Annotated in this window: 223 protein-coding genes and 1 other annotated feature (2 of these 224 only partly in view); of the genes, 45 read left to right on the top strand and 178 right to left on the bottom strand. The window is 37.1% G+C overall.

Annotation, left to right across the window (positions count from 1 at the left end; translation table 11 throughout):
- The 7 genes from BCR25_RS11990 to BCR25_RS11960 all read right to left on the bottom strand — a co-directional run.
- A protein-coding gene (locus BCR25_RS11990) for a SpaA isopeptide-forming pilin-related protein (protein WP_069663837.1) crosses the window boundary here: on the bottom strand, positions 1-1,754 show its 5' portion. The gene continues 862 nt to the left of window position 1, outside the view; the window shows 1,754 of its 2,616 coding nt (coding positions 1-1,754); its start codon is at positions 1,752-1,754; its stop codon lies beyond the left edge, outside the window.
- A 493-nt stretch (positions 1,755-2,247) separates the two neighbouring features.
- Positions 2,248-3,321, bottom strand: a complete 1,074-nt coding sequence (locus tag BCR25_RS11985; protein WP_069663836.1) for an ABC transporter substrate-binding protein — start codon at positions 3,319-3,321, stop codon at positions 2,248-2,250.
- Positions 3,318-4,154, bottom strand: a complete 837-nt coding sequence (locus tag BCR25_RS11980) for an ABC transporter permease (RefSeq protein WP_069663835.1) — start codon at positions 4,152-4,154, stop codon at positions 3,318-3,320. The genes BCR25_RS11985 and BCR25_RS11980 overlap by 4 nt, the downstream gene beginning before the upstream one ends.
- Positions 4,151-4,960, bottom strand: a complete 810-nt coding sequence (locus BCR25_RS11975) for an ABC transporter permease (RefSeq protein ID WP_069663834.1) — start codon at positions 4,958-4,960, stop codon at positions 4,151-4,153. Before BCR25_RS11975 ends, BCR25_RS11980 begins: the two co-directional genes overlap by 4 nt.
- Positions 4,961-4,971: 11 nt before the next feature.
- Positions 4,972-6,057 carry an ABC transporter ATP-binding protein gene (locus BCR25_RS11970; protein ID WP_069663833.1) on the bottom strand — a complete coding sequence of 362 codons (1,086 nt, stop codon included), beginning with the start codon at positions 6,055-6,057 and terminating at the stop codon, positions 4,972-4,974.
- Between the two features lie 18 nt (positions 6,058-6,075).
- Entirely contained in the window at positions 6,076-6,618 is a 543-nt protein-coding gene (locus BCR25_RS11965) for a helix-turn-helix domain-containing protein (protein ID WP_069663832.1), read from the bottom strand.
- 169 nt (positions 6,619-6,787) lie between these two features.
- Positions 6,788-7,300, bottom strand: coding sequence for an FUSC family protein (locus tag BCR25_RS11960; protein WP_083242668.1), 513 nt, complete (start codon positions 7,298-7,300; stop codon positions 6,788-6,790).
- A 201-nt stretch (positions 7,301-7,501) separates the two neighbouring features.
- On the opposite strand from BCR25_RS11960, the gene BCR25_RS11955 reads away from it, so the two are divergent.
- The 4 genes from BCR25_RS11955 to BCR25_RS11940 are packed head-to-tail and all read left to right on the top strand — an operon-like array spanning position 7,502 to position 10,483.
- On the top strand, positions 7,502-8,494 hold the full coding sequence (locus BCR25_RS11955; RefSeq protein ID WP_069663831.1) for an oxidoreductase: 993 nt from the start codon (positions 7,502-7,504) through the stop codon (positions 8,492-8,494).
- A 15-nt stretch (positions 8,495-8,509) separates the two neighbouring features.
- Positions 8,510-9,280 carry a phosphopantothenate--cysteine ligase gene (coaB, locus tag BCR25_RS11950; protein ID WP_069663830.1) on the top strand — a complete coding sequence of 257 codons (771 nt, stop codon included), beginning with the start codon at positions 8,510-8,512 and terminating at the stop codon, positions 9,278-9,280.
- The gene (coaC, locus tag BCR25_RS11945) at positions 9,280-9,822 is read left to right on the top strand and encodes a phosphopantothenoylcysteine decarboxylase (RefSeq protein WP_069663829.1); all 543 of its coding nucleotides are present in this window, start codon (positions 9,280-9,282) and stop codon (positions 9,820-9,822) included. The genes coaB and coaC overlap by 1 nt, the downstream gene beginning before the upstream one ends.
- A 16-nt stretch (positions 9,823-9,838) precedes the next feature.
- Positions 9,839-10,483: an ECF transporter S component gene (locus tag BCR25_RS11940; RefSeq protein WP_069663828.1), complete on the top strand. Its 645-nt coding sequence runs from the start codon at positions 9,839-9,841 to the stop codon at positions 10,481-10,483.
- A gap of 81 nt (positions 10,484-10,564) precedes the next feature.
- Here the strand turns inward: BCR25_RS11940 and proC are convergent, their stop codons facing one another.
- Entirely contained in the window at positions 10,565-11,374 is an 810-nt protein-coding gene (proC, locus tag BCR25_RS11935; protein ID WP_069663827.1) for a pyrroline-5-carboxylate reductase, read from the bottom strand.
- Between the two features lie 25 nt (positions 11,375-11,399).
- A complete protein-coding gene (locus BCR25_RS19915; protein WP_071879528.1) occupies positions 11,400-12,401 on the bottom strand; it encodes a DMT family transporter in 1,002 nt (333 codons plus the stop codon).
- 203 nt (positions 12,402-12,604) lie between these two features.
- Here BCR25_RS19915 and BCR25_RS11925 point away from each other — a divergent pair, with 203 nt between their 5' ends.
- Entirely contained in the window at positions 12,605-13,561 is a 957-nt protein-coding gene (locus BCR25_RS11925) for a helix-turn-helix domain-containing protein (protein WP_069663826.1), read from the top strand.
- 119 nt (positions 13,562-13,680) lie between these two features.
- Here the strand turns inward: BCR25_RS11925 and BCR25_RS11920 are convergent, their stop codons facing one another.
- The 4 genes from BCR25_RS11920 to BCR25_RS11905 form a co-directional block, all read right to left on the bottom strand.
- Positions 13,681-14,469, bottom strand: a complete 789-nt coding sequence (locus BCR25_RS11920) for a T7SS effector LXG polymorphic toxin (protein ID WP_083242664.1) — start codon at positions 14,467-14,469, stop codon at positions 13,681-13,683.
- Complete coding sequence (locus BCR25_RS11915; protein ID WP_069663825.1) at positions 14,469-14,837, bottom strand: DUF3958 family protein; 369 nt, start codon at positions 14,835-14,837, stop codon at positions 14,469-14,471. Before BCR25_RS11915 ends, BCR25_RS11920 begins: the two co-directional genes overlap by 1 nt.
- Positions 14,834-15,148, bottom strand: a complete 315-nt coding sequence (locus tag BCR25_RS11910; RefSeq protein WP_069663824.1) for a TIGR04197 family type VII secretion effector — start codon at positions 15,146-15,148, stop codon at positions 14,834-14,836. The genes BCR25_RS11915 and BCR25_RS11910 overlap by 4 nt, the downstream gene beginning before the upstream one ends.
- 167 nt (positions 15,149-15,315) lie before the next feature.
- A complete protein-coding gene (locus BCR25_RS11905) occupies positions 15,316-15,768 on the bottom strand; it encodes a hypothetical protein (RefSeq protein ID WP_069663823.1) in 453 nt (150 codons plus the stop codon).
- A gap of 1,034 nt (positions 15,769-16,802) precedes the next feature.
- On the opposite strand from BCR25_RS11905, the gene BCR25_RS11900 reads away from it, so the two are divergent.
- Complete coding sequence (locus BCR25_RS11900; RefSeq protein WP_069663822.1) at positions 16,803-17,084, top strand: hypothetical protein; 282 nt, start codon at positions 16,803-16,805, stop codon at positions 17,082-17,084.
- A gap of 149 nt (positions 17,085-17,233) precedes the next feature.
- Here the strand turns inward: BCR25_RS11900 and BCR25_RS11895 are convergent, their stop codons facing one another.
- The 11 genes from BCR25_RS11895 to BCR25_RS11850 all read right to left on the bottom strand — a co-directional run bounded on the left by BCR25_RS11895 (position 17,234) and on the right by BCR25_RS11850 (position 27,858).
- Positions 17,234-17,656 carry a cupin domain-containing protein gene (locus tag BCR25_RS11895; protein WP_069663821.1) on the bottom strand — a complete coding sequence of 141 codons (423 nt, stop codon included), beginning with the start codon at positions 17,654-17,656 and terminating at the stop codon, positions 17,234-17,236.
- Positions 17,657-17,814: 158 nt separating this feature from the next.
- Complete coding sequence (locus BCR25_RS11890; protein WP_069663820.1) at positions 17,815-19,095, bottom strand: hypothetical protein; 1,281 nt, start codon at positions 19,093-19,095, stop codon at positions 17,815-17,817.
- Between the two features lie 204 nt (positions 19,096-19,299).
- Positions 19,300-20,046 carry a methyltransferase domain-containing protein gene (locus BCR25_RS11885; protein WP_069663819.1) on the bottom strand — a complete coding sequence of 249 codons (747 nt, stop codon included), beginning with the start codon at positions 20,044-20,046 and terminating at the stop codon, positions 19,300-19,302.
- Between the two features lie 28 nt (positions 20,047-20,074).
- Positions 20,075-20,662, bottom strand: coding sequence for a 3-isopropylmalate dehydratase small subunit (gene leuD, locus BCR25_RS11880; RefSeq protein WP_069663818.1), 588 nt, complete (start codon positions 20,660-20,662; stop codon positions 20,075-20,077).
- Complete coding sequence (gene leuC, locus BCR25_RS11875) at positions 20,662-22,038, bottom strand: 3-isopropylmalate dehydratase large subunit (protein ID WP_069663817.1); 1,377 nt, start codon at positions 22,036-22,038, stop codon at positions 20,662-20,664. Before leuC ends, leuD begins: the two co-directional genes overlap by 1 nt.
- Before the next feature lie 36 nt (positions 22,039-22,074).
- Positions 22,075-22,761, bottom strand: coding sequence for a class I SAM-dependent methyltransferase (locus BCR25_RS11870; RefSeq protein ID WP_069663816.1), 687 nt, complete (start codon positions 22,759-22,761; stop codon positions 22,075-22,077).
- 36 nt (positions 22,762-22,797) lie between these two features.
- On the bottom strand, positions 22,798-23,838 hold the full coding sequence (gene leuB, locus BCR25_RS11865) for a 3-isopropylmalate dehydrogenase (RefSeq protein WP_069663815.1): 1,041 nt from the start codon (positions 23,836-23,838) through the stop codon (positions 22,798-22,800).
- Positions 23,838-25,358, bottom strand: coding sequence for a 2-isopropylmalate synthase (locus BCR25_RS11860; protein ID WP_069663814.1), 1,521 nt, complete (start codon positions 25,356-25,358; stop codon positions 23,838-23,840). Before BCR25_RS11860 ends, leuB begins: the two co-directional genes overlap by 1 nt.
- A gap of 105 nt (positions 25,359-25,463) precedes the next feature.
- Positions 25,464-25,655: a hypothetical protein gene (locus BCR25_RS20170; protein ID WP_139124572.1), complete on the bottom strand. Its 192-nt coding sequence runs from the start codon at positions 25,653-25,655 to the stop codon at positions 25,464-25,466.
- A 316-nt stretch (positions 25,656-25,971) separates the two neighbouring features.
- Entirely contained in the window at positions 25,972-27,252 is a 1,281-nt protein-coding gene (locus BCR25_RS11855; protein WP_069663813.1) for an O-acetylhomoserine aminocarboxypropyltransferase/cysteine synthase family protein, read from the bottom strand.
- Positions 27,253-27,597: 345 nt separating this feature from the next.
- On the bottom strand, positions 27,598-27,858 hold the full coding sequence (locus tag BCR25_RS11850; RefSeq protein WP_069663812.1) for a hypothetical protein: 261 nt from the start codon (positions 27,856-27,858) through the stop codon (positions 27,598-27,600).
- 75 nt (positions 27,859-27,933) lie between these two features.
- Positions 27,934-28,182, bottom strand: a binding site (T-box leader).
- A gap of 150 nt (positions 28,183-28,332) precedes the next feature.
- Here BCR25_RS11850 and BCR25_RS11845 point away from each other — a divergent pair.
- Positions 28,333-28,689: a hypothetical protein gene (locus BCR25_RS11845; RefSeq protein WP_069663811.1), complete on the top strand. Its 357-nt coding sequence runs from the start codon at positions 28,333-28,335 to the stop codon at positions 28,687-28,689.
- Positions 28,690-28,721: 32 nt separating this feature from the next.
- Positions 28,722-28,883 carry a hypothetical protein gene (locus BCR25_RS20405; protein WP_169819016.1) on the top strand — a complete coding sequence of 54 codons (162 nt, stop codon included), beginning with the start codon at positions 28,722-28,724 and terminating at the stop codon, positions 28,881-28,883.
- A gap of 376 nt (positions 28,884-29,259) precedes the next feature.
- Here BCR25_RS20405 and BCR25_RS11840 read toward each other — a convergent pair whose 3' ends face one another.
- Both BCR25_RS11840 and BCR25_RS11835 read right to left on the bottom strand, forming a co-directional pair.
- Positions 29,260-29,694, bottom strand: coding sequence for a hypothetical protein (locus BCR25_RS11840; RefSeq protein ID WP_069663810.1), 435 nt, complete (start codon positions 29,692-29,694; stop codon positions 29,260-29,262).
- Positions 29,695-29,856: 162 nt separating this feature from the next.
- The gene (locus tag BCR25_RS11835) at positions 29,857-30,447 is read right to left on the bottom strand and encodes an ATP-dependent Clp protease proteolytic subunit (RefSeq protein ID WP_069663809.1); all 591 of its coding nucleotides are present in this window, start codon (positions 30,445-30,447) and stop codon (positions 29,857-29,859) included.
- Positions 30,448-30,814: 367 nt separating this feature from the next.
- Between BCR25_RS11835 and BCR25_RS11830 the strand changes: the two genes are divergently transcribed.
- Complete coding sequence (locus BCR25_RS11830; RefSeq protein WP_069663808.1) at positions 30,815-31,327, top strand: type 1 glutamine amidotransferase domain-containing protein; 513 nt, start codon at positions 30,815-30,817, stop codon at positions 31,325-31,327.
- Positions 31,328-31,414: 87 nt separating this feature from the next.
- Here BCR25_RS11830 and BCR25_RS11825 read toward each other — a convergent pair whose 3' ends face one another.
- Entirely contained in the window at positions 31,415-34,126 is a 2,712-nt protein-coding gene (locus BCR25_RS11825) for a cation-translocating P-type ATPase (protein ID WP_069663807.1), read from the bottom strand.
- A 386-nt stretch (positions 34,127-34,512) separates the two neighbouring features.
- Positions 34,513-35,709, bottom strand: coding sequence for a helix-turn-helix transcriptional regulator (locus tag BCR25_RS11820; protein ID WP_083242663.1), 1,197 nt, complete (start codon positions 35,707-35,709; stop codon positions 34,513-34,515).
- 127 nt (positions 35,710-35,836) lie between these two features.
- Here BCR25_RS11820 and BCR25_RS11815 point away from each other — a divergent pair, with 127 nt between their 5' ends.
- The gene (locus tag BCR25_RS11815) at positions 35,837-36,808 is read left to right on the top strand and encodes an NAD-dependent epimerase/dehydratase family protein (protein ID WP_069663806.1); all 972 of its coding nucleotides are present in this window, start codon (positions 35,837-35,839) and stop codon (positions 36,806-36,808) included.
- Between the two features lie 88 nt (positions 36,809-36,896).
- On the opposite strand, the gene BCR25_RS11810 is transcribed toward BCR25_RS11815, so the two are convergent.
- The 16 genes from BCR25_RS11810 to BCR25_RS11735 form a co-directional block, all read right to left on the bottom strand.
- A complete protein-coding gene (locus BCR25_RS11810; protein WP_069663805.1) occupies positions 36,897-37,661 on the bottom strand; it encodes a tRNA 2-thiocytidine biosynthesis TtcA family protein in 765 nt (254 codons plus the stop codon).
- Positions 37,662-37,680: 19 nt separating this feature from the next.
- Positions 37,681-39,525, bottom strand: coding sequence for an LTA synthase family protein (locus BCR25_RS11805; RefSeq protein ID WP_069663804.1), 1,845 nt, complete (start codon positions 39,523-39,525; stop codon positions 37,681-37,683).
- A gap of 108 nt (positions 39,526-39,633) precedes the next feature.
- Positions 39,634-40,668, bottom strand: coding sequence for a Gfo/Idh/MocA family protein (locus tag BCR25_RS11800; protein ID WP_069663803.1), 1,035 nt, complete (start codon positions 40,666-40,668; stop codon positions 39,634-39,636).
- 169 nt (positions 40,669-40,837) lie between these two features.
- Entirely contained in the window at positions 40,838-41,806 is a 969-nt protein-coding gene (locus BCR25_RS11795) for a sugar phosphate isomerase/epimerase family protein (RefSeq protein ID WP_069663802.1), read from the bottom strand.
- Positions 41,803-42,537, bottom strand: a complete 735-nt coding sequence (locus tag BCR25_RS11790; RefSeq protein WP_069663801.1) for a ThuA domain-containing protein — start codon at positions 42,535-42,537, stop codon at positions 41,803-41,805. The genes BCR25_RS11795 and BCR25_RS11790 overlap by 4 nt, the downstream gene beginning before the upstream one ends.
- 320 nt (positions 42,538-42,857) lie before the next feature.
- Positions 42,858-43,934: a Gfo/Idh/MocA family protein gene (locus tag BCR25_RS11785; RefSeq protein ID WP_069663800.1), complete on the bottom strand. Its 1,077-nt coding sequence runs from the start codon at positions 43,932-43,934 to the stop codon at positions 42,858-42,860.
- Positions 43,935-44,610: 676 nt separating this feature from the next.
- Positions 44,611-44,751 (bottom strand): putative metal homeostasis protein, encoded by a 141-nt coding sequence (locus tag BCR25_RS20400; protein WP_169819015.1) that lies wholly within the window; start codon positions 44,749-44,751, stop codon positions 44,611-44,613.
- A gap of 42 nt (positions 44,752-44,793) precedes the next feature.
- On the bottom strand, positions 44,794-45,063 hold the full coding sequence (gene rpsN / locus BCR25_RS11780) for a 30S ribosomal protein S14 (protein WP_069663799.1): 270 nt from the start codon (positions 45,061-45,063) through the stop codon (positions 44,794-44,796).
- 196 nt (positions 45,064-45,259) lie between these two features.
- Positions 45,260-45,955 (bottom strand): DNA-binding response regulator, encoded by a 696-nt coding sequence (locus tag BCR25_RS11775; RefSeq protein WP_069663798.1) that lies wholly within the window; start codon positions 45,953-45,955, stop codon positions 45,260-45,262.
- Positions 45,956-46,352: 397 nt separating this feature from the next.
- Positions 46,353-49,256 (bottom strand): hypothetical protein, encoded by a 2,904-nt coding sequence (locus tag BCR25_RS11770; RefSeq protein WP_069663797.1) that lies wholly within the window; start codon positions 49,254-49,256, stop codon positions 46,353-46,355.
- A gap of 15 nt (positions 49,257-49,271) precedes the next feature.
- Positions 49,272-50,300 (bottom strand): WxLIP family cell surface protein, encoded by a 1,029-nt coding sequence (locus tag BCR25_RS11765; protein ID WP_069663796.1) that lies wholly within the window; start codon positions 50,298-50,300, stop codon positions 49,272-49,274.
- A gap of 24 nt (positions 50,301-50,324) precedes the next feature.
- Positions 50,325-51,020, bottom strand: coding sequence for a WxL domain-containing protein (locus tag BCR25_RS11760; protein WP_069663795.1), 696 nt, complete (start codon positions 51,018-51,020; stop codon positions 50,325-50,327).
- A gap of 34 nt (positions 51,021-51,054) precedes the next feature.
- Positions 51,055-51,717 (bottom strand): WxL domain-containing protein, encoded by a 663-nt coding sequence (locus BCR25_RS11755; RefSeq protein ID WP_069663794.1) that lies wholly within the window; start codon positions 51,715-51,717, stop codon positions 51,055-51,057.
- Between the two features lie 102 nt (positions 51,718-51,819).
- Positions 51,820-52,530, bottom strand: a complete 711-nt coding sequence (locus BCR25_RS11750) for a WxL domain-containing protein (protein ID WP_069663793.1) — start codon at positions 52,528-52,530, stop codon at positions 51,820-51,822.
- Positions 52,531-52,896: 366 nt separating this feature from the next.
- A complete protein-coding gene (locus BCR25_RS11740; RefSeq protein WP_069663792.1) occupies positions 52,897-53,247 on the bottom strand; it encodes an EF2685/EF0750 family sortase-dependent surface protein in 351 nt (116 codons plus the stop codon).
- Positions 53,244-54,386, bottom strand: a complete 1,143-nt coding sequence (locus BCR25_RS11735) for a WxLIP family cell surface protein (RefSeq protein ID WP_069663791.1) — start codon at positions 54,384-54,386, stop codon at positions 53,244-53,246. Before BCR25_RS11735 ends, BCR25_RS11740 begins: the two co-directional genes overlap by 4 nt.
- Positions 54,387-54,717: 331 nt before the next feature.
- Here BCR25_RS11735 and BCR25_RS11730 point away from each other — a divergent pair, with 331 nt between their 5' ends.
- From BCR25_RS11730 to BCR25_RS11720, 3 genes are all read left to right on the top strand, one after another.
- On the top strand, positions 54,718-55,491 hold the full coding sequence (locus tag BCR25_RS11730; protein WP_069663790.1) for a LytR/AlgR family response regulator transcription factor: 774 nt from the start codon (positions 54,718-54,720) through the stop codon (positions 55,489-55,491).
- A 94-nt stretch (positions 55,492-55,585) separates the two neighbouring features.
- The gene (locus BCR25_RS11725; protein ID WP_245792132.1) at positions 55,586-56,785 is read left to right on the top strand and encodes a sensor histidine kinase; all 1,200 of its coding nucleotides are present in this window, start codon (positions 55,586-55,588) and stop codon (positions 56,783-56,785) included.
- 138 nt (positions 56,786-56,923) lie between these two features.
- On the top strand, positions 56,924-58,213 hold the full coding sequence (locus BCR25_RS11720; RefSeq protein ID WP_069663788.1) for an ATP-binding protein: 1,290 nt from the start codon (positions 56,924-56,926) through the stop codon (positions 58,211-58,213).
- Positions 58,214-58,262: 49 nt separating this feature from the next.
- On the opposite strand, the gene BCR25_RS11715 is transcribed toward BCR25_RS11720, so the two are convergent.
- From BCR25_RS11715 to BCR25_RS11625, 19 genes are all read right to left on the bottom strand, one after another.
- Positions 58,263-59,138, bottom strand: coding sequence for an AraC family transcriptional regulator (locus BCR25_RS11715; protein WP_069663787.1), 876 nt, complete (start codon positions 59,136-59,138; stop codon positions 58,263-58,265).
- A gap of 235 nt (positions 59,139-59,373) precedes the next feature.
- Positions 59,374-60,375 carry a sulfate/molybdate ABC transporter ATP-binding protein gene (locus tag BCR25_RS11710; protein ID WP_069663786.1) on the bottom strand — a complete coding sequence of 334 codons (1,002 nt, stop codon included), beginning with the start codon at positions 60,373-60,375 and terminating at the stop codon, positions 59,374-59,376.
- Complete coding sequence (gene modB / locus BCR25_RS11705; protein WP_069663785.1) at positions 60,372-61,043, bottom strand: molybdate ABC transporter permease subunit; 672 nt, start codon at positions 61,041-61,043, stop codon at positions 60,372-60,374. Before modB ends, BCR25_RS11710 begins: the two co-directional genes overlap by 4 nt.
- Positions 61,044-61,052: 9 nt before the next feature.
- Entirely contained in the window at positions 61,053-61,871 is an 819-nt protein-coding gene (gene modA / locus BCR25_RS11700) for a molybdate ABC transporter substrate-binding protein (protein ID WP_069663784.1), read from the bottom strand.
- Between the two features lie 21 nt (positions 61,872-61,892).
- Positions 61,893-62,867: a molybdopterin-binding protein gene (locus BCR25_RS11695; protein ID WP_069663783.1), complete on the bottom strand. Its 975-nt coding sequence runs from the start codon at positions 62,865-62,867 to the stop codon at positions 61,893-61,895.
- Between the two features lie 15 nt (positions 62,868-62,882).
- A complete protein-coding gene (locus tag BCR25_RS11690; RefSeq protein ID WP_069663782.1) occupies positions 62,883-63,356 on the bottom strand; it encodes a MogA/MoaB family molybdenum cofactor biosynthesis protein in 474 nt (157 codons plus the stop codon).
- Positions 63,349-63,783: an MOSC domain-containing protein gene (locus BCR25_RS11685; RefSeq protein WP_069663781.1), complete on the bottom strand. Its 435-nt coding sequence runs from the start codon at positions 63,781-63,783 to the stop codon at positions 63,349-63,351. Before BCR25_RS11685 ends, BCR25_RS11690 begins: the two co-directional genes overlap by 8 nt.
- 7 nt (positions 63,784-63,790) lie before the next feature.
- Positions 63,791-64,756, bottom strand: coding sequence for a GTP 3',8-cyclase MoaA (gene moaA, locus BCR25_RS11680; RefSeq protein ID WP_069663780.1), 966 nt, complete (start codon positions 64,754-64,756; stop codon positions 63,791-63,793).
- 21 nt (positions 64,757-64,777) lie between these two features.
- Complete coding sequence (gene moaC / locus BCR25_RS11675; RefSeq protein ID WP_069663779.1) at positions 64,778-65,278, bottom strand: cyclic pyranopterin monophosphate synthase MoaC; 501 nt, start codon at positions 65,276-65,278, stop codon at positions 64,778-64,780.
- Positions 65,279-65,484: 206 nt separating this feature from the next.
- Positions 65,485-66,687 carry a molybdopterin molybdotransferase MoeA gene (locus BCR25_RS11670; protein WP_069663778.1) on the bottom strand — a complete coding sequence of 401 codons (1,203 nt, stop codon included), beginning with the start codon at positions 66,685-66,687 and terminating at the stop codon, positions 65,485-65,487.
- A gap of 15 nt (positions 66,688-66,702) precedes the next feature.
- On the bottom strand, positions 66,703-69,423 hold the full coding sequence (gene fdhF, locus BCR25_RS11665) for a formate dehydrogenase subunit alpha (RefSeq protein ID WP_069663777.1): 2,721 nt from the start codon (positions 69,421-69,423) through the stop codon (positions 66,703-66,705).
- A 1-nt stretch (position 69,424) separates the two neighbouring features.
- Positions 69,425-70,723 (bottom strand): complex I 51 kDa subunit family protein, encoded by a 1,299-nt coding sequence (locus BCR25_RS11660; protein WP_069663776.1) that lies wholly within the window; start codon positions 70,721-70,723, stop codon positions 69,425-69,427.
- Positions 70,724-70,734: 11 nt separating this feature from the next.
- Positions 70,735-71,220 carry an NADH-quinone oxidoreductase subunit NuoE family protein gene (locus tag BCR25_RS11655; protein WP_069663775.1) on the bottom strand — a complete coding sequence of 162 codons (486 nt, stop codon included), beginning with the start codon at positions 71,218-71,220 and terminating at the stop codon, positions 70,735-70,737.
- The gene (locus tag BCR25_RS11650; RefSeq protein WP_069663774.1) at positions 71,211-71,798 is read right to left on the bottom strand and encodes a hypothetical protein; all 588 of its coding nucleotides are present in this window, start codon (positions 71,796-71,798) and stop codon (positions 71,211-71,213) included. The genes BCR25_RS11655 and BCR25_RS11650 overlap by 10 nt, the downstream gene beginning before the upstream one ends.
- On the bottom strand, positions 71,785-72,594 hold the full coding sequence (locus tag BCR25_RS11645; protein WP_069663773.1) for a formate/nitrite transporter family protein: 810 nt from the start codon (positions 72,592-72,594) through the stop codon (positions 71,785-71,787). Before BCR25_RS11645 ends, BCR25_RS11650 begins: the two co-directional genes overlap by 14 nt.
- 26 nt (positions 72,595-72,620) lie before the next feature.
- Positions 72,621-73,190, bottom strand: coding sequence for a molybdenum cofactor guanylyltransferase (gene mobA, locus BCR25_RS11640; RefSeq protein WP_069663772.1), 570 nt, complete (start codon positions 73,188-73,190; stop codon positions 72,621-72,623).
- A 672-nt stretch (positions 73,191-73,862) separates the two neighbouring features.
- A complete protein-coding gene (locus BCR25_RS11635; protein ID WP_071879530.1) occupies positions 73,863-75,128 on the bottom strand; it encodes a zinc ribbon domain-containing protein in 1,266 nt (421 codons plus the stop codon).
- Between the two features lie 129 nt (positions 75,129-75,257).
- Positions 75,258-76,463 carry an aminoacyltransferase gene (locus BCR25_RS11630; RefSeq protein ID WP_069663770.1) on the bottom strand — a complete coding sequence of 402 codons (1,206 nt, stop codon included), beginning with the start codon at positions 76,461-76,463 and terminating at the stop codon, positions 75,258-75,260.
- A 175-nt stretch (positions 76,464-76,638) separates the two neighbouring features.
- On the bottom strand, positions 76,639-77,145 hold the full coding sequence (locus tag BCR25_RS11625) for a QueT transporter family protein (protein ID WP_069663769.1): 507 nt from the start codon (positions 77,143-77,145) through the stop codon (positions 76,639-76,641).
- A gap of 222 nt (positions 77,146-77,367) precedes the next feature.
- On the opposite strand from BCR25_RS11625, the gene BCR25_RS11620 reads away from it, so the two are divergent.
- On the top strand, positions 77,368-78,327 hold the full coding sequence (locus tag BCR25_RS11620; RefSeq protein ID WP_069663768.1) for a diacylglycerol/lipid kinase family protein: 960 nt from the start codon (positions 77,368-77,370) through the stop codon (positions 78,325-78,327).
- A 63-nt stretch (positions 78,328-78,390) separates the two neighbouring features.
- On the opposite strand, the gene BCR25_RS11615 is transcribed toward BCR25_RS11620, so the two are convergent.
- The 3 genes from BCR25_RS11615 to BCR25_RS11605 form a co-directional block, all read right to left on the bottom strand.
- Positions 78,391-79,506, bottom strand: a complete 1,116-nt coding sequence (locus BCR25_RS11615) for a PLP-dependent transferase (protein ID WP_069663767.1) — start codon at positions 79,504-79,506, stop codon at positions 78,391-78,393.
- Positions 79,507-79,769: 263 nt separating this feature from the next.
- The gene (recD2, locus tag BCR25_RS11610) at positions 79,770-82,352 is read right to left on the bottom strand and encodes an SF1B family DNA helicase RecD2 (protein ID WP_069663766.1); all 2,583 of its coding nucleotides are present in this window, start codon (positions 82,350-82,352) and stop codon (positions 79,770-79,772) included.
- A gap of 32 nt (positions 82,353-82,384) precedes the next feature.
- Positions 82,385-83,014: a histidine phosphatase family protein gene (locus tag BCR25_RS11605; protein ID WP_069663765.1), complete on the bottom strand. Its 630-nt coding sequence runs from the start codon at positions 83,012-83,014 to the stop codon at positions 82,385-82,387.
- Positions 83,015-83,166: 152 nt separating this feature from the next.
- Here BCR25_RS11605 and gloA2 point away from each other — a divergent pair, with 152 nt between their 5' ends.
- On the top strand, positions 83,167-83,547 hold the full coding sequence (gene gloA2 / locus BCR25_RS11600) for an SMU1112c/YaeR family gloxylase I-like metalloprotein (RefSeq protein WP_069663764.1): 381 nt from the start codon (positions 83,167-83,169) through the stop codon (positions 83,545-83,547).
- A gap of 98 nt (positions 83,548-83,645) precedes the next feature.
- On the opposite strand, the gene trmL is transcribed toward gloA2, so the two are convergent.
- Both trmL and BCR25_RS11590 read right to left on the bottom strand, forming a co-directional pair.
- Positions 83,646-84,152: a tRNA (uridine(34)/cytosine(34)/5-carboxymethylaminomethyluridine(34)-2'-O)-methyltransferase TrmL gene (trmL, locus tag BCR25_RS11595; protein ID WP_069663763.1), complete on the bottom strand. Its 507-nt coding sequence runs from the start codon at positions 84,150-84,152 to the stop codon at positions 83,646-83,648.
- A gap of 241 nt (positions 84,153-84,393) precedes the next feature.
- On the bottom strand, positions 84,394-85,239 hold the full coding sequence (locus BCR25_RS11590; protein WP_069663762.1) for a methyltransferase domain-containing protein: 846 nt from the start codon (positions 85,237-85,239) through the stop codon (positions 84,394-84,396).
- Between the two features lie 137 nt (positions 85,240-85,376).
- Between BCR25_RS11590 and BCR25_RS11585 the strand changes: the two genes are divergently transcribed.
- The gene (locus BCR25_RS11585) at positions 85,377-86,009 is read left to right on the top strand and encodes a copper homeostasis protein CutC (protein WP_069663761.1); all 633 of its coding nucleotides are present in this window, start codon (positions 85,377-85,379) and stop codon (positions 86,007-86,009) included.
- 53 nt (positions 86,010-86,062) lie between these two features.
- Here the strand turns inward: BCR25_RS11585 and BCR25_RS11580 are convergent, their stop codons facing one another.
- The 6 genes from BCR25_RS11580 to yjbM all read right to left on the bottom strand — a co-directional run bounded on the left by BCR25_RS11580 (position 86,063) and on the right by yjbM (position 90,933).
- On the bottom strand, positions 86,063-86,302 hold the full coding sequence (locus BCR25_RS11580; protein WP_069663760.1) for a hypothetical protein: 240 nt from the start codon (positions 86,300-86,302) through the stop codon (positions 86,063-86,065).
- A gap of 103 nt (positions 86,303-86,405) precedes the next feature.
- A complete protein-coding gene (locus tag BCR25_RS11575) occupies positions 86,406-87,044 on the bottom strand; it encodes a TetR/AcrR family transcriptional regulator (RefSeq protein ID WP_069663759.1) in 639 nt (212 codons plus the stop codon).
- Between the two features lie 124 nt (positions 87,045-87,168).
- A complete protein-coding gene (gene mgtE / locus BCR25_RS11570) occupies positions 87,169-88,530 on the bottom strand; it encodes a magnesium transporter (protein WP_069663758.1) in 1,362 nt (453 codons plus the stop codon).
- 17 nt (positions 88,531-88,547) lie between these two features.
- Entirely contained in the window at positions 88,548-89,441 is an 894-nt protein-coding gene (locus BCR25_RS11565; protein WP_069663757.1) for an RluA family pseudouridine synthase, read from the bottom strand.
- A gap of 6 nt (positions 89,442-89,447) precedes the next feature.
- The gene (locus tag BCR25_RS11560) at positions 89,448-90,245 is read right to left on the bottom strand and encodes an NAD kinase (protein WP_069663756.1); all 798 of its coding nucleotides are present in this window, start codon (positions 90,243-90,245) and stop codon (positions 89,448-89,450) included.
- Positions 90,246-90,258: 13 nt separating this feature from the next.
- A complete protein-coding gene (yjbM, locus tag BCR25_RS11555; protein WP_069663755.1) occupies positions 90,259-90,933 on the bottom strand; it encodes a GTP diphosphokinase in 675 nt (224 codons plus the stop codon).
- 195 nt (positions 90,934-91,128) lie between these two features.
- On the opposite strand from yjbM, the gene BCR25_RS11550 reads away from it, so the two are divergent.
- Positions 91,129-91,713 carry a CYTH domain-containing protein gene (locus BCR25_RS11550; RefSeq protein ID WP_069663754.1) on the top strand — a complete coding sequence of 195 codons (585 nt, stop codon included), beginning with the start codon at positions 91,129-91,131 and terminating at the stop codon, positions 91,711-91,713.
- A 117-nt stretch (positions 91,714-91,830) separates the two neighbouring features.
- The gene (locus BCR25_RS11545) at positions 91,831-92,481 is read left to right on the top strand and encodes a ClpXP adapter SpxH family protein (RefSeq protein WP_069663753.1); all 651 of its coding nucleotides are present in this window, start codon (positions 91,831-91,833) and stop codon (positions 92,479-92,481) included.
- 44 nt (positions 92,482-92,525) lie between these two features.
- On the opposite strand, the gene pepF is transcribed toward BCR25_RS11545, so the two are convergent.
- From pepF to spxA, 4 genes are all read right to left on the bottom strand, one after another.
- Entirely contained in the window at positions 92,526-94,343 is a 1,818-nt protein-coding gene (gene pepF / locus BCR25_RS11540) for an oligoendopeptidase F (RefSeq protein ID WP_069663752.1), read from the bottom strand.
- Positions 94,344-94,376: 33 nt separating this feature from the next.
- The gene (locus BCR25_RS11535; protein WP_069663751.1) at positions 94,377-95,567 is read right to left on the bottom strand and encodes a competence protein CoiA; all 1,191 of its coding nucleotides are present in this window, start codon (positions 95,565-95,567) and stop codon (positions 94,377-94,379) included.
- Between the two features lie 97 nt (positions 95,568-95,664).
- A complete protein-coding gene (locus BCR25_RS11530; RefSeq protein WP_069663750.1) occupies positions 95,665-96,315 on the bottom strand; it encodes an adaptor protein MecA in 651 nt (216 codons plus the stop codon).
- 231 nt (positions 96,316-96,546) lie between these two features.
- Positions 96,547-96,945, bottom strand: coding sequence for a transcriptional regulator SpxA (gene spxA / locus BCR25_RS11525; protein ID WP_010760718.1), 399 nt, complete (start codon positions 96,943-96,945; stop codon positions 96,547-96,549).
- 363 nt (positions 96,946-97,308) lie between these two features.
- Here spxA and trpS point away from each other — a divergent pair, with 363 nt between their 5' ends.
- On the top strand, positions 97,309-98,319 hold the full coding sequence (gene trpS / locus BCR25_RS11520; RefSeq protein WP_069663749.1) for a tryptophan--tRNA ligase: 1,011 nt from the start codon (positions 97,309-97,311) through the stop codon (positions 98,317-98,319).
- Between the two features lie 91 nt (positions 98,320-98,410).
- Here trpS and BCR25_RS11515 read toward each other — a convergent pair whose 3' ends face one another.
- On the bottom strand, positions 98,411-100,126 hold the full coding sequence (locus BCR25_RS11515; RefSeq protein WP_069663748.1) for an ABC transporter ATP-binding protein: 1,716 nt from the start codon (positions 100,124-100,126) through the stop codon (positions 98,411-98,413).
- Between the two features lie 750 nt (positions 100,127-100,876).
- Between BCR25_RS11515 and BCR25_RS11510 the strand changes: the two genes are divergently transcribed.
- A complete protein-coding gene (locus BCR25_RS11510) occupies positions 100,877-101,587 on the top strand; it encodes an HAD family hydrolase (RefSeq protein ID WP_069663747.1) in 711 nt (236 codons plus the stop codon).
- Between the two features lie 290 nt (positions 101,588-101,877).
- Here the strand turns inward: BCR25_RS11510 and BCR25_RS11505 are convergent, their stop codons facing one another.
- The 4 genes from BCR25_RS11505 to BCR25_RS11490 form a co-directional block, all read right to left on the bottom strand.
- Positions 101,878-105,075 (bottom strand): DEAD/DEAH box helicase, encoded by a 3,198-nt coding sequence (locus BCR25_RS11505; protein ID WP_069663746.1) that lies wholly within the window; start codon positions 105,073-105,075, stop codon positions 101,878-101,880.
- Positions 105,076-105,095: 20 nt separating this feature from the next.
- Complete coding sequence (locus BCR25_RS11500; RefSeq protein WP_069663745.1) at positions 105,096-108,236, bottom strand: AAA family ATPase; 3,141 nt, start codon at positions 108,234-108,236, stop codon at positions 105,096-105,098.
- A 1-nt stretch (position 108,237) separates the two neighbouring features.
- Positions 108,238-109,377 (bottom strand): exonuclease SbcCD subunit D, encoded by a 1,140-nt coding sequence (locus BCR25_RS11495; protein ID WP_069663744.1) that lies wholly within the window; start codon positions 109,375-109,377, stop codon positions 108,238-108,240.
- A gap of 259 nt (positions 109,378-109,636) precedes the next feature.
- Positions 109,637-110,011, bottom strand: a complete 375-nt coding sequence (locus tag BCR25_RS11490) for a winged helix-turn-helix transcriptional regulator (RefSeq protein WP_069663743.1) — start codon at positions 110,009-110,011, stop codon at positions 109,637-109,639.
- 161 nt (positions 110,012-110,172) lie between these two features.
- Here BCR25_RS11490 and BCR25_RS11485 point away from each other — a divergent pair, with 161 nt between their 5' ends.
- Complete coding sequence (locus BCR25_RS11485; protein ID WP_069663742.1) at positions 110,173-111,357, top strand: NADH-dependent flavin oxidoreductase; 1,185 nt, start codon at positions 110,173-110,175, stop codon at positions 111,355-111,357.
- Between the two features lie 57 nt (positions 111,358-111,414).
- Here BCR25_RS11485 and BCR25_RS11480 read toward each other — a convergent pair whose 3' ends face one another.
- A complete protein-coding gene (locus BCR25_RS11480) occupies positions 111,415-112,035 on the bottom strand; it encodes a lysophospholipid acyltransferase family protein (protein WP_069663741.1) in 621 nt (206 codons plus the stop codon).
- A gap of 212 nt (positions 112,036-112,247) precedes the next feature.
- Here BCR25_RS11480 and BCR25_RS11475 point away from each other — a divergent pair, with 212 nt between their 5' ends.
- From BCR25_RS11475 to BCR25_RS11465, 3 genes are read left to right on the top strand one after another with little or no spacing between them, the layout of a single operon-like run.
- Positions 112,248-112,664 carry a GNAT family N-acetyltransferase gene (locus BCR25_RS11475; protein ID WP_069663740.1) on the top strand — a complete coding sequence of 139 codons (417 nt, stop codon included), beginning with the start codon at positions 112,248-112,250 and terminating at the stop codon, positions 112,662-112,664.
- 30 nt (positions 112,665-112,694) lie between these two features.
- Positions 112,695-113,429 carry a tRNA1(Val) (adenine(37)-N6)-methyltransferase gene (locus BCR25_RS11470; protein WP_069663739.1) on the top strand — a complete coding sequence of 245 codons (735 nt, stop codon included), beginning with the start codon at positions 112,695-112,697 and terminating at the stop codon, positions 113,427-113,429.
- Complete coding sequence (locus BCR25_RS11465; protein WP_069663738.1) at positions 113,419-113,682, top strand: GIY-YIG nuclease family protein; 264 nt, start codon at positions 113,419-113,421, stop codon at positions 113,680-113,682. The genes BCR25_RS11470 and BCR25_RS11465 overlap by 11 nt, the downstream gene beginning before the upstream one ends.
- 25 nt (positions 113,683-113,707) lie before the next feature.
- Here the strand turns inward: BCR25_RS11465 and BCR25_RS20835 are convergent, their stop codons facing one another.
- The 7 genes from BCR25_RS20835 to BCR25_RS11435 all read right to left on the bottom strand — a co-directional run bounded on the left by BCR25_RS20835 (position 113,708) and on the right by BCR25_RS11435 (position 118,105).
- Complete coding sequence (locus BCR25_RS20835; protein ID WP_282956786.1) at positions 113,708-114,247, bottom strand: low temperature requirement protein A; 540 nt, start codon at positions 114,245-114,247, stop codon at positions 113,708-113,710.
- Between the two features lie 37 nt (positions 114,248-114,284).
- Positions 114,285-114,824 carry a low temperature requirement protein A gene (locus BCR25_RS20830; protein ID WP_245792138.1) on the bottom strand — a complete coding sequence of 180 codons (540 nt, stop codon included), beginning with the start codon at positions 114,822-114,824 and terminating at the stop codon, positions 114,285-114,287.
- Positions 114,825-114,973: 149 nt separating this feature from the next.
- Positions 114,974-115,522, bottom strand: a complete 549-nt coding sequence (locus BCR25_RS11455) for a cysteine hydrolase family protein (RefSeq protein ID WP_069663737.1) — start codon at positions 115,520-115,522, stop codon at positions 114,974-114,976.
- Positions 115,523-115,537: 15 nt separating this feature from the next.
- The gene (locus BCR25_RS11450; protein WP_069663736.1) at positions 115,538-116,230 is read right to left on the bottom strand and encodes a 5'-methylthioadenosine/adenosylhomocysteine nucleosidase; all 693 of its coding nucleotides are present in this window, start codon (positions 116,228-116,230) and stop codon (positions 115,538-115,540) included.
- A gap of 15 nt (positions 116,231-116,245) precedes the next feature.
- Entirely contained in the window at positions 116,246-116,542 is a 297-nt protein-coding gene (macP, locus tag BCR25_RS11445) for a cell wall synthase accessory phosphoprotein MacP (RefSeq protein WP_069663735.1), read from the bottom strand.
- Complete coding sequence (locus BCR25_RS11440) at positions 116,539-117,111, bottom strand: NUDIX domain-containing protein (RefSeq protein ID WP_069663734.1); 573 nt, start codon at positions 117,109-117,111, stop codon at positions 116,539-116,541. Before BCR25_RS11440 ends, macP begins: the two co-directional genes overlap by 4 nt.
- A 313-nt stretch (positions 117,112-117,424) precedes the next feature.
- Positions 117,425-118,105: a hypothetical protein gene (locus BCR25_RS11435; RefSeq protein ID WP_245792148.1), complete on the bottom strand. Its 681-nt coding sequence runs from the start codon at positions 118,103-118,105 to the stop codon at positions 117,425-117,427.
- Between the two features lie 283 nt (positions 118,106-118,388).
- Here BCR25_RS11435 and BCR25_RS11430 point away from each other — a divergent pair, with 283 nt between their 5' ends.
- Together BCR25_RS11430 and BCR25_RS11425 are read left to right on the top strand one after the other, a co-directional pair.
- Complete coding sequence (locus BCR25_RS11430; RefSeq protein WP_069663732.1) at positions 118,389-119,054, top strand: 5-bromo-4-chloroindolyl phosphate hydrolysis family protein; 666 nt, start codon at positions 118,389-118,391, stop codon at positions 119,052-119,054.
- Between the two features lie 52 nt (positions 119,055-119,106).
- Complete coding sequence (locus BCR25_RS11425; RefSeq protein WP_069663731.1) at positions 119,107-120,294, top strand: toxic anion resistance protein; 1,188 nt, start codon at positions 119,107-119,109, stop codon at positions 120,292-120,294.
- Positions 120,295-120,727: 433 nt separating this feature from the next.
- Here the strand turns inward: BCR25_RS11425 and BCR25_RS11420 are convergent, their stop codons facing one another.
- The 3 genes from BCR25_RS11420 to BCR25_RS11410 all read right to left on the bottom strand — a co-directional run bounded on the left by BCR25_RS11420 (position 120,728) and on the right by BCR25_RS11410 (position 122,580).
- Positions 120,728-121,045, bottom strand: coding sequence for a CHY zinc finger protein (locus tag BCR25_RS11420; protein ID WP_069663730.1), 318 nt, complete (start codon positions 121,043-121,045; stop codon positions 120,728-120,730).
- On the bottom strand, positions 121,042-121,593 hold the full coding sequence (locus tag BCR25_RS11415) for a biotin transporter BioY (protein WP_069663729.1): 552 nt from the start codon (positions 121,591-121,593) through the stop codon (positions 121,042-121,044). The genes BCR25_RS11420 and BCR25_RS11415 overlap by 4 nt, the downstream gene beginning before the upstream one ends.
- A 111-nt stretch (positions 121,594-121,704) precedes the next feature.
- Positions 121,705-122,580, bottom strand: a complete 876-nt coding sequence (locus BCR25_RS11410) for a helix-turn-helix domain-containing protein (protein WP_069663728.1) — start codon at positions 122,578-122,580, stop codon at positions 121,705-121,707.
- Positions 122,581-122,778: 198 nt separating this feature from the next.
- Between BCR25_RS11410 and BCR25_RS11405 the strand changes: the two genes are divergently transcribed.
- Positions 122,779-123,597, top strand: a complete 819-nt coding sequence (locus BCR25_RS11405; RefSeq protein ID WP_069663727.1) for an NUDIX domain-containing protein — start codon at positions 122,779-122,781, stop codon at positions 123,595-123,597.
- Between the two features lie 49 nt (positions 123,598-123,646).
- Positions 123,647-124,168, top strand: coding sequence for a GNAT family N-acetyltransferase (locus BCR25_RS11400; RefSeq protein WP_069663726.1), 522 nt, complete (start codon positions 123,647-123,649; stop codon positions 124,166-124,168).
- A 175-nt stretch (positions 124,169-124,343) separates the two neighbouring features.
- On the opposite strand, the gene BCR25_RS11395 is transcribed toward BCR25_RS11400, so the two are convergent.
- The 8 genes from BCR25_RS11395 to BCR25_RS11360 all read right to left on the bottom strand — a co-directional run bounded on the left by BCR25_RS11395 (position 124,344) and on the right by BCR25_RS11360 (position 136,945).
- Positions 124,344-126,212 (bottom strand): acyltransferase family protein, encoded by a 1,869-nt coding sequence (locus tag BCR25_RS11395; protein ID WP_069663725.1) that lies wholly within the window; start codon positions 126,210-126,212, stop codon positions 124,344-124,346.
- Positions 126,213-127,049: 837 nt separating this feature from the next.
- On the bottom strand, positions 127,050-129,392 hold the full coding sequence (locus BCR25_RS11390; protein WP_069663724.1) for an Ig-like domain-containing protein: 2,343 nt from the start codon (positions 129,390-129,392) through the stop codon (positions 127,050-127,052).
- A gap of 287 nt (positions 129,393-129,679) precedes the next feature.
- Positions 129,680-130,936, bottom strand: a complete 1,257-nt coding sequence (gene ilvA / locus BCR25_RS11385) for a threonine ammonia-lyase IlvA (RefSeq protein ID WP_069663723.1) — start codon at positions 130,934-130,936, stop codon at positions 129,680-129,682.
- Positions 130,937-131,021: 85 nt separating this feature from the next.
- Complete coding sequence (ilvC, locus tag BCR25_RS11380; protein ID WP_069663722.1) at positions 131,022-132,017, bottom strand: ketol-acid reductoisomerase; 996 nt, start codon at positions 132,015-132,017, stop codon at positions 131,022-131,024.
- Between the two features lie 53 nt (positions 132,018-132,070).
- On the bottom strand, positions 132,071-132,553 hold the full coding sequence (gene ilvN / locus BCR25_RS11375; protein WP_069663721.1) for an acetolactate synthase small subunit: 483 nt from the start codon (positions 132,551-132,553) through the stop codon (positions 132,071-132,073).
- A gap of 1 nt (position 132,554) precedes the next feature.
- Complete coding sequence (gene ilvB, locus BCR25_RS11370) at positions 132,555-134,249, bottom strand: biosynthetic-type acetolactate synthase large subunit (protein ID WP_069663720.1); 1,695 nt, start codon at positions 134,247-134,249, stop codon at positions 132,555-132,557.
- A 13-nt stretch (positions 134,250-134,262) separates the two neighbouring features.
- Complete coding sequence (gene ilvD / locus BCR25_RS11365) at positions 134,263-135,954, bottom strand: dihydroxy-acid dehydratase (protein WP_069663719.1); 1,692 nt, start codon at positions 135,952-135,954, stop codon at positions 134,263-134,265.
- 475 nt (positions 135,955-136,429) lie between these two features.
- A complete protein-coding gene (locus BCR25_RS11360) occupies positions 136,430-136,945 on the bottom strand; it encodes a hypothetical protein (protein WP_069663718.1) in 516 nt (171 codons plus the stop codon).
- A gap of 322 nt (positions 136,946-137,267) precedes the next feature.
- On the opposite strand from BCR25_RS11360, the gene clpP reads away from it, so the two are divergent.
- A complete protein-coding gene (gene clpP, locus BCR25_RS11355) occupies positions 137,268-137,861 on the top strand; it encodes an ATP-dependent Clp endopeptidase proteolytic subunit ClpP (protein WP_069663717.1) in 594 nt (197 codons plus the stop codon).
- A gap of 121 nt (positions 137,862-137,982) precedes the next feature.
- Positions 137,983-138,504, top strand: a complete 522-nt coding sequence (locus BCR25_RS11350; protein ID WP_069663716.1) for a DsbA family protein — start codon at positions 137,983-137,985, stop codon at positions 138,502-138,504.
- 166 nt (positions 138,505-138,670) lie between these two features.
- Here the strand turns inward: BCR25_RS11350 and BCR25_RS20395 are convergent, their stop codons facing one another.
- The 7 genes from BCR25_RS20395 to uvrB all read right to left on the bottom strand — a co-directional run bounded on the left by BCR25_RS20395 (position 138,671) and on the right by uvrB (position 147,478).
- Entirely contained in the window at positions 138,671-138,835 is a 165-nt protein-coding gene (locus BCR25_RS20395) for a hypothetical protein (protein WP_169819013.1), read from the bottom strand.
- A gap of 37 nt (positions 138,836-138,872) precedes the next feature.
- Positions 138,873-139,808 (bottom strand): DNA-binding protein WhiA, encoded by a 936-nt coding sequence (whiA, locus tag BCR25_RS11345; RefSeq protein ID WP_069663715.1) that lies wholly within the window; start codon positions 139,806-139,808, stop codon positions 138,873-138,875.
- Positions 139,809-139,840: 32 nt separating this feature from the next.
- Positions 139,841-140,839, bottom strand: coding sequence for a gluconeogenesis factor YvcK family protein (locus BCR25_RS11340; protein WP_069663714.1), 999 nt, complete (start codon positions 140,837-140,839; stop codon positions 139,841-139,843).
- Positions 140,836-141,720 (bottom strand): RNase adapter RapZ, encoded by an 885-nt coding sequence (rapZ, locus tag BCR25_RS11335; protein WP_069663713.1) that lies wholly within the window; start codon positions 141,718-141,720, stop codon positions 140,836-140,838. Before rapZ ends, BCR25_RS11340 begins: the two co-directional genes overlap by 4 nt.
- A 264-nt stretch (positions 141,721-141,984) precedes the next feature.
- The gene (locus BCR25_RS11330; RefSeq protein WP_069663712.1) at positions 141,985-142,191 is read right to left on the bottom strand and encodes a hypothetical protein; all 207 of its coding nucleotides are present in this window, start codon (positions 142,189-142,191) and stop codon (positions 141,985-141,987) included.
- Positions 142,192-142,626: 435 nt separating this feature from the next.
- Positions 142,627-145,443 carry an excinuclease ABC subunit UvrA gene (uvrA, locus tag BCR25_RS11325; RefSeq protein WP_069663711.1) on the bottom strand — a complete coding sequence of 939 codons (2,817 nt, stop codon included), beginning with the start codon at positions 145,441-145,443 and terminating at the stop codon, positions 142,627-142,629.
- Between the two features lie 37 nt (positions 145,444-145,480).
- On the bottom strand, positions 145,481-147,478 hold the full coding sequence (gene uvrB, locus BCR25_RS11320; protein ID WP_069663710.1) for an excinuclease ABC subunit UvrB: 1,998 nt from the start codon (positions 147,476-147,478) through the stop codon (positions 145,481-145,483).
- 375 nt (positions 147,479-147,853) lie between these two features.
- Between uvrB and BCR25_RS11315 the strand changes: the two genes are divergently transcribed.
- The 3 genes from BCR25_RS11315 (at position 147,854) to BCR25_RS11305 (ending at position 152,006) form a co-directional block, all read left to right on the top strand.
- Positions 147,854-150,013, top strand: coding sequence for an amino acid ABC transporter substrate-binding protein/permease (locus BCR25_RS11315; RefSeq protein WP_069663709.1), 2,160 nt, complete (start codon positions 147,854-147,856; stop codon positions 150,011-150,013).
- A gap of 1 nt (position 150,014) precedes the next feature.
- Entirely contained in the window at positions 150,015-150,752 is a 738-nt protein-coding gene (locus tag BCR25_RS11310; protein ID WP_069663708.1) for an amino acid ABC transporter ATP-binding protein, read from the top strand.
- Between the two features lie 150 nt (positions 150,753-150,902).
- Positions 150,903-152,006 (top strand): SLC13 family permease, encoded by a 1,104-nt coding sequence (locus BCR25_RS11305; RefSeq protein ID WP_069663707.1) that lies wholly within the window; start codon positions 150,903-150,905, stop codon positions 152,004-152,006.
- A 50-nt stretch (positions 152,007-152,056) separates the two neighbouring features.
- Here the strand turns inward: BCR25_RS11305 and trhO are convergent, their stop codons facing one another.
- The 13 genes from trhO to BCR25_RS11240 form a co-directional block, all read right to left on the bottom strand.
- Entirely contained in the window at positions 152,057-152,998 is a 942-nt protein-coding gene (gene trhO / locus BCR25_RS11300; protein ID WP_069663706.1) for an oxygen-dependent tRNA uridine(34) hydroxylase TrhO, read from the bottom strand.
- A gap of 171 nt (positions 152,999-153,169) precedes the next feature.
- A complete protein-coding gene (locus tag BCR25_RS11295) occupies positions 153,170-153,541 on the bottom strand; it encodes a VOC family protein (protein WP_069663705.1) in 372 nt (123 codons plus the stop codon).
- 170 nt (positions 153,542-153,711) lie between these two features.
- Positions 153,712-155,103 carry an L-cystine transporter gene (locus tag BCR25_RS11290; protein ID WP_069663704.1) on the bottom strand — a complete coding sequence of 464 codons (1,392 nt, stop codon included), beginning with the start codon at positions 155,101-155,103 and terminating at the stop codon, positions 153,712-153,714.
- A gap of 396 nt (positions 155,104-155,499) precedes the next feature.
- Positions 155,500-155,892 carry a DUF1149 family protein gene (locus BCR25_RS11285; protein ID WP_069663703.1) on the bottom strand — a complete coding sequence of 131 codons (393 nt, stop codon included), beginning with the start codon at positions 155,890-155,892 and terminating at the stop codon, positions 155,500-155,502.
- A 124-nt stretch (positions 155,893-156,016) separates the two neighbouring features.
- Positions 156,017-157,360 (bottom strand): PFL family protein, encoded by a 1,344-nt coding sequence (locus BCR25_RS11280; RefSeq protein ID WP_069663702.1) that lies wholly within the window; start codon positions 157,358-157,360, stop codon positions 156,017-156,019.
- Between the two features lie 182 nt (positions 157,361-157,542).
- Positions 157,543-157,812, bottom strand: a complete 270-nt coding sequence (locus BCR25_RS11275; RefSeq protein WP_069663701.1) for an ACT domain-containing protein — start codon at positions 157,810-157,812, stop codon at positions 157,543-157,545.
- A 179-nt stretch (positions 157,813-157,991) separates the two neighbouring features.
- The gene (locus BCR25_RS11270; protein ID WP_069663700.1) at positions 157,992-158,423 is read right to left on the bottom strand and encodes a hypothetical protein; all 432 of its coding nucleotides are present in this window, start codon (positions 158,421-158,423) and stop codon (positions 157,992-157,994) included.
- A 63-nt stretch (positions 158,424-158,486) separates the two neighbouring features.
- On the bottom strand, positions 158,487-159,374 hold the full coding sequence (locus BCR25_RS11265) for a helix-turn-helix transcriptional regulator (RefSeq protein ID WP_069663699.1): 888 nt from the start codon (positions 159,372-159,374) through the stop codon (positions 158,487-158,489).
- The gene (locus BCR25_RS11260) at positions 159,367-159,768 is read right to left on the bottom strand and encodes a DUF3224 domain-containing protein (protein ID WP_069663698.1); all 402 of its coding nucleotides are present in this window, start codon (positions 159,766-159,768) and stop codon (positions 159,367-159,369) included. Before BCR25_RS11260 ends, BCR25_RS11265 begins: the two co-directional genes overlap by 8 nt.
- 100 nt (positions 159,769-159,868) lie before the next feature.
- Complete coding sequence (locus BCR25_RS11255) at positions 159,869-160,399, bottom strand: hypothetical protein (RefSeq protein WP_083242660.1); 531 nt, start codon at positions 160,397-160,399, stop codon at positions 159,869-159,871.
- A gap of 162 nt (positions 160,400-160,561) precedes the next feature.
- The gene (locus BCR25_RS11250) at positions 160,562-161,224 is read right to left on the bottom strand and encodes a hypothetical protein (protein ID WP_069663697.1); all 663 of its coding nucleotides are present in this window, start codon (positions 161,222-161,224) and stop codon (positions 160,562-160,564) included.
- Positions 161,208-161,912 carry an ATP-binding cassette domain-containing protein gene (locus tag BCR25_RS11245; protein ID WP_069663696.1) on the bottom strand — a complete coding sequence of 235 codons (705 nt, stop codon included), beginning with the start codon at positions 161,910-161,912 and terminating at the stop codon, positions 161,208-161,210. Before BCR25_RS11245 ends, BCR25_RS11250 begins: the two co-directional genes overlap by 17 nt.
- Positions 161,905-162,276 carry a GntR family transcriptional regulator gene (locus BCR25_RS11240; protein WP_083242659.1) on the bottom strand — a complete coding sequence of 124 codons (372 nt, stop codon included), beginning with the start codon at positions 162,274-162,276 and terminating at the stop codon, positions 161,905-161,907. The genes BCR25_RS11245 and BCR25_RS11240 overlap by 8 nt, the downstream gene beginning before the upstream one ends.
- 185 nt (positions 162,277-162,461) lie before the next feature.
- On the opposite strand from BCR25_RS11240, the gene BCR25_RS11235 reads away from it, so the two are divergent.
- Positions 162,462-163,124: a Crp/Fnr family transcriptional regulator gene (locus BCR25_RS11235; protein WP_245792142.1), complete on the top strand. Its 663-nt coding sequence runs from the start codon at positions 162,462-162,464 to the stop codon at positions 163,122-163,124.
- Positions 163,125-163,166: 42 nt separating this feature from the next.
- Here the strand turns inward: BCR25_RS11235 and BCR25_RS11230 are convergent, their stop codons facing one another.
- Genes BCR25_RS11230 through BCR25_RS11215 form a run of 4 tightly spaced genes read right to left on the bottom strand, consistent with a single transcriptional unit; the run spans position 163,167 to position 165,682 of the window.
- A complete protein-coding gene (locus BCR25_RS11230; protein WP_069663694.1) occupies positions 163,167-163,421 on the bottom strand; it encodes a metal-sensitive transcriptional regulator in 255 nt (84 codons plus the stop codon).
- A complete protein-coding gene (locus tag BCR25_RS11225) occupies positions 163,411-163,716 on the bottom strand; it encodes a rhodanese-like domain-containing protein (protein ID WP_069663693.1) in 306 nt (101 codons plus the stop codon). The genes BCR25_RS11230 and BCR25_RS11225 overlap by 11 nt, the downstream gene beginning before the upstream one ends.
- Positions 163,716-165,368, bottom strand: a complete 1,653-nt coding sequence (locus tag BCR25_RS11220; protein ID WP_069663692.1) for an FAD-dependent oxidoreductase — start codon at positions 165,366-165,368, stop codon at positions 163,716-163,718. The genes BCR25_RS11225 and BCR25_RS11220 overlap by 1 nt, the downstream gene beginning before the upstream one ends.
- Positions 165,368-165,682, bottom strand: a complete 315-nt coding sequence (locus tag BCR25_RS11215; protein WP_069663691.1) for a rhodanese-like domain-containing protein — start codon at positions 165,680-165,682, stop codon at positions 165,368-165,370. Before BCR25_RS11215 ends, BCR25_RS11220 begins: the two co-directional genes overlap by 1 nt.
- 269 nt (positions 165,683-165,951) lie before the next feature.
- Between BCR25_RS11215 and BCR25_RS11210 the strand changes: the two genes are divergently transcribed.
- The gene (locus tag BCR25_RS11210) at positions 165,952-166,521 is read left to right on the top strand and encodes a glycoside hydrolase family 73 protein (protein WP_069663690.1); all 570 of its coding nucleotides are present in this window, start codon (positions 165,952-165,954) and stop codon (positions 166,519-166,521) included.
- A gap of 195 nt (positions 166,522-166,716) precedes the next feature.
- On the opposite strand, the gene BCR25_RS11205 is transcribed toward BCR25_RS11210, so the two are convergent.
- The 4 genes from BCR25_RS11205 to BCR25_RS11190 all read right to left on the bottom strand — a co-directional run bounded on the left by BCR25_RS11205 (position 166,717) and on the right by BCR25_RS11190 (position 169,771).
- Entirely contained in the window at positions 166,717-167,790 is a 1,074-nt protein-coding gene (locus tag BCR25_RS11205; RefSeq protein ID WP_069663689.1) for an endonuclease/exonuclease/phosphatase family protein, read from the bottom strand.
- Between the two features lie 93 nt (positions 167,791-167,883).
- Entirely contained in the window at positions 167,884-168,285 is a 402-nt protein-coding gene (locus BCR25_RS11200; RefSeq protein WP_069663688.1) for a MerR family transcriptional regulator, read from the bottom strand.
- Position 168,286: 1 nt separating this feature from the next.
- Positions 168,287-169,135, bottom strand: coding sequence for an SDR family oxidoreductase (locus BCR25_RS11195; protein WP_069663687.1), 849 nt, complete (start codon positions 169,133-169,135; stop codon positions 168,287-168,289).
- 87 nt (positions 169,136-169,222) lie between these two features.
- On the bottom strand, positions 169,223-169,771 hold the full coding sequence (locus tag BCR25_RS11190) for a DUF1697 domain-containing protein (protein WP_069663686.1): 549 nt from the start codon (positions 169,769-169,771) through the stop codon (positions 169,223-169,225).
- A 106-nt stretch (positions 169,772-169,877) separates the two neighbouring features.
- Between BCR25_RS11190 and BCR25_RS11185 the strand changes: the two genes are divergently transcribed.
- Positions 169,878-170,249, top strand: a complete 372-nt coding sequence (locus BCR25_RS11185; protein ID WP_069663685.1) for an iron chaperone — start codon at positions 169,878-169,880, stop codon at positions 170,247-170,249.
- A 373-nt stretch (positions 170,250-170,622) separates the two neighbouring features.
- Here the strand turns inward: BCR25_RS11185 and BCR25_RS11180 are convergent, their stop codons facing one another.
- Positions 170,623-171,336: a hypothetical protein gene (locus BCR25_RS11180; RefSeq protein ID WP_071879531.1), complete on the bottom strand. Its 714-nt coding sequence runs from the start codon at positions 171,334-171,336 to the stop codon at positions 170,623-170,625.
- A 151-nt stretch (positions 171,337-171,487) separates the two neighbouring features.
- Here BCR25_RS11180 and BCR25_RS11175 point away from each other — a divergent pair, with 151 nt between their 5' ends.
- A complete protein-coding gene (locus BCR25_RS11175) occupies positions 171,488-172,363 on the top strand; it encodes a helix-turn-helix domain-containing protein (RefSeq protein WP_069663683.1) in 876 nt (291 codons plus the stop codon).
- Positions 172,364-173,429: 1,066 nt separating this feature from the next.
- On the opposite strand, the gene BCR25_RS11170 is transcribed toward BCR25_RS11175, so the two are convergent.
- The 8 genes from BCR25_RS11170 to BCR25_RS11140 form a co-directional block, all read right to left on the bottom strand.
- Positions 173,430-173,774, bottom strand: a complete 345-nt coding sequence (locus BCR25_RS11170) for a potassium channel family protein (protein ID WP_069663682.1) — start codon at positions 173,772-173,774, stop codon at positions 173,430-173,432.
- A gap of 246 nt (positions 173,775-174,020) precedes the next feature.
- Positions 174,021-174,176 (bottom strand): glycine zipper domain-containing protein, encoded by a 156-nt coding sequence (locus BCR25_RS20390; protein ID WP_169819012.1) that lies wholly within the window; start codon positions 174,174-174,176, stop codon positions 174,021-174,023.
- Positions 174,169-174,426 (bottom strand): hypothetical protein, encoded by a 258-nt coding sequence (locus BCR25_RS11165; protein WP_069663681.1) that lies wholly within the window; start codon positions 174,424-174,426, stop codon positions 174,169-174,171. The genes BCR25_RS20390 and BCR25_RS11165 overlap by 8 nt, the downstream gene beginning before the upstream one ends.
- Positions 174,427-174,509: 83 nt before the next feature.
- Entirely contained in the window at positions 174,510-174,953 is a 444-nt protein-coding gene (locus tag BCR25_RS11160; protein ID WP_069663680.1) for a hypothetical protein, read from the bottom strand.
- A gap of 95 nt (positions 174,954-175,048) precedes the next feature.
- Positions 175,049-175,888, bottom strand: coding sequence for a prenyltransferase (locus BCR25_RS11155; RefSeq protein WP_069663679.1), 840 nt, complete (start codon positions 175,886-175,888; stop codon positions 175,049-175,051).
- 81 nt (positions 175,889-175,969) lie between these two features.
- Entirely contained in the window at positions 175,970-176,386 is a 417-nt protein-coding gene (locus BCR25_RS11150; protein WP_083242658.1) for a GNAT family N-acetyltransferase, read from the bottom strand.
- Between the two features lie 309 nt (positions 176,387-176,695).
- Positions 176,696-177,280: a bis(5'-nucleosyl)-tetraphosphatase (symmetrical) YqeK gene (gene yqeK / locus BCR25_RS11145; protein ID WP_083242657.1), complete on the bottom strand. Its 585-nt coding sequence runs from the start codon at positions 177,278-177,280 to the stop codon at positions 176,696-176,698.
- 210 nt (positions 177,281-177,490) lie between these two features.
- A complete protein-coding gene (locus BCR25_RS11140) occupies positions 177,491-178,714 on the bottom strand; it encodes an MFS transporter (protein ID WP_069663677.1) in 1,224 nt (407 codons plus the stop codon).
- A 152-nt stretch (positions 178,715-178,866) separates the two neighbouring features.
- Between BCR25_RS11140 and BCR25_RS11135 the strand changes: the two genes are divergently transcribed.
- Both BCR25_RS11135 and BCR25_RS11130 read left to right on the top strand, forming a co-directional pair.
- A complete protein-coding gene (locus BCR25_RS11135) occupies positions 178,867-179,238 on the top strand; it encodes a MerR family transcriptional regulator (protein WP_069663676.1) in 372 nt (123 codons plus the stop codon).
- 92 nt (positions 179,239-179,330) lie between these two features.
- Positions 179,331-179,990, top strand: coding sequence for an alpha/beta fold hydrolase (locus BCR25_RS11130; protein ID WP_069663675.1), 660 nt, complete (start codon positions 179,331-179,333; stop codon positions 179,988-179,990).
- 123 nt (positions 179,991-180,113) lie between these two features.
- On the opposite strand, the gene BCR25_RS20825 is transcribed toward BCR25_RS11130, so the two are convergent.
- The 22 genes from BCR25_RS20825 to BCR25_RS11010 all read right to left on the bottom strand — a co-directional run bounded on the left by BCR25_RS20825 (position 180,114) and on the right by BCR25_RS11010 (position 206,173).
- Positions 180,114-180,242, bottom strand: coding sequence for a hypothetical protein (locus BCR25_RS20825; protein WP_069663674.1), 129 nt, complete (start codon positions 180,240-180,242; stop codon positions 180,114-180,116).
- A 3-nt stretch (positions 180,243-180,245) separates the two neighbouring features.
- Positions 180,246-181,616, bottom strand: a complete 1,371-nt coding sequence (rlmD, locus tag BCR25_RS11120; RefSeq protein WP_069663673.1) for a 23S rRNA (uracil(1939)-C(5))-methyltransferase RlmD — start codon at positions 181,614-181,616, stop codon at positions 180,246-180,248.
- A gap of 150 nt (positions 181,617-181,766) precedes the next feature.
- Positions 181,767-182,411, bottom strand: a complete 645-nt coding sequence (locus BCR25_RS11115) for a deoxynucleoside kinase (protein WP_069663672.1) — start codon at positions 182,409-182,411, stop codon at positions 181,767-181,769.
- Positions 182,412-183,039: 628 nt separating this feature from the next.
- On the bottom strand, positions 183,040-184,101 hold the full coding sequence (locus BCR25_RS11110; protein WP_069663671.1) for a diacylglycerol kinase: 1,062 nt from the start codon (positions 184,099-184,101) through the stop codon (positions 183,040-183,042).
- A gap of 17 nt (positions 184,102-184,118) precedes the next feature.
- Positions 184,119-185,549, bottom strand: a complete 1,431-nt coding sequence (gene gatB, locus BCR25_RS11105; protein WP_069663670.1) for an Asp-tRNA(Asn)/Glu-tRNA(Gln) amidotransferase subunit GatB — start codon at positions 185,547-185,549, stop codon at positions 184,119-184,121.
- The gene (gatA, locus tag BCR25_RS11100; RefSeq protein ID WP_069663669.1) at positions 185,549-187,018 is read right to left on the bottom strand and encodes an Asp-tRNA(Asn)/Glu-tRNA(Gln) amidotransferase subunit GatA; all 1,470 of its coding nucleotides are present in this window, start codon (positions 187,016-187,018) and stop codon (positions 185,549-185,551) included. Before gatA ends, gatB begins: the two co-directional genes overlap by 1 nt.
- Positions 187,018-187,323 carry an Asp-tRNA(Asn)/Glu-tRNA(Gln) amidotransferase subunit GatC gene (gatC, locus tag BCR25_RS11095; RefSeq protein WP_069663668.1) on the bottom strand — a complete coding sequence of 102 codons (306 nt, stop codon included), beginning with the start codon at positions 187,321-187,323 and terminating at the stop codon, positions 187,018-187,020. Before gatC ends, gatA begins: the two co-directional genes overlap by 1 nt.
- Before the next feature lie 237 nt (positions 187,324-187,560).
- Positions 187,561-189,606: an NAD-dependent DNA ligase LigA gene (gene ligA, locus BCR25_RS11090; RefSeq protein WP_069663667.1), complete on the bottom strand. Its 2,046-nt coding sequence runs from the start codon at positions 189,604-189,606 to the stop codon at positions 187,561-187,563.
- 569 nt (positions 189,607-190,175) lie between these two features.
- The gene (gene pcrA / locus BCR25_RS11085; RefSeq protein WP_069663864.1) at positions 190,176-192,419 is read right to left on the bottom strand and encodes a DNA helicase PcrA; all 2,244 of its coding nucleotides are present in this window, start codon (positions 192,417-192,419) and stop codon (positions 190,176-190,178) included.
- 337 nt (positions 192,420-192,756) lie between these two features.
- Complete coding sequence (locus tag BCR25_RS11080; RefSeq protein ID WP_069663666.1) at positions 192,757-193,296, bottom strand: hypothetical protein; 540 nt, start codon at positions 193,294-193,296, stop codon at positions 192,757-192,759.
- 140 nt (positions 193,297-193,436) lie between these two features.
- Entirely contained in the window at positions 193,437-194,921 is a 1,485-nt protein-coding gene (locus tag BCR25_RS11075; protein ID WP_069663665.1) for an alpha-amylase, read from the bottom strand.
- 374 nt (positions 194,922-195,295) lie between these two features.
- Entirely contained in the window at positions 195,296-196,231 is a 936-nt protein-coding gene (locus tag BCR25_RS11070; protein ID WP_069663664.1) for an IS30 family transposase, read from the bottom strand.
- A gap of 79 nt (positions 196,232-196,310) precedes the next feature.
- The gene (locus tag BCR25_RS11065) at positions 196,311-196,739 is read right to left on the bottom strand and encodes a hypothetical protein (protein ID WP_069663663.1); all 429 of its coding nucleotides are present in this window, start codon (positions 196,737-196,739) and stop codon (positions 196,311-196,313) included.
- A gap of 86 nt (positions 196,740-196,825) precedes the next feature.
- Complete coding sequence (locus tag BCR25_RS11060) at positions 196,826-197,395, bottom strand: hypothetical protein (protein ID WP_069663662.1); 570 nt, start codon at positions 197,393-197,395, stop codon at positions 196,826-196,828.
- On the bottom strand, positions 197,395-198,291 hold the full coding sequence (locus BCR25_RS11055) for a conjugal transfer protein (RefSeq protein ID WP_069663661.1): 897 nt from the start codon (positions 198,289-198,291) through the stop codon (positions 197,395-197,397). Before BCR25_RS11055 ends, BCR25_RS11060 begins: the two co-directional genes overlap by 1 nt.
- A 55-nt stretch (positions 198,292-198,346) precedes the next feature.
- Positions 198,347-199,417, bottom strand: coding sequence for a lysozyme family protein (locus BCR25_RS11050; RefSeq protein WP_069663660.1), 1,071 nt, complete (start codon positions 199,415-199,417; stop codon positions 198,347-198,349).
- Positions 199,417-201,579 (bottom strand): CD3337/EF1877 family mobilome membrane protein, encoded by a 2,163-nt coding sequence (locus BCR25_RS11045; protein ID WP_069663659.1) that lies wholly within the window; start codon positions 201,577-201,579, stop codon positions 199,417-199,419. Before BCR25_RS11045 ends, BCR25_RS11050 begins: the two co-directional genes overlap by 1 nt.
- Before the next feature lie 2 nt (positions 201,580-201,581).
- A complete protein-coding gene (locus BCR25_RS11040; protein WP_069663658.1) occupies positions 201,582-204,059 on the bottom strand; it encodes an ATP-binding protein in 2,478 nt (825 codons plus the stop codon).
- On the bottom strand, positions 204,046-204,444 hold the full coding sequence (locus tag BCR25_RS11035) for a conjugal transfer protein (RefSeq protein WP_069663657.1): 399 nt from the start codon (positions 204,442-204,444) through the stop codon (positions 204,046-204,048). Before BCR25_RS11035 ends, BCR25_RS11040 begins: the two co-directional genes overlap by 14 nt.
- A gap of 2 nt (positions 204,445-204,446) precedes the next feature.
- Positions 204,447-204,665, bottom strand: a complete 219-nt coding sequence (locus BCR25_RS11030; RefSeq protein WP_069663656.1) for a hypothetical protein — start codon at positions 204,663-204,665, stop codon at positions 204,447-204,449.
- A 23-nt stretch (positions 204,666-204,688) separates the two neighbouring features.
- The gene (locus BCR25_RS11025; protein ID WP_245792144.1) at positions 204,689-205,057 is read right to left on the bottom strand and encodes a hypothetical protein; all 369 of its coding nucleotides are present in this window, start codon (positions 205,055-205,057) and stop codon (positions 204,689-204,691) included.
- Positions 205,058-205,477: 420 nt separating this feature from the next.
- Complete coding sequence (locus BCR25_RS11010; protein WP_069663653.1) at positions 205,478-206,173, bottom strand: hypothetical protein; 696 nt, start codon at positions 206,171-206,173, stop codon at positions 205,478-205,480.
- 413 nt (positions 206,174-206,586) lie between these two features.
- Between BCR25_RS11010 and BCR25_RS20715 the strand changes: the two genes are divergently transcribed.
- Complete coding sequence (locus BCR25_RS20715) at positions 206,587-206,985, top strand: hypothetical protein (RefSeq protein ID WP_245792146.1); 399 nt, start codon at positions 206,587-206,589, stop codon at positions 206,983-206,985.
- A 93-nt stretch (positions 206,986-207,078) separates the two neighbouring features.
- Here BCR25_RS20715 and BCR25_RS11000 read toward each other — a convergent pair whose 3' ends face one another.
- Together BCR25_RS11000 and BCR25_RS10995 are read right to left on the bottom strand one after the other, a co-directional pair.
- A complete protein-coding gene (locus tag BCR25_RS11000; protein WP_069663651.1) occupies positions 207,079-208,185 on the bottom strand; it encodes a replication initiation factor domain-containing protein in 1,107 nt (368 codons plus the stop codon).
- Positions 208,169-209,632 (bottom strand): FtsK/SpoIIIE domain-containing protein, encoded by a 1,464-nt coding sequence (locus tag BCR25_RS10995; protein WP_069663650.1) that lies wholly within the window; start codon positions 209,630-209,632, stop codon positions 208,169-208,171. The genes BCR25_RS11000 and BCR25_RS10995 overlap by 17 nt, the downstream gene beginning before the upstream one ends.
- A 115-nt stretch (positions 209,633-209,747) precedes the next feature.
- Here BCR25_RS10995 and BCR25_RS10990 point away from each other — a divergent pair, with 115 nt between their 5' ends.
- Complete coding sequence (locus BCR25_RS10990; protein WP_069663649.1) at positions 209,748-210,848, top strand: hypothetical protein; 1,101 nt, start codon at positions 209,748-209,750, stop codon at positions 210,846-210,848.
- Here BCR25_RS10990 and BCR25_RS10985 read toward each other — a convergent pair.
- The 9 genes from BCR25_RS10985 to BCR25_RS10950 all read right to left on the bottom strand — a co-directional run bounded on the left by BCR25_RS10985 (position 210,830) and on the right by BCR25_RS10950 (position 217,696).
- Positions 210,830-211,189, bottom strand: a complete 360-nt coding sequence (locus BCR25_RS10985) for a hypothetical protein (RefSeq protein ID WP_069663648.1) — start codon at positions 211,187-211,189, stop codon at positions 210,830-210,832. The two genes, BCR25_RS10990 and BCR25_RS10985, sit on opposite strands and share 19 nt — an antisense overlap.
- A 35-nt stretch (positions 211,190-211,224) precedes the next feature.
- On the bottom strand, positions 211,225-211,392 hold the full coding sequence (locus BCR25_RS20385; RefSeq protein WP_169819010.1) for a hypothetical protein: 168 nt from the start codon (positions 211,390-211,392) through the stop codon (positions 211,225-211,227).
- Between the two features lie 131 nt (positions 211,393-211,523).
- The gene (locus BCR25_RS10980; protein ID WP_069663647.1) at positions 211,524-211,964 is read right to left on the bottom strand and encodes a hypothetical protein; all 441 of its coding nucleotides are present in this window, start codon (positions 211,962-211,964) and stop codon (positions 211,524-211,526) included.
- A gap of 72 nt (positions 211,965-212,036) precedes the next feature.
- Complete coding sequence (locus BCR25_RS10975) at positions 212,037-214,535, bottom strand: LPXTG cell wall anchor domain-containing protein (RefSeq protein ID WP_083242653.1); 2,499 nt, start codon at positions 214,533-214,535, stop codon at positions 212,037-212,039.
- A 141-nt stretch (positions 214,536-214,676) separates the two neighbouring features.
- A complete protein-coding gene (locus tag BCR25_RS10970) occupies positions 214,677-215,921 on the bottom strand; it encodes a coiled-coil domain-containing protein (RefSeq protein WP_069663646.1) in 1,245 nt (414 codons plus the stop codon).
- Between the two features lie 61 nt (positions 215,922-215,982).
- Positions 215,983-216,249 carry a hypothetical protein gene (locus BCR25_RS10965; RefSeq protein ID WP_069663645.1) on the bottom strand — a complete coding sequence of 89 codons (267 nt, stop codon included), beginning with the start codon at positions 216,247-216,249 and terminating at the stop codon, positions 215,983-215,985.
- Between the two features lie 19 nt (positions 216,250-216,268).
- On the bottom strand, positions 216,269-216,517 hold the full coding sequence (locus BCR25_RS10960) for a hypothetical protein (RefSeq protein WP_069663644.1): 249 nt from the start codon (positions 216,515-216,517) through the stop codon (positions 216,269-216,271).
- 126 nt (positions 216,518-216,643) lie between these two features.
- On the bottom strand, positions 216,644-216,952 hold the full coding sequence (locus BCR25_RS10955; protein WP_069663643.1) for a hypothetical protein: 309 nt from the start codon (positions 216,950-216,952) through the stop codon (positions 216,644-216,646).
- Between the two features lie 270 nt (positions 216,953-217,222).
- A complete protein-coding gene (locus tag BCR25_RS10950; RefSeq protein WP_069663642.1) occupies positions 217,223-217,696 on the bottom strand; it encodes a hypothetical protein in 474 nt (157 codons plus the stop codon).
- Positions 217,697-217,770: 74 nt separating this feature from the next.
- Here BCR25_RS10950 and BCR25_RS10945 point away from each other — a divergent pair, with 74 nt between their 5' ends.
- The 4 genes from BCR25_RS10945 (at position 217,771) to BCR25_RS10930 (ending at position 222,649) form a co-directional block, all read left to right on the top strand.
- Positions 217,771-218,496, top strand: a complete 726-nt coding sequence (locus BCR25_RS10945) for a DeoR/GlpR family DNA-binding transcription regulator (RefSeq protein ID WP_069663641.1) — start codon at positions 217,771-217,773, stop codon at positions 218,494-218,496.
- Positions 218,493-219,407 carry a 1-phosphofructokinase gene (gene pfkB / locus BCR25_RS10940; RefSeq protein ID WP_069663640.1) on the top strand — a complete coding sequence of 305 codons (915 nt, stop codon included), beginning with the start codon at positions 218,493-218,495 and terminating at the stop codon, positions 219,405-219,407. Before BCR25_RS10945 ends, pfkB begins: the two co-directional genes overlap by 4 nt.
- Positions 219,408-219,762: 355 nt before the next feature.
- The gene (locus BCR25_RS10935) at positions 219,763-221,685 is read left to right on the top strand and encodes a PTS fructose transporter subunit IIABC (protein ID WP_069663639.1); all 1,923 of its coding nucleotides are present in this window, start codon (positions 219,763-219,765) and stop codon (positions 221,683-221,685) included.
- A gap of 217 nt (positions 221,686-221,902) precedes the next feature.
- Positions 221,903-222,649 (top strand): SDR family NAD(P)-dependent oxidoreductase, encoded by a 747-nt coding sequence (locus tag BCR25_RS10930; RefSeq protein WP_069663638.1) that lies wholly within the window; start codon positions 221,903-221,905, stop codon positions 222,647-222,649.
- A gap of 179 nt (positions 222,650-222,828) precedes the next feature.
- Here the strand turns inward: BCR25_RS10930 and BCR25_RS10925 are convergent, their stop codons facing one another.
- The 6 genes from BCR25_RS10925 to BCR25_RS10900 form a co-directional block, all read right to left on the bottom strand.
- On the bottom strand, positions 222,829-224,160 hold the full coding sequence (locus BCR25_RS10925) for a hypothetical protein (RefSeq protein ID WP_069663637.1): 1,332 nt from the start codon (positions 224,158-224,160) through the stop codon (positions 222,829-222,831).
- A 105-nt stretch (positions 224,161-224,265) separates the two neighbouring features.
- Entirely contained in the window at positions 224,266-225,501 is a 1,236-nt protein-coding gene (locus BCR25_RS10920; RefSeq protein WP_069663636.1) for an MFS transporter, read from the bottom strand.
- A gap of 151 nt (positions 225,502-225,652) precedes the next feature.
- Positions 225,653-227,020, bottom strand: coding sequence for an allantoinase AllB (gene allB / locus BCR25_RS10915; protein ID WP_069663635.1), 1,368 nt, complete (start codon positions 227,018-227,020; stop codon positions 225,653-225,655).
- Between the two features lie 84 nt (positions 227,021-227,104).
- Positions 227,105-228,586: an allantoin permease gene (gene allW / locus BCR25_RS10910; RefSeq protein ID WP_069663634.1), complete on the bottom strand. Its 1,482-nt coding sequence runs from the start codon at positions 228,584-228,586 to the stop codon at positions 227,105-227,107.
- Between the two features lie 161 nt (positions 228,587-228,747).
- Positions 228,748-230,013, bottom strand: a complete 1,266-nt coding sequence (locus tag BCR25_RS10905) for an MFS transporter (RefSeq protein WP_069663633.1) — start codon at positions 230,011-230,013, stop codon at positions 228,748-228,750.
- Between the two features lie 212 nt (positions 230,014-230,225).
- A protein-coding gene (locus BCR25_RS10900; RefSeq protein ID WP_069663632.1) for a pyridoxal-phosphate-dependent aminotransferase family protein crosses the window boundary here: on the bottom strand, positions 230,226-230,686 show its end. 748 nt of this gene lie beyond the right edge of the window; 461 of the gene's 1,209 nt are visible here — the last part of the coding sequence; its start codon lies beyond the right edge, outside the window; its stop codon occupies positions 230,226-230,228.

The following is a 230,686-nucleotide window of genomic DNA, read 5'->3' as shown; positions in this document are numbered from 1 at the left end:
GTTTTTTCTGCTTCATGATCAGTAGCTAAGAACTCAAACTCATATTTCTTTTCATCTAAGATATGATGTTCCCCCGAAACAAGTTCTTGAATATAATACTGCCCTTCTGGTAAATGCATATCGCTAAATTGTTGTTTCCCTTCAAAAACTGAATCGAATGATAATAATGCATCAGTGGGAATAATCGTCTCATCTTCTAATAGAAACTCTTGATTGGTAAATAGTCCAAAAGTTTTCTCTTCACCAGGTATTTCTTCAATGACTGGTTGATTTCCTTCCCAATCAGAAATGGCCTCCTCATTTTTATGAATAATCAAATTTAACCGTTGAAACTCATTTTTTGCCTCAATTGATTCTGATACCAATTCAATTTCTTGTCCACCATAGGAAAATTCAAATGGGATTGGTGTATCATCGAAAAGAAATCCATCTGGTGCTTCTTTTTCAATTGCCTCATATTTTCCTAAATATAATTTTGGCATATCAACGAATGCTCCTTGAGCATCTGTTCTTACGGTTGCGACCACTTCTCCTTTTTCCGCATGAATATGATTTCCAACCTTGATATCCTCCACTGCTTGAATATCAAAAACTACATCAGCAAGAGGAATATAGTCAAAATGAATCTGAAGCAACTCACCAAATTCAGACTCTTCAACAGTCACAAAACTCGCTTTTTGTCCTGTTTTTTTCATTTTGACTATCCCTTGTTGGGCTTTATTATTAAACACCACTTCAATTGTTTTATTTGGCTCAACGATAATTTCTTTACTTTCACCTTTATTTACAAAACCATCGCTTGCGGTAACTTCAGTGATTTTCACTTTTGTTCCAGCAGAAACATCTTGTAAAAGAGCTTGACCATTTTTATCTGTTACTACCTCTTTTTCTAACCCATTGTATTCCAATTTCATTTTAGTATTAGGAATTGGTAAGCCTGTATCTTCATCAGTTTTTTGAATTTTTACATGTCCATTTAAATGAACTTTAATGTTCAAATTCATTTCACCTGCATTCGCTAATTTAAATGTAGCAACCGTTTGTTCACCAGGTTTCTTATACACGAAACTCTGACCAACTTGATCTTTTGGTACAATGCCATATTGGAGTGTTCCTGATTCCTTAGAATCCTTGGTGGCAGTTAACTTCAGAGTGTTTCCATTTTTTTCAACTTTAATGTTTGCCGTATTAGATAATAAATGACTGTAATTGGGCAGTACATTCTGAGAATCAGTTAAGGTAATGGATTCTCCAACCTTTAGCTCAATCGTTTGATTATGAAAGCTCGGCTTCGTATGATGTCTACTTACCTGGGCGAGTATCTCCTTTTTGCGGTTCGCATAGTTTGGTAGTTGAGTAGATAGAAGTTCATCCCCATATTCTTCCCAAATAATACTTTGAGTAATTCCATAATTTTCAACGGTTGGATTGACTTGATAGCCGTAATAGGCAATCAAAGATAATTTCTCTCTTTCTGCTGACGTCATCTCAGACGGTGTAAAATCAGAACCTCCATTTAGCATCACACCATGTTCGATACAAAAGGCTGGTTCGTTATTTGCCTTGATCATATAAACACCATCATCTGTCCAATGAAGCCCACCAAGAGATTTGATATGCCAAGTAGAGACATAGTTAGCAACTTTTGTGTAATTGACTGTAGCAGCCAAAGCCATAATTGGGGCAATAAAAAAAGCAATCATCACTGTTAATACACTCAACAGCGTGATTGCTTGATGTTTCTTCTTATTCATTTGTTTTCCTCCTATTTCTTTTTAACTAATTCTATTCAATTACTGTACTGTCTATCAAAAAACTTTCGAACAAAAAAAGTGATCAAAATAGATTTCATCACTCCAAAAATTAGATAATTTTAAACGTAAAAACATTATTTATCGTTTTTTTTTTTAAAGTGAACAATAATACTTAGCCCTAAAAGTTCCTAAACAATTTGTCACCTTTTATTTTCTAAAATCAAACCTTTTTTGTTTTTGATCTACAAATTTCAGTTATTATCAAAATGATTTTCAAAACTCATATTTCCGCTGCAAATTCTTAACAGCCATGTAACGCAGTAGTATCAATGATTACAGCCGTTTTTTCTCTGGTAGAAAACTGTGGTAGAAAACGCAAAAAAAGCGACAAAATCGTCGCTTTTGGTAGAAAATTGGAAAACTGACAGCTAAAATGGTGGCTCATTTCTCTATTTTCTTGTTGATTTAACGCCATTTTAGCTGAGTTTTCACGTTATTTCCGATACATCTTAAACTCCAAAAACAAATCATTATAAATACCTAAATATTTTGCGCCTAAATCTTCATAGACTTCCAAATGTTGGATCACTTCATCACTAGGATAAAATTGTTCATCACTTGAAATCTCTTTAGGCAACAGCTTTTCAGCTTCTTTATTTGGTGTGGAGTAACCGATATATTCTGCATTTTGCGCTGCATTTTCTGGTCGCAGCATAAAATTGATAAACTCGTAGGAGCCTTTGATATTTTTAGCTGTTTTAGGAATGACGATATTGTCAAACCAAAGATTGGAGCCTTCCGATGGAATCACATAATGAAGGTGTTCGTTACCAGCTAACATTTCAGCGGCTTCTCCCGAAAACGTTACGGCTACTGCGCTTTCTTCATTGATCATGTACATTTTGATTTCATCAGCAACGATTGCTTTGACATTTGTTGTTAGTTTGTTTAATTTATCCGTTGCTTCACGTAATTCCTGATTGTTCTTACTATTTAAAGAATAACCTAAACTATTCAAAGACAAGCCTAATACTTCCCGCGCACCATCGATCAGCATAACATTATCCTTCAAATCTGAACGCCACAGATCATCCCAATGCTTGATTTTATCCGCACTGATAAATTTGTCATTGTAAATGATCCCCAAAGTTCCCCAAAAATAAGGAATCGAATACTTATTTTGCGGATCAAACTCTTGATCTAAAAAGCGTGGGTCGATATTGTCAAGTCCTGTGAGTTTTGAATGATCGATTGGCAGCAGCATTTTTTCTTTCATCATTTTTTGAATCATATATTCAGAGGGAATCGTAATATCATAGGCTGTTCCGCCTTGCTGGATTTTCGTAAACATGGCTTCATTTGAGTCAAAGGTCTCATAGTTGACCTTGTAGCCTGACTCTTTTTCGAATTTTCTTAATAGCTCTGGATCGATATAATCGCCCCAATTATAAATGGTCAGCGTATCTGCTCCAGCCATGCCACTGGATTTTTCTAATTGCCGTGCTCCGAAAAATAAAACCAAGATAATCACTAAGATCCCAATCAACAAAGATTGAAGTTTTCTCATTTGAGTTTCGCCACCTCACTTTGTTCCTGACGCATTTTCCGTACACGTTTCGGTATGTTATCCTGACTGATAAAGTAATACCCAATCACTAAAATCATTGAAAAAATAAAGACTAAGGCACTTAATGCATTGATTTCTAAACTGATTCCCTGTCTAGCCCGAGAGTATATCTCAACTGACAATGTAGAGAAGCCATTTCCAGTCACGAAAAAGGTCACAGCAAAATCGTCTAAAGAATATGTGAAGGCCATAAAATACCCTGCAATGATCCCTGGTGCCAAAAATGGTAAAATAATATTTTTGATTACCTGAAGATTATTGGCACCCAAATCTCTCGCTGCATCCACCATCGAATCATTCATTTCCTGCAGCTTCGGTAAAACCATCAACACAACGATCGGAATACTAAAGGCAACGTGAGACAATAAAACGCTGGTGAAGCCTAAGCTGATAAAGCCGACCGCTGTAAAGAAAATCAAAAAGCTAGCACCAATAATAACATCTGGAGACACTAATAAAATGTTATTAAAACTCATCAATGTCGTTCTCGTTTTTCTTCGTCTCGTGTAATAAATGCCCATCGCGCCAAACGTACCGATGATCGTTGCTAATAACGCAGATAAAAACGCCAGTAAAAATGTATTCAAAACAATAATCAGCAACCGTGTATCCTCAAATACAGCGGCATAATTATCTAAGGTAAAGCCAGTAAATTGATTCATCGTATCTGTGTCGTTGAACGAGTAGAAAACCAAATAAAAAATCGGTGCATACAATAGTACAAAGACAACGATCAAATACAGATAAGACCATTTGAATTTTTTTCTTGTCATTTCACCCGCCCCTTTTTCTTCTTCTCACCCGTCAGTAGCATGACGATAAACATCGCTACGATCAAAATCACACCGATCGTTGAACCCATGCCCCAGTTTTGCGTCACCATAAAATGCTCTTCGATCGCTGTTCCTAGCGTAATCACCCGATTTCCGCCAATCAAACGAGTCAACATGAATAATGAAAGTGAAGGAATAAATACAGCCTGAACGCCACTTTTCACCCCATTCAAGGATAACGGAAAAATAACTCGTTGAAAGGTTTGGACACTATTTGCCCCTAAATCACGGCTTGCACTGATCAAGGAAGGATTCATTTCTTCAAGCGCATTAAAAATTGGCAAAATCATAAATGGAATTTCAATATAGGTCGCTACAAATAGGAAACTAAAATCTGTAAATAGGATCTGCTTAGAACCAATACCTAAAAAACCTAAAAATTGATTGACGTTGCCGTGAATACTGAAAATCCCAATAAATGCATACGCCTTAAGCAATAAATTGACCCATGTCGGCAAAATCACCAACATCAACCATAATTGTTTATGCTTTAATTTCGTTAAGAAATACGCAGTTGGGTAGCTGATCAACAATGTAAATAACGTAATCAAAAACGCATACCAAACAGAATTCAACGTCATACTTAAATACGTTCCTGAAGTAAAATACGTTTGATAATTCGCCAAAGTAAATTGCCCATTCATATCAAAAAATGACTGATAAATAATCATTAATACAGGAGTAATAACAAATAAAAGCAGCCACATTGCATACGGAATCGAATAAATCCGACGCATAGTTTTCATTTATTTTCCCCCTATTCTTCGTAACTTTCCAAACGAGCATCAAAATCTTCTTCAGATTCATTGAAGCGCATGACATGAATGTCTTCTGGTTCAAAAAACAAGCCGACCTTAGCGCCCTCAGTTGCTTTTCTAGTTGAGTGAACCATCCATTCATTGTGATCGTCATCGTGGCAAATGATTTCATAATGAACACCACGGAACAGTTGTGTATCCACAGTTACAACAAGCTTGCCTTTATCTGCACTTGTGATCGTCAAATCTTCAGGTCTTAATACGATTTCAACAGATTCATTTTTACGCATACCGCCATCGACACATTCAAAACGCTTGCCGACAAATTCAACAAGATTATCTTCGATCATTGTTCCGTTGACGATATTGCTTTCACCTACGAAATCCGCCACAAAATGATTGATCGGCTCATCGTAAATATCAACAGGCGTGCCGCTTTGAACGATATGCCCTTTGTTCATGACAAAAATCACATCACTCATCGCTAACGCTTCTTCTTGATCATGTGTCACAAAAATAAACGTAATCCCTAAACGCTGCTGTAGTTCACGTAATTCATACTGCATATCTGTCCGCAGTTTCAAATCCAATGCCGATAAAGGTTCATCTAGCAATAACACTTTTGGTTCGTTAACAATCGCTCTAGCAATCGCAACACGTTGCCGCTGCCCACCAGACATTTCACTGATTTCTCGTGTTTCATAGCCGGGTAATTGAACCATCCGCAATGCATCTTTGACCTTTTTTTCAATCTCTGATTTCGGTAGTTTCTTGATTTTCAAACCGAAAGCTACATTATCAAAAACATTCATATGAGGAAACAAGGCATAATCCTGAAACACCGTATTGACTTGTCGTTTATTTGCTGGAATATCGTTGATTCTCTGACCGTCGAAATAAATATCACCCTCAGTCGCATCTGCAAAACCAGCCAAGATACGTAATATAGTTGTTTTCCCACAACCAGAAGGTCCTAAGAGCGTATAAAATTTTCCTTGTTCAATGTCAAAGCTAACTTCTTTCAATACTTTTTCATCGTCATATTCTTTTACTACATTTTCAAATGAAATGATATTTTTTTTCACGCGCTGCTGCCTCCTTATTTATAAGTAAGATTCTGTTGCTACGATCAGAACACGGCTTTTGCCTTTAGCATGATTGATCAGCTGATGCGGTTCTGTTGCTTGATAGTACATCGCTTCACCTTTTTTCGCAGAATAGGCAGTCTCTCCTAAAATCAACGAAACAGAACCGTCAATAACATAAATAAACGTTTCAGATAACGATGGTTCAAATGTTTTGTACTCACCATTTTTATCGAAAGTCAGCACAACTGGTTCCATTTCCTTTTCATTCGATTCAGGGATCAGCCATTTTAGCTCATAGCCGTTTTCTTCATCATAATAAAGCGTACTATCCTCGTCTGTATAAACGATTTTTTGCTCTAATGTACGTTCACTAAAAAATTGTTCTGGAGTAATACCCAGTACTTCTAAAATATTGAAAAAGGTTTCCATCGAAGGCGAGCTTAAATCTCGTTCCAACTGTGAAATATAGCCCTTTGTCAAGTCTGTTCGCTCACCAAGTTCTTCTTGGGTCAAATTTTTTTGTACGCGTAAATTGCGCAGCTTCTCACCGATTTCCATCTGCTCACCTCACGTTGAATTTTATCAAAAGTTTTCTAATACTAAACTAGGAGTTTAATTTTACCTTCTTTAGTATACGAACTTTTCAAAAAATAGCAACTAATTTTATTAAAAAAAATAGATTTTTTATTCCACACTCATTCTCTGCACAAAACAAAAAAAGCGTCTGTTATTCAGACACTTCTTCTTTTGCTACCTGCATTTGCTTTTTCGTCAATTTTAAGGGAATCGTGTAATTCACGAGCAATGCAATCCCCATGCCGATGAAACTATCCACTACACGTGCAAACGCATAGCCATAAGATTGATCCGACGGAATCATAAAAACGATCGTCAACAGTGTGGCGCAAGCGCCAACGGTTCCCTCATGGTACCCAAAACAAGCTAACAACGCGATCATCAACGTAATGATCGTAGGAATAAAAATCAGCTGGACAATCTCTGTTCGTCCTAACAGATTAAAAACAGCAATCACTGCAACTGACATGATCGCCCCCAGCACATTCCCAATAATCCGATGCTTTCCATATTTAATGGTATTTTCCATATCCTCTCTCAAGGTAAACACCGTCGTGATCGCCGCGACAACGTAGGTCTCACGTTTCAATAAAATACTCACAAGAATACATAAAAAGACACTGATCCCTGTTTTAAAAGTGCGCATACCAATTTTAAACTTCACTAACACCGTTCCCTTTCATCTTCTTTTTTAGAAATAGATGGCATTATTTTTACTTTCCAAGTCAATAAAACGATCACTTCTTATTCTATCCTATTTTTCTTGTATTATGAAGGGCGTTTTAAGAAGAATTCGCTAAAGAAAAAAAGAGAATATGTTATGATAGTAACATCAAAACAAATGAACGTTAAAAGGAGGATTTCCATGAAACAATTTTCTGGATTTATCGTAAATGAACAAGATGAACGGTTCCAAGCAGACATAAAAGAAACAACACTTGATGAACTGTCGACAGGTGATGTAACGATTCGTGTTGCTTATTCTTCTGTGAACTACAAAGACTCATTAGCAGCGAAACAAAACGGTGGTGTGATTCGACAGTATCCGATGATTCCCGGCATCGATTTAAGTGGAACAGTTTTGACTTCAACTGATGCTCGTTTTAAAGAAGGACAAGATGTGTTGGTCACAGGTTACGGACTAGGCGTAACACATACTGGCGGCTTTGCTCAACTTGCACGCGTTCCCGGTGACTGGGTCGTTCCTTTGCCTAACGGTTTGAGTCTAAAAGATGCAATGATTTTCGGCACAGCTGGTTTTACTGCGGCTTTGTCTGTTCAAGCATTAGAAGAACATGGACTTAGTCAAAATAAAGACGCAACTATTTTAGTTACTGGTGCCACAGGTGGCGTAGGTAGCCTTGCGATTGCTATGTTGAAACAACTAGGCTATCAAAACATCCTTGCTTTAAGTCGTAAAAAAGAATCAGAACAAGCGTTGAAAAAAATCGGTGCTTCACAGGTTTTACTTGTTGATGACTTTTTACCAGAAAAAATCAAGCCGCTAGCAAAACAAACGGTAGATTTTGTAGTCGACACAGTGGGCGGAGATATCACTGCAGCACTTTTAGCTCAACTACGTTATGGTGGCAGTCTTGCGATTTGCGGAAATGCAGCTGGAATCAAGTTGAATACAACCGTATTACCTTTTATTTTACGAGGCATCAATATACTAGGTATCGATTCTGTTAATGTACCAATGGACCCGCGCTTAGCCATGTGGAAACGTCTAGCAACAGATTTAAACGTCAGTCACCATGAACTAGTCAATGAAATTTCCTTGGCACAATTACCAGATACTTTAGCCCAATTACAGGCAGGCACCCATATCGGCCGCACTATCATAAAAATGAATTAAAGGGGCATCACATCTATGAATATTTTAATTACAGCAGGCGGTACTTCAGAAAAAATTGACAATGTCCGCTCAATCACCAATCACTCAACAGGACGTTTAGGTAAAACGATCGCCGAGACATTTTTAGCACAAGGTCATTTGGTGACCTATGTGACCACACCTCAAGCGGTTCGACCTGCCAAACAACCCGAACTGAATATCTTGGAAATCGAAACAACGAAAGAATTAGAAACCACGTTACTTGAACAATTCGCACAGACTGCTTTTGATAGTATCATTCACAGTATGGCTGTTAGTGATTTTACCACCGAGACAACCTTATCGGAAGAAACATTTATCGATCAGCTTTCAGAAAAAATAGGTACTCTTGGAGACCTGAACGATACAAGACAATTAAAAGAGCATATACAGATCAGTTTAGACGAGATGGGCGAAACGGTACAAGATCAGAAAAAAATCCCTTCTAAAACAGATCGTCTCTTGCTTTTTTTAAAGAAAAACCCTAAAATAATTGCAATGCTTCGAGAAAAGCAACCTCAGGCGATTTTAGTTGGATTCAAGCTGCTTGTTGGTGTTTCAGAAGCTGAATTGATCCAAGTTGGTCGATCGATCCTTGCAAAAAATCAGTGTGATTTCATCTTAGCCAATGATTTAGAAACCATTCAAGGTGAGCAGCACAAAGGAATCCTGATCAATGCTTTAGGTCAAACACAGACCGCACAAACCAAAGCTGAAATTGCTCAATTGATCGTCAACAAGGTCGAAGAAAAATGGAGGAATCAATGATGAAAACTATTTTATTAGGTGTTTCAGGTAGCATCTCTGCCTATAAATCAGCTGATATAACCAGTCAATTAACTAAATTGGGCTACAATGTTGAAGTGATTATGACAACAAATAGCACACAGTTTATCACGCCGTTAACTTTACAGTCACTTTCTAAAAACCCAGTCCATTCAAATGTCATGGAAGAAATTACACCTGATAAAATCAATCACATCGAGTTAGCGAAAAAGGCGGATCTATTTATCGTCGCACCAGCTTCTGCTAATATTTTAGCGAAGCTTGCCAATGGGATCGCTGATGATATGCTCTCAACGGTTGCTTTAGCGTTAAAAGAAGAAGTGCCAAAGGTCATTGCCCCAGCGATGAATACTTATATGTATCAAAATCCAATCACCCAAAGAAATCTAGCTACTTTAAAAAAAGTCGGCTATCATGAGATTGAACCTCGTGAAGCACTACTGGCGTGTGGTGATTTCGGTCGTGGTGCCTTGGCTACAGTTGAAGAAATCGTGGCGAAAGTCAGTGAAATTTTAGCGAAATAATCTTGAGGAGTCATTTATGAAAAATACAAAAACATTCACACTAACTGCTATGTTTTTAGCAATCTTGATCTTATTATCAGCCGTTCCCTTTCTAGGATTTATTCCGATCGGTCCGATCAATGCAACAACGATGCATATCCCTGTGATCATTGCATCGATCATCTTAGGTCCTAGAATCGGCGCTTTTTTAGGCGGTGTTTTCGGCGTAATCAGTATGATCCGCAGTACAGTGGTCTTGTCTCCTCTGTCCTTTGTCTTTTCTCCATTTATTCCAGTCATTGGCACAAATCAAGGCAGCTGGAAAGCGATCGTGATTGCGTTGGTGCCGAGAATTTTGATCGGTGTCGTGCCTTACTTCGTTTATATTGGCTTAAGAAAAATAACAAGAAATAGACCCACATCACAAACTGTCAGTTTGTTTATTGCAGGTTTTTTGGGTTCAGCGACAAACACGATTCTCGTGATGAACTTGATTTATTTTCTATTTAAAGATGCCTATGCACAAACGATCGGAGCAAGTGGAGCTGCGATCTACACAGCGATTTTAACCGTTATTTTCACTAGCGGGATCGTCGAAGCCATTGTTGCGGCCATTGCCACAGCAGCAGTCGCTTCTGTATTATTACGATTAGTCAAAACAAATGCCACGCAGAAACTATAGCGTTAAATCGAGCTAAAAAAACAGATGAAACTCCGTTGTAATCACGATGTTTCGTCTGTTTTTTTCTCGTTATCTTTTATATTATAATTGTTTCATTTCCTCATCACGTGCGACTGTTGCATCGATCCCTTTTACGATCGTAGCAATAAAGGCTTCTTCTTCCAAAGCCAATAAGCCAGCCACTGTCGTTCCACCAGGAGAACAGACACGGTCGATCAATGTCCACGGGTTTTCCTCTGATTCCATGATCATTTTAGCACTACCTAAAACAGCCTGTGCAGCATATTCCAGCGCCTTATCTTTCGTCAAACCATGCTTTACACCAGCACGAGCTAGACTATCAATAAACAAATACGCATAAGCGGGTGAGCTTCCTGCTAAAGCGGTATAGGCTGAAAAATCTTTTTCGTCCACTTGCCACGCTTTTCCTACAGCATTGAATAAATCAATCACGTATTGCACTTGTTCTTTCGAAGCATTCTGATTTCCGGCTACAGCAGCAGCGCCTAAACCGATCATAGCATTTACATTAGGCATTACTCGAATGATTGGCAATGTACTTGTACCGACTAAACCTTCCAGTTTTTCTAACGTTGTTCCAGCAGCAATCGAAATCAACAAAGGCTTTTTCTCTAAAACGACTGTTTTGGTTTCTTCCACAACTTTTTGGATGATATTTGGTTTGACAGAAAGAACGATCGCATCTGCTTGTTCGATCACTTCTCCTGCAGAGGAGCATACATTTCCGTCAACTTGAGCCGCTAGCTCTTTGACTTTATCTGTTAAGACATCAAATAAATAAACATCTTTTCCTTTAACAAAGTTCTTCGCAACGATCCCTTGAACGATCGCTCCTGCCATATTTCCTGTTCCAATAAATCCGATTTTCATAAAAGTGACTTCCTTTCAAAAATAACTATGCTGATTCTTTTTCCTGTTTACGAGATTTTGCCAATGCCTGAAACGATTTTGGCGGCCGGTTGATCAAGATGATTGATAGGCAAACTAAAACCAGTCCGCATGCCAATGGCCACGTGAATCGTTCACCTAAAATAACAGCCAACAAACTACCTGAAATCGGCATGATAAATTTGTAAACAGTGATCTCTCCTAGATTAGCATACTGCGCACACCAGTACCATAGGCTAAATGGAATTGCTGAAGCTGCTGCTAAAATAACCAACAGAATCACACCCAGCGGCGTCCAGTTGATATAGCTTAACGTGCCGCCCATAAATAGACCAATGATAAATAAGAAAACTGAGCCAATAATCAAATTCCAGCCGGTCATAACAAATGAATTCAGCGTAGATCCGATTTTTTTCGCCAGCATCGTTGCCAATGCTGCAATCAATCCATAAATCAACATAAAGCCTTCACCCGTCAAAGCAAATTCAAACATGTCATTGATTGTTGTTCCACCTGTTAATTGTGAAATAATCAATCCAGCAAAACCAATCACTAGCGCAAGCACTTTAGGCATAGTCAACTTATCGTTTTTATACGCAAAATGAGCTAAAATCGCCGCAAAAAAGATGGTAGACTGCGCCAGAATCGTTGAGTTAATGGTCGAAGAAATATTGACATTCCCAATATTGAAAAAGAAGTAAGCAGCTGTTGTTGACAACAGTCCCATGATAATAACTTCTTTCCATTGCGTTTTAGTTACTTTAAAAATATTTTGTTTAATAAACATAGCGAAAATCAATGTCATAATACCTGCAATAAAAAAGCGAATACTGATTGTTGCTAAAACCTGTCCAATATAATTATCTCCCAAAGCATCTCTGGAAATACCCATCTCATCATTCATGATTTTGATTAATTTAAACGGTGTTCCCCAAATGACATTGGTTACAATAGCTGCAATGGCGATCATCGTTTTTGTTGGCGCTTTTTTCTGGTTCGTTGTGGTCATTTTTTGTTTCCCCTCTCACACAAAGTGTCTTATTCCATTTTGTCATATACATCAAACAATTGAATTGCTCGATTTTTCACAATATAGAAAGTTGTTAAATAGCTATTTACATCTGAATTCCAATTCATTATACTGTCATTTGAGAATAATTGAATTAGTCTGTTCAAACATATTAAGTAGGCTATTTTAAGATGGAGGAAATCATGTATACTTTTTCTAAAGAACAATTCGATAGTTTTTTCGAATTTTTAAAAACGTTGGATTGTTATAATAAAACGCAAGCGGGAATGATCGAGGAGCTTGAAAATTTTGAGACCAATCCTAAACGGCAAATCGCCTCTTTTGTCTGTCAAAACACCAGTGAACGGTTAACTTATCGTGCTCCTTATATTCGGATTTTATATGTTCTTAGCGGATCAGTAAAAATTTTGATCGATGATAAGGAATTGTTATATAAAGCGGGATGTTTAGTGCTGGCAAATGAGTGGACCGTCGTTGAGTATGAGGAAATGGAAGCAGAGACCACAATGCTGAGCTTTTATTTTAAAAAAGAGTATTTCAATGATTCATTATTGGCTCAATTTGCGGAGGAACCTATTATTTATCGCTTTTTTGTTGAAAGTATCAAAGAGACGGAAGAAAATAGCCATTACTTTATTTATCAGTTTTCCCCTAATGAGGATATTCACGTCTATGCACTTTTACTGCTAAAGCAGATCGTAAAAATGCGCTATTTTAATAATAAAGTGACCAAATCTGCATTCGTTTTATTTGTGGTAGAAATCAGTCAGCTCTCTGATAAAGGCTTGTGTGTCAAAGATTCAAATCTATCTTCCGGCGTTTTAGTCGAAGAAATTCTGGCTCATATCGAAACACATCTAACAACAGTCACGTTATCAGAAACAGCAGAAAAATTCCATTTCCATCCCAATTACCTGTCTTCATTCATCAAAAAACAGACAGATAAAAACTTTTCTGACTGGGTGATTCATTACCGCTTACGTTACGCCGAAACCTATTTACGCCAAACCGATTTGCCTATTCAAACGATTATTGAAGAGATTGGTTACCAGGATAAAGCGTTCTTTTTTAAATTATTTAAAGAGCATTATCAAACCACTCCAGGGAAATATCGGAAGTTGGTTAAGAGTGAAGAATAGAACTATTTTAAAAAGGTTTATCCTTGACTCATTAGGATAAACCTTTTTAAAACTAAACATCTATAGTTGCTTTTAAATAGACCTATTGAATCGAATATCTTAAATATTTATTCGAATAGCTAACTAAAATACGTCACCTGATCAACTTCGTAATCATCAAGATGCACATTTTTTAAAGGTATTCTCAGTTCATTAGAATTGACAAGCATGAGATTTTCTTCGGTGACACTGCCAAATTTATTCTTGTTCTTTGGTATTGCTAAGTTGTTTCCTTTGGACTTTTCTCGATCTTTCCATTGATTCATGATCGGTTTCGTCCAAGCCATATTCATCCGACCTAAATCAAACGTTCCCGAACCTGAATTCCATGCCGCACCTTTTTCAACTTCTGCTAATCCTGCATCCAAGTTTGCTAATTGGGCTTCAAAATCCGCAAACAGTCCTGGCGAACTGGCATTGAATTCGTACAGCCGCTGTAGTTTTTCTTCGTTCTTTTGAATCGAGCTTTGAACGCTCATATAGCGTTGTTCTAAGCGTTGGTTGGGTTCTTTTTCTTTGTCCATCGTTCGTGCCATGTTTTGGAGTAAGGCTTGGCCTTGGGCGATTTCTGCTTTTAGTTGGTCTTCGATCACATCGCAGGTGTCGACTTGTGATTGAAATTCTTCTGGGAACTTGCTGTGGGCTTCGATCAGTGCTTCACATACTAGTATAAACCCACTAGCTAAAGTTGGGTAGACTGTAGAGAAATAAAGTTTCGCTGAGTCGTAGGTTTTTCCCGATAATGGTGCATTCATGAAGGCATTGACGCTGTCTTTTAAGGTACCGCAAAATTGCATATACTCATTCGCCATTTGTTTGGCTGCGGCGCTTTGGGCGGTGACTTCTCCTACATAAAAATTAAGCGGCATCAGTAGTTCACCTCGCCGTCACCCTCAGAAGAGAATAATTTTTGGCGCTCGTAGTAGAGATCTTCCTCTAATCGATGCAACTGTACTTCCTCATTGACTAAACGCTCTGCAATATCTTCCAAGCGCTGTCGTTCGTATTGATGAAGGCGATTAGCTTCTTCGTCCAGCTCCATAAAATGTCCTGTGTAACGAGAGCCTTGATTGTTGCCGATCAACTCTTGAAAATAGCGCTGTTCTTGATAGTGGATCGAAAAATAATCCGCTTCAAGATCTTCCAACTCTCTAATTTCTTGACGTTTTTCTTCTTGTTCTATGCTAACTTGTTGTAATTGCTGATTGATTTTTAGTTCTTTCTCTTCAAAACTCATCGTTTACCGCCACCTCCTACTGTTGGTGAGAAAAATGGTATGTCAAAGCTTTGCTTTATTTTTTGATCGATGCTACTAAATTCTTTCGCGACTGAGTGAATATTATTTCCGTCTCTAGCGATCGCGTTTGATAGTCGCTGACCTCTGCTGTGAATACTTGCTAAGCTGTTTTTTGCATTTGTATTTCCACTAACGGTTGTACGCTCTGCCTTACTCACGGCTTGATTGACAGAAGAAAAACCACTAGCTGTTTGACTTAGTTGTGCCGAAACCCCACCGGCAACGGTTAAGCTACTATTGATTCCGCTCATTAGATTAACCCCTTTTATATCATTTTTTTACGTCTACAATTTCACGCTTCCTTACTATCCATTTTGACATATTTTTACTTCTAATAGTTATCAACTATTTCTAAAAAACACAAAAAAATTGCAAATCTCTTGATTCACAATTCAAATATTCTATTTTCTTATCAAAACTAGTAAGATTTTACATAAGTCAATCGAGCTCCCAACTCATTCGCTGCATGCTGATTGGCTTCAAAAAATAAGCGGATCATCCTTTCATCCATCATACGAATCCCGATATGAGGCGATTTACGAAAGGAAATGAAAAATGAACTAGCCCCAGCTAATGTCCAATTGCTCGTAATCGTAAAATAGCGGATATCTTTGTAAAGGATCGTTTTCTTCCGTTTAAAATGAACGATTTCCAACCCATGTTCATATAAATAGAGGCCGTCCTCTTTAAAAATAAATTGAAAAGCCGCTAGTAAGGCAAAAAAAGTTCCTCCAACAAGACTCATCTGTACGCCAAGCTGATCGATCTCAGCAAAGAGCATCACTCCGTATAAAATCACGGCAGGTATTGCAAAAAACACTCCTAAAAATATTCCTCGGCGATACGCCTCAGATGTAAAAGCACCCAACATCCTTTTTCCTCCATCTTCCTTTTTGTTTCTTCTTTATCGTATCATTAGTAGGTGAGTAAAAAAAGACCATTTTTAACTTTTTTGTTATTTATTCGCTTTTTAGGGGTCATTTTTCAATCATTATCTAATTATGACAAGTCGTTATTCTCATTGCAGTGGCTTGATTCTTTCTGTATAATGGAGAGCATAGGATAGAATTTTATGTGCTGTAATGATCAGATGTGGTGTTACGGTAAATAGACAGATAAATAAAAAATTGGCACTTCAATCGTTTGGCGGCAACCGTACGATCGAAGTCTTGTTAAGACACCGAAAGCTGTCCAAACAAGTTGCCAATAGCGCTAGCATATGCCAGCTTTCTTTATTGTACCCAATTTATGAGTAAATTGCTGTATCACTCTTTTCTTTGCGTATGATTTAGTTTGCTAGTCGATATGTCTAGTCTATTGTCGACGGTATTGGGCATTTGCTCAATGCCGTTTTTTCTATCCTTGGACTCTTTTGGAAAGGAGGATTCAATCACTTTGTGTCAAAACAATTGAATAAAACAAAAAAGGCACTTCATTATTTGGCGGCAACCAAACAATGAAGCCTTGTATAAACATCCGAAGCACATTTATACAAGTTGCCAATTTTCTAACGCCAAGGCGCTAGTTTCTTCATTGTACCTAATTTTTCTTTTGATTTCTACATGTTTATGAAATTTTCTGATAGTTTGGTCATTTTTGGAAGAATCTGTGGGATTGGTTTAGTTTATTGATGATGGTATTGGGTTTTGACTGCGAGAACGTTGTTCGGGTGTATGCGATAGGAAGTTGCTGAACATTGACGTTTGCACGAAGAACTGCACTACCTTTTTTTGTTTTATTTTTGATCCGAGACGGTAGAAATACAGCGAGGCTGAAAAGTCATTTGTACTGTCGTTTTAAGGGTTTTGCCCTGGTCAATGCATATGTTGTACGAAGAATAGAAACGCTGGCAGGAACGAGCTTTTAGGGCTTTTCCTGCTTACTAAAAAAAGGGAGATGAGCGAAATGGAAAAGCACGCGCTTTGTGTCAAAACGATTTCTTATCAGGAAATCGTTGAATTAAAAGAATTGATGGAAAAGTTGGCATCTTGGGAGGAGCCGTTAGTGATATTGGAACAGTTTTTTGCGTTTCGGACGGGACCGATCAATAAGAAAAGAGTGATTAAGGAATATTATGCGCGCGGACAGATGTTTCATGCGTTTTATGAGGATTATCGGCGGTTGATGGAGGTTGGAGATGAGCTGGTGCAGGAGATGGTGAAAGCTGGGAAGGTTGAAAAATTTTAAGAAATAAAAAATAAAGCGAGATAGATTGCGTATGTTATAAAAGAGGATGGTAAAAAGCTTTCGGCTTCTTATTTCCGAAGGAGTCGTTTTTTACCACCATCTATTCGGATTTGATATGTTAGATTTGTGATTATCAATAAGAGTTTTCGCTATTTTTTATTCAGAATAGCTTCAATTTCGCTATCACTATACGGTCGTTTATCATTTTTTATTTTCTCACTGTTATCAATTCCTTGCGGCACAAATCTAAATACAGCAAAAGCAGCTTCATTACTTTGGAGATTCAAAATTCTATGTAAACTGTTGTTCATACGGATTAAGTCCCCTTTTTGGCAGTCCTTATACGATTTTTTACTATCAACAACTGTTTCAACTCTGATTTCTCCATCAGTAACGACCAATATTTCTTCAATGTCTGTATGCGTATGCCAGCCTTGAATTGTTTCTCCTGGAATACGATTTAAATGAATTTCAAATTCTGGAAAAAGATAGTAATTGACCGTTGTTCCATCTTCCTTTTGAGTGAAAATGGAGTCTTTCTTACTCATTACTTCAATAATATTAGTTAACATGTTTACTTCATTCCTTTCATCTAGGAATCTAAATACAGCTTGATTTCCTTTATTATTAAAGAGGATGGAAAATTCCATCCCCTTAAAGTTATTTTTGTTTGATAAAATCGTATGTTTCTAATGGAACAGTATTTTCCAATGTCATTTCCATAACTATTCTATTTTTGCACCCTTATCAAATCTAACACATCTCGCGGATTTCCTACATCCACACTCACCACTCGTGCTTGATCCAAAATCCCTTGAGTCAGTGCTCTGATTTTTTCTGGATCATTTGCGTTTTCTGCTGACATTTGCCAATGACTGGGTACAGGATAAACAGTGATCGTTCCATTATGATTACTGCTATAAATCACAGAACCATCTGCCATGGCTGCACCTGAAAGTGAAATCACATCTGTTGGGTAGCCGACACTTCCTGCATCATACATGTCGATTGGTGAACCTGCTGGAATTTTATTAATATGCAGTTCCGATGGTTTCACGCCAATCATCGTCAACCACACACGCGCATATTCAATCTGATCATCTGAATAGCCCAGCAGCATTTTATCGTCTCCTGTCGCTTGTTCGACAGCTTTATCTGCTTCTGCTTTGGCTTTTTCCAGTGCTTTATTCACTTCTTGTTCAGCGGCTTGTTGCTGTTGTGTTAAGGCATTGATTTGTCCTTGGGTATCGATCATAGCTTTCATTAGAATCAATTTTGCAGTAAAGCCCGCTTTTAGTTCTTGGTTTTTGACCTTTTCGATTTCTTGATTCAAGGTATCATACTCACTTTGCTGGACGGTGGTTTTTGGTACATTTCCATCAAAGGATTCGTTAAGTAATTTATTGATTTTTTCGACTTGCTCTACCTGTTCAGTCGCATTTTTAAGGAGCGAATCGATGGCTTCTTTCCATTTACCTTTAAGGTCTTTGTTTTCTTTGATCGTATTAGTAACTTTTGTGATTTTTTCTTTTGTCAAATCAATGGTGATCGGCAGCTCTTTTTTGGCATTATCGCCTTTGATCGCTGCTTCTTTTGAGCTGAATAGCTCATTTGTATTCGTTTGTATTTCTAATTTCTCATTTGCTAAGGTTACCTTTTTTTGTAAAGCCTGAATCGCCGCTTCTGCTTTTTCAGTCTTTACTTTATTCCCGTTTTCGCTCTTTACCTTTTCGATTTCTGTTTGTTTTTTTAATAGCTTTTCCTTCGTTTCTTTAATGGTTGCTGGTTTGATTTCCTTGCTTAAAAAGTCTTCGTTTTCATCAAAAAATACAGCAACTTCCTTATATAGATCGCCATCTTTCGTTGCGGCTTTTTCAATTGTACTTACCTCATTTTGTGCGGCGGTGATTTTTTTCTTTTCGCTTGCTTGTTTTTGGAGCAGTATTGCACCAATTACTGCAAGTATTAACACCACTACCCCAATAGAGATCACTAACGTTTTCTTTTTCATTCCCCAAACACTCCTGACTTTCCAACTTTTTCTATTTTTACTGCCTATAGATAGTTTAGCACATTTATTTTTTCTGTCATTCTAAAAATGGATCGAAATGAGGGTAAGCCAAAAGCCGATTAGGTTCGAGCAATACAAAGAGAGCGAAACAAAACTGATTTTTTCGTTTTGTCCCGCACTCTTCTTCCAATCATTTATTTTCATTCATCGTTTCACCGCGTGAATCCTCAATCTGCGGTAGTCAGCTTCCCAATGATCTTCGTTCCATAATAGAGGTTTTAGTTTATTATCTAAATTGTTAAGCACATTTTCTTTTTGCTCTTTTGTCAGTTGTCCAAGTTCGCTCGGATAGAATTGTTCCATCCATTGACGTAACCCTGCAGTTCCCTCTTTTAATGGTGTCGGCCGCTCATATTCTAGAATTTCCACAATCTTAAACTTATTTTTTTCTAGTAATGATCGATAGTCTTCCGCAGATGTAAAACAAAACGGCTCTTCTAAAACAATATCATAGCTTGCTAATTCTTCACGAAAGGCTTCTCTAATTTTCTGAACATTTCCAACCGCGCCAAACTCACAAATCAATTCACCACCGGCAATTAACAACTGATGAATATGTTGGAGTAGTCGATCTTGGTCCGAAATCCAGTGAAAAACCGCATTTGAGAAAACTACTTCATACGTCCCTTTTTCTTTGACAGGAGCTAAAATATCCCCTTGTATAAAGGTCAGTTCAGGAAAACTCTGTTTCGCCTGTTCGATCATTGTTCTTGATTGATCGATACCAGTCACATTGTGTCCTAATTGAGCGATTTGCTTCGTCAATTCGCCTGTACCACTGCCGATATCTAGTACTTTTTTCGGTGCTTTAGGTAATAATTGTAATAGCCCTTCCCCATATTTAAAAATGAAATCATGGGTTGTATTGTACGTTTGAGCATCCCATTCCACTCACTTCACTCCTTCGTCTTACTGATGATCACTGCCAGTATGCAGGGATTTTTTCCTCATAGGCAGTAATTTCTGCTTCATGAGTTAAGCTGATGGCAATATCATCGAGTCCATTGACAAGCTTATGTTTCAATGTACTATCAATTTCAAAGCTATAGGTTGCTTTTGGTGTGATCACTTGTTGGTTAGGCAGGTCGATCGTCATTGTTTCGTCTGCTTTTAGCTGTGAAAGAGCGATTAGTTCGTCACGCTTTAAAACAATTGGCAATAAGCCATTTTTTGTTGCATTCATATAAAAAATGTCACTAAAGCTACCAGCAATGATTGCTCTAAAACCGTAATCAGCCAATGCCCACGCCGCATGTTCCCTCGAGGAACCTGATCCAAAATTATCGCCAGAAATCAAAAAGGCCGCATCTTTGTATTGAGGTTCATTTAAAGTAAACTCTGGATTCGGTGTACGGTCCGGCAAATAGCGCCACTCGTCAAATAAGAATTCACCAAAACCTGTTTTTTCGATTCGTTTCAAGAAAGATTTTGGAATGATTTGATCGGTATCGATATTATCGTTCATTAGTGGAACCGTTGTTCCTGTGTGTTGAGTAAATGCCTCCATTATGCACCAAGCTCCTTTCGAATATCTACAAATGTTCCTTCAAGCGCTGCTGTTGCAGCCATCGCTGGGCTGCAAAGATGGGTTCTTGCACCTTTTCCTTGGCGTCCTTCAAAGTTTCGGTTGGAAGTTGATGCACAATGTACTCCAGCAGGAACTTGGTCAGGATTCATTCCTAAACACATTGAGCAGCCTGGCTCACGCCATTCAAAGCCTGCTTCGGTAAAAATTTTATCCAATCCGATTTTTTCAGCTGCTTTTCGTACAGGTCTTGAACCAGGAACAACGATTGCTGTGATGCCTTCTTTGACCCTTTTTCCTTTGACGATTCGAGCGGCTTCTTCTAGATCTGATAGTCGTCCATTCGTGCATGAACCGATAAAGACATAGCCAATTTCAATATCAGATGGTCGTTGTCCCGGCTGTAGATCCATATAGTGATAGGCACGTTCATCATTCATATCTTTGATTTCAGGGAATGTACCAGTCACCGGAATTCCCATTTCTGGATTTGTCCCCCATGTAATGTATGGAACCAATTCATCAGCATTCAATTCCAAATTGATATCATAGGTTGCATCAGGATCGCTTGGCAGTTTTTTCCATTCTGCGATCGCCGCATCCATATCTTTTGGTGCGTATTCTCTACCGCGAACATACTCAAAGGTTTTCTCATCTGGCGCCATCATTCCCATTTTAGCCCCACCTTCGATCGCCATATTACAGATAGTCATTCGTTCTTCCATCGTTAGGTTTTCAATCGTTTCGCCGTAAAATTCAACCGCATGACCCACACCAAAATCAACACCGTATTTTGCGATCAAAGCTAAAATAATGTCTTTGGCATATACGCCTTTTGCCAATTTCCCAGTGATTTTCACACCCATTGATTTAGGTTTATTCTGCCAAATACATTGTGTCGCAAACACATGCTCCACTTCACTAGTTCCGATCCCAAACGCCAACGCACCAAAGGCACCATGTGTGGCTGTATGAGAATCTCCGCAAACGATTGTTTTTCCTGGCTGAGTCAGACCAGTTTCTGGTCCTACCATATGAACGATTCCTTGACGATCGCTGCCATTATCACACAAGGTGATACCAAACTCATCACAATTTTTCTGCAGTGCTTCGATCTGTTTTTTGGCTACTAAATCTGTGATATTAAAGATATCTTTCGTCGGTACATTATGATCCATCGTAGCGAATGTTCGATCTGGCCGGCGGACTTTTCGTCCTGCTTCTCTTAAGCCTTCAAAAGCTTGGGGTGAAGTCACTTCATGAATCAAATGCAGATTGATATAAAGCAGCTGCGGTTCGCCTTCTTTCCCGCTGACCACATGTTGTTCCCAAAGTTTATCAAATAGTGTTTTTCCCATATTTAGTCACATCCATTTTTTATTTTGATTTCTCTTTCAAGATTTTTTTCCTAGATACACTGCATAGTTATAATATTTATACACGATATCTACAGCTTTAAATCCCACGGTTTCTAATGTTTTTAATTCTGCCATCAGCGGTTGAGGGCGATCTTCTTCAAAATGACTTTTCAACCATCGTTCTTGAATTTCTTTTAATGTAATTTTTCGATTCATAAACGAAATCCATTTTTGCATAAATGCGTCTTGAAGTTCAGCACTTGACGCCTGAATCACATCTGCGTTGATAAAGAGTCCCTTCAGATTTAAAGCATCATAGATTTGGTGATAAAATTGTTGATGCGCCATTTGATCTTCTAAATGATGAAGAGCAAGTGAAGAAACAACTACGTCATAATGTTTCTCAAATGTTAGATGTTCAAATGAGCTGGCAATGTAGATTGCTTGGTTGTTTAATTTTTGTTTGGCAATTGTCAGCATTTCTTCACTCATATCCACACATGTGATTGTCGCATTTGGGTATACTTCTTGAATAGCATGTGCTACAGTACCTGTGCCGCAGCCTAAATCGATGACTGAAATCGATTGGTCTGTTTCAAAAGGAATACTTGCGACTATCGCTTCGATCATTTGATCATAATAAGGAATAATTGTTTGAATAATTTCATCAAATTCTTGGGCTTCCTGATCAAAGTGAGTTTGAATCTGTTTATTGCGTTCCATTGTTTCTTCACCTACTCTTTCTTTTATTCTTTTTGTTTAATGTAGCTCTTTTATTACAGCTTCTGTAAATTCCGTTGTTGTGGCTTTCCCACCAAGATCTGTGGTTAGTATCCCTTGATTCATCACACAATCACAGGCAGCTTCGATTTTTTTCGCTGACTCCTCTAACCCAAAAGATTGGCGCAGCATCATTGCCACAGATAAAATCATCGACATTGGATTGGCAATGTTTTGATTAGCAATATCTGGTGCTGATCCATGGATCGGTTCATATAATGATGGTCCTGTTTCACTATGACTGGCGCTTGGCATCATACCTAAAGATCCTGGAATAACAGAGGCTTCATCACTTAAAATGTCCCCAAAAAGATTTTCTGTAACAATCACATCAAATTGCTTGGGCTTTTGGATCATGACCATTGCTGCTGAATCGACTAATTGATTTTCTAAAGTACAGTCTGGAAACTCTTTAGCAACTTCTTCTGCAGTTTGACGCCATAATTTACTGGTTGCTAGTACATTGGCTTTATCTACAGAGGTCACCTTTTTATTTCTAGTTTGTGCGATTTCGAATGCTTTTCGAATAATACGCTGAATCTCTGCTTTTGAATACGTACAAAGATCAGAGGCTTGTGTTTCACCTAATTGCTTTTCACCGAAATAGATTCCGCCAGTCAATTCACGAACTACCACAAAGTCAACACCACGCACATTTTCTTCTTTTAGCGGAGACAAATGAACGACTGCATCCGGCACTGAAATGGGACGAATATTGGCAAAAAGTCCTAATGCTTTTCTTAAACCTAATAATCCTTGCTCCGGACGTTTAGGCGCGTTATCCCATTTTGGACCACCGATCGCACCGAGTAAAATCGCATCTGCTTGTTCGCATGCCTCCAAAGTTTCTTGCGGCAACGGATCTCCCTTTTCATCGATCCCAGCTCCGCCAAAGGCAAAACGTTCGATATCAAAATCTAAATTATCCTGTACCATGATTTCAGCTAAAATATTTAATGCACTATCCATAATTTCTGTTCCGATGCCATCTCCTGGCAATGCTACGATTCGTCTGCTCATTAGGCTTTCCCCACTTCTTTTTGAAATTGTTCACTGGCTTTAACATAGGCTTTTGCTGAAGCTTGTAAGACATCAAAATCAATGCCGATGCCGTTGAATTGTCTATTGTTTTCAGTATCTGCTAACGTTACATGCACTTCTGCCTGAGCATCTTCTCCGCCTGTAACAGCCTTGATATAGTATTCTTTAAGCTCTGGTTTTTGCCCTAAAATTTTGTCGATAGAATTATAAATTGCCTGAATACTGCCGGAACCGATTGCTGATTCTGTCTTTGTTTCTTCTCCAGTATCGATAGAAACGATCGCCCCTTGACTACCATCAGAAACATATTGCAGCTGCACACATCCTAAACGATAGGTCTCATTACACTCTTGTGATTGACCGACCATCAAAGCAATTAGATCATCTTCTGTCACTTGTTTCTTTTTGTCCGCTAAAGATTTGAACCGTTTGAAGGCATCTTTTAATTCTTCATCGTTTAGCTGATAGCCTAAGGTTTCCATTTTCGCCGCAAATGCATGGCGTCCAGATAGTTTTCCTAAAGGCAGTGAATTTTCGTTGACACCAACTAATGAAGGTGTGATGATTTCGTAAGTATCAGGGTTTTTGAGTACACCATCTTGGTGGATCCCCGATTCATGTGCATAGGCATTCGCACCAATGATCGCTTTATTTCTAGGAACCGCAACACCCGATAATCGACTGACAAGATCGCTAGTTCGTTTTGTTTCATTCAAGGTGATACTGCTTTCTGACTGGTAAAAATCTTTTCTAATATACAAAGCAAGGGCGACCTCTTCAAGAGCTGTATTACCTGCACGTTCTCCGATACCGTTGACCGTTCCTTCTACACGACGAGCACCATTTTCGATAGCTGCCAATGCGTTGGCTGTCGCCATGCCAAGATCGTCATGACAATGTGAAGAAAAAATGATTTCCTGTTCACTTTGAATATTATCGATCAAAAATTTGAATAACGCGCCGTATTCCGTTGGATTTGAATAACCAACTGTATCTGGCACATTGATGATTGTTGCTCCTGCATCGATCGCTGTTTGAACAGCTTTCAATAGAAAGTTTTTTTCTGTTCGAGTGGCATCTTCTGGTGAAAATTGAACTTTTTCAAATTTTGTTTTTGCGTAGCTGACATGCTCTTTGATCGAAGCAATCACTTCCTCTGGTGTCATCTTCAGCTTGTATTCCATATGAACGGGACTGGTTGCCAGAAATACATGGATTTGTGGATGCTTCGCATGCTGAAGTGCTTCATAGGCGCGATCGATATCTGCTTTTTGACAACGGGCTAAACCTGCAACTGTCATTGTTTCGACATTTTCTGCAATGGCTTTGACTGCTTCAAAATCACCAACTGAAGCGATCGGAAATCCCGCCTCGATCGTATCAATCCCCCATTTTTCCAATTGTTTAGCGATTTGGACTTTCTCTTTTGTGTTAAAGTTTACTCCCGGTGTCTGTTCACCATCCCTTAGTGTGGTATCAAAGAATTGGATTTTTTTCATTTTTTCATACATCCTTTCTAGGTAAGTTGATTCTTCATTTTTTATTTTTTCATTTTGTATGTTGGATATTTGGCGATGTCTGCTTGGTAAACAATCGCTGTTTCTTTAAACGAATGAAACTTCGCTCTCTTCGTTCGCCAAGTATTGCGCGACATCAGCTCTGCAAGCAGTCGCTGTGTCTTTAAACGAATGAAACTTCGCTCGATTCTCTCGCCAAGTATTGCGCATCATCAGCTCTGCAAGCAGTCGCTGTGATTTGCAATAAAAAAGCATCCCACGATATGGGATGCTTGTCATCCCGTTCATGCAATGCGAAAACAGGACTCTCAACTTCTGATAGGAAAAAGCTAACGGCTAGCTGGTTTCTACGATCAGTGTGATGAGTCCTTCACTAATAATAAGAATGTAATAGTTGTGATTTGTTTGTTCATGATTTTCAACATCCTTTATTGTCAGAATTTTTGAATAATTCAAACTATAGTGATAAAGATACAGAACTTTTTATTGAAAGTCAATAGTTTTATGAGAATTTTTTTAAGAATTCTATTTTGACTGATAGAAAACCAAAAGAACTTGATGCACCATTTAAAGGATTAGCATCAAGTTCTTTCGGTTAAATAGCGGCTAATGCTTGTTCTAAGTCTGCTAAGATATCGTCGATATGTTCAATACCGATCGATAAACGAATCAATTCTGGTGAGGTGCCGGATACTTGCAGCTCTTCTTCACTTAATTGTGAGTGTGTGGTTGAGGCTGGGTGAATGATCAGTGATTTTGCATCGCCGACATTTGCCAATAGAGAAAATAATTGAACCTGGTTGATCAAGTTTTTCCCTGCTTCTGCTCCTCCTTTTACACCAAATGTAAAAATCGATCCCGCTCCTTTAGGTAAATATTTTTCTGCCAGCTCATGGTATTGATTTTCCGCTAAACCAGGGTAATTGACCCAGGCGACTTTTGGATGATTTTTCAGAAATTCAGCTACTTTTTGTGCATTTGCTACATGACGTTCTAATCTCAATGACAACGTTTCTAGACCCAAGATTAATAAAAAGCTGTTAAAGGGAGAAATCGCTGCACCTGTATCTCTTAAAAGGGAGACCCGTAATCGAGTAATGTACGCTGCCGCGCCTACATCTTTTGTATAAGAAAGTCCATGATAGCTTGGATCTGGCTCAACTAGTTTAGGGAATTTTCCATTCGTCCAGTCAAATTTGCCAGCATCGATCACTACCCCGCCTAGTGCAACACCGTGTCCGCCAATAAATTTTGTGGCAGAGTAAACGACAATATCTGCGCCAAAATCAATGGGACGAGTAAGATAGGCTGTTGCAAAGGTATTGTCCACAATCAGCGGTAGTTGATGCTTATGGGCAAGTTCTGCGATTGCTTCTATGTCCGCGATGTTAGTGCTAGGATTGCCAATTGTTTCAACAAAGAGTGCTTTAGTATTTTCTTTAATTGCTTCTTCAAAATTGGCTAACCTATCCGGATCAACGAACGTTGTCGTAATGCCAAATTCAGGTAGCGTATGAGCGAATAAATTAAAGGTACCGCCATACAGTGTTGAAGCGGAAACGATATGATCCCCACTACTAGCAAGGTTTTGAATAGCATACGTGATTGCTGCTGTTCCTGAAGCAACAGCAACTGCACCAACTCCGCCTTCCAATTCATTTAATCGATCCTCTAAAACTGCAGTCGTGGGATTAGTGATTCGTGTATAAATATTCCCAGCCTTAGATAAGGCAAATTTTTCAGCTGCATCTTGTGTATCATCAAACGTATATGAGGTTGTTTGATAAATCGGTACCGCTCTGGAATTTGTCTCTTTATCTGGTGTATGCCCGCCATGGATTTGGATCGTTTCAAAGTGATGGTTAGATGTTGTCATTATGCTTCATTCCTTTTCTTTTTAATTTGATGGATTCTTTTTGTTTGCTGTACATGTCATCTTCTTGCATAATGACCCCCTCTTTCGTTTGAATTTCTCATTGGAAAAGCTGTTTGATTTTTGGTAGCTATTTTTTTTTTAGGAATTGGCAGAGCTTGTTGGGACAATGATGAACGAAGTGTTTCCTTGTTTGGGTACTTCACTCTTTTTGCTCACCAAGTACTGTTCAGCATCTGCTCTGGCATTTTGCCAGTCGCTGTGATTCCTAGTGAGGTTACTTCGCTCTCTCCGCTCGCCTAGTACTGTTCAGCATCTGCTCTGGCTTTTAGGCAATTGCTGTGATTCCTAGTGAGGATACTTCACTCTCTCCGCTCGCCAAGTACTGTTCAGCATCTGCTCTGACTTTTTGGTAGTCGCTGTGATTCCTGGTAAGGATACTTCGCTCTCTTCGCTCGCCAAGTACTGTTCAGCATCTGCTCTGGCAAAGCCAATCGCTGTGATTCCTAGTAAGGTTACTTCGCTCGCCAAGTACTGTTCATCATCTACTCTGGCAAAGCCAGTCGCAGTGATTCCTAGTAAGGTCACTTCGCTCTCTTCGCTCGCCAAGTACTGTTCATCATCTGCTCTGGCAAAGCCAGTCGCAGTGATTCACAGCAAATAGCCCTTCACCAGCTTTTGCTAGTAAAGGGCGATGATCGCGGTACCACCTTTATTGGAAATAATTCCATCTCGATCCAAACAACACATTTTTTATGGTTTGGTGCCTTTTTAACGGTAGCTGCCGTAAAAATCAACTTGATTTTTCCTCTCCAAGACCATCTTCAACAAATAACCATTGCTTTCTTTCACCAAATGAAAGCTCTCTAGTCTTAACAAGAATGTTGTTAAGGGAATTGTTTATTTGCTTACTCTTCTTTTCAATGAGTTTTGATATTGAACTAATATTAGAACACACTCATCGTTTTGTCAACATATTTTCATATATATTCATTTTTTCTAAAAATTTTCCATATATTAAGGGATTCTGTTTCTCTTTCTAGGCGTTTTTTATTATACTAAAAGAAATTGGAGGATGATTGAATGTCAGAGCATAATGAAAAAGTGGAATTACTTTTGTCTTATTTGTCCGAGATCCATACGAAAAGTCTATCTTTATATGATTTAGTCACTAGCCGCCCACGTCCAGAGGAATCTCGTATTCTTTTGAACATCAATGAGGTATTTACCTACTATCATAGTGTGCGCGTTTTTTATTTTAGTAATAGTGAGCTTTCTAAAGCTGCAGTTCAGCCATTTTTTACTGCTTTTGATGATTTTTATTTTGAGTTGAAACAAGTTTTCTTTCTTGAAGATGACAACAGCGCACTTCTTTATAATAAATTGTCTGCTATGAAAGATGCTTTTGAGCAGTTGACGAATGATTTTAATGTTTTATAATAGAGTAGACAACAAATAAAGAAGGTGCCGAAATGGATCAAAGCGAAGTATTAGATCGCTTGCGCGAAGAGTTGGAGATTCCATTTTTTAATGGAACGATTGAAGAACGTGAGTACACAGAAGCTGAATATCAAAAGATCAAAGCGGATCTTGTTCAGTATTTTGATGACTATGTTCGAAATGTAGAAAATTAATAGTAGTATTTAGATACGTACTTAAAAGCAGAAACAAATCGCCCATGGCTTTGTTTCTGCTTTTTATTTCAAAAAAGATATATTAAAGAAAATAATCCGATATCAAATGATAAAATAACTATCCTTTCAAAAAATCAATTCATTTATAAATATTAATCAAATAATATACGATAGAATAATTTAATTAAAACAAAAAAACCACCGGCCTAATTGACCGATGGAAAAGGAGTATTACTCAATAAGAGTAAAATGAAAAATAAAAAGGTTGTTGTTGGTATGCATTTATAATACAACATATTCTTTTTATTGTCTACTAAAAATAACATTAAAAAGAAATAAACGAAATTTCTTTTTTGTCATTCCTATAAACTTTTTTTTATTTTTTTAATAAAAGATTGCTCATTCGGGTAATCGCAAATGAAATATCATCCGTTGCTTTGTCTTGCTTTTCTTCAGATGCATTGAATAAATCAACATCAATCCCTTTTTCAGGGTCTAAAGATAAAATCATTTCATTACAGCCAGCTAGATATTCGATATATGAGCGTTCAAATTTTTTATGGATACCCATAACGCGTGCTGGTGGACGTAATTGAGATACTTTTTCCAGCATTGCTGTATATTCTTTGGTTCCATCTTGGAAAATTCGTTGAATTTCAACGATCCGTTCTGGTGCTAGTTCGGTCACTTTTCCAGCATCGATCGCTTTACGTACCTCTTCGTAATAGTCGTTCATTTTTTCGCCGACTTCTTCAGTTTCTTTTACAATATCATTGATGTTTTGCACATAATAACCTAAATTTGGTTTCACAATTTTTTCCTACTTTCTTTTGGTAATCACTTAATTTTACACTTATTCATAGGGTGCTGACAAGAAGAAACTTTAAAATGTTCGTTTTCTACTGATCACAACAAAAAAGATGAAACATTACTAAACAGTATTGTCTCATCTTTTACAATCAATCGTTTCTTATCACAAGTTGATTTCATCACTTGTATTAATGATTTTTGAAACCATTCCATAGTCTTTTGCTTCGTCAGCTGACATCCAGAAATTACGATCTGTGTCTTTAGCAATTTTTTCGTATGTTTGTCCTGTTGCAGCAGCAATCAAGCGATTGACACGTTCACGCATACGAATAATTTCTTTTGCTTCGATTTGGATTTCTGTACTTTGCCCTTGAACTCCGCCTGCTGGTTGATGGATCATATAGCGAGTATTTGGTAAGCTGTATCTATTTTTCGCTTCAGCAGCTAAATAGATCGTAATACCTGCACTGGCTACCCAGCCTGTTCCAACGACGATTACTTCAGGTTTTACAAATTTGATCATGTCATGGATCGTATCTCCTGCTTCAACATGACCGCCTTGACTATTGATAAAAATCTTGATCGGGTCATCGCCCATAGCTGCTAGTAAAAGTAATTGAGAAGTAACTTCTCTAGCTAAATCTTGATTGATTTCGCCATAAATCAAAATTGTTCGTTCTTCAAAAAGTTTTTTCATAAACGCATTTGGTTGTTGTTTTTCTTCAGTCTCTTCGTTTTCATCTAAATAGTTCATGTGTCAGATGACCTCCTTATTTTTAAAGCTTTATAGACTAGCCTTTAAAGCTAAACATCTATATTAATAATACCGTAATCTGAAAATTTGTCCACTTTTTTGACTTATTTTGACCTTATAAAACAGGCAAACCTTTTGCATCTTGCGAAAATTCCCTTTACCATTAAATTAAGAGAGCGGGACAAAACTGAAACTCCGTTTTGTTTCGCTCTCTAAACCCGAATAAACAGCGAGAAAAAAGCAGCTCCTTCGGAAATAAACCGAAATTCACAAAAATTTGAAGAGCAATTTTCGTGAATTCCTTCTTATTTCTTGGAGCTAAACGCTTTTGTCTCAGCCTCCATACAATGATGAAAGAGGAGATTCGATGACAGAAAAAGTAGCAGTATTAGTAACTGATATGGTGGAAGACGTGGAATTAACCTCTCCAAAAGAAACCTTAGAAAAAGCTGGCTATGAGGTTGTCCTTATCGAAAAAGAAGCAGATAAAAAAATTACTGGTAAAAAAGGAACATCCTTTACGATCGATGCCAGTATTGACGACGTACAGCCAAATGATTTTGTCGCTTTATTAATCCCTGGTGGCTTTTCACCCGATCAACTTCGTGCAGATCAGCGATTCGTTGATTTCACGAAATACTTTTTAGAAAATGATTTACCGCTTTTTGCGATTTGTCATGGGCCACAGCTTTTCATTCAGACTGGCTTAACCAACGGTCGGAGCATGACTTCTTATCTTACTGTCCAAGCTGATTTAGCTTATGCTGGTGCGGATGTAAAAGATGAAGCAGTTGTGATCGATCACAACCTTGTGACAAGCCGTACTCCTGATGATTTACCTGAATTTAATCAAGCGATCCTTTCACTTTTAACCGATTGATCATTTGTTTATATTCTTAAGAAAAAGCACAAGCGAGCCTCTATGAAAGAAGCTTACTTGTGCTTTTTTATTGATCAAAAAGAATAGTTAGCTTTTACCCATTCTACGTTGAACGAACTTCACGATTTCAACAATTGGAATGATCGCAAAGGATGTTCCAGCAACGATTCCCCATTGGTAGCCATCTAGAGACGTTACACTAAACAAGTCATTGAAGCCGGGAATCAAGATCGTAGCCGCCAATAATAAGAATGACACTAAAATCGCCCAGTTGAATGATTTGTTTCTGAACAAGCCTACTTTAAAGACAGACTGGTAAATTGATTTCACGTTAAATGCGTGGAACAGTTGAATCAGTCCTAGTGTCGCAAACGCCATCGTCAACGCATCACCATGTTGTAAATCATACAAGGCAGATGCAGATAAGTTCGGCATATTTGCTGCTGTATGAGCTGGGAATTCAATCGCCATTTTGTACACGATCAATGTCAAGGCACCTTGTGTGATTCCTTGATAGATCACACTGCTCAAGACACCACCAGAGAAGAAGTTCGATTTCTTTCCACGAGGCGCATGGCTCATTACATCACGTTCAGCAGGTTCTACCCCTAAAGCAATCGCAGGGAATGTATCAGTTACTAAGTTGATCCACAATAAGTGAACAGGTAGTAAGGTATCCCAAGCTAGCATTGTTGCGATAAATAGTGTTAATACTTCCCCAAGGTTGGCAGAAAGTAGATATTGAATCGTTTTTTGAATATTTGAGAAGACTTTACGTCCTTCTTCAACCGCTACGATGATTGTTGAGAAGTTATCATCTGCTAAAACCATATCAGAAGCGCCTTTTGATACTTCTGTACCAGTGATCCCCATTCCAATACCGATATCGGCGGCTTTCAGAGCTGGTGCATCATTGACACCGTCACCTGTCATGGCTACGACTTTACCTTCTTGTTGCCAAGCTTTAACGATACGGACTTTATGTTCAGGTGATACACGAGCATACACAGAATAATGTTCAACGACTTTTGCAAATGCTTCATCTGTCAATTCATTTAGCTCTGCACCAGTGATTACTGCATCGTCGTCGCCTTCTTTAATGATACCAAGACGAGCGGCAATTGCTTCTGCTGTGTCTCTATGATCCCCTGTGATCATGATTGGACGAATACCCGCTTCTTTAGCCACTTTCACGGCTTCTGCGGCTTCCTTACGTTCTGGATCGATCATACCCACAAGCCCTGCAAATACTAAGTCTTTTTCAACGACATCAGAATCCATTTCAGCAGGAACTGCATCAACGATTTTGTATGCCATTCCTAAAACACGTAGAGCTTGTTTGGCTAATTTAGTATTAGTCGTTAAAATTTCTTGACGTTGTGTGTCATCCATTGCTGGTGTTTGACCGTTTAATAAAACTTGTTTACAACGTTTTAATAATTCATCTGGTGCACCTTTGACAGCAACTAGGAATTTACCGTCTGCTAATCGGTGAACAGTTGTCATTAATTTACGGTCTGAATCAAACGGAATTTCAGCAACACGGGGTTCAGCTGCGACTTTTTCAGTTACATTGAAGTCATGATCTAAACCATATTGGACAAGCGCTGTTTCGGTTGGATCACCGATCAACGAACCGTCTTGCGCGATTTTTGTATCATTTGTATAGTTCATGATTTTTAATGCCATATTGTCCATTGCAACGGCATCTGTTGCAGGTTTAACTTCGTTATCTGTATAAAGTGCTTCAACAGTCATTTGGTTTAAAGTTAAAGTACCTGTCTTATCTGAACAGATAATATCTGTGCTACCTAATGTTTCAACTGCTGGTAATTTACGGACGATCGCATTTTTCTTCGCCATTTTTTGTGTACCTAATGCTAAAATGATTGTAACGATCGCTGGTAAGCCTTCTGGAATCGCTGCAACGGCTAATGAGATAGACGTTAATAGCATGTCGATCCATGTACGGCCATTCATCATACCAACTACAAACATCACAGCTGCAATCACCAAGATAGCGATCGTCAACATTTTACCTAATTGGTTTAAGTTTTGTTTCAATGGTGTTTCTGTTTCTTGCTCATCGGCAAGCATACCAGCGATTTTACCCACTTCTGTGTTCATTCCAGTACCGACAACGACACCTAGACCACGTCCATAGGTCACATTACTATTTGAATACGCCATATTGATTCGGTCACCAATACCGATATCTTCTGCTGTACCTTCTAAAACTGTTGCTTCTTTTTCGACTGGAACTGATTCACCTGTTAACGCAGCTTCTTCGATTTTCAAACTCGCCGCTTCTAACAAGCGCAGATCAGCAGGAACAACATCTCCAGCCTCCAGCAATACGATATCACCAGGAACGAGTTCATCACTTTTAACAGTGATTACATGTCCATCACGACGCACATTGGCATTGGGTGAGGACATTTCTTTCAGCGCCTCGATCGCTTGTTCTGCTTTTGCTTCTTGGATGACACCAAAAATCGCATTTAGTACCACTACAAGTAAAATAATGATCGAATCAACGACATCATGTGAAAAGACAGCTGAAATCACCGCTGCAAATAACAATACAATGATCATAAAATCTTTAAATTGTTCAAAGAATTTTACGATGATCGATTTCTTTTTCCCTTCATCTAATGCGTTTTCTCCGTAACTTTCTAACCTTTTTTTAGCCTCTTGATCTGACAACCCTTCTGCAGATGAATTCATCTTTTCCAGGACTGTTGCCTCTGGCTGCGTATAGAACGCCTCGGTTAATTGAACCTTCTTTTCTTCTGACATGTTCTTCCTCCTCTGTAATTTGCAGCTACTTACATCTATTTTACTTCATAAAAGCGAAACGAACACGTATTAGACCTCTAAAATGAGAGGTTAGTTCGCAGCAAAAACGAAAAAAAATAGACCTCTGTATGCTACCTAAATAGAACATACATAAGTCTCACCGTTTAAGACAACACCAGAAATTTCTTTCGGAGTTGGTGATGTTGTCGCAGCGCAAGCCGCCAGTTACTCCCTCATGAAATAATATGATGATGATCAAAGAAATCCGATCACCAAATAATTATTGCTGAAATTAATTATACCTGTTCTTTTAGTGTTTTTCAATTGAAATAGTATTGATTTTCAGAAAAATTTTCAAAAACAGGTATAATCCTTCTATTTCATCTTTATTGGAGTAACTCTTTGTATTTACGCGGCGTGTTTCCCCAAAAAGTCAAAAAATTTCGATTAAAGGTGCGAATAGACTGATAACCGCATGCTTCAGCGATTTCACTAATTTTCTTTGAAGTACTCAATAATAATGAACGAGCAAAAAGCATACGATTGTATTCCAACAAGGCATTAAAAGTCATAGAAAACTCTGCTAAGACAATTTGATCGATTTTAGCCGGACTAGAATAAAAATATTTAGCCGCAGTTTCCACTGTTATCTCTTCTTGATAATGCTGATGAATATACGTATAGATTTCGTAAGACAAACGGTTTTGAAAACGGAAGGTATTTTCTTTTCTTTTTTTGACTTTATCATTCCTCATTTCTGTTGGTGAATAGCCCGTCAAACGTTTAAATTGTTTATTAAAACTTGGGATTGACTGATAGCCGACAAAATCAGCAATATAGGAAACCTCTAATTCTTCAAAATGCAGCATCGCTATTGCGTTATTGATGCGTACCTCGCTAAGTATTTCACCAAAGGTCTTTTTTGTAAGATGCTTCAAGCTGCGATTGACCGTCTGAGCAGAAAGTTTAAATGTCTCTGCTGTTTCCTGCAACGTCAACGGTTCACGAAAATGAAAATGGATATACATGAGTATCTTTGCTGCAGCATCGCGACTATCTTTTTCTTGATTCCAATAGTGTCTCGCACTCCGTTCAAACCATACGATCACTTGATAAAGGACTGCTAATAAAGACAAATCAGACAAGCGATCTCGTTTTTCTGTTTCTTGCAGCGCCTGTTCAAAAAGGCCAGCTAAATAAGGAAATTCCTGCTCGCGACAAGTAAGGACTGGGACATCCCAATAATCAAAAAAATTCATATGTTGATCTACCGCTTGCGTAGTTAACGCAGAAAGCATTAAAACGTTTAACGATAGCTTAAAGGAAATCAGCTCTATCTCTTCGGTTATTTCACTAAAATGATAGACGTGATAAGAAAACAGCCATAAAACACTGCCTCTTTTTACTTCATATTGCTGACTATTGATCTGAACTTTTCCAGAGCCATTTTTGATCAATACAAAGTAAATCGACAAACTACTCTTTTTGGCAGTTGGTTTTGTAATACATTTTTCTTTCACCTCTATATCTCCTGCAGCTAATTCAAAGCCATAATAATCAGTACTATTATACGGTCGTTTCATTTCAGCACCTCATTGTCTATTTAAGATAAGATAATTAGTATCAGTGTCCGATAAGTTCTCTTCTTTTAGATTATACTATACTTGTACATGTGATTTATATCACAAATAATTTTTGGAGGGGATTCTCATGAGTAAAAAAGTTTTTGTGTTAGGTGGAACTGGTTTTTTAGGGTATTATACGACGGAGGAATTGCTAAGAAAAGGCTATGAAGTTGCGACCATTTCTTTACCGCCAATGCCAGCGGAGGATTTATTTTCTAGCGATGTTTCTGTCACACTAGGTGATATCAACGATATGACAGATGAAGCTATTTTAGAAATGCTCGACGGTTGTGACGGCTTTATTTATGCGGCTGGAGCGGATGAACGAATCATTCCCAAAAAGCCAGCATCCAAGTTTTTCTATGAAGCAAATGTCTTACCAACACAGCGTTTGGCTTATTTGGCAAAAGAAGCTGGCATCAAAAATTTTGTTGTCTTTGGTTCTTATTTTGCCGAATTTGCTGAACGGCTGCCTGAGTCAGGCTTAAAACAAGAAGCGTATCCAATGATGCGTTTGTTGCAAGAGCAGGTGGCTTTTGCAGAAGGTGATGGAGAAATGAATGTTACCGTTTTACGTTTGCCTTATATTTTTGGTACGATGCCTGGCAGAATGCCGCTTTGGAAAATGTTTACTGATCAGATCAAAGGCCAAGAAGTCTTCCCAGCACTTAAAGGCGGAACCGCTATGGTAACTGTCGAACAAGTTGCCGAAGCTGCCGTAGGCGCTATGGAGCATGGTCGTCACCGCAGCACCTACGCTATCGGTGATACAAATATGAACTATCAAGAATTCTATCAAATGATGGTTACAGCTTTAGGGCAGCAGACACAGGTTCCTGTTGTCTCTTATGACGATGTAAAAGGAATTTATGAAAAAATCGATGCCGATGCTGAAAAAGCTGGTTTAGAGCACGGAATTCATTCAGCAAAATCAGCTATGATGCAGGAATATGATCTCTACCTTGATCCTGAGGACACCTTTACCACCTTGAATGTGAAACGCTACGATGTCCGAGCATCGATCGAAGAGACCTTAAAAAAATGTGTAGAAGAATAATTCAATAAAAAAAGAAAAGATTTGAGGTAGAGCTCTTAAAGCTGCGACTCAGATCTTTTCTCTTTGTTATACGCTACAAAAAATAGTGCTATTTTGTTTCAGCAATTGCCATCATGGACTTTGCCCAAAAATTTTCAGCCGTTCCCTGTTCCATTCCCATAATAAATTTCTCACGAATATCAGGATAATCTTGTGCTAGATGACTGATCAACTGTTTGATTTCTTCCCGTTTCGTTTTTTTGTCTACAGGACAGGGATTGAAAATCACTGGCAGCTCTTCTCTTTTTACGAATCTGATAATGTCTTTTTCTTCGATATAAAGAAGTGGTCGAATCAAGGTGATAGCTGTTTTGGATAAATAGCTTTTCGGCTCAAAACTTGCAAGCTGACCATGAAATAGAAAATTCATAAAATACGTTTCGATCGCGTCATCCAAATGATGACCTAACGCAACCTTATTACACCCTAGTTCTTTTGCTCTGTTGTACAAGATCCCACGCCGCAATTTTGCACACAAAGAGCAGGGTGAACGTTCCTCACGAATATCAAAAACAACTTGAGCAATATTCGTAGGAACCACATCCAATGAATAGCCTAAATTCTCAACAAACGCTTGCATCGGAGTGATATCTACATCAAATCCCATCGCCAAAGTGATCGGTACAATCTCAAACTCAAAGCCCAACCGTTTTTGTTTGCTGATCATATCAAGAAAATACAATAAACTAGTGCTGTCCTTGCCCCCGCTCATACCAATGGCAACTTGGTCTCCCGGCTGGATCATGTGATGATTCAAAACCGCACGACGGATCGGATTGTAGTAAATTTGATTATCTTTCTTTTTAAAACTCATCGCTTACTCCTTTTTTGGGTTACTCCTTCGATTGATAAAAATCAGTTTTCAAGCTATATTGCTCACCTGATACAATGTCATATTGAATCATACGATACTCTTCATAAAGCTCTTCTTGAGCCTTATTCAGTTTCAACGTTTTATGCCAGTTGCTGCTTGTATAATAGAAGTTCTTTTCAAAAGCTGGCACTTGTTTTTCAAGATTGTTCAATAATTGATAAAAACCAGTCATCTTCAATCCGCTTTGCTCAAACAAGGTTGGTGAAAAGTAAAAGGGACTGGTGATGGCATCATGTTTGCTTTGCCCACTTAGCTCGCCTTGATTATCATACATTAAAAATTCAGTTTGATGCATCAATACTTCATCGTTATCTGCCTTGATTTCGTCAGAATAAATACTTGGTAAATGATCGCCCCAAAAAACAACTAACGTACGACGTTTCACCTTTTGTAATTCTTCTGTAAATTCTTTCAACGCTTCACTGCTGTATGCGATATCTTGCATGTAGCTGTCAATAGCATTTTTATTTCCCTGACTTCGTGAGGAATATTCCATCGCTGTATATTTATCACTGTATGGCATATGCGTCTGCATCGTCACCAAGTGAACAAACTGCGGCTGTTGCTCCTCTTTTAAGAGATCTAACACTTCTTTATACGCAGATTGATCTGAGATATAGGGATTATTTTGCAGCTTATCCTTATAGGTCATCGTGTCTTCACTAATAAATTGATCAAATCCCAACACTTTATAAACATCTTTACGTTTATACATCGATGTATTATATGGATGGATTGCCGTTGCTTGATATTCTTGTTCCTTCAAAAGAGAGACGATCGATGGCATTTCTGTCATCTTAGGAACCAGCATCGTATAAGGTGTTGTCATTTGCGGATTGAACAATTCCATAGAAAAACTGGTTAATGCTTCGAATTCAATATTGGCTGTTCCGCCGCCATAATTTTGTGAAAGCATTTGTCCGCTATACGTTTTGTCTGCAATTTCATAATAGTCTTTCAAGGGATTTTTATTTGCGGTCACGCCAGCTAAATGTTGCGGATTAGAGAAACTCTCACTCATCACAAAAACAATATTCGGTTGTTCATCCGCTGAGCTTGTTGCTTTATTTGCCTGCTTGGTATATTTTTCTGTGATCGATTCAATCGTCTTTTTAGAATAATTGTCCGGTTCATCCATTGCCTCGACTTTTAGGTTAAACAAAAATCCGCCCACAAATCCAGTATTATAATAATTCATTTTTTGACTATAAGGAATCCAAAGTGCTGTTTTGTCATACTCTTTACGAAGTAAATTCGTTGGTTTATTGAAATCACTAATGTACAACAGTAAGCCAGCCGTTATAATCAAACCAGCAACTCGAATGATCTGCATTTTTTTTGATAGTAGGCGACTTTTGTAAATCGCTCGTCCAAAGAAGAATAATCCAACCAATGCAACAAGTAAAATTGCTATAAATGGCCACGTACCGATCATTTCTCTAAGCAAGCCAAACTCTGTGACCATTTTTAGATCATCTGGATAAATCGGTTCTGTTCGATAAAACATTTTTTGATAATCTGCAAAGCCTACGATTGCGATCGTTATCGCGTAAAGAAGGCTTCCCAGCAATACTGATCCTGCCAAACTGATCAGAAAAAGTAAAAACACTAGTAGCACAAGACTCCCTAATATAAATTTTTCCGTATGCCATGAAAAGGCAAACTTCAACATTAAATCCGTTGATAACATATTTTGACACCACTGCAAATATAAATGGCTGCTAACGACTAACGCGATCAGCCCGATAATGATCAATGGGTATCGAATCGATTTTTTCTTGAATACTTTTAATTTTTCCTTCACGATACTCTCCCTTTTCTTTTCCTAAACACACTCCTTCATATTTTATGCTTAGACTAAAAAAAAGTAAAGCATCCTTTCCAGAATACTTTACTAACTAATAAAGGAACGTTATTTCCTTGCCGCTTGAAAGATCTGTTCAATCAATGTCATGACTGCTCTGACCTCGTCATTTTTAACGACCGGTTCTGCTTGTTCCCGCACAACCTGATAAAAATTTTTATAAAATGGCCCATATTCCGCATGCCCTTGCGGCAGCGCTACAGTCTTGGTCGCTTCTCCTGAAGGCGGCGCCATTGTTTTAGTCAAGCCCACGCCTGCCTGAATCGGTTTCGGTGCCTGAATCTCTTTTTCACCGGACTCGATGACCATCTCTCCAGATAAATCCCAATCCTGAATGATTGCTGTTCCCTGTGTTCCCTTTAAATACCAGCGCGGTAGCTTGGTATAATTAGTCGTTCCGACTTCAACAATCGCTCTAAGCCCATTTTCAAAAGTGATATAGGCTATAAAGCCATCATCTACTTCATCTCCAAGAATATAGCTTAAATCAGCGAAAACGTCTTTGACTGGACTATCTACTAAAAATAATAATTGATCTAGTAAATGAACACCCCAGTCCAACAGCATTCCTCCGCCGTGTTTTTGTTGATGCCGCCAATCTCCTGGGATTCCATTTGCACCTTGAACTCGGGTTTCAATTTGAAATAAATCACCGATTTGTTGATTTTTGTAGAGTTCTCGAGTGATCAAAAAATCTGGGTCCCAGCGTCGGTTTTGATGAACCATAAATGTTTTATTTGTTTCTTTAGCAACCTTTAGAATCTCATCTAGCTCTTGAACATTCATTGCAACCGGTTTTTCACAGACAACGTGTTTTCTTGCCTGTAACGCTTGAATAGCCAAATCTTTATGTGAATCATTTGGTGTGGCGATCAGTATTGCTTCGATTGCTTCATCTGTCAGTACTTCTTCTAATGAGCGGTAAATTTTATGATCATGCTGGCTGGAAATTTTTTGGCGTTCACCGCAAATGTCATAGGTTCCAACAACATGGATTCGTTCGTTTTCATTCGGCATAATGTTGTGGACATGGTATGACCCCATACCGCCATAGCCGATTACGGCAAAATTGATTGCTGTCATTTTTCGAGTCCTTTCTATAGTAAAGTGTTCATAATTTGGAATAGTGGAAAATGGATCAGACATAGTCGTGATTTGCTCTTTGATGTCTAGCCTTGCTGTGAACCACGAGAAACGAAATGAGTCAATGGTGAACAGTACAAGTCGACTATTAGAAGCCTTACTTTCTTAATTAAGCCCACCACATTTCTGCTGGTTGTTCTTTGATCATGATACTTTTCAGATTAGTGATTGCTCTGTTTAGCCCTTCTTCTGTAGACATAATCGGATCTTCATGTTCGATGCTTAAAACATAGTCATAGCCATAAATTCTCAATGCGCTGATGATATCTGACCAGACTTTTAGATCATGACCGCAACCTACTGAACGGAAGGTCCAAGAACGAGTTTTTACATTTCCATACGGCTGCATATCAGTCAAACCGTACATGTTGATATTCTCTTGATCCAAATACGTATCTTTCGCATGGAAATGATGAATCGCATCTGCTTCACCTAGAATTTTTACTGCCGCAACAGGGTCGATCCCTTGCCACCACAGATGACTTGGATCTAAATTACAGCCGATCGCTTTTCCAGTTGCCTCTCGAAGTTTCAGCATTGTATACGGTGTATGACATAAGAACCCGCCGTGCAGTTCGATCCCGATTTTCACCCCGGCAGCTTCCGCAATCGTATTGATATTTTTCCAATAGGGAATCAATTTTTTCTCCCATTGATAGTTGTAATTATCATCATATTCCGTCGGCCATGGTAAAACAGGCCAGTTGACTTGAGTATCGGTTGGATTTCCGCCAGACACCCCAGAAAAGCCATTGACGACTGAGACATTCATTAACGATGCCAATTTGATCGTTTTTTGCACTAATTCATCTGCTTCCTGCGCTGTTTCTTTTACAGGCGAAATAGGATTGTTATGGCAGCTCAATGCACTGATTGTTAATCCTTTGTCTGCAAGTTTCGCTAAATAGTCTTTTCTAGCCTCTGAACTGGCTAATAATTTATCAATATCTAAATGAGCATTTCCAGGAGAACCGCCTGTACCGATTTCAACGGTTTCTAAACCTGCTTTTGAGACAGTATCGATCATTTCTTCAAAGCTTAAATTGTTGAATAAAGGAGTAAATACACCTAGTTTCATTTGTCATTTCCTTTCTTGTTCATAATTGTTTCTAATGGTTCGTGATGCCCATACTTAGGATAGGCATTTCGTGTCGGCTGACACCAGCGGACACCGTTTTTGATGACTTTTTGCACCTCTTTATTGTAATAAGAAGGATATGTTTCATGCCCCGGTTGGAAGTAGAAAATTTTTCCATTGCCTCGATGATAGGTACAACCACTGCGGAAAACTTCTCCGCCAGGATACCAGCTGATAAAAATCAATTCATCAGGGGCAGGTATATCAAAATGCTCACCGTACATTTCTTCTTTTTCCAGCTCAATATACTCTCCGATTCCTTCAACAATCGGGTGACTAGGAGCAACTGTCCAGATACGACAATGCTCTTGTGCTTCCCGCCATTTTAAATCGCAAGATGTCCCCATTAGTTTCATGAAGATTTTTGACATATGACCTGAATGAAGGACGACTAAGCCCATTCCTTCTAAAACACATTGATGGACACGCTGAACAACTTCATCAGATACTTCTTGATGCGCAACATGCCCCCACCAAATCAACACATCGGTATTGGCTAAAACCTCTTCCGTCAAGCCATGCTCCGGCTCGTCTAGAGTTGCTGTTCGAACAGAAAAGTCTTCTTTTAAGAATTGGGCTATCTGTTGATGAATCCCGTCTGGATAAACCTTTTTTACGTCTTCATCCGTTTTCTCATGGCGAAATTCGTTCCAAACTGTAACTTGAATCATTATTTTTCCTCCCTAATTTAAAAGCGTATCGGGCTCGTTTAGTCTCGACTGAAAAATAGGAAATTATAACTGAGACGCTTTTTGCCTCATTCATCATTTATCTTTTTTCCGAGACCTTCAATCCTTAGAGCTTTAGCTCTTAGGAATTGATGTGATCGAAGCAAAGCGTAGTACTAGCCCATGAAGCTAGATAATTTAAAAGCTGAATGGGCCGTTTAGCATTGACGAAAAATAGGAAAACATGACTGTGACGTTTTTTGTCACATTCATGTTTTATCTTTTTTCCGAGATGCTGGCTCGTGAAGCTAGATAATCTTGATTTAATTGAAAAATACAGGCTGATTTGTCTCTGATGCTTTATAAATCGCTTCAAGAATTTCGGTTACGACTAATGCCTGTTCTGGTTTAACGACAGGTTCTGTATCATTGATAATTGCATTGATCCATGATTGTGCTTCTAAAACTTCTGGCTTATCACCCGCACCGTCATAAAAATCAACGCCGCCAGGTTCTAATTCGATTTTCTTCTCGAAAAGCGTGCTGTGATCTTCTCCATTAATGGTCAACCCCTCGTTCATATCCGCTCCACCTTTTGTCCCGTGCAACGTTGTTTTTGCTTCTTTTACATCTAAGCTATTTAATGCCCAGCTCGATTCTAAAAAGATTGTTGCGCCATTTTCCATCATGATAAAGCCAAAAGCAGAATCCTCAACGGTAAATTTTTCAGGATCCCAAGCGCCCCAAGCATTCGCTGCATTTTCCGTTTCAGCTAATTTATGATACGCTTTCCCGACGACATATTTTGGTTTATAATTGTCCATCATCCACAAGGTCAGATCTAACGCATGTGTTCCAATATCGATCAGCGGTCCGCCGCCTTGTGCTTCTTCATCAAGAAACACACCCCAAGTCGGCACCGCACGACGACGAATAGCATGGGCTTTAGCAAAATAAATATCTCCTAGCTCTCCTTCTTCACAAACTTCATGTAAATAAGTAGAATCTTTGCGGAAACGATTTTGATAACCAATCGTTAATTTTTTTCCTGTTTTCTCTGCTGCTTCGATCATGCGACGTGCTTCAGCAGATGTTTTTGCCATTGGCTTTTCACACATCACATGACAATCTGCCTCCATTGCTGCAATCGATAATTCTGCATGGGTGCTGTTCGGGGTACAAACATGAACAACATCAAGTGCCATCTCTTCAAGCATATCCTGATAATTAGTAAATACTTTAGCGGTCAACGATCCATAATGCATTTTCGCCTCTTCCGCTCTTTCACTGATCAAGTCACAAAACGCAACTAACTCTACTTCCTGCACCTGCGCAAGTGCCGGCAAATGTTTGCCATTCGCAATACCACCACAACCAATAATTCCAACTTTCAACGTCATCAAAAACCCTCCAATAATCTGCATTTATTATTTCGTGGATAATAAAGCGGTTCCACTTCTACACATTTACTATACAAAACTTTGAAAAAGCTTTCTTCCTAGATTTCGGTTGAAAAATTCCTGGATATTGCTGTGAATCACTACGACTGGCTTCGCCAGAGTAGATGATGAACAGTACAAGGCGATTAAAAGGAGCGTTGTCTCCTTACTCACGAAACACTACGACTGGCTCCGCCAGAGTAGATGATGAACAGTACAAGGCGACTATTAGGAGCGTTGTCTCCTTACTCCTGAATCACTATGATTGGCTACAAAGTAGACAGAATAGATGTTGAACAGTACTTGGCGACCAAAGGGAGCGAAGTTTCATTACTTGTGAATCACCAAACGCCTTATTCCAAACTGACGTTACACAGTTCTTAACAACCAAAGGGAGCGAAGTCTCATCACTTGTGAATCACCAAACGTCTTATTCCAAACTGATCTTAAACAGTTCTTAACAAGCAACGGAAAGAAGTTTCTATCACTCAAAATTAGTCACACCATAGAAATAGAAACGGAGAAGCCTAAATTAAAAAAACTTTACAAGCCTAATAACCTCAACAAAAACAAAAAAGCCCTTCCCTTCTATAATAAAAAGGAAGAACTTTATTTTCTCATTCGATTAATCACACACTCAACCAACATTACCAGAAACCATCACTCGATGTCTTTGCTCCCGTTTATATTGTTGAATGATTTTTAACGCTCGTTTTCTTGTTTTTCTATTTCTACACTTCAATCGTCTCCGTGCACTTGAAAGATCCTGTTTCTCCATCAAATCACCTCTTTGCATCTATTTGTCGGTTACTTTTTATAACTACCAGCTTGCTTTGTGTACACCTGGTATCTGTCCTTGATGTGCCAATGTTCTAAAATTGATGCGGGACATACCAAATTTACGCATATAGGCTCTTGGTCGTCCGTCGATCAAATCACGGTTTTTCAAGCGATTCGGATTAGAATCTTTAGGCAATTTTGCCAATGCTTCATAATCTTTATTTGCTTTTAATTCAATGCGTTGTTCCGCGTATTTTTCAATCAACGCTTGTTGATGTTTCGCTTTGGCAATCTTTGATTTTTTCGCCATTCTTTTTTCACCTCTTTTTAAATCGTAATCATTACTGTTTAATAGAGATAAGAATAACATCAAATAAAACAAAACACAAGTTTTTATGTAAAAAAACTTACCGACACATTTACAAGACTTGGTGTTCCCTAAAGAAAATGTTCTACCTGTCTAGCTAAACATCGATTTAATAACGCTTATGTTCGCTTTTTATTTATTACTTTTTAATATTCAACATGTACCCTTTAGATCGAACTGTTTTTATTAAACCAGGATTGGTTGTGCTAATTTCAATTTTATTACGTAAATGAAAGATAATATTCGCAATTCGGTAATTTTTATCTTCAATATTCTTTTCACTATTCCATAGTTCTTTTTTTAATTCCTCATAAGTAATTGTTTGACCAGCATTATTATATAAAATCTCTAGCGCTTTATATTCTTTTTTAGTTAAAGAAACCTCTGTTTCTCCATCTATTAATGCACCTATATTTCTAGGCACTAGTTCTATTACTTTACTCGAAGTGATGTCCGATATTGTCGTTGTCAACTGATTACTTTTATCAGAATAATGAGTGAGTAGATTAGTCAAGGTATAAAAGAGTTCTTCGGACTCCATTTTCACAGGGAAACATGCTTGTACACCTAATTGCAGATAAATAATATTTGAATAAGAATCGTTGGTTGCGGATAATAAGTATATTGGTACTGCTACATTTTTTTTTAATTCTAACAGCCAATGACACGTTACCGACATTGTATCTTCGAAAATAACGATTGCATCCAATTTTTTATGATCTTTAACTTGTTCATTTATATTAATGATTGAAAGATGCCAACCCTTTTTAGACAAAAAGTTTAAATGTCTATTTTTTCCTAACTCTTTCATTGTCAAATATCCAATTTCAAACATTGTTACCCTCCATATTTCCGTAATATGCTTTTTCAAGCCTATAATATTTTTTACTATCATTTTTCAACCTGCTTGTAACACCTCTAATACCTATGTTCCATTTAAACTATCAAGTTATTGTTATTTCAAACCTTAGCAACTAACAATATTTACTGTAATTTTTATACGAAATGTGTTCATTTATTGATGTTTAGAGCTACTTGATTATAAAGCTTGTTTGAGAGTATCTAGTATAAGCAAGCCAAAACCTCCCATTTTAGTTGAGGCAATTGGCTTGCTCTTTAAACTATTTCATCACTATTTATCTTATAGAAAAGCTTCGCTCCACACTTTAAATTTATCAAAAAAAATGTTATTAAAGCTAAAGCTTCTGGTACATTTTCTTTTAGCGAAACGATTACTCACTTGGTCCGTCTACAATTTGCCATTCAAGTGTACCAGCATAGACATCTTTATAATTATGTCTATTTGTTTGTTTATAAAAGAGTCCATTTTGAGCATCCCAATCGTTGGAGATGTTAATGGTTCCTGCAATGGGATCACTATTGCCACTAGCTATTGTTTTAAAACTATCTATAATCGGTATGTCAATTGTCGAACCTGTTTTAGTTTTATAAGAATAGTTTCCTAATAGAGTTTTTGTTCGGCTCTTAAGCTCACTCGGTTTGACTTTCAACTGCCATTTTCCATCGATCCGATTATCAAAAATACTTAAATCATCAGCTCCAGAGATACTTAACACTTGGTCTGTAAAATCATCTAATTTCATATTTAGTGTAAATGCTTTGGGGAATTTTTCTAGTTTATATTCTCGAACCATTCCTTCAATAGTAAATACATTATTTGGATTATTCACAGCATCATCTAGAATCACTTTAAAGTTATCACCAATGTTTGTAGTAATTTCTACTGCTGGATTTGCGGGGCCATCATAGAGTACCAAACCAGTATTTTGATTCACAATTTTAAACGTGTGACCTGCATAAAGGTCTACTCGCGCATTCGTTGAGTTTTTAATGTGTAAATCAAAATATCCACTATTCTTAGAATCAAAAGGTTTAATTTTCATTCCATTGCTTGTAGCAACGAAATTAGAAATTCCTGAAAGCTTTAAAGAAGCGGTTGATGTAACAAATGAATTTCTCCGTTGTGCATCCGTTGAATTCGCCATAAAAGTTGGAATTCCATCAGTGTTAACCGTCAATTGTGAATCACGTATATCAAAATTAGTAAACGTTTGTTTAAATTCTGGTAGGCTCCCAACGAGCATATTTCCACCAATCTGTAATTGAACAAGTTTAGGCAAGTTATTTAACCCAACTGGAAGTGTACCTGTTAATCCGACATTTTTCTCTAAATCTAACAATGTAAGTTCTTTTAAATTGGTTATAGTATTTGGGATCGATCCAGTAAATATATTACCGTTAATTTGAAGTTTTGTTAATTTTGTCAAATTCCCAAGTTCAGGAGGCAACTGTCCTTCCAATTTTGTTGATCTCAAACTTAATTCAGTTAAGTTTTGTAGTGCATCGATCCGAGGTGGAATGTGTTGTCCAGTATATCCTAGCCAAGCAGGTGCCAAAGAAATTGCAGTAATTTTTTGCAAATCTTTCATATAAACATCCTTACCAATTTGCTTTGGTTTTAGTTGATTGTTTATTTCATTGATCAGCCATTCCTCATTGTCAAAGTATTCTGGCATTATAGGATTATTTACAACAGTGATCGGTACAGTAACAACGAATGTCATACTGGGATTATTTTTACTGCTCAATGTAACCTTAAGCGTATCACTTCCCAACGTTCTAAACACTTTTTTTTCTACATTAAACAGAACCACATCATCTGGAGTAGAACTATAGACATTTTTCACTAAATTTATTGGATCCAATGATGTACTGTCTGTATCTTGCTCGACTTCAGTTGGAACAGGTTCTCCTGTTAAGAACGGTGTGATCATTGCTATAGCGCTATTTGAACCTGATTTTTTTCTCACTGTCCCCACGACTCGCTCATTATAAGTTGACATAGGTATTTCATATTTTTTTGTGGTCGCATTATAATGATTTTTCAAATTTTCCAGATTAAATGACTTTAATTTTAGTTTAATCGTGATATAGTTCCCTTTAAGAAATATCAAGTCATTTTTTGTTAAAGACAGTTTGAATTTTTTAGTCCCACTGTTTGGTGATTCATTCACACTAGTCAAAGTAACATCTAACTGTTTTGTTACATCCTTTCCCTCTTGGTCTAAAATAGAAAATGAACTTTCTTTCAAATCTTTGATACTATTCTCAGTATCGTCTAAAAATATATCTAACTGATCAGGATAATAAGTATCAAATGTTAATGGAAGTGATTGAATCACTTCAAAATTTGCTGAAAATTCTGGTGGTGAATTAGGCGAATCAAATCCGTAAATCAATGGAGTATTATACTCAGGAGTAAAAGGTATTTTAGACGTTCTCTGAAAAATACTTAGAGCTGAGCTCTGTCCCACAGTTGTTTCTCCCGGCTGATACCCCGATTCCACTTGACGTATAGAAATGGCTTGTTCATTCCCTACAATTACATGTCCATTAAGACTAATACCACTTGAAGCAACTAATAGCTCATCAGTAGCTCTATATGAAAAATTCGTATTTTCATAATTCGAAGTATCAAAGGTTAATCTAGTTATATCTTTCGTATTTATTGAACCTACAGCTGATACATGACGATTCGTATAATTAATTGGAAAGTCAAAATATGCCGGAGTAGTTATACCTTCAATAGTCGCTTTATCTGTATAAACAGGTCTAAATTTTAAAATGTTTTTATTGTTAAGAGGCCCGCCAGTCATTGAGTCAATCTTCGGCAATTTCCAATAAAAATTTTGAGTGCTTTCCTCAAAAAAAAGTGCATAAAGATTTCTGTCACTAGGAACTTCACGGGCCTCAGACGTTATCTCCAGACCAACCTCTCGATTTTCTAAAGTGCCTAATCCCCTCAAGATGATCCTATCACCATAGGAAAGAGGATACCTATAATAAGTATCAGTGGGTCTATCTTTCCTAATGAAGTCAATACTTCCACCGGGTTTATGAATCTCGATAGACTTAGCAAATTGCTCATTTGATCCACGTTGTTCAAGAATAACATATGGGCGATCTATCGGAAGAGGTTTACCAGAAATTATCGTTCCATTTTTATCAAATTTCAACAAATAATCACTATCAGTAGCTGCTTCGGCTTTCAGATTAAACATAAAAAGTATACTTAGTATTAAGAACACAAGAAAATAATTTTCCTTTTTCCTCATGATTGCATCCCTCCTCTATTGTTTTTTGCGCCACAAAAGAATAATGATAATAACCAACATCAGAAACACCACAGCACCTATTACAATCATGATAATCAACATCTTATTATTTGACTGCTCCACAAGTTCAACTGCTTCAGCATTAAATTGTTTTGCTTCTTCATTTGTTATATTAAAACGTTTCGTAAAATTCCATTTTCCTTGCTTTGAAGTTGCAGCAAGCGTTATTTCATAGTTTCCTGACTCAATTTCTTGATTCTCTAAAGAAATCGGTAAATCAAAATTTGAATTTGGTGCCATAGCGATATCGGATTGCTCAAATTTAAATAAACCGTCTTTGGAACCAATCTTACGAATACTTCCCTTAACGTTTAAAGCAGAGAGAAATGTCGGTTCAGTATTCTGTATATTAGCCGTAATCGCTGTTCTATAATTAAATAACGAGGCCTTCACATCGTTTAGTTTCAACTTAGGTTTAACTTCAGTAGTACTTTCCCTTATCTGAATTCCTAATACAAATGAAAATAAATTTTTAATTTGAACTTCTTCATCCGTCGATTTTTCTTTTGCCGCTTTTTCATTTGACTGCTCATAAATATTGAAGCCACCAACTATTTTTCCAGAAAAGGCTTTTTGAGGGACTTTTAATGTAAAGGTCACTTTCTTAGTAGCTAGTGGATCAATCGTTACAGCTTGCTTTTCTGAGAGCAATTTAGTAATAGGATAGGTTAAAGTCGAATCATATTTTTTAGGTTGAACACTATACTCTAATTCTCCATTTTGATTGGTTGTCGCAACTTTAGGTTCAACATATAACTTCAGTGTTTCTTTGCTGGTATTTTTGATTTCTAATTCTAACTCTTGAGTTGCTCCTGGTTTAACTAATAAATCAAAATAGGTTTTTTCCTTATCTATTTGATTTTCTGGAATCGTCGCTTTCACCGAGTAAGCCATACCTGCAGCATGACTATCTACAGGCATAAAAAAAATCAAACAAATCGCTGAAACGATCAAGCTATATTTCACTAAATTAATATACTTCATTTAACATTCTCCATTTACTAAATTTTACTCAGACGGAACATCATTTAATAACCAAGTTATCGCTGCTTTATATTCTGTATCTGGTCTTGCAGTTCTTGGTAATATCGCTATTTTTATATTTTCATTTACTCCCTTTTTTCGTTGCCATCTTGAAGCCCAAATTCCTTGCCCAGAATCTTTTTCTGCACTAAATATTTTCTTGAAATTACTATTAAGTGTTACACCATAGCTTTTAGGCGGAGTAGCATACTCTGATTTGTATCCCTCTACTACGCCGTTTTCTAATGTAAATTCAGCTCCAGTCAATACATAACTTTTAGGATCTTCAAGCGTTGGTTGTGAAACAAAATTAGATATTTTAGCAGATAAAGTCCAGCCGCTTAAGTTACCTCTTAAGTCAGATACCTGAATATATGGATTAGAGTTTGCGGCATATTCCAACTGATATAATCCACTTGGAACGATACTATTGAATGTAAAATTAGGGACTCTGTCAATTTTTAACAAACCGCTATTCCCTTCTCCATCATTTTCTGGATCTTCGGGATCTTTACCGAATTTGGGAGGAATTGTTTCTTCACTGCCTTCGATAATCGTCGTATTAATATCTGATCCTAGTGCATTGGTCAGTATCGTATTCGCTAAAGATTCTTCGCCCCAACAAAAAGTAATCAAAAGCAAACCGGCCAAAGCTACTCCACCCCTTTTTAATATACTCATTATCGACCCTCCTTTTTACTCACTCACCGAACAATTATGCTTCTGGTGTATTTGTCAACGTCCAAGTTAATTTACCAGTATAACTCGCTGCTCGAGCAGTATTTGGTATAGATAATTGAACCCCAGTTGTACGTTCAGGATTACTATTTTGTGCACCATTTCGCTCAAAAATATTAGTATAGCGCCCCATACCTTTTCCAACATCGGCTTTAAACACAGTCTTAGACGCATCTTTTGTTAATGTCACAGGAACTCCTAGCGCTTGATCAGTAACAACTTGACGGCCGGAAACAACCTCTTTCGTTGGAATTTGTAAAACCCAACCCTTCAGCTCTTCCTTTTGACCTGTTGTCATTGCTAACGGCTCTGTCATTGCAACTTTTACATTCCAACCTGTTCCATCACCAGTTACATCAACCACCTCTATTCCTGAATCATAACCGGTTGCTAAAGTTGCTGATCTTGTTTTACCAATAGGGATACTAGGGTATTTAAAATCAGAAACTGCTTTAATTACAAAGGGGCCTTCATTGGGTTCTTTATCTGAAATATTTTCCTCTGTCGGTCCTTCTCCAGCCCCAGCAGAAACTGTGACATCTACAGTTGATGTTGGATCAATAGCATGCCCTACATTTGGCAACATTACAGAACCTAACGCTATACTTAGAACTAAAACACTTATTTTTTGCTTTTTCATTTTCAATTCCTCTATTCTTTTTATATTTTGTTCAGCAGTTTACTACGATAACTTCCTCAAAGTTACTTTTTTTACTTAATAGTTACCTACGATAATTTCAGTTTAAATCGTGTCGTTCAATGTCCAAGTCACATTACCTGTAAATTCTTGTCCACTTAATTTACCTTGAGCTGCAACAGCTAATCTAACGTTTTTAATTTCAGAAGCAAATCCGCCTTTTCCAGCATCTTGTTTCCCTTCTAAAACTTTAACAGAGCCTCCGCCAGCAATAAGTTGTACGTCTTTGTTACCTGTAACTTTTGCATCTACGCCAGTTAAAGCAGTTAATTCACTTTCACCTGGTACAGGGATGTACATTGGTAAGTTTCCGTCTGCATCTCTAGCAGGCTCAACGAAAGATGAAACTGCACTAGAATCAAATCTCAATGTTGCTTGTAATTCTTTATTTTCAGTATTTGTTGTGTCTGTATTTTTCAATGCGCTCATTTTAGCTTCAACATTCCAGTCAGTTGTCACTGTATCTCTGTCTTCAAAAACAGATAAATATTGTTTTGTCGCACCTTTTTGTTGCTCATATGTTGCACTACTGTTATTGGCAGCTTTTGCAGTACCAAATGAGAATTGTGTTGGTTTTGCATTAAGGCTTAAAGCATCACCAAATGGTCCAGGTATAAGTGTAGTATCATCATCTGTTTCGAATTTGATACCTACATCTGTAGACGCTTCTTTCTCAGATGCTTCTGATGCCATTGGCGCTAAAATAGCTGCACATGATAAACCTAAAACTAATGTACCTAAAACTTTTTTATTCATAATTTTCTCCTAACAATTCTTTTTATTTTTACCTTTGAGGAAATTATCGTAGTAAACTGTTGAACAAAATTAAAAAATACGATTATATCTAATTCAACTCAAACAAATTAAGTTGATTCTGTATATAAATAAATAGATAAATCATCATACTAAAACATACTATTGAGATAACTAGTAATAACCAGTTCACTAATATTTTCTTTTTTTTCAATTTTAGCTTTTTCACTAATATGTTATCTCTATTAAGAGAGTACAAAAACAAGCCTAGTGAAACTATCCCACACGCGCCTAGTATATATAACCATATATATACATTCATAATAATGACTCTCCTTTATACAAATAAATCCTACCTTTTTCTATTGATCACTTTTGATCGAGATCCGATTTTTTATCTAAAATAAATACGAAGACAGTTGCAATTAGAATCATCATGCCTACCAGAAGTGACAGGTTTTTGATGAGTTCGCCTGTATTAGGTAAATTGAGCTTCTTAATCTTTGCCTCATTGCCATCTTTGGGTTTTGGTGTATTATCTTTTGGTGTAGGCTCATCACTACTGTCTATTGTTTTTTCAAATTGGATGCCCACTTCACTTTTGTCCAAATCCTCAGCCAATACGTTTACTGATGAGAGATGAATCATACTGACAAAAAGAACTAACCCAGTAAAAAATATTTTTATATATTTACTAGTCTCCTTATACACAACAATCATTCCCTTTTCTTATTTTTTTTACGCTTAGCAATATCCCCTTTTTCCTTCCTTTTTCTTGCTTTTTTTGCTCTTCTTCTTTTCATTCGTTCTTTAAGAATTTGTTTCCACCGTGCATTTCTAATAATAAGGGCAGTCGTTACTCCAATAATGAAAAGGATTGTCGCTACAACAACAAATGGTAACCATTTTGGTGATTCTAGTTTAAAGACTGTCTCTTCATTCAGTTTTTTTGCATATCCTTCGGAAATAGTAAACTCACTTTGCCATTTCCACTCGTCCTGTTCATTCTTGGCTGTCATATCAACAACATAATCACCAGCCTTAATGTCTTCTGCACCCCAATCTATTAAAAAATCATAGGTACTGTTAGGCGCCATTCTTGCATTGGTAACAGCTTGTCTTTTTAACACATTCGATGAACCCTTTTTTTTGACCGTCGCTTCAATATTTAAGTTATCTGCTATTTTAGGATCTGAGTTATGTATAACTGCTGAAATTTGCTTGCGTCCTAATGTCAAATCTGCCTTTGTAGAAATTAAATCTAAATTTTTTGCATCATCATACTCTTCATTTGTCTCACTAGTAATTAGACCGATTCGATATTGAAAGGCATTTTCAACCATTGATTTTTTCTTAGCGCTATCTTCTTCCTCAGCAAGATTAAATACAATCGCGCCTAACTTGATTCCTTCATATGAATCATTTGTTGGCGTTACAACGATATCAACTGTTTTTTCTTCAAAGTTTTCTAAGGTAATTTCTGGTTGTGACACTTTCGCAATTTCTGTAATCGGATTTTTTAAGGTTTCATCCACGTCTTTTATCAAAGGATCGTATTCAATATTTCCACCGATCCCTGTTGTTCCATTTAATAAAGATACTCGAACTTTGATTGGTTCTTCTACTGCAGCTTTTACTTTCACATGTAACACCTGTGACTCGTTCGGCTTTGTCTCAATAACAAAATAAGTTTTATTCGTTTCAATTTGAGTATCTGGTCGAATAGCTTGGACGCTGAACTCTAATGGTTGGTCTTTGTCCTCTTTTGCTATTGCTTGAACAGGAGAAATGCAAATGGCCGCAAAAGCTAGTATAATTAATTTGTGATACTTTACAATTTTCGTTTGCCGATCGATCATTTTAACTACCTCTCTAATTTAAATGCTAATTTTTATCATTATTATCAAAAAAATATTTTTAATAGTAATGATTTTTACAACTTATTACTGCACTTATCTTACAGTTATTCCTCATTCAAGAAAACAACAAGCAAGCGCTTTCAAATTACATTTAACTTTTTCATTTATTAATTTTATTTTTACCTCATAGAAAAAATGACATCTAAGCGCTTTCAAATTACAACCATCTCTATTTTTATTTTTAATTTATCTAAATCTTTATTTTTTTATTGGATTATCCTAGAATAGATTTATAATTGTTTTTTTTTATTTTTTTGAAAGGAGGAAAAAGATGATTAAGAATGCCACAATTTATGTAGTTGAGGATAATAATCTATATAGAAAAAAGATTATCTCCTATCTTCAGAACTATCATTCAGAATCGTTTACTTATGTAATATCTCCTTTGGATAATCATTTACTCTTTATGGAAGATATTCAAACACTAACCATTTCTGATAATGATGTTTTCTTTTTAGATATCGATTTAAAAACACAATATTCAGGTATCGACGTAGCCAAAAAGATTCGAGAACGCAATGATAAATGTCCGATTATTTTCTTGACAAATTTCGAAGATAAAGCCATTTCCATCATTAATAGTGAAATTTTCCCTCTTGGCTATCTCGTTAAAAATCCTATCGATTCAACTGAGCTAAAAACTACGATTGAAAATGTCCTTATGAAAGTTGAAAGTTTGACTAAGTCAACCTGGAGGCAAGATCAAGATATCACCACTTTTATGAATGGTTACGAATCAATTTATATCAATTGTAAAGATATCTTATACATTGAATCATTAAAAGGATTAAAAAGTCGGGTTTTAGTCAAAACTGTCGAAGAAGAATTGATCATAGAAGGAAAAATCGGCAAAATGAAAAGTAATTTAAAACAACCTTACTTATTTTCATCGCTTCAATCTTACATAGTCAATCTTGAAAACATCTCATCAATTAATCGAAAAAATGGCACAATTACATTCTTAGGAGAGCATGAACTTTTTGTGGGAACCAGAATCATTGATAAAGTGAAAAAAGGGTTAAAGGAGTATCAATATGCTAGATAGACCTTTTTTCATTTCACTGCTTGCTTTAAATTTTTTGCAGTTTCTATGGTTGTTCTCCTATAAAAAAGTATTGTCCCTTCGCGAGACAATACTCATGACCATTATTTTAGTTGTTCAATTTCTAGTTGGTTTTCTTACAGATGATCACTTAGTTATTTTGTTATTAATTCCCTTATTTATTTTGCAGTTTTTATTTCCTGCAAGAAGAATACAAAATTGGCTGATTCCTGCTTTATTCCTGAGCTTCGAAAATGCAATCGTCTTACTTTCTTGGCTTTTAACGTTAGATCTTTGGGATATTTTATTGATTTATCACTTAATATCAGCTGAAATTTATGCAAATTATCTAAATTTATTTATTTTTTTACAACAATTTATTTTCTGTTTATTGTTGGCTTATACAAATTATTTGAATAAACGCTTCAATATTACAAAGACTCTACATCTTTTACCTAAGAAATATCGTTTTTTAGCTATTTTACTCTTGTTTTCTTTATTTTTCACATTTGGATTACAACAATTCAGTGTTTTAGAGGGCTATTCTGCTCCTTTTTTTTATAGTTCTTTTATTATCATTTGCTTTACTGCTTTTCTTAGCTGGAATATTCTGCTTGTTGTTAAGGAGCAAAATGAGCAACAGTATATTACGATACTCAATGAAAAATATGAACAAGAAAAGGAAAGGATCGAGCGCTCCAATGAATTTCGGCATGATTACAAACAACTTTTATTAAGCCTTACTTCCTATCTAGAAATGGATGATACTAAAAAAGCGCTGACTTTACTCCATACAATCATTGATTACTCAAATTCACTTTTAACACCTAATTTATACAAAACAATTGCTCTGATTCATAATCCTCCGATTCAAGGTCTCTTAACCAATTTTCTTAAACGGTGCTTGGAAATCGATATTCCAATAAAGATTACCGTAACTGACACCCTGACGAATATCGATATGAACATTGTTGATTTTATTCGTTGTTTTTCTATTTTATTGGACAATGCGTATGAGGCAGTTCAAGAAACAAATAATCAATTGATTGAAATCATGATTACTGGTGACTCTCAATTTGTAAAGGTAACCGTTAAAAATACATATACAGAAGATAAAAATGTTCCTTTCCAATCGATTTTACAAAATAATTTTTCAACAAAGAAAAACCATCAAGGGAAAGGGCTATATATTCTTGCAAAAATAATCAATAAATATAAAAAGGCAAGCTATCAGGTAGCAAAGAAAGACAATCGTTTTATTGCTAGTTATTCCGTTCATAAATTAACAAAACAGTAACTTATTCGATAAATGTAGAATAGTAGTGTTTAACATTGCTCTCTACATTTTTTTATATCTATTTTTTAACAAAGGATAATTTGTGACTTTCCAGACTTTTTTTAATATGATTTTTCTACTTAAAGGAGTGCAAAAGCTATGGAACCTGCCTTAACAGCTAGATTGTTTGCTATAAGCTATCTTCAAATTATCTGGGTTTTGCTTTATCAAAAGTATATCAGCAAAAAGCAATCCATTATTTTATCCAGCATCTTGAGTTTAATTATTATTAGCAGTTTTTTTAATGTAGTACCTTATCTTTATTTACTATTATTTATTTTCTATACAACTTTAGCCATTTTTATTGTGTACCATGTTGACAGTTGGATTTTAATGGTACTGACTCTGTTTTTGTTCAACTCAGTAGTCATTCTTTCTTGGCTTTTTACCTATGATCTATTGAATTTCCTATTTCAATTACATGTTATTAGCACAGTTAAGTATCAGTCGCTTGTACCTTTTTCATTGTTTGGACAACAAGCTGCTATTTTTTTATTAAGCTTAGCCGCTAAAAAAATTGATGATACCTATTTGATTTCTGATTCTATTTTACATATTCGTAAAAGGTATAGACTCCAATCAGCTATTGCTCTTTTTTTTCTGATTCTTTTTATTGTGATTAGACAATTGGCTATTACATATTTTTTTGTCAAGTCATTCTTTTATCTGACATTTTTGTTGTTAACACTCTGTTTGATTGTATACTCTACTGCTTATTTATATAGTAAATATTATCAACAGCAGCAAAAAAAAGAAGCTTTATTTGAACAATATAATCAAGAACTAGAAAAAATTGTTATTTCAGATGAATTTCGGCATGACTATCGTAATATTTTATTGAGTTTGACAGATTATATCGAACAAGGGAAGTCCCAAGAAGCGCTCCAATACATTGACTCAATCGCTGATTATTCAAAAGATGTCTTGAATTCAGATCCTTATATGGGACTAGATAATTTATCTATCCCACCCCTTCAAGGTCTTTTAATGTATCTAGTCGAAACATGTAAGCAGGAACACCTTCAACTGCACTTTGATATCCCTGAAAGAATTCAAGAATATGATATCTCGATCCGCTTGATTGATCTTCTTCGCTGTCTATCAGCTTTGTCTGAATATGCCGTAAAAGAAACCAAAAGAAGAGCCGGCACTACTTTGTATGTGTCGATCACAAAGAACGCCCGTCAGCTTCGTTTTGTGTTTCAAAATAAAGCAGAGCAAAGTAACACAATCCAGACAATTGACTCAATCACCTCAAAAAAAAACTATAAAGAGCATGGTCTAGAAGATCTGATGAAAATCATCACTCAATACAATGAGTTGGATTTATTTCTTCAATCAGATATTAAGAACTTTTCAGTCTTGTTAACCCTTCAACGAGATCCCTGATACTAAAAAACAGCCTGTGGACATATTATCGTCCGTAGGCTGTTTCTTTTTAGACAAATTCCATAAATGATTTCTGATACTTCAAAGGGGATATTCCCACATGTTCCTTAAACACATGATGAAAGGTTTTCACGCTTGCAAATCCGGCTTTTTCAGCGACTTCGATCATCGGTGCTTTTTCATTTGCTAAAATAAATTTGGCTTGATTGATACGGTATTCGGTTAAAAAACGCATAAACGTTGTACCTGTATTCGCTTTAAAAAAACGAGTAAAGTAATACGGACTAAAACCACTGTATTTAGCCACTTCTTCTAATGTGATCGTTTCATCATAATGATTCTCTACATAATTAAAGATACGGTCTAAATGTTCTAACGTTTCTTTATGTTTGATTGTTGATGCTTTAGCTCCTTTTTTAACCTTGATTTGTGTTTGTGGTAACCGCCTGTAAAAAGTTGTGATCAGTTGAAATAATAAAGCAAACTGGGCATAATTTTTCCCCTGCTTATTTTGTTCCGTTTCTTCAAATAGCTGCTGCAATAGTTTTTTGATATCCAAATATAAGGATTTAGACCATTTTGAGCTATGCTTTTCGCCTGTTTCAAATAACTCGATCAACGAGCAATCCTCTGCTGATTTTAACTGTTTCTCATTAAATACACTTAAATCGAACTGATAGACGATCCGTTCACTATCAGGAGAGGCTAAAAAGTAATGGGGTTCACCACTGGCAAAAAAATAGATTTCTCCTTCCGCTACATGGACAACCTCATCGCCGACACCGATATTGACTGTGCCGCGTATCGAATAGATGATTTCAACCTCTTTATGCCAATGTGGGTAAACGATCGTCATCCCATCATTGATGAATGCTCTAAAAAGAAGCTGTTCTTCAAATTCCGGCATTTCTAAATACAAGCTCATAATTTGCCTCCAAGAGTTTCTGTTACTTTTTACTTTATCAAAATTTTCATTATTTACAACTAATTTCAGCAAAAAAACGATCCCTAATTGTAACGAATCGTTTTTATTACTTAATTATCTACTCAGCCATGATGTCGCGGTTGCTTTTAGAAGATTTTTTGTCTCTCTTCAATGTCATTCTTATCAGTTACCTAAAGTAAATTTTTGAAGTATCATACTAACTACTCTTTTTCACTTATTTGAGAACCATGATTGCTTCTGGGCAAAGGCTGAATGATTCGATTTTCTCTACTTCGATCTGCTTACTTCCCTTCCACCAAAGATCACGCTCATCGCAGATAAACCAAGCATTTTGTTCAAAAGGCGTTTGCTGGCTGCTGACATGGCTTACGGATAATTGATTGACGTTGCTTTTGTTTAACAGCAAATCGTGAGCCCGAATCCCAATGTAACGACACTCCGTCGGCACTTCTGCGGCAACAGTCAACGGTGTTTGCCAGCCAAGAACTTGCACCGTATGTGAATCGATTCGTTTAACTGGAAAAATATTTTTACATCCAGTCAATCGAGCAGCTTCAACTGTTTGAGGTTGCTTGAATAAGTCCGTCGTCTTGCCCTTTATAAAATCTGAATCACTCATGATCCCAAGAAGCGGGCAAAGTCTGTAAAGTTCATCTAAGCTATGACTTACGATCAAGACATTGCCTTTATAATCTGACAATCGTTTTTGCAGTTCAATTTGAAGTTCTTCTTTCAAAGAAGTATCTAAAGCGGAAAAAGGCTCATCTAATAACAATAACTCTGGGTTAGATGCCAACATTCGAGCCAACGCAACACGTTGTTTTTGTCCACCGGAAAGCTGTCTAGGATAGCTGTTTTTAACCATTTCTAAATGAAACATCGTCAGTAATTCTTGAATCAGGCGGGCATCTTTGGTCACGCTACGTAAATTTTTATAGACTGTTAAATGTGGAAATAATGCATACTGCTGAAATAGCAATCCCACTTTACGCTGTTGCGGAGGTAAGTCGATGCGCTTTTCCTTATCAAATAGTACACGATCCCCTAATTGAATCCGACCTGAATCTGGAGTTTCGATACCCGCAATACATTTAAGCAGCATACTTTTGCCGCAGCCAGATGCGCCTAAAATCCCTAAAGTCGCGGTATCAATTTCGAAGTTGACTTTTAGCTGATGATCACGTAACTTTTTTTGAATATCTACTAAAAGTTTCATCCCTGCATCCCCCGAGCTTTTCTACTAAATAGTTCTGTTAGAAATAAAATCAATAAACAAATAATCACAATAACTATGACGTATTTTTGTGCTAAAACCCAATCGCCAGCTGCTACTGCTGAATAGATCGCTAATGGCAGTGTTCGCGTTTTTCCTGCAATATTGCCTGCCAGCATCGTTGTTGCTCCGAATTCGCCTAAGCCTCTAGCAAAAGCCAGTACACCTCCTGCTGACAGACCATTGATTGCCAGCGGTAACGCAATAGTGAAAAAAATTTTTCTTTCTGAAAAGCCTAATGTTTGTCCTGCTGCTATCAAATCTGGATCGATTTGCTCAAATGCAGCAATTGCTGAGCGATACATCAAAGGAAATGATACCGCAACCGCGGCAATCACTGTTGCTTCCCATGAAAAAACCACCTTCACTGCAAAAAAATCCACTAAAAATTTCCCTACTGGCTGTTGAACACCAAAAATATCCAGTAAAAAAAAGCCAAAAACCGTTGGCGGCAACACCAGCGGTAAGGTAAATAGACTATTAAACAACAGTTTAAGTCCTTGATTTTTCAAGCGGAAAATAAGATACGCAATCAATGTACCACACACAAAAGTAAAAAATATAGCCACGATCGCGGTTTGAAACGAAATAATGATTGGACTTAAATCCATCAAGCTCACCTACTTATTCAGAATAAAACCTGTATCTTCAAAATATTTTGCGACTTCTTCACTTTGTAAAAACGCAATGAATTCTTCCGCTATTACTTTTTCTTTCGATTGCTCAACCAAACCAACTGGATAAATGATCGGTTCATTTAACGTATCTTCCGGCAGCACGGCAACGACTTTTACCTTGTCATTCGATGCAGCATCTGTAGCATAAACTAATCCAGCTTGGGCACTTCCTTCAGCAACCCAATTCAATACTTCTGTTACATTCATGCCGAAACTAGCATGTTCTTTTACATAGTCCCAATCACCTAAAGCTTTTAATCCTTTTTCAGCATATTGACCTGCCGGAACACTCGCTGGATCGCCTACTGCAATCATGTCAGCTTTTTTTAAATCACTAAACGCTTTCCAATCGACTTCAGAAGAACTTGGAACGATCAGCACTAATTGATTTTGTAACAATGGCACGACACTTTTTTTATCGATCAATTGTTGTGAAACAAGCTCGTCCATCTGTTTTGTCGCAGCAGAAAAGAAGATATCTGCTTCTAGCCCCTTTTCGATTTGTGCTTGTAATTTTCCAGAACTATCGTAATTTCCTTCGATGGTCGTTCCCGGATGTTCTTTAATAAAAGCTGGAATGACTTCTTTTTCCATGACTGCTTCAAGACTTGCAGCTGCTGCGAGCAATAAATGATGTTCTTCTACCTGACTGCCGGAACTAGATGAAGCACTTGTTTTTTTATCATTCGCTGTACAGCCACTGACAACCAGAAATACTAGCAATAGTGCTGTTAGAATAGCTCCTCTATGATGTAGGTTCATTGTTTCTCCTTCCGAATCTTTTTAAAGATAACCGCCATGTCCTAAATGAGCGATTTCTTCTTTGGTTATCAGGTCTTGCGCAATGATCCGCGGCAATAGTATATCGAAAACTGTCCGCTTAGAAAACATAACACCTCCAGGCAGACCGACAATCGTCGTTTCACCTAAATAAGCCAACAAGAGCATTGATCCAGGTAAAACCGGTGTTCCGTGAGAAATAATCTTTGCACCCGTTTGCTTGATAGCCAGTGGCGTTCGATCATCAGGATCAACACTCATCCCCCCAGTACAAAAAACAATATCTGCTCCATTTTCCACCATCTGGTTGATTGCTTTTGTAATGAGATCTGGATGGTCATTAATGATTTCGTGAAATTTAACCGTCACACTTGGATAATGTGATAGTTTCTCTTTTACAACTGGCGTAAATGTATCTTCAATCAGACCCTTAAAAATTTCACTTCCAGTCGTAACGATTCCAACGGTTACAGGCTCAAAAGGAATTAAAGATAAAACGCTACTCCCACCGACCACATTTTCTGCTTTCACTAACGTTTCCGGCTCAATTTCTAAGGGAATGATTCGTGTGCCTGCTACTTTTTGGCGGGCATTTACTCTTTGATTGGTTTCCAATGTTGCAACAGCAATGTTTGTGATTGAATTTAACTTAAATAGTGATTCCTTATTTACCTTCAATAAGCCGTCTACTTCAGCTATTACTTCTATTTTCCCTTCTGTGACTGTTGTCGGCTGCATAAACTTTCCAGTGATTAAATGATATAAAAAATCAGCAGCTTCATTTTCGTGGATCAAATCAGATGCCTCAGATTCCAAAAATAAATGCTCTTTTCCAAGTGAAAGTAATACCGGAATATCCTCTGCTCTGACTCGATGTCCTTTAGAAAAAATTGCGCCTTTATATTCCCCTTTAACGATTTTTGTGATATCCTGACCCAAGATCATTCCTGTGGCATCGACTGTTTTCACAACGTTCATTTTCGTTTCCTCCGTTTAATGCTCTGTTTTATGATCCGTTAAAATATCTAGAGCATGAGATAAAATCGGCATTAAGTACGTTAAATTTTCTCTGACCCCTTTAGGACTTCCCGGTAAATTGATAATCAAGGTTTTACCACGTTGGACAGCAACAGCACGACTCAACATCGCAAAAGGTGTTTTTTTGATTCCAAACATGCGCATGCCTTCACTAATACCTGGAATCTCCTTTTCAGCCACACTCAATGTCGCTTCAGGTGTGATATCACGGACACCTAAACCTGTTCCGCCGGTGGTTAAAATCAAGTCGCACGTCTCACACCATTCGATCAATAAGCGACTCAACTCATCTTTTTCATCAGGCAATATCGTTTGATGTACGACCTCAAATTGCGCTTGAATCAGCTGTCGTATAAGGTTGCCAGATTCATCTTTGCGTAATCCTTGATATCCTTTATCGCTTAATGTTACGATTCCAACTTTATACAACTTCAAGTTTATCCCCTTTTTTGATATGTCCGTCTTCTACAACAACAGCAAAAATTCCTTCTCTTGGCATAATGCAATCCCCCACACGTGCATAAATTTGGCAATGCTTATGACATTCCTTGCCAATTTGAGTTACAACAAGTGCCGCTTGACCGATACGAATTTGACTACCTACAGGCAACTGACGCAAATCAATCCCTGAAACAATAATATTTTCACCAAAAGCGCCGTTGCCGACTCGTGCTCCGCGTTCATTAAACTCAGTGATTTTCTCAAAAGATAACAAACTAACTTGTCGATGCCAGTTTCCGCCATGGGCATCATTCTCCAGTCCAAAGCCCTTTACTAAATCAACTTCTGGAATCTCTTTTTTCTGCGTACCTCGTCGTTCACTGATATTGATTCCAATAATTTCTCCTACTGCCATATTCTTCTTACCCTCCAATTTGTGACATTAAACGAGAATCTCCTTGATTCTCAAGAAAATGGTGTTTCTCAGGCTTTTTCTGAATTGCTGTAAAAACTTGCGCTAATAATTGTTCTTTATTTTCTGTCTGTAAAGCTTCTTTCAAGTCACAACCATCATCCATATGTAAACAGGTTTTCAAACAGCCATCAGCAGTAATGCGAATTCGATCGCACTCTGCGCAAAAACAATGCCCTAAAGCACTAATAAAGCCGATTTTCCCTTGAAAGTTCTCTAATGAAAAATAGCTTGCAGGTCCATTGCCGAGCCGGTGTTCAAATGGAATCAGTTCACCATACACTTGCTGCAGCGCTAAAATGACCTCTTCTTGTGTCTTGCCTGGGCAACCTTTACCTAAGCCAATCGGCATCAATTCAATAAAGCGGACATGGATCTTACTAGCTTTCGCAAGCAAAGCGATTTCACAGATTGCTTCGTTCGTCAGCTCTCCCCGAGCAACAGTATTGACTTTAATGTTAGGCAACCCGACCTCGACTGCTTTGTTCAATCCTGCCAGCACTTTTTTCAAATCGCCTACCCTAGTAATTTCACGAAATTCATCTGGATCAAGCGTGTCGATACTTACATTAAGACCATCTAAGCCTGCCGCTTTTAATGCCTGCGCATAGTTCACCAGTTGAATGCCATTGGTCGTTAACGTCACCTTTTCAATCCCACTAATTTCCTTGATAGCTCTGATCAATGCTACAGTGTCTGGTCTAGTTAGCGGTTCACCGCCTGTAATCTTCACCTTTTTGATTCCTTGTTCCGCTAAACGATTGAGCAAAAAAAGGATATTATCAAAGCTCAAAACCTCTGTCTTTTTTAAAAAACGCATCCCTGTAGCGGGCATACAATACGTACAACGAAGATCGCAGCGATCCGTCACAGATAATCGAACATAATCAATTTCACGATTAAAGGAATCCTTCATTTTTTTGCTCCTTCTACTTTCTTATTCATTAATCTTAAACCCGGTTGAAATAAAATGCCCACTCTTTCCACCGGATTTTTCTAATAAGCAAACATTCGTGATCTTCATTTCACGATCTAGTGCCTTGCACATATCATAAATCGTTAATAGTGCAATATTTACACCAGTCAAAGCCTCCATTTCAACACCTGTTTGACCAATCGTTTTCGTAAGACAATGCGCGGATAAAAGTTGTTCCGTCTCCCAATTAAAGGATACTTCACATTTACTTAAAGCTAATACATGACAAAGCGGAATCAATTCAAAGGTCCTCTTTGCTGCCATGATCCCGGCGACTCTTGCCACCTGCAAGACTTCGCCTTTTTTGATTGTTTGATTTTTGATTCCTTCAGCAACTTCCTTATTCATTTGGATCTCTCCGTAAGCTCTTGCAATTCTTACGCTAGCTTCTTTGTCTGAAACATCCACCATGCGTGCATTTCCTTGCTCATTGATATGTGTAAACGCGCTGGATTTATTCATTTAAGCACCTCTTAAAACGCTTTCATTTTTTTATTTATTAACTATGTGATGTTCTCTTTGCCTTAAGTTTATCACTAAGACTAAAAAAAAACAATCTGATATAAATAATTTTTTTTAGCTAAGGAAACACTAAAAAGACTGTGAAACAAAACATCCCCTTCTTTTTGCTCCACAGTCTTAAAAATGCTTTTTTATCTATTGACTCTTTATGCTTTCCAATAATAAACGGTTACATAATCGCCTTTTTTCAACTCCTTTTTAGCTGGTTGATCGATCAGACAATTTGTTTCAAGAGTATTATGAAATACGGAAGAATAGTGCAGTTTTGACTTTAAGGAAACAGTCCCTTCTTCTTCGTATGCCCGAATAAATCGGCGTATATTTGATACTTTTAGCGTTTCCCTCAATTGAACGTTGCGTTTCTTTAGATTGAATTCAGCACAATTCATAAAATAGGCCAGCGTAGACCAATAAAACAAATGCAGATTGACTACCGCCGCAAAGGGATTCCCTGACAAGCTTAAAATGACTTTATTTTGATAGGTACTTGCCATGATTGGCGTGCCCGGTTTCATATTCACAAAATGAAACAACGTCTCTCCGCCTATATTGTCGATTACGCGGGGAACGTAGTCTTTTTCACCCACTGAAACCCCACCTGTTGTGATCAGTAGATCGACCTCCGCCACTCTTTCACGAATCTGATGAGCAATCTCTTCCATTGAATCTGAACAATGCTCTTTAAAAATGATTTTACTGCCGCTCGATTGAATGAATGAAGCAAATGTATACAGATTACTATCATAGATCTTACCTGGCGTAAGTGAGGCTCCTAAAGAAACTAGCTCATTACCAGTTGCTAAAATGCCAACTTTCATTGGTGCTAACACTTTGATCGTCTCAATTCCTTGCGCCGCTAAAATACCTACTGTGCGGCTATTGATCAACTGATATTGTGAAAGGATTTTTTGGTTGAGCTGTACATCTTCTCCCACAATCCCATAATTTTGTCCGGCCTTGATTTCTCGATAAATCTCGACATTCTTTTTGCCATAATCGGTCCATTCCTGTTTGATTACTGCATCATAAGGTTCGGGAATTAACGCACCTGTCATGATTCTAACGGCCGTTCCTTGTAAGTCTAACCATTCTTGTTCTACATCGCCAGCAAAAATCGAATCGATCACATGTAAACAAATGGGTGTCTCTATGCTCGCGCCCTGCGTTTCGGCAGCAATAACCGCATAGCCATCCATGCCAGCTCTCGGAAAATGCGGTACCGCTACTTTTGCATAAACTTCTTCAGCACAGACTCGTCCAGCCGCTTTTAAAATAGGAACAATTTCTACCTCTTTTTGTTGAGTCAAAGCTTGTCTAATTTTTTCTTGTGCTGCTTCGACCTCGATCATCGGAACGTCCCCCTTTTATTTAACTGGTACAATATCCACTGCACATACTTTATATTCTGGGATGATCGCAATATCGTCAAATGCAGCATTAGTCAGTTCATTGACATTACCGTCTGGAAAATGGAAGGTCATGAAGACTTCTTGCGGAAAGACGCGATTGCCCACAGCGGCATACGTTTCGATCGTGCCTCTTCTTGAGCTAACTTTGACTTTATCGCCTTCTTGAATGCCCAGTCTGTTAGCATCTACCGTGTTGATTTCAATGTAAGAACGATCTGCAATTTGATTGATTCCCTCTGTTCTGCCAGTCATTGCTCGAGTGTTGTAATGATACAACATTCTACCGGTCGACATTAGATATGGATAGCTTTCATCTGGCAATTCTTGTGCTTTCTTATATGGTATCGCCATGAACAAGCCTTTGCCTCTGGTAAAATTGCCCACATGCATGATCGGTGTACCAGGATCTTCCAGTGTTCGGCAAGGCCACTGTAGACCGCCTGTTTCTTCTAAACGATCATAAGTGATTCCGCCAAATGTTGGTGTCACCTGAGCGATTTCTTCCATGATTTCTTTAGCTGAATCATAATGACAAGGATAACCTAAACGAGTCATCACATCACAGAAAATCTCAAAATCTTGTCTAGCGCTACCTTTTGGTTCCACAGCTTTTCTGACACGCTGCACGCGTCTTTCTGTATTCGTAAAGGTACCATCTTTTTCAGCATAACTGATTCCTGGTAAAACAACATCGGCATAAGCTGCAGTTTCTGTCATAAACAGTTCCTGAACAACTAAAAAATCAAGATTTTCTAGTGCATGTCGCACATGATTCGTATCAGGATCTGTTACGATTGGATCTTCTCCAAAAATGTAAAGCCCTTTGATGTTGCCGTCTGTTGCTGCTGGGAGTACTTGAGTTGAGGTCATTCCAACATTTCTGTTGAGTTTGACATTCCAAGCTTTTTCAAATTTTTCGATGACTTCTGGATTCGCTACTTTTTGATACCCAGGAAAATCATAAGGCATACAGCCCATATCGCATGCGCCCTGCACATTATTTTGACCACGTAATGGATTGACGCCACAGCCTGGCTTTCCAATTTTGCCCACCAACATCGCCATATTGGACATACTCATCACACCTTCGGTTCCGGTCGAGTGCTCAGTCACGCCTAGACAATAAATAATCGGTGCTTTCTCTGCTTTGGCATACATTCTGGCCGCTTTGATCAAATCATTCGGATCGATATGGCAAATGTCAGCCACTTTTTCTGGCGTATATTCTGCTACTAACTGCTCTAATGCCTCAAAGCCTTCTGTTTTTTCTTCGATAAATTTCCGATCGGCTAGACCTTCTTTTAAAATCACATGCATCATACCGTTCGCAAAAGCAACATTCGTTCCCGCTTGAATTTGTAAGTGCAGCTCACTATTTTTAACTAAATCGATTTTTCTTGGATCAACAACAATGACTTTTGTGCCCCGCTGCATCGCTTGGCGAATTTGAGCACCAATGACTGGATGGGCTTCTTCTGGATTAGAGCCTACCAGCAAAATCACATCTACATCTGTGGTGATATCTGCAATGGGATTGGTCATTGCACCCGACCCTAATGTATGTGCTAGTCCATGAACAGAAGCGGAATGACAAACACGCGCACAATTATCGACATTATTTGTTCCAAAAGCTGCACGCACCATTTTCTGAAATACATAGTTATCTTCATTGATCGAACGTGAACAAGAAAAACCAGCTAAAGCATCCGCACCATGATCTGCTTTTATTTGAGTGAATTTATCTGCTACTAACGTTAATGCTTCATCCCAGGTTGCTGGTTCAAAAACACCGTTTCGTTTGATCAATGGTTCCGTCAATCGATCACCTGAGCCGACAAATTTATAAGAGGCGAATTTCCCTTTCACACATAGAAGATTTTTATTGGCAGCACCATTGATCGGTTCTACACCAACTAATTTATTGCCTTTAACGATCAAATTCATTTGACAACCAGTACCACAATGAGGGCAAGTCGTGGGGATTTTTTTCGTTTCCCAAGCTCTATACGTTTTATGCTCCTTCGCTACTAATGCCCCCGTCGGACAAACAGAAACACAATTTCCACATGATTCACATAAAGACTGATCAAAAGCAGCTTCATAGCTCGGTGTCATTTTCGTATCAAAGCCTCGTTTAGCAATACTGATAACATCTCTGCCTTGACGTAATTGACAAACCCTTGAACAACGTCTGCACATAATGCATTTTTCCGGATCATATTCGAAAAATGGATTGCTTGTATCTTCTTGGTGACAAGGCATTCGTTTGCCTTCTGTAAAGGTTGTATCATCAATTCCGTATTCCAGACAATAATCTTGTAATTTACAATCACCATTTTTACCACAAGAGAAACAGTCCAGCTTATGATTACTCAATAAGAGATCCAAAACAAAGCGCCGAGAATCGTTGACTCTTGGTGATCCAGTATGCACGACCATTCCTTCTTGACAATGTGCGGTACAAGCAGTATTCAAGCCGCCTTTTCGCCCACCCTCAACTTCTACTACACACATACGACAAGAACCATCAGGCGCTAACTCCTTTAAATGACACAATGTAGGAATATCGATATCAAGCATTCTTGCGGCTTCTAAAACCGTTGTTCCTTTAGGCACAGTGATTTGCTGATCATCGATCGACATGGTTACGGTCTGTGTTTTAATCGTTGTTTCCATCTTACCAAAGACCCCCTTTTATTGGTGCTGCTGTTTCTCTAATCCCCGCTTCGAATTCTTCTGCAAAATAGGCTAAACCGCTCCGCATTGGATTAGCTACAGATTGACCTAAGCCGCAGGCAGAAAGATTTGTCACATGGGTCAACATATGTTCTAACCGTTCGAGATCACCTGCCTCAGCTCTTTTCTCGTTAAACTTGTTCAGCAGTTCTAAGATCCTTGTCGTACCTAAACGGCAGGGAGTACACTTTCCGCAAGATTCGTGAGCAAAGAAAGCAGCTACTTGAACAAGGTAATCCACAATACTCACTTGATCATCCATTACAACGATTGCTCCAGAACCAATTGCTAAATCCTTATCCCACAAGCCTTCGTACGAGTATATACAATCATCTAAATTCTCAACTGCCCCGATCGGACCGGATTGTCCGCCAAAATGAATGAACTTCAATGGATTGCCAGTCGCTGATCCACCGCCGTATTTTTCTGAATAAATAATTTCTTGTAAAGGTGTGCCCAAATTCACCTCATACAAGCCGCGGTTTTTAACGTGTCCCGACAGACAAATCAATTTTGTTCCGCCGCCGTCTTCCGTTCCTAAATCGCGATAAGCTTGACCGCCTGCTCTTAAGATCACAGGAATCCCTGCAAATGATTCAACATTATTTACCAGCGTCGGCTTTAAATACAAACCAACATCTGCTAAATGCGGTGGTTTCACTCTTGGTCTGCCTGTTTTCCCTTCAATTGAATTCAGTAGCGCGGAATTTTCTCCGCACACATACGCACCTGCACCAGAAATAATCGTGATTTGATAATCAAACCCTTCGATCCCTAAAATATTCTTGCCTAAAAATCCGGCTTTTTCCGCATGATCTAATGCTTCTTGAAAAATTTTCTGAATGCGGCGGTATTCTCCACGCATATAGATATAACCTGCTTTTGCTGAAAAAAGATACCCGGCGATTATCATCCCTTCAATCACGCTGAGTGGATCATGTTCCAGCAGTGCTTTATCTTTAAAGGTTCCCGGCTCCCCTTCATCGGCATTACATACGATATATTTTGTATCTCCCTTCGAGCCATAAAGATGACGCCATTTCTTTCCTAATGGATAGGCTGCCCCGCCCCGTCCACGTAAATGAGCGATATCCAGCTCATCTAAAATAGCCTCCTTATCCATTTCTATCGCTTTTTTTAACCCTTCAAAACCGCTATATCTTTCATATTCAGCTACATCTGTCGGTCGCGTCATCTTGATGACCCGCTCTAATAAAACAGGTTGATTTCGTTTGATCATTTCTTTTCCTCCTATAGCTCCTGATAACATCCGCTGCGCAAATCTTCAATCAATCGATAGACTTTTTCTTCCGTCAAATCAGCAAAAACAGTATCTTTGATTTTGATCACAGGTCCTTGATCACAAGCACCAATACAAGGAATACTGTGATACATGAATAATCCATCTGGTGTCGCTTGATCGACAGGAACTTCCAGAATCGTTTCTAATACTTCTGCCAGCATAGCTCCCCCAGTATATAGACAAGGTGTACTATTGCAGATTTTTAAGACATATTTTGCCTGCGGTTCAGTTTTCAAGATTGCATAAAAACTTAGAAGTTCATAAACGCGTGCCTCTGATAGCTTCAAACGATCTGCAACTAATTTGGCTGTTGCTTCATCGATATATCCTTCTTCTGAAGCGTATTGAATCGCAATCAGTATATTTAATATTCGTTGTGGATCCGCTTCATGTTCTAAAATAATTGCTTCTTTATCAGTCAAACTTAGCCCCATATTTTTTCTCTCCTATCGTGTACGTTTTTACTATAGTGAATCCCTGTTTTTTCTTTTACTAGATAAAAATTTTCTGGTAAAGAAGGTGTAGTTAAAATTAAATCCGCTTGATCGATCACTTTGGCTGCTGTTTTTTTCATTCCTTTTTGATTGCTCATCATAATGAATAAACCCGGTTTGATCACTTCTCGAACGGAATTAGATTCACACACGATCAGTGCTTTTCTTGGTACAAGTGCTTGAAATGCTAAAAACCCTTCCAGTAAATGATCATAAAAGACCTTTAATAAATAGACTTTTTCGCAGCCAGCACGTAAAAGCTGCATTGTATCTTTTGATCCTCTATTATTTTTTTCTTCGATTAATTCATAGCCCTCATCGATGCTGGTGCAAATCCCGCAACCTGTTTCGCCCCTCTGACATTTTCCTTTGGCTCCGCTGATCGTAATAATCTTCAATCCATAAATTGGCGCTAGCTGTCGGTTCTCCGAAATGATTGCTTTCGCTATCGTCGTTTTCCCGCTATTGCGACCTGTTGATCCGATTTGAATCATCATTGGCACATTACGTTTCTTCATACACGCCACCCAGTTCCTCCGTCTCCTTTTTTTCAGATGTAACAAACATTAGCGGAACGGCTAAGAACAGACTGCCGCCAACCGCATTTCCTAAAAAGACAACGACTGTATTGACTAAATAATCCGACCATTGGATATCACTTGCGTTAGAAAAAATAGCAGCCGGTATTATAAATGCATTTGCGACCACGTGCTGAAACCCACAAACAACAAAGACCATCACAGGAAACCATAAGCCAAACATTTTGCCAAGATAGGTTTTACCCATTGCTCCTAAATAGACCGCTAAACAGACGAAAATATTACAGCCGATGCCAGAAACAAATGCAACGATCGGTGCATCATCCACTTTTGCTTGAGCGACTGCTAGCGTTTTTTCTAAAAAAGCGCCCTCAGTCAAACCAACGATGTGACCAAAGAAAAAAGCAACTAGGCAACCACCGATACAATTTGTGATTAATACGATTAGCCAGTTATATACTAGATCTTTCTTAGTCACTTTTTTTTGTAAAACGCCTAAGGCCATGACCATCATATTTCCAGTCGCTAGCTCTCCACCAACGAAAGTAAGCGCTACCAATCCGATCGGAAATAAACACCCACCTAAAAAGGTTGCAAAGCTGCCCCATTCTTTAGGAACCGTTCCTGTAATTCTGATAAAAGACAAATACCCTAATGCAATAAAAAAACCGGCCATAATTCCTAGAATGCTCAATCTAACAAATGATAATTTGGTCTTTGCTTTTGCCTTATCACCTAAACAACTGACTACTTCTTGGCTGCTGTCAAAATCCATTCTTAACTCCTTTCACGACGCTTATTTTAATTCCAAAAGATCAATTCTTTTGGTGTGTTCACGTTATCTAAGGTTGTTGATTGCTCTAATGAAATAATTTTTTTAGAAAATCGATGAAATTCTTTTGTGATCTGCCAATTTCTTGTTTGTAGCTGTTGTTGAAATATAGGCAAACAGGAACGATGATAAAATGCAAATAAAGGTTCTAGACGCTCATTTTGTTTACACAGTATCGTTTGATAATCTGGAAGATGATACGCTAAATCCCGAATCAAATCCACCGTTACATTGGGAATATCACAAGCTAATAAGAATAGGTATTCCGTTTCTATTTCTTCAAGTCCCGTCACCAAACCTCCAAGTGGACCTTTTTCAACATAGTGATCTTCAATGATATCGACTTGAGAAAAAACGCTTGGAAACTTGGTTCGCTGATCTGTCACCAACAGGACTTTAGGAAAAAGTTTTTGAAGCTGCTTCACAGTTCTTAATAAAACAAATTCACCTTCGACCTGGAGCAGCGACTTATCAAAGCCCATACGAGAACTTTTTCCGCCGCATAAAATGACTGCAGTACAATTTTTTATCATCTGCATAAAACAACCTCCCTGCTACTAGAACAAATCAATAAAATAGCGTTTCTATCTACGATACAAACTAAATATTTTTAATCTAACAAAAATATTTTTTAGCATCTTTATTTACTCTATTATAAAACATCCACTCAACAAGTCAATTACTATTTTTATTATTTCTTACCTATCTTGAAATTAATCTTGTTCCACAGTAAAAAATAGGGTAGACCATTCTTGAAATTTGAGAAAAAAAGCCCTAAACATTAGAGTTATTTCTAATGCTTAGGGCTCGGGTGAGAAAGATTGGTAGTCACACTTTTATTTGAGTGTGACGCGCCGATTTTAGAAGTTCTGTCGGAATACAAAGGATTTCAATCTACTCACTCTTAATTGAGTGAGACTCCAATTCAGCATAATTAGTAATTTCACTCATTTACTATTTCAATCCACTCACTCTTAATTGAGTGAGACTGTGAAAATACAGGATTTTACTATAAAAACCTCGCATTTCCCCACTATTTCTTCCCGAAAAATGTGAATATGATTAGAAAAAACAGACATTTCAAGATTTTTTAACCAAATTGTGGTGCGAATCTCCCAGTAAATCCGTGTGCACTTAGGGTTCGCACTAAATTTTTTAAATAGACTAACGATCCTTTGACCGTATTTCAATCTTCTCTATTTCTTGATACATCACGTTTCTTCCGAATATTTTTTGAGCAAACGTATATATTCTGGATGTTCTTGCAGATTATTTTTTAGGTGCTTTTTATTCGTACCAAGGAAACGGTGTCTTTTGATTATAAAAAACAGCCAAACGCCAATACCACCGATGATAAGTAAAGTTAAATAAGGACTTGCTGCATCTGGAAGTACACCTAAAATATTGACAAGGACAAAGCCTATACTAGCGAATAAACCATAATAACCTTTTCGTTTTAGCCCTTTTTCAAGAGTCGAATCTTCCTGACTCATTGGACGACTGCCGTCTATCTGTATCTTATTTTTTTTAACAGCTGTTAGCAATGCCATATAATCGATACCTTCGTACTTATACGTAATTTTCCAGAATGGTACATACGTATATTTTGAGGTTATATTATAGGAAAATTTAGTGATTTTCGCATTTTTATTTTTGTCACCTGGTAAAATCCTGTGCATTTCTTTGACCGCTTCGTCATGAGCAAAGTTTCGAGCAGAACGTAGTGCTTCCGATACTTTATTTGATGAAATTTTTAATTGTCGAGTCCCGGCTGTATAGTGTTCATCAAAAGGCTTCACATCATCTAAGAAATCTAAACTGGATGTATTCTCCGCAAATGACGCCGCAGCTCCTGTTAACTCATTATTAATTAAATAACTCTTAAACGCTATTCCAGAGAAAACATCACTTGAATGGTTCCAGTCAACTACAGTCCTCGTTTTTGTTACAGGCTCTTTGTATTTATTTCCCTTTTTGTCTTGCGTTGTTACATAATCAGTATACGTCTCACTACGATTATAGCCAATATCTGCGCCCCAAGAACCTTCATAAGTCACATAAGCACCTAGATAGGGAATGTAGACTTGCTCCAACTGAATATTTTTAACTTTTCCTAGAATATCCATGGGCACATTTTTTCCAGCAATCAGCCATTCATAAAATTGCTTTTTCGCTAATCCTTCCGCTACCTGAAAAGGAATCAAATCATCTGCTTCAAAGGTCAAATTATCGAAATCTTTTTCTGCTTTCGTCGAAAAAGTAGTATGACAAAAGTCACAAGCGAATTGCTGTTTTTCGATATTAAATGTCACTGGTGATCCACAATTAGCACAAAGTTCGATATTCTTATTTCTTTCATCAATCTCTTTTTGAATTTTATCCAAGGTCGTCCCACAATGCGGACAATTGTTAAAAGACGGATCAGTGATTGCTCCCCCACAAGCTGAACATTGATTTTGAATCAAAGACTCTCCCATTTTATCTCCCCCAAAATAACTCTTTTTCATCAACATTATCTCATTTTTAAAAGAGTGCGTAAACAGGAGAAATAAAAATCAGCTACAATTTCTACTTTAATAGTTGAAATTATAACTGATTCATTCGTCTTATTTTTTTTGTTTTTTTAGTTTATATGCATATTCACTTGCTTTAAATAAAAGACCATTCACAGGCAAATCAAACTCACCGATAAATTCATTGACCGTTGGATTAAAGTTCGACTTAAATTTAATCAATCCATCGCTTAAACTACCTTCTAAACCGCCCATATTGCACGATGAACAGCCACGATTAAAGCATTCGTTGATTGCATCGAACCAAGTCAAGTAAGCAGGCATATAACGTTTGTAGCGATCGTCCATCCCAGCATAAAGGATTTCACTAGTTGAGCCAAAAGTAATGGCTAAAGCTCCGGCAATTACAGCAACATCGCCAGAATGAGCAATATTTTCTTCAAGTTCTGTCATTTCACGTGTTAAAGAAAAATCTAATTCTTCCAGATTATGACGTTTTTTCACTTGGTTTTCTTTTAAATTGGCTAAGTCTTCTTTATTTTTATCGAACCGCTGTTTCGTTTCCTCATAGCGTTCTTTTAAGTTCACTTCGGCCAGCATGATAAACGAATCTTCTGGATAAATCGTCAGCAATTTATTGAAGTAATCACTGTTTCTCAATGAAATATTTTGACGTTCTGTTGTTAATTCAATAACCTTAGCAAAATCCTCGACAAATTCCGTGTGCCCCATTTTAACGGTGACACCCTTTTTTTGCGCCTGTTTCATCATTTTCTTCGTACTCTTCGATAATTGCTCTTCACTAAAATCTTCTTTGTAAATGTTTGCTTGAAAACGCGGTTGAATCGTCGCATCCATCGCCATTGTCAAGCCTTGATGTTTTGCCCCGCTAGCAATCAAATTATCAATGATTGGTTGAGCTGCAGAGTCAACAATCTGTTCTTCACCTAGATGAAAATCTTTATAATGAACAGTCGGATCCATTTTTACAAAAAGAGCTTTTTTTTGTTTACCGAATTTTTTTAGTTCTTTTAAGAAAAAGGCTACAAGTTCTTTATTCGTATAGTCCATGATTGGTCCTCGCGGAGTATAGAGCATGGTAAATTTCATGGGTAAAGGTCTGATCAGGACGAGGCTGGAAGCAACCAAAGTGCCGTCTTCATAAACGCCCACAATCTCTGAACCCCAGTTATCTTTTACTTTCGCCCAAGCAGACGATTGCAATAAATTGCATAAGGGATGACTTTCTACAAAACGATCATGTTCTTTTGCAGCGATCCCGATTTTAAATTCAAACATTATTTAAAACTCCTCTACATTTTTGCTTCTGTATTACCATATCATAATTTAGCCCACAGGAACAGTAAAGTTTGTTAGGAAATACTTTAAAAATTTATAACTTCAAAGCAAAAGGCTGTCCCAAAACGTCACTCGTTTCAAGCCAGCCTTTTATATACAAATTCACTACTGTCCCCTAGACTCTTTTGTCAAAATGAACAGATTTATTAATCCAATACATGACTGGTGCTGCTACTGCCATCATAGCAAATTCACTAAGAGCCAAGGTAGCATACTGTGTCCAAAATGCCGTTCCGCCTTCTGGAACCAACATGAATGCGATGATACACATTGTCACTGTGAAAAAGACTGTATTCAACGCCAAACGCAATTTGACATTCGGTACTTTTTTATACAATAATGCCGTCATACTTAATGAAATCAATGACTGAAAACCGCCGTACAGTGCATCGATGGCACCAAAGCCAAAGAAAAAATTATACACAACGACTCCGCCTAATACGCCCCACATCAGCTTACGATTGAACACCACTAAGTGATTCAAGCTTTCTGAAATTCTAAATTGGACAGGTCCTGATGAAACAGGAGCAACTAAAATCGTCAATCCAAGATAGAGGGCCATGATAATTCCATTCATGGTGATTACTTTTACTTTACTGTTTGATGTAACAGTTTTTTGCATAGTTTCCCCTTCTTTCTCCGAGTTTTTTTACAAGGGATGGTTGATGAACCTTGTCGAGAAGTCTGACCTCTCAAAAAATGATACGTAGGCATTATATCTCATATTTGACTCTTACACAATAATAAATCTTAGCCAGGCGCAGCCAAGTGATTTTTCAAGCTTTCAGCATTCTTAATCTTTCCGATGTCTGTTATAATAAGAACTTGTACAAGGAGGAAACAAATGAATAAACATTTTTATCTTGTCATCAACGAAAATGCCGGCAGTGGTACAGGGGAAAAAGCCGCAAATAAAATAATCAAACAACTACAGACTGCTTCAATCGATCACACGATTTTTTATACAGAATATGCAGGTCATGAGCAAGTGATTGTTCAAGATTTGGCAGAAAATACGTTGCTTCCGTGGTCAAAAGATCTAAGTATTGATTCTTTTCCATTATTAGTCGTTCTTGGTGGAGATGGAACCCTACATAGCGTAATGAATGTGTTGAAAGATTTTGATCCTAAAATTCCGTTAGGCTATATTCCTTGCGGTTCAGGAAATGATTTCGCTCGTGGTGCAGGAATTTCACGCCAAGCAGAAAAAGCCTTCGTTCAACTGCTTAAAGCAGAACAGCCACAAGAATTTCAAGTCATCACCTATAGTGAAGCGATTCAAGATGAAGTAGGCTTGGCTGTTAATAACCTTGGAATCGGCTTAGATGCTGCAATTGTCAATGCTGCTAATGAATCAGCTGCAAAGCACACGCTGAACAAGTTCAATATGGGATCATTAGCCTATATCTTTTCTATTTTAAAAGTTCTGTTTACGCAAAAGGGCTTTCCCATTCGCGTTGAAATCAACGGAAAAACGATTGAATTTGATCGTGCTTTTTTATGTACAGTAACCAATCATCCTTATTTTGGCGGAGGGGTGTCAATCGCACCAGTTGCTGATCCGCGCAAGCCTGTATTAGATTTTGTTCTTGTTGAACGAATCAATATGTTTAAAATCTTTTGGTTGATCATTTTATTAATTCAAAAAAAACATATGAATTCAAAATATTTTCATCATTTCCAATCCAGCAAATTAAGAATTGTCTCTACAGTTCCTCAATATGTCCATGCGGATGGTGAAATACTCGGCAAAAGGAGCATGGATAGCTCTTTTGCAACGGAAACAAGGTTATTTTGGTTTTGATGTTTAGAATGCCTCCCAAAATTGTATTTTTTACGTACAATTTTGGGAGGCATTCTGTCTTTTTTATTTTAATGCTTCAAAGGCTTGTGTTAAATCCGCTATTAAATCTTCACTAGCTTCAATTCCTGTTGAGATTCGTAATAAATCTGAGGTTAAGCCATAAGATTCCCTTACTTCTTTAGGAATATCTGCATGTGTTTGCGTTGTTGGATACGTAATCAAACTTTCTACTCCACCTAAACTTTCGGCAAAAGTAAAAATACTTAAGTGTCTTAAAAATGCCTTGATACTACTTGCATCTTTCAGCTTAAAGCTTAACATACCTCCTCTTCCCGGGTACATTACTTCTTTAACATAAGGACAACTAGCTAAATAGGCTGTGACTGCTTGTGCATTTTTTTCATGTCGCTCCATCCGTAAAGACAAAGTCTTTAATCCTCTAATCAATAACCAACTGTCAAAAGGAGACAGCACCGCTCCAGTCGTATTCAATTGAAAAGCTAAGCGTTCTCCAAGCTCTTTTGAACGAGTAATAACAGCTCCTGCCAATAGATCGTTGTGACCGCCTAAATACTTCGTTGCGCTATGCAGGACAATGTCTGCACCTAAATCCAATGGTCGCTGGATCAAGGGCGTATAAAACGTATTATCAACAATCAACTGAGCTTCATGACGTTTAGCTAAAACAGCGATTTTCTCTATAGATACTTCACTCATCAACGGATTCGTCGGTGTTTCGATGAAAATCGCCGTTGTAAAATCCGAAACCGCTGTTTCAAATGCCGTCTCATCATCTACATAAATGAATTGATACATGCCTCTTTTTTCAAGTTCTTTAAAATACCGATAGCTGCCGCCATATAAATCTCTAGAGGCAACGATTTGACTCCCTACAGGAAACTGACTAAATACAAGTTGGATCGCACTCATTCCTGAACTAGTCACTAAGCCAACTGCACCATTTTCCAATACTGCCAAAGCGTTTTCTACTACTTCTCTTGTTGGATTTTTTGTTCTCGTATAATCATAGCCCGTCGACTCCCCCAGCGTTGGATGTTCATACGTCGTTGAAAAATAGATAGGCGTATTGATCGATCCGGTTACTGGATTTTGATGATTTCCGATTTGTGCCAAAAATGTATCTGTTTGAACCTTACCCGATTGCTCTTCTTTTTCCATTCACTTTCCTCATTTCTACCAAAATAAGCTACCTTCATAGAGAATAAACCTACATCCTCTAGCTTTATTATATACATTGACAGATTCTATAAGCAAGAAATAGTTCTCAAACCTAAATGTAAAGAAAAATAGCAAGACATTCACAAAAATTGAAAAAACAACGTTCATGAATTTCTTGCTATTTTTAAAACGGTTATTTATCCTTTACCGTTTATACAGATGCATAACCTAGAACAAAACTGTTTTTTAGCTTTGCCCACTCATTACTTCATAAAATCATAAGGTGAGGTCTTGCCCATTCCAATCATGGGATCAACAGATTGCTCACGAATCATTTTCGGAGTCAACAAACGCTCCATCTCAACATTGATCTGTTCATCAACCTCTGGCTCTGACTGGCTGAATAATGAAAGCTCTTCTACCTTTGGTTGTTCTTTAAGCGTCTCTGTTTTTTCTTCAATGACAGCTGTTTTTTCCTGCTTTGTTGCTTCATAAACTACTGATTTGCTTTCACTTGCTTCTGAAAATGGTGAATCTTCCGCTAGGCCTTCTTCATAGGCTTCCAATTGTAACCTAGTCGTCAAAGTCATATCATCAGCACTTGTAATTCGTTCTTTCAGCATAGTCATGCGACTAGCTGATTCATGCGTCACACACGTAGAAAATGCTTGAACCTCACCTAATAAAATCAATATCTCCTTACTTCTAGTGACAGCCGTATACAACAAATTCCGTTGAAGCATTCGATGATATTGATGAACCATCGGTAAAATAACCATTTTAAATTCACTACCCTGGGCTTTATGGATCGAGCAACAGTATGAAAGTGTGATTTTATTCCATTCATTACGCTTATAGCTGACTTCATTGTTGTCAAATTGAATCACTAATTCATCCACTTTATCTTCTGAATCCTTCGCCAGGATGATCCCAACGATTTCGCCCATATCTCCATTGAAAACATTTAATTCCGGTGTATTGACTAAATGAAGGACTTTATCTCCGATACGATAAACAGATTCATTCCATTTTACTTCTTTTTTAGAACCGTCATTTGGGTTGAATATCTCCTGCATCATTTTATTTAATGCATCGATTCCAGCCGCTCCGCGATACATTGGCGCTAATAACTGGATATCCTGTGGAGAAAAGCCTTTTGCTTTCGCTTTTGTCACGATTTGACGGATGTATGTTTCTATGTGGTACACATCACTCGGGAAAAACGAGCGATCTTTTTGATTGATTGTAAAATCCTGCGGCAATTTTCCCTGTTTGATTTCGTGTGCTAACGGAATAATACTAGAACCATCACCTTGACGATAAATATCCGTCAACTCAATTTTAGGAATCTCATTGATCTGCAGTAAATCGTGGAGTACTTGACCAGGCCCTACAGAAGGTAACTGATCTTTATCTCCCACAAAAATAACTTGCATATTTGTAGGAATTGCTTTGAATAGTGTATTAGCCAACCACGTATCGACCATCGACATTTCATCTATAATCAATAATCCGCCTTCTAATTCCTTTGCAGTCATGCTCGGATTTTTCTCTCGCCCAGTAAGTCCTAATAAACGGTGGATCGTACTCGCAGGTAATCCTGTCGTTTCATTCATTCTTTTGGCGGCTCGTCCGGTCGGTGCTGCTAGCAAAATAGGGAACATATCCTGAGTATAGTCTGTAATATCTAACGACAATCCATTCAATTCAGCAAATAAAGAAACAATTCCATTGATGACCGTCGTTTTCCCAGTACCTGGACCGCCTGTCAGAATAAATAAGGGTGATTTTATTGCCTCTTCAATGGCCGCCTGTTGAGAATCTCCATAAAGAATGCCCAATCGTTTTTCGATCATTCGAATATTTTTTTCGACATCTTCTTTGTCATATTTGATCGTTTTTTTGCGTGACAGCAATCGCTGGACAGATGTGCCGATGCCCCATTCAGAAAAATAGAGACTATTTTCGAACAACTTCGTGCCCTCTTGTTGGATTTTTCCTTCTTCCACCAAGTGAATGATCTGCTCAGCTGCCATATTTGGAGAAATTTCCACTGGACGACTCGTTTCCAAGGTATTGATGGTTTCTTGAAGCAACACTTCAGCCTCTACATACGTATTTCCAGAGCGAACAGAATGTTGAAATATTTCATGAGTAATCGCCGCACGTATTCGTTTATCAGAATCCGCTTTGATCCCTAATTGCTCAGCAATCGTATCTGCGCGTTTAAAGCCGATGCCTTCAATATCCTCTACCAACTGATAGGGATTTTCATGAATAACGTCCAGTGTCTCTTCTTTATAGGTTTGATAAATCGCAAAAGACAGCTGACTACCAAAACCATAACGATTCAGTCCAACGATGACTTGCTCCATACCGTGATTTAGCCGAATCGTTTCAATGATCGTCTGACGTTTTTTTTCATTTAACTGGGGAACTTCTTCTAAAATATCTGGCGTTTCTATGATTCGATCGATCGCATCTTCACCTAGGATTTCTACGATTTTCTCTGCTGTTCGTTTTCCAATACCCGGAAACTTTTCACTTGAAAGATAGCTGACTACCCCATTTGCCGAAGTTGGACGCTCCTGCTGGTAATTATCCACTTGAAATTGGCGACCATACCGAGGATGATCAACAAAGTGACCAAAGAAACGATAAGTTTCTTCTTCTTGAATTTGACCAAAGCTGCCAGTCGTTACGATTTCTTTTTCTAAATAGTCTGTATTTGTATCTGTGATTTTTACTAATAAGACTTTATAAAAGTTGCTGGGGTTTTGAAAAAAGATCGCTTGGACCTGTCCTACGACATATTCTTTTTCCTCTTCTCCAAACAGTGTATCCATCGATTTCCCCCCGCTTCTTTTTTAACCATTATTTACATTAAAAAGGAATCATCATTCCATAATTTCAATCGATATCCTTGATCTTTTTCAGAATTTGACGTTTCTAAAATCGATAAGCTATTATTTTTCAACCCGCCCATACTGCGCAAATCAGCTAATTCTTTCCCAGAAAGTGACTGGATCGCAGCTGTTAGAGAAGCACCGTGACCGACAAATAAGTAAGGGCCATTTCCAGAATCGACAGCTCTGTTTACAACGCTTGAAATCCGCGAAATCGCCTGTTCGATCGGCTCTCCTTGAAAGGCAGCAGGATCATATTGATCTAACTGATAGCGCATATGATCCAGCTCTGTTGCATATATTTCTCTCATTTCAGCGATCGATTGTCCTTCAAGCTTGCCTAAGCCTAACTCTTTTAGCTCATCTGTATAGATGATTTCTACTGGCTCACTTAATTCCGCCTGAATTCCCTCAGCTGTTTTTCTCGCTCGAAGTGACGTACTGGAAAAAATTTTCTCAAACGGAACATCTTTGATTGTTTGACCTAATCGTTTGATTTCCTCATAACTTGTAGGTAAAAGTGGAGAATCTCCCGTCATGCCTTGAAAGCGTAATTCTTGATTCCATTCTGTTTTTCCATGTCGAGTAAAGTATAATTTCATTGTAATGATTGCTCCCTTGATCCTATAAGATTAATTATCTTATCTAGTGTATCATTTTCATTATAAAAATTCCATTCACCTCTAAGGTTTTCCAATGAAAAATAGCGTATAATAAAAATCAAATCAGTAACTACAACGAAGGAGGAATCTGTTTGTTTTTAACAACGATCCATCATATCGCAATCAACTGCTCAGACTATGAGCAAACCGTCGAATTTTATGTAAAAAAACTTGGCTTTGAGATTATCCGTGAAAATCACAGAAAAGACAAAAATGATATTAAGCTCGATTTAAAATTGGGCAGCTATGAATTAGAATTGTTTATCTCGTCTGACTATCCTAAACGCCCCTCTTATCCAGAAGCATTAGGACTGAGACACCTAGCCTTTAAAGTGGAACAGATCGAAGAAGTGATCGCTGATTTAAAGAGTAAAAATATTGAATGTGAGCCACTTCGAACAGATACCTTTACAGGTGAAAAAATGACTTTCTTCTTTGATCCAGATGGCTTGCCGTTGGAATTGCATGAATAGCTATAAAAACAGAGTGCAAAACAAAACGAAAAATTAGTTTTGTTTTGCACTCTAAAACGTAATAAACGGTGACCAAAACTAAAAGTCAGGTTCTTTTTTTAGTCCAATTTATCATTATCGTAATGATGCTTCAATTCTAAATTAGGAAATGCTTGTTGACGTAATGCTTCATAAACAACTAAGGCAACTGTATTTGATAAATTCAATGAACGAACATGTTCATCATTCATGGGAATACGCAAACACTTTTCAGAATTTTGCCTCATGAACGTTTCTGGCAAGCCAGTTGTTTCTTTCCCAAACATAAAATAGTGGTCTTTTCCATCCGTGTAATCTAGCTCACTATATGTTTGATTCGCAAATTTTGTAATCAGGTGCAGTGGTTGATCACCTAAAAAACTTAAAAATGCTGCTAAATCCTTATGATAAGTAATATTCACATCATTCCAATAATCCAAACCAGCACGTTTCAAGTGCTTATCATCTGTAGAGAAACCTAACGGCTCAATGAGATGTAAAGGCGAATTCGTTGCTGCACAGGTTCGAGCGATATTTCCAGTATTTGCTGGTATTTGAGGTTCAAATAATACAATATGGTTGGTCATAATTACAATTTCCTTTCAATTGAATGACATAACTTTTACTTTTTTTATTCATAATCAACATAAAAAAAACGTACCGCCTCGGTGTCAATCACTGCGAGTCGTTACGTTAGTGAAGCTCTTCTCACTAACTTTTATCAGAACAGGAACCTGATAAAAACCAATGAAAAAACAACTTGTATGTAATATAACACCAATATCAGAGCTTTGCAATACCTTTTCGTAAATTAACTAAATGTAAGCGCTATCCAACCTTCCCTTTTAACATACGGACGTCAATTGTAATTGTTTTTAAAGGATCCATTTTTAGTCTTTCTTTGATCTCTGACGCTGCTCCCCATTCCAATGGTGACATATCCAATAAATCCAACCGGTTCTCTTTTGGAATCTCAAACGTGTACGATATTCGTTCATTCTCCAGAATATGCATTTCTTCTGAAAATTTTGTCAAAACTTTTTCATTTGAATAGTGCTGCTTTCTTTCGTCATCCGGATAAAATGCTGTCCGTAATTCTTTTAAATAGTCCGTTTCAGGAACAACTTTGATCACCGTTCCTTCCTTCTTTAAAACTCGTCGAAATTCCTCATAATGAGACGGAGAAAAGATATTCAACACTGTATCCATCGACTGATCTGCAAAAGGAAGATTGGTCAAATCAGCTACACACCAAAAAGCATCAATTGGCTGATTACTGGCTAAATAAATCCCCTCCTTAGATAGATCAAAACCAAATTTAGCTCCTGTCAATCCTAAGTCAGTCAGCTCAGTTAAAAAGCTCCCTTCACCACATCCTACATCTAACGTATTTCCTGTTTGCACCATGCTCTTGCTGATTTTTTCTAATAACGGCTGGTACATTCCACTTTTGATCATGCGGCCTCTTGGTTGAAGCATTTCTTTACTATAGTCCGTTTGAATGCTATGCGAAAGAAAGTAAATCGTTCCCTTTTTGGATAAATCAAAATGATGATTTTTACTACAAACTAGACTGTAGCCTTCTAATCGAACATACTGTTTACAGACTGGACAAAGAAATTGTTCTTGATGCTCCTCTAAAAAGTTGCGTGCTAAATCAATTTTTTTTAACATAAAGTTCTTCCTATTCGTTTAAAGATTTTACTTTTCACGGTAAACTGTCGCTTTTTATCTTACAACGAGAACCGCACTTTAGCAACTGCCAGAACTATGTTACAATGCCAATGAAACAAAAATGAGGAGTGGAATCCATGATCAAAGAATTTTGCGCTGAAAACTTTACTAATATCCCAACTGCTATCCATAACGGCGCTGGTCGTATCGAGTTATGCGACAATCTTGCAGTTGGCGGAACAACACCAAGTACTGGCGTCATCGAAGAAGTAATTGCTTATGCAGGTGAACAATCGATACCTGTGATGACGATCATTCGTCCACGAGGCGGAGACTTTGTTTATAACGATATTGAATTAAAAATCATGCACACCGATTTGATCGAAGCAAAAAAAATTGGTACAGACGGTGTCGTTCTTGGCTGTTTAACAAAAGACGGTTGGCTTGACGAAGAAGCATTGGAGCTGTTGATCGAAACTGCTGAAGGCTTACAAATAACTTTTCATATGGCGTTCGATGTTCTGTCAAAAGAAAATCAATTTAAAGCTATTGACTGGTTGGCAGAGCACGACGTGCATCGAATCTTAACACATGGCGGGCCTAGCGGAACACCGATCGAAGAAAATCTTGAACATTTAAAAGAACTGATTGCCTATGCAGCTGGACAAATCATTATCCTGCCTGGCGGAGGTATTTCTGATAAAAATGTTGATACGGTAGTCAATGCATTAAATATCAGCGAAGTCCATGGAACAAAAATTGTAGGATAAAAATTTGGCTCTGTAACCTGTCCCTATTTCTGTGTTACAGAGCCTTGTCTTTCTTACTCTTCCAGCTTCTGAGCCTCAATACTTAAAACTAAACTTCCTAAAAGTCCTAAGCCTCCCAATAGTAGTAACTCTTTTCTTTCTAATAAAACACCTACAGTAGCTATTGCTCCACCAGCAATCAAATTAGTCACTGCGCTATTCTCCATATTCTTTTTACTAAGCTCTGGCACTCGAACATTTACCCCAATTTTCTGATTGATTTTGTTGATTTTTCGGCTCATTTCATTGATCATAACTATTCCTCCTATTTATTTTTTTCTACAATGCTTTTCTCAAAAAGCAACATACATACTTTTGGTATGTATGTATTAAAAATAAAAAATGTACAAGACACTTTTATTTTTTTATCACATTAAACATGGCCACAACATCTTGAATATACTCTTCATCAATGAGTGGAAAATTCACACCTTCATAGAGTTGTTGAAAAAATGTCAATTTATTCAGCAGTTCTTGCTCATTCATTTTATAAAGTGCTGGAGCCAACCACATGTTTGTTGAAAGCACGATCAGCTCGGCAATTTCCTGTGGATGTTCAGTAACGATAGATCCATCTTGAATCCCTTCTTCAACGATTCCCTTGATATATGGAATTGTACTATCAAAAGCCTCCGTATACAATTCTCCAATAACTCTAGGATCCGTAATTAACGATTTAGCAGAGAACGCTAATTTTTGATGCTCTAATGATCTAAGACTGATTGTATTGATTCGTCTAATCTTTTCAAATCCGCTGATATCTTTCATCGATTCAATTTGCTTATTGATATCGACGATATATCTTTTTTGCAAAATCGTATTAAAAATTTCTTCTTTCGATTTGAAATGATGATAAATGACGCCTTTGGTTAAGCCACCTAAATTGTCAACGATATCTTGGATCGTCGTATGATCATATCCTTGTTCTATAAAAAGTTGCTCTGATACATCTAATATTTTTTTCACTGTTTCTTCTGGATATTTGTTTCGTGCCATTTGTCCACCTCTATACATACCGTTAGTATGTATCTTATAGTATTGACGTTTCTTTGTCAAATACACACAAAAAAAGCATGTCAAAACACATGCTTTTAATAACAATATATTTATCTACATCACGTTAAACAAAGTACTGCATAAACAAACCAGCAATATTAAAATAAATCAACACACTAGTCAAATCACTTAGTGTCGTGATAAAAGGACCGCTAGCAACGGCTGGATCAAAGCCCAATTTGTCCATCAACATCGGAATCAAGCTTCCAGCTAAATTCGCTACAGTGATTGCACACAACATAGCCATCCCAATCACAAATCCTAAAGGAAAATTATGCTGCCAAATCCCAACAACAATGAAAATAGAAACTCCTGTTACAGCTCCGGTAACCAATCCTGTCAATACCTCACTAATGATCAAACGGACAAAACTATTATCCTTTTCATCAGATACCGCAAGTCTTCTAACTGCAACAGCTAATGACTGCGTTCCCGCATTTCCTGCTGTTCCTGTTATCAATGAAATGAATACAGCCAAAATACTTGCTTCACTTACTAATTCTTCATAATGGCTGATCAATGTTGCTGTAGACATTCCTAAAAACAATAGTGTAATTAACCACGGTAAGCGTTTTGACGCAGCTTTAATCGGATTTTCACTGACCTCTTCAACATTGACCCCTGCTAAACCTGAATAATCACTGGCGGCTTCGTCATCGATAACATCAATAATATCATCAACAGTAACGATCCCTAATAAATGATCATCATAGTCTGTAACTGGCAATGCGAGAAAGTCGTAGTCTCGAATCGTTTGCGCAACGTCCTCTTGATCGTCACCCACATGAACGGAAATCACCCGTTCACTCAAAACATCGGAAATCATCGTATCATCATCGTTCACGATCAAGTCACGTAAAGAAATAACTCCGACTAAATGATTTTCCTGATCGACAACATAAACATAATAAATCGTTTCTGCAACATCTGCCTTATTTTTCAAGACATACATCGCTGAACGTACGGTTTGATTAGCCACAATTGACACAAATTCTGTGGTCATGATCGATCCGGCTGTATCGTCCTCATAATGAAGTAATTCTTTGATTTCGCCGGCATCTTCAGTACTCATTAAACTTAAATATTTAGCTTTTTGACTTTTATCCAGCATATTCAACAAGTCAACCGCATTATCCGTATACATCTCAGACAACATTTCTGCCGCATAACTTGGACGCATCTCAGCGATATAGTCCTTCATGTTTTCATTATCTTCTTCGATAACATCAAACATATCTGCTAATTCTTTTGGAGATAGATAGCTGTACATTTGTTTTCGATCAGCTTCATCGATCGATTGATAAAATTGTCCCTGCTCATAAATATGAAGTGCTAAAAACAACTCTCGAAACTCATTCATTTGCTGCTTTTGTAATGTTTCTAACAACAATGAAAAATGCTCTTCCATTTCTTGCCCCTCATTCACACATACCGCTCCCCTCTCTAAAAATGCTCAACGATCTCTTTCATATCTTTTGCCAAAGGAGATGTCAGTTTCATAGGCTCTTTTGTAAAAGGATGGATAAAACTCAGCTGACAACAGTGTAAGGCTTGACGTTTGATGCCTAGATCCATTTTACCACCGTACATCTCATCGCCTAACAACGAACAACCGATTGCTTCAAAATGCACTCTGATTTGATGCGTCCTACCCGTGTGCAGCTGAATATTGACCAGCGCTCGATCTGTGCTACGCTTCATCAGCCAGTATTCCGTTTCAGCCTGCTGACCAGTAGCAACGACCGTCCGTTTCAATATGGAAGATAAATCTCTACCTATAGGCTGATCGATCATACCGTGTTTTGATAACTTTTCAACTTGACCGCCGACCAATGCTTGATAGATCTTAACGACATTTTTCTTACGTAACTCCTGATCCAGCATTGCATGAGCAAAACCATGCTTGGCAAACAGCATCAATCCAGTTGTATCTCTGTCCAAACGAGTCACTACATGGATCACCTGATTTTTATATCCTTGTCTTTTATAATATGCCTTCACTCGATTTGCCATCGTTCCATTTGGATGATATTGAGAAGGAATCGAGGCCACACCTGCCGGCTTGTCGACAACCAAATAATGCGCATCTTCAAACACTATCTCTATCGGTTTATCATCAACAAGTAAGGTCTCATGTTCTTTTTCATCCGGGATCGTGACTTTTACTTGATCTCCTAAAGACAATTTAAATAGAACATTTTCTACCGATTGATTGACCTCGATTTTCCCACCTTGAAACTTGATTTTCGCTAAAAGACCTCTAGATATCCCTTGTTCCTTTAAAAAATATTTCACCTGTTGCGGTTCTTCTTGTTCAACGATCCAACTAAATTCCATCTTCTGTTAATCCTCACTAATAAACGCATCTTTTACGCGATGCCAAAAATGCATATGACGATAAGAGGCGAAATGAATTCGTTCATCTGCGATTCGATAATAAATCGATTTGATATCATCTTGATAAATATCTAATTGATCGACAGTGATCAGATAATCATTACTTTCCTGTAGTTTGATTTCTACCCATTCAGTATGAGCGATCACGATTGGTGAACCTAATGTTCGAAAAACTCGATTATTCAATGAAGCAATCTCAGCTAACTGAAAAGCATTGATGCTCGGATGCAACACAGCTCCGCCAATACTTTTATTATAAGCTGTTGAACCTGTCGGTGTGGATATGGACAGACCATCTCCACGAAAGCGTTCAAATAATTCATCTTTGATAAACACATCCGCTACCATTGTACGATTAGCACGCTTGATTGTCGACTCATTCAATGCTAAAAAGTGTTTATTTGGTTTGTTGCCGTGAAAACAGATTTTCACATCTAGTAATGGGTAGCTGATGCTCTTTTCTTGATGAACTAATAAGCTTTGAACTAACTCTTCAAGTTCATAGTCCCGCCAATCCGTATAAAATCCTAAATGACCTGTATGAACACCTAAAAAACTAACTTCATTCAAACGATGGTTGAAGCGATGGAAAGCGGATAATAACGTACCATCTCCACCAACAGAGATCACCAGTTCCGGCTGCTGTTCATCGATTTCGATATTGTTTTGCTTCAAAAGTGACAGCAAGCGACCTGTCACTTCTTTAGACAGATGTTCATGATTATGAACAATTGCTACTTTCATCTGATGCCTCCTACTATTCTAGTTTCTCTTGGTTATCTGTTAATTTTTGATAATAATTATCTTGAAATTTTCCGCGACCATGAGAAAATAGATGTTGTGCTTCTTGAATTTCTTCACGTATCGTAGACATCTCTTCATCTAACTGATACGCTGCTTCAGCGGCACGCTGCAATCTTTCTTTCATTTCCTCCGGAAAAACACCTTGATATTTATAATTTAAAGAATGCTCGATCGTTGCCCAAAAATTCATTGCTAATGTCCGAATCTGGATTTCTGCTAAAATCTTTTTTTCACCTGTAATCAATTGTACAGGATATTCTATCACTAAATGGTAGGAGCGATAACCGCTCTCTTTTTTATTTGTGATGTAATCCCGTTCTTGAATGATTTGCAAATCTTTTCTATTTCGAATAATGTCTACGACCTGGCGGATATCTTCTACAAACTGACACATGATCCTAAGACCTGCAATATCCTGCATCTCTTCTTCGATCCGTTCCACTGGAATATTACGTAATGCCGCCTTTGTTAAAATACTATCGACTGGCTTCACACGACCAGTTACAAACTCAATAGGTGTATGCTTATTTTGTTCTCGAAACTGTTTGCGAATACCGCGCAGTTTAACTTTCATTTCTCCAACAGCCTGTTCATACGGTGCCAGAAAAAGCTCCCACTCTTTCTCCATCCTAATCCCTCTATTTCTTTGAATTTGATTCACAGCTTATTTTACCATAGTGCCGAGAAAAATAGGACATTTTGAGAAATTGTCTGATTTTTTTAAACATTAGTAAACTTTTTAACTTCTAGTTCACTTTTCTTGACGTATCTGGGTAAAGTATGTAAAAATTGAATTAAATTAAAGAAAGTGGGTCAAAAATAAGTGAGTGAAAATTTGGAAATAGAGTTTAAAACATTATTATCTAAAAAAGAGTTTTTACACACAGCCAATTTTTTTAATTTAAACGAGCATCATTTTTTTACACAAACTAATCACTACTTTGATACCGACGATTTTCAATTAAGAGAAAAGTATATCGGTTTGAGAGTTCGAACACTATCAAAAAAGGCAGAAATCACTTTGAAAATACCTGATACAGTCGGTTTAATGGAAATCAACGATTCTCTTTCCACTGCGCAAGCACAAGCGATCATTGATTCAGGCAGCCTTCCTACTTTTGGAGCCGTCTACGATAAACTAATTGCATTAGGTATCAACATAAAGGATTTACGTTTAATCGGCAACTTAACAACTAAACGAGCAGAAAAAAAACTTCCCCAAGGTTTACTCGCGCTAGATGAAAGTTGGTACAATGAGCAACATGATTTTGAATTGGAATTAGAAGTCAGTGATGCGATCTCTGGTAAAAAAGAGTTTCTTCTTTTACTGGATACTTTGAACATCAAAGAAAAACCGTCACCGAACAAGATTCAGCGGATGATGCTAAGCTCAAAAAAGAAAAATTAAGAAGTTATAATGGTGAAACATATCATTTCAAATTTCCTAGGTTTTCTGATAAATTAGGAACACTTAGTTGAGAAATGATGTCTAGTTGCAAAAAGAGTCAAATTGGAGGAAATATGAATGATTGAAATCTATCTGTTCGTTAATCCTTTGGGGGGCATTTGTCTCAACATAGAAAAGGATATTCTAAAATTAGTAGAAACGGAAAATAAAAAGATCCAGTTTCGTTTTATCCCATTAGTCAATATGAGAACAATAAATCATCTAATAAAATTATTCGATATTCCCACACACGATATCGAAAAACGTAATCAATTGTTTGAAGATATTTATTCTGCTGCTCTTGATTACAAAGCGGCACAATTACAAGGAAAGAAAAAAGGTCGTCATCTGTTGCTAGGACTACAACAAGCGGTAGCTGTTGATAATCTCCCTTATACCACTGAGTTAGTTGAAAAGCTGGTTGTTGAAGCTGGCGGAGATTTAGATATGTTCAAAGCAGATCGAGAATCAGATTTTGTCAAAGAATCATTTAAAACAGACCAGCAAATCGCTCGGGAGATGGGCATTACTAAACATCCTTCTGCTGTTGTATTTAATTATGCTTGTGATCGTGATTTCGGTGTCCTTGTTGAAGATTGTGAATCCATGGATGAAATCAAGCGACTTTGTGAATCCTCAGAAGAAACCTTACAATATCTCCATGAGAAATTTGAATTGAGCCATTATGATGAACCCAGAGTTCCACACGGACATTTACATTTACTATAAAAAACAGCCTTCCTTTTATAAAAGGGAGGCTGTTTTTTTGTGGTTTATTGTTCCATCGTTTCAACAAGTTTCTCTAATTCATTTAATCTTGTTTCAAAAACCTTCATGGCGTCTTCGATGTAATCTGGTTCTGTCATATCCACTCCAGCCTTTTTCATGACTTCGATCGGATAATCACTGCTACCTGATTTCAAGTAGGTCAAATATTTTTCCAAAGCTTGCGGCTCTTCTGATAAAATTTTATTCGCCAAAGCTGAAGCTGCTGAAAATCCAGTTGCATATTGATAAACGTAGTAATTATAGTAGAAATGAGGAATCCGTGTCCATTCAAATGTGATTTCTGGATCTTTTGCTACTTCTGGACCATAGAATTTTTCATTTAATTGACCGTAGTATTCACTCAAATACTCGCTTGTTAAAGGTGTTCCTTTGGCATCCTCTGTATGAATAAAATGCTCGAACTCAGCAAATTGAGTTTGTCGGAAAATGGTTCCTTTGAAACCGTCTAGATAATGATTCAGCACGTATGCTCGAATTTTCGGATCTGTCTCTGTTTCCAGAAGATATTCTGTCAAAAGATTTTCATTGGTTGTTGACGCAATTTCAGCCAAGAAAATAGAGTAATCACCATAAACATACGGTTGATTTTTGCGCGTGAAATAGCTATGCACACTATGCCCCATTTCGTGGACTAATGTATATAATTGATCCAAGCTATCATGCCAGTTCATTAAAATGTAAGGTGCGGTATCATATGCACCTGATGAGTATGCTCCGCTACGTTTACCTTGATTTTCTATCACATCGATCCAGCGATCGTTAAAGGCTGTTTTAACAACGTCCAGATACTCGCTTCCCATAGGTTTAAGTGCTGTCAACGCTTTTTCTTTTGCTTCATCATAAGAATACTTGATAGACGCCTCTCCCAAAATTGGTGTATACATATCATACATATGAAGTTGTTCTACTTTCAATAAACGCTTACGCAATGTTACATAGCGATGAAGCAAGGGTAAATTCCGATTGACAACATCTACTAACGTATCATAGACGCTTTCAGGAATATGATTATTACTCAGTGCTGCTGCTCTTGCTGATGGATAGTTGCGGACTTTTGCTTTATAGTTGTGAGCTTTAACATGAGAGCTTAACGTTTGAGCAAAAGTATTTTTAAACTGCTCATACACAGTATATAATCCTTTGAATGCTGCTTCTCGGACATTTCTATTTGTATTTTCCATCAGCTGACCGTACACCCCATGAGTCAATTGGATTTTTTCTCCATTTTCGTCTTCGATCACTGGAAATTTTAAATCTGCATTGTTTAAGATAGAAAAAGTATTACTTGATGCTTCAAAAATTTCGCCCGCTCCTGCCAACAATGCTTCCTGTTCAGCAGATAAAATGTGTGGACGTTCATTAAGGATATTTTCAACAAAATGACGATAGATTTCAAGTTCTGGTTTTTCAGCAAAATATCCCCAAATTTGATCATCACTCAAAGATAGTAACTCCGGTTCGAACCAAGACATCGCTTCGCTCACTTGGGCCAATAAAGAGCTAGCTCTCGCATATAAAGCTTGGTAAGTAGTGTTCGCTGTATCTTGATCATTTTTTAAATGTGCATAGACATAGATCACTTCGATTTGGCGATATATCTTAAGCAGCAGCTCAATGCTGTTTAAAAACGCTGTACTGCCTTGATCAAGTGTTCCTTTATATTTTTCTACGACTTGTAATTCATCTGTTAACGCTCGGTAGGCATCATCAAAAGCCTGATCATCTTTAAAAATTTTTGTTAAATCCCATGTCTTTTCTACTGGTAAGGTAGATCGTTCTGGTAACTGTTTTGCTTCACTCATTTTATCTACTCCTTTACGAATTATTTCATAAAGTTATAGTATCATACTTCGATAGGGAGTAGCACTGTTTAAGCGCCTATTTTTAATTCTTTTCAGCCATTTGTTCACTTCTACCATACTTTGCACACTTTTTCCTGCATTTACTTTCCAGCCTGTTGTCGTTCGGATCAGATGATGACAGTCAACTAACTGGTTAAAAAGCTGAGCAAAACAGTAGTCCTGCAGTTGAGCAAATGGAATCGCTGGAAACTCATAAAATAATTCAGCGGATTTTGCTATTTGTGATTTTAGAGATGACTCCAACTCTTTCGGCCGAAAAACATTCTGATCAAAAAACTGTACCCATTTCCAAATTCTTTCTTTCAATAAAAGATCTGATCCTCGACAACAAAATAAATGAATTCCTGGATAGTAAAACCAATAAGGTAATTGTAGAACATGCAAATGATTGTTATATAATACTCCTTGAACCACTCGTAGCTGCCCTTCTTTTTTGATCAATTTTCTATTTAACTCAGTATAATAGTCTGAAATCAATTGACCAAGCTGATATTTTCTTTGATGATATATGAGTGCTTCCGTAGGAAATTTGAAGATTTCAGTCAAAGAAGCTGTATCTGCAGACCAAGTCCTACACGCAGCATATACTCTTTTTTTCCAGTCTTCTTCTATATGAAAATAAAGAGTCACCTCCTTTGTCTGCCAATCTGCTGACCACAAGTAAAAGCCTAGATTTTGAGAATAATTGCATAAATGCTTTATTAATTCGTTTAAGCTTTTTAAACCGTTGACTAACTTTTTTCCACAGATCCAAATTGGTTGATATTCATGGTCTTGATAAACGTTATTTCTTTCTATCAGTCGAGATACGCTTAAGGGGCTGCACTGGATTTCTACAGCACGCTTTCCTATCAATAGATCTGGTCGTTGATTCAATGACGGCAGATATTTTTCAAGCTCATAGTTACGTCCTTCACGCTCACACCATGCCACAAACATTTTTTTTAAAGCCAAGTGTTCCTGTGTCTCCCCTTTTGAAGTGGACTCACACGCATTTTGATACGTATGGGAAAAATGAGGAATCTTTACTTTGCCATTTTTGATTTGGACTGGACTTCCACAGATCGGACAAAAAAAGGGTTGTTCTTTCAATTGTTGGATCTCTTTTCTTGAGCGATGAAGCAGTGTGACAATTTCTTTTTCATTTGAATACGCACTTAGCATTTAGTTCACCTCTACTAGTAATATACGCATTCTTTTTCAGATAACACGAAAAAAACCGAGATAAAGCAAAAAATGCTTCATCCCAGTTTTTTATCGTTTATTCGAAGTAATATCTAGTCAGTTCTAATGCGTTACGTTCCATAATACAGGTTCCATATTCATTTAACGTTTCAGGAGTGACGTTTGATAAGTTAGCAAATTCCAATAGTTGCGCCAACTCATTTTCTACATCATTTTTTCCTAATTCATCTAGCAAGAAAATCACTTGCAGATAGTACGTTCCTTTAAATGTATACAGATTTGCTACTACAGATTGTAAATAAACTTCATTTGCTAATTGAACCATCGTATCAAAATCATTAAGCTCAAATACTAAATTTTTCACTGTATTATCAGAAAATTCTTGTGTATCATCAGAAAAATCATCTTCTATTTGTTTTCGGATTATATTACTCACTTCTTCTGAATTTAAATCATTAAAATTTTCAAAATTTGAAACGTCATCCATCGAAGCATTTTTACTAATAAAAAGTTCTAAACCATCACTTTTTGGCAGAACCTGAAAGGTAACAGCTTCACTGCCCTGAAATTCATCTTCCACATCAACTTCTTCTAGAATACTGTAGAAAAAATTCTCTACCTCTTTGTGATTGCCAAGTAAATCTAAAAATGTAATTCCTCGGTCAGCCAGATCTTCATTGCCAATCAATACACGTATAGTATTTTCATTGATATGTTCCATTTCCATGTCGCTACACCTCACTTTTGCTAATCAGGAAACTTATTCTTACGTACATTGTAGCGGAATCACGCCAAATGTAAAGGGAAAAGTAATAATATTTACAAATAAACTGTGGTCTTATTCTTTTTCTTAATACTTGTATTGTTTCTATGTCTATTTTTCTTAGTTCTGCTTATGCTATGTAATATAGTAGAAAAGAAAAACCTCTGCCCCAAGGACAAAGGTTCTCCTTAAATTTTATAAACCTGCCATCAATTGCGCTTGACGTAATTCTAACTGCCGAACACCACGAGGCAAGAAACGTCGAATTTCATCCTCATTAAAACCAACCTGTAATCTTTTTTCATCAATCATTATTGGTCGACGCAACAATCCAGGATTCTCTTTAACTAGTTCTAACAAATCTTGTAAAGGCAATTCATCCAAATCCATATTAAGTTTTTGGAAAACTTTAGAACGAGTAGAGATAATCTCTTCTGTACCATCTTCTGTCATTCTCAAAATTGCTTTCAGTTCAGAAATATTCAATGGTTCTGAAAAAATATTTCTTTCTTTGAATGGAATCTCGTGTTCTTGCAACCATGCACGAGCCTTACGGCAAGACGTACAACTTGGGGAAGTATAAAGTGTCAACATGTGCATCACTCCTTTTTGTGATTAGAATCACTTTTTTAAAACAGGAATTCAAACTGTTTTCCTATTTAGAGTAAGTATACCCAATTTCTAATAAAATTACTAGGTCTTTTTTGTAAAAAAAGCATAGTTTTTTCTTTTTTTTACGTTTTTTTATTAATAAACAACGAAATATCCTTACTTTGACACACTTTTATATAGCGCTTTCACCCATCGTGAAAATAGTACAGTTTTAAATTTTCACTAACCTGTACTAGTCTAAAAATTATGACAATTTATTTTTTTGCTTGTTTCCCTGTTTTTTTCCTCTTTTAGTTGTATAATAATAACAATAACGTTTATTAATTGATTAAGGTGGTTACTCTAATGGAAACAATTTTTTCTGGCATACAGCCAAGCGGAATACCAACGATCGGCAATTACATTGGTGCGATGAAGCAATTTGTGGATTTGCAAAATCAGTATGATTGTTACTTTTGTATCGTTGATGAACATGCAATCACTGTACCGCAAGATCCCATCAAACTGCGTCAGCAAATTCGCGGCTTAGCGGCTTTGTATTTAGCAGTTGGTTTGGACCCTAAAAAAGCAACAATCTTTATTCAATCTGAAGTATCCGCTCATGCTGAAGCTGCTTGGATCATCCAATGCAATACGACGATCGGTGAATTAGAGCGAATGACTCAATTTAAAGATAAATCCCAAAAAAATGGACGAACTGGTGTCAGTGCAGGACTTTTAACTTATCCTCCATTAATGGTAGGAGATATCATTTTGTACAACGCTAACCTCGTTCCTGTCGGTGATGACCAAAAACAACATTTGGAATTAACCAGAGATTTTGTTGAACGCTTCAACAAACGCTACGGACAAAAGAATCAAGAACTTTTAGTGATGCCTGAAGTAAAAATCGCTGAACAAGGCGGACGTGTGATGAGTCTTCAAGATCCAACCAGTAAAATGAGCAAATCAGACACAAATGCTAAAGGGTTTATTTCAATGCTTGATGAGCCAAATGTGATCCGTAAAAAGATCAAGTCTGCTGTCACTGATTCAACAGGGATTATCGAATATGATCCGGAAAATAAACCGGGAATCTCAAACCTATTAAGTATTTTCTCAGCTGTCACTGGTCGCCCAGTTGCAGAGCTAGTATCCGCCTATGAAGGAAAAGGCTATGGCGATTTCAAATCAGATTTGGCAGAAGCTGTCGTTGATTTATTAGAGCCCATTCAAATACGCTACAATGAACTATTAGCTTCAGATGAATTAGATGAAATTCTTGATGAGGGCGCTGATAAAGCTCGTCTAGTTGCTAATAAAACCTTGCAGCGGATGAAAAATGCCATTGGTTTAGGTAGAAAATCACGTAGATAACATTTTTATTTCATCAACCTCCAAACCAAGCGAGGGCAACGAAAAATACCCCTGAGGGTGCTCGCCTTCAGGGGTATTTTAGTTTAGTTAATTAATCGCGAAATTGTGCATCGTGTAAGCGACGATAGTGTCCACCTTTAGCAAGCAACTCTTCATGAGTGCCAACTTCTAAGATGCCCTTATCACTGACTACAACAATCCGTGTCGCATGTTTGATAGTTGCCAAACGATGGGCAATGATCATAGTTGTTCTACCTTCTGCTAAAGAATTCAATGACTCCTGGATTACTTGTTCTGTTTCAGTGTCCAATGCCGATGTTGCTTCATCTAAAATCAAAATCGGCGGATTTTTTAAGAACATACGAGCAATCGCCACTCGCTGTTTCTGTCCACCAGACAGCTTAACCCCACGTTCTCCGATCATAGTATCAAGTCCATCAGACATTTGCTCCACTACTTTTTCTAAATGAGCCAATTGCATAGCATTTTGGATCTCTTCTTCTGTCGCATCTAATTTTCCGTATGCGATATTCTCTCGAATCGTTCCGGGGAATAAGAACACGTCCTGTTGCACGATACCGATTTGATTTCTTAAAGAAGCCAGTGTCATCTCTTGGATATTTATTCCATCAATCGTAATATTTCCTTCACTGACTTCATAAAAACGCGGTAATAAATTACATAGTGTTGTTTTCCCTGAACCGCTTTGACCAACAAACGCGACTGTTTCACCAGGTACAATATGCAGATCGATATGATTTAAGACTTTTGAAGAGTCCGCATAAGAAAATGACACATCATCATAGATGATATCTCCCTTCAAATGATCAACTGCAACGGCATTTGGCTTATCTACAATCGCGGGCTTTTTATCGATTTCTTCTGTGAACCGTTTGAAACCGGCAATGCCTTTGGGATAGCTTTCAATCATATTATTGACCTTCTCAATCGGACGAACAAAGACGTTAGCCAATAAAATAAATCCGACAAAGTCCCCATTTGTAATTTCACCGTTGATTGTATAATATGCACCAAAAATAAGTGTAAACAAATTGATCAAACGAATAAGGAAATAATTATATGCAGAGCTGATTCCCATTACTTTATAAAACAAAATCTTTGATTGACGATACGTTTGGTTCAAGCCTTCAAAACGTTGCCGCTCAAAAGGTTCATTTGCAAAAGACTGTGTCACACGAATACCGCTGACAGAAGCTTCGACACCAGCGTTGAACTCGCCTAAGTTATCATAAATTTTAGTATTGACCTTCGTCATTTTCTTATTAAAGAAAACCAAAGCTACCGTTATAAAAGGTAGAACAATAAATGTTGCCAATGCTAATTGCACATGGATACGAAGCATTAAATAAAATGAACCGACCAATGTCATCACTGTAATGAAGACATCTTCCGGACCATGATGGGCAACCTCTGAAATCTCGAATAAATCCGTTGTTAAACGACTCATCAATTTCCCGGTCTTTTGATTATCATAATACTCAAAAGGCTGTGTTTGCAGATGACTATACAGCTCTCTTCGCATATCTGTTTCAATATTTACCCCAAGCTTATGCCCGAAAAATACAACAATGTACTGCAAAAAAGTATTTAAAATATAAAACAACAGCAGGCCCACACAAGCCAGCCCAATCAAACGGAAATTTCCTTTTGGCATGATTTTATCTATCACTTGATTCACTACAACCGGGAACGCCAACTCCAACAATCCTGCTAAAACAGCGCAGGAAAAATCTAAAATAAATAAGTGCTTATATGGTCGATAATAACTAAAAAATCGTTTTAACATAAACTCCCTCTTTCTTTGATAACTCTTATATATTATACGCAAAGAATCATCTTGATGCAAAGTTTGAAAATAATTGTTTATTTGATAATAAAAGAGAAAAATTTGATTTAAAAATGAATAATATCACAAATTAAAGAGATTATACCCCGATAAACGTGATTAAATGAATTAAATAAATCGTTATTAGTTATTTTTAAATATAAAATAGTACATATTTTAAACAAGATAACCTCTATAAAAAAATGCAAACATTGAACAAACAAAATAGAGTGATGCTTTTTTTTTAGGAGCACGATCAAAATACATATTTACAGACGACACGGTGCGTTGAGAAAAAGAATCTTAGTAAGAATTTTCATTTTTTCTCCGCTAAAGTAGCAAGTGATTCGCAGTGAACAGATCAATAAATTTTGAAAAATCGACTTTAGACTTACTATTTTGAACATTTTGCTTTCTGTTATTTCAATTACTTGAAAAGAATCAAGGGATTTGTTAAGTTATATACATACATGTACATCATTGCTAAACACCGATATGTTGCTTATGTCTTGGGGAAGATAGGCCTAATCGGTGTTTCTTTTTGCTTTTAACTAATTTAGAACTGTCCCAGTAACGAATAATCGCATATACAGCGCCATTTTTCTCATCTAGATTAAAAATTTCTTTCTGTTCATTTGTTGGAAAGTCCGCTACAATGAAAATGAGTTTGAAAAAATTTCTGAAAAAATAGTTAGGAGTGCAATTTTTTTAATGAAAACCATTGTTTTTGATGTGGATGATACGATCTATGACCAGCAACAACCATTTAGAAATGCGATCAATTCTGTCTTTCCTTCTGTGAAACCGACCGATATGCATGAACTGTATATTCGATTCCGTTTTCATAGTGACGAAACATTCCCAAAAGTAATGTCTGATGAATGGACACTCGATTTTATGCGTTTTTATCGAATCGATGAATCACTAAAAGATCTCGGTTATCCTGCCGTTACGACAGAAGAAGGAACCACTTTTCAAAAAATTTATGAAGACGAGTTAGATAATATCGTCATGCATCCAGAGGTAAAAAAAGTCTTTGATTTCTTAAAAGAAAAAAATATCCCGATGGGAATCATTACAAATGGACCTACAGATCATCAATATAAAAAAGTAAAACAGCTTCAGCTTGAACAATGGGTTCCAACTGATAATATTATCATTTCTCAAAGTACTGGGTTTCAAAAACCAGAAAAAGAGATCTTTGATCTAGCTGCGAAAGAGTTTTCTATGGAAGCAGAACATACGCTGTACGTCGGTGACAGCTTTGAAAATGATATTGCCGGTGCTAAAAATGGTGGTTGGAAATCATTGTGGTTCAATCATCGTCTACGGGCAATTCCAACAAACGAAACGCCGACACATCTTCATGAAGTCACATCATTTGATGAATTATTTCCAGTTATTCGTTCCCTTTTTTCATAGTATCAGATAGGTAAATCGACTAATTATGTTCTACGCTCCACTTGTGAATAGGCACTGCTACAAGGCAAAAGAGTTCGAGAAAACGCGACTAGTTCCTAGAAATAACAAGAACTATAGAGAGCGGGACAAAACTAAAAATTCGTTTTGTTTCGCTCTCTAAACCCGAATAAACGGCGAGAAAAAAGCAGCTCCTTCGGAAATAAGCCAAAATTCACAAAAATTTGAAGAACAATTTTCGTGAATTTTGGCTTATTTCTTGGAGCTAAACGCTTTTATCTCAGCCTCATAGTTTATTCTCCGATGCTTAAAATCGCCCGAATGTCTTCTTCTGTCATTTTAGCTAATTGCTCCTCATTTCCTTGAATGACTTTCTGGAACAATTCTCGTTTTTCTTGTTGTAACGAGTTCATTTTTTCCTCAACCGTTCCTTCAGCGATCATTCGCCAAACCTCAACGACGTTTTTTTGACCGATTCGATGTGCACGTCCTGCCGCTTGTTCTTCTACAGCCGGATTCCACCAAAGGTCATAAAGAATGACGGTATCTGCTCCAGTTAAATTCAACCCAGTTCCACCAGCTTTTAGTGAAATCAAAAAGATATCCTTTTCTCCTGCATTAAATGCATCTGCCATCTCCATACGCTCTTTGGGCTTAGTACTCCCTCTCAAATAAAATGTGGTCAAGCCTAGCTCATGCAGCTCTTTTTCAATGATCGAAAGCATACTGGTGAACTGAGAAAAGAGCAACACGCGGCGATTGTTTTCTTTTGCGGCGACCAGTAAATCTTTTACTTGCTCCAGCTTACCAGAGCCTCCTGTATAATCATCAATAAACAGACGAGGATCACAACAAATTTGACGTAGTCTAGTTAAACCGGCTAAAATACTCAAACGATTTTTCTTAAAGGCATCTTGGTCCATTTGGCTGACATCTTCCTGCATTTGTTTAAGGTAAGCAAGATAAACCGTTTTTTGTTCTTCAGTCAAAACGCTGTATAAGTTACTTTCAATTTTTTCAGGTAAATCCTTAAGAACAGTTTGTTTATCTCTCCGTAAAATAAACGGCTGGATCATTTTGGCAATTTCTTCCGGTTTCATTGCTCTAAACAATGTTCTCGTTGGAAACAGTCCAGGCAAAATCATCTGAAAAATCGACCATAGCTCATCCAAATTATTTTCAATCGGTGTTCCGCTTAAGGCAAATCGCTGTGGAACCGTCAAGCTTTTTAATGCTTGAGCAGTTTTAGTTCCACTATTTTTTACCATCTGCGCCTCATCTAAAATTAAATAACCTAGCTCCAACTTTTGATACATTTCGATATCCTGTCTCAAACTTGCATAGGAAGTAATCAAAACATCTAATCCTGCTTGAGTAGCACTGTTTTCACGTTCATTTTTATTTCCAGCCACTACTGCTGCATGTAAAGTCGGCGCAAACTTCTTAATTTCTGCTGCCCAGTTATAGATTAAACTTGCAGGCGCTACGATCAAAGCGGGCCCCTTTTGTTTGTTTTCTTCTTTTTCAGAAAGTAAATATGTGATCGTCTGCAACGTTTTCCCTAGCCCCATTTCATCGGCTAGTATTCCGCCAAACTGATAATAACTCAACATCTTAAGCCATTTAAACCCATCGATCTGATAAGAGCGTAAGGTTGCTTGAATATTCGTTGGCAGACTTGCTTCAAAATTTTCTGGATGAGTCAAATTCGTAACCATTTCTTTAAAAGAGTCTGAAAAATGAGCACGTGAATTGTTTTCCAGCATATTTTCGATCATCAGACCTTGATTTCTAGGAACTTGGATCGTCCCTTGCACATTTTTCATATTTTGTCTCAACAAGGTCAGTATCTCACTTGTCTGTTGGAATTCTTCAGAATCAAATGCAAGGACTTCTCCTGATTCTAATGTATAAAACCGATCATTTCTCAATAAGCTTGCCAATACTTCATCAATTTCCTGCTCACGAATTCCAGTAATATCAAATCGGACATCCAGCCAAGAATCTGAATCTGAAACTTCGATCATAGGCTGATGATGCTGGGCATCTAAAAATAATTCGCGCAGCTTTTTGCCCATTCGAACCTCACCAAGACGGCGAAAAGCTGGAATTTCTGCTTTAAAAAAGTAGTACAATCTTTCACCGGCAGGTAATGGTTTTTCATACCCAGTCGAGTTCTTTTGGTAGCCAAATGTTGCTAACTGTTCTAATACGTCTTGTTCTTTTTGGCTATCACGAATAACTTCTTGATTTTCTTTGGACAATACAGAATGCGCTGTATCAGTTGAAAAGACAACGTCACCGTACATAAAATCAATTCGTACTTTGATCATACCTTTGATTTTTCGAAAAACAAACATCGTCTCTACTGCATGATATACAACTTCTTGAGCAACTTCATCGCTGACATTAACTGTACCGATTTTCTCTAATAATGGCAAAACTGAACCAAAAAGATCAGATAATTCTGGTTTTTCATAAATGATCTCTGGTTTTTCGATCCGTTTCAATAATTGAAGCAAGGTCGAGTAGATTGTTTCTTGCTCCTGTGTAAAAATGAACACTTGATCATGGCTGATCCCCCACTGGTAGTGAGCTAAAAAAGTGGTGATTTGATCTGTGATTGTTAATTTATATTTGATGTCAACTTGTTTGCTGACATCAAATAGAATCGGTAATACGCCTTTCAAAAAGGTTAAATGACGGTATTTCTTTTCGCCATCATTTAATTGAAAATGCGGAATACGGTTCATTTTTTCAAGCAACTCTTGCCCTTGATCGATTGGTAAAACGAGATAACGTTTATCGATCTTTCCTTTTACTTGAACACCATTTGATCCTAGTAATTGGCTGGTTTGATAAACAGCAGCCAACTGCGTCAATAGCTCTTGAACCTCGATCGTAAATGCTTCTTTTTTTAAGTCAAAGTAATGCTGCTTATTGATCAAGAAGGTCGCTTCTTTTTGATACGCTTGTAAAAATTCTCCAATGTTTTTAATGATGTAAGTCTTTGGTTTAACGCCTTGATAGCCTAGTCGAAGCGAAATACCTAACACTGCTAATTCGGGATAATAGCTATTCGTTTCAATAACATCAGCAAGTGCTTCAATAATCAGAGGAGTTCTTTGCTCATTTTCTTCTGACTGATTTAGTTTAGCGAAGCCTTTAGTGAACATTTCTGAAATTGACACGGATCGTTTTTCAAAAACAGGTACTTGATCTGCTTTGATGATTCTTGATGTTCCTTTTTGCCGTAAAGATAACTCGACAGCCACTGTATGTTTACAGTAACCGTGATCCATCCAATAGGGACATTCACAAATATCATTTTCTTTAGCAGTGCCGTCTAATTGAACACGGTATAATTCACTTCCTAATACTTCTGCATGCCAAAGTTTTTTTTCTGGATCTTGAACGATCGAGAGAACCCGGCCTTCTTTCATATATTCTCTACCGCGTTCCACAATTCGTTCTGGAATACTCCATTTCATCGTTTCACCTCCTAATTTTCCTATGCTGTTTGATAGGTTACTTGGCTTTGTCCATTGCCATTCGTCTTAATTTGTAATTGCTGCGGGATTCTTGCTTTTAATTCACTTACATGACTAATAATACCGATCATTCTTCCTTCGTTTTCTATTGTTTCCAGTGCTTCCATCGCCATCTCCAACGCTTCTTCGTCTAAAGAGCCAAACCCTTCATCGATAAATAATGCTTCGATCACCACGCCGCCAGCTTGTTCTTGGATCACCTCTGCTAAAGATAATGCCAGCGCCAATGCTGCAATGAAACTTTCACCGCCCGATAAGGTATGGGCGCTACGGCTAGTTCCAGCGTTATCATCATAGACATTGATTTCAAGCCCGGTTTGATTTTTATAACTGCCTGATCCTTGATCCAATTCAAATTGATAACGATTATTCGTCAGCAAGCTTAAACGTTGATTGGCCACAGTAAGGACCTCCTCTAAATAGGTTTGAAGTACATAACGTTCTAAGCTGGTTTTTCTAGGATTATCGCCATTGATCGTTGCAGATAATTGATGGAGTGCTGTAATTTCTTCCCATTTTTGTTCTACTGAAGCAATCAGTTCTTTGACTTGATTACAGATTTTTTCATTAGACTGGATTTTTTCCTGTTGCTGATAATACAACTCTTCTTTGGATCGAATCAAGCTAGATAATGAGTCGATTTCAGCTGTAATTTCAACTGTTTCAGGCTGTTCTTTCTCTTCCAATGTTTGCGCCAGCTCCGTTAATTGAAAAGCTAATTGCTCTTTCTTCTTATCAAAAGTGGTCAACTGTTCTGTAATTTCGTCTAGTTTAGGTACTTCTTTTATTAAAACACGCAAAATTTGTTCGTCAAAATTAAATGTTGATTTTTTTAGGGCAGCATTCAACTGCTTTTCTAATTCTTTTTGTTCCGTTAGATTTGCTGTTTTTTCATTGAGTAGGTGTTGCGCACTATTTACTAGAAGCAAACTGTTTTCTTTTATTTTCGACAATTCCGTCTCGATCCTCTTTTTCTGCGTTTCCCACTCAGCAACTTTTTGTTCCAATTGTTGCTTTTCAGTTAGAATTTCTGCTAATGAATCATCAGCATCTGATAATTGATTCGTAATTGTTTTGAGTTTTGTTTTTGCTTCTGTCTGTTCTTGCTGCTTCTCTTCCAACTGCTTTTCTTGTTGCTGGAGCACTGTCGATTGTTGCTTTACTTGAGCTTCTAATTCCGCAATTTTCGTTTTAGCGGTTTTGATCTGCTCAAATGATTGAATCAGCTGTTGTTCTGCCGTTTTGAGTTCAGCAATTCCATTTTCAATACCTTCTGCAGTGATAGGAGTCGCAAGTGTGATAAACGAACGTTGCTTCAAGGATTCAGTTAATCTGTGAATTTTTTCGTTTTGTTTCTCCCACGTTTTCACTAATTCTTTTTCTGCTATTTGTGCTTGGCTAACTTCTGATTGCAAAGTAGCTGTAAGTGCTTCTTGCTGCTGCGCTTGCTTTTCAAGCGTGTCTAATTGTGTGTCCATTGCTTGAATTTCTTCGATTGAATACTCTTGATGCTCATCTTGCTTTGGATGATCTGTTGAACCACAAACCGGACAAGGCTCACCAGCTACTAAAAGCAAGCTTAACCGACTGATTTGCATCTTGGCCCACTGGCTTTTTTGGGTTTTCACTTGCTCATACAGCGCTATTTTCATTTGCTCTGCGCTTTTCAATGCAGTTTCTTTTTCAAGAATTTCTTGTACAAGTCGTTCTTTTTTACGTTCTAGTTCTTCTTTGCTTTCCCAGTTCTCTAAAAATATCGACCACTGCTCTTGATTTTTCTCTAGTATTAATTGTTCTTTTTCATAGGTAGCTTGTTGTTCAATGATTTGAGCTTGTTTTTGGTATGCTTGATCAGTGAGCGTTTGTTGTTCCTTGATTTCTTTTAATTTTTTGGTGATTTCTTCTAATTCCGTCTGATTTTTTTCAATAGACTTTATTAACGTTTCTTTTTCTTCATACAAAGGAATTTGAAATTGCAGCTGATTTATTTTTTCTTTGATGATAGTCATAGTAGCTGCTTCGATTTCATTTTCTTGTTGTTTTTGTTCCCAATGCTGTTTTAATTCCTGTTGTTCTTCTTGTTCGGCTTGGTTATGTTGCAGTTGCTCACTATAAGTTGCTACAGCCTTACTCTTTTCATCGATTTTTTCAATCAAGCTTTGATGATTTTTAACCCATTGGAGTTGTTGCTCTTCGATTCGAAGCGTTTCAATCAATTCTGCTGTTTCATCTAGTTCTGCTTGTTGTTTTTTCAATTCTGCTTGTTTTGTAAAGGCATGGAGCAATTCTTCCATTTGGAATTTTTCTTGTTCTTTTGTTTGCTTTTGTTTTTCAAGCAAAGACAATGCTTTTTTTTCTGTTGCTTGTTTTTCCTGCATTTCTTTTTGTTGTCGTTCTAAGGCTTGTAATTGCTGTTCGACTGTTTGTGCTTCTATCTCTTCTTGCCAATAAAGTTGATCTAGTTTCGCTTCAATAGTCTGCTGAGTCGCTTCAATACCTTTATTGACAGTTTTCAGCTGTATTTTTAGCTGTTCATTCAGGGTTTGATACAAGCGTGTTCCAAATAGATTCCGTAAGACCTTTTCTTTATCACTACTATTAGCGATCAAAAATGTCCGAAATTCTCCTTGCGGCAAAAGAACAATTTGGGCAAACTGATTGGCATCCAAATGCAGTAATTCTTGTATAAACCCATCAACTTCTCGACGTTTGGTATATTCTCTAAGTTCCTTGCCCTTATGATCTTTAACGATCAGTGAGATTTTAGCACTTTGTACTCTTGTACCATCACCACGCTTTTTGAATAGCTCTTGTTCAGGTTTCCTTGTAATTTCATACAAATGCTCGCCATGAGAAAAAGCCAAACAAACTTCTGTTGGTTCTGATGGATCAGCAAATGTCGAACGCATTTCTTTTCCCTGCCGTAGCTTCCCAGAACTTTCACCAAACAGAGCATAGCTCATACCATCAAAAATTGTTGTCTTCCCCGCACCAGTTTTCCCGCTGATCAAAAATAAAGATGAATCTTCAAATGTACTAAAATCGATTGTCTCATCAATATAAGGGCCAAAGTTTTTCAATGTTAATGTTAATGGTTTCAACTTATTTCCCTCTTTCTATTTGATGGATTTCTGCTAAATTTTCTTTGATCCAGTCTTGTTGTTGTGCGGTCAGCTCTTCTCCAGTCACTTCTGAAAAAAATTGTTCGACCAGTTGTTTGGGTGCTAATGTTTTCAGCTCTGTTTTGACTGTTTTATTTTCATTGTGTTCTTCTCGTCCATATAATCGTTCAACACCAATGATTCTAGGATAAATCTGCCTTAACTGATTCATCATATTTGGAATCACTGCTCGATCAGTAAGCTTGACATGAAGAAAATCTTCTTTGCGAATCGATTCGTAAAATGCGGGTGAAATCAGGTCGGTAAAACTTCCTTCAATCTGAATAATATCTCTTAAAGGATGAATTTCCTTAAATTCAAGTAGCGGTTTTTGATTTTCTGTATCAACGATCCAGACCCCTTTTTTCTGATCGATCTCTGATAACGAAAATTTCAATGGTGAGCCGCTATATTTTGCTTGTTCTGCTTTTAGTGCATTTTTTCCATGGAGATGCCCTAAAGCGACATAATCAAATGCGTTCAAGACAGACAAAGGAACAGTATCTAATCCGCCAACCATCAATTTCGTTTCTGAATCCGTTTTTTCACTACCCGCTACAAAAAAGTGACTGACAAGAACTTGTTTTTTATCTAAATCAAAGTGTGTTTTCATCTCTTTCACAACTTCGTTCATTGCCTGCTCGATCGTTCTGATTTCGTCATTTTCAAAATACAAGCGTGCAGAAATCGGCTCAAAATACGGCAATAAAAAAAACTGCGTATTCTTCATCTCGATTGGTTGAAAAGCCTGATCCAAACGTGTATGCAAATAAAAATCAGACTGGACAAACCACGGTCCACCTGTTTCTAAACGAGTACTGCTGTCATGGTTACCGGAAATTGCCAGAACAGGAAATTTTTCTTGTAAATTCATTTCTATGACCATCTGATTAAACACTTCAATTGCTTCTACCGCCGGAACAGAACGATCATATAAGTCTCCTGCGATAACAATAGCATCCACCTTTTCAGCTTTTGCAATTTGCAGGATTTGTTGAAAGGCATCTTTTTGCTCCTCTAGTAAATCAAAACCATGGATTTTTTTGCCAATATGCCAATCGGCTGTATGTAAAAATCGCATCATTCCACCACCTAAAAAAGTCCTTCTTACTATTATACCAAATTTATGGAAAAAGATATCGGTCAAGTTATTGTAATTGATCATTTTTCTGTTATTTCTCACCAAATACAAAAAATCTCCTTTCACTTAGAAAATGGCAAGCAATTTCTGAGCAAATAGAAGATTTAAAAGAAGTAACTGTTCACTTACACAAAACAGCTCTGCTACGAGAAAAAATGACTAGTGAATAATAACGTGAATCTCTTTAAAATACCAAGAATCAATAGTTCAAAAAGCCAGAATAGTTTGAATTCAAAAGCTCTACATCTTCCCCATTATCGACAAGCTCTTGTACTCTGCATTCGCCCCAAATTGACATTGCAATCAAAATTTCTCTAAGGGATTTGCCCTCTTCTGTTAATGAATATTCCACTTTGGGTGGTACTTGCTTATAAACTTTTCTTGAAATGATTCGATCTTCTTCTAACTCTCTTAATTGCTGAACGAGCATTTTTTGGGTGATTGCTGGAATCATCTTTTTGAGCTCACCTGTTCTAGTTGGCCCATTTCCCAAGTGACATAAAATGATTGGTTTCCATTTTCCTTCGATGACGTCTAATGTTGCTTCAAGAGCCACGTGATAAATCTTTTTCATAGCAATCTCTCCTAACCTCTTTCAATTCACAATTGTTACTTTTTGGTTATTATATCACTTCAAAGTGCGTACTTGTTCTTTTTCATTCATGCTATATACTAGCACCTACAGAGAAGAAGGACAAAGGTCTTCTTCTCTAAACCTATAAAGGAGTGAAAAATATGTCCCAACAATTTTTATCCAGTTATTCGTTTGCCAATGGTTTAAATGTCAAGAATCGAATAGTAATGGCACCTATGACAACAATGTCTAGTTTTTATAATGGTATGGTCACCACCGACGAAATCGATTATTATGCCAAACGTGCTGGAGGTCCTGGAATGATCATTACCGGTGTCGCTAATGTCAGTGAGAGTGGAAAAGGATTTGAAGGCGAGCTATCTGTCACCTCTGACGCTATGATTCCAGGCTTAAAAAAACTTGCACGAGCTATCAAACAAGAGGAAACAAAAGCAATATTGCAAATTTTTCATGCTGGTAGAAAAACGAATAGTAAAATATTGCATAACGAACAACCAGTGAGCGCCAGTTCTCTAAAAGCTGACTATCCAGCCGACTCTGAGTTGCCTAAAGAACTGACAAATGAAGAAGTTCTTCAAATAATCGCAGATTTTGGCGAAGCAGCCCGTCGTGCTATTTTAGCTGGTTTTGACGGTGTTGAATTGCATGGTGCAAATACTTATTTGCTACAACAATTTTTCTCTGAAAATGCGAATCAACGGACAGATCAATGGGGCGGCTCTAGAAAGAAACGTTTGAATTTTGCATTAGCTGTAATTGATTCAGTTAAGCAGGCCGTTCAAAAATATACTGAAAAACCCTTCTTAGTGGGCTATCGAATTTCGCCTGAAGAAATTGAAACGCCTGGTATTCGTCTAGAAGACTCTTTATATTTTGTTGATCAAATCAAGGATAAAGTCGACTATATTCACTTATCTATGGGAAGCTATAAACGAACATCACTCAATGACAAAACCAACAAAAAAACATTGCTCTCTCAATTTGCGGCTAGAACAAAAGGAGTTACCCCATTAATCGGTATTGGCTCTGTTGAAGTCCCGGAAGATGCAAATCATGTTTTACACGATGGAGCGGATTTCGTTGCCATCGGCAGAGAATTGATCCGTGAACCTAAATGGGTCCAAAAAGTCGAAAGTGACGACATTGCTAGCATTCGAACAAGCTTAAGCCCCTTAGATATGGATGAATTGGCTATTCCAGCTGTCATGCAGGTCTATTTAATGGAATCATTCAAAAGTGTTATGCACTTTACTACTGATTCCGATGCTATTCAAACCTATGATACATCGTTAGCACCAATGGAAGGCTTTGAAAAAAAATTATAACCTATTGAATATAAAAGAACCAAAGCGAAGCGGCAGTGCCCAATCGCTTTGGTTCTTTTATTCTTTCACTTCGTATTTGAAGCTCGGATCGATTTCTTTATCCAATCCATCAAAAGCTGTTTGCATTCTTCGTTCGACTTCAGCAATGCCTTCTTTATCCATTTTAGAAATGTCGCTAACATCGATCGGCTCACCAAAACGCACCGTTACACGACGACGTTTGAATAAATCTTTCAACGTTAAAGGCCCTTGATAAACAGCCGGAACGATTTTGACTTTCGCCATTTTGGCAATCAATGCCACGCCACCTTTTAATTCAGAAGAGTGACGTGTTCCGCTTGGAAACATAACTAAACTCAAATCAGTACTTTTTAAACTTTTTACTGGAGTCTTGATTGCACTTGGTCCAGGTTTGTCACGATCGACCGGAAACGCATTCGCATGTTTTAAAATAAAGCTCAATACAGGATTTTTAAATAGTTCTTTTTTAGCCATAAAGCTGAATTTTTTAGGTGATCCGCCGACAGCTAAATAAAGCGGCTCCCACCAGGTTCTATGAGGTGCGACTAAAATATAATTTTCATTTTGAGGAATGCGGTCTTTTTTTTCATAGTGTGCATTGCCGTTGATAATAAATAATACAACCCGCACAACACCGCGCATGAATGTAAAAAACATAGTATTCTTCCTTTCTTTTCACTAGCTATAAGTATGCCGAAAACAATCGCTTTTGACAAGTCTTTTTCTGTAGTTTCCTACTAATCTTAATCGTAGTATAATACAAGGATATTGTAGATTCCATAAAAGAGCCTCTTATTTCTATAATCCGCAGATGTTCTTTCTATTTCATTATAATTACTATATAATCTAAGAAAACTGGAGGCATTCAAATGCTTAAATTCAAAAAAATGGATCGTAGTGAAAATGAAGACAAACTCATCAACCTACTTTCTGAAAATCAACTAGAAGAAAAACAGAAACCTACTGAAGATAATGTTGATTTTTCTTTAGCGCTCTATGAGAACGATACCTACATCGGCGGAATCACAGCAAACAAGTGGATGAATACGACCCATATTTCCTTGCTAGCCCTCAACAAGCCTTATCGTGGACAAGGTCTTGGAACACAGTTACTGAAAAAAGCAGAAGCATTTGCTGCCGAAGAAGGTTCATCTGTGATTACGATTCATACACAAGATTATCAAGCCAAAACCTTTTACGAACAATTTGGTTATCGTACTTTTGGAAAACTAGAAGATGTTCCGTTTAAAGGGACTTCAAAGTATTATTTGGTTAAACGAATATAAATATATTAAATTAAAAGGAATGATTCCTACATGTTATTACCCGGCGAACGAATCGATCAACTCTTTGCAAATGATATACAAATCATTCAAAGTAAAGAGGTTTTTTCTTTTTCGATCGATGCTGTTTTACTAGCAAATTTTCCTAAACTACCTAAAAAAGGTCTAATTCTCGATTTATGTGCAGGTAATGGTGCTGTTGGCTTATTTGCCAGCCGTCAAACCTCTGCCAAGATCGTACAAATTGAATTACAGCCCCGACTAGCTGATATGGGCCAGCGTAGTATTCAGCTCAATCAGTTGGAAGAACAAATGAATATGATCGAATTAGATCTAAAACTAGCAACAACAGCGGTCAAGCCAGATTCGGTTGACCTTGTGCTATGCAACCCACCTTACTTTAAAGAACTGCCGACAAGTCAAAAAAATCCCAATCCTCATTTAGCGATCGCTCGCCACGAAATCCATACGTCCTTGTCAGAGGTCATTAACGTTTCTTCCAAGCTATTAAAAACAAACGGACGTTTGGCGATGGTTCACCGACCGGATCGCTTTTTGGATATTTTACACGCAATGGAAGCAGCTGACATTGCGCCTAAACGGATTCGATTTGTTTATCCGAAAGTTGGAAAAGAAGCAAATACATTATTAATCGAAGGAATCAAGCAAGGGAAAAAAGATGGCTTTCGTGTCCTCTCACCATTGTTTACTTATGACGATCAAAGCAACTATTCACCAGAAATGAAGGCGATGCTTTATGGAAACTAATCATTATTTCTATGTTCTTCATTGCAAAGACGATACTTACTATGGCGGCTATACGACTGATCCAGCAAGGCGCTTAAAAGAACACAATAACGGGACTGGAGCAAAATATACACGCCTTCCCTCTCGCTTGCCGGCTGAAATGATCCATATCGAAAAATTTGCCAGCCGCAGTGAAGCGACAAAAGCTGAATATGCTTTTAAAAAATTGACTCGCAAACAAAAGATCTTATATTTAAGCAAAAAACATCCTTGACCCATACTTCGATCAAGGATGTTTTTTATTTTTCAGTTAAGATTTTCAGCTCTTGCTTAACCTTATACAGCAGGAACAACAAGAAAGCGATATTCACAAGTAGAAATGGTGCAATGAAATCTTGTAAAAGCAAAGCGATTACGATCCAGCCTACAAAATAAAGAACATTTTTACTGATAAAAGGCAGATAATTATGTTCTTTTTTTGTGTAAATGATCATATTGATCAGTGTCCCACCTAAGAAACAAATCAGGCTAAGTGCCAAACACAAAATGAAAAACAACGGTTGAAGTCTGTCGTTAATATAATTTTCATACAAAACGATCGACAGTTCCAGTCCTGCAAAAACAAAGTAATGGGAATGAATCAATATCAGCCCTGCCGTTGTCTTTTGATGATCGATCCCTGATTTGTAAATTGTATGATAAAAGAGGAACAGTACAACTATCAATAAAAAGAACAGTACACTACTAATCCGAATATCATCAAATAAAATCGTACCAGCAACTGCGATCACTGCTTCACCAAACAATAATAAGGTAAACAGGCTATAACGTTCTGTCAAATGCTCAAAATTAGTTGGAAACTCAAGCAACGTCTTTTTAGTTATAATCGGGGAAAAAAGCAGTAATCAAAATCGAAACAGCGTATACCGAAAAACGAATCATGTAGTTCCCAAAAGGAATAATCGAGATAAATCCAATCACACCGCTCACAACAAGCACTGTCGCTAGCTGAATACATAATTTTTTGATCATTTCATTGTCCGTATTTTTCATTTTCAGATAATACTGCAAAGCAATGCTAAAGAATAAAATAGAAGTTGCTCCTGCAAAGGTAAAATGTGTTTTCTCAAAATCACTGCTGATTGCTTGCGTCAAAACAATAACCCAAAACATATCAAAAAATAGAAACAACGCACTAATTTTATTTTTAATCGAAAAACGATTAGCAAAAACCGTCTGATACGTCCAAATCGTCCAAAATACAAGCGTTAACATCAAAAATTCTCCGAGGCTTTTGAAAGACAACCTGTGATCTGCGCCGACAAATAGAATAGATGCAATTCTGCTGATTGCATAAGCAAATATCAAATCATAAAACAATTCAAATTCAGTAACTTCTTTTCTTAGTACCTGCATTTGATCACTTCCATTCTGATTGATACGTTCTTTTGTTCTTTTTTATTATAATCTTGATTCAGTGATTAATACAAAAATAGTAACCTTTTTACTCAAAAAAAACGGTTAAGGAACAGAGTTGCCACTGCTTCTTAACCATTACTGCTCATTTATTCAACAATCTCTGCCCCTAAGGAATGCTTAAAATGAGACAACGCCCATTCATGTCCTACAGGATCAAAACTTGCTACTGCTTGTTTATGAATAAAAATTTGATACCCTAAATTATACGCATCTACCGCTGTATGTAAAACACAAATGTCTGTACATACGCCGGATAAATGAAGTTCTGTAATCCCTCGTTCTCGTAAACGAATATCAAGGTCTGTACCGCTAAACGCTGAATAATGACGTTTATCGATCCAATAAACATTCGCTTGATCCTGACTTTTTTCATAAACATCCGCAAGCTCTCCATACAAATTCCGTCCTGTTGTGTCTTTCAGATTGTGAGGAGGAAAAAGCTTATTTTCAGGATGATACGGATCTTCTTTTTCATGACGATCAATGGCATAAACAACAAAGTCATTATTTTCTGTAAATGTTTTTGTCAATTTTACCAGCGCCTTTTCAATTGCCTGTCCTGCTGCACCAGTTGTTAATGCTCCATCGTCAGCTACAAAATCATTAGTATAATCAATCGAAATTAGTGCTTTCATCCTTATCCCTCCTACTTAAACAAGATGCTCTACAAAATGGATGACCATCTGAGCTGATTTTTCGCCAGCTTCTTCGATAAACTCATCAAAGGTTTGTGAAGCTTCGTGATCAGCAGTATCACTGATTGCTCGAACAACTAGAAAAGGAATATTAAATTGTGCCGCAGCCTGAGCAATTGATGCGCCTTCCATCTCACAAGCTAATGCTTCTGGAAAATCATGAAGGATTTTTTGAACTTTTTCTTTATCATTGACAAAGGAATCGCCAGTCACGATCAAGCCGTGCTGAACAGACATACCAGTGTTTTCCGCTGCTTTTTTCATTTCTAATTTTAAGTATTCACTGCACTCGTAATATAAAGGCATCCCTGGTAATTGTCCTGGAGCATAGCCGAATCCTGTTACGTCAACATCGAAATACGCTAGCTTATCGGAAATAACAACATCGCCAACTTTTAGTCCGCTGCCGATCCCGCCTGCTGATCCTGTATTAATTACCATATTTACTCCATATTGATGAATCAGTAAGGTTGTTGTTACTGCCGATAGGACTTTTCCAATCCCAGAACGTACAACGATTACTTCATGACGACCTAAAGAACCCGAAACAAACAGTGCCCCAGCCCGCTCCCAAGATCTAGTGTCCGATAATTTTTCTTTTAAAATTTTTACTTCTTGATCCATTGCTCCGATGATTCCAATTTTCATGCTGTTTCCTCTTTTCTATAAATTCAATACAATGAATATTACGATAGCCAATAAAATTGCCACTACAATGATCGCTTTTGTCAATGTACTGCTGCGTTCACGAATTTTCGTTTGCTCATTCGAACGGCTTTTGGTGATTTCTTTTTGCTTTTTATGTTCTTTTCGATAAAAATTGGAGATTTCTTTTTCTTTTTTACGGTACTCTTTATCTGCTGCTTTTTGCTGCTGTTCAAGCTGTTTTTGCGCTTCTTTTTCAGCCTCTTCCTTTCGTCTCCGTAATTCTGTCCGAGTGACCAGCGGACCTTTACTCATTGTTTCTCCTCCTTTAGTTGCTGCAATTCCCAGTATTGCACAGCAAAAATCGTTTTTGCATCACAAATCAATCCGCTGGCGATCTCGGCTTTTGCCTCAGCTAATGTTAATGTATATAATTCTATCACTTCATCGTCATCTAAAGGACGAGGATTCGGAACTTTTTCTAGGTCTTCAGCAAAATAAATATGAAGAAGTTCATTAGCAAAACCAGGAGAAACATACATCGATGCAACAAATGAAAACTTATTTGCTCGATAACCAGTTTCTTCTTCCAATTCTCTCTCTGCTGTTTCCTTAGGATTATTCTGTTCACCAGGATCGATCTTTCCAGCAGGAATTTCTAATGTAACTTTTTCCAGAGGCTTACGAAATTGTTTGACCATGATCAACTTGTTGTCTGCTGTGATCGGAATCACTGCTACTGCACCTGGATGAAAAACTAATTCTCGTGTACTTGTACCTCCGTCAGGCAGCTGCACATCATCCACAACAACATCAATAATATGACCTTTAAAAATCTCTTTTCTGGAAATCGTTTTTTCTTCAAATTCTTCAAAATTCATCATACTGTTCACCAATCTTTCTATCGATATCATACCTTAATTTTGAAATTTTATCACTTATCGCTCTTTTTGTGAATGCTTTCTCACCACTAATTACTGATTTCTACATCATTCGTGCGATTTATTAATAATAAATTAACTTCTTTCATTTCATAAATCAATTATACCAATAAATACGCTGAACAAAATACTTTTTCATTTTTTTCATCTTCTCATAAAAAAATGAGTGGGATATAACTCTTCGAGTCATATCCCACTCACGTGAAATCTAGATAAATGATAGTAAAGAATACTACGATTTGAAGCAAATTCAATTTTACAGTTCTGTTAATGATTTCATCAGCTTGATCATATCGGCTTCATTAACGTCTTTTTTACTATCCAAAGTCCAACTGATACATTGTAGATAATGGTCTTCACTTTCCATCAAATCATAAATATAATACACATCTACCTCATCTTTTTTTGCGGTAAACTTCCGGCGTTCGCCTTTCATACTATTGTATTTGATCGATTCTTTTTTTTCATTTGATCTATCACCTAAATCGGAAATATCAACAGAATTTTTAAATGCATTAAAATCTTTAAAGTCTTTTTTCGCTTCGCTTAGTACCATATAATAAGTTTCATTATTCGAGTTTTTAACACTAATATCAGCGTTATCACTTAATTCTTTTGTATCGACTGTTTGCCAGCCGGACGGAAGCTCTAATTTAAAATCGCCATTGTTGGTTTTTATGACCTCAACTTTGCCTTTGCTTTCATCGCTTGATTCAGTTGTTGTTTCAGTTGCCGGCTGTTGTTCGTCTACTGACTCACTTGTGTCAGATGAATCCCGCGGCTCGTAGAAAACTTCATCGCCCTCGAAAGAAATAGATTCTTCCACACTTGAACTCGATTGATCTCTATAGGCATCTTCTATTTCCTCTACTTCTGCTTTTCGACCCGTACAGCCGACGATGAGAAGACCTAAGAGGAAAATAGGAATAACTTTCATATTTTTCAAAATGCTTCTCCTTTAACTCAAATCATTATCTACCATTATACCTTACGTTTTGGTTTTTTTCTCAGATTTCTTTTGACTTTTTTGTGAACAAAAATTAGCCATCTACAACTTAAGTAGTAAAAATCGTCAATTTCGCTTGTCATTTCTTACATTTTTTCTAAATATTAAAATCCTTCTTTGGACTGATATTCTTTATCTAGTAGAATGTGCTAAAATAACTTATATAGCGGAGGATAATTACTTTCGATGGAATAAATGATTGGAGGGAACTAGAATGGGAAAAAGAAAACTTATTAAAATAATCGCCTACTTAATTTTAGCTGGTTTAGTTCTACGTTTTATTACCGGCATACATTTTCCTTTTGTGATTGTTGCTTTGGTGATACTGCTCGTACTGCTTTTCACTGGACCTAAGAAAAAGAACGGCAAAAACGAAGAACAGCTTCCTAGCTTAACAAAAGCTAAAGAAGAACATTACTCAAAACTTGGTATGACAGATCAGGAAATCAATTTTTTCCGTGACACTATGAATACAACAAAAAATCAAATCGTAAAGCTGCAGGAAAATATGAACGCTTCTACTAAACTAAGAGCGATCGATTTACGGAATGATACATTGCGTGTTTCAAAAGCCTTGTTTAAAGAATTGGTCAAAGAGCCAAAGAAACTACATTTGGCAAATCATTTTCTTTATACTCACCTGCCTAACTTAGTGGATCTAACTGGCAAATATTTAGAAATCGATGATCACGAAATCAAAAACAAGCAGACTTATGAAAAACTAGAAGAAAGTGCGCAAATCATCGACCAAGTCTCTAAATTAATCAAAAAAGACTACGAACAATTTGTAGCTGATGATTTAGAAGACTTAGATATTGAGATTTCCGTTGCTAAAAACAGCTTGAAAAGAGATAATGAACATAGTGAAGATCCAGACTAGAAAGAATTACTGCACTATGTAAGCTCGCTTAACGTTTAGAGGAGGAAACTGTATGGAAGATAAGCCAAAAGATGTGACACCTGTCAATGATACTTTAGATGATTTATTAAATAATCCGTTCTCAACACCTGTTGATTCATTGACTGCTACCCAACAAAGTGAAATTTCTGCTTTACAGGATCAGCAAGTTGCTGCCCGTTTAGTAGATAAATTGCCGGAGGAACGTCAAGTTCAGGCACGAGAACTAGCAGCAAAAATCGATGTTCAAGATGCACAAGCCGTGATTACATACGGCGCTGCAGCGCAAACAAAACTAGGAGAATTCTCTCAATCGATGTTGAACCACGTACAAGCGCAAGACATTGGTCCAGTCGGCGATTCGCTAACTGATTTGATGTACCGTTTAAATGAGGCAAATCCTGATGAATTGCGTGCTGGTGAAGGAAATATTTTCCAAAAGATGTTCGGTAAAGTAAAACAATCGATTTTTGAAATTACTGCAAAATATCAAAAGATCGGTGCTCAAATCGACAAAATCGCAATCAAATTAGAAAAAGAAAAAAATGGTCTTTTAAAAGATAACTTAATGCTGGAACAGCTGTATAACAAAAATAAAGACTATTTTGATGCATTGAACATTTATATTGCTGCTGGTGAATTAAAGATCGAAGAATTACAAACGACGATTATTCCTGAAGCAATGAAGAAAGCCGAAGATTCCGGTGATCAAATGGATGTTCAAATCGCTAATGATTATACTCAATTTTTAGATCGTTTAGACAAACGAACACATGATTTACGTTTAGCACGTCAAATCACGATCCAACAAGCACCACAGATTCGTTTGATCCAAAATACCAACCAAGCACTGGCTGAAAAAATCCAAGCATCTATCAATACTGCTATTCCGCTTTGGAAAAACCAAGTTGTTATTGCCTTGACTCTATTACGTCAAAAAGATGCTGTAACAGCTCAACGACAAGTTTCTGAAACAACGAATGATCTATTGAAGAAAAATTCTGAGATGTTGAAGATTTCAGCAATTGAAACTGCGAAAGAAAACGAACGTGGAATTGTTGATATCGAAACACTTCAAAAAACTCAAAATGATCTTGTCGAAACGATTCAAGAAACGCTACGTATTCAGCAAGAAGGAAAAGAAAAACGCCGAGCTGCTGAAATTGAATTAGGTCATATGGAAGAAGATTTAAAAACAAAATTATTAGAATTGACACAATAAAAAAAACACCATTAGGTATCTGTTACAGATGCTTAATGGTGTTTTTTACCCTAAAAATAATTTATGTTCGACATATGGCATAAAATCAGGAACGTAATACATTCCTTCGATTTCAAGTAGTTTTTCCTTATGTTTCGGTTGTTCAACTACTCATTCGAAAAATGAGGTAAAACACATCTGTCTCCCTCATCTTGGAGACTAAATAAATGGTAGAAGACATCCCTAAAAATACTTTGATCACCTCAAAGACCGTTATCGAACCAAATACGGTGAAAGAATTTCAAAAAAAGAAATAAATGTAAAACTTAATAATGACACAACTAGCTCGAATATGCGCACATTCACTCATAATGATTTAAACCAATCGATGCACGAAAACTCTCAATCCGATTGTGTCAAGTTTGAGTTCCTTATTGTTTTCATGATTTTCTACTTATTTTTTAAAATAGATACTTTCATGGTTAACACATTTAGGATTAAACCTTTGTTTACAATTCGGGCATAGTCCTTCCTTTTTGTATTGCTCGTAGTTCATTTCATACTGGCATGTACCGCAAAGAATTACTTTGGCTTCTTTATCACTTGTGACAGGCCATGGAGCAAATAAATGAGTTTCTTTTTCATCATGACAACGATAGCAAGCATAATACGTTAGACACTTGTAGCATTTATTAGCAACAACATCATATTCAGAATGATAATGCGTGCATCTGCCTTGTTGATCAATAATACATCCAGCGATATCTTTCATCTATGTTCACTTCTCTTGAAAACAGCACTTGCGATTCTCTTAGCAATAAAAACCGTTAGAAACGCTTTGATCGTATCTCCAGGTATAAAAGTGACGCTTGCTAGTAAACTCTTTGAAAGTGAAAGATCTGAAAGGAGACTCACACCTACAGCTCCAAAAAAATCAATTAGTAAAGCACCAAAAAGAAAGGTAATCACAAATCCATATATTAAGTTTTGGTTGTTTGGATTGAATTTTTCATTTAACCAGCCAATCAAGAACGTCGCAAAAGGATAGGCAAAAAGATAACCTGCTGTGATACCCAAAAATACTGTTAAACCTCCTCGCCCGCCAGCTAAAATTGGGAAACCTATCGCCGCAAGGACCAAAAATAGCAATGTTGCGATCGTCCCATTTTTTTTACCTAAAAGCAAACCGCTCAACATAAACCCAGCATTTTGAATAACGATTGGAACAGGTAAAAGAGTAATCGGGATTGGCGGAAAAAATCCTAATACAATAATAATACTGATCATAATTGCAATTTGCGTAATATCTCTCGTTTTCATAACTTCTCTCCAAACATTAAGTGGTAGTTGTATATTTAAAATACTATCAACCGCCTCTTTTGTCAACCTTTACAAAAATAAGGTTAACCATCTTCGAGATAATCACTTTAACTAGCCGAACAAATCGTATGGTTGTTCTTTTATCTTTTCTAACAAATGCTGATCGATTATACCTGCAGTGAGTTGCTCGATCTGAAAAAATAGTACTGGATCTTCTTGTTCATCCATAACTTGATTCATTTTATCTTTTTTGCGGAAGGTCAATGGCGGCAGTCCAAACTTTTCTTTAAAAGACTGGTTAAAAGCTCTCAAGCTGGGAAAACCATTATCTAAAGCAACGTCCATGATTTTATCAGTACTGGATTTCAGCTGACAAGCACTATGAAACAAGCGAACCTCTTTTAGATAATGATAAATAGAAAACCCAAAATACTTTCTAAACTTATGGGAAATGATGTATTTATCTGTGATAAAATGTTCCGCTAAATGCTTTAAAGAAATATCGGTTGTATAATGTTTGTTAATATAATCTAAAACATCCTCACACTTACTGCATTCTGTTGTCTTTTTCGACAAGGATTTTTCACTAAATAAAATTTGATGTCTTAACATTATGGCTACTAACGACTGATGATTTTTTGGAAGAACCAGACCTTTGACGACTTCTTCATGCGCCTTTTTGTCGACTACTGATAAAGGGTGTATTTGCTTGAAACGGTAACAATCTTTCCCCTTAGTATTCGGCGGTGACTGTGCAATCAATACGCTGTTAGAGCCACTTGATAAAAAACTCACCAGCTCATTTTCATTCAAAACATACACATCTCCAATGTTTAGCACCACGTACTGATCCAATGTAATCAGCTCTACCCGACCAAACAGAACAAATAGAATTTTTAATGTCTTATTAAAGTGAAAACCGGTTTCTTTTATTTTCGTGATCTTAAGAGAGTCAATATCTTTTTTAACCTGTTGTTGATGACGCACTTTATTCGCCCCTTTACATTTTAATACCATTTTTTGTCGTTCTAGAAAATAATACGCATTATTTTCTATGTTTCATTTCACCTATTCATTTATCCTAACTATTTCTTTTGAAATCACTAGACTTTAGTTGTTTTTCTTGTTGATAATGATACAATAAAGTAAAAAGTACTTTTATCTAATGTAGAGGGGATGAACAATTTGGTGCAATTTAATTCAAAGGAAGAAGAAAAACACTATTATGAACAACAAGCCAGTGAAGCTGAATTCTTAAATTGGTATCAACAACAAGAACTTCCTGAATATGAAAAACCTTCTCTGACTGTAGATATTGTTTTAATGTGCTATAACAAAGAAGAAGATCAATTAAAGATATTACTGATTAAAAGAAAAGGTCATCCTTATAGAAATTCATGGGCGTTACCTGGAGGCTTTGTGAATCGAAACGAGTCTACTGGGGAAAGTGTTTTACGTGAGACCACAGAAGAAACCGGCGTTGTTATCTCTAAAGATAATATTGAGCAGCTTCATAGTTTCAGTACACCGAATCGTGATCCACGCGGCTGGGTCGTTACTGTAAGCTATTTGGCTTTTATTGGAGAAGAACCTTTGATCGCTGGTGATGATGCCAAAGAAGTTCGCTGGTTTACCATGGAACGCAAAGACGATATTCTTTCCTTAACGAACGGCAGTGTAGAAATCATTTTAGATTTAAAAACAGGTGCTTCAACAGGAAAAGATACTCTTGCGTTTGACCATAGTGAAATTATTTTAAAGGCCTTCAACCGAGTAGCAAATAAAATGGAGCATGATCCTCAAGTACTTCAAGTATTAGGAAAAGATTTTACAATTACCGAGGCACGCAAAGTTTTTGCAAAATTCTCCGGCGTCGATTATAAAACGATCGATCATTCCAACTTCAAAAAGGCGATGCTCCATCATTTTGAAGAAATTGGCGAACGACCGGTAGGAATTGGCCGACCATCGAAAATTTATCAATTAAAACCTGATAAAACCTGAAAATTCTTATACTCAATCCTAATAATTTTACTAGAGAAAGGCTAAATAAATGACGATTTATTTAAGATATGCACAACACGATGATTTACCTGAGCTTCTGCAGATCATTAGCAGTGCCAGACAGTTGCTGGCAGAACAGCAAATCCCTCAATGGCAAAAGGGTGAAGGACCTAATGAAGAACAATTAACACATGATATAGCTCTCAGTCAATGTTATGTATTGATCATTGACCAAAAGGTTGCAGGTCTGGGCGTGATCTCGACTGACCAAGAACCGCCATATGAAAACATCAAAAATGGGCACTGGCAGCATTTGACTGATTCTTATGCCGTCATTCATCGCGTTGCTCTTAACCCTATTTACCAAGGAAAAGGAACCGCTTTGACATTAATGAATTTTTTGATTACCGCTGCTCGATTGAACGGTCACCTCGATATTCGAATCGATACTCATCCTAAAAATGTACGAATGCAGCGACTAATAAAAAAAGCTGGCTTTTCCTATCGAGGGGATTTACTACTACCTATACCGGATGGTGAACGTTTAGCGTATCAATTAGTTTTGACCTAAGAGAAAAGGAAATAATTCCTTTTTTTCTTGCGTGATTCACCTTCTTTAAGATTCACAAAACTTGAACAAACAAAAAAGAGCCCAAAATAAAACTGAAAATCAGTTTTGTTTTGGGCTCTAAATCCGAATAAACGATGGGAGCAGAAGCAATTCCGACCCACCCTTCATTATGCGGTTATTTCATGATTTCTTTTGCAATGAAACTTGAATATTTCACTTGTCCATCAACATTGGGATGGACACGATCTTCATAAAACCACTCATCGTGAGCGTTACTATAACCGTACCAATCGATCACAGTTAAATTCTTGTATTTCTTTTTCATATTTTCCAGCATCGTATTGACCTCATTCTGCCATCTACGTGTAGGAACGCGAACATTGATCCAATAAACATTTCTTTTGGAACCAATCGCTGCCATAAATTCATCAAACTGCGCCTCAGTAAAAGAGCCATTCGTCCCAAGCCCAACTAAAACATTTTCTTTTAACAATTTATCTTTATCCAATTTTTGAATAGCTGGCGCACTTTCGTATAATTGTCTTCCCACTTCACCGTCAACAATTAATTTCGGAAAAATATCTTGTAAGCCAGCAGCAGCATCTAATATCACTGAATCACCAAAGGCAGTGATTTCCATCGTCTTCGCCTTTTTGAGCTCTTCAGCGTTTAAATCAACATTTATTTCTGGCGGTGCTGTTGATTGTTCTGTAGAGTCAGCTGTCTTTCCTTCATTCTTGGCTTTTTCTGCTTCTTTTCGCTCTTCTGCTTTCTTTTTATTTTCTTCAATCGTCTTTTGTAATTGCTGTTGATCAGCAGTCACTTCATTAGACGGCGCAATCGCTAAAGCATATACAGCAAAAACAGAAACAATCGTGCAAAATACTGCTGTGATTTTAGCCGTTGTAACCCAAGGCTTTTTGAAAAAATCTTTGATTGCAAACCAAGTATACTGGTAATAAAATTTGCCCAGCGGCTTTTCTATATACCTATAAGAAAGTTCACTAATCCCCAGAATCAACGCAAGCTCTATGATTGAATGCAGCAAAACATGATCGCTTAAGTTTGTGATCTTTGCTTCATAAAAAATCATAACAGGAAATTGATAAAGATAAATACCGTAACTCCTTTTACCGATCCAAGTAAATACTGGATTAGTCAGCCAGCGGTTCATATCTGCTCCAGGATGAGCTGTCACAGCAACTAAGATTGTTGCAAAAATACTAACGATGAACATACCACCATAATAGACAAAGGAAAAGCGATCTGCCAAAAATAAAAATGAGAGCAAGAGTACAATCAACGAAGCAATCCCTACGCCATTTAATAGATTCCTTGCCTTCGCTGGAACTTCTTCTTTCAAACGATAGGTTGGCCAAACGAACGCCAAGCCACTGCCAAGTAAAATAGAAAACAATCGTGTATCTGTACCATAATAAACCCTTGTAGGATCTGCTCCTGGCGTGTATAAAAATGCCATCAATAGTCCAGAAATAATAGCGGTACCCATGATCAATCCAAATATTTTCCCGCTGTGTTTTACGTATTTCTTTAATGCAATAAATAACAACGGCCAAACCAGATAATTCTGTGCTTCAACTGCAAGCGACCAAATATGAGTGAACGGTGACTGTGTTGCAAAACGATCAAAATAAGAAAAGCCTTTAAAAATCTGCCACCAGTTGTTATAGTACAAAACGCTGCTGGCAAAAACGCTGCGTAAATTATTTAGTAAGTCTTTTTGAAAAAAGACAATGTAAGCTGATGATAATACCAACATCGTGAGTAGCCCCGGGTAAAGTCGTTTCATACGCCGAATATAAAACCCCTTTACATCGATTGTTTCATTTTGAAGCCACTCCTGCCTCAGCAAGTCGGTAATCAAATAGCCTGAAACAGCAAAAAAAATAGGGACACCCAAATAGCCCCCATGCATTATATTTGGGAACAAGTGATAAAGAATCACGCCGATAACCGCTATTGTCCGAATCCCATCAAATCCGGTAATATAACGGCGATTTTCTAACCTTTTATTAATATTCATTTATATTCCAACTTTACTAATATTCTATTTTGGTATTTCGAGTAATTTTAACAAAGAGACATGATTTTAAAACGGACGAATGATAGAAAATATAAGTCGTGTTTGATCCAAAAGGAGATCGAATGAAGTGAAAAAAATTTTCTATCTGGCTCATGCTCATTGACAGTCGATGTTTTTGACTGATTTAATGTAGTAAGTTAAATATACGTGCTTTCTCAATAAATGGCAAGGACTCTCTCTCCAATTTTGCGCTTTTTTAACTAATTTTTAGATATTTATTTTTGTAAAGAAAAATTGACTCGTTTATCAAGATACTTTCTGAAAAATAGTTTCAATTTCCAATTTATTTTAGTTTCATATTTTTTGATATTGATGAAAAATAACGTGCTACTTTTTTAAGATAAAATAAAATAAAAAAACATTACCTGAAACTTTTATAGACGTTTAATGCTTTAAGATATAAGCACTGTCTTTAACAAATTTATACCGAATGAAAGATACTAAAAATTGAACGGAGGTTGGTGTAAACCATTCTTCTTCAAGCTAGTTTGGTTCAACTTTTTTTCCATTAGAACTAACTATTCTGATGTCACCTTTTTCCTTGTCCTTTATTTTCGAAGGAGTTACTTTTATACTACTACTTCTTTGGATTTTAAAAAGTGAAGATATGACTCGTAGTATACGATCTTTGCCTTGCTTTATTTTTAAGGCTAATCACTACGATTGAAAGACTATCACTCTTTAGCTACTATTCATTTTCAAAGAAAAAAATTGGACAATAGACTCGCTCTTTCGATAGTCTACTATCCAATAACATAGCTTTCATTGAGTTGTTGGTCATGGACCTACTTCAAGTGTCCAGATTATTTTGGTACTATAATATCTATTTGAATAGATGCTTCCTGGAAAAACGGCTAAAGTAATTTTTTTATCTTCTAAAAAATCAATTGTCGTATTTCCAAGTTCAGCACTAGAATTAGTGTATACCTCTGTTGTACTTTGCTCATTGATGACTTTCTCGATCCATTTCCCATCTGAGTCTTTCTCTTGAAAAATGAGTTCTCCTCCAAGTTTATCCCCTTCATCTGTACTGATTGGTCGATCTAATTGAGTCGTTAAACGCCAATTGCTTGTTGAAAAACGTGAATCATTTACAGAAATTTTTACTGTTTCTTCTGGTTTAATGACCTGTTTTTTAGCTCGGATCGTCTGCGTACCAAAAGATAGTTCATTCGGTAATTGATCAAATGCTAGTTCTCCATTTGTGAATGTCACCGTTACATCTTTTCTTAAATTTCCAAGAAGCATGCCGATTGTATAGGTTCCTGGTTTTTTCTGAAGCGTTGGTACATTGATTCTTACCTGATCAATCGCATCTTTCCCAGTTGTGAGATCCCAAGCCTTTAATTTACTGTGTTTAATTAAAAATGCTCGTTTTTCTGCATTTGTATCTGGATAAGCTGAAGCTGGAACAGTGAAATCTTGAGCATTCACCAGATAATTTTCGTCAATAACTGTTTGATTATCTTTAATAACGATGGGAACCGCTAAAACGGTTTTATTGTTTGCCTTATCTGTCAAAGTGACTTCAGCACTTACATAGCCTACGTTAGAGATATCCGGCTCTTTAGTCAACTGAATCGTTACATCATTAACACCAGCATTATCAGAAATCTTCGTTATCAACTTGTTCACTTCAGGTAATGTCGACCCAAGATTCAAGATTTGTTTTACAGGTTCCGCAGTAGGCGGCAGCGTATCTGCCACCATTTGCTTAGCGGAAGCTTCACTAACATTTCCCGCCTGATCTGTAGCTGTAACATAATAATTTGTATATGGTTTCAAGGTTCTTTTTGCTTCTGGAATCGTTATTGTATAACGTCCCTGCGTATCCGTTCGACCAGAAAACACTACATTTTTAGACGATTCCTCGTAGACCTTGACTGTTGAATCCTTTTCAGCGCTACCGGAAAAAGTAGTACTTACATCTTTTAGCTTATCCAGTGTCGGTTGGTTTGGTGGTACCGTGTCTTTTACAGTGAATTTAAATTGCGCTGTTTTACCGTTCAGCATACTTACGATCGTCACAACTTCTCCGGTTTTAAAATAGCTTCCCTTAGGTAGTTGATAGTTAAAGTTTCCATTTTTATCGGCTTGAAGAAGGTATTTTTTTTGATCTCCCTCTACCTCAGATGAAAGCGTGCCTGCTGGAAATGAGCGGTTATCACTTACTAGAGATAAAAATGTATATGGATCCGTTTTCCCACTAATAATATAACTGGGTTCATTATCAGGATTATTTTCTAAAGGAACGATAGATAAATTCATTTTAATTTTATCCAACAAAGTTTGCGCCAGTGTCAATCCAGAATTTACTCTATCATAATCTGATTTATCTAGTGCACTCTTATAAGCTGAAAAATCTTTTTTCAACGCATCAATCTTTTGTTGTGTTGTGCTGTATTTAAGCTGCGTTCTCGAAGCATCAGTAAAAAGCTCATCTACTTCACTTATAAGATCTAACACATCACCTGTAATATCAATTAGCTGAATATTTTCATATCTACCCGTTGCAGGTTTATAAGCAACATTGTCTAACCCCAAACTAAAAAAAACAGTCATTGAATCTGCTTTGGATTTAAAATTTTTGCTAATATTAAAATTAACATTTCTTTCGGGATAATAACTTCCCCATAGTCCTAACTGATCTGTATAAAAGTGTACCCAACCACCACTACTATAAACGAAGTTCCCTTGAAAACTATATTGATAATATCTACCAGTAACCAAATCTACTTTTTGCGTTGCGCCAATCTGCCTTGCTTTTACAACACTCGTTCCAGGAAAGTTAGCATCACCCACCGTACTATAAAAAAATAAACCTCCGGTGTCCGATCGTACACCCGTTCCCCAACCATTAATTGATTTACTAGTACCTGTCGGCAAGAATTCATTGTTCGTAATTTTCAAAGTATCAGGACCAATGATTGTATTACTAGAACTATAGATACGTTCTGAATAGGCCGGATTCCACTTATCTGTTAAAATCAAGTTGTTTTTTTTCGGTAAAGGCTCTGCTTTGATTGGTTGCTGCGTACTATTTTTAGTTAATTGAACAATCCCAGCAAGTCCGATTACTGTTACTGTGAACAAAATAAAATTTTTGTAGTTTTTTTTCATTTTTATCTCCTTTTATTTTCCTATATATAATAATAAAATAAATAAAAGAAGCATTACACTCTTATTTTGAACGGTTTTCTAGTCACATTTGGATAATTTTTTATCTATCAAGGAAATGAACAACAAAAAAAGAGAGGCTGAATCAAAACAAACGATCTGTTTTGATAGGCTCTCTACTAGGTAAGAAAAGGCACCCCCTTCTTATTATTAGGGAGTATAGTCTATTGTCTTTACTTTTTTTATATAAATCGAGTATTTTCTCAATTACATTTGATCATTACTAAAATTTAAACTAGTAATGCATATAAGGAAGGATTATCACTCAAATCAATATATTTAGGATCAAATTGAGCCATTTTATCGAGCAAATTGGGCAATTCTTCCTTATTCTTCAATAAAATCCCTAAAACGACTGGACCTGTCCCACGATTGACTTTTTTTGTATACTCAAAACGAGTAATATCGTCATCTGGCCCTAAAATATCCGTCACGAACTCTCGTAACGCTCCTGGACGCTGAGGAAAATTAATGACAAAATAATGTTTAAGTCCTTCAAAAATCAAAGAGCGTTCTTCGATTTCCTCCATACGATTAATATCATTATTACCGCCGCTGATAATACAGACCACATTTTTTCCGCGGATTTCGTCTTTCATTAGTTCCAGTGCCGAAACACTCAACGCTCCCGCCGGTTCCACAACAATTGCCTGTTTTGTGTATAATTCTAAAATTGTTGAACAGACTTGCCCTTCATCAACCGCCAACAGTTCATCGACGTACGCAAGCGTCTGTTCATAGGTTAAGTTTCCGACTTGCTTGACCGCTGCTCCGTCTACAAACTTTTCTACACTATCCAACATCACGGGTCTTCCTTCATCAAAAGCTGCCCGCATCGATTGCGCCCCAAGTGGTTCGACACCAATTACTGCTGTGGTCGGACTGATGCTTTTAGTATAGGTAGAAACACCACTCACTAAACCGCCACCGCCGATTGCTGCTAACAAATAATCCACCTGAAATTCAGACTCTTGGGCTTCCTGAAATACTTCAACTGCCACTGTTCCTTGACCCGCCATGATATTTAAATCATTAAAGGGATCAATGAATGCTTGATGATGTATCTCAGCGTATTCTTTGGCAGCCTTAGCAGATGCATCAAAGGTATCTCCAATTAATTGGACCGTTACTTCATCTCCACCAAAAAACTTCACTTGAGAAATCTTTTGCTGCGGTGTAGTTGTTGGCATAAAAATAGTTGCGGCAACATTCATTTCATGACATGTAAAGGCCACTCCTTGCGCATGATTTCCTGCACTGGCACAGACAACACCATTTTTCAACACTTCATGTGGCGTTTGTTTAATCGCATAATAAGCTCCTCTTAATTTGAATGAACGAACCTTCTGTAAATCTTCTCTTTTTAAATAAACATTGCACTGGTATTTTTGAGACAAATACATATCGTACTGTAACGGTGTTTTTGTTACTACCTTTTTTAATGTAGCATATGCTTGTTCAACGTCTGCTTTTGTTAGTTTTGACAAATTCTCCCCACCTTTGTTCTGTAAATAAAAGAGACTGAGATAGAAGCATTTTGCTAGTCTCTCAGCCTCTTATTCGTTTTCTATTTTAGTCTTCTCTTGAAACAAAAGGCATCATTTTACGTAACTCTGCTCCAACTTTCTCGATTGGATGTCCCGCATTATCTTTACGCATTTGATTGAATTCCTTGAAGCCGTTTTTATTGTCATCGATAAAGCCCTTCGCAAATTTACCATTTTGGATATCTGTAAGAACTTCTTTCATATTGGCTTTCGCTTCAGCTGTTACAACACGTGGTCCTGAAACATAGTCTCCATACTCCGCAGTGTTTGAGATAGAATTACGCATTTTCTCAAATCCTCCTTCATAAATAAGATCTACGATTAGTTTTAATTCATGACAAACTTCAAAATAAGCTAGCTCGGGTTGATACCCAGCTTCTGTCAATGTTTCAAAACCAGCTTCGATCAAGCTTGTCAAACCACCACATAGCACTGCCTGTTCACCAAATAGATCAGTTTCTGTTTCTTCTTTAAAGGTTGTTTCCAATACACCAACACGTGTTGCACCGATTCCTTTAGCATATGATAATGCTACGTCACTTGCGTTGCCAGAAGCGTCTTGATAAACAGCAAATAGTGCTGGTACAGCAAAGCCTTCTGTAAAGGTACGACGAACAAGATGACCAGGTCCTTTAGGAGCAACTAGGAATACATCGACATCTTTTGGTGGTGCGATTACCTCAAAATGAATATTGAAGCCATGACCGAACGCTAACGCATTGCCTGCTTCTAAATTTGGTGCAATTTCTTTGTCGTAAAGATCTCCTTGGATTTCATCTGGTGCCAAGATCATCACAACGTCTGCTTGTTTAGATGCTTCTGCAACTGGGAATACATCAAAGCCGTCATTACGGGCAGCTTCTGCTGATTTTCCTTCACGAATGCCGATGATCACTTGATTGCCGTTATCACGCAAGTTTTGTGCATGGGCATGTCCCTGTGAACCGTAGCCGATGATTGCGATTGTTTTTCCTTCTAATTGATTGTTTTCTACTGAATGATCATAATATACTTTTGCCATGTTTGAACCCTCCAAATTTTTTATGCTTATAAGCGTATGCTTTAAACCCTTTTTTAATGATTGCCCCTTGTAAATCCTGTCACGCCTGTTCGTGCTAACTGCTTGATGCCGTACGGTGCAACGACATCGACAAATGCGCTGATTTTTTCACTAGTACCTGTAACTTGAATCACGACAGAACGAGTCCCTACATCAATAACGTTTGCTCGAAATGGATCGATCACTGAAAATAATTCTGCTCGTGCGGCAGCTGGTGCGTTGACCTTGACCAATGCTAGTTCTCGTTCCAAATGAGCGTCATCTGTAATATCTGAGACTTTGATCACGTCAATTTGTTTATTTAATTGTTTCGTGACTTGTTCGATTTCATTTAAATCGGCGACTTGGACAACGATCGTGATTCTCGAAACATTTTCCTGTTCTGTTGGACCGACAGAAATGCTGTCGATGTTCACTTGTCTACGTGTCAATACACCACTAAAACGATTCAACACACCAGAATTATTGTTGACAGTTGCTGTAATAATTCGTCTCATTTTACTCCACCCCCAGCATCTGATAGTTGGCTTTGCCAGCTGGAACCATTGGTAATACGTGTTCTGTTGGTGATACCATCACTTCAATCAGTACAGGTCCAGTTTCTTTAAAAATAGTTGTCAAATCGTTCTCCAAGGTTGTAGGATCATCGATTCTAACCCCTTTGATATGATAGGCTTCTGCCATTTTTACAAAATCAGGCTGACTAGAAAAAACAGATTCTGACCGACGTCCGTTGAAAAAGCTTTCTTGCCACTGACGAACCATTCCTAATGATTGATTATTTAAAATCACGATTTTGATTGGAATATTATATTCATTTAAAATAGCTAATTCTTGGTTCGTCATTTGAAATCCGCCATCACCAACAAAGAGAACCACTTCTTTATCCGGACAACCTAATTTTGCCCCAATAGCCGCAGGCACACCATACCCCATCGTTCCTAATCCACCGCTAGTCACAAGCTGCTTTTCGTTTTTAAATGGATAAAATTGAGCGGCCCACATTTGATGCTGTCCCACATCTGTCGCAATAATTGCTTCCCCTTGTGTTAATTCACCAATGAACTCAATTACTTTTTGCGGCTTGATCTCTGCCTGTTGCTCTTTATCATAATGAAATGGGTGCCGTTTTTTTCTTGTAAGGTTGAGCTTGTTCCAATCGCTCCATTCTGTACCAGCTATATCAATTGCCAGCATCTCTTTCAACGTTTCTTTAGCATCAGCAACGATCGGTATATCCGTTTCAATAATCTTGCCGATCTCAGCTGGATCAATGTCTATATGAGCAATCAACGCATTAGAAGCGAATTCTTTTGGTGCACTAGCAAGTCTATCATCAAAACGTGAACCAATATTTATCAGTAAATCACAGTCAGTCAATGCCATATTTGCAGCGAATGACCCATGCATACCGCCCATTCCTAAAAATAATTCCTGTTCTGTCGGTACCGCACCTAAGCCAAGTAATGAGCTCAATGCCGGCACTTGATATTTGGTAATGAATTCAACTAATTCTTTACCTGCATTTGCATGTAAAACACCAGCTCCAACTAATACGAGTGGTTTTTTCGCCACTGATAGTGCCTCCATTAGTTTTTTTACCTGAAGCTTGTTCGGCTTGATCGTCGGCTGATAGCTTGGTAAATGAAGTTTCACCTCAGTATCAGCAGCGGCCTCCATCACGGTCATGTCCTTTGGCAGATCGATGACAACAGGTCCTTTTCTACCAGTTGTGGCAATGTGAAAAGCCTCTTCGATGATTCGTGGAAGCTCTTTAGTATCTCGAACTTGATAATTGTTTTTAGTGATTGGCATCGTCAGACCGATGACATCTGCTTCTTGAAATGCATCTTTTCCAATACCATCTGTGACAACCTGTCCTGTAAAAACGATCATTGGAATTGAATCACTCATCGCATCAGCAATTCCAGTAAGGGCGTTTGTCGCCCCTGGACCACTAGTAACAACAACTACACCTGGTTTTCCAGTCGCTTTTGCATAGCCTTCAGCAGCGTGAACTGCCCCTTGTTCATGTCTTGTCAAAATATGTGGAATATCTCCATCATATAATGCGTCATAGAGAGGAAGGACAGCTCCGCCTGGATAGCCAAAAATCATATCAACCTTTTGTTTCAACAACGCATCAATCAAAATCCTTGAACCACTTTTCATTTTTTTCTGTTGTTCCACCATGAACTTCCCTCCTTTAATCTAGCAAATCTTCTGGAATCTGCATGATCCCACCTGTGTGAGCTGAAGTGACCAAAGCCGTATACCGCGCTAAGTATCCTGTTTTTACCTTCGCTTTGAATTTCGGTAATTGATCGTTTCTTCTCGCCAACTCTTCTTCAGAAACATGCAGTTCCAGTGTCCGATTGGTCAAATCAATTTCAATTTCATCCCCATCAGCAATCAAAGCAATTGGTCCGCCAGCTGCGGCTTCTGGCGAAATATGACCAACAGCGATCCCTCGCGTTGCTCCAGAGAATCTGCCGTCTGTAATCAGTGCAACATCTTTTCCTAAGCCGCGTCCGACAATGCTTGAGGTTGGTGCTAACATCTCCGGCATTCCAGGCCCGCCTTTTGGTCCTTCATAACGAATTACTACAACGTGTCCTTTTTTCACTGTATGATTATCGATTGCTTCAACTGCTTCATCATGAGAACTAAAACAAATTGCTTTGCCCACAAATTTTTTAATAGATGGATCGACACCACCCACTTTTATAACACTGCCTTTAGGGGCAATATTTCCGTAGAGAATCGATAAACCACCGACTGGGCTATATGGATTTTCTTTTGGATGAATGACCTCTTCATTTTTGATAACAGCGTCTTGAACATTTTCTCGAATCGTCTTTCCTGTTACTGTGATTCGATCGGGATGGATCGCATCACCTAGATCGACAAGTTCTTTCATGATCGCCGGCACACCGCCAGCTTCGTGGACATCATGCATCGAATAAGCAGATGATGGCGCAATTTTTGAAAGGTAGGGTACACGCTTGGCAATTTCATTGACTTCTTCCAAGTTGTAATCGATCTCTGCTTCATTCGCGATAGCTAGTGTATGAAGCACTGTATTTGTTGAACCGCCCATAGCCATATCTAAAGCAAACGCATCATCGATTGCTTCTTTGGTCACAATATCTCTTGGCTTGATTTGTTTTTTGACTAAATCCATCAAATGAAACGCTGACTTTCTGACTAATTCTTTGCGTTCCTCTGAAACAGCTAAAATCGTACCATTTCCTGGTAAAGCTAACCCCAGTACTTCCATCAAGCAATTCATTGAGTTTGCTGTAAACATCCCTGCACAAGAACCACAAGTAGGACAAGCATTTTCTTCCATGAATTTGAATTCTTCTTCTGTCATTTTTCCTTCTTTGAAAGTGCCGACTGCTTCAAACATTGAAGATAAGGTTGTCGTGTGTCCTCTAGGGTCGACACCTGCTTTCATCGGGCCGCCCGAGCAAAAAATCGCTGGAACATTTGTTCTAACACTTGCCATCAGCATTCCTGGAGTGATCTTATCGCAATTTGGAATATAAAAAACACCATCGAACCAATGAGCGTTGATCACCGTTTCGGCTGCATCTGCGATGATCTCTCGACTCGGTAAGGAGTAGCGCATCCCAATATGTCCCATCGCGATCCCATCATCCACTCCAATTGTATTAAACTCGAATGGAATGCCTCCTGCTTCTCGAATCGCTTCTTTGGCAACATCTGCCAGCTCCCGTAGATGGACATGTCCAGGTACGATATCGATATATGAATTACAAACCGCAATAAAAGGCTTCTCCATATCTCTAGCATTTTTTACTTGACCTGTTGCATACAGCAAACTTCTTGCAGGCGCTGCCTCGATTCCTTTTTTTATTTGATCACTACGCATTGTTCATCCACTCCAATTCAGTTATCTTCTTTCTTCTTTACAATCCTTCTACAAAAAAAACATCCCATCAAATGAATGGGATGTCTTAGTAAGAATCCCATTTACCAAAGACAAACAGGACTCAAACATCTGCGAAATTTCTCAGTGTTCTAAGTCCTACACAATAAAATAATGACTAATACGTGATTGTTGTTTGTCTTTTTCATGGCAATGGTCTCCTTGGTCAAAATCTATAAAGATTAAAATTTCATGTGATAAATAAAAGCTTTTGTTAACTATAAACCTAAAAAATGAGAATGTCAATAAAAAATGGCAAAAAAATTCTGAAAATTCCGAAAACGTTTGTCTCAGTTATATGACTTAATGTGATGAAAGTAAAAAAATACGAAACAAAGCATAAAGGCAATTTCGTTTCCATGTTCAAACTAAATAAAGATCGAGAAAAAAGTAGCTACTTTTTTCTCGATCTTTATTTTTATCCTTTTTGAAAATAATATAATGGCTTGTGTGAAAGACGTTTCATCTGTCTTTTCTTATCTTCTATAATAGTCATCAATTCTTCGGAGAAATTCTCTAAAATGACTTTCCCGCCTTTATAGGTACTGCCGCCCATTGAAATTACTTCATCTGGAGTCAAAATCACTTTTCTGTGAGCAATTTTCTTAAAAAATTCTTCCACGAGATACGTTGGTAAATAAAAATTGTTTTGAGCAGAAAAAGATTCTAAATAAATAAAATCATCAATACTGATATAGCAATCATCCATAGAAATAAAATTGACAGATTTATCTACGTAAATATCTCTTTTCTGTAAAATCTCGTTGATTTTTTTGTTCAAAAGATTTAATGTTTCGATTTCTTTTACAAAATGTTCTAATTCCCGATAACGTAGGGCTTTTCGTTCTTCATAAGTCACTCGTAAGGCAACCCCCACAGATACAATCACTGCACCTACTAGAACACCTGTCATCCCTGCGATAAAAACAATCATCTGGATCCCCTCACTCTTTTTTTCTTGGCTAATTCAGTATAACATACTCTTTCACAAGCGTAAAAAAATAGAGAAAAAAGCCTATTTGTTTTATATGTTCAATTAACTTCTCTCCGACTACTCTCTAATTTGTTGTCTTTCCCCTCTTTTCAAAGCTTGTATAGAAACAGAATACAGCGTATATTCACTATCATTTCACTCTACTATTTCCAGTTCATTTGAGTTGACCTTTTTTGACCAATAAAGTATACTTTTTTTAAGCATTCAGGTATGCTTTGTGATAAAATGATTTGAAGAGCTTTTTATATAGGAGGAATATACTATGAACTTAATACCAACAGTCATTGAACAGTCATCTCGCGGAGAAAGAGCATATGACATTTATTCAAGATTATTAAAAGATAGAATCATCATGCTGAGTGGTCCCATCGACGATAACGTGGCAAACTCAGTTATTGCTCAATTATTATTCTTGGATGCGCAAGACTCTGAAAAAGATATCTATATTTACATCAACTCCCCTGGCGGAAGCGTTTCTGCCGGTTTGGCAATTTTTGATACAATGAATTTTGTAAAAGCGGATGTCCAAACGATCGTTCTTGGAATGGCGGCTTCAATGGGCAGCTTCTTATTGACAGCAGGACATAAGGGCAAACGTTTTGCCTTACCAAATGCAGAAATCATGATTCACCAACCACTAGGAGGCGCACAAGGTCAAGCAACTGAAATTGAAATTGCAGCGAAACACATCCTAGATACGCGTGATCGGTTGAATAAAATTCTAGCAGAACGTACAGGACAACCTTTAGAAATCATCGAACGTGACACGGATCGTGATAACTTTATGACGGCACAACAAGCAAAAGAATATGGCTTGATCGATGAAGTGATGGAAAATAGCAGCGCGTTAAATTAGAAAAAAATAAACTGGGGCTAAGGCATAACTCTTCGAGTAATGCCTTAGCCCCAAAAAAATCCGATTAAACGATGGTAAAATGTGCTACACTTAAGATAGATAAATTGAAAGGAAGTATACTATGGATATTTCAGTTATTGATGGAACAAAAGTCACAGCAGCAAATGGTCTAATGATTGGTAGCGATTCAGCACCAATAAAGATGGTCGAATTCATGAATGTTCGTTGTCCTTACTGCAAAAAATGGTTTGAAGAATCATTTGATTTATTAGACAGCTATGTCAAAGAAGGCAAAGTCCAACGGGTCATCAAGCTATTTGATAAGGAAAAAGAAAGCTTGCAGCGCGGTAATGTGATGCATCACTATATTGATTATGATTTACCCGAAAAAGGATTACTTAGCATAAAGCAAATGTATGACACTCAAGATCAATGGGGCAATCTTTCATTGGCTGATGTAGCTATATTTGCCCAAGATAATCTACAGCTTGCAGAAAAGAAACAGCCTGCAATCATCGATTCTGTCATCAACGAAGCCAATGCAGCGAATATAAAATTTGTTCCAACCATCGTCATTGGCGATCATATTTTTGATGAATCCGTAACAAAAGAAGAATTGATCAGCTATATAGAAGGAAAATAAAATCTGCTCTCTAGAACCACTATTAGAAGTACCTTCAGCTCCCATGCTTTTTCTTTGGTAGAAGAACTGATTGTTTAGCTTTTGATAACTGTTCCAGAAAAATTTCAGATTAAAAAATAGGAAGTCGAGATAAATGACCTTTATCTCATACTTCCTTTTTTTTAATCTATTCGTCCGTTTTTTCTGTTTTTTTAGAATCTTCTTTTTCTGCTTGAGCATCTTCTTCAAAGTTCAAAATTTTATCTACGTCTTCTTTGCCTAAAAATTCACCCAAACCTTCACCTAGTTGTTTGATCTGCCGCATAATAAAATCTTTCTCTTCAACACCCATTGTTTCACCTCATTTTTATTTTTTTAAGCGACTTGATTTATGCACTCTTTTCTCTGAGCTTATCCGCAAACTCATTGATTTTTCGAATGCGGTGATTGATTCCTGACTTTGAAATTGCTCCGGAAGGGATCATTTCGCCAAGTTCTTTTAAACTCACTTCGGGATATTCTAAACGCAATTCAGCTATTTCCTGCAATTTTTCTGGCAATGCTGTTAAGCCTACAACACTTTCAATATATTGAATATTTTCAATCTGCTTGGATGCTGCATCGATCGTTTTATTTAGATTCGCAGTTTCACAATTCACAAGACGATTGACCGAATTACGCATGTCTCGAACAATGCGTACGTCCTCGAATTTCAACATAGAATTAGTAGCGCCAATCAAGGTTAGAAAGTCTGCGATGCGCTCAGCTCCTTTTAAGTAAGAAATATAACCATTTCTACGTTCTAAGGTGCGGGCATTTAAATCATAATAGTTCAGCATTTGGCAGATGTCCTCATTATGCTCTTCATAAATCGAAAAGATTTCTAAATGATAACGGCTTGTTTCTGGATTGTTCACCGAACCAGAAGCCATAAAGGCGCCTCGCAAATAGGAGCGCATTTTTTGCGCATTTCCCATGATATCGTCTGAAACACGCGTATTGAACATCATCCCGTCCAAAATATCTAAATCGGCAAGGACATTTTTGGTTCCTTGTTTCAAACGTACAATGTAGACGTTATTCTTTTTTAGTTTCATTTTTTTTCGAACCAACAGCTCTGAACGAACATCATAATGATCTTTCAAAAGAGAATAGATCCGTCTAGCGATTGCTGCATTTTCTGTCTGGACATTTAGCACAAATTGCTGGTTCACAATACTTAATGAACCATTCATTCGAATCAATGCAGCTAATTCTGCTCTGGCATGTTCTCGATGAACCTCTAAAGTTGTTAGTTCCTTTTTTACATCTGAGGCAAAAGACACTGTTCTCTCCCCCTCTCTTACTTTTTAATTATCTAATATCTGGCACCGAATACTATTCGGAATAACTCATCAACCACCTTGTCTCCATCATGAAAAACACCACCATCTCTCAACTTTAAAAAGTCAGTAGAAATGACGCGGCAGCCTTCCGCTCTTAGTTTTTGAAAATCATGCTCAACTTGGACAAGGTACTCATCATAAATTTCAGGATCCATATAGCCTTCTGGAACTTTTTCTGTATTGACCAAAACGGTATCAACAAATTTACTCTTCAGATGATCATGCAGCACACATACATGATCGGCATCGGTAAAATGTTCAGTCTCACCTTTTTGCGTCATAATATTGCAGATATAAACAACTTCTCCTTCAGCATTGATGATCGCTTCGCCAATTTCATTGATCACTAAATTAGGTAAAATACTTGTAAACATACTGCCTGGCCCTAAAACGATCATATCTGCTTCTTCGATTGCTTTTACAACTTTTCTGGCAGCCTTAGGTTGTTCATCATCGTTTGTATTTGTTACAAACACATAATCGATTGTTTTACGATCAAGTGCAATATTTGATTCACCAGTAGCAGTTGATCCATCTTTGAAAACTGCATGTAAGGTCAACGGTCTCTCTGATGAAGGAAAAATATGTCCATCCACGTGCATCATTTTAGAGAGCAGTTGAATCGCTTCATACGTACTGCCGCGCATTTCAGAAACAGCAGCAATAATCAGGTTGCCGATTGCATGATTGGCAAAGTATTTATCTGATTTATCAAACCGATACTGAAAAATATCTTCATATAGTTGCGGCATATCTGATAAAGCAACTAAAACATTGCGTAAATCACCAGGAGGAGTCAAATTCATAGATTCCCGAATTTCACCACTGCTGCCGCCGTCATCAGCAACTGTTACCACAGCCGTAATGTCAGCACTTTGGTTTCTCAAACTTTTTAAGATCACAGGCAAGCCAGTACCGCCGCCGACAACCACGATTTTGGGTTTTCTGATCCGGTAGGTTTTCATTTTCATGAACGATTCACCGTCTCTTTCCGCTTTCCTTTATCCCGATGTGTAATATTCACGTGGTAGTCTTGACTGAGTTCAGTTCCTACTCTTTCAGTTAAAGCGACAGACCGATGTTGTCCTCCTGTACAGCCGATCGCAACTGTTACACTCGATTTACCTTCTTTTTCGTAGCCCGGCATCACATTTTTTAATAGATCGATAAAACGTGTATAAAATTCTTCTGTTTCTGGAAAACTCATTACATAATCATAGACAGATTTATCTTGACCAGTTAACGGTCTTAATTCTGGAATATAGTGAGGATTTGGCAAAAAGCGCACATCCATTACAATATCTGCATCGATAGGTAATCCATATTTAAATCCAAAAGATATCATTTCTACACGAAAACCATGAGTATCTCTTGATTTAAATTCTTCATTGATGCGTTCTCTTAATTGTCTTGGTGACAATTCGGTGGTATCAATGACCACTTGAGCATCACCTCTGATTTCTTCAAGGATCGCCCGTTCTTTTCTAATACCTTCTGTCACCAGACCATCCATCGCTAAAGGATGAGCTCGTCTGGTCTCTTTATAACGTGAAACCAATTCTTCATCAGTAGCATCTAAAAACATAATTGTTGTGTCGATAAGATTCGTATTTTCAAGCTCAATCAGCATATCTTGAATTTCTCTAAAAAAATTACGTGAACGTAGATCAATGACCAACGCAATCTTCGTTACTTTGCCAGATTCTTTAATCAACTCCCAAAATTTAGGAATCAAGCTTGGCGGCATATTATCGATACAAAAATACCCCATATCTTCAAAACTTTGAATAGCGACAGTTTTACCTGCTCCGCTCATTCCAGTGATTATTACTAATTGTAAATTATCAGCCATTTTACAGCGCCCCTTTTGAACCATTTTATTAATTATAACATTCCGGGCGTATCAATGAAAGCTTTTCAATTATTCATTTTCTCATCTTAATTTTCTTTCATAAAGATAAATATCTTTAAATTAAAAACAAAAAAATAACTGAGCTATCACTCTATGAGTCATACCTCAGTCGCCTTAGGTTCAGATAAGCATTGACAACACTAGGAACTAATCCATTATGCTTTGATTATCTTATTATAAATTAGTTCATTTTTTCTATAGTTATCATACATCTTCAATAACATTTAAATAATTCAAACGTAAGATCGGATCATCACAATTTATATTCGAACGATCGGTTGGGTGACATTTAACGACTCTAACTTCAACATCGTCTTCTTTTTTTGAGATTGCTTCTCCCACAAAGAACCAAGAGAAACTTGAGCCATGACAAACATATTGAGCGCCAATTTTTATTTCTTTCTTCTCCAAAAAATATCATCCTTCCATACTTTTTTCGTATGTATAGAATATCATGATTTTATATCAAAGTACCATTCAACATACGTATAGATTTTTCCGTTTTTTGACTATTTTTAGATTAAAATAATTAAAAAACAAGAGTTTTCCTTTTATATATTATTTTTTTCTAATTTAATTTGATTTAAGTTTTTTTATCAATTATATTTCACTTAAAAAACAGCACAAAAAAAACAGCCTTCATATAAATGAAAACTGCCTTTTTCTTTTTTGAACGGGTTATTTATAGAAGGAAAGATATATACCAATTAGGTTGAACAATATATCTACCTGTGAGTGATTTTACTGTAAGAAACCTGATAAAGCAATAGCTATAGACAAAATTCTAACAATCTTCAAATTTTCTTTATATTTCATGAAAATACTTCCGAAATGGAGTAGACCAATTTACAATACTCGCTTCAAATATTTCCCTGTATAGCTAGCTTTCACTTTTGCGATTTCTTCCGGCGTTCCTGTTGCAACAATTGTTCCACCGCCATCTCCGCCTTCTGGGCCAAGATCAATGACATGATCCGCTGATTTAATAACATCTAGATTGTGTTCGATCACTAGCACGGTATTTCCAGCTTCGACAAGTCTTTCTAAAACGAGCAATAAGCGGGCGATATCATCTGTATGCAGTCCAGTCGTTGGCTCATCTAGAATATAGAAGTTTTTACCATTAGAATTTTTGTGTAATTCACTAGCCAATTTCATCCGTTGCGCTTCTCCACCAGATAAAGTAGTTGCGGGCTGTCCAAGCGTAACATAGCCTAAGCCTACATCAACAATTGTTTTCAATTTACGATGGATTTTAGGGATATGTTGGAAAAAGTCAACGGCATCTTCTACTGTTAAATCTAAAATATCAGCAATCGTTTTGCCTTTATAGTGAACTTCCAATGTTTCAGAGTTATAACGTTTTCCATGACATACTTCACAAGGGACATAAACGTCTGGTAAAAAGTGCATTTCGATTTTAATGATTCCATCACCACGACAGGCTTCACAACGTCCGCCTTTTACGTTAAAACTGAAACGACCTTTTTTGTATCCACGTACTTTTGCTTCGTTTGTTTTGGCAAATAGATCGCGAATATCATCAAACACACTTGTATAGGTTGCAGGATTGCTTCGCGGTGTCCGTCCAATCGGGCTTTGGTCGATATCGATGATTTTTTCAATATGTTTATAGCCAGTAAGACTCTTATGTTTCCCTGGCTTATTGGAATTACGATTCAATTTTTGCGCCAGAGCTTTTTTCAATATTTGATTGACTAACGTACTTTTTCCGGAACCAGAAACGCCAGTTACAGCGACAAACTCACCTAATGGAAACTCCACTGTTACATTTTTTAAATTGTTTTCAGAAGCGCCAGTGACTTTGATTTTTTTTCCATTGCCTGTTCGACGTTCTTTGGGAACAGGTATCACTTTTTTGCCAGATAGATATTGACCGGTTAAGGATTTAGGATTTTCAGCTACTTCACTTGGTGTACCAGCTGCAACAATTTCTCCTCCTAAATGTCCGGCACCAGGTCCCACATCTATCAAATAATCAGATGCCCGCATTGTATCTTCATCGTGCTCTACCACGATCAATGTGTTTCCTAAGTCACGCATTTTTTTTAGCGATTCGATCAAGCGATCATTATCTCGCTGATGCAGTCCGATCGATGGTTCATCTAAAATATACAAGACACCAGACAAATTCGAACCGATTTGCGTCGCTAAACGAATTCGTTGTGCTTCTCCTCCAGATAAGGTGCCGGCTGCTCTGCTAAGTGTCAGATAATCCAAACCAACATTTTGTAAAAAGTTCAAACGGTCTTCAACTTCTTTTAAAATTGGTTTTGCAATCATTTGTTCTTGTTCAGATAACGTCACTGTTTCAAAGAAATGAACTGCCTTTTTAATCGCAAGCTCACTAATTTGACCAATATTCGTATTATCGATTTTGACAGACAATGCTTGTGGATTCAATCGATAGCCTTTACAAGTACGACATGTTAATTCTGTCATATATAAGCGCATTTGATCGCGAGTGAAGTCACTGTTTGTTTCGTGATAACGGCGTTTGATATTGGTTAAAACACCTTCAAAAGGTACTTCGACATCACGAACGCCACCAAAATCATTTTCGTAATGGAAATGGAACACTTCCCCATTTGAACCATTCAGAATAATCTCTTGATGTTCTTCTGGCAACTCATTGAATGGCGTATCCATATCGATAGTAAAGCTTTCAGCTGCTTGTTCCAACATTTGCGGATAATATTGAGAACTGATCGGATTCCAAGGAGCAATCGCTCCTTCACGCAGTGTTTTCGTTCCATCAGGAATCACAAGATCTCGATCGACTTCCAATTTATTCCCTAAGCCATCACAATCAGGACACGCACCAAAAGGAGCATTGAATGAAAACAGTCTCGGTTCTAATTCACCTACAGTAAAACCGCAATACGGACAAGCATAGTGCTCACTAAATAGCATTTCTTCCCCATCGATTATGTCTACTAAAGCATAACCGTCAGCTAAGCGCAATGCTGCTTCAAATGAATCAAACAAACGAGAACGGATTCCCTCTTTGACCACGATCCGATCGATCACGATTGCAATATCGTGTTTTTTATTTTTCTCAAGTTCAGGTGCTTCACTTACATCATACGTTTCTCCATCTACTCGCATCCGCACATAGCCTTCACGCTGGATCAGCTCAAAAATCTTTTTATGCTGTCCTTTTTTCTTAACGATTACAGGCGCTAGAATTTGAATTTTTGTTTTTTCAGGTAACTCTAAAACCTTATCTACCATTTGTTCAACTGATTGACTTGTGATTTCAATGTTGTCGTTCGGACAAATCGGATGACCCACACGAGCAAATAATAGCCGCAAGTAATCATTGATCTCCGTTACTGTACCAACGGTTGATCTTGGGTTTTTACTCGTTGTTTTTTGGTCGATCGAAATAGCTGGACTCAACCCATCAATGCTATCTACATCAGGTTTATCCATTTGCCCTAAAAATTGTCTCGCGTAAGCTGAAAGACTTTCTACATACCGACGCTGACCTTCAGCGTACAATGTATCAAAAGCCAATGAGCTTTTCCCAGAGCCAGATAAACCAGTCACTACAACCATTTTGTCACGCGGAATTGTTACATCTATATCCTTTAAATTATGGGCACGTGCGCCATGAATAACAATTTTATCATTTGCCATTATGTCTCTCCTTTACTGTGAAACAACATACTATTTTTTAATCTGCTGCCTTTAATTCAAGAATTGTATCTCGCAAAGTGGCCGCTGTTTCAAAGTCCAGGGCTTTCGCAGCATCTTTCATTTCTTTTTCTAACTTCATCAATAAATCAGCTTTTTCTTGACGAGTCATTTCATGATACGATTTATCGATCTTAAATGGTTCATTCTTCTCATTCGTTGTCTTAGAAATCGAAATCAGTTCCCGAATCTCTTTGATGATCGTTTTCGGTTCAATACCGTGTTCTTCATTATATTTTTCTTGGATTGAACGACGACGAGCCGTTTCATCGATCGCTTTTTGCATCGAATCCGTCATTTTATCGGCATACATGATGACACGGCCATCTGAATTACGAGCGGCTCTTCCGATTGTTTGAACAAGGGAACGCTCACTTCTTAAGAAGCCTTCTTTATCTGCGTCTAAAATAGCGATCAACGATACTTCTGGCACATCCAAGCCTTCTCTCAGTAAGTTGATGCCGACTAGCACATCAAACTCTCCTAAACGCAAATCTCGAATGATCTCGGTCCGCTCTAACGTTTTGATGTCACTATGAAGATATTTAACTTTGATTCCTAGTTCTTTAAAGTAATCTGTCAAATCTTCTGACATTTTTTTCGTCAACGTCGTAACAAAGACCCGCTGATTTTTCGCCACTCGTTCGTTAATTTCGCCAACTAAGTCATCGATTTGTCCCATAATTGGACGTACTTCGATCAATGGATCTAAAAGTCCAGTTGGACGAATGATTTGTTGGATTACTGTATCTGTTTGTTCATATTCATACGGACCTGGTGTCGCAGAGACGTAAACGACTTGATGGACATGTTTTTCAAACTCTTCCAGTCTAAGCGGACGATTATCCAATGCACTCGGTAAACGGAATCCGTAATCGACTAGCATTTGTTTTCTGGCACGGTCGCCATTATACATCCCTCTGACTTGCGGCATCGTTACATGTGATTCATCAATCACCAACAAGAAATCATCTGGAAAGAAATCAATTAATGTATACGGTGGCTCACCTTCTGAACGTCCGTCCATATGCCGAGAATAATTCTCGATTCCAGAGGTATACCCCATTTCCCGCATCATTTCAATATCATAATTCGTTCGTTGTTCTAAACGTTGGGCTTCTAATAATTTGTTTTCACTACGTAAAACTTTTAGCCGCTCATCTAATTCAGCTTGAATTTGAGAAATGGCTTGTTCCATATGATCTTCATTGGTGACAAAGTGAGTAGCCGGGAAGATAGCAACATGCTCGGTTTCGCCTATTATTTCTCCCGTCAAGGCATCAACTTCTCTGATTCTTTCGATTTCATCACCAAAAAATTCAACTCTTAAAGCATGTTCATCTCTGGAAGCTGGAAAAATTTCAACCACATCACCACGTACACGGAAACGACCACGCTGAAAATCGATATCGTTTCGCTCAAATTGAATATTGACCAAACTTGTTAAGAGTTGGCTGCGATCCATTTCCATCCCGACACGAATCGACACAACTTGCTCGCTATATTCTTTTGGATCACCCAAACCGAAAATACAGGAAACAGAGGCAACAACAATCACATCATTTCTTTCTAACAATGAACTTGTCGCTGAATGCCGCAGTTTATCGATTTCGTCATTGATGCTGGCATCCTTTTCTATATATGTATCACTAGATGGAACATACGCTTCTGGTTGATAGTAATCATAGTAACTGACAAAATACTCGACAGCATTATTGGGGAAGAACTCTTTGAATTCTCCATAAAGCTGTCCAGCTAATGTTTTATTATGAGCAATCACTAGAGTTGGCTTGTTGACTTCAGTGATAACATTTGAAATCGTAAATGTTTTCCCTGTACCAGTAGCTCCTAGTAAAATTTGAGCTTTTTCTCCGCCTTCGATTCCTTCTGCTAGTTTTTTGATTGCTTCTGGCTGATCTCCATCTGGCTTGTATTTTGATACTAAGTCAAATGTATTGGAGGTCTCTCTTTGTATCATTAAACATCCTCCTTTAAATTTTAAATGACTATTTTCATTCAATTATCTGAAACTCGTTCTTTACAGCGGCATGCTGTAGCAGCTCTTTGTTTCACCAAGATATTTGCTACATAATTGAAGGAAAACCTCTTCAAATATTTTAACATACCGAACATATTTTCGCCACCTTTAGAATTAATTGCGTATACGCATTTTTTAACAATTTATATTTTATTTAATAGTTTTACTTTGCGGCTTGCCTCCCTTCGTTTGTCACATTACATGACATAAGATGTAAGGAAATGATATTTTTTTGCTTTTATCCCGTCGAATAGCTTGTGCTTTACCCTTTTTTTACTATATAATTATCCAATATGTAAATATAGGAGGTATTTTATGAAAAAGAAACACATTTTGCTTTCGTTTATTGTAATGATGGCAAGTCTGCTAACATTTACACTGGGGCAATCGGCTCAGGCTGAGGAAAAAACATATAATATAGGAACAGATTTGACTTTTGCGCCCTTTGAATTTCAAGATTCCAAAGGAGAATATATTGGGATCGATATCGATTTATTGAACGCGATTGCGGAAGATCAAGGATTCAAGGTCAATCTTAAACCTCTTGGCTTTGATAGCGCGATCCAAGCAGTTCAATCAAAACAAGTTGATGGCATGATTGCCGGAATGAGCATTACTGATGAGCGTAAAAAATCATTTGATTTTTCGGAACCTTATTTTGACAGTGGCTTGCAAATGGCTGTAAAAAAAGGCAACGATAACATCAAAAGCTATGAGGACCTTAAAGGAAAAACAGTTGCCGCCAAAGTGGGCACAGAAAGTGCTACATTCTTAGAGAAAAACGAAGATAAATATGGCTACACAATCAAAAACTTTGATGATGCAACCGGGCTTTACCAGGCTCTTGAAAATGGTGAAGCAGATGCAATTTTTGATGATTATCCTGTTTTAGGCTACGCAATTACAAATGGACAAAAATTACAATTAGTTGGTAAGAAAGAAACCGGTAGCTCTTATGGTTTTGCTGTAAAAAAAGGACAAAATAAAGAATTACTTGAAAAATTCAATGCTGGCTTAAAAGAGTTAAAAGATTCTGGTAAATACGATGACATCATTGCAAACTACATTTCAACAGGTACTGAAGATGAAGCAAGTGACGATGCTAAGATGAAAAAAATCCAACCCAAAAAGGATTCATACGTTATTGCTAGTGACTCGACCTTCGCTCCCTTCGAATTTCAAAATTCTGATGGCAAATACGAAGGGATCGATGTTGATTTAGTGACACGTATCGCTGAACTGCAAGGATTCACTATCGAATTTAAATTTATCGGCTTCAGTTCTGCTGTTCAAGCAGTTGAGTCTGGGCAAGCAGATGCAATGATCGCGGGTATGACGATCACAGATGAACGTGAAAAATCATTTGACTTCTCGACGCCTTATTTTAATAGCGGGATTCAAATCGCTGTAAAAAAAGGCAATGACTCCATTACTTCTTATGAAGATTTAAAGGGTAAAAAAGTCGGTGCTAAAATTGGAACTGAAAGTGCTGACTTCCTTGAAGCAAACAAAAGTAAATACGATTACTCAATCAAATATTTGGACACAACAGATGCGTTATACAGCGCTCTTGAGATTGGTGAAATCGATGCGATGATGGATGATTATCCTGTTATCGGTTATGGCGTTGCTCAAAAACAACCATTGATCACTCCTATTCCTCGTGAAGAAGGCGGAAAATATGGTTTTGCAGTTAAAAAAGGCAAAAATCCTGAACTGATCCAAATGTTCAATGAAGGATTAGCTGAATTAAAACGAACTGGCGAATACGATGAAATCGTCGGGAAATATATTAAAGATGGCTCTTCAGAAAACAAGGTCGATGAATCAACATTTGTCGGCATGATCCAAAACAACTGGAAACGATTATTGAGCGGATTGTGGATGACTATTCAATTAACGTTGATCTCCTTTATCTTAGCGTTGATCGTCGGTGTGATTTTCGGATTATTCAGTGCTTCACCAACCAAAGCGTTACGAGTGGTTGCAACAATCTATGTTGATATCATTCGCGGAATTCCTTTAATGGTTCTCGCATTCTTTATCTACTTTGGTTTACCAGGAATTTTAGGATTCAATATTCCAGTGTTTATCGCAGGAATTATCACCTTGACGTTAAATGCCAGTGCTTATATTTCTGAAATCGTCCGGGGTGGTATTAACGCTGTACCAACAGGACAAATGGAAGCTTCCCGTAGTTTAGGTCTTTCCTATAATCGAACAATGCAAAAAATCATTTTACCGCAAGCGATCAAAATCATGATTCCTTCCTTTGTCAATCAATTTGTTATTTCATTGAAGGATACAACCATTTTATCAGCGATCGGATTGATCGAATTACTACAAACAGGAAAAATCATCGTTGCTAGAAACTTGCAAAGTACACTTGTCTATTTTGTAATTGCAATGATGTATCTAGTCTTGATCACAGCTCTAACAAAACTAGCAAAAGTCTTGGAAAAGAAGGTGAAATAATATGGCTGAGAAAATTCTCGTTGAACATTTAGTAAAAAAATACGGTGATAATACCGTTCTTAACGATATCAATGTATCGATTCAAGAAGGAGACGTTGTCTGTGTGATCGGTCCTTCTGGTTCAGGTAAAAGTACCTTCCTACGCTGTTTAAATCAGTTAGAGGAAGCAACTAGCGGTGATATTATTATCGATGGTGCGAACTTAACAGATAAAAATACAAATATCAATAAAATCCGTCAGCATATCGGTATGGTATTCCAACATTTTAATTTATTTCCACATTTATCGATCATGGAAAATATTACCTTAGCTCCTACAGATTTAGGTCGCCTTTCTAAGCAAGAAGCTGAAGAAAAAGCAATCAAACTTTTAGAAACAGTCGGTTTGGCAGATAAGAAAGACAGCTATCCCGAATCATTATCTGGCGGACAAAAGCAACGTGTAGCGATTGCGAGAGCCTTAGCAATGAATCCAGATATCATGTTGTTCGACGAACCAACATCTGCGCTTGATCCAGAAATGGTTGGTGATGTATTGAATGTCATGAAAAAATTAGCCAAACAAGGAATGACGATGGTGATCGTCACACATGAAATGGGCTTCGCTAAAGAAGTAGCAAATCGTGTGATGTTTATCGATGGTGGTAATTTCTTAGAAGATGGTAGTCCAGAACAAATCTTTGAAAATCCACAAAACGAACGAACAAAAGACTTTTTAGACAAAGTCTTAAATATCTAAATAATCATTTTAAAGGCGGCATGATCTTGAATGGAAACATTCAGACATACCGCTTATTCTTTTCACTCATTGGCATTCTTTTTCTTGAAAAATCCATCATTCTAACGTACATTAAAAGAAGTTATTTATCAGAAGGAAGGCTATCACTAAATGAAACGAATTGTTGCTTTTTTTACGAATGATTTACTCTTCTCCCTTTCACTTTTGATCGCATTGATTAGCTGCTTCTTTGGTAAATTTTCAATCGAATCGATCGATTTTAAAGTGATTTTTTGTCTTTTTGGATTGATGCTTCTTGTCGCAAACATCGAAAAATTAGGGATTCTGACCTATCTTGCTGAAAAATTGATCGATATTTCTGCAACTACACGTGCCTTAATCAGAAATATCACGTTACTCGCCTTTTTCAGTTCAATGCTTTTAACGAATGATGTTGCTATCCTTAGCTTGATGCCTATTTATTTAACGATCACGAAAAAAATTCCTGATATGAACAATAAAATCTTAGGCGCTGTCTTATTGATTATCGCAGCTAATCTTGGCAGCAGTTTCTTCCCTTTTGGTAACCCCCAAAACTTATTTTTGTTTTCCTATTACTCATTATCCACTGTCACATTCTTTCAATGGTCTCTGCTTTTATTGATCGTATCGCTTGTGTTCTTATTTCTTTCATTTTTATGGACAAAAAAAAGCAGGATACCAAAACAAATGGCTCCTTTACCGACGATTGATAAACGAAAAATCAGCTACTTAAGTTTGATTGGCTTGTTTATCCTTTTAGGTGTCTTTGACCTTTTTCCTTATTACATTATTATTCCGATCGCTGTTATATTGCTTGGGATCTATGATGTGGGAACCCTAAAACAAGTCGATTATCGCCTACTTGCTACATTCGTTTTTTTCTTTGTGGCTGTTGGTAATTTCGCACAATTAGAATCCGTCTCATTGCTGATCAAAAAACAATTTACAACAAATTCAGCCACTTTTTTTGGAAGTATTGCTCTTAGTCAAGTTATCAGTAATGTGCCTGCTGCTATACTTGTTGCTCCTTTCACCACACAAACACAAGCCCTATTTTGGGGTGTTAATGTGGGAGGCTTAGGAACGATCATTGCATCTCTTGCTAATTTAATTGGCTTTAAGATTTATAAACAATATTATCCGAATCAATCCAAAGAGTTTCTTATTAAGTTTAGCGGAATAAATTTGATTTTCTTAGTTGGATTCGCCGTTGTATTTCGCTTATTATTATAAAAGGAACAACAGCAAAATGACTGACCATTTTGCTGTTGTTCCTTTATTGTTTAATTAGCGATTGCTTCTAAGCGCATCGCAACTTCCTGTTCTGTTAACTGATTTTTTTCTACATAACGGTTTGCTGGATGATGGCGGCATTCATCTGAACAACTGCCAAGATATTTCGCTTCATTTTCTTCTGATGCCAGAATTTGTTTATTACAAAACGGATTTGCACAGTTGATGTAACGTTCACAAGGTGTCCCATCAAACCAGTCTTTTCCGATGACTTTTTTATCTACATGATTGATTTCTACGCTGATACGTTCATCAAAAACATACATTTTTCCATCCCATAACTCACCTCTTGTTTCGGGATCTTTTCCATAAACAGCAATCCCTCCATGAAGTTGAGATACATCTTCAAAGCCTTCTTTTAACAACCAGCCGGAAAATTTCTCACAACGAATACCACCAGTACAGTACGTCACAACCTTCTTATCCATAAACTGTTCTTTATTATCTCTAATCCATTGAGGTAATTCTCTAAAATTACGGATATCTGGACGAACGGCTCCTCTAAAATGGCCTAAATCATATTCATAATCATTTCTAGCATCGATCACAACAGTATTTTCATCAAGTAATGCTTCTCTAAACTCAACTGGCTCTAAATATTTACCCGTTGTTTCCAAAGGATTGACATCTTCTTCTAAATTCAAAGAAACCAATTCTTTTCTTGGACGGACAAACATTTTGTGAAAGGCCATTTCTTCCGTTTCATCGATTTTAAAATAGGTGTCTTTAAAGCGTTCATCGGCAAGCATGGCTTCCATATATGCTTCTGTGTCTTCAATAGTTCCTGATAATGTTCCATTGATTCCCTCAGAAGCTACCAAAATCCGTCCTTTTAAATTTAAAGAGTTACAAAACGCCAAATGCTCCTTCGCAAATTGTTCTGGGTTTTCTAGGGGTGTATATTTATAGTAAAGTAATACACGATAGTCCATTTTATCTTTCTCCTTTTTTACAAACTGTTTACAAGACAGTCTATTATTCATACTAATCAAGTATATAAAAAAAGAAAGTCAGAAATCGAGATATTTGCTTGTGTATTAGTGTACAATAAAAAAACCGATCTTCAAAAAAGATCAGCTTTTTTAATTCTTCATGAATGTTCTTTACTGTCCAGATACGGCAAAATAATTTTCATCATTATCGGCAAAGTTAAAGACAAGTCCTGTTGGTAATTGAACCATTTCTCCTACCCGAACACCAGCATCTTTCATTTTCTTGTAAAGACTCACTATATCGTCTGAGAAAAACATCAGTGACGGTGTATTTCCTGCCACTTCTGGTGAATGTTTTTGAATAAAAGCTAAGTCATATAAAACAATACTTGTATCTGAGCTATCACTTGGCCCGACTTCTACAACTAGAGTCCCATCTACTGCATCTCTTTCTTTTTCTACAAAACCGATTTTTTGCCAAAACTGGCTTGATTCCTCAACATTTGTTACATATAACATGATTTTTATCTGATTTGTAAACATTTTTTCCCTCTTTTCTATATCACTATGCGTTCGTTCCTATTATATACTTTCTATTCTCACTTATGCGAATAAATTTACTTGAAAAGAGACAAAAAAAGACAGACAAGTTCTTTTCAGTCCCTGCCTGCTTCTTTGATTTAACTCTCTTGGGGAAGAGAAGCGATCACGAATTAAACATTTTCTTCAATAACAAGATTGCTATCATTTAATACGTCACGATCTAATTCATTGATTCTAGAACTTGTGACGATTCCTGCGACCATACTGTCACTTACGTTTACAGCAGTTCTAGCCATGTCGATCAATGGTTCTACAGAAATAACCAATCCAACGATTGCAACCGGTAAGTTCATCGCACCTAATACGATCAATGAAGCAAATGTTGCTCCACCACCAACGCCAGCTACACCAAATGAGCTAATTGTAACGATCGCAACAAGCATTAAAATAAACTCTAAGCTAAATACATCGATCCCTACTGTCGGTGCAACAATTGTCGCCAACATTGCCGGATAGACACCCGCACAGCCATTTTGACCGATAGATAAGCCAAAACTAGCAGCAAAGTTCGCTGTAGCGTCATCGACACCTAGGGCTTTTGTTTGTGTTTCAATATTTAAAGGTAATGCTCCAGCACTTGATCTTGAAGTAAAAGCAAAACTTAAAACTGGGAACGATTTTTTCAAATAATTCACAGGATTTACTCTCACTGCAACTAAAATCAATAAGTGAACCAGCATCACAATAATCAACGCGGTATACGAAGCTAAGACAAATTTTCCTAAGTTTAAAATCGCTTCAAAATCACTTGTAGCCACAACATTTGTCATTAACGCTAAGACTCCATATGGGGTCAAACGTAAAACAAGTGTGACGATACGCATCGTGATTTTGTACAAACTGTCGATCAGATTTGCAAAAAACTCTCCTTCTTTTGGTGCTTTTCGTTTCACACCTAAGTAGGCAATACCGACAAATGCCGCAAAGATTACGACACCGATCGTACTTGTTGGCCGAGTACCTGCAAAATCTGCAAAAACGTTTCTAGGAATAAAGGCTAAAATTTGTTGAGGAATCGATAGGTTTTCAACGGTTTCCTGTCGAGTTGCAAGTTCTGCAATTCGTGCCGTTTCTGCCGTTCCTTCTGTAAATTGTGCGCCTTGAAGTCCAAACAATAATGTTGTACCAATTCCGATCAATGCAGCAACTGCTGTTGTTCCTAGCAAGGTTGCCAGCACATTGAAGCTGATCTTTCCTAATTGTTTGGATTCTTTCATTTTAGTAAATGCTCCTACGATAGAAACAAATACTAAGGGGATTACAAGCATTTGTAAAAATGCTACATATCCATTACCTACAATGCCGATCCAGTCCATTGCTTGTGTCGTGACTTTATCTTGCGTACCAAATGCGAATTGAATAATTGCACCTAACACAATACCCACGCCTAATGCAGCAAAGACACGTGTTGAAAACTTCATGTGTTTTTTCTGCATCCGGTAAAAGACGTATAACACAGCGACAAAGGCTAGAACCACTAAAACAGTGATGAGTGTTGTCATTTTTTTCCCTCCTAAATTTTAACGCGTAACAGGTCCCATATAGTCTCTACTGAAAAGAATAAAAATTGTTTGTGGTGGTGTTCCACACTTCATTTTTCTCAATTTTTCGGCACCCTCAATCTGTAAAACTTACATTCTTACGATCGTCGAGCTGAAAATATAAAGTAGTGACTAGTCCGTGAAACCAGATAACGCAATTGAAATGACAAGTCCATCAAAGGAAGTAAAGGTTCCCGGGAATCATTCTTCAATGATCCGCCCTAAAAATAAATCTCTATATTTTTAGTGATACCTTCATTTTAACTGATTTTGACGTAAAAAAGATACTTATTTGTTTTTTCAATGATAAAAAAAAGAGTTTGTGATAGTTTCAGACTATCACAAACTCTTTAATTGTTATTGTGCTTCTGGAGTTGATTGAAAGTTTAACTGAATTCCTGGTTTGTCTAAAGCAATTTCAGTAATTTCATAAGCCATACGCTGTACAATATTGAATAACGGACCCACTAATTCATCTACTTCTTCTTGACTAATATCTTCTTGTTTTTCAATCTTGTGATTGATGATATGGTTGATTTGGCTAACAGATCCAGACAACACATATTCCTCAAAGACCAAACGAAACTCTAAACGAGCTGCGATGATCGTGTTTTCTTTTGGGTAGTCTTCATCTGTTGATTCGATTGGTGAAAAGCCTACTCTAAGATCTGTTTCTACCTCTTCCATATCTTGCGTACGCATATTGTAATGAAAAGCCTCTACGACTTCTTGCTGGCGTTTTATTTCCACGTTGTATACTCTCCTTTATGCTGGGTTTGACAGTCGTCACTATTTCTTTTGAAAAATAATTGATCTGCTAAAAATCATTATAACATACTTCTTTTTCTTAAAAATAGTCTGAACACTTTTTCCATTAATTTTTAAACGAATGAATCGGTGCTGGAATTCGACCACCGCGAAGAATAAAATCAGTAGATGCATAATCGTTTACTTTCATGACTGGCGCTCTTCCTAATAAGCCACCAAATTCTACCATATCGCCAACGCTAGTGCCCTTAGCAGGAATGATCCTAACCGCTGTTGTTTTATGGTTGATCACGCCAATTGCCGCTTCGTCAGCAATCATTGCAGCGATGGTTTCAGCAGATGTTTCGCCTGGAATAGCAATCATATCCAGTCCCACTGAACAAATGGCTGTCATAGCTTCTAACTTCTCCAAATTTAAGGCACCATTATTGACTGCATCGATCATACCCGCATCTTCGGAAACAGGGATAAACGCACCTGACAAGCCCCCAACGTGGTTACAAGCCATAACGCCGCCTTTTTTCACAGCATCGTTCAATAAAGCTAAGGCTGCTGTTGTTCCATGGGTACCGACACTTTCCAGACCCATCTCTTCTAAAATATAAGCAACGCTATCACCAACAGCAGGCGTTGGCGCTAGAGACAAATCAACAATACCGAATGGTATATTCAAACGTTCCGAAGCAATTTTTCCAACCAACTGACCCATTCTAGTAATTTTAAATGCTGTTTGTTTGACTACCTCGGCTACCACATCGAAAGGTTCACCTTTGACTTTTTCCAATGCACGTTTCACAACACCAGGACCACTCACTCCCACATTGATCACACAATCAGCTTCACCGACTCCATGAAAGGCACCAGCCATAAATGGATTATCCTCAACTGCATTGGCAAACACCACTAGCTTAGCACAGCCCATGTCTGATTTTTCAGCAGTTTCTTTGATCACATACCCCATATGTCGAACCGCATCCATATTGATTCCTGCACGAGTAGAGCCAATATTAACAGATGAGCAAACAAACTGTGTTTCAGCTAACGCTTGAGGAATGGAATTGATCAGAATATCATCGCCATGTTGATACCCTTTTTCAACTAACGCACTAAAACCGCCAATAAAATTGACTCCTACTGCCTGTGCGGCTTTGTCCAATGTCTTAGCATATTTCACATAATCTGTGTCTGAACTAGCAGCTGCAATAATTCCGATCGGAGTGACTGATATCCGCTTATTGATGATTGGAATCCCGTACTCAGATTCAATTTCTTCTCCAACTTTAACAAGATTTTTTGCTAAACGAGTGATTTTATCATAAATTTTTTGACACGCACGATCGCTGTCACTGTCAATACAATCTAGTAATGAAATTCCCATCGTGATCGTTCTAATATCTAAATTTTCTTCTTCGATCATACGAATCGTTTCTAAAATTTGATTTGTTTCCAAATGATTTCCTCCTAATTTTAAAGTGAAGCAAGCTCGCTGAGTATCGTCAGGAAAATAGAAAAACATAACTGAGCTGCCTTTGGCCTCATTTATGGTTTATCTTTTTCACGAGAGACTAGCTCGCATAGCTAGATAATTTGAGAAGCTGAATGAACTGGTTTAGCATCAATTACCATGATTTATTATAGCTTGTGCATCACGTTAAAAATTTCTTCATTCTGAATACTGATCGTAACACCTAATTTTTCACCTAGATCATTTAACGTCGCACGAATCTCTTCAAAATTAGCTTGTTCTTTAGAAAGTTCCAAAACCATCATCATTGTAAAATAACTATCCATGATTGTTTGTGACACATCGAGAATATTGATGTTTAACTCAGCTAATGTCTGACTAACACCAGCGATAATCCCTACTTTATCTTTTCCAATAACTGTTAATACTGCCCGCATATATTTTCCCCCTCAATCATTTTTTTTATTATAACATAGCCCATTCACTTAGTATCAAAAAAACAGAACAAATTCTGTAAAAAAAGAAGCATTGTTCGTCTTTAAAGTGAAAAACAAGACTGGAAGATCAACAGTGTATATTGACTTCCAATCTTGTTGTGCAGCTATTCTTATATTTTTTAAACAACTTTGTAAAAGTGATTTTTACACGCTGAACACGTTACCTTGATTTTTCCTCGCCCTCTTGGTGCTCTTAATGACTGCTTACATGTTGGGCACTTAAAATAACGATGGGTGCGAAGATTTGTGATCATTGCTTTTTTTAGTTTCATGTACTTTATGATCTGCTGCTGTTTCCCGACATAGCGTGTATTTTCATTTAATCTCACATATATTTTCTTCGAGAAAAAACGGTAATTTGACCAAAGCCATATAGCAACTGCCAACCAAAATATGATAGAATTTGGCAAAAATATGTTTATCACTATTAAAAATAGGCTAACGATTGCTAACATACGGTTCAGCTGATCCATTCGCGCGTATCTACCAATTAGCGCTCTTTGAACGTTTTGATGCCAACGAAGCAGCCGTTCAATCCATATCTGTTTCATATCATCCCTCTTTCTACATCCATGCTATTATCTCAATCAATAATCCGCATTACAAGAGAAAGTTCAATAATAAATCTGATAGATCTGTTTAATTTCTTCTTTGATTTTTTCTTTTACTTCAACAGGACTCAGCACCTCAATAGCTCCTCCAAAAGAAAGTAAGTATGAAATCAGCCAGGCTCCTTTTGGTTGCTGTGTTCGAACTATAGTATATTCTTCGTATGGTTCTATTTCAATCTCCGATAATTCTTCTTTGATACGGTGAACCAAATCATTTTTCACCTTGAATTCTACACATGTTGTTGCAAATTCAAAATGATACTCTTTATCCAAACGTGTATCATCAATCTCCTGTTCAGAAATCAGCAAATCGGTCATCCTTCTTACTTTGAATAAACGTGCTTTTTTCCTCAGACAACAATAGCCCGCAAGATACCAGGCATTTTGCTTAAAGATCAATTTATTCGGCATCACTTCGCGTGAAATTCTTTCACCTTTCGCATTTCTATATGAAAAAAGAATGCATTTATTTTGGTTTTTAGCTTTAGTGATCAATTCGATCGCTCGAGCTTCATCTTCTTGGCCCCAAGCTGAAAAGTCAATATCGATCCAAGGCTCGACTTCTTTTCTAAATAAGGAGGATAGCTTATTGACTAACGGGGTAACATTATTTAAATTAGCAGCAGATAGATTCTGTAAGCCTAAAATAATCTGATCCTGCTCGTTGTCATCAACAAAGGTAGCTGGGAAACGATGCGTATCCAACAAGTGAATCCCGCCATCTCTCCCACTTTTAGCATATATAGGAAACCCCAGAGCAGAAAGTGTGTCAACATCTCGATAAATCGTTCGTGTTGAAACTTCTAGCTGCTCCGCCAAAAATGTCGCCTTCGCTTTATTATGAAGACTAAGATAATGCATGATAAAGAAAAGTCTGGAAAGATTATTCATAATCCTTAAAATCTAAAAGCAGTTTACTTTCCTTACCAACAAAATCATATTGATAAGAGCCAGATAATGCCTTCAATTCTCCTGTACCTTTAATGATCATGCCGGGTGAATCAAGCGCACCTTTATCGAATATTCCTTTTTCGGCAGCTGTAAAGGTTCCTGTTTTTCCTTTATAGCGCCCTTCGAAATGAAGAAAGCCACTCACTCTAGCTGTAGCAAGATGTCCATCTTCTTGGTTACTTTCAATGTAATATAATAAATATTCTACCCAAGCAATGCCTTCTAACTCACCTTCAAGTTGATATTGTGCATGCACTTGATTGATCGGAAAATCTGATTTTTCCGGATCAATAGGCTGCTCATCCCATTTCGTTACGTTAAATGATGTTCCCATACTTATCACTCCTTATAAATTAAAGGATAGCAAACATACGTTCTTTTTTCAAGCGAACAGTCAATTATTTCTTCAAATGTACTTCAATCGATAAAAATGTTTAATTCAATAAAAACGCTTTGATTTTTCTACTAAACACAGTAACATTTTCTGATTTAGAAGCGGCAGTTGTTACATCAAGATGTCCAGGATCTTTTGACCATACGCCTGAATCTGCTGTTAAATAAATACTTATTTTTTCTTCGTCTTTATGCTTATTGATATAATCTAACGCCGGTTTAGGAGGATCGCTTGATTGAACAGTAGATAAAATAATTACTTTATCCCACTCTTCGAGATTGTTTTCTCCAATTTCTTCAACAGGTTCCACCTTTAAGTAAATATTCTCATCGGCTAGATTACTTTTAACTTCATTGATTACCTCGTTTTTAAAGGCACGATCTTGAGAATAGATCACTGCTTTGTATGCATTCGGCTTATCTTTTAATTCCTCATTTATTTCATAACTTGAGATTACTCCTTGGGCTCTTGATATCCGGTAATAGCCTAAAAAGCCAGCTGCACCTAGGGCGATTAAAACAAGTCCAATCAATCCATATCTAAAAAGTTTATTCTTCCATATTTTTTTCATTTTATTTTCCTACTTTCATTTTTATTCGTAATGTAATGCTGTGGTTAGGTCTAATTCTGCTTCTGAATATAGCCTTTTTTATATCTCTATTTTCTGATTTTAGGTTTTGAGCTTCGTAAAGAAATTCCCCTTCATAATATTATCAAGTCCGCTTTTCCTCTATCAGTTATTGTTTAGTTGATTTTTCTCCAGCCAAAGATAGACGAACACGATTGCTGCAGATAAACAAGCATTTAAAATAAACGTGCTAGGATAAAAATCACCTTGGCTGGCTGTTAAAACTACATTGATGCTTTTGGGAAAATAAGAACGTGTTGCATCATTCATTAAAAGAATCAGGAGCCAACCAATCGCAACAATGACGTTTTTTGAGACGTTTGGTAGCCATAGTTTAGCAACTACGCCTCTAAGCAAAATCAAGTAACTAACCATACCAGCAAGATAAACTGCTAATTCTAGTGCGATAAAAAGTAGCTGAATCAAACTTAACGAAACTATCGTAAAATTAAACACTAGATTAATCGCACCAATCACGACTACTTGAACATAAGAAAGTACATATCTTGCCATGATTTTCCCAAGGGTCGACTGAGTCGCTGTACTTGCTAATGTTTGATGATTCGACTGAACATCTAGCTGATTAATGCGCCAAGACAGAACAACAGCTGCGATAAATGAAAATATAATTGGCCAACGTTCCCATTGAGATTCAGGCATCATGACTTGAAAAACGTATTTGGCAAAATAGCTAGTTAAAATCAAGAGTAAACTGCTTAAAAAGAACTTCTTACTTTTTTCATGATAAAAATTAAATAAATGTATCATCCGCTTCCTCCTCATAGATTTCTTTCAAGGACATTGCTCTTTTTTCTCGTAAATCTTCCAGATTGATTACTTCACAATATCTAAAAGGATTCATAAATAACACATCTGTAAACAAGGTATCCATTTCTTCAATAAAATTCGTAGAGACTAAAATCATCTTGTTTTCACCACTAGCTTTTCTCAACATCTTTTTCACCTGAATGCGAGAGGAATAATCCAAGTAAGCGAAGGGCTCATCTAATAGAAAAATGGATGTAGCTTTTGCATATTCACAAGCTATTTTGACTTTTACTTTAGAGCCTTCAGAAAGCTCCTGCCATTTTTGTTTTAAGGAAATATGCCACTGATCTAATTGCTCAATTGCTTTGTCCAACTGAAATCCTGGAAATAAAATAGTATATTCCAGTAGAATTTGTCGTACTGTTTCGTTTTCTTCAAAATAGTTTTTTGTAGCAACGTACGCAATATTTTCTTTGAACACCAAACTGCTTTGCGGCTGCTCATTATAGCTTATCAATCCAGTGTTTACTTGCTTTTGTCCTGAGATGCAGTCCAACAATGTTGTTTTTCCTGTGCCATTTTTTCCTAAAATACCTAAAATTTGACCTTCTTTTAGATTAAAAGATAGCTCTTGAAAAACGCTTTTGCGATAATGTTTGCCAACATTTATTATTTGTAGTTTATTCATTAGCACTCCTCACAATCCGTTCAATGATATGCTCTCTTTCGTTTTGAGTTAAATCAAGTTTTCGTAATTTCGTGATAAATGCTTCCAAATGCGTTTCAATCAATCGCAAGCGTAAATCTTTAATTTTTTCGGTGTTATCTGTCACGTACTTACCAATTCCTCTCTGACTAAGCAAAATTCCATCTTGTTCTAAAGCACTATAGGCCCTTTGGATCGTTGTTGGATTTACTTCTAACTCTTCGGCTATCTGTCTAACAGATGGGACTTTCTCATTTTGCTGCCAATGGTCACTGGCAATCCAATGTTCGACTTGTTCGATAATTTGTTGATAGATGGGTCTGTTCTCGTCATAATTCACATGCATCCTCCCTTTTCTAGTTTCTCACTGTACTGCTTACGTCACACACTCAGCCGATAAAGCTTATTTTAGAGGAAACTAAAAAAACAATTTATACCAACGATATAAATTGTAGCCTGTTGTTTTTTATAGACTTAAGCTCAAAAAAATCATTTGGCTTATGTTATAATTTTTGTACTTAGAAAATTACAATGTACATCATATTAAAGGAGGACAAAAACATCGAATTATATAAAAATAATAATGCCTTGATTGACTACTTAAAAAAACATTCTCTTAGTAACTGGACCGAGAAAATATATGAAAAAAACAGCCTGATCATTGATGAATATGAAAAAGCTGCTACTCTTTATTATGTTGTTGACGGTGTTATTTCTGTTGAAATTCTCAATGAAGGCAAATGCTATATTTCTTCTTTTATTTTTCAAAATGACTTCTTTGGTTTAGATAGTTTTTCTACCTTTAAACAAAAAGAACATGGGATTCGAGTGATTAGTGATCAGGCAATGATTTTTTCTGTATCCAAGCAAATGCTATTTCAGTTATTAAATGAAGAGCCTAAATATTACGAGTTATTGCTGACTAATTTTGCGGATATCTTCCAACGTCATTACGGCTACTTTAACTTCCTTCACTTACCAACTACGGAACGGATCAAAGATGCCTTAGTTTATTTAAGCGATCATATCGGCATTATAACGGAGGCAGAACACTTAGAACTTCCTCGATTTATCACACAGGAAATTTTATCAAAATTCTGTCGTACCTCTCAATCTAGGGTTTCTGTATCTTTAAGTGATTTGGAAAAATCTGGGTGGCTCATCAAAAATAAAGTCCCAATCACTATAAATTAAAAAATCGGAAATCAGCTTTTTGCTGGTCTCCGATTTTTTAACTTATCTTGTTTTTACAATCATTTCCAACGCTTTCGCTAAATCTTCACTACTCAGATCAATGTTTTCGTCTTCCATACACTGTTTCAGATTTTCAGTCACAACAAGTCCTATAACCTTATCGATACTTGAACGAACAGCGGTTAGTTGCGTCACTACTTCTCGGCAATCTTTTCCTTCATCCATCATTTTTAGAATTCCGCGAATTTGTCCTTCGGAACGTTTCAAGCGGTTTGCTAATTTAGGATCACAAGCCATCTACAACGGCTCCTCTCCAAGCAGACATCCCGCCCATTACGTTCGTTACGTCATACCCAAGTGAGGCAAAATATTCACTCGCCATTTGTGAACGTCCACCAGAGTGGCAGATAACGTAATAAGGCTGATCTTTATCCAGAGAAAGCGGCGTTTCTTTTAAGGTACTTAGGGGTAAATTTTTTGCTCCTTGGATATGTCCTGAAACATATTCATCTACCTCGCGCACATCTATTATTGCTAGTTCGTTTCTTTTTTCTAATTGTTCAAATTCATCGATCATCATTGATTTATACATTATTTAATAACCTCCTGAGGGTAAATTGTACTATATATATGAAAAGCACCATCTAAATTTTTAACACTAAAGCCGTTGTTTTTCAAAATACGTTCTGCTAAATAGCTTCGTTGTCCGCTTTGGCAACTAACAATGATTTCCTTGTCAGTTGGAAGTTCAGTTAAACGATCTCTTAGCTCGTCCAATGGAATATTTTTAGCTTGAGGTAATGAACCGTTATTTTTCAGTTCTCCCGGGTTTCTGACATCTAGTAAAAAGGCCCCTTTGTCTACCGCTTCTTTTAAGTCATAGTATTGAATATTGTCGGAAAAACCTTCAACAATGTTAGCAGCTGCATAACCAATCATATTCACTGGATCTTTTGCTGATCCAAATGGCGGTGCATAAGTAAATTCCAACTCTGGCAGATCCATAACAGTCATGCCGGCTTTAATAGCAGTCGCGATAATATCGATTCGCTTGTCTACGCCGTCTTGCCCAATTGCTTGTGCTCCATAGATTTTACCAGAAACAGGGTGAAAGAGCATCTTCATCACGATCGGATGACTGCCTGGAAAATACCCCGCATGGCTTTTTGAGGTTGTATGAACTGCCTTATATTCTAAATTACTATTACGTAATTGACGTTCACTCAAGCCCGTACTTGCTGCAGCAAGATCAAAGACACGAACAATTGCTGTGCCAATACTTCCTCGATTTTTTCTCGTCACTCCTGCAATCACATCCGCTACTTGGCGTCCTTGGCGATTAGCTGGTGAAGCCAGTGAAATCAAGGCATCTTCTTCTGTGATTTGTTGTTTCACAACAATAGCATCACCAACTGCGTAAATATCTGGATCATTCGTTTGATAGTTTTCATCTACGCTGATTCCGCCACGTAATCCTGTTTTCAAATCAGCTGCTATCGCTAAATCACTAGATGGTTTAACTCCAATCGACAGAATAGTGAAATCACTTGTAATTGTTTCACCAGAGCTTAATTCGATTTTGCTTCCTGCTTCTTTGAAGGCCGTAGCTGCCGCTCCTGTATAGACGGTGATTCCTTTCGCTTTTAATTCCTTTTCAACAAAGGCAGCCATTTCTTCATCCAAAGGCGGAAGAATTTGTGGCGCTGCTTCTACAATCGTCACGTCGATGCCTAGATGGCTCAAATTTTCTGCCATTTCTAGACCGATGAAGCCAGCACCAATCACAACTGCTCGTTTGGGCTGTTCATTTTTAACAGTTGCTACGATCTTATCAACATCAGGAACATTTCTTAAGGTATAAACATTTGTTGCTTCGACTAATCCTTCGATCGGTGGTATCAATGGTTGCGCACCTGGTGAAAGAATCAACTTATCATAACGGATCAATTCTTCTTTACCGTTTGTATTGGTCAATACTGTTTTATTTTTGCGATCGATTTTAACCGCTTCTGTTTCTGAATAAACATCGATATTGAATCGTTTTTTCAGCTGCTCTGGTGTTTGTAAAATCAATTCTGAACGTTCACTGATTTCCCCAGATACATAATAAGGCAAGCCGCAGTTTGCAAATGAAACGTAGGGACCTTTTTCTAGCACAATAATCTCGATTTCTTCCGATAGTCTTCTTAATCTTGTGGCGGCTGACATTCCGCCTGCTACACCACCAACGATTACTACTCGCATTATAATTTTCCTCCTCTAACCGACCCACGCCAAGCGCTCATACCGCCTTTGACGTTGATTGCATCGATGCCTTTGGCTTTTAATTTTTTTACTGCTTGCCGGCTTCTCATTCCAGATTGGCAAATCACATAGACAGGTTGATTTTCTTTTGCTTGATAAGACGTGATTTTACCTAATGGAATATTTTTAGCGATTGGGATATGCCCAGCTGCAAATTCATTTTTTTCACGAACATCAAGGATTACTGGTTTTGAATCCAGCTTTTGTTGAAGCTCTGCAGTACTAATAGAATTTCCTTTTAGAAATGAAAACATATGCTCCTCCTTTATACCCTAGGGGGTATTTACAAGAGCTATCATAAAGGATTTTTCTTCGTTTGTAAAGAGGTTTGTTTTGATAACTCACTACTACATCTGCTTAATAAAAAAGCAGATTGGCATTTTCAACTGGTTAAATTGCACATTTTCTTAATCAAACTGAATTATTTATTAAGAAAGCCAAATAAATATTCACTTATTTGGCACACTTTTGTAACATTGAACCACTATAATAGATTTAATTACTGAAGAAAAGAGGTTATTAGATGAATCAAGGAATCCTAAAAAAGCAAAATATTTTCCCTTTATTATTGATTCTACTTCTTTCATTTGCTAGTATTTTTCTTATTTTTAATAAAGAAGAACAACCAATCCAAGATGAAGCGACTGCTTATCAGCAGATTTTTATTGATGAAATAGCATCTGAAGCCAAATTATTACAAAAACAAACCCATTTATTTGCTAGTATCACGATTGCTCAAGCCATTTTAGAATCAGATTGGGGACGCAGTGAATTAGCAGTTGAAGCAAATAATCTATTCGGCATCAAAGGTGCATTTAATGAGCAATCCAGCATTATGCCTACAGACGAATTTATTGACGGTGAGCGAATCACGATCGATGATTCGTTTAAGAAGTATGAAACGATTCAAGAATCAATGGCTGATCATATGGAATTTTTAAAAGGCGGAACATATGATGGAATCAAAACGAGTAAAAACTATCGAGAAGCAGCTATCGCTTTGCAAAATGGCGGCTATGCGACTGATCCAGATTATGCTGAAAAACTGATTGCATTGATCGAAGAATTCAAGCTGAACAAATACGATAAATAATGATGTTAGCTGTCTTCCAACTGTAGGTATTGTGTACTAATAGGGAGGTTAAAGTATTCTTTTACTAGCCTTCATGTAACTTCTCCTTCATAAATCTTATAAAAATGACCTCCAAAAATTGTCGTTTTCACATACAATTTTGGAGGTCACTTCATTTTTCTGCTTTCTTTAAATACCTATCCTAAAAACTCTTCTTTATTTTAGTTTAAATGTCATTTCAACTGGATTATGATCTGAATTTTTGAATGCCTTATCGATTACTTTTCCATCAAGATTCTTTACATTATCAGATACAATGAATCCGTCGATCAATGCAACAAATGACGTGCCTTTTTCATATGGCTTGTCTAAATTTCGAACAGAGGGGATAGGCTCTGTCGTTGCACTCAACTCAGCTACGTTTAAATTTTTAGGCAGCTCAGCTTTTGGAAATGGTTGAAGCCATGTATACTCTTCTGTTGTATCATTTTGGAAGGTTTCTGTCGAAGAGGGCAGCAAATCATGATTAAAATCACCCCCGCAGACAACGTAATTGCCTTTTTTATATTCTTGTTCCATATGATCAAACAGTTTATGCACCTGTTCCTTCTGGATTTTTTGATCCTTGATGTAGGCAGATAAATGAACATTATACAGCATCAAATATTTACCATTTTCAACAGGAATTTGCGAAACTGTAAAGGCACGGTCTAAATCGAAAAATTTATTAAAATTTGTCTCGATCGGTAAACTATAACGCGTACTTGCTTCAATAGCAGTATTACTCAATGTCAAAATACCTGATGTTGACTTTCCGATTGGATCTAATACAGGATACATTAAAAATGCTGAATCATAATTCACTGCAAAGGCACTTGTATAGTTTGAAAAGCTTTGATTGATTTGTTTCACTTCGTTTACACCACGGCTACGTGTTGCCTTTTCATCGACTTCTTGAAATAATGCAAAATCAGGGGCCAGCTTTTTCGTCGTATCGATTACACCAGAAATATTTTTGACGACACTTTCCTTACTAACTGCCTTTGACTGCTTCCCGCCATCCATAAAAAACGTATAATCTGGCGTATATGAACCATAACCGATATTAAACGTAGTTATCTTATATTCTTTATTTGTTGTAATCATTTCTTTTTTGGCCTGCTGAACGACTTCAAGCGAAACCTGATCCTTGATTCTTGAATAACTAAAATAAACATAACCCACATAAGCTAAAATAGCTGCTACGGCAACAACCACAATACCAAGCAAAATTTTGAGATTCTTCTTCATTAAGTACTTCCTCTTTCTCTTGAATAATAAAAAATAGACTGAACACCATTATACAATAAAATGGCAGTCAATCTATTCTTTAAAGCTTATTCTTTAGTCGTCTTGTTCAGCATTCATCTTATTAATCATCATTATTGTTTTAGGCAATAAATCATCATAGTAATCAGCAATTTTTAAGTTGATTGTTTTTTGTCGTTCTTGTAATTCAGCGATTTTATCAGACAAACGCTCTTGTTCTTCTTCCAACAAATTTTTTCTTGCTTCAATCGTAGCGTCTCCAATTGTTGCCAGACGAACATACTCGATGATCATTTCTAAAGTCATACCAGATGCTCTCAACTTCAACACAGCTTCGATCCATTCTACATGAATCAAATCATACGTTCGAACACCATGTTCTGTTCGAGGAATCGCTGGAATCAGACCGATTCTTTCATAATAGCGTAGTGTATCAGCAGAGAGCCCAGTAAGTTTTGTCATTTCTTTAATGGTCATGCTAACTCTCCTTCTTTTTATAATCCACTGACTTTGAGAGTTCTTTGTATTTTTCAGTCATTGCAATCTTTTGGTTGGACATCAACATAGCCATATCATAGCCATCGCTGCCGATCATTAATTCTAACGGCGGTTCCTCCATCGTAACGAGTTTCATATATAATTCCGCTACCTTTTTAGGATCACCTGCTTGATTCCCATCCATTGCCTTAACAAAACCTAGGCGTTCTTTTACTGCTTCTTGATATGCTGCTCCCACCGTTTGAGACATGCTGTAAGACGTCTCTGATAAAAACTCAGTTCGTAAGTAGCCAGGTGCTGCATTGATGACATGGATACCAAACGGCTTGACCTCGTCTGCAAACGCTTGTGTGATCCCATTGATCGCAAACTTAGTTCCAGCATAGGTCGCTTCAAAAGCGCCTGCGTACAACCCTGAAATAGACGATGTGTTGATGACATAACCTGAGTGCTGTTCTCTCATGATTGGTGTCACAGCTCGTAACATATTAAGTGTACCAAATACATTGATATCAAAACAAGCCCTTACTTCTTCATCCGTTAAATCCTCTACAGCGCCGGCAATCATATAACCTGCATTATTTACTAAAACATCGATTCTGCCAAATTTTTTGAGTGCTAGATCAATCGCCCTCGCAATATCTTTTTCATCCGTTAAGGAAACATTTAGCGGCAAAAATAATTCATTTTCAGGGCCAACTTTTTCAATCAATGATTCTTTATTTCGACTCGTTGTGACGACCTGCTGACCCTTTTTGAGTAGTGCTTTCGTCAACGTTAATCCTAAACCTTTAGATCCTCCTGTGATAAACCAAACCTTTTTATTCATTCTATTTATACTTCCCTTCTGTTTATGCTTTGTCGATCGCTCAACAAAATGAAGTATAAACCTTGGAGTCACCTCCAAGACAAGTAGTTATTTTTCTTTTTTTACAATCTCAACCAATTTCATCACAGTATTCGCGTTTCTGATCGTAATTCGGTCATAATAAGTTGACCCTACAATTTTTGACCAACGAGTTCTAGAAAACGTCTTAAGAGGAGCTGACCAGAAAATGATTCGTTCATGCTGGCTCACTTGTTCAAACTCCGGCTTAGCTTCACCGACAGATACCATCACTTCTTCTGGTGTCGTCGGCGCAATGATAAAGAGTGCATTATGTTTTGATTCTTTGTCTAAGTTCCACCAGCTTGGTGCATGTTCTATCGCTTTCAACAAAGCTTTACCTGATACAATCGTTACTGCAATCGTCAATCCTGTCAAATCTTCAATCAACGTTTTGCACACTTTTTCAAGTACCATTGTGTCTAATTCATCACTCGAAAAAATCACATTGCCACTATTCAAATACGTTTTTACTTGTACAAAGCCATAATCTTCAAAGCAAGTCTTCAATTCTTTCATTACAACACGATTTTTCCCACCAACATTCACACCACGCAATAAAGCTATGTATTTTTGCACGTTGATTCCTCCATTTTTCTATGATCAAATGTCTTCTACTAATCTCCTATTCATATTATAATGAATTTAATTCAACAATCCTACTTATATGAAATGAGGGGTCATAATGACAAACCTGAGTGAATTTAGTAAAAAAATCGAGGATGAGAGCCAACGCCAACGCATCGAGGAATTGTTTACCTGGATCAATGAACATTTTCCCCAGCTAGAGACAGTCATCAAATGGAATCAGCCTATGTATACTGATCACGGCACCTTCATTATTGGTTTCAGTGTGTCAAAAAAGCATCTTTCTGTTGCACCTGAAACCGTAACTATCTCAACTTTTAAAGAAGCTATTGAAAAAGCGGGATATCAACATACTGACAACATTTTCAAAATAACCTGGGAACAAGAAATTGATTACTCCTTATTACAACAAATCATCACATATAATATTCAAGAAAAAATCGATTACACAAAGTTTTGGCGCGAATAATTTTATTCTGATCACCGTCAAAAAAGTAAGAACCTTAAGAACTTTTTGAAGTGGAAATATCTACATTTATCGATTATGATTCATATAGAGCAATACAACTTATCTTCCCCAAAGATAAAATAAAGAAATAAAGCCTCTGGAACAAAAAATCCATTTTGTTCCGGGCTCTAAATCTGAATAAAAGGCGCGACAAAAGGAATTCCATAGAAGTAAACCAAACTTGCTGTGAAACACAGCGAGTGATGCTTTGACATAGCGCAGTACTCGCTGCACTATGTCAAAGCATCTCAAACTCTAAGTGTCAAAGACGCTAAGAATTGATTGGCTAGGTTCTTAGAGCTACATACCTTTGTCTCGGCTTTTTTTATTTAATCTACTTATTTGTTTTTCGTAATTTTCCAACTAGTATTAATGACACTATGCAAATTAAGACTATGCCCCAATAGATCAGCTTCATTTGTACCTTTTCACCTGTTATTGGTAACGTAGGTGTTTGACGAGTGTCTTTTGATGGGTTGGCTGTTTTATGAGTTGATTCTTGAACAACTTCTGTTGAACTAGTTGTCGTTGGCTCCTCAGCTTTTTGATGACTTGCTACTTCTTTTGCTGCTTCACTCGTTGAAGAGGAAGTAGATTGTTCAGATGTAGTCTGAGTAGTGTCTATTTTAGACAGCTGTTCTACACTGGTGCTTTCTACTCTATTTTCTGTTGTACTTTCTGATGTATTTACTGTTGTATCAGTTGTATCTGTCGAAGAAGATGACCCAGTCCTACTTTTAACAATCGTTGGTTGAGAAATAGTCGTTTCAGGTATACTCGCTGACTCAAGACTAGCTGTTTCAGTGGTTGATGTTTCAACTTCTGATGATGCGGTTTCTGACGATGTATCCTCTGTAGAAAATAACTCGTTGGTATCGACTGCACCATGATCCCCATACCAAATATTCCCATCTAAGTAATAATCCTTTTGATCCTTGATTATATGCGTTGGAGTTACTGTGATCATCTCTGCATCTGCAGTTGTTGTCCATATACCGAACAGGCAGATGGCTAACGCTATAATTAAACTGTTTTTTTTCATCTTCATTTCGATCCTTTCTTGAAGCACTGAATTATCATAAACAAAAAAAGAACGAATATAGAAAAAAGTCTTACATTTAGGACTTCCAAAATAAATCTGATACAATTGTTTTACCGATGAATAACCTCATCATTTTCATCTGAAAGGACAGATACCAATGAAAGAATATGGATTGATTGTACGTAAGATTCGTTTGGCTAAAGGGATTTCTCAAAAAGAATTATACAGCAGTCTCATTTCCAAATCATATGCAATCGAATTTGAAAAAGGGCACCACGATCTATCTTTGGAATTACTAGAACAAGTATTGGAAGCATTAGCCGTCACTGCAGATGAATTTTTATTTATTTATAATCAATACACCATACCAGAAACAACTTCTTTTTGGAGTTTATTAGCAAAAGCCTCCAATGAAAATGACCTTAACGCTTTGATTGCACTAAAAAAGGAAATCGTGAATCAAGCCGCTTCAGATAAAAAAGAATTATTCTTGGCATTAGTTGAAGGCCGCATTCAAATCGTCAATCATTTTCTTCGTTCCAATAAAATTGACTATACAACAATTCCTCCAGAACAAATGGATATAGTTGTTCAATTTTTGTTAAACCGAGAATCATGGACTCTTTTTGAGTTGCTTGTTTTTACAAATACATTAGACTATTTTACACATGATCAGAGAATGATTTTTATAAAAAATGTTTACAAGTTACTCCAGAAATACCATTCGTATGACCGTGGTAAAGAAATCTTGCAGATTTTACTGATTAATTTTGCCGAACTTTGTTTAAAGGAAAAAGAATTTCCGATAGCCCATGAGTTATTAGACAAGCTAAAAAACTTGAATACTGATCTGAACAGTGGTCTTTATAGGATTATTGAACGTTTTTTCCGAGGGATTCTTTTGATTATGGAAGGAGCGGACAGAGAAGGCAAGCAAATTTGTAAAAAAACACTAGAAATGTTAGATTATCTTGGTTATGATCAAATTGCTCACGTGTACAAATCTGAATGGACAACAATTTTATCGAGCTAAAAAATGACTCAAAAATGGGCTGAGCCCAGTCGTAGCAAGGCAAAGTACTTTTTTACTCTAAAATCATATTTTTTACTATTTGAAAAAGTGCATTGACTCTGCTCTATTCTTTAAGTTAAGATAACATTACAAAACAAAATAAAAAAAGGCGCCCTGCTGGAGGACAGCGAATCATCCAGCAGAGCCCTGTATTATCAGCCACAACTAATAATACAAGTTGCCACCGTCAATAAATTTATTGACTACATTCATTGTACTAAAAGTAAGAAAAGAACACCAGCTTTTTTTGCCTATTCTGTGAATTTAGTTAAACTTTATTTGCTGAGCGCTTCATGGTATTGGTTGATGACTAATACCATTTTTTTGTGTTTTGTAAATGATTCAGATAATTAGAGCGAAAACAAAATAAAAAGGCACTCTGCAAAAGGACAGCGATCCTTCTACAGAGCCTCGTAACGTCAGCCACAACTGACAATACAAGTTGCCCTTAGTCAATGCATTGACTTATTCATTTTACCTAAAATTTGTAAGAAATACTAGTGTTTTTTTACATGTTTTTGATTTTAGCTAAAAGAATGGTCATTTATTGAACTTTTGCACGGTATTGGTTGGTGACTAATACCGTTTATTTTCGCTCTTTTTATAAATAGTACACATCAGGTTCTCCTTTTCCCAACTTTTTCCAACTCCATCCCCTGATGTGTGCGAGCTGCTATTCAAAAATCAATTGTTCACCATGCGCCTGTCATTTAATCAAAAAAAGGTGTGCTCCAGTCAATGTATAATACGAATAAAATGAAAAAGTAAAGATAAACATGCAAATAAATATTTTCCTAGTTTTACTCTGATTTTTTGACAAGAAGCAACGAATGATTTTTGAATAGCAGTAATAGTAGGCATGTCGCTGGCGGAAGCTGTGTGCTTACTGAAAAAATCAGCAGGACTTGCAGACCCTGCTGATTTCATCGGCTTACTTATCTCTAATTAATCCTTTTAAAAAAAACCAACCATTTTTTACTGTCTAGAGATAAGTGAGCCGTTTTTTATTGTAGTACATTCACACATTTTACTGATCCTTTTTCTTTTTACTGATCTTTCTTGCTTTCTCCGCAGAGGCTAATTTTGAAATAAATAATGAAATAATTCCTAAACCAACGATTACATATAGGATCGTAAATATTTTCCCAACAGTACTTACAGGATAGATATCGCCATAACCAATCGTTGTTAATGTGATAAAGCTTAAATAAAATGCATCGAACAGAGAAATCGATTCTGACCAGCTATAAAATATTGAACCAGATAAAAGTGTTAACAATGTTAAAATAAATAAGGCTCTGAACTCGTCATCGTCGATCAATTTAAAAAAATCTTTTAACAGCCTCTTAATAATAAAATAAAATGAAATCATCAAATTTTCTCCTTAAACTAAACTATCTACCTAAAATAACCATACAATCGGAAAATCTTTTGGGAAACGCTGAATACATATAAGCTGTTTTAACAATTCTTCCCGCGTCACTTCGAAATGAGCTTGCTTCAACAACTACACTATTTATTTTTCAACATTTAACGCCTCTACTATTTATTATTTAAGAAACCTTGATAGGCTATTCTTCATGTTTGATTTTCCCACGTAAAATTATGCGATTGTTGGTCATTCTTTATCCTTTTTCTTCTTACTATCAAAAATTCCTAAAGCTCCTATTCCCACACCTATTGCAAGTCCTAAACTTATATTATCAAAAATCAATCCAAATGCCACGCCCAAACAAATACCTATTGCTATAGAATCACTATTATTTTTATTCATCTTTTTTCTCCTTTAATTTTGATTTTTTGTCACTACTTAATTTCTTTTTAAGAATAACTTGTTGATTAAAGAAGTCTGTTGTACTAACATCAAACTCCCCTCCAACGCCTAGTTTGTATGCAGAATAACGTGGACTATCATTCCACGATCCTATACCGCCAAAAATTTGTGTCTTAGCTAGGATTTGTTCTGCCTTTTGACTGTTAGATACGCCTTCTAATTCTATAATAGTTAAGCCCGAATTGAACATTCTAAAAAAATTTTCTTCGTTTATTTTTTTAGATAGTCTATTTATATTTTGAAGAGTGATTTTTTAATAGCCATAATAGAAAACTACTTTTTTTCTATTTTTTGTGTGAACGCAAATGGCTCCTTAACAAAGTAATCATTAATAATCTCATAATAAACGCCATCGATATTGTATTTTATATTTTGAGACCGTACATTTGATACATAGCTAACCCCGTCAATAACTACAACGTCTTCACTCAACGTTGTAAATTCGTATACCATGACTCCAGAAAATGAAATAATGAAAAAGCCAAACACAGCTCGTATCATAATAGACAAAATTTTTCTATCTGTATATTTTTTGATGAGCCTTGGAATTAACCAAAAGAGAGAAATGAGTATTGGTAAGACGGTTAGAGAAATGAAAAGTGTATAATAATTTCCTCTAAAACTAATACTTTTTGATTCTAAAAGCCTCTGAGTAAGTAGAAAAGTAACTAGAATGATTCCCCCACTCCACAGAATCACTTGATCAATTTTTTTCATAAAACTAGATCTCCTATCTTTTTTCATTGTTTACAGATTATTTTCGAGGATGAACTACTTTACTTCCCCGTTTTTTGAACCCAAAGCACGTTCCTCTATCCCACTCCTAAATTCTTTAAAAGCTCGTTATAACGTTTTGTAGCTAGGGCACTCTTTTTGCCTTTTTCACAAAAGTCTAATTTTGCTAGTTTTGGTACGACTCTTTCCACAATTACTTGCCCGTCTTGAATCTTTTGTTTCAATTCTTCCAATGCATTCAAAAATCGAAGATCTTTATGTGCGTATGAATAAAAAGACAACACGTAAAGGTAATAAAAAAGATTATAGCTCCTAAAGGGGTATTCACCCTGCATAAAAAGAGTTCCGATTCCATGATGACATGGTCCGATCGGTCTTTTTATATCCCAATGCTGCAATAGAAATTCTACAGCGTTATTCAGCTTTTGCTCATATGCTTTTGTATCAAGATGACGAAAACAATCCAACGCAATCAAGGTTGTCATGGGCGTAGAATAATTAGTTTCTGCTCCGCGTCCAAAGCTATACTTCTGACACTTCCAGCCACCGTCTGCTTCTTGCGTGTCTATAAGATAGTCAAATGTCCTTTGCAAACGCTCATCTGATGTGGCGCCCATTTTACAAAGAGTATTTAACGCTCGTACTGTCTGACAAGGATAAATCGTTCCTTTCGGTATTAAGCGAAAGCGCCCATCTTCCATCCAAGTATTGAATATTTTTTCCTGACATTTTAGCATTATTGAATCATCTTTGGACATGCCTAAATCAAGTAAATATACAGGACTTTCAATCGTCGTAAAAGGTGCTCCTTTTAATAAATTACCATCTGCTGTTGCCCAAAACTCTCCCCCATTTGCCTGTTGATAGGAAAGGATTTTTTGACTATCTGTTTCGTAGTTATTTTCAACTGTTTTCATGTTTTTTCCTCCATAAAACTGAACATCTTACTATAGAAAAGGGTTGACCAACTGTTAGAACTAATTAATCCTGTAACTTTTTTAACAATCTTTCTTCGTATTAAATACACATCGAAATCGTTCCACATTAGGATATTTCTCACCCAAACTGTACACTTGGAAGCCATACTTCTGATAAAAACAAACCGAATCACGATCCGTTTCTGCACTAATTGTAGCGGGTTTATATTTTTTTTTGATAAAATCTATCATAGCACTACCAACACCATGTCTCTGATAGGCTACTCCAACAGCCAAATGAGTAATAAGTATCTCTTCTTTAATTGCTGTATTTATTCCTATACACCCAATAATCGTATCGTCTTGCCACTCTAAATACAAACATCGATTAGAAGATTGTACATAATCATTTAGTTCCTTTTCAACTTTATTTTTTGCTGTTGCAAGTGCCAGCAACTCGATCATTTCATGATTTATCGTCTTCATTTTTTTTAGCATTCAGTTGCCTCCCATCAATACAGTTATTGGATCTCACCAACAGCATCCATATACGACTTCACATTATTATCTTTACATGACACAAAGATGATTGTTTTAGTGCTACTTGACTTTTTATTACATCAACTAAGCCTTTAAAGCTAATTCGTATGCAATTTGAAAAATAAAACCATTTTAGGCAAACTTTGAACAGAATAATTCCTCTCATCTCGTTTCTTATCATCTTGAGCAATAACTTCATTACATCCATTAAAAATTTGAGTTTATAAGCTGTCAGCAAACGCGAGCAAACCCTCTAAGCAACTTATATTAAAAAATCTTATCACCTATTTCCAAATAAGCATCCCATAACCACGGATGAATCACCTTGATCCCATTATTCAGTATAAAATCAATGTAATAATACGCAGCATGTTCTAACGATTGATCCAATGCCTTTAACAATCCTTCAAGATAAGGCGGTTCTCCTACTTGATCCCATTTGATTTTATCCGCAACAAACACAACAAGATCCAAATCAGAGTATCCTGCTCTCAACGTTGTATGACATTCTATTGCTGAGAGTATTTCTGAATCAGAAATATTAAACTCACTGATTGCTATTTGCTTAGAAAGCTTTTGATGAATGATCATTGGAAATTCCAGCTCTTCTTTGTATAACTGAATTCCTAACTTATTTGCTACGTTGATTCTTTGGTTATCAGGATAAATCGCTGAGACATCATGTAAAAGACCAGCAATTCTTGCTTTACTTGGATCATTTAAAATATGTTCACCTAATTGATACGCATAATCTCCAACAGATACACAATGATTATATGTTTCTATACACTGATGCTGTTCCAAAAAATGGTTTACTGCCTTTTGTAATGAGCCAGATTTAGCATTCTCCATCATCTTCTCCTTCTAAATGTTTACAATTATATATAATTATTGTACCATCTATTCATTATCAGCGTGGGTACTTTTTCACTCTCTAAATACCTGTTCACTACAATAACAGCAATTCCTAATAAACATCGAGAACCTCTTAATCCATTGTAAACAAAAAAACTACAACGAAGCTCAATTAGCTATGTTGTAGTTTTTTCTCTTAAGACATATTTACTTTTTAAGCGAACTAGAACGGTATAATGAACTTCTCTTAGCTTTCTCCCCAAAAAAGCTTATTCCGCCAGTAATTGCAGCTAACAAAAGCAGCAAAATCGCTTCTGAAAAAAACGTTCCTCGAATGGAAGAAAATACAGATAAAGAGTCGATCATGGCAATCCCATACGGAGAAAATGCGGAACCAAAATTAAAGGCAACTAACAACAACGATGTTCTACGTGCTGCTTGATGTGCCGATCCATTATTCACTTGATTGAATAGATAAGGAATAAACGTTCGAAAAGAAAAGCCGCAGATCATCGCGCCGATCCCCGTAACTAACACTCGATCAGAAAAACCAATCAACGCCATCGCCAGCCCCATCAATAAAAAGGCAAATGGCATCGTCCAATGCTTTGTCACTTTAAAAACACGTCCGAATAAGAAGCCAGCAGACATCGCACCGACACCAATCAACGATAAAATATTACTGCCGTCTGTCGCATTACCATACCCTAAAGTTGTCATCAGCAAGGTCCCTTTGACGGTGATCGACATATAGACACACACGACAACAATCAATAAAACAATATAGCCAGCAAAAGAAAGGGAATCTAAGGTCTCTTTCTCACCTTCAACCTGCTTAGACATAGCTTTTTTCTCTCCATGCATTTGACTGATATCTTGTTGCGAAATCTCTGGTACAAATAACGCAAATAGAACAAAAATCGGCAACACAATCAAATATACCCAAAAAGAAGTTTGCCAGCTGATTTTTAATAATTGACCAACCGCAAAGGTTAAGCTCATTCCACCGATTCCCTCAAAAGCACTCTGAAAACCAATCGTTGCTGCTCGTTCACTTCCTTGATAAAAATAGCTAATAAAAGCAATTAGCAAAGAATTAAATAAACCCACACCAAAACCAAAACAAGCTCTGGAAATAAAAATAATTGTAAAATTCGTTATCAAAGCAGGAATGATCCCTGAAATAAAGACTATACCTAGCCCAATCAAAACCGTTCGTTTATAGCCCCAAAGATTTGCGATTTTTGTGCTTAATAACACCGCTGGAATAATAAATAATGCCGGAATTGTCGTCAACATTTCTACTAAAGACAGCGGAATCTCTGGAAAGGTCTTTGCCATAGCTGGTATATTGGCACCAATAGCGCCGCCTGATACCACAACTAAAGAAACCGCTAAAATTGAAATTTTTCTCATACTAGAATGATTCATTTTTCTCCCCCTTAAAAGTATCTCTCAACAATAGCATACCTCTTAAAGTGCACTCTAAGTCAAGATTATTAAAAAATCAGCTGTCCATTTGACTTAGAGTTGACTCTACATGGTAAGATAGACATAAAAGATAATGAAGGAGGAGCATTCCTATGGTCTACAAAATTCATGAGTTCTCACAAATAACAGGTCTGACGCCTTATACTTTGCGTTTTTATGAAAAAGAAGGGTTGATATCAGTCAAAAGAGATCAAAACAATATCCGCATTTACGATGACCGTAATAAAGAATGGATCGATTTTTTTCTACATTTGAAAAAAACTGGAATGACTATTGAAGATTTAAAGCAATATATTATTTGGTGGCATGAAGGTGATGCAACAAATCAACATCGGCTAGATTTATTACAAAAGCAAAAGCAGATTGCGCTGAATGAAATGAAGCAAATTCAAGAGGGGATCGAGATGCTGGATTATAAAATAGAAAAATATAAAAAAAGAGTTCAAGACAGTCAAAATAACTAATTATCTTTTTTATTAACCTTGACACAATGCTGTCAAGGTTCCTTTGTTATAATCATTATGCCACTAAAAACAACGAGATGGAGGAATAACCGATGGCAGTAATAAACGTCAATAACATTCAGCTTCACTATACAAAAACCGGGCAAGGAAACCCGTTGCTTTTACTACACGGAAATGGTGAGGATCATCATATTTTTGATCGATTAAGTGAAAAACTGAAAGATCATTTTACGATTTATGCTATTGATAGTCGAAATCATGGGCAAAGTAGTATGACTGATCAATATGATTATGAAGTGATGGCTGAAGATATCAGCGCCTTTATCACCCTTTTAAAGCTGAAAAATGTTCATATTCTAGGCTTTAGCGATGGGGCTATTTTAGCCATTATTCTGGGTATCAAAAGCGTACCGATGCTTAATAAATTCGCATTATTAGGAGCAAACACCCAACCAAGCCAACTCAAACCTGAGATCTATTCATCGATTGTGAAAGAATATGAAGAAACAAAAGATCCTTTATTTAAGCTAATGATGGAGCAACCGACTATTCCGTTAGAAGAATTGAGTAAAATCAAACAACCTACATTGATCATTGCTGCAGATAACGATTTATGTGAAACAGATTTTTTTGAACAAATGCAGCAGATCATTCCAAATTCTGAACTTAAAATAATGAAAAATCATGACCATGGAAGCTATATCATAGATAATGATATTTTAGCTCAACCATTATTGGATTTTTTTCAATAATCATTACAAATACTACTTTGATCCGTACTGCCTTCTATTTTCATGAAGTCTATCCTAATAGCCTAATAAAAACCCAAAACAGCTGTTCATAGAACGAATGCTATTTTGGGCTTTTATTATTCTTTATTTATTATAAATTTTAGGACCTTTTCGCATATTTTTTCGGTCATTTTTTGGCGATTCCATTTGCTTGGATCTACCGCCGCCTTGTTTCTTTTTGATTAGTTCAAGCATTTTCTTTTTTGTATCCATTGTTTACACCGCCTTTGTCAATAAAGTAACAGATTCGACGTGCGTAGTTTGTGGGAAATTATCGACTGGCTGTACTTCATTTACCTGATAGCCACCTTCAATCAGTAAAGCTAAATCTCTTGCTAAAGTTGCCGGATTACAGCTAACATAAACGATTCGTTCTGGTTTTGTTTCGATCAGAGTCTCGATCAAGCTTGCTTCCAAGCCTTTACGAGGAGGATCTACGATCACAACATCTGGCTGAATTTCCTGTTCAAGCAATCTTGGCAATGCTTCTTCTGCCAATCCTGCAGTAAACGTTGCATTTTCAATGTTGTTTAATTTTGCATTACTTTCAGCATTTTTCACTGCTTCTTCAATAACTTCAACACCATAAACATGTTTTGCATCCTTAGCCAAAGTCAAACCAATCGTTCCAATACCACAATACGCATCCACGACAATTTCGTTGCCAGTTAAAGCAGCATATTCTTTAACTTTGTTATACATTACTTCTGTTTGTTGTGGGTTTACTTGATAAAATGAACGAGAAGATATTTCAAATTTTAAATCAAAAATTGTATCAATGATTTTGTCTTCACCATGTAAGAGAATCGTTTCATCTCCGAAGATGACGTTTGTTTTTTTAGTATTGACGTTTTGCACGATGCTTACCACTTCTGGTAGAGCTTCTAAGATATCAGGAATGATTTTACTTGTCGGGAATAATTTTGGAGTTCTTGTAATAAGAACAACCATCATTTCTCCAGTGTGATAGCCTCTGCGAATAACAATATGACGTAAATTCCCAGTATTATCAGATTCATTATAAGGCTTAATGCTATAACGTCTCATGATATCACGAATAGTGATTACTGCCTCATCGATTTTAGGATCTTGAATATAGAAATGTTCTAGCGGAATCAAGTCATGACTATTCTTTCTAAAAAAACCTGTTTGTAATTGATTATTGATTTTTCTTACTGGAATTTGTGCTTTGTTTCTATAGCCCCAAGGGTTGTTCATGCCTAATGTGTCTAAAACTGGAACATCAGGTAATTTAGCGACACGCTGCATCACATTTTTTACTTGATTGGTTTTAAACGTTAGCTGTGCTCCATAAGCTAAATGCTGCAATGGACTAATGCCAACTTTTGTAAAGTTCTGATCTTTAACTGGTATACGATCTTCACTTGATTTTAAAATAGTTATTACTTTACCATAGCCAAAGCTTTTGCCCACTTTTAGCACTTTGATTTCAATTTTTTCACCTGGTAATGCATCTTCTATAAATAACGGATATCCGTCAATTTTAGCTACGCCCATACCTTCATGGGTCAAATCAATAATGTCAACTTCAATCGTTTCGTTTTTTTTCACTGGAAAGTTTTTCATAAGTCGCTCCTTCTTTTTATGCGCTTCACTCATTCTAATGAAAAAACGTCGGAAAAGCAATAGAGAGTTCATTCTCGAACTCAAATTCTCCAAACAATAAAAGACGCATTAAAACAGTTTTTGTCTCAACGCGTTTTTTATTCGTTGTTTTTACTCGTTGATTTCAGATAATTTATTTTCAATCAGCTGAATCACTTGTTCCTTGGCTTTTTCATTTTCGATGAAATCATATTTGTCACCATCAATTTGAATTTTGGGACTTTCATCATACTCGTCGAACCATTTTTCATAACGGTTATTCAACTCTTTGTAGTATTCATACAACTCAGGATCATCATCCACCTGTTCATAAGAACGTCCACGTCTTTTGATTCGTTCCAGCATCTTGGGGAAAGAAACTTTAATATGAACCAATAAATCCGGACGTTTTTTATGCGCTGCGTAAGGTAATTCCTGGAGCATATTTTCTAATAAAGAATCATAGACTTTTACCTCTGTTTCATTTGCTCTGCCTAGATCTGCATTTAGATGAAATAATAATGAATCCTCATAAATGGAACGATCCAATACATTATTTTCATGAGATAATGCCTGTTTAATACTATCAAATCGTTTATTTAGAAAATAGATTTGCAGTAAAAATGCATATTTTTGAGGATCAGCATAAAATAGAGGCAACACTTCATTATCATCAACCGATTCATAAAAAGCTTCTGATCCTAAATGTTCTGAAATAATTTCTGTTAAACTTGATTTACCTGCGCCAATTGTACCTGCTAAAACGATCACTGCCATCGAACTCCCTACCTATTATTATCTATTTTTTTATTTTCAACCAATGTATCATACCATAAATTGAATTAGAGGTGTACATACAATCCATGACAAATAATGCATGTCATCAGCTGACTATGTATCGGTTTTAAAACATAATCTATCGGAAAAATGCAACTGATAAATGATACCTCAGCGAGAGTCTGCTGTGCATCTGAAAAAACCTAGAATTCAGACCGATCAGCAACCAAATAGAACCTACATATAGCCATTGAATCCCTTTCAATGCTTTTAGCTTCTTTACATTTTTAATGCCAGCTTCGCACACTTTTGATCACTTTCTGCGAAGATCACGACTTTATTAATTTACTCTTCTTTTTAAAACAAGTCAATGAGAATCCTTCTTAATCATCAATTATTAGAGATCTTTTATACAATATATTGTGTTCCTTAATTAAAACAAATCTATATACTGTGTTTTCTATTGATAAGATCATTTTCCAACAATGTAAATAAAAATGTGACTGAGACATAACTCTATGAGTTATGTCTCAGTCACTTAGAATTCGAATAAACGGTGGAAACAGAAACGACCCCTTCTTATTTCTCTAGGTTAAGCACTTCTGTTTCATCATCTTTTTTTGATAAATCAACCGATTCTTCCATTGTTATCGATATCTTCTTCAGTTAAGCGTTCGACTTCTTTGACAAATTCTTTGCTCGCTGCATGATATTGTTCCTCTTCTTGATCAGCTTCGTCCTCATATTCACTTAAAACAGAACCCATGATTGCATTGGATGGGATCGCATCTGCATTGGCAAACATTTCAATGTGCTGATGTAAATTGGTAAATTCCATCGGAGCATCACCGCCATATTCTCCATCTAAATTGATCATCATTTTAGCATTTGGATCTAGTGTTTCAGCATGAAGATAGCTTGTTTTAGTATAAATCAATCGAGGATCTTCTACATGTTTGCCACCATTCAACATCAGTGCAACTAAATGCAAAATCTCGAATACATTTGCTGTTTTTACAATGATCAAAGAAAACTTTCCATCGTCTAGCTTTGCATCCGGTACGATCGTTTCAAAGCCTCCGACAGAATTCGTCAGCCCCAAGAAAAACATTGAGGCATTGCCGTCATAAACTCCTTCATCATATTCCATACGCATTTTAATCGGTTTGACCCGCGGCAGCATTTCCGCACCTTTAGCCAGATAGGCAAGATAGCCAAATATACTTTTTAGCTCTGAAGGAACTTCATAGGTCAGTTCAGTTAAATGTCCACCAGCAGCAATATTGATAAAATACGTATCTCTCGCTCGACCAATGTCCATTTTCACTGTTTGATTTTTACGGATCACTTCTGCTGCTTTCACAATATTATCTCGAGGAATCTTTAAGGCTCTTGCATAATCATTGGTTGTTCCGGCAGGTATAATCGCCATTTTAGGGCGATTTTCTAAAGGAGCAATCCCATTCACAACTTCATTGATCGTTCCATCTCCACCAGCAGCAACGATCAGTTCAAACCCTGATTCTGCGACACGGCGCGCTTCATTTTTAGCGGAATTTTCTTCTGGAGTTGTGGCAAAAGCACTGGCTTCATATCCGCATTCTTCCAAAATGGAAAGAATATCAGCTAGATTTTTCTTGACTAGTTCTTTACCGGAAGTTGGATTATAAATTACTCTTGCTTTTTTCATCTGTCATCTGCTGCTTTCTATCGTTTTGTCAATTCTTCTTGGAGCAGTTTGTTTACAATACCCGGGTTGGCTTGTCCTTTTGTAGCTTTCATGATTTGACCGACTAAAAAGCCGACTGCACGGTCTTTTCCGTTTTTGAAATCATCTACAGATTGTTGATTATTATCCAACACATCGTTAATGATCGGTAATAGTTGCGCCGGATCAGAAAGTTGTACTAACCCTTTTGCTTCAACGACTTCTTTTGCATCGCCGCCATTTTCGATCAATTCTTTAAAGACTTTTTTAGCAATTTTAGAACTGATTGTTCCATCTGTAATCAGGTTGATCATTCCAGCTAAATTAGCTGGTGTTAGTTTAGTATCCGGCAACTCAACTTTTTCACTATTCAAGTAAGCAGAAACTTCACCCATCAGCCAGTTAGAAACTTGTTTAGCATCTGCACCTTCAGCTAGCGCTGCTTCAAAGAAATCAGACATTTCTTTAGTTAAGGTTAAGACCATTGCATCATATTCTGGTAAGCCTAATTCCTTTGTATAACGCGCACGACGAGACGCTGGCATTTCTGGAAGACTATGACGAACAGTTTCAATCCATTCATCATCGATCACAAAACGCGGTACATCTGGTTCTGGGAAGTAACGGTAGTCACTTGACCCTTCTTTGACACGCATCAATAATGTTTTATTTGTTGTTTCATCAAAACGGCGTGTTTCTTGTTGGATTTCTCCGCCAGATAATAATACTTTGGCTTGACGTTTTTCTTCAAAGGCTAAGCCTTTTTTAACGAAACTCATTGAGTTTAAGTTTTTGATTTCAGCTTTTGTTCCAAATTCTTCTTGACCATATGGACGTAAAGAGATGTTGGCATCACAACGCATTGAGCCTTCTTCCATTTTCACATCAGAAACATCTGTAAACAGGATGATTGAACGTAATGCTTCTAAGTAAGCATAGGCTTCTTCTGGTGAGCGCATATCTGCTTCTGATACGATTTCGATCAATGGTGTTCCTTGTCGGTTTAAGTCAACATATGAATAACCGCCTTCACCATGGATATTTTTACCCGCATCTTCTTCTAAATGAACACGTTCAATACGGATACGTTTGGTTTCTCCTTCGACTTCGATATCGATCCAGCCATCATGCCCGATCGGTTGGTCAAATTGCGAAATTTGGTACGCTTTGGGATTGTCTGGGTAAAAATAGTTTTTACGGTCGAAATGTGTATCTTTTGAGATCTCACAGTTTAAGGCAAGTGCTGCTTTCATCCCGAATTCGATTGCTTGTTTATTCATTACAGGCAACACACCAGGATAACCCCAGTCGATTACATTTGTATTGCTGTTTGGTTCAGCACCAAAGTGAGCAGGTGCCGGTGAAAAGATTTTAGAGTTTGTTTTTAGTTCTACATGGACCTCAAGTCCGATGACAGTTTCAAAGTTCATTAGTCATTCCCCCCTAAGATCACAGGTTTTTTCGTATGGAAATCTGTTGCTTGTTCAAAAGCATATGCTGCTTTATACATCGTACTTTCATCAAAAGCTTTTCCGATGATCTGTAGACCGACTGGCAATCCTTCAGAGAATCCAGCTGGTACAGACATTCCCGGTAATCCAGCCAAGTTTACTGGAATTGTCAATAAGTCATTCATGTACATCGTGATCGGATCATTGATATTTTCACCCAAACCAAAGGCCACCGTTGGTGAGGCTGGGCCGATAATAATATCATAGGTTTCAAACACTTTATCGAAATCTTGTTTGATCAGTGTTCTTACTTGACCCGCTTTTTTGAAGTACGCGTCATAGTAACCAGCACTTAATGAGAAAGTTCCCAACATGATTCTACGTTTCACTTCAAGGCCAAAACCTTCAGAACGTGAATTTACATACACATCTTCAAGATTTTTGACATTTTCTGAACGGTAACCATAGCGAATGCCATCAAAACGTTGTAAGTTTGAGCTAGCTTCAGATGATGCGATGATGTAGTATACTGCTACACCGTATTTTGAATGTGGTAAGCTAACTTCTTCAACAGTAGCCCCTAAAGCTTTGAAGGTTTCTGCAGCTTTCAGTACAGCTTCGCGAACCCCTGCATCAACACCTTCTCCAAGGTATTCTTTCGGCAATGCCACTTTCATGCCTTTGATATCTCCAGTTAAACCAGCAGTAAAATCAGGAACAGACACGCCCGCTGATGTACCATCTTTTTCATCAAAGCCGCTAATAGCATTTAATGCCAACGCATTGTCTTGAACATTTCTAGTCATTGGTCCAATTTGATCTAGGCTTGAAGAAAATGCTATCAAGCCGAAACGTGAAACTCGTCCGTAAGTTGGTTTCATACCGACAATTCCGTTGAATGAAGCTGGCTGACGAATACTACCACCCGTATCACTTCCTAGAGAAACCGGTACTTGTCCTGCTGCAACTGCCGCAGCCGAACCACCAGAAGAACCACCAGGAACTTTGGTATGATCCCAAGCGTTCTTTGTCTTTTTGAAGTAAGAAGTTTCTGTACTTGCGCCCATCGCAAATTCATCCATGTTCAGTTTACCAACAGGGATCATATCAGATTGATATAGTTTATCCATCACTGTTGCATCATAAATAGGATTGAAATTGTGCAGCATTTTTGAAGCTGCTGTTGTTAAAATATCTTTTGTAACGATATTATCTTTAATACCGATCGGAATACCAGCTAATGGGTTGGATTCAGTAATCCCTTTAAGATCAATAGCTTTTGCTAATTCCAAGGCTTTTTCTTCGCTGATCGTAATAAAAGAATCGACATCTTTTTCCGTTTCTTTGATGCGGTCTAGCGTTGCGTTTGTTAGATCTGTTGCTGTGATTTCTTTTGAAACAAGTAAATCATGCAGTTCTGTTAATGATTTATCGTATAATTTCTCCATTATGCACCAGCCTCCCCGTTGTCAATAATTGCTGGCACTTTAATATAGCCATTTTCTGATTCAGGTACATTTTTCATCAGTTCATCACGATCCATACCAGGTACAGCATCATCTTCACGCATAACGTTGATCGAATGTGCGACATTTGAAGTAAATGCTACACCATCTGTGTCTACTTCTTCCAGTAATTCAACCATGTCGATGATTTTACCTAGTTGATCTGTAAAGTCTTTTAACTCATTATCTGAAAAAGACAGTTTTGATAATTTTGCTACATGTTTTGCTTGTTCTTCACTAATTGCCATGGATACCCTTCTTTCCTTTAGAAGAACTCTGTTAAGTAATTCTCTTTCAAACAGTTAACTATGTCTTTAGAAAATCAGCTTTCAGAATTCTTTTGTTCAAATTTATACTGTTCATCATGTCATTCTGTCAATTAAACAGCTTTTTTCTTATTCTATCATAAAATTCTAAGAATTTTCGTCAGAGATAAAAGAATTTCTCCCATTACTAAAAAAAATAGGATAAAAACTGCTACTTTGTTATTCAGCTGTGTCTGCTGGAATACTTTCATCGATTGCTTTAACCATTTGCTGCTCGTTCCAAACTTCGATGCCAAGATCTTGTGCTTTGGTCAGTTTGCTGCCCGCCTCTTCACCTGCAACAACAAGGTCCGTCTTTTTGGAGACACTGCCAGTGACTTTACCTCCAAGGCTTTCGATTTTTTCTTTGGCTTCTTCTCGATTGTAATGCGTAAGTTTACCGGTCAACACAACTGTTTTATCTTTAAATGGAGATTCTACTTCAGCTAATTGAGCGATACGCAACCCTTTATACTCAAAGTTTACTCCTGCTTTAGTCAATTCATCCATAAGTTCATGAACCTCTTCATTTTCAAAATAGGTCACCAAACTGTCTGCAATCGTATCACCCATGGAATCTAATGCAACTACTTCTTCTTTCGTTGCCTTGCTGATCGCCCATAAATCTCCAAAATGTTCCGCTAAGACTTTTGCTGCTTTTGAGCCTACGTGACGAATGCCCAAGCCGAATAATAAGCGTTCAACAGAATTTTCACGACTTGCTGCGATTGCTTGAAAGATATTGTTTGCTGATTTTTCTTTGATTTTCTCTAAAGTCATCAACTGTTCTTCCGTTAAGAAATACAAATCAGCAACATCTGATACTAAACCAGTATCATACATTTGTTCTAACACACGTGGCCCTAAACCATCAATATTCATCGCATTTCTTGAAACAAAATGATTCAATCCTTCTTTGATTTGCGCCGGACATTTAGGATTGATGCAACGTAATGCAACCTCATCATCTAAATGAACTAGCTCGCTGTCACATACAGGACAATGCGTTGGAATTTCGTATGGCTGGCTAGCTTCACTACGTTTTTCCGGCAATACCTGAGCAACTTCTGGAATGATATCACCAGCTTTGTAGATGATCACAGTATCATTTAATCGAATATCTTTCATCGCAATAAAATCCGCATTATGCAGACTCGCTCGACTAACAGTGGTTCCAGCAACACGAACTGGCTGCATCACTGCAGTTGGCGTAACTACACCTGTCCGTCCGATCGTCCACTCGATTTCTTCCACAACCGTTTGAGCTTCTTCTGGAGGAAATTTATAAGCGATTGCCCAACGTGGCGCTTTAACAGTGAACCCTAATTCATCTTGAATCGTAAAGTCATTGGTTTTGATTACGATACCATCGATTTCATAAGGTAATTCTGTCCGCTTTTCATGATACTCTTCAATGTACGCCCAAACTTCATCGATATTTTTGCATAATTTCTTTTCAGGGTTTGTACGCAAACCGATCTCTGACAACTCATTTAGCGCATCAAATTGAGACTGCGCGGTCATCGGACCAAAATCTGCCACAGTATATAAAAAGGTATTTAAGTTCCTTTTTGCAACCATACTAGTATCTAACTGACGCAAGCTCCCTGCTGCTGCATTTCTCGGGTTTGCAAAAACATCTTGTCCTGCTTCTTCCCGTTCTTTATTTAAATTAACAAAAGATTGCTTCGGCATATAACACTCACCGCGAACTTCGATAGATATTGGTTTCTTCAATTCTAGAGGAATCGATTTGACTGTTTTCAAGTTCTCAGTAATATTCTCCCCAACTGTACCATCTCCACGAGTTGCACCTTGAATAAATTTACCATTTTCATATTTTAATGAAATAGCCAATCCGTCAATTTTCAGTTCACAACAATAACTGACTGATTTCCCTGCTAATTTTTGAACACGTTCATCAAAGTCATAGATATCTTCTTTACTAAATCCATCATTCAAACTATACATTTGAACCTCATGAGTGACCTTTTCAAAGCCTGATAATATCTTGACGCCCACACGCTGCGTAGGTGAATCAGCTGTGATCAAATCTGGATACTCTGTTTCTATATCTACTAATTCTTTGTATAAGCGATCATACACATAGTCTTCTACAGTTGGTTTATCTGCTACATAATATTCATGAGCATATTGATTCAACTGACTGCGCAATTCTTTTGCTTTCTCTGTTGCTTCAGCTAATGTCAAAGGCACCTCTGCCATGGTCGATCCCTCCTTAAAATAAAAGCGGAACAAGCCGCTTAGCCTTGACTGGAAAATAGGAAAAATCGATTGAGGTGCTTTTTGCCTCACTCTATTTTTATCTTTTTCCCGAAAGGCTGGCTTGTGCAGCTGGATAACGATAATGATCAACACTTTCTTGCGAAAGTCTTGTACTGTTCAACATCAGCTCAAATTCTTTCACTGTGTTTCTCAGCAAAAGCGGAATGAGCCGTTCAGTCTCGACTAGAAAATAGGAAAACATGACTGAGGCGCTTTTCGCCTCATTCAGGTTTTATCTTTTTCTCGAGAGACTGGCTCATGCAGCTGGATAATGCTAATGATCAACACTTTCTTGCGAAAGTCTTGTATTGTTCAACATCAGCTCAAATTCTTTCGCTGTGTTTCTCAGCAAAAGCGGAACAAATCGTCTAATCCTGTAGAAAATTAGGAAATTGACTTTGTGACGTTCTTTGTCACACTGGCAATTTATCTATTTTCCTAAGGATTGATTTGTGTAGCTGGATAACGATAGTTGCAAAACAGGCTCACTCAGCTCTGACTGAAAAATCCTATCCCAGCTTTTCGATCGGAGCAAATGCAGCTAATAGTCGCTTAATCCCTTTTTCAGGAAAAGCAACATCTAATTCTAAGTCCTTAGCTGTACCTCCCACACGTACCACAGTTCCTGTTCCCCACGCCTTATGTTTGACTTTATCGCCTGCCTGCCAAGCCATTGCTTCTCCGCCGCTGGCAACTTTATCTGTTACCGGCTGTTTTGTCGGTTGTGAATATGCAGGTTTGAAAACTTTTGGCTCAAAGGTTCTTGCTGGTGCTTTCGGTGCTGCGATCGAGCCTTGCAGATCTAATAATTCTTCATCGATTTCATTTAAGAAACGACTTGGACGATTGTACTGTGTTTTTCCGTATAACGTACGAGAAAAAGCATTAGAAATATATAAAATTTCTTCAGCACGAGTAATCCCAACATAAGCAAGTCTTCGTTCTTCTTCAAGTTCACTTTCTTCTAACATCGCTCTTGAAAGTGGAAAGACACCTTCTTCCATCCCAATCAAAAAGACAACTGGAAATTCCAAGCCTTTAGCGGCATGTAAGGTCATCAACGTTACCTGAGAAGTACTTTCCTCTAAATTATCTAAATCAGAAACGAGCGCTAAGTCATTTAAGAAAACAGCTAATTTTTCTTCCGGCGCATCAGCTTCTTCTTCATTTTGCTGTTCATAACGTTTGTCAAACTCTTGCGTTACCGTCAGAAATTCGTCCAGGTTTTCCAAACGAGCCTGAGATTCTAAATTATTTTGTCTCACTAGTTCTTCGCGGTAACCGCTGCGTTCCAATACTTCTTTCACTAATTCAGTAATCGTTAAATAAGGAATCATTTGCGTTACATCTTGGATCATCAGACCAAAATTTCCTAACTCTTTCCCAGCTTTTCCAGAGATGTTAGCCAAATCAACATTTTGAGCTGCTTCCAATAAGGACCAGCCATGCATTTGGGCAAAATTTCGTAATTTTTCTACCGAACTTTTACCGATTCCTCGTTTTGGTTCGTTGACAACACGTTCAAAACTAAGCGAGTCCATGGGATTAGAAATGATGTTTAAGTAGCCTAAGATATCTTTGATTTCTTTTCGATCGTAGAACTTATGGCCGCCGACCATTGTATAAGGAATATTTGATTTTAATAACATTTCTTCCATTACCCGTGATTGGGCATTCGTTCGATACAACACAGCAAAGTCACCATAGATTCGGTCTTTTTCACGTATTTCTTTTTGAATTTGACCAACAATAAACTGGGTTTCATCACGTTCATTATCTCCACGGTAGTAAATGATTTTTTCACCATCTGTATTTTCAGTCCATAAACTTTTATCACGTCGATTACGATTGTTTTGAATCACGTTATTGGCTGCGTCAAGGATTTTTTTCGTTGAGCGATAGTTTTGTTCCAACATGATCACTGATGCATCTGGATAGTCTTTTTCAAAGTCCAAGATATTTTGCATATCTGCTCCACGCCAGCCGTAAATACTCTGATCCGCATCACCTACCACACATAGGTTCTTGAAGCGAGCTGCCAGCATATTTACCAATGTATACTGTGCATGGTTAGTATCTTGATATTCATCCACGTGAATATAATGAAATTTATTCTGATAATAAGCAAGAGAATCTGGATGTTCATTAAACAGACGGATCGTATTCATGATTAAATCATCAAAGTCCATACATTGATTGTTTCTTAGCTCTTTTTGATACATTTTATAGCATTTAGCTACCACTTCTTCATATGGCGTTCCTTGTAATTCTTCTACTTTTTCAGGCGTTTGCAGCTCATTTTTCGCATTGCTGATAGTGCCTAAAATTGACCGTGGATCATATTTTTTCACATCGATATTCAATTCGTTCAAAATTCGTTTCATCAATGTTCTCTGTTCAGAGGTATCGATGATCGTAAAATTACGATTATAACCGATATGATCGACATCTCTACGTAAAATCCGAACACACATTGAGTGGAAGGTTGAAACCCAGACATCTTCACCGCCAGTTTCTAATAGCTTACCTACCCGTTCGCGCATTTCTTTTGCGGCTTTATTAGTAAATGTGATCGCTAGAATATTCCAGGGATTTACGTCTTTTTCTTCAATCAGATAAGCAATACGATGAGTCAAAACTCTCGTCTTTCCACTACCTGCACCTGCCATAACTAATAACGGGCCTTCTGTATGCAAAACAGCTTCTTTTTGCTTTGGATTCATACCTTGGATCAAGGCGTTTTCTTGTGCCATCATCAACGTCCTCTCTCTATTTTCAATCTTATCTATTATACCAAAAAAAACATAAAAGCTGAACTGATTCTTCCCAATAGGCTTGAATTTATTCAGCGCTGAACTGATTCTTAAAATAGAACGCTGCAAGCCTTAACTCTATTAAAATAGTGACCAGAACATAACTCCATGAGTTACATCCCAGTCACTTAGAATTCGTATAAACGGTGGAAGCAGAAGCAATCCCTTCTTATTTCTCTTGGTTAAACACTTCTGTCCCCATCTTCCTTCAGTTGACTTTAGTTGGTCAAAAAAAAGTTCAATGTTGTTTTTATTTTATATGCTTTTTGCTGTTTCGTTAGCTCTCAGCGTCAACACTATCTGTATCTTCCTGTGTAATAACAAAATTGATTACTTCAGAATTGTCTGGATTAAGGAAAATTACTTGAATTTTCACATCTGGCACCATAACCTTAGCACCGTCGATCACTGGTTTCAATGCTTTAACTAACGTAGGTTTCAATGCTTCTGCATCTACATCCATAGGTGCTTCTTGGGCGAATGTATAGGTATAAACAATTGTACTGTCTTCTCCTTCAGATATAGTAATATCTGAGTACATGCCTTCGTATTGTTTTTTCAAATTAGGTACTTGTGATTGCGCTGCCTCAATCATCAGTGAAAACTGGCTTGAATTCCCTGATTTAGCTTCTTCAGTTTCTTCAGTGCTTTCAATTGTTAATGATGATGAACTTTCTTTAGAAGCTTTTTCTGAACTTTCTTGTTGGCTGCTCGACTGACTACTAGATGCATTAGTACTCCCTTTTGTATTGCCGCAGCCACTGATAATCAACATCCCCATCAAAATACTAACAATCCCAACTTTTAATTTCTTCATATTCTACTTCTCCTTTTAATAAAACTCATTTTTCGGTTACTGATTAACTGTACCATAGAGTTTATGAACTTTCTATACTATTTTGCGAGTGAAGCATCTTTTTCGATCCCTTTTTATTTCACCAAGGAGTTTGTCTACTTTCATATGAATTCTTCTATATTCTTTGTTAGAGATGGTACTGCTCCTTCATTAACATACACAGAGATTTCTCCTCCGTTCACCGGGAAATCACCTGCTCCTTTTTCGTCCAAAATAACTTTGGTTGCATTATTGCCTAAAATATCGACAAAGGTTTTGCCCGCATGAATCGCACTGACAGTCATATTTTTATGTCCAGCAGCTCCATTAGTCATGATGACTGCGTAACCTGATTTTTCTTTCTCAAAGATTCCAGTTCTGACCCAACCAACAACGCTTGGATCATCAAAATAGTCCAGCTCATTTCCATAAGCTAATCGTTCACGAATCTTCAACAAAAGTGGCAAGTCTTTGCCAACAGGGGCTACATTTTGACTAGGAATCCCAAATAAGTCACCCCAAAAAACAACCGGTGTTCCTGCTTTACGTAACAAAATCAACGCATACGCGTGAACTTTAAACCACCCAGCTACCCAAGATTCTAAACTTTGTCCCTGCTGTGTATCGTGATTATCTACAAATGTCACAGCCCATTCTGGACGTTCTTTTGCTAAGGTTTCTTCAAAAATATTCCGCATATCATATTGACCATTCGAACTGGACGCTTCATATAAATGATAATGTAAAGGTACATCAAACAAAGAAATCAACGCACCGGATCGATCAATATAATTGATCAATTTTTTAACATCTCCGTTCCAGTACTCACCAACAACAAATAATTCTTTGCCTTTTTCGTTTCTTCTATTTAATAACCAATCGACAAAATAATTGAATTGAATATGTTTCACCGCATCTAAGCGATATCCATCAAGATCCGTTAGCGCTTGATACCACTTTCCCCATTTATTTAACTGCTCCACAGTTTCCGGATTAGCCATATCTAAATTACACCCCATCAAATAATCGTAATTGCCGTTTTCTTGATCGACCTCTTCTTTCCAACCTTTACCATCGAAATTGAAAATGCCGTGGTCTTTGCGACGATCATCAAAATCGATACCTGAGAAGTTTCTCCACGTCCAAATATAGTCATTATATATTTGTTTTCTTCCTGGAAATGTAAATTTAGTCCAAGCGGTGATCTCTTCTTCTCCGCTTACACGCTCATTGCGGTTTTCAGGACTATATTTTATAGCTGAAACGTTCTCTTCCTCATCTGCTCCCATAAAATGGTCGAAGACAATATCTCCATATACATCAATTCCTGCATTTTTTAATGCTTTAATACACTTCAAGTATTCGTCTTTCGTTCCATATTTTGTAGAAATCGTTCCTTTTTGATTAAATTCACCTAAATCGTAAAGATCATAAGGAGCATAACCAACATCATTTACACCGTTTGCGCCTTTATAAGCAGGCGGAAGCCAAACACCGTTGATTCCTAGTCTATGTAGTTTTTCTGCCATTTCAGTGATTCGCCGCCAATGACGCCGATCCGCTGGCAAGTACCATTCAAATCCTTGTAATATTGTGCGATTATCCATACTATCCCTCCGATATGCTTACTTCCATTAAGCCAAGAAGGTTTGTTCTTGTCAAATAATAAAATTGACGTCCTTTTTCCTATTTATAATAAATAGCAAGAACTTTTTTGACTGTTTTTGACCGTTTTTGATTGCATATGATTTTTTATTATGCTATTATGTTCAGTGAAAGAGGTGTGAAAATGCTTACAGAAGAAAGACATGACGGATTGTCAATAGAAATGCGAAATTTTTTTTATAAAATATTTTGATTGGGTAAAAAGTGAGGAATTTCACATGTTTTACCTCCTATTCAATAGCTGAAAACATGACAAAATAGAGGTTGAAAGATTAAAAATTTTTTTCAACCTCTATTTAACTATGAATTACTAAAATCAGGTAGGTGAAAGATACACATTAGACGCTGTCTGATAACCAAGTGTTTTTCTTGGTCGAGTATTTATCATATGCACATATTCTTGAAGTTGTTCCTCTGTATATGTGCCAATATCCTTACCTTTAGGAATAAATTCTCGCAATAGACCATTAGTATTTTCATTTGTTCCTCTTTGCCAAGAAGCGTAAGGGTCAGCAAAAAATACGTCTGTATTCAATTTCCGTTCAACTTGACGGAAATCAGAAAATTCTTTTCCATTATCGGCTGTTAAAGTATGCACAACCTCATTTTTCAGTAATAGTTCTATTGCTTTTGCCACACGGTTAGCTTTTCTATCAGGTAACAACATGGATTTCAAATATCGGCTTTTACGGTCAACAATCGTCAATAAACAAGACTTTGTACCTTTACAGCCAACAACTGTGTCTAACTCCCAATCGCCTACACGTATCCGTTCCTTTGCTTCTTTTGGGCGGTCATGAATACTTTTACCGCCAGACATTCTATTTACATCTGTTCGGCGTTTATATTTTTTTCCTTTTCGACGTAAAACTGAAATATCACCTTGTAATAGCTTCCCTTGGCGAATCCAGCGATACACAGTTTTATGACAAACAAATTCACCGTCCACTTCTCGATAATGTCCGACGATTTGTTCAGGTGACCATTTTTGCAACAAGCCTTTCTCAATTTTCTTTTTCCTAACAACTGTATATTTTATATGATTCTTTCTATTTGTTTGACGTATAGAAGCTTTCACTTCTGCCAGTGACGGATCATACTTTCCGTTTTCATCTGAATTACGTTTGATTTCTCGATAAACAGACGAAAAATGCCGTCCAATCAGTTCCGAAATTTTTGGAATAGATAATTGTTTTTCTAAGTAGAGTGCTATACATGCACGTTCATCTATGGTAAAATGCGAGTAGTTCAAGAAGAAAACTCCTTTCTGTATTTTGTTTAAACTAGACACTTAAACTATACACAAAGGAGTTTCTTTTTGCTATTCTTTTTTACCGCATGTCTTTATCATCAGATACTAACTCAATGTTATTTTCTTCATAAATCGGGGAAACATTGTCGTCGAGGAATTCTTTAATCTTTGCTCGGTCATCAGGCGAAGAATCCCAGCTATCATTGGTTTTTGCAATTTTATAGCCATCACCATAGACATAGTCATAACCATCATTAAAATTATTTTTTCTAAGATAAACATAGTAATTATTTTCATCTTCCCAAATCATAATATTACTTTCTTTTCTTTCAAAAATATCATTTTCACCAAAATTCCAATCGTACTCTTTAACTAGCTCTTGATTTGCTTTTAAAGCTGAATCAATAACTTTTGTATACTCTTCCTCTCTAGACACAAACGACGAACACCCTGAGACAATCAACATAGTAACTATCATTAATAAATAACCGCATAGCTTTTTTCTCATTTTCTTACTCCTTGTGTTTTTTTATATTTTACCAAAAAGAAAACAAATAAGAAAGATTATGATTAAAAAAATATTAAAAAAACATTTCATTGTGCTAAATTGGTTAATGTTTGTGTGTCTACTTGAAACACTCCTTCGGAATCTTTCACAGCTGTACACTCAACTAATTGTTGATAACGGCTAGGCGCAAAATCTCCGACTTTTGTTTCTACTTCAATTTTCCCGACAAGTACCGCTTCTGTATCATTTAAGGATTCTGCTTGATACAGCGTAATAGATTTTACGGTACTTTTAAACGAGACAGTCGTCTCACGTTCGCCTGCTTTATCCACAAGCATTGTGTATAATTTAGCAGTCGTCAGTGGTTTCAATGCTTCGCCGTCTTGTTCAAATTGCGCACGAATGAACGAATCAAACAAAGAGGATAATTCTTCTGTGTCTGATTCCTCAACAGTAGCTTCTACTATTGGAGAAGAAGAAACAGGCGTTTTCTGCTTCTCATTCTCTAACAACAATTCCAATTCTTTCTTTTCATGCGTGAGTGTTTCAATTTGCTTTTCTTGTTTCTGAATGGTGGTTTGTTCTTTATTTTCCGAACAGCCACCAAGTACCAATAACACGGCAACGCTGAAAATCAATCGTCCTGTTTTTTTCATTAGTGCAACTCCTTAATAGAGAATTTACCGTCTGATACTTTTTCCAGCGTTAATTGATACGGCATTTCAAAGGTCAATTTCGTGTCATTATCCCGATAAACAACCGTACAGGTAACCTCTACCGTTTGTTTAGTTTCTGCCATTTGTGCATTGGTAATTTCTAAGAAGGTCAAATTGTCTTTAATCGGCTGTAATTCCTTACCGTAATAAATCAATTCTTTTTCATCGGCTTTTGGATAAACACCGAAGAATGTTTCTAAAAAGCCCTCAACAGCTTCACGAGTGGTTGCCTCAACATTTGTTGTTGTCATTTGTTGCGCCACCTCAACGTTTGCTTTACTTGGCAAGGTTGCTAAAATTGGCAATTTGACCACCGAAAATTGATTGTCTTTGACATAAATATTGACGGAATACGCACGATCATAGCTTTCTTTGCCAGCTTCCAACATTAGTTTTAACAACACACTGTATACATTTTTTTCATTTGGTACGGCTGTAATGCCCCAAATTTCAACGTCCTTCACTGAAACTTTCTCTTTTACTTCTTTGTAAAGAGAGCTAGAATAGGAAAGATTTTCTGATAAATAGCCTTCTAACGCTTCTCGTTGCTCTTGCTGGTCTTTACTCGTTGGTGATACAGTAAAATACGCTTTCGCAAAGCCCTTTGCGTAACTTTGAAGCCCCGTTGTATCAATCAACTGTTCTTTTATCACTTCTTTTTCATGAACTGTGTGAGTTGATACAGCCGTTAGATTGTTGTACATACCAAACCCAACGCTAAAGATTAGTAACGACCAACCGCCTATTAAAATAATACGAGGCACACGAGAGCGACCAGTTTTTTTCTTTTTTGATGTTTTTTGTTCTTTCAACGGTTTTTTTCGCTTTAAAAGCATAGTAGTTTGTCTCCTTATCGATTATTTTAGTTAAAAACACGAACGATTTTCAGCTTCAGTAAAAAATCCCGTTCGTGTTTTCTATTTTTTTCCTTACAATACTTGAAATGGACGGACGCCAAATTTGTTGATAGATAGCGACAATTTCACCTTTCCCTCCATTTTGTTCGTAGGTAGTAAAATTGTTGCCACCATCTACAGACTTAATAACACCCGTATGCCCCCAAATTGTAGGTGCGACGATAGGGTCTTGATTCCAATTAATGACATCACCAGCTTTTAATTGCTCATATTTAGGATTGAAAATGACTTCCCAGCCGTAGCTTTCCCAATCATAATCTGAACCAATTTTTGAAGCAAAAAGGTAGCCTGAACCTATTAATTGCGGTCCACCTACTTTTTGTACATAATAACCTGTCATAGAATAACATTGACCCGTAAAAAGCTTTTGACCCAATACACTATCTAAAATCGCAATGCTACTTGCCCCACTAGAGCCACTTGATGGATTGTTCAAAAATTGTTTGACCAAATCCACATAGTAAAAATTCCCACCATTCCAATAGAGATAGTTTCCGTGATTATTCGCAATCGGGTTAGGGTAATGGTATTTTTCACCTGTGGTATTGCCAAGACTAGGGGCAACCACCTCACGGGAGAATTTTTCTGCTACTGCTAACGTGTGCTTTTTGCCATTTTTCACCACAAAATCAAGGTAGCCACCGCCAAAATTATACATAGCGATAGCTACGTCATCATCACAACCATTTTCTTTAGCAGCTTTTAAATTTTCAGCGTAATACTTGACCCCCTGTTTGATACTTTCAAGAGGTTGTAAAGTATTGACGGGCAAGCCTAGACTTTCCGAACTTTGCATCACGTCGTTACCTTTCCCACCACTTTCAACCGCCATAATCGCTAACAATACATTGACTTTGTCGGGTATATTGTTAGCTTTGGCTTCTTTTTCCACAATTTCTTTGTATTGCAAGACTGCTTCGGGCAATCCAACCGCTACAATTTCGGTGTTTGTTTCAGGTTCATTCACTTTCCCGCCACTGATGAGCAAAATAAATGTACCTAAACCAGCTAAAAAGACTAAAAATAAAGAAAAATACTTTTTCATTATTTTTTGCCCCCTCTAGGCGTGTGCTTACGGTTTTGTTTGTGTTGTACAAATCGCTGGACTTGCTTTTCTTCTTTCAATCCTAGTTTACTAGCTTGTCGTTTCAACCGTGTTTCTTGTTTCTTTTGATTGAACTGTTCCACTCGTTCTGTTCCTTTTGAATCATTCGTGAAATAGACGGGTACGCTTGGTTCACGGTTTTCTTTTTCGTCCATGCCTAAAACTGAATAAGACGCTTTGCTTAACTCTTTGTCAACTGTAGGTACACTCGTGTTTGAATCATAACTAGCTTTTGTTACAGGAACAGACACTCGGTATTTTTTATCCGATTGACTAATTGTTGAGCGCAACGCATTTTTTTCTTTTGGTAATTTGGCTTGGTCGAAACTTTGAGGGGCAGTAGAAGAAAGGTGATTTCTCACATTATTTTTCTTGCGTTCTTCTGCTTGTCTCAATGCGTCCACCCGTTGTTGTTGCGTCAGTTGACGTTGTGCCACTCGATTAGACCGCTGGGTATTGTTTTTCAATTCTGTACCAATACGCCCCTCATCATAGCTGTTTCGCATTTCCATTGCTTTGTATTTCGCATTGGTCGGCGCATTTTTAACCGTATCTTTCACAGTGTTTGCTTTCTCAACAAATCGATTTGGCATATCCTGAACATTTGAAATTTTTTCACCCACGCGTTTAGAAATTGGTTGTTTCTCCCGCATATCCATACGCTTAGAAACATTTTGTTTTGGTTTGGTTGTTTGTTGTGGCATGGTTCGCTTCATCATGTTCCGAGCGACACCCGCAAACATTAAACTTTTTGCCATGCGTCCAAATCGTCCACCTTGCCGAGTATCTGCACCGCCTAAACTCATGAAGCCTAACAACTCATTGACTTTATTCACCGTTGTTAACCATGTGGCAATTTGTAAAAAAATCACCCAAATATAGCCTTTTTCCTGTGCCAATCCAAAAAAGGAATGACTAAGAGAGAAGACCACCGCTAAAATAAGTGTAATACCCATTTTTGTCATTAACGCTTGAGCAACTTTTTGCATAGCCCCAAACAAAATACGATTAGAGTTAGGGAACAGTGAAAAGATCATTGCGACAGGAAGAAACGCACAGAACAATAGAAACAGAATTTGCGACGTAATCATGGTAATCGTTAGAACAGCGACACTGTAACTAACAACCGCATTTGCGACAATCACTAGTAATGTCATTCCAAAGCGAAGAAACGCACCATTGATAGAAACATTCTTATTACTGTATTTTTCAACTTCTGTTTTCACTTGCTTATTTCTTTCTTCTCCTAAAGAAGGCTGTTTCAGTATTTTTTCAACTCTATCTTTCCCAATAGTATCAATATCATTATCACCAAATTGTAACAATCGCCAAGGGGTATTTACTTGCAGTTCAAATAAATTCTCTCGAATGGCATTTGTTGCGCCCTTTGTTTTTTGTTCGGCTTCACTTGGGTATCCAGGAGCAACGATAATTGTTTCCGAACTTGCATTTGGGATAATGTCTTTGGCAATCACTAACATTTCACTGTTAATGTCTTTTTGAGCGTCATTTACTTGTGTTAAATAGGTGTTCGCATTCATCAAGAAAACACCTGACATGATAAACGTTACCCCAAAAAGAACAGCGTGTTGTATCGCTCGTGTGGCTTGTCGTTTGACTGCCCCAACATATGCAATATAACACCCCGCAATCAAGATAAGCCATTTTCCATAAACAGGGAAAAGACCCGTTGCACGTAAGCCGTTGGCATCAATACCCGCAATTCGTTGCATATTGGTTGCCAAGCTGGAAACTAGACTTGTAATAAAGTCCAAGTCAAAAGCTTCTTGCACGATAAACCCAATGAAATAGCTGATATATACGTTTAACAACCATAGAACATTGGTAATCGCATATAAGCCATAAATCACAGCGTCGCCAATTCCTTCGCCCCATTTCCACGGAAGCCACTTCCAGCTAGAATCAACAAAGAAATCAAGGGAATAGTTTTCCAGCGGGTACTTTTCAAAATTAAATACCGCTTGTTCTTGACCGACTGTTTCACTTACCCAGCCTGTCGCATGTACAACGGAAGGAGCGAGAGCAAAGAACAAGAAAAAGAGCAGTAAAAAGATACTGCCCCAATAGTATTTTTTTCTCATGGTTACACCTCGTTTTCTTCCATTGGAGGGCGAGTATCAAAGGCGTTGAACAAATCTTCAAACCAGTAATACACATAAACCACGCCCACGTTTCCGTGAATATCCACGAATAAACATTCGCCGTTTTGTAGCCCCATGACACGAGCAATGTTTTCTTCTGTGCTTTCCAGATTACAAAAGGCAAGAGCTTTCTCGATTTCATCACGATCATTAGAACGGAAAATAAATTTCATCCCAATGTTATTTTTCATTTTCTCGTCGCCTAAATCGTCTGTATTTTGTGTAGAGAAATCAATACCCGCATTCATAGAACGACCCGCACGCACCAGTTTATTTCCTAAGATTTTCCCTTGTGCGACGTTCAACCACGCCCAGCTTTCATCCAAGCCTAATGCTTTAAAAATCGAGCGATTCAGTTTGATAAAATCAAGCGAATAAGTCGCAAGAATCATCATAATAGATACACTCAAAATTTCATTTGTGTTGTAATCTTCGGGCAAGGTATCTTTATCAGGTAGGGTTAAATCTTGCACCAACGCAATATTTAATGGAGCAGTCATATCTAAGCCTTTTTGATTGTCACCATTCCCGAATAAAAGCCCCGCAATCGACAGTTTTTTAAAACTTTCAATGTGATTGGCTAATTTCGTAGCCACGGGAGCATTTTGCCCCCGAAGTTCATCAATAACAAAGAGCAATCCTTTTTTGTCATAACGAGTGACAGCTTCGACGGCTGTTTGTAAACAAGGAAAACGTTCTTCATCACGAACACTTACACCCGTGATATACGTTAAAATATCCAATGCTAGTGCTTCTTGGTCTTTAGAATCGGACATAATAGAGAAGGGGTCAAGCAGTCCAATATTTTCTTCACTGTTGGTAATATTGACCGTCTTTAAATGTTTACTAAAATAAGGCAAATCATCTTTCCAGTTTGTACGTTCGCCTTTTGGGTCAATAAGGAAGCCCAGCGCACCAAATAGCACACTCCAAAATGTCAATAAGTTTTCTGTTAAAGACTTCCCACCACCAAGTGAACCAATCAAAGCTTTCGCAAGGGCATTGGTGTTACTTCCTTTGACACCTTGCGCCGCCAGCCACGGGCGAATATAAACAGGTTTTCCCGTATCAACGTTAAAACCTAAAGGAATACCGTACTCGTCACCGAGTTTTTGCGTTGCGCCAAAACCGATACTAGCCAAAAATTCAGCTTCCACGTATTGAACATAATCTTCAATGGTTCGTTTTCCCGACGGGAAACACTCATAATGAAGAAAGAGCTGGTCACCGCTTGGCACTTCTAAGCGCATTTTGTAATCATCATAAAAACTTTGCACATCACTTTCACGCTTTAATAATTCTTCGTGGCTATCAGCAGACACACGAACCACTAACGAGATTTTATACATACAATCTTTGGTGTTTTCCAGTTCGGCTTCTAATTCACTTGCCATCTGTCGGGCTTCCAGCACGTTGTTTGCGACATCATGCCCACTTTCAAGCCCGCTTTCGTCAATGTCTTTTAAATCCATTTTTTTGTTGCGAATTTTTGTAAGGGCTGGTTTATTTTCCAGCACCTCAACATCAATACTCACATCCGTTGGAAAATCAAACGTCGATTGTTCGTAATACAGAAATTCAGAACCAAACGGAAACACTAAATCACCTGTAACGTGTGATAAAGCGGGATAAGAAACAAATTCCGTACGGTCTTTATGAACAATTTCTAAATATTGGTCATGTTCAATAATGGTAGGAGAAGCCATTTTGAGCGTGTCATATTTGAACGCATAGGTATCTTTTTCATCTTTGAACGACTGCATGAACGTTTCAGTTTCCTGTATAGAGTGATTTCTCTTTCCGTTCAAATGTGCAACGATATATTCAATGTCGGACGGTTCAGTTTTCCTTAAATGGAAATGTCGGGTAATACGGTTGTACAACAAACGTTCCAACCGTTGATACCGTTCAATGTCTTTGTTTGGAATTTTCTCAAATTCATCAAACAGTAAAGCATTGGAGCGGTGAAAGAAATCTTCAATTCCTGACACCACATCATCTAAGAAGCGACTTTTTCCGAGTTTTTCCTCGTCAAGAGAGAGTTCAAACCCAATGAAATAGCGGGTAGAGACATCATACTCACCATTCATATTAATTAAAATATCTTCGACCCCATCTAAATGCTGAAAGGCAAGTTCTTTCAGTTCACCTTTCGACTTTACTTCATTTTTTGAACGTTCAATTGCATGACTTATCGGTTCTTCTGCCGAACATTTATACAAACGGAAACGTCCTTTTTTTACTTGTTTAATCATTCGTGCCAAATTATTTTTGATTTGAAAGGCTTTGTCTTGACCGACAAAACCATAACTATACGGCGTAAATTCATAGTACGCATAGACTGTGCCGTCATGGTTGAATACAAGATTTTCTTCTAAATATTTCAAGGGGAATTTTGGTACTAAATTAGGAAGGTTCATTCAATAACTCGCTCCTTTCTCGAATCAATACCGTTTGTTCAAGGGTATGTTCTTTTGATTTTCCGACCCAACCGCCCCGACGTGTCCGTTTTGGGCGAACCCAAAACAGCACGATTGACAGCAAGAAATTATAAGGTTTTTTTCCTTGAAATGTCCGTTTGTTCAATAAAAAGGCAATCCCAAAGGGAACGCCTAAATGGTTGACCAATGCACTGGAGAACATAAATGGGAAGATACCTTTCATTTTTAGAGATAAAACAAACCCTATAACAAACCACGTTAAAAACGTTTGTGTTACAGGGCGGGGGAGAGAGATTTCATTACTCACCTTATAAAAAACTCTCTCGATTTTCCAAATCTTCGACCAGTTTTTAATTGTTTGCATGTTTATTTACCCCATGCTTTCATGTTATTCAATAACCAATCAAATACGCCCGCTGTATCGCCAACGAACCATACAGCAACCGCTACAGCTAAAATAACGGGAATTGCTTTGCTTGCTTTACGTTCCAAAGCAAAATAACCAGCTGCAATCAACATACAGATCATGACGAAGTATTTCGCTTCGCCAACGACACTGTTAAATACATTTTGAAAAAAGTTCACTTGTCATTCATCCTTTCTTTCTCTTAATAATCAGAAGCCACACGCTCGACTTCTTGGCAGTATACAATTTGACAGGGTTTATTTAGTGAAAATTTAACGCGGTGCTCGTGGTCTTTTAAACTCACGATATAGTACCCGTCGTTGTCTTCTACATAGTAGGTGAACTCATTTTTTTCACAGTTAAACTTTTGACAAATTGCCTTTACTTGGGAGCGATACTCCAATGCAAATAAGGTATTTACTTTAGGTTGTACAGCTACCCCAAAGAAAATACCAAATGCAAATATAAATAATGTACTCATAGTGCCTCCTTTCCGTTCAACAACTGTTTCATAAACGCCATATGACTTGATACGTTTTTGAACATAGTAGTCACGTACACTTGTTGGCAATAGACCTTATAGCCGTAACTCTTGCCTTGGCGCTTATCGTACTTCATAGAATAAAAATCAAACAGATATTTCCCTGTTTTCTTATCAAGAAAACCTTCAATCACAAGAGAAGTTCTAGGGAGGAATATCCGTTACAAACAGCTTATAGTTTCCTTTTGAGAGTTCAACGAATCCTAATTGACGCAAACGGTCAGATAATGTCACAAACATAAAATCATTCCCTTCTAAAAACGAATTTAAACCAAGTGTTTATGCTATATTTTTCAAAAACCAAGAGATATACCATTGTTGACAAAAACATATAGATAAAAAATAAAACCAAAACAACAAATAGTAGTAAACTCAAAAACAACATGACCACTACAAACAGCTGTAAAACCAAATCCCAAAATAGTTCACTACTCATGTTAAACACTCCTATTAGTTATAGTTAAACTCAGTTTTTACTGTGCCCACAGGAACAGTAAACGTGTACCGGTCTTTAAACGTTGAACCCGAAAAAAGAAAATATTCTCCAAAAATAGAGTTGAAGCGTTCGTCTTCATAAGATTGTTTTTCAATCATCAAAAACGGCTTATCGTCATTTGATTCTTTGACATATACATTCTTCTCACTAAAGTTATCAACTTGTTTCGAGAGCGTACGAAGCTGATATCCTTGTTCGGTACTTACCACATATCGATAATCTGTTTCACTATCGGTGGATATACGACCAATAAAAAAGACCAACTCACCCGAAGTTTTTTGACTGGTTTCTGTTCCCAGTGAATAAAGTTCCTCTTTAGATTCTTCTTTCCAAACAATAGATAAATGCTCTTTAAAATCTGCCTTTAGCTCTTTTTTGCTTGTTGCATTGTATGAAAAGCCGCTAATCACGGATAAACCAACAAAAAAAAGACCAATAGCCGTCGAACATTTTGTTGTGTTAGCACAAATTTCCATCAATGAAACACGAGTGATTTTTTTGCCGATAAACAACTTTAAAAAGAAGAGAACCATAAATATGACAATAACAGTAACGACTAACCAAAGTATAAGTCTCGGAAACTCTCTACTCAGATAAGCATTCATAGTTAATTGGTTCATTTTACTTACATAATTTTCGTACGTATACATATAATTCCTCCTTAGAAATAAAACCATGCCCTTTGAAAAGGGCAAACCCCAAACTTTAATAAAAGACCATTAAAAGCATTAAAAATTTCAACCCGATTTTTCCCGTTCGTTTCGTGTCCGTTATAGTACATTTCCGTCAAAACGTTGTTCTCGTCAGTGTTGTTGCTTATACAGCCAAAACAGTGAAAAAGAAAGGGGCGCGAAAAACTTTTGTGGGCAACTTTCAGTACAAAACTTTTTCACTACAGCATTCCCTTTCTTTTTCGCTGTCCTGTCTGTGAGACATAAGCACACCGACGATAACAACTGACGGAAAATGAACCATAACTCAATCAACACGATGCAAGAACTGAGAACGGAAAAAATAGAAATTTTTTTAAACCTTTTCCACCTCAGAAAAACACATCAAGAAAATGGTTTTGAAAAACAAAAAATCAAAAAGAAAAGGACTGATACACATGGCAACAGAAACAAACAACGCACACAAATATTTAGTAGGAGACATTCTTTACACGAGTTGGGGCTATGAACAAACCAACGTCGCATTTTGGCAAGTTATTAAAACAACTGATAAAACTGTATGGCTTCGACCAATCGCCAAGAAGACAGTAGAAGTGCAAACCAGCATGAGCGGAACAGTTGAACCAGTACCGAACATATTCACCGATTACGCACTAGCCAATACAAAAGATAGTATCATTAGAAGACGTGTCAAAGCGTACGACGATAGACAACCCATATTTGGTAGCAACTCGTGGGATACGTTCTATCCATACGGCGGCGAACCCGTATACGAGAGCAGTTACTACTAAGAAACAGAGTCACAGGAGAGAACTTTTCTTCTGTGATTTTTCTTTTCCGTATTTAGATAGCACCGCAAAAAAAGGCAAGAGGAAAACTTACCTTTATTCATAATCTTCAAGTTCATTTTTTAATTCACTTTCTAACCGTGTTTTATACAACTCTAATCGTTCTATTTGCTTTTTATAACTTTCTACCATCTTATAATGCTTTTCTGTAACATTTGCATTATCAATAATCCATTTCAATTGTTGAGTACCACATAAGCGATCAAGTTCACGTATCACCCAAAGCATTGGACCATTAGATTTAAACATCCAAGAAAATAGTTGTTCAAACGATTTTTCAGCGGGTTCAATAGAAAGTTTCAGTTTATTCACATCTTTCATGAACCACGCCCACGGTTGCCACACATCCCAGCGACGTTTATTTGTATCTGTGCCATTCTTAGGTGATGTGACAAATCGAACTTCGTTATTTAATATTTCAAATGCTACTTGGTCAACCCTTCGGGTTTTGATTAATTCTTTTGCCAACGCAACAGCTTTTTCTTGCCGAAATCGTATTTCATACCTGTTCCATTTTGGCAAAGGTTCATCAAGATTGAATTTCCCCGCTTGTTCAAGGTCTTTCTCATAAAAAGCCATGTGGATTTTACTTGATTTTGTACCAAGATTCAGTGTTTCGCCTTTATTTTCACCGTCTTTTAATGCGAATGAATCATTACCCGAACCGATTTTCAAATTACCAACTGTATAGCCTTTTTTTGCCATACGTTTCAACGTTGGAATTTTGAAATATGTTTTGCGGTCATCAATTGCTAAATCAATCCGAGGGATATTAGAGCCATACTCTAAAGCACGGGCTAAAAAATCAAACCATGTTTCGTTATTCGCTTCAAGAAACACTTCATAATTCCGACAACCACCGCCAGACATTAATAACTGAACACCGTTATCTGCGTTTTTCCCACTGCTTTCTAAAATACGAATATCGTCATAACAATAAGATGCATGATAGCCTTTAATGCCTGTTCGTTCGTCCTCACGCATGAGTTCAAACGGAATGTTCAACAGCTCAGTACATATCGTTTGAACGTCAAAATCCTTTACTGTTACTTGACACCAATCAATTAAAAAGCGTAAGGGTAATTCTTCATTTGTACGCGTAACCCCCCTATTAGTAGTGGGGGTGTTATTCGCTTCGCTCATAACTTTCCTTCTCCTCATATATTATTTCTCTTATTTCATATCCGTCTGCAGGCTCGGAATCTGTAGGGCATGAATCGATTTTTCCGCTTCGCTCCAAATCGTTCAGCCCGTCGATTCCGAGCAAGTCAGCCATTTCTTTAATAAAATCATATTCTTCTGGAACAAGAGGGCTGTAAAATTCCCGAACTAAGAAATTACCTGTCATATGAATATACCCACGCCCAACTATTCCTTTGTTAATCAACATTTGAGTAATTTTACCAAACGCCATTTTATAGCCGTCATCGCCCATTTCACCCAACGAGACACGCAAGCCCAACTGATCTCGAATATCACCTTTTAAAAATTCAGCGTCTGGTCGTTGCGTAGCAAAAATACCAATAACGCCCACTTGACGCCCCTTTAAGATAATTTGTCTTAAATCACTTAAAATTTCATCACGTTCCTTTTTCACTGTATAACTACTTATCCAAGCGACATATTCATCTAAAATAAGAACAATCGGCTTCAATTTGTAATAGGTAAAATCTTTCCCCGACTTATAGTTATCCAGTGTTTTTACATATTTGTAGCGGTCATTCATTTCTTGTACAGTAACTTTTACCATATTTGAAATTTCTTTCGGGTCACCATAGACATGAGGGAAGAACTTTTTCATATCTAACAAATCACTGTACTTAGCGTCACCGATACGAATATCTGCACCCATTTTCGCAAAAGCTCGTAACAAAACTTGAATAAAATAGGACTTCCCACCACCAGTGCCACCTACAATTAGAGCATGTGGCACTTTTGCGATATTCCAGAAAATACCTTTCATGAGTTCTATACTATAATCAACTGGCACAATGTCAGCAATCGTTAATCGATTTTTTGCATTATCTACTTCAAACGAGTACGTAAAAAAGCTATTTCGCAATCCCATACCGACTAAATCAATTTCAAACATTTCTTCAAAAATTCCAGATAATTCTTTTAGCTTGCCCGATTGGTGAAACTCACTTCCATCTAAACGAACAGTGATTTGAATTTGATTTTTTACCAGCTTGACATAAAAGCGGGGAAAGTAAATAATATCTTTTTTCATACGCACGCTATTACTTTTCATCATGTTCGGCGTTTGAAAATCATTCACGATATAGAAACCCGAACTATAAATCATTGTGCATAAACGTTGTAAAAGTAAAAAGCGTTTGAACAGTGGATAAGCAAGAAAAAAGAGCAGTCCACTACATAAAAGCCCAACAAGAAACGAGCGACTGAAAGCAACACCCATTTTTGAAAAGGGAATAGCAGTCAATAATGTAAAATAATTATTCTGCCAGCAATTGTAAATAAACAGTGATAAGAAAACGGATAGAGAAAAGAGGGAGAGAACCCGCCAAATCATTTTTCTATGCCATTTTCGCACCCGTAAACCCTTGTAACGCCAATCAATAAAATTCAAAAAAAGCACCTCCATAAATAGTTATATCACTATCAATTAAAAATAACCGTAAAAAGTTGATAAAAACACTTTTTACGGTTATAATATTAAAAAACAATAGAAAGTTGGTAGAACAATGAATCAAAACCTAGATTTTGAACTAATACAGTCCGTTAGAAACGTCCTAGAATCTGAATTTAGTACAAAAGAATTAAGTGAAGCTTGTGATGTATCTCAAACAACTATAAACGAACTAAGAAGCGGAAAAAGAGAGCTCAGAAAAACCAGTTTGCAAAATGCACTCTCCTTATATCATTTTGCTTGTAGAAATGAAATGAACGCTGAACATATAATGGAAAACGAGAAAAAAGGAAAATTTTCAACGATTCCCTTAAATCTTTCTGTTAGCAAAGTTCTGGTCTCCTTTGAAAATTTAGATTTATTTGCATATGGTGTTTTAAAACAATCCTATAACGATGCTGAATTTCCAAATAGAAAAGATCGTTTAGAAAATCTGCATTTATCAACTGCTGTGTTCATAACGAAAGACGGTAAAATTTACAATTGCGAAGAGTTTGGTTATACTTTTAATTGTCGATACAATGGTGCAGGACCAAATAACTTAGTAAGATTTTTACAAAAATTTAGTAACCTTGATGAAGCACAATTAAGTCAAGTTATCCATGCGAATAGTGTTGTTGAATATGATTTTCAAACTGACACAATTGCGGGTTACCCTTCTCTAATCGAAGGACAGCCAATAACCTTGCTTTCATTCAACGAAAAATTAATCATCATGCTGAATAAATATGAAAATTCTTCGTTAAAAAAGTGGAAAGAGTCTGTTACTTTGGAATCTGCACCTTCAGATATCCTTTTTTTAACTAATACGCTTGAAGAAAACTACAAGCTATCAGCTAAAATAAAAGCTATCTACCATATTCCAAAAAACGCACAAAACGAACAATATTCGTTAAGCCAATTACCTAGATTTCAGCGTCCCAACAACGGTATTCAAATCGTCATAGAATATGAAGATTTTGAAATATGGTTACCTTATAAGATTTATCAAGCGAAAGGTGATATATTTGAGAATGAAGAAATGAATCTATTTCTTAATGGGTTAGGCATTACTTATAACCCCGAAAAGAAAAATTTCATACAAACACTTCTTGATTCCAAGGAGCCAATTGATAAGATAAGCACACTCCCCGTTTATTACGAAGACGAATTATAAATAGTTCCGAATCTTATAATGGTATTTCCTTCATAAATCAGACCAATTAATGGTCTCAGAAGGAAATACTCTTTTTTATATCTCTGACGCAATAAAGAAAAGTTATAAGTTAATATAAACACTGTGTTATTCATACTAAAATAGTTCAACATGTTCAACTCAATATTTTTTAATTCCTCATTTTGTTCTATTACCAATACAGTATTTTCTGACAAAATAAATTCATCTTTTTTTATTAATATATCTTCATAAGTCCAAACCGCAACATCTTTACTTAACCGAATGTTGGATAAAAACTCTGTTAAAGTTTCATTTGTTTCAACAATCGCAATATTTCTCATTTTATCCACCTTCCCATTATTCAACTAAGATAAGCTTACCTTTCTCTAAAGGAACATACCTTAAGTGTAATTGCTTCACCAAGCTTAAATACATTTCGTCTTTGTTTGGGTTTATCTAAACTAGATTGAAGTTGAAAGTCTTCAAAATTAGCAGATACACCAATAAACAACATTTTTTCTTGAACATCTTTGATTTTTTCCACTGATAATTCACCTCCAATTTAGCAAAACAATATAATTGTTATGTATAAAAAACCTTCTCTCATCAATTAGGTCCAGTCACAAGAGAAGGTTTTATGTTGTTAAGAATAAAAATTACTCATTTGATTAACAATTATTTTTTATCTTTATTACTATTTGGTTCAGCAGCCGTTGTTGTTGGAGAAACAACTTGCCCGTTTTCATCTGCTTTTCTATCTGCTTGTGTTAGTGGTTCAATACGAACAGCAGTGAAGCGATCATTGATGGTTCCATACGAACGAGATTTTCCCGTTCCTCTATCTTCAAATGAGTTGGCAGTAGCAGAAGGGGAGTAAACCAAACCAGCAATGCGAACTTTCCCCCATGTCTTCACATTAGGGTGTTCTTTTTCTTCCAGCTGAACAGTAATACTATTATCCAAACCAGTACAAGCCAAGTTTACAGAAATAGAATCAATCACCGTTTCATCATATTCACGTGTCGCTTCATTGTAGGGGTGTCTAATCGTCGTACCTAATAGCATTACTTCACCTAGATTTTCTTTTGCGCAAGCTTCATTCATAATAATTTTCATTGATATTCCTACTTTCTTATTTTTATATTTTTAGGGGATAGATAATACATTTTTAGCAAAAAAATAAGAAGACTATTTGTCTTCTTGGGTTGCGTCTGTCTCTTTTGATTTTTTACGACGCAAGTACATAGCGCCAACAACACCAATAACTAGAGCCAAACCAACAACTGGAACTATCTGTTTCACATCTTCACCAGTATACGGTAAGGAGGCTTTTTCTGTTGGTTTTGGTGTTTCTTTCGGCGTTTTTTTCGGTGTTTCTTTAGGTACCTCTTTTGGTGTCTCTTTTGGCGGTACCTTTTTCGGTGGTACCACTTTCGGCGTGTCTATTACAACGGGTGTAATATCCTGTTTAGGGTCTTTTCCATCGGGATTGTGTTCAGTATCTTTCTTAGGCTTTTCTTCATCGTAGTTGTATCCATCTTCACCAAAGAACCAACGTGTGTTTTCGTCTGCTTTTTCATCTTTTCGATAATCATATGCAGCAATCACACGTTCAGTCATTTCTTTGTCTGATACTTCATAGTCAATCAGGCCAGAACTCCAAACAACTCCCGTTGTCTTTTCTCCTTCTTTATCCGTATAAACGGCATACAGTTTTACTTCTTTAGCACGTTTTGTACCAATTTCAATATTTTTATGAGTCAAGATACTATCATCATAAAATGTTGCTTCTTCACCCCACACAAAAGTATTCGATTCACCATCTCCTATGTGCGCTTTTGTAGAGATACCAACCTCAGGTGTCTCTACAACTATCGCTTTATCTTTTAGGGTATAGGTACCTAAATCTACATTGTAGCCTTTAGATAGTTCTAGTTGAGTGATTTTTTCTTCATTCAATACATTCCCGCTCTTTTGGTCTTTCACAACAAAAGTGAAGGTATCTGTTTCTTTGTCATAAGAATGTGTAATCTCGATAGGGTCAACATTCTTATAGCCCTCAACGCCTTTTGTTTCAGTCAAGACATAATCATCAAGCGCAATGTCAGCAAAGCGGAAATAGCCTTTTTTACCGTCCACAGTAGCCGTTGTTACAATGTGAGTTTCCTCTGTACGCTTGTTCGTCAGCGTAAACTCAACATCATTTTTGAACATTTCATTTGTTTCATTTTGAATCAGTTTTTGACCATCTACATTCATGCGAATAACATCGTCATTACTTCCAGCACCTTTTACAATAACTGGTGTATATTGGTCTTTGTACGTCAATTCTACGACGTGTTTTGTTTGGTCTAGCGTGTAACCAACAGGCGCAAGAGTTTCCGCCCAATAGTAAGAACCTAGTTCTATTTTATCCATTGTAGCCGTTAATTTTTCATCTAAGGTAAATTCTTTTAGCAACGTACCGTCTTTCTTGAACAAACCATATTTAGCGCCTGTCATTGGATAAGCTGGGTTTAACGGCTCGTTTGATTCTGTGGTAGCGTCTTGTTTGGTCAATGTCGTTTTTCCTGTTGCACGCTCATTTTTAAATTCAACGCTTGCTGTTTTACCCGCTTGAACCACAACTTCTTTTGTGTTGTTTGTATCTAAGATGTATGGAGCTGGAACAAACGTTTCAGTCACTTTCACTTTTGTATCATGAAAAATATCTTTGACAATGGCTTCACCTTTATCATTCGTCTTCACCATTTGACTTTGCCCGTTGTACTCAACCTTAAATTCAGTATTTGGCACAACCTTTCCTGTTTCTTTATCCAGCTTAACAATCTTCACTTCACCTGTCTTCACAATTTCAATTTTCAAATCAAAAGAGTTAGGATCATCAATGGCGCCAGCCATCACGGATTGTTGACCTTGTAGCTTATAAGCTACTGGCGTTCCAGTATCTAACGTTTTAGCAATTCTTAGAACTCCTGAAGTATTAGAATCTTTTTTAGGTGTAATAGTCAATTTATTCCCGCTAATAGACCAATCCACGTTGGCAGTATTTTGAAATCTACCGTCAAACCGTTCTAAACCTACATTATCGGTATCAGTCAAAGTCACAGTTTCACCTAAATTAACTTTTACTGTTTGTCCTGAAAAACTTGGTTTTTTCATGTAATCATCAACAACTTTATTGATTTTATCTTTAATTGATTGATAATTACTTAATGGTGTACCGTCAGGACGGACAATAGAAGTAATCGTCAAGCCGTTTACCTCTTGCCAAAACAATGATTGGGCAACAATTTGTGTGTCGGCATCTGCTCCAGCATATTTCCATAATACAGAAATATATTTTGCTCGTGGTTGATTAACAATGTTAGGCAACGGGTTAGAAGTATAGCCCGAAGTAACTGTACTATCAATCGTTGCTTTCGGTTCATAACAAAAGACTGGTTGACGGGCGCCTGCATAGACCGCAAATAAAGGAGGGTCTTTTCTACTGTATGCTTCACCATTACTAAAAGTACCGTTCATTGTATACAATTGGTTAGAATCATATTCAATCGTCACTTTTTCGGGAAAAAGGATATTGGCATGTGCGACTAACGGGACAATAGAAGAAACCACAATTTGCCCCGTAACCACAACACCAGCAAGGATTTTTTTCATGTTTTTCTTCAAACTAAATGTTTTCATGTGTACCTCCTAATAGTTTTTTTATTACATAGGTGAGGGGTGGTTCTCTACCTCTCGACATATGGTTTTCACCTCCTTTAAAGTACAAAAAAAGCAACCTTCTTTTTAGAAAGTTGCTTGATTTTAATTATTATATAGTTTTTAGTAAGGACGAATATAACCACCTGCAGAATCATAGCCAGAGTAGCCATTCGCCCAAAGCCAATCCCATAACTCTTGACTTTCTATAGGATAAGGGGAAGCAATCCAACCAGCGGGAGGACCACTAGGCGTTGACGGTTCGCTCGGTTCTGTCGGTGGTGTAGGAGTTGAACCACCTTGATTGCCTCCAGTCTGCCCGCCACCTGTTGTACCACCTCCAGCAGAGCCACCACCAGTTGAACCGTTAGAACCACCGCCAGTAGAAGCACCCGCACCGCCTGTACCTTGTTCAGGTACATATGGGGTGTAGCCTTCTTGCGCACCATTATTTGTAGCTGTTTGTGGTGCGCCTCCATTGGTAGAAGGTTCATTTTGCGCCACTTGTGAAGCCTGTTCTTGTTCTTTTTGGGTAGTCGATTCTGTCACAGCTTGCTCTTGTGCTTTTTTCTCTGATTCTGCTTTTGCTTTAGAATCAATTTCTTGTTTTACCTTTGCCAATTTGTCGGCAAGCTCTTTTTTAGCTTTTTCATTTCTGATTTTGTCAATTTCAGACTTTGCAGAATCATAATTCTTTTGGTCTGTATTGACAACCTTATTGTCTTTATAGACTTTTTCAAGTGTTTGTTTTGATTTTTCAATTTGTTTCAACTGATTGTCTGCATTATCCAACAAACCATTGATAGCCTTTTGCCACTCTGATTTTGATTCTTTATTATAGTATGAATCTTTCACCGTCTTTACTGTATCAGCTTTTAAATCATCTTTAATCGCCACATCTTTAGTCATTGTATCACCAGCAATCACTGCTTTCCCGAACAACCCGTTGACATCTTTTTGGGCAACTAACATGGATTCAATCATCATTATTGATTCTTTACACGAAGATAAATAATTGCTGTAATCTTTTGTTTTTACTTCTTTAGTAGGTAAAACGACAGAAGCATAATTCTTTTCAATCTTATCAAGTTTTTCTCGGATAGGTGAGAGTGTCTCCTCTGATACGTCTTTATTCAAGAAATCAGATTTTTCACCATTAAACAATGCCTTAATCTCAACTTGCAAGTCTTTAATTTCTTCTGATTGCTTGTCAACCAACACTTGTGCTTGTTCCACTTGTTTCTTTGTTTGACTGTCTGCATAAGCCTTATACCCAAAAGACCCGCCCAATACCACCAAAACAGCCACTGTTGCGATTGTCATTTTTTGTTTCTTTGATAATTGCTTCATACGTTCACTTAATTTCATTTTTAAATTCCTCCTCATGAATATTATTTCTGTCTTTGGCTCAAATGTCAATGAAAATCCTTTATAAATAGCGTTCTAATAAATATATCTCCACGTCATTTCCTAATAACCATTCTATTTGAGTTTCCCAACCAACACCATTCATTTCTTTCTGTAATAAATCAGCTCTGAAATCTTGTGGTATTGCAATCAAACCATAATTCTTAGTTTCAACTACTAAAGCAACAAACGTGGTTTCATCAATCCCGCAATTTCTTTCATGTGAAACTACCAGAATGACATCACGATGTCTAAATTCTTCTAATTCTGTCAATTCTTGTTTTTCCATTTTTCCCGACCTTTCTCTATTAATTCAAAACTGTTACATCATTTCCTAAAACAACACAGAATTGAGACGTTTCATCATCTAAATCATGAATCAAATCATCTACGCGTGCGACTAACTCCACAAGAGTATATTCTGTGTTAAAGATATAGAATAACTCGACTTGACTTAGTTTCTTTGAAAAACGAGTATGCTCACACCGCCAATTTGTCAATGTTCCTACAATAATAGTCAGCTTTGCGACTTGCATTGCCAATTTTGACTTTTTCATTCTTATCCTCCTAACATAGTTTCATAATGCAAAAATCTTTACTTACTAACGAAAAATTGATAATCATTCATTAGTAAATAAAGATTCACGCTTAAATATATAAGTGTATTTTCACTTTACAGGTTGTCATTTTCTTTTATTTTTTTGTTTTGAGGATATTCCAACAAATCGACAATTTGGCTTAGAATTTGCAAACTCACTTTTTTTGTACCATTTACTTTCATATGCGGAACGGCGAGTATTTTGTTCAAGCCTATGCCATTTTCCAGCTTTTAGTCGTTCAATAAAAATAGGTTCTAATTTACGTTTCTCTTTATTAAACTCTGGTTGAATAACATCATTTAAGTTTCGTATGCAGCCATTTTTTGTTAAACCTAAAAAGTAAACTTTTCCAGTCCGACTTCCTTTTAACCGATAAGTCATTTCTTGAATCATAACATTTCACCTCGAAATTTTATAATGTATCCTAACTAAGATTAGTATAGCAATTCCAAGAAATGATTTCTAGTTTTCATTAATCTAAATGATAATAGTTTAGTCTCTCATTTACCGCCACAGTTACACTATCCTTGTTTAATAGCTTGGTTATCCTGCCATTGCAAATGGGTTATAAGTTTTGATAAAGGGTTGCACCGTCCTAAAGCTTGGTTATCGAATTGGACAATGTTCACTCGACCCTACACACAATACATGTGTCTATTTTATTCAATTAGATGTTGCACAAGATTTTATTCCTTTTAAGAACTGACGAAATTCACATTCAGGGATTTTATAACGTCTACGAATTTGTTCATTCGTCAAGAATTCCTTCAAACGAAGATATACTTTTTGAGTGAGTGGTTTCGTATTCCCGTTGTAGTATTCCTCATATTCTCGTAGTTTCCAGAAAGGAAGTTGAAGAATGTTCATGATTGCATTTCGAGGTCTTTTACTCTCATACAATCGAATGAATCGTTGATACTTACTCACGTGATAAGATTTTTTCAACTCTAACCAGCAAATATTGATTCGTCGGAATTTTTGTTTCTTTTGTTCCAAAAGCTTCTGTGTTCTGTACTTAGCAATCTGAAAAGCCTCTTGCTTAGAATCACCGATTATTTCGATTTCAAAAGAAAAACTTTCCAATGAATAATCATCTTTACAAACGATTGTTTCGACAGACCATTTAAAAATTTTCATGTCCGTTCCTCCATAAAAAAATACTTTAAAATGCGCTAGTGATAAGTGTTTCTATCACCTTTGCACTTTAAAGTATAATCTGTCTATTAGATCAGCAATCGATTGTTAAATCTCAGGATTTATCTACCTTATTAAACGCATCTGAATCAACAATCAGACGTGATTTAAAGGAACTAGAAGAAGCAGAATTGTTAGAACGTGTCCACGGTGGCGCAAAACGTATTCTAAATTTAGGCTTTGAACAAGATATGGCTGAAAAATCGGTCAAAAACACGCAAAAAAAGCAAGCAATCGCCCAGCTCGCTGCTGAATATATCCACGATGATGATGTAATTTATCTAGATGCAGGTTCTACAACTCTAGAAATGTTGCCTTTTTTAGCTGGTAAAAACATCACAGTTGTAACGAATTCTGTGCATCATGCAGCGAAATTAGGTGATCTAAATATTGAGACGATCATCTTAGGTGGCTCTTTGAAACTATCTACAAAAGCCATTATCGGTTCAACGGCTATAGAACAACTCAGCCGTTTTCGCTTTAACAAAGTTTTTATGGGTATGAATGGCGCACATTTAGAATTTGGCTTAACCACTCCTGATCCTGAAGAAGCTGCATTAAAATCTTTGGCGATTTCACATGCAGAAGAAGCGTATGTTTTGATTGATCAGACTAAGTTAAACAAAGTAACTTTCACAAAAGTTGCGGATTTAGAAGCCGTAACACTATTAACAAATCAATGTTCATTTGAACTCATTGAACAATTTCAAAAGAAAACAATCATTAAGGAGGCATTACAATGATCTACACAGTAACACTAAACCCTTCTATCGATTATATCGTTCATGTAGATGGTTTAAAACTAGGTGATTTGAATCGTATGACCAATGACTTTAAGCTTCCCGGTGGAAAAGGAATCAATGTTTCTCGTATTTTAAAAAGAATTCATGCTGATTCTACCGCACTTGGCTTTGTGGGCGGTTTTACCGGAAAATTTATCTCTGACTGGCTGACAAACGAAGCGATTCAAACAAAATTCACTGAAGTTCAAGAGGATACACGAATCAATATCAAATTGAAATCAGAAACAGAAACGGAGATCAATGGATTAGGTCCTGTCATCAGCGATGCGGAAATGCAAGAACTGAAGCAACTCTTAGAATCCATTCAAGCTGACGATATTGTGGTTCTATCTGGTAGTACCCCAGCTTCATTGCGTAAAGGCTTTTATGAAGAGCTAATTCAAATTGTTAAATCAAAAGGTGCAGATTTTATCATCGATACAACTGGGTCTGACTTACTAAATGCTTTACCACAAAACCCGTTACTTGTTAAACCAAACAATCATGAATTAGCCGAACTTTTTGACGTCAAATTCCAAACAATTGAGGATATCTTACCATTTGGAGAACGTTTGTTAAAAGATGGTGCCAAACATGCCATTATCTCAATGGCTGGCGATGGTGCGTTATTGTTCACCAATGATGGTATTTATCAATCAAATGTCTTAAAACGACCACTTAAAAATTCTGTAGGTGCTGGTGATTCAATGATCGCTGGATTTGTTGGTAGTTTTGCCAAAGACAACGATCCTGTAATAGCCTTCAAATGGGGAGTCGCTTGCGGCAGTGCTACTGCTTTCTCAGACGATTTAGCTACTGCAGACCTAATTGATGAATTGCTTTCTGAAGTTGTTATTGAACAAATCCGATAAGCTACAGTAGACATTAAACTGATGAGCTCTGTTGAAGACACGTGTTAGAAAATTATATTTTCCAGCTGCTCAAATCAATCCTTTGGAAAATAGACAAACTGCCTGTGTGACAAAAAGCGTCACAAAGTCAATTTCCTAATTTTCTACAGGATTAAGCGATTTGTTCCGCTTTTAATCGTTATCCAGCTACATGAGCCAGTCTCATTCCGCTTTTATTTGTTATCTAGCTGCTCAAGCCAGCCTTTCGGGAAAAAGATAAAAATAGAGTGCGTCAAAAAACGCCTCAATCGATTTTTCCTATTTTCCAGTTAAGACTAACCGGCTTGTTCCGCTTTTATTTTAAGGAGGAATTTATATGAACATCAAGGATCTACTTGTCAAAGATGTGATGATCATGGACTTACAAGCAACTGATAAAAAAGGTGCTATAGATGAAATGGTCCAAAAAATGTATGATGGTGGCAGAATTTCAGATATTGCTACTTACAAAGAAGGAATTTTAGCTCGTGAAGCTCAGACTTCTACAGGACTTGGTGATGGCATCGCAATGCCGCATGCGAAAAATAGTGCTGTAAAAGAGCCGACTGTTCTATTTGCCAAAAGTAACAAAGGAGTTGATTATGAAGCACTTGATGGACAACCTACTTACCTATTCTTTATGATCGCAGCTCCAGAAGGTGCCAATGATACACATTTACAAGCATTAGCAGCACTTTCTCGCCTGCTTGTTGATCCTACTTTTGTAGCCAAATTAAAAGAAACAACAACACCAGAAGAGGTTCAAAATCTTTTCCAATCTGCTGAAGAAGCAAAAGAAGCAGAAGAAAAACAAGAGCACCTGGAAGAATCTGCAAAAGAAACAGTGGACACAAATCGTAAATTTGTCGTCGCTGTAACTGCTTGTCCAACAGGAATTGCGCATACTTACATGGCCGAAGATGCATTAAAGCAAAAAGCGAAACAAATGGGTGTTGAAATCAAAGTCGAAACAAATGGTTCTGAAGGAATCAAAAATCGTTTAACGGCTGAAGATATTGCTCGAGCGGATGGCGTTATTGTAGCAGCAGATAAAAAGGTTGAAATGGATCGATTTGATGGGAAAGAACTAGTTAATCGTCCTGTAAGTGATGGCATTCGTAAAACAGAAGAATTGATTACACTTGCAACCAGTGGGACAGCACCAATTTTTCATAGTACTGGCTCAGATACAAAAGAAGAAGATAGCTCCGCAGATGGTTCCGTAGGTTCTAGAATTTACAAAGACTTGATGAATGGCGTTTCTCATATGCTGCCTTTCGTTATCGGTGGTGGGATTGCTATTGCTCTTTCATTTATGATCGATCAATTTATTGGCGTTCCTCAAGATCAATTAAGTAGCTTAGGATCATATAATGAAGTTGCTTCTTGGTTTAACCAGATCGGTGGTGCAGCGTTCGGCTTCATGCTACCTGTTTTAGCTGGTTTTATCGCTTCTAGTATTGCTGATCGTCCTGGTTTAGTTGCTGGTTTTACAGCTGGTGCTTTGGCAAATGCTGGCGGTGCAGGATTTTTAGGTGCATTGATCGGTGGTTTCTTGGCTGGATACGTGATCATTTTCTTGAAAAAAATCTTTAAAGGGTTACCTAAGTCTTTAGATGGAATTAAAACGATCCTCTTCTATCCAGTTTTCGGTTTACTGATTACTGGTGGTCTAATGCTGTTGATCAATATTCCGATGAAAATCATCAATGATGGCTTAAACGATTTCTTATTAGGACTTGATGGTACAAATGCCGCTCTTTTAGGTGTTTTACTTGGTGGAATGATGGCAATCGACCTTGGTGGACCAATCAATAAAGCAGCTTACGTATTTGGTACAGCTTCAATCGCAGCGACGGTAACAGAAGGTGGAAGTATTATCATGGCTTCTGTTATGGCTGGCGGAATGGTTCCCCCTCTAGCAATCTTTATTGCAACATTGATCTTTAAAAATAAGTTTACACAAGACCAAAAAGATGCTGGTTTAACTAACTTAGTAATGGGTTTATCTTTTGTAACAGAAGGTGCTATTCCATTTGCTGCAGCTGATCCATTACGCGTGATTCCAAGCTTCGTTGTTGGTTCAGCATTAGCTGGCGGCTTGGTTGGTGGATTTGGTATTCGTCTTTTAGCGCCTCACGGTGGCGTCTTTGTTGCCTTATTATTAAGCCACCCAATTTTATACTTACTATTTATCGCTATTGGTGCAATTGTTTCAGCTATCATTTTAGGTATCGTGAAAAAACCAGTTGCACAATAATTACTCGTTCGAGAAAAAGCTAAGTCAAAACTACTTCTGTTTTGACTTAGCTTTTTTATGTAAAAATAAAATCCCTCGATTAAAATTGTATTATTGGCGTTACAAAAAAATCTATATTAAACTTACTACATACTAGCTAGTCAAAGATTCACCAAACATACGATATCAATCAACCGGAAAGGATAACGATTATGTTACTTGTTATAACGGTTTTTTTATGAATAAATTATCAGGTAAAATCCTATTGATTACAGAAGCTTCATGCATCATTGGCAAAACAACGGCCTTATTAGCTGCAAAAGAAGGCGCAGTCGTTATTTGTACAGCCAACCACACAAAAAAAATCGATCCACTTATCTCTGAAATCAAAGAAAAAGGCGGAGTAGCAGCAGCCTTTCATCATGATAGCCGTTCTCGTGAAAGTTGGAAGGAAGTTCTTTCTAAAATAGTGAGCACTTACGGTAAAATCGATAGCGTAGTTAATTGTACCAGTATCACTTCTCCTAAAATGCTTTCGGATTTAACTTCAGAGGACCTGAACACGATACAAGACACAACTATCAACAGCTTTGTTTATGGTCTAAAGGAGACTCTGCCAGTAATGATGACTAATCACAGTGGCTCGATCATAAATATCTCCACCCTTGAAGGCTTGGTTGGCTTAAAAGAGCATAATCCTTATACGGCTTTTAAAGATGTACTTCGCTCATACACCTTGGATGCAGCATATGAATATGCACCCTATAATATACGAGTGAATTCCATTTGTCCCAATATGATCACTACTCCTTTACTGGAAACAACTTTTCCAATGAATAGATCCAATTATAAAAAATATACTCAGTATCCTGATTTTGGACAAACAGAAAATGTAGCGAAATGGATCATTTATTTAGCTAGTGATGAAGCAAGCTTCATTACCGGAGCTGAAATTGTCATTGATAGTGATCAAATAATCATGTAACTACAACTATACTAGTTTGTTGCATGCACTATGTGTTATAGCAAGCACAGTCTGTTTTCTCCTCGTCTTTGATTCAGAATTAAAGCGCTAAACAAAACGAAAGATCTGTTTTGTTTAGCGCTCTTTTGTGGTATTTAAATTCAAAAACGAGTCTACTTACTAGCGACTTTTCTCTTTGCCTACTCACTCACATCAATCGTTTGATTAACTGACTCTAAATAACTGTAATCTAAAAAAACAACTCGTAAATGATTTTTGGCCTTTTGCAGATCAAAGCGTGTAGATGATTCTTTTTGCTTTAAATTACTGATATTCACATCATCTAATTTATCATATAAAGCATCTAACGGAATCTCTTTGATTGCCTCTTGCGGTAAATAAAAACGTAAAACAGAAACAAATTCATCATATTTCTGATCTAAAATCTCAATTTCTAAAAACTGACGAATATAAAATTCATATGCAGACAGCCCTCCATCAATCGCCATTTGAGGATTCAACACACGATAATTCATCATTTTACGACTTTTTTCATCGATCCAAGGGAAATATGCCTGCGCATTTAAAATTCCTTTTGTACGGTTCTCCACATACTTATCATGAATACTATCGTAACTACGGGTAACAAAATAGGTAGCATCTTTTTTCTCGACAGGCTGGAAATAACTATTTTGGTATTGAACGGTTTGGATTGTATTTTCAACAAACGCATATTCAATGTACGGAGGCCGTAGAACTCCTGTACCATTGTTCCAAGCTAGTTGATCATAGCCCAACTGATCTCTGTATAAACGTTGATACTTTTGATTGATCGGCAAATCCCAATTTAATGGATTATTAAAAAGAGTGATTTTGACCACACCATTCGTCAATTCTACAACTGATTGTATCTGTTGAACCTCTAAAAAAATCGGCTTAGGAATGATCTGATAAAACAACTCTGAATAATACATTTTCCAGCAAGAAGTTAGACACAATCCTTTGAAAAAAATATCATATCCTGCAAATTGATTACAGTCGACAATAATCTCTTTGTTTCGATTATAGCGCTTCGGTAATACTGCACTTTCATTAGCGGTTTCAAATGTTCTTTTTTCAATTAATTCCACATTACTATATAAATATTCATCCAACGAACGAATATAACCATAGATACCATTTTTAGTCATTCGAGTATCAAAATAGTCTTCGATCATGTTTTGATAGGCAAAAAATAAATCTTTATCCAGAATCGTTCGATCTTGCAGCGTAAGCTTCGAAATATGCAGTTGAGATTCTCCACCTTGCCCCTTAACTTTGATCCATAACTCTTCTGCTTCAGTAAGGTGCTGAATTTGCTTGGTGATTGTTGTGAAATCAAACCGCTGCACCTCTTCATCTCCAAAACGATAGTTTTCAGGTGTCGTCAAGATGCGTAAAAAGCTTAACCAGTCAAAAATATCTTGCTTCATTTCTTGTAATGAACGAGCAGCTCGCTGAGCGACCATATAGATTTTCTCTGTTTTTTTCATTTGCCCACCTCATTCCTTATAACAAGTATAACGAAAATGAGGAGAGACTTCATCTAATATACCTCTTAATACAACAAAGTCGCTTTATTATTAAGCATTATTTATCTAATCCAGTCGCTCAGCGCTCCTTCGATTGATGATATAAAACAAAAAGGTTCCTAAAAAGATAATCAAAATTGCCAAATAAAAGGCATAAAGCTTGGTTCCCATGATATCAGAGATTTTTCCTGTGAGTGAAGGGACGATAACAGAAGCAGACATTCCAAAAAAATTGAACACTCCATACATAGTCGCAATGCTGCCTTTCGGTGCTCCTTCGCCTAACCATGAAATAATAATCGGTTCTACCGCAAGCTTTCCGAAAAAGCCATAGGCCATGATTCCAATCACAAGCATTGTTTGGTTAGATGTGGTTACTGTCAAAAACAAGATAACTGCAGCAAGCAATTCCAGTACAATAATCAGCTGAATCTTTCTTCTTGGCATTTCGTCAGCAAGTCTACTAAAAAATAAAGCCCCCGGAATAGCAGTAAAAAAGACTAAAGATGACGCTAAACCTACAGAAGTGCCCGAAAATCCCTTTTCAGTCTCTAAAAAATTAGGCAGCCAAGTATCGATCAAATAGTATGTATATAATGTTGCAAAATATAAAATATAAGCAGAAATCATTCTTGGTTTGAATAACGCTTTGATGGAACGTGTTTCTTTAGATGTGAATGTATTATGATCTATGCTATTTTTTTTAGTATTTTCCATTCGAATGGTTTGTTTAAATAAAAATACTGCCAGTATGATCAAGAAAAGTGTTACAAAGATCAGTGACTGCCACGGTACTAATCCAGTACCAACTAAATAACTCGAAGAAATCAAGCCCAGCCCGCTTCCGATTGCTGTCCCACTATTGACGATAGCAGTCGCTAAACTGCGTTTTGATACTGGTACATATTCAGCAGTTAAGGAATAGGCTACTCCATAGTAAGTGCCGCAGCCAAGTCCAGCTAAAATACTCCCTAAAAATACAACTCCAATCGTTTGAGCAATCCCTACGATCAACGCTCCCAATCCAAATAACAAAAATCCAGGAATCAAAATTTGTTTTTTTCCTACTCGGTCAACCAATAGCCCAGAAGGAATTTGCATACAGACATAGCCTAGAAAATAAAAACTAGAAATATGTCCTAATTGAGCATCGCTCGCTCCTCCAAAATAGTCACTAATAATTGGGTAAATTGGTGTCAAAATCGTTCGGTAAATCCAAATAACGATCCAGCCGATCGTGAGTATATAAATAACTTGCTTCCAATAAGGTGTTCGTTTAGCCAAGCCGTTTTCTCTATTCATCGTTCACAGCCTCCTCTGTCAAGCCCGTACTCCTACCAGTAATTTCATTTGAGAAACATTGCACAAACTTTAAAAGAAAAAAGATCAGACAATAAACAATTATATTATCATGTCTGACCCTTTACTGATTATTCATTTAAAACCAGTTCACTTATTTTTTTATAAAAGAACCGACAAAATCTGTTGATACTCCATCTCCTTTTGTATAAATAATATGCCCTCTTAAAACAGTCTGGACAACTTGGGCGCCGATTTCACGTCCAATATAAGGACTGATCTTGTTGCGATATTCTAAGTCTTCAGCCTTTAATGTATACGGTGCATTTGGTTTGATCAAAACAAAGTCAGCATCTTTCCCAACGCTGATTCGTCCTTTTTGGGTTAGATCATAACGATCAGCTGGATTTGCAGCAATAATATCTGCAAATTGTTTCAGTGACATCCCTCGTTTTTGAACGCCTTCATCATAAAGCACGTCGACATTATTTTGCACACCAGAAATACCGCCCCATGCTTCAAACGCATTTGCCTTATCTTTTAAATCCGGGGTACACGGAGAATGATCAGATGTAACAAAGTCAATTTCACCTGCTAAGAGTTTTTTCCACATGCCATTTTGATTTTCTTTATCACGAATTGGTGGAGAACATTTCACCACAGGACCGATTTCATCCAGTTCATCGAGTTCGAAATATAAATAATGGGTACAGGTCTCACAAGTAACATCGATACCTCCTTTTCTTGCTTTAGTCACTTCTTCCACACCCTCGGGACAAGCAATGTGGCAAATATGAATCCGGCAGCCTGTTTCTTGTGCTAACAAAATTGCTCTACGGATTGGTTCAACCTCAGTAAAAACGGGACGACTTGCTACATAAGCCTTCAAAGTAGTTTCACCATTTTTATAAGCAATCTCACCCAATTTATCTGTAATCGCAGCATTTTCAGCATGAATCGCCAGAACTTTTCCTGTCTTAGCAATTTGTTTCATGCCTTCGTATAATGAATAATCATCTACATTCATAAAATCACCGTCAATACTACGATCGCCACAAGTTGCCATGAAGCACTTATAAGCTGCAATACCACCTTCAGCCAATTCTTGGATCCCACCGTTTAAATTGAATGGAACCAAACCACCAAACGAACCGACATCTGATTTTAGTTTCCCTTTTCCTGCTTCGTATTTTATTTCTAAAGACTTCTTATCCACGGTGGCGGGAACTTGGTTCAAAGGCATTTCCATGAATGAAGTGACTCCGCCTTTAGCACACGATGCTGTTCCTGTAATATAGCCTTCCCATTGATCACGATATCCCCCACCTGGATCTGTGATATGCACGTGCGCGTCTACCATCCCTGGGCTCACGACCAAACCAGCTGCATCAATGACTTTTACCGCGTCTCCTAAATCCGTACCAATTGCAGCTATCAAGCCGTCTTTCACTGCGACATCTGTTTTTACTTCACCAGATTCTAAAATAACCAAACCATTTTTAATCAATAAATCATAGCTCATATTCTTTCCTCCTCAATTTAAAAGTCAAATGACTTAAATCTACTAAATAACCATTTTTTCTTTTGTCTGACTGTTTCGTAAAAATCAGTTAGCTGTTCTTTCACTTTCATTCTTTTTTAGCATTTTTCTTAGTAAGAGATACATGCAAAATGCCGATGCAAAACCTGCCAGCCACGAGATATCTGAAATGATTTTTAAAGCTGGGATAAAGTGACCGCTCAAACAAATGACTAAAGCGACGACCGTTGCAACGTAAGCAGACTTATCCAAACCTTTATAGACATTGTGCTGGTTATCTGCCTTTTGATCCATGTAAAGCTGATCTAGATCGATTATCTGTTTTTCAACAAAATAATAATGAGCAATCATTGTTCCAGCGACCGGTCCCAAAACTGCACCGATCGTATTTAAAAAGATAAAGATACTTGCTGAATTTTCCATCAATTTCCAAGGCATAATCAGAAAACTAATTATACTTGCCAACAATACACCTTTTTTGTAATCGATTTTCTTTGGAAACAAGGCACATAATTGATAGGCAGCTGGGATAATATTTCCAGTAGCGTTAGTAGAAACCGTCGTCAACAAAAAGACCAGCATTGCTATAATGATCGCAAAAGAGTTTTCCCAACGATCAACAATGTTCAAAATATTCCATTCCTGAATACCATAGTGAATCGAGCCGCCAATTAAAATCGCTACGCTTGAAAAAGCAAATATCCCATAACCTACAAGTAAGCTAGCTATTTGACCAACCGTTTGGTCTTTTGTTGATTTAGCATTTTGGGTAAAATCCGACACACTTGCTCCTGGCGCTGCCCACACAGCTAAAACGGAATTCATGATCATAAAATAAACAAAAACAGGTGAAATATTATGAGCCGCTCCAGCAACATTGTATGATAAGATCGGTCCAATTCCACCAGCCACACGAATCGCCCAGATTGCCATTCCACCGAATACAATATAGATCAATGGACTTAAAATGGCAGTGAATTTATTTAATATTTTGCCACCGCCAAGACCGATCAACATATTGACGACCCAAAAAATCGTAAATGCTGTTAAACCCGGTAAGGAAATGCCTAGAATCTTCGTATCTCCGCCAAAGGTCAAAAAGCCCGGCCAAATTTTACCTATCAAAATCAATAACGCTAATGAACCTGTATAATTTTGTAACCCAAACCAAGCAATCGCTGCAACACATCCTCTAAGAAAACCAGGAAGTTTTGCACCAACATCACCATAGGTTGAACGCAGATGAATCGCAAACGGTATGCCATATTTCGATCCTGCTCGACCATTAAAGGTCATGAATAGAGCCACTGCTAAAGCACTCAAAACCAAAGCAAGCATGATATTGATCGGTGACAACCCTAAAAATAAAAATCCTCCGACGGCAGTATAATTCGGAATATTATGCACCGAACCCATCCACAACGTAAAATAATTTAGTTTGCCCATCATACGTTTGGACAATGGCTTGGGTAATAAATCATCATTATACCCACGTTTGCGAAATCGTTGAAGTTCTTCCTCAGTAATTTGATAATCTTGGTTTTCCATTTCTTCGCCTCCTCTATTAAGCGCTTTCAAAAATCCACTTAAAATTATTTTTCTGACACACCTTCTCACTTGTTTCCTTGATCTCTAAAAAAAGAGATGTGTTTAAATTTCTTGTACTATTTAGTTCCAGAAATCAAACACATCGTCTTTTATTTGCTTATTTATTCAGCTGTTTTCTTTTTATTAAGATTCGCTAATAAGAATAGTGCTGTACCTGCTACCAACAAAATAACTGAAATGTAAAAACCCATTTCCTTTGAGCCAGTTGCATCTGAAATTGAACCTGTCAACGTTGGCGCAATGACAGAAGACATCATTCCGAAGAAATTGAATACACCAAGTGTTGTACCGATTCCGACTTTAGGCGCATTTTCACCTAGCCATGAGATAATGATTGGTTCTACTGCAAGCTTGCCTAAGAATCCATATAAAATAAGGCCTACTAATAACAGCGTAGAATTAGTTGCTTGAACCGTCAGTAACAACATCACTGCCGCTAAGAATTCTAAGATTACGATAAATTGAACTTTTTTGTGCATAAACTTATCTGCCAAACGGCTAAAGAACAAAGCACCTGGAATAGATGCGAAAGCCACAAGAGAAGCAGAAAAACCAATCGCTGCACCTTCAAATCCTCTTTCTGTTCCTAAAAAGTTTGGCAGCCAAGTAACAGTCATGTAATAGGCATAACATGTAGCAAAATATAAGATGTACGCGAATAACATTTTTGGTGAGAATAGTTTTTTCACTGAGACATGTTCTTTTTCAACGATCGTTACTTCTTCTGCTTCAGCTTCGACCGTTTCAGATTGAGCTAAAAATTCCGCATCTTCTTTATTATTACGAATAATGGCAATAAACGCGATTAGCATCAAAACAATCAAAGCAACGGAAATATACATCATTGTTTGCCAAGGGAATTGTAATTGAACCACTAAAAAGCTGGATAAAATCAAGCCTAAGCCTGAACCAACAGCTGAACCACTGTTTACAATCGCAGTTGAAAAACTTCTTTTATCTTGTGGGATATTTTGAGAAGTTAATGAATAAGCCGAACCATAAAATGATCCACAGCCTAAACCAGCTAAAACACTGCCAAAGTAGATCATCGAAATACTTGTCGCTTGAGAAATAATAAATGCCGCGATTCCGAAAACAATAAAACCTGGGATCAAGACTTTTTTCTTACCAATTTTGTCTACTAAAAATCCTGCGGGGATCTGCATTGCAACATAACCGAAGAAGTAACAAGTAGAAATAAATCCTAATGCTGTATCCGAGATATTTCCTCCAAGGGACTCATTAATCTGCGGATATGCAGGTGATAAAGCGGAACGATAAACCCAGATCGTTACCCAGCCTGCACATAATAATACGACAATTTTTTTCCAATAGTCCATTCCTGAACCCTTTACTTTTGCATCCATATCTTTTCCTCCAACTGTTATTTTTCTATGTAGGACGCCGGACAAAGTTTGTGCAATAGGCTATCCATAATATAGAGAAACAACTTATTTATCCGCTTTAATTGTAAGCGGTAGCAATATCTTATACATCATTATTTTTCACAAACTTAACAAAAAATTTGTGCAAAACGAACAATAAAATGTTCTTTCACACAAACTAATTGATTCCAGCTTTATTTTTTATAAATTGCTAGAGCTGCATTAACAGCTTCCCCTTTGACAATATCTGCTCCATAATAATTCAACGCACCTTCCAATGCAGATAAAACATGCAGAACATTCGCCTTCCGACTGCTATACCCCATATTACCGATACGCCAAACTTTTCCTTGCAATGCACCAAAAGAAGAAGCGATTTCTACGCCAAATTCGTCCAGCATCAATGCTCGAACGTTCTCCCCATCAATGCCAGTTGGAATCATGATTGGTGTTACAGTTGGCATCTTGGTGCTTAACTGACCATAAAAACCTAATCCCATAGCTTTGATGCCAGCAACGATGGCTTGATCATTTTGTGCATGACGAGCAAAAACCTGCTCCATTCCTTCTTTAAGAAGCATCCTCAATCCTTCATGCAATCCATAAATCATAGTAGTCGCTTCTGTATGATGATTGATTCGTTCTTCACTCCAAT

This window comes from Enterococcus termitis (assembly GCF_001730305.1).
Taxonomy (GTDB): Bacteria; Bacillota; Bacilli; order Lactobacillales; family Enterococcaceae; genus Enterococcus_L; species Enterococcus_L termitis.
This window is presented reverse-complemented; position numbering and strand designations above follow the sequence as displayed.

What these genes read in the sequence shown, in the direction of transcription:
- uvrA (WP_069663711.1), bottom strand. Translation starts at nt 145,443, where the DNA reads ATGGCAAATGATAAAATTGTTATTCATGGCGCACGTGCCCATAATTTA.
- BCR25_RS11465 (WP_069663738.1), top strand. Translation starts at nt 113,419, where the DNA reads ATGGAAACTAATCATTATTTCTATGTTCTTCATTGCAAAGACGATACT.
- BCR25_RS11725 (WP_245792132.1), top strand. Translation starts at nt 55,586, where the DNA reads ATGACCATTATTTTAGTTGTTCAATTTCTAGTTGGTTTTCTTACAGAT.
- BCR25_RS11975 (WP_069663834.1), bottom strand. Translation starts at nt 4,960, where the DNA reads ATGAAAACTATGCGTCGGATTTATTCGATTCCGTATGCAATGTGGCTG.
- BCR25_RS11045 (WP_069663659.1), bottom strand. Translation starts at nt 201,579, where the DNA reads ATGAGAAAAAAATACTATTGGGGCAGTATCTTTTTACTGCTCTTTTTC.
- BCR25_RS11220 (WP_069663692.1), bottom strand. Translation starts at nt 165,368, where the DNA reads ATGCGAGTAGTAATCGTTGGTGGTGTAGCAGGCGGAATGTCAGCCGCC.
- trpS (WP_069663749.1), top strand. Translation starts at nt 97,309, where the DNA reads ATGGAAACAATTTTTTCTGGCATACAGCCAAGCGGAATACCAACGATC.
- BCR25_RS11625 (WP_069663769.1), bottom strand. Translation starts at nt 77,145, where the DNA reads ATGCAAAAAACTGTTACATCAAACAGTAAAGTAAAAGTAATCACCATG.
- BCR25_RS11535 (WP_069663751.1), bottom strand. Translation starts at nt 95,567, where the DNA reads ATGCTAAGTGCGTATTCAAATGAAAAAGAAATTGTCACACTGCTTCAT.
- pcrA (WP_069663864.1), bottom strand. Translation starts at nt 192,419, where the DNA reads ATGGCACAAGAAAACGCCTTGATCCAAGGTATGAATCCAAAGCAAAAA.
- BCR25_RS11210 (WP_069663690.1), top strand. Translation starts at nt 165,952, where the DNA reads ATGAATCAAGGAATCCTAAAAAAGCAAAATATTTTCCCTTTATTATTG.
- rpsN (WP_069663799.1), bottom strand. Translation starts at nt 45,063, where the DNA reads ATGGCGAAAAAATCAAAGATTGCCAAAGCGAAACATCAACAAGCGTTG.
- BCR25_RS11455 (WP_069663737.1), bottom strand. Translation starts at nt 115,522, where the DNA reads ATGAAAGCACTAATTTCGATTGATTATACTAATGATTTTGTAGCTGAC.
- BCR25_RS11265 (WP_069663699.1), bottom strand. Translation starts at nt 159,374, where the DNA reads ATGAATAATCTTTCCAGACTTTTCTTTATCATGCATTATCTTAGTCTT.
- ilvD (WP_069663719.1), bottom strand. Translation starts at nt 135,954, where the DNA reads ATGCGTAGTGATCAAATAAAAAAAGGAATCGAGGCAGCGCCTGCAAGA.
- BCR25_RS11915 (WP_069663825.1), bottom strand. Translation starts at nt 14,837, where the DNA reads ATGAGTTTTGAAGAGAAAGAACTAAAAATCAATCAGCAATTACAACAA.
- trmL (WP_069663763.1), bottom strand. Translation starts at nt 84,152, where the DNA reads ATGACCAACCATATTGTATTATTTGAACCTCAAATACCAGCAAATACT.
- BCR25_RS11185 (WP_069663685.1), top strand. Translation starts at nt 169,878, where the DNA reads ATGACAAACCTGAGTGAATTTAGTAAAAAAATCGAGGATGAGAGCCAA.
- BCR25_RS11180 (WP_071879531.1), bottom strand. Translation starts at nt 171,336, where the DNA reads ATGAAGATGAAAAAAAACAGTTTAATTATAGCGTTAGCCATCTGCCTG.
- BCR25_RS11490 (WP_069663743.1), bottom strand. Translation starts at nt 110,011, where the DNA reads ATGAAAAAGATTTATCACGTGGCTCTTGAAGCAACATTAGACGTCATC.
- BCR25_RS11060 (WP_069663662.1), bottom strand. Translation starts at nt 197,395, where the DNA reads ATGAAAAAAACAGGACGATTGATTTTCAGCGTTGCCGTGTTATTGGTA.
- BCR25_RS11910 (WP_069663824.1), bottom strand. Translation starts at nt 15,148, where the DNA reads ATGAGCGGAATCAATAGTAGCTTAACCGTTGCCGGTGGGGTTTCGGCA.
- BCR25_RS10965 (WP_069663645.1), bottom strand. Translation starts at nt 216,249, where the DNA reads ATGGAAAAACAAGAATTGACAGAATTAGAAGAATTTAGACATCGTGAT.
- leuD (WP_069663818.1), bottom strand. Translation starts at nt 20,662, where the DNA reads ATGGAGGCATTTACTCAACACACAGGAACAACGGTTCCACTAATGAAC.
- BCR25_RS11800 (WP_069663803.1), bottom strand. Translation starts at nt 40,668, where the DNA reads ATGACAGCAATCAATTTTGCCGTAATCGGCTATGGCGGTATGGGGTCA.
- BCR25_RS11175 (WP_069663683.1), top strand. Translation starts at nt 171,488, where the DNA reads ATGAAAGAATATGGATTGATTGTACGTAAGATTCGTTTGGCTAAAGGG.
- BCR25_RS11825 (WP_069663807.1), bottom strand. Translation starts at nt 34,126, where the DNA reads ATGTCAGAAGAAAAGAAGGTTCAATTAACCGAGGCGTTCTATACGCAG.
- BCR25_RS11150 (WP_083242658.1), bottom strand. Translation starts at nt 176,386, where the DNA reads ATGCTAAAAAAAATGAAGACGATAAATCATGAAATGATCGAGTTGCTG.
- BCR25_RS11245 (WP_069663696.1), bottom strand. Translation starts at nt 161,912, where the DNA reads ATGAATAAACTACAAATAATAAATGTTGGCAAACATTATCGCAAAAGC.
- BCR25_RS11855 (WP_069663813.1), bottom strand. Translation starts at nt 27,252, where the DNA reads ATGACAACATCTAACCATCACTTTGAAACGATCCAAATCCATGGCGGG.
- BCR25_RS11295 (WP_069663705.1), bottom strand. Translation starts at nt 153,541, where the DNA reads ATGTTTACAAATCAGATAAAAATCATGTTATATGTAACAAATGTTGAG.
- proC (WP_069663827.1), bottom strand. Translation starts at nt 11,374, where the DNA reads ATGAAAATCGGATTTATTGGAACAGGAAATATGGCAGGAGCGATCGTT.
- mobA (WP_069663772.1), bottom strand. Translation starts at nt 73,190, where the DNA reads ATGCAGATGATAAAAAATTGTACTGCAGTCATTTTATGCGGCGGAAAA.
- BCR25_RS11040 (WP_069663658.1), bottom strand. Translation starts at nt 204,059, where the DNA reads ATGAACCTTCCTAATTTAGTACCAAAATTCCCCTTGAAATATTTAGAA.
- BCR25_RS10950 (WP_069663642.1), bottom strand. Translation starts at nt 217,696, where the DNA reads ATGAAAATTTTTAAATGGTCTGTCGAAACAATCGTTTGTAAAGATGAT.
- moaC (WP_069663779.1), bottom strand. Translation starts at nt 65,278, where the DNA reads ATGAATAAATCCAGCGCGTTTACACATATCAATGAGCAAGGAAATGCA.
- gatA (WP_069663669.1), bottom strand. Translation starts at nt 187,018, where the DNA reads ATGGAGAAATTATACGATAAATCATTAACAGAACTGCATGATTTACTT.
- BCR25_RS10935 (WP_069663639.1), top strand. Translation starts at nt 219,763, where the DNA reads ATGAACATCAAGGATCTACTTGTCAAAGATGTGATGATCATGGACTTA.
- BCR25_RS11575 (WP_069663759.1), bottom strand. Translation starts at nt 87,044, where the DNA reads ATGGCACGAAACAAATATCCAGAAGAAACAGTGAAAAAAATATTAGAT.
- BCR25_RS11230 (WP_069663694.1), bottom strand. Translation starts at nt 163,421, where the DNA reads ATGGCTTGTGATCCTAAATTAGCAAACCGCTTGAAACGTTCCGAAGGA.
- BCR25_RS11860 (WP_069663814.1), bottom strand. Translation starts at nt 25,358, where the DNA reads ATGAAAAAAATCCAATTCTTTGATACCACACTAAGGGATGGTGAACAG.
- BCR25_RS11130 (WP_069663675.1), top strand. Translation starts at nt 179,331, where the DNA reads ATGGCAGTAATAAACGTCAATAACATTCAGCTTCACTATACAAAAACC.
- BCR25_RS11000 (WP_069663651.1), bottom strand. Translation starts at nt 208,185, where the DNA reads ATGAGCGAAGCGAATAACACCCCCACTACTAATAGGGGGGTTACGCGT.
- BCR25_RS11390 (WP_069663724.1), bottom strand. Translation starts at nt 129,392, where the DNA reads ATGAAAAAAAACTACAAAAATTTTATTTTGTTCACAGTAACAGTAATC.
- BCR25_RS11110 (WP_069663671.1), bottom strand. Translation starts at nt 184,101, where the DNA reads ATGAAAAAAGCAAGAGTAATTTATAATCCAACTTCCGGTAAAGAACTA.
- BCR25_RS11560 (WP_069663756.1), bottom strand. Translation starts at nt 90,245, where the DNA reads ATGAAAGTAGCAATTGTTCATAATCATGAACATCTGTCTAAAGAAGTG.
- BCR25_RS11530 (WP_069663750.1), bottom strand. Translation starts at nt 96,315, where the DNA reads ATGGAAATGGAACATATCAATGAAAATACTATACGTGTATTGATTGGC.
- BCR25_RS10970 (WP_069663646.1), bottom strand. Translation starts at nt 215,921, where the DNA reads ATGAAATTAAGTGAACGTATGAAGCAATTATCAAAGAAACAAAAAATG.
- BCR25_RS11435 (WP_245792148.1), bottom strand. Translation starts at nt 118,105, where the DNA reads ATGAAAGTTATTCCTATTTTCCTCTTAGGTCTTCTCATCGTCGGCTGT.
- BCR25_RS11630 (WP_069663770.1), bottom strand. Translation starts at nt 76,463, where the DNA reads ATGTTTGAATTTAAAATCGGGATCGCTGCAAAAGAACATGATCGTTTT.
- BCR25_RS20395 (WP_169819013.1), bottom strand. Translation starts at nt 138,835, where the DNA reads ATGGGTGTTGAAGAGAAAGATTTTATTATGCGGCAGATCAAACAACTA.
- fdhF (WP_069663777.1), bottom strand. Translation starts at nt 69,423, where the DNA reads ATGGAAACAACGATTAAAACACAGACCGTAACCATGTCGATCGATGAT.
- BCR25_RS11845 (WP_069663811.1), top strand. Translation starts at nt 28,333, where the DNA reads ATGTCAGAGCATAATGAAAAAGTGGAATTACTTTTGTCTTATTTGTCC.
- BCR25_RS11985 (WP_069663836.1), bottom strand. Translation starts at nt 3,321, where the DNA reads ATGAGAAAACTTCAATCTTTGTTGATTGGGATCTTAGTGATTATCTTG.
- BCR25_RS10975 (WP_083242653.1), bottom strand. Translation starts at nt 214,535, where the DNA reads ATGAAAACATTTAGTTTGAAGAAAAACATGAAAAAAATCCTTGCTGGT.
- BCR25_RS11310 (WP_069663708.1), top strand. Translation starts at nt 150,015, where the DNA reads ATGGCTGAGAAAATTCTCGTTGAACATTTAGTAAAAAAATACGGTGAT.
- uvrB (WP_069663710.1), bottom strand. Translation starts at nt 147,478, where the DNA reads ATGATACAAAGAGAGACCTCCAATACATTTGACTTAGTATCAAAATAC.
- moaA (WP_069663780.1), bottom strand. Translation starts at nt 64,756, where the DNA reads ATGAAGGATTCCTTTAATCGTGAAATTGATTATGTTCGATTATCTGTG.
- BCR25_RS11305 (WP_069663707.1), top strand. Translation starts at nt 150,903, where the DNA reads ATGAAACGAATTGTTGCTTTTTTTACGAATGATTTACTCTTCTCCCTT.
- BCR25_RS11470 (WP_069663739.1), top strand. Translation starts at nt 112,695, where the DNA reads ATGTTATTACCCGGCGAACGAATCGATCAACTCTTTGCAAATGATATA.
- BCR25_RS11790 (WP_069663801.1), bottom strand. Translation starts at nt 42,537, where the DNA reads ATGATTCAAGTTACAGTTTGGAACGAATTTCGCCATGAGAAAACGGAT.
- BCR25_RS11065 (WP_069663663.1), bottom strand. Translation starts at nt 196,739, where the DNA reads ATGAGAAAAAAGCTATGCGGTTATTTATTAATGATAGTTACTATGTTG.
- BCR25_RS11260 (WP_069663698.1), bottom strand. Translation starts at nt 159,768, where the DNA reads ATGGGAACATCATTTAACGTAACGAAATGGGATGAGCAGCCTATTGAT.
- BCR25_RS11250 (WP_069663697.1), bottom strand. Translation starts at nt 161,224, where the DNA reads ATGATACATTTATTTAATTTTTATCATGAAAAAAGTAAGAAGTTCTTT.
- BCR25_RS11155 (WP_069663679.1), bottom strand. Translation starts at nt 175,888, where the DNA reads ATGAAAACAGTTGAAAATAACTACGAAACAGATAGTCAAAAAATCCTT.
- BCR25_RS11075 (WP_069663665.1), bottom strand. Translation starts at nt 194,921, where the DNA reads ATGGATAATCGCACAATATTACAAGGATTTGAATGGTACTTGCCAGCG.
- macP (WP_069663735.1), bottom strand. Translation starts at nt 116,542, where the DNA reads ATGAGTAAAGGTCCGCTGGTCACTCGGACAGAATTACGGAGACGAAAG.
- BCR25_RS20715 (WP_245792146.1), top strand. Translation starts at nt 206,587, where the DNA reads ATGGTTTTGAAAAACAAAAAATCAAAAAGAAAAGGACTGATACACATG.
- BCR25_RS11055 (WP_069663661.1), bottom strand. Translation starts at nt 198,291, where the DNA reads ATGCTTTTAAAGCGAAAAAAACCGTTGAAAGAACAAAAAACATCAAAA.
- BCR25_RS11420 (WP_069663730.1), bottom strand. Translation starts at nt 121,045, where the DNA reads ATGAAAGATATCGCTGGATGTATTATTGATCAACAAGGCAGATGCACG.
- BCR25_RS11785 (WP_069663800.1), bottom strand. Translation starts at nt 43,934, where the DNA reads ATGACGTTGAAAGTTGGAATTATTGGTTGTGGTGGTATTGCGAATGGC.
- BCR25_RS11650 (WP_069663774.1), bottom strand. Translation starts at nt 71,798, where the DNA reads ATGAAGAAACGTAATGTGCCAATGATGATTCAAATCGGATCAACAGGT.
- BCR25_RS11620 (WP_069663768.1), top strand. Translation starts at nt 77,368, where the DNA reads ATGAATAAACATTTTTATCTTGTCATCAACGAAAATGCCGGCAGTGGT.
- BCR25_RS11545 (WP_069663753.1), top strand. Translation starts at nt 91,831, where the DNA reads ATGATTGAAATCTATCTGTTCGTTAATCCTTTGGGGGGCATTTGTCTC.
- allW (WP_069663634.1), bottom strand. Translation starts at nt 228,586, where the DNA reads ATGGAAAACCAAGATTATCAAATTACTGAGGAAGAACTTCAACGATTT.
- yqeK (WP_083242657.1), bottom strand. Translation starts at nt 177,280, where the DNA reads ATGGAGAATGCTAAATCTGGCTCATTACAAAAGGCAGTAAACCATTTT.
- BCR25_RS10955 (WP_069663643.1), bottom strand. Translation starts at nt 216,952, where the DNA reads ATGATTCAAGAAATGACTTATCGGTTAAAAGGAAGTCGGACTGGAAAA.
- BCR25_RS11730 (WP_069663790.1), top strand. Translation starts at nt 54,718, where the DNA reads ATGATTAAGAATGCCACAATTTATGTAGTTGAGGATAATAATCTATAT.
- BCR25_RS11235 (WP_245792142.1), top strand. Translation starts at nt 162,462, where the DNA reads ATGTACATCATATTAAAGGAGGACAAAAACATCGAATTATATAAAAAT.
- ligA (WP_069663667.1), bottom strand. Translation starts at nt 189,606, where the DNA reads ATGGCAGAGGTGCCTTTGACATTAGCTGAAGCAACAGAGAAAGCAAAA.
- BCR25_RS10980 (WP_069663647.1), bottom strand. Translation starts at nt 211,964, where the DNA reads ATGAAAATTATTATGAATGAAGCTTGCGCAAAAGAAAATCTAGGTGAA.
- BCR25_RS11590 (WP_069663762.1), bottom strand. Translation starts at nt 85,239, where the DNA reads ATGTTAAAAAAAATTGATTTAGCACGCAACTTTTTAGAGGAGCATCAA.
- BCR25_RS11820 (WP_083242663.1), bottom strand. Translation starts at nt 35,709, where the DNA reads ATGAAACGACCGTATAATAGTACTGATTATTATGGCTTTGAATTAGCT.
- BCR25_RS20825 (WP_069663674.1), bottom strand. Translation starts at nt 180,242, where the DNA reads ATGGATACAAAAAAGAAAATGCTTGAACTAATCAAAAAGAAACAAGGC.
- BCR25_RS11195 (WP_069663687.1), bottom strand. Translation starts at nt 169,135, where the DNA reads ATGAATAAAAAGGTTTGGTTTATCACAGGAGGATCTAAAGGTTTAGGA.
- BCR25_RS10905 (WP_069663633.1), bottom strand. Translation starts at nt 230,013, where the DNA reads ATGGATGCAAAAGTAAAGGGTTCAGGAATGGACTATTGGAAAAAAATT.
- BCR25_RS11450 (WP_069663736.1), bottom strand. Translation starts at nt 116,230, where the DNA reads ATGAAAATTGGAATCATCGGAGCAATGGATCAAGAAGTAAAAATTTTA.
- BCR25_RS11775 (WP_069663798.1), bottom strand. Translation starts at nt 45,955, where the DNA reads ATGTTTGAAATTGGATATTTGACAATGAAAGAGTTAGGAAAAAATAGA.
- BCR25_RS11605 (WP_069663765.1), bottom strand. Translation starts at nt 83,014, where the DNA reads ATGAAATTATACTTTACTCGACATGGAAAAACAGAATGGAATCAAGAA.
- BCR25_RS11290 (WP_069663704.1), bottom strand. Translation starts at nt 155,103, where the DNA reads ATGACAACACTCATCACTGTTTTAGTGGTTCTAGCCTTTGTCGCTGTG.
- BCR25_RS11760 (WP_069663795.1), bottom strand. Translation starts at nt 51,020, where the DNA reads ATGAGTATATTAAAAAGGGGTGGAGTAGCTTTGGCCGGTTTGCTTTTG.
- BCR25_RS11905 (WP_069663823.1), bottom strand. Translation starts at nt 15,768, where the DNA reads ATGTTGGGTGCTTTTACATCTGAGGCGTATCGCCGAGGAATATTTTTA.
- BCR25_RS11200 (WP_069663688.1), bottom strand. Translation starts at nt 168,285, where the DNA reads ATGACCATTAAAGAAATGACAAAACTTACTGGGCTCTCTGCTGATACA.
- BCR25_RS11315 (WP_069663709.1), top strand. Translation starts at nt 147,854, where the DNA reads ATGAAAAAGAAACACATTTTGCTTTCGTTTATTGTAATGATGGCAAGT.
- yjbM (WP_069663755.1), bottom strand. Translation starts at nt 90,933, where the DNA reads ATGGAGAAAGAGTGGGAGCTTTTTCTGGCACCGTATGAACAGGCTGTT.
- BCR25_RS11395 (WP_069663725.1), bottom strand. Translation starts at nt 126,212, where the DNA reads ATGAATATTAATAAAAGGTTAGAAAATCGCCGTTATATTACCGGATTT.
- BCR25_RS10960 (WP_069663644.1), bottom strand. Translation starts at nt 216,517, where the DNA reads ATGAAAAAGTCAAAATTGGCAATGCAAGTCGCAAAGCTGACTATTATT.
- BCR25_RS11010 (WP_069663653.1), bottom strand. Translation starts at nt 206,173, where the DNA reads ATGTATACGTACGAAAATTATGTAAGTAAAATGAACCAATTAACTATG.
- BCR25_RS11635 (WP_071879530.1), bottom strand. Translation starts at nt 75,128, where the DNA reads ATGGGAGAGTCTTTGATTCAAAATCAATGTTCAGCTTGTGGGGGAGCA.
- ilvC (WP_069663722.1), bottom strand. Translation starts at nt 132,017, where the DNA reads ATGGCAAAAGTATATTATGATCATTCAGTAGAAAACAATCAATTAGAA.
- BCR25_RS11670 (WP_069663778.1), bottom strand. Translation starts at nt 66,687, where the DNA reads ATGATCGAGGTCGAAGCAGCACAAGAAAAAATTAGACAAGCTTTGACT.
- BCR25_RS11115 (WP_069663672.1), bottom strand. Translation starts at nt 182,411, where the DNA reads ATGGCAGTGATCGTTTTAGCAGGTACAATTGGCGCAGGTAAATCAAGT.
- BCR25_RS11830 (WP_069663808.1), top strand. Translation starts at nt 30,815, where the DNA reads ATGACAGAAAAAGTAGCAGTATTAGTAACTGATATGGTGGAAGACGTG.
- BCR25_RS11480 (WP_069663741.1), bottom strand. Translation starts at nt 112,035, where the DNA reads ATGTTTTTTACATTCATGCGCGGTGTTGTGCGGGTTGTATTATTTATT.
- BCR25_RS11895 (WP_069663821.1), bottom strand. Translation starts at nt 17,656, where the DNA reads ATGTTAACTAATATTATTGAAGTAATGAGTAAGAAAGACTCCATTTTC.
- BCR25_RS11170 (WP_069663682.1), bottom strand. Translation starts at nt 173,774, where the DNA reads ATGATTTCATTTTATTTTATTATTAAGAGGCTGTTAAAAGATTTTTTT.
- BCR25_RS11225 (WP_069663693.1), bottom strand. Translation starts at nt 163,716, where the DNA reads ATGTATAAATCAATGATGATCGATGAATTTGAACAATTAGAAAAAAGA.
- BCR25_RS11350 (WP_069663716.1), top strand. Translation starts at nt 137,983, where the DNA reads ATGGATATTTCAGTTATTGATGGAACAAAAGTCACAGCAGCAAATGGT.
- BCR25_RS11415 (WP_069663729.1), bottom strand. Translation starts at nt 121,593, where the DNA reads ATGAAAACGAGAGATATTACGCAAATTGCAATTATGATCAGTATTATT.
- BCR25_RS11585 (WP_069663761.1), top strand. Translation starts at nt 85,377, where the DNA reads ATGATCAAAGAATTTTGCGCTGAAAACTTTACTAATATCCCAACTGCT.
- trhO (WP_069663706.1), bottom strand. Translation starts at nt 152,998, where the DNA reads ATGGACTATCGTGTATTACTTTACTATAAATATACACCCCTAGAAAAC.
- BCR25_RS11505 (WP_069663746.1), bottom strand. Translation starts at nt 105,075, where the DNA reads ATGAAATGGAGTATTCCAGAACGAATTGTGGAACGCGGTAGAGAATAT.
- BCR25_RS10920 (WP_069663636.1), bottom strand. Translation starts at nt 225,501, where the DNA reads ATGAATAGAGAAAACGGCTTGGCTAAACGAACACCTTATTGGAAGCAA.
- rlmD (WP_069663673.1), bottom strand. Translation starts at nt 181,616, where the DNA reads ATGAAAAACTTTCCAGTGAAAAAAAACGAAACGATTGAAGTTGACATT.
- pepF (WP_069663752.1), bottom strand. Translation starts at nt 94,343, where the DNA reads ATGAGTGAAGCAAAACAGTTACCAGAACGATCTACCTTACCAGTAGAA.
- modB (WP_069663785.1), bottom strand. Translation starts at nt 61,043, where the DNA reads ATGGATTTAAGTCCAATCATTATTTCGTTTCAAACCGCGATCGTGGCT.
- BCR25_RS11270 (WP_069663700.1), bottom strand. Translation starts at nt 158,423, where the DNA reads ATGAAACAGATATGGATTGAACGGCTGCTTCGTTGGCATCAAAACGTT.
- ilvB (WP_069663720.1), bottom strand. Translation starts at nt 134,249, where the DNA reads ATGGTGGAACAACAGAAAAAAATGAAAAGTGGTTCAAGGATTTTGATT.
- BCR25_RS11205 (WP_069663689.1), bottom strand. Translation starts at nt 167,790, where the DNA reads ATGAAGAAGAATCTCAAAATTTTGCTTGGTATTGTGGTTGTTGCCGTA.
- BCR25_RS11920 (WP_083242664.1), bottom strand. Translation starts at nt 14,469, where the DNA reads ATGCCGCTTAATTTTTATGTAGGAGAAGTCACCGCCCAAAGCGCCGCA.
- BCR25_RS11710 (WP_069663786.1), bottom strand. Translation starts at nt 60,375, where the DNA reads ATGAAACTTTTAGTAGATATTCAAAAAAAGTTACGTGATCATCAGCTA.
- BCR25_RS11755 (WP_069663794.1), bottom strand. Translation starts at nt 51,717, where the DNA reads ATGAAAAAGCAAAAAATAAGTGTTTTAGTTCTAAGTATAGCGTTAGGT.
- BCR25_RS11765 (WP_069663796.1), bottom strand. Translation starts at nt 50,300, where the DNA reads ATGAAGTATATTAATTTAGTGAAATATAGCTTGATCGTTTCAGCGATT.
- BCR25_RS11340 (WP_069663714.1), bottom strand. Translation starts at nt 140,839, where the DNA reads ATGAAAATGAAAACCTACCGGATCAGAAAACCCAAAATCGTGGTTGTC.
- BCR25_RS11795 (WP_069663802.1), bottom strand. Translation starts at nt 41,806, where the DNA reads ATGAAACTAGGTGTATTTACTCCTTTATTCAACAATTTAAGCTTTGAA.
- leuC (WP_069663817.1), bottom strand. Translation starts at nt 22,038, where the DNA reads ATGGGAAAAACACTATTTGATAAACTTTGGGAACAACATGTGGTCAGC.
- BCR25_RS11215 (WP_069663691.1), bottom strand. Translation starts at nt 165,682, where the DNA reads ATGTTTTCATTTCTAAAAGGAAATTCTATTAGTACTGCAGAGCTTCAA.
- BCR25_RS11810 (WP_069663805.1), bottom strand. Translation starts at nt 37,661, where the DNA reads ATGAGTTTTAAAAAGAAAGATAATCAAATTTACTACAATCCGATCCGT.
- rapZ (WP_069663713.1), bottom strand. Translation starts at nt 141,720, where the DNA reads ATGGCTGATAATTTACAATTAGTAATAATCACTGGAATGAGCGGAGCA.
- BCR25_RS10985 (WP_069663648.1), bottom strand. Translation starts at nt 211,189, where the DNA reads ATGAGAAATATTGCGATTGTTGAAACAAATGAAACTTTAACAGAGTTT.
- BCR25_RS11495 (WP_069663744.1), bottom strand. Translation starts at nt 109,377, where the DNA reads ATGCGATTTTTACATACAGCCGATTGGCATATTGGCAAAAAAATCCAT.
- BCR25_RS11695 (WP_069663783.1), bottom strand. Translation starts at nt 62,867, where the DNA reads ATGAACGTTGTGAAAACAGTCGATGCCACAGGAATGATCTTGGGTCAG.
- BCR25_RS11770 (WP_069663797.1), bottom strand. Translation starts at nt 49,256, where the DNA reads ATGAGGAAAAAGGAAAATTATTTTCTTGTGTTCTTAATACTAAGTATA.
- BCR25_RS11815 (WP_069663806.1), top strand. Translation starts at nt 35,837, where the DNA reads ATGAGTAAAAAAGTTTTTGTGTTAGGTGGAACTGGTTTTTTAGGGTAT.
- modA (WP_069663784.1), bottom strand. Translation starts at nt 61,871, where the DNA reads ATGAACCTACATCATAGAGGAGCTATTCTAACAGCACTATTGCTAGTA.
- BCR25_RS20830 (WP_245792138.1), bottom strand. Translation starts at nt 114,824, where the DNA reads ATGCAGGTACTAAGAAAAGAAGTTACTGAATTTGAATTGTTTTATGAT.
- coaB (WP_069663830.1), top strand. Translation starts at nt 8,510, where the DNA reads ATGAATATTTTAATTACAGCAGGCGGTACTTCAGAAAAAATTGACAAT.
- BCR25_RS11360 (WP_069663718.1), bottom strand. Translation starts at nt 136,945, where the DNA reads ATGATTGTTTTTATCGCAGGGATGACAGGTGTTCTAGTAGGTGCAGTG.
- pfkB (WP_069663640.1), top strand. Translation starts at nt 218,493, where the DNA reads ATGATCTACACAGTAACACTAAACCCTTCTATCGATTATATCGTTCAT.
- BCR25_RS11925 (WP_069663826.1), top strand. Translation starts at nt 12,605, where the DNA reads ATGTATACTTTTTCTAAAGAACAATTCGATAGTTTTTTCGAATTTTTA.
- BCR25_RS11485 (WP_069663742.1), top strand. Translation starts at nt 110,173, where the DNA reads ATGTCCCAACAATTTTTATCCAGTTATTCGTTTGCCAATGGTTTAAAT.
- BCR25_RS11685 (WP_069663781.1), bottom strand. Translation starts at nt 63,783, where the DNA reads ATGGCAGTAGGAGAAATTATTGGAATCAATATCAGTGAACGACGAGGT.
- BCR25_RS11980 (WP_069663835.1), bottom strand. Translation starts at nt 4,154, where the DNA reads ATGACAAGAAAAAAATTCAAATGGTCTTATCTGTATTTGATCGTTGTC.
- BCR25_RS11655 (WP_069663775.1), bottom strand. Translation starts at nt 71,220, where the DNA reads ATGGGGCTAAGTTTGACTGATAAAGAAGCAATTATTTTAGAACATGAA.
- BCR25_RS11400 (WP_069663726.1), top strand. Translation starts at nt 123,647, where the DNA reads ATGACGATTTATTTAAGATATGCACAACACGATGATTTACCTGAGCTT.
- BCR25_RS11720 (WP_069663788.1), top strand. Translation starts at nt 56,924, where the DNA reads ATGGAACCTGCCTTAACAGCTAGATTGTTTGCTATAAGCTATCTTCAA.
- BCR25_RS10990 (WP_069663649.1), top strand. Translation starts at nt 209,748, where the DNA reads ATGAATCAAAACCTAGATTTTGAACTAATACAGTCCGTTAGAAACGTC.
- BCR25_RS11475 (WP_069663740.1), top strand. Translation starts at nt 112,248, where the DNA reads ATGCTTAAATTCAAAAAAATGGATCGTAGTGAAAATGAAGACAAACTC.
- BCR25_RS11890 (WP_069663820.1), bottom strand. Translation starts at nt 19,095, where the DNA reads ATGAAAAAGAAAACGTTAGTGATCTCTATTGGGGTAGTGGTGTTAATA.
- BCR25_RS11515 (WP_069663748.1), bottom strand. Translation starts at nt 100,126, where the DNA reads ATGTTAAAACGATTTTTTAGTTATTATCGACCATATAAGCACTTATTT.
- BCR25_RS11135 (WP_069663676.1), top strand. Translation starts at nt 178,867, where the DNA reads ATGGTCTACAAAATTCATGAGTTCTCACAAATAACAGGTCTGACGCCT.
- BCR25_RS11425 (WP_069663731.1), top strand. Translation starts at nt 119,107, where the DNA reads ATGGAAGATAAGCCAAAAGATGTGACACCTGTCAATGATACTTTAGAT.
- BCR25_RS11255 (WP_083242660.1), bottom strand. Translation starts at nt 160,399, where the DNA reads ATGAAAAAAATATGGAAGAATAAACTTTTTAGATATGGATTGATTGGA.
- BCR25_RS20390 (WP_169819012.1), bottom strand. Translation starts at nt 174,176, where the DNA reads ATGAATAAAAATAATAGTGATTCTATAGCAATAGGTATTTGTTTGGGC.
- BCR25_RS11735 (WP_069663791.1), bottom strand. Translation starts at nt 54,386, where the DNA reads ATGATCGATCGGCAAACGAAAATTGTAAAGTATCACAAATTAATTATA.
- BCR25_RS11440 (WP_069663734.1), bottom strand. Translation starts at nt 117,111, where the DNA reads ATGATGAATTTTGAAGAATTTGAAGAAAAAACGATTTCCAGAAAAGAG.
- BCR25_RS11715 (WP_069663787.1), bottom strand. Translation starts at nt 59,138, where the DNA reads ATGAGCTTGTATTTAGAAATGCCGGAATTTGAAGAACAGCTTCTTTTT.
- gatB (WP_069663670.1), bottom strand. Translation starts at nt 185,549, where the DNA reads ATGAACTTTGAAACTGTCATCGGACTTGAGGTCCATGTAGAACTAAAA.
- BCR25_RS19915 (WP_071879528.1), bottom strand. Translation starts at nt 12,401, where the DNA reads ATGACCACAACGAACCAGAAAAAAGCGCCAACAAAAACGATGATCGCC.
- BCR25_RS11275 (WP_069663701.1), bottom strand. Translation starts at nt 157,812, where the DNA reads ATGCGGGCAGTATTAACAGTTATTGGAAAAGATAAAGTAGGGATTATC.
- BCR25_RS10930 (WP_069663638.1), top strand. Translation starts at nt 221,903, where the DNA reads ATGAATAAATTATCAGGTAAAATCCTATTGATTACAGAAGCTTCATGC.
- BCR25_RS20170 (WP_139124572.1), bottom strand. Translation starts at nt 25,655, where the DNA reads ATGACAAGCATCCCATATCGTGGGATGCTTTTTTATTGCAAATCACAG.
- ilvN (WP_069663721.1), bottom strand. Translation starts at nt 132,553, where the DNA reads ATGAGACGAATTATTACAGCAACTGTCAACAATAATTCTGGTGTGTTG.
- gatC (WP_069663668.1), bottom strand. Translation starts at nt 187,323, where the DNA reads ATGGCAATTAGTGAAGAACAAGCAAAACATGTAGCAAAATTATCAAAA.
- BCR25_RS11050 (WP_069663660.1), bottom strand. Translation starts at nt 199,417, where the DNA reads ATGAAAAAGTATTTTTCTTTATTTTTAGTCTTTTTAGCTGGTTTAGGT.
- BCR25_RS11430 (WP_069663732.1), top strand. Translation starts at nt 118,389, where the DNA reads ATGGGAAAAAGAAAACTTATTAAAATAATCGCCTACTTAATTTTAGCT.
- BCR25_RS11750 (WP_069663793.1), bottom strand. Translation starts at nt 52,530, where the DNA reads ATGAATAAAAAAGTTTTAGGTACATTAGTTTTAGGTTTATCATGTGCA.
- clpP (WP_069663717.1), top strand. Translation starts at nt 137,268, where the DNA reads ATGAACTTAATACCAACAGTCATTGAACAGTCATCTCGCGGAGAAAGA.
- BCR25_RS11940 (WP_069663828.1), top strand. Translation starts at nt 9,839, where the DNA reads ATGAAAAATACAAAAACATTCACACTAACTGCTATGTTTTTAGCAATC.
- BCR25_RS11870 (WP_069663816.1), bottom strand. Translation starts at nt 22,761, where the DNA reads ATGGAACGCAATAAACAGATTCAAACTCACTTTGATCAGGAAGCCCAA.
- BCR25_RS11900 (WP_069663822.1), top strand. Translation starts at nt 16,803, where the DNA reads ATGGAAAAGCACGCGCTTTGTGTCAAAACGATTTCTTATCAGGAAATC.
- BCR25_RS11160 (WP_069663680.1), bottom strand. Translation starts at nt 174,953, where the DNA reads ATGAAAAAAATTGATCAAGTGATTCTGTGGAGTGGGGGAATCATTCTA.
- BCR25_RS11565 (WP_069663757.1), bottom strand. Translation starts at nt 89,441, where the DNA reads ATGGAATTTAGTTGGATCGTTGAACAAGAAGAACCGCAACAGGTGAAA.
- BCR25_RS11615 (WP_069663767.1), bottom strand. Translation starts at nt 79,506, where the DNA reads ATGGAAAAAGAAGAGCAATCGGGTAAGGTTCAAACAGATACATTTTTG.
- BCR25_RS10925 (WP_069663637.1), bottom strand. Translation starts at nt 224,160, where the DNA reads ATGAAAAAAACAGAGAAAATCTATATGGTCGCTCAGCGAGCTGCTCGT.
- BCR25_RS11645 (WP_069663773.1), bottom strand. Translation starts at nt 72,594, where the DNA reads ATGGATTTTGACAGCAGCCAAGAAGTAGTCAGTTGTTTAGGTGATAAG.
- BCR25_RS11510 (WP_069663747.1), top strand. Translation starts at nt 100,877, where the DNA reads ATGAAAACCATTGTTTTTGATGTGGATGATACGATCTATGACCAGCAA.
- recD2 (WP_069663766.1), bottom strand. Translation starts at nt 82,352, where the DNA reads ATGGATACACTGTTTGGAGAAGAGGAAAAAGAATATGTCGTAGGACAG.
- BCR25_RS11080 (WP_069663666.1), bottom strand. Translation starts at nt 193,296, where the DNA reads ATGAAGAAATTAAAAGTTGGGATTGTTAGTATTTTGATGGGGATGTTG.
- BCR25_RS11140 (WP_069663677.1), bottom strand. Translation starts at nt 178,714, where the DNA reads ATGAATCATTCTAGTATGAGAAAAATTTCAATTTTAGCGGTTTCTTTA.
- BCR25_RS11835 (WP_069663809.1), bottom strand. Translation starts at nt 30,447, where the DNA reads ATGAACTATTTAGATGAAAACGAAGAGACTGAAGAAAAACAACAACCA.
- BCR25_RS11660 (WP_069663776.1), bottom strand. Translation starts at nt 70,723, where the DNA reads ATGATCAAACGAAATCAACCTGTTTTATTAGAGCGGGTCATCAAGATG.
- allB (WP_069663635.1), bottom strand. Translation starts at nt 227,020, where the DNA reads ATGAGCTATGATTTATTGATTAAAAATGGTTTGGTTATTTTAGAATCT.
- leuB (WP_069663815.1), bottom strand. Translation starts at nt 23,838, where the DNA reads ATGAGCAGACGAATCGTAGCATTGCCAGGAGATGGCATCGGAACAGAA.
- BCR25_RS20405 (WP_169819016.1), top strand. Translation starts at nt 28,722, where the DNA reads ATGGATCAAAGCGAAGTATTAGATCGCTTGCGCGAAGAGTTGGAGATT.
- BCR25_RS11955 (WP_069663831.1), top strand. Translation starts at nt 7,502, where the DNA reads ATGAAACAATTTTCTGGATTTATCGTAAATGAACAAGATGAACGGTTC.
- spxA (WP_010760718.1), bottom strand. Translation starts at nt 96,945, where the DNA reads ATGTTGACACTTTATACTTCCCCAAGTTGTACGTCTTGCCGTAAGGCT.
- BCR25_RS11580 (WP_069663760.1), bottom strand. Translation starts at nt 86,302, where the DNA reads ATGATCAATGAAATGAGCCGAAAAATCAACAAAATCAATCAGAAAATT.
- BCR25_RS11965 (WP_069663832.1), bottom strand. Translation starts at nt 6,618, where the DNA reads ATGGAAATCGGTGAGAAGCTGCGCAATTTACGCGTACAAAAAAATTTG.
- BCR25_RS11035 (WP_069663657.1), bottom strand. Translation starts at nt 204,444, where the DNA reads ATGCAAACAATTAAAAACTGGTCGAAGATTTGGAAAATCGAGAGAGTT.
- BCR25_RS11740 (WP_069663792.1), bottom strand. Translation starts at nt 53,247, where the DNA reads ATGATTGTTGTGTATAAGGAGACTAGTAAATATATAAAAATATTTTTT.
- coaC (WP_069663829.1), top strand. Translation starts at nt 9,280, where the DNA reads ATGAAAACTATTTTATTAGGTGTTTCAGGTAGCATCTCTGCCTATAAA.
- BCR25_RS11165 (WP_069663681.1), bottom strand. Translation starts at nt 174,426, where the DNA reads ATGTTCAATTCGGGCTTAACTATTATAGAATTAGAAGGCGTATCTAAC.
- BCR25_RS20400 (WP_169819015.1), bottom strand. Translation starts at nt 44,751, where the DNA reads ATGGAGAAACAGGATCTTTCAAGTGCACGGAGACGATTGAAGTGTAGA.
- BCR25_RS11240 (WP_083242659.1), bottom strand. Translation starts at nt 162,276, where the DNA reads ATGCATGTGAATTATGACGAGAACAGACCCATCTATCAACAAATTATC.